Genomic DNA, 230,686 nt, shown 5'->3' on the forward strand with positions numbered 1-230,686 from the left:
GGCAGCTTACTGGAAGCGGCATTACAACACGGCCCTGGGGGCAGGCACGGTGGATCAATTCATCGACAATTACCGGAAATACTGCACCACCCCATAACAAACATTCTTTACAGGAGGCACCCCATGGACACTAAAACCGCTATCAAAAGCAAGACCATTAATTTTAACGCCATCATACTCGGCATTATTTCGCTGCTGGTCGCATTCGGGATCACCGTGCCGGACGAGATTTATCCGGCATTGCTGGCGGCTATACCGGTGATTAATATCGTGCTGCGGTTTATGACCAAGGGGGCTGTCACATTGACCGGCGGTGCCGGTGAGATCGATAACGAGAGTGGCAGGGCCAGGATTTTGCCGGTGATCGCGTGCCTGACCCTGGCTGTCATCATCGCCGGCACAATGTGGACGGGATGTGCCGCAAACAAGACCGTCACCGGACAGATCATCGCCCAGACAGATGATCCGGGGATCATCGCCCTGGCCACCTATGCCGATGCCCAGGATGCCTATATCCATGCGGGGGAGATGTATGTGGCCTACCAGGACACCGTTATTGAGATCGACCCTGCGCTGCACGATAAAATTATCGGTTATTTCAAGGAAGCAGATAAGATCCTGGATACCTGGAAGCTCCTGGGGGATGTGCCGGAAGCGGACAAAACGTCCCTGCGGGAATACCTGCGCAGACTGTCCATGGAACTGGCACAAATGCTGGCAGACAGCCAGAAATAGACGCATAACCGCGCCGAATTTACGGGCAATGGAGGAGAATAACACCATGGCGGACAATAGCAATAACTACATCATGGCTGCAGCCATCGGGCTGAACCTGATCATCGACACCATCGACCGGGTCAAAACCGATACCGGCATAGAGATCACCCCTGAAACCATAGCTGTTTATGTGTCCATGCGCAATGACCGGCGGCATGCGCTTAACCAGCAGCTCGGCATTTCTGAGGAAGGTGCATAATGGCTGTCACCGGCGACCGGGTTGGCAGCATATGAATCAGGCCCCCACAACAGATTATTCGGCCATGCAGTTCTGGTTTAACATCGGGCAGTATGCGATCACGGTGATCATCGGCGTGTATGTCTGGATCAGCAACCGCGCCAATGCCAGATCCAAGGATGTCGAAAAGCTGGCCTGTCGCGTGGTGCGCCTGGAGTCATCCAGCATTTCCCATGCCGATCTGGGGAAGGTTTACGAGCGGATCAATTTTGTCTCGGAGCAGATGTGCAAAGTGTCCGGAACGGTCACCGGGATAAAGGGCTCTGTGGATATGATTCAAGAGTGCCTGTTGAACAAAGGGGACACTAAATGAACTTTGAAGACCTTGAGAAAATCCAGCGGGATGTAAACTGGGATATCACCTATCAAAGCGATCTTGAGCATTACAAAAAATCCGACCACTGGGCCATCCCCGCCGATGGGCTGGGGGATTGTGAAGATTATGCGCTCCTGAAACGGCATTTGCTGCTGGAAGCTGGCTGGCCAAAGGAAAAATTGCGTCTGGCCACCTGCTATACCGAAACCGGCGGGTACCATGCCGTATTGATCGCCATACTTGGCGCAACATGGACAGACGAGACATGGTGGGTGCTGGACAACCGGGAAAAACTGCCTAAATCCTGGCGCATGATGGATCACTACAAGTGGGACAGAATGCAGGATGAAAAAGGCGTCTGGAGGGCGGTGGTATCATGAAAAAAACACTATTGCTGATCACGGTATTATTTACGTTGGCCATGGCCGGATGCCAGGGATCACAACGGCCTGAAGGGCCGGATCACGGCACCCTGGGGCAGGAAGTACCGGCGCCGCACGGGTGGACGGATTATATCCAGCGGGGAGGAGAATAATGGCCAGTTTAGAACAGACGATTCAGCGACACCTGAGGATTACCATCCTGAGACTGCTGGCTGAAGACCCGAATTACACCTTGAATGACTCGATCCTGGCAGATCTGGTGGGCAATTACGGATTCACCCCCAGCCGTGACCGGGTGCGCACGGAGTTGAGCTGGCTCCGGGAACAGGGCCTGGTGCGTTTTGACGACGATGACGGGATCATTATTGCCGTGTTGACCCAGCGGGGGAATGACGTGGCCCACGGTCGTACCCGGGTGCCCGGGGTAAAACGTCCCGGTCCGGGGTCGTGACATGGCCAAAAAACCACGTAAAGGCAGGGGTAGACCGTCCAGTATAGACCAGCTGCCCGAAGACGTTAAAATCAAAATTAACTCGGCGTTGAGGAATCGTGCCCTTACCCAGAAACGGATATTGGATGCCATCAACCCGGTGCTGGACATGCGGGGGGAAAAGCCCATCTCCAAGAGCGCCCTGGGTCGGTACGCCATGGCCGTGGAGGAAAAAGGCGCCATGATGCGGGAGGCCCGGGAGGCTGCCAATGCCCTGGTGGGCGGTCTGGGGGAGCAGAGCGGCACGGATCTTGGCCGGGCCGTTACCGAGATGGTCAAGACCCTGGCGTTTAACCTGGTGGCCAATGAGGGGGAGGTGGATGTGGATACCTTGAACAAGGTGGCGCTTATCTCCCAGCGCATTGAGCGGGCAAGTAAGGTCAGTCTGGAACGGGAAGAGCAGTTGAAAAGCAAAATACTTCAAAAGGCAGCTGACGAGGTGGAAGAAACGGCAAAGCAGCAAGGTATGGACAACAGTCAGGCGCAGTTCTGGCGTGAAAAGGTTCTGGGGGTGCGGTGATGGCCAAGCTTTTTGGAGACACCATCCGCATACTGGAGTGGGAGGAATTGCCGGACTCCGTTCGGGAGATTCCGAAGGACTGCAACCCGCTCGACCAAGGCCTTTTTATGGCGCACCAGGCCGAGTGGTGCAGTCTCATACATGCCCATCCGCTTTGCATTGCCGAAAAGGGCAGGCGTACCGGCATCACATATGCCACCGGTTTGGACGATACCATCACCGCTTCCACCACCCGCACGGACGGCGGAAGTGATATTTATTATATCGGGGATACAAAAGAAAAGGGGCTGGAATTCATCGGCTATTGCGCACATATGGCCAAGGTGATGGCCACGGCCATGGCCAAAGGGTGGGCTGGCATCGAGGTCTTCTTGTTCGAAGATCAGCAGCCGGATGGCGGTACCCGCATGATCAATGCATATCGAATTCGTTTTGCATCGGGGTTTAAAATCGTGGCCCTGTCTTCCAATCCGGCCAACATCCGCGGGCTTCAGGGTATTGTTAATATCGACGAGGCCGCATTTCATAAAAACGTGCAGGCAGTAATAGACGCTTGTAACGCCCTGTTGATATGGGAGGGGCGCATCCGCATTATTTCCACGCACAACGGGCAGAAGAACCCGTTCAACCAGTTGATACAGGATGCCAGGGCCAAGCTCAATCCCTATGAGGTGTTTCATGTCACCTTTGATGATGCGGTGGCCAATGGTCTGTATGAGCGGGTCTGTTTTGTGAAAGGGAAAGCGCCCACGCCTGAAGGGAAAAAGCAATGGTATGAACGGGTCCGAAAAAGCTACGGCACCAATACCGAGGCCATGAAAGAAGAGCTGGATGCCATCCCCAGAGAAGGCAGTGGCGTGGCCATTCCGGGTGTTCTGATTGAGCGCTGCATGTCCGAAGCCCGGCCCATTGTCAGACTGTCTCTGGATGACGGGTTCAAGCTCCGTGATCTGGAATACCGTGATTCATGGACCAATGCGTGGATGGATGAAAATATCAAGCCGCTGATCAAGCTGTTGAATCCGAAAAATGAGCATGTTTTTGGGTCTGATTACTCCCGATATTGCGACATGGCAGGATTTGCGCCGGTGGAAATCATGCAGGATTTGACCAGAAAGGTTCCCTGGGCCCTGGAGATGCACAACGTCCCCACCCGGCACCAGGAGCAGATTTTAAAATACATCATAGACCGGATTCCAAGATGGAAGTGCGGGGCCATGGATGCCACCGGCAACGGCTTGATCCTGGCGGAGTATCTGGCAGACAAATATGGATATGATCGAATCTTTTTGGTTATGCTCAACGATGCCTGGTACCGGGAAAACATGGAGCATTTTGTCCAGCTGTTCACCGACGGCATGATCGACTTGATGCGGGATGCGGATGTTAAAAATGATTTGCGGGCACTGGTGCGCATCGACGGTATTGTGAAGTTGCCGAAACTCAGGACGGCTGACACAAAAGACAATGAAATCAAGCGTCATGGGGATATGGCCATTGCTTTGGCTTTGGGTGATTTTGCCGCGTCGAAAGATCTGCCGGGCCGTAGGATGGAAGTCTCCATGGCCAATCCATGGCAAACAACCCGAATGTTTGAGGGGTATTGATGGAAAAGCGCGGGATATGGGTATCGCCCACGGAATATATAGACCTGTCGGAACTGAAATGGCCGGTAAGCAAGACGTCTGGGCTGCTGGGTGAAATATACGCAGGGGGCTCTGTGGGCGGGTTTGATCCGGTGGGGTGGCTGGGATTGCTGCCGGATCCGGATCCGGTGCTGCAGAAAACAGGAGATCTGTCGGCCGTGCTCCGGAGTCTGACCGCCGATGACAAGGTCATCTCCTCCATGCAGAACCGTAAGCTTGGCACCCTGAAGAAAAAAGATTACGGGCTTGACCCCGGCAAGGATGGGGACGAGGAGCCGGACAAGGCGGCTGTGGATCTGTGTGACGACCTGAAACAGGATCTTGAAGACATTGATCTGTACAATATTTTTTCCCAGATCCTTGATGCGCCGTTTTATGGGGCCACACCCGTGGAAATCATCTGGTACAAGGATGGCGGCAAGCTGCGCATCAAGGATTTGAGACCCCGACCCATGGAGTGGTTTGGATACGACGGGGATCACCGGCCGGTTTTCATGGGACCCCATGAGGGGATTCCGGAAGCGGCGGTGTATGAAAAGCTGGTGATGGTGCGGTATTTCCCCGATGCGGTGAACCCCTACGGCCTGCGCCTGCTGAGCCGGTGCCTGTGGCCGGTGGCCATCAAAAAGGGCGGGATACGCTTCTGGGCCACCCTGTGCGAGCGGTTTGGCATGCCCTGGGTGATCGGGCATGTGAACGGGGACGAAACAGAGAGAAACAAGGCGTTGTCCCAGCTCACCGCCATGGTTCAGAATGCCGTGGCAGTGGTGTCCGGGGATACCACCGTGGATATTGAATCCGCTTCCGGGTCCACCGGGGATCTGCACCCGAATCTGATAAAATATTGCGATACCTCCATTGCCCGGGCGCTCCAGGGTCAGAGCCTGACCAACGAGGGCACCAGCACCGGGTCCTATGCCGAATCCAAGACCAGCATGGAGTCGCTCACCGATTATCAGGAGGCGGATGAGCAGCTCATTGTCACCTTCATGAACCGCCTGGCCAAGCGGTACCGCAATGTAAACAACCCCATGGCAAAGGTGCCGGTATTCCGGTACCGGGAACCCGAGGATTATCAGGCCCTGGCAGATCTGGACACCAAGCTTTCAAGTCTGGGCGTGCAGTTTAAAAAAGAGCGGTTCACCCGGCGGTACCGGATGTCCGAGGATGAATTTGATATGCGACCAGGAAGCGAAGCAGCGGCCTCTGCGGTACCGACCGAAGGGCTGGGATTTGCAGGGGGCACGAATTTAGCACAGGGGACAGATTTAAAATCCATCCCGCCGGGCCAGGCCGAAATAGACGCTTTTTGCGACAAATTGACCAAAGCCGGGGCTAAGGGTGCCGGAAAAGCCAGAAAAGCAATTTTAGAGGCCATATCCGCAACCACAGACTATGAAGAGGCCGCCGTCCGTCTGCTGGAATTATATCCGGATCTGCACCAGGACGATTTTGAATCCCTGATGGAACGGGCCGAGCTCAATGCCTGTCTGTATGGCATGTACGCCGAAAAGGAGGAGAGCAATGGGTAAGGTTAAACCCCAGGCTCTGCCGTTCAAAGACGCACATGATTTCTGGAAGGAGAAGCTCCAGCTGTCCCCAAAGGAATATTATGCGCTGTCCGATGAGGCTAAAATGAAAGCCTTTGCCGTTTCCGGCATGGCCAGGGGGGATGAGCTTGCCATGGTGTATGAGGCCTTGACCCGGGCCATTGAGGGTAAGATCGGGTTTGAAGATTTTAAGAAGGGTCTGTCTGATGTGTGGGAGAAACGGGGCTGGACCGGGGTCAGTGCCTGGCGGGTGGATAATATTTTCCGCACCAATGTCCAGGCGGCCTACATGGCAGGCCGATGGAAACAGGCCATCCGGGCCGCCGGAACCAGACCCTACGGACAATACTCTGCGGTGCTGGACGTCCGTACCCGGCCCACCCACACGGCGGTGCACGGCATGGTTTATCCCCTGGATCATGCCTTCTGGGATACCTGGTGGCCTTTAAATGGATTCCGGTGCAGATGCACGGTGAAAACCCTGTCCGAACGTCAGGTGAAAAACCAGGGGTTGACCGTGCAGACCGAGGACATGACCGGCAAGCTGGTGGAACCGGTGGACCCGAAAACCGGCAACAAGGTGCCTGCCCGGCTGCTGATGCCGGATCCGGGGTTTACCTATCATCCGGGCAAGAGCGCCTTTGGGGGCATCACCCCGGCGGAGGGACCAGGTGGGCTTACGGACATTGGGATACGCACCTTTGAGAATTACAAGCGGCGGAAGATGGATAACCTGCCAGTTGCAGCCCATCACCGGTTTACAGATAAAGATCTGCTGGAGAATAAAGCCGATTATATGCAGCGCACCGGGCATGACAGCAAGGCTGCCGAAGCCCATTTTGTCAAAGCATTTTTGACAGAATTCGGTTTGAAGGCCGGGGAGGTCATGGTCTACAAAGACGTGCTGGGGGAGGCTGTGGTCATCGGCGAGGATCTGTTCAAGACCGCCGGTGGTAAGCTAAAGATCACGAAAAAAGGTCGGGAAAAGTACTTGAAGCTGCTGGCTCGAACCATCAAGGAACCGTATGAGGTGTGGCTGGTTCCCCAGAAAAATATACAAACGGGCCGGGTGATTCTTCGACGGCGGTATATCGCGGCATTTTCCGACGGTCCGGACAATAAGATCACCGGGTTTGCCACCTTTGATTATGACCGGCATGGCTGGGAGGGGGTGACGGCTTTTCCTCCGGACAAGATGGCATACACGGACGCACTGAGGAACGGGGCCTTGATTTATAAAAAATAGGGGAGTGCCGGGTCACTCCGCAACCCGGTACACCGCATGCGGTACGATGGGGCGGGTCCCCCGCATGCCGCGCCCCCATAAGGCCATACTATTGAGATTTTAAAGGAGAGTCAATGGGTAACTGGATTGAGATATGCAAGGCCGGGACATGGACGGCCAAAAACGGCGAACAGGTGACGTTGTCCACCGGGGATCTGGACGGTATTGCCAGCGCCTATAATCCCACCGAGCGTGAGGCTCCCCTGGTATTTGGGCACCCCGAGGATAATCACCCGGCGTTTGGATGGGTGGATCAGTTGAAACGCACCGGGGATATCCTTCTGGCCCGGTTCAAGCAGGTGCCGGAAACAGTTAAAGACCTGGTGAAAGCCGGGCATTATAAAAAAGTGTCCATCTCCCTGATGGCAGACAAGAAGACCTTGCGGCATGTGGGGCTTCTGGGTGCTGTACCCCCGGCGGTGCCGGGGCTTGCGGATGTGATGTTTCAAGGGGAAGATGGTGTAACCATAGAATTTTCTAACCCGGATGCAACCCGGAAAGAGGAGAAGACACACATGGAGCTGGAAAAACTAAAGAAAGAACTGGAAGCGGAAAAAGAGGCCAGGAAAACCGCAGAAACCAAGGCGGCTACTGCAGAAACAGAGCTGTCCCAATCCCGGCAAAAGACCCTGGAGGCAGAGATTGGAACCCGCATAGACAAATTGGTGGGCAAACAGATCCTGGCCGGTGACAAACCCCTGGTGAAAGAAATTGCCCTGGCTCTGGGCAAAGAAGGCACAGAGATTGAACTGTCTGCAGGTAAAGGCAAAAAGAGCCTGTCCTCCCATCTGTTTGACTTTTTGCAGGGATTGCCGGACCGGGGGCTTTTGACCGAGTTTTCCGCACCGAATGCCGGGAGAGAAACGGATGCACCAGACATGCCCGCCTTGATGAGCCGGGTGTGATTCGCTGGTAACACAATTTATAGCTGGCCACCTTGTGGCCGTTTAAGGAGAATGTATGCACAACGCGAAAATCAGCACATTGACTGTGCAGGTAAAGACCGTCCGGGCACCTGGCCATGACCAGATGCTTTTCGCCATGAAGCTGGCAGCCAGCCAGGGAACCCTGCGTGCAGGGGCCTTGCTGTCTAAAAACAGTTCCGGGCTTGGCGTCCCCTACGTAGATCTGACCCAGGTGCTTGGTACCGGAGACGGATCCACCAAAGCGTACACCGGCACGGTGACCGGAGCCCCGTTGGAACCGGGCAGTGTGGTGGTCACCGACGGGGTGGAAGCTTTTGCCGATGACGGTATGGGGCGGCTCACCGGGGATGCCGGGGGATCCGGCACCATAAACTGCAAGACCGGAGCCATCAGCGTGTCCTTTAATGTCAATGTGGTGAACGAGACGGATATCACCGTCACCTCAAGCCGGAAAATTGCCGGCGTACTGGATATGGATGTGGATACCACCAAAGCCATTGACGGCACCCTGGTGGTACATGGAACGGTAAAAGAGGCCATGCTGACCAAGGGCACCACTCCGGTGGCCTGTGTGGCTGCAGACTTTGAACGGCTCAGGGATCGCGGGATTTACCCGGTTTAACAAGACGGGGAGGAGGTTTAAATCCGTCCCCAGCCATAAGGAGAATTTAACATGTTGCATTCCGAAGTCCTGGCCCTGTTTGGCAAACAGACCCAGGTTAAAACATTCGCAGCCCTGCCACCGTTGGAAAGTACCGTCATGGATACGGTGTTTAAAAACAGGCTTCAGCATCCCATGGCCATGATCGGCATCAAGGATATCATTGAGATCACCCAGACCACCCCTGTGATCAGCCGGTCCGCCCCGGCGGTGCCGGTGTCCGATGGCAGTTCCAGTTACAGCTTTATTGAGCCGCTGGCATTGAACCCCAGTGATTTTATCTCTGCCAGGGAACTCAATGATTTGAAAACATGGGGCATTGCCACCCGGGAGGTATGGCTGCAATCCAAACAGGAAAAACTGCGACGTATTGTGCGCAGATCCAGTGAGGGCATTGCGACAACGGCGCTGTCCGGTACCGTGTCCTGGCCGTTAAAACTGGAATCCGGGGGGTGGGATACTTATCAGGTGTCCTATGGCTCTGTGCTTTCCTATACCCCGGACAAAAAATGGGATGCCGACGGTGTGCTGATTGCCGACGTGTACGATACCCTGATGAAAATGCGCAGGGAAATCCGAAAAAAAGGATATGGCGGCACCATTGAGATCTGGGCCGGAGATGATGTTTATATGGCCCTGATGAAGATTGTGGACAGTGTAAAGTCAACCATCAAGCAGAACATCCGCCTGGAAAAGGTGGAAGCAGGTATTGACGTGGGCGGGTATCTGGTCAAACCCATGGATGAGACATATCAGAATCCCCAGACCGGCGCGGCGGTGGACAAGGTGGCGGCACACAAGCTGTGCATGATCGCCCTGGATGCCGGGCATGCCCTTTATTACTGCGCACTGGATGATCTGGATGCAAACCTGCAGCCCCTGCCGTTCTTTATGAAGCCCATTGTAAAACAGAATCCATCGGGGATTGATGTGCTGGGCATGAGTAAGCCCTTGCCGGTGATCAACCCCAACGGTATTTGCTGGGCTGAGCTGGCGGCGGAATAACGGTATTGACAGGAGGCAACCTCATTTTTAAGTGGGTTTATATCCCGGATTGAAAATCTGAACGCGACGAAAATCCATTGGAACGGGGACGGATTTTAAATCCGTCCCCATGACACAAAATCAACGGGACGGATTTAAAATCTGTCCCCAGGACAGGCAAGGGCAGGCAGAATATGACGGTTTTATACTGCACGGAAACGGATTTAAAGGAGTATCTGCTCCAGGCATATCTGGACAAGATAGAGCAGATTAACCCCGGCACCGTGGGTCGAACCCTTTCGAATGTATCCCTGGAAATCCGGGAGGCCATTCTCCAGGGGGAGCACACCATCCCGGAGACAGAGTCATCTGCGGTTTTAAAGCGCATTTGTGCGGTGATAACCGCCTGGCGGTGTGTGGGGGATATCACCAGCCTCATGAATACGGAAGCGGGTTCAAACAACGAATGGATACCCTTGCAGCGGCTGTTTGACCAGTCCCGGAAGGATCTGGACAGTATCCGTTCCGGGAAATTGATGCCCTACCCTGAAACAGATGCAGGTGACCCGGGTATCAGTGTGTCTGCACCTGCGGTGTTGTTCGGGCCTGACACCTGGGGGCTTTTTTAATGGCCGGGGCAAGCTTCAGCATGGATTTTCACCGGATCAACAGGGTGCTTGGCAGCGCTGTGACTGTTTTAAACGACCGTCAGGAACTGGCCGAAACCCTGGGAGAGCAGTTTGTATCCGCCACCCTGGGACGGTTTGAAACCGGGACTGGACCCGACGGGGAGGAGTGGGCGAAATCAGCCAGGGCTGAAAACGAAAGCGGACGAACCCTGGTGGACAAAGGGGGGCTGAAGGGCTCCATTAACTATGAAGCATCGTCCACGGCGGTGGCTGTGGGGACATCGGATCAGGTTAAGGGGGCCATCCACCAGTTCGGAGGCACCATCAAACCAAAAAGCGCAGGAGCCTTGAAATTCAAGACTCCCAACGGGTTTGTGATCACAAAGAAAGTGGAGATACCTGCCCGGCCCTACATCGGGCTGAACCAGGAAGATGTGGATGAGGCAGCGGAAACCATCCGGCTATTTATGCAGCGGGGGCTTGGGGGAAGATGAGAACATTCGCAAAGACAGTCATCACAGAAGCGGCGGTAAGAGCCGGATTGCCGGAAACGGCGGTGATGGACCAGCCGGACAGGGAAACCTTGTTGTTGCCGGAAAAGCGGCTGCAGCTGGGTTATCTGACTCAGCTCTTTGCAAGAAAACCCCGGCGCATTGCCCGCATGGCATCCACAGAGAATCCGGGCACCTATCGAACCCTGCGCGAAGCGGTGTATGAAACCACCCTGACCATTCGGGCAGACGTCAGATCCGATGACGAGGCATGGCTGGAATCCTTTGTGGGCAGCTTGCTAATGGAGTTGCCCTACAAAATAGCCAATGCGGATAATAACCTGGTGCGGGTACAGGCAGTTCGTGCCGTTCGGGGCGGGTTTGCCTCCAAAACGGTGGAAGTCTTTACCAAGCGGGCCAATGCCCTGCACATCACCTTCACCGGGCTGGTTTGCCGGGATAGTGAGGTGCCGTTGATCAAGGAGGTTAATTTCTTTTGAAGGGTAAGATCCTCTACAGCTATTTTCCCGGTGGGCCATGGTATGACCCCACGGGAACCACCTCCGGACGCGACTGGTCTCTGGTGATTGAATGCCAGAATCCCATGGATGCTGAATCTCTGGTGAGGATTAGCAAAGATATTCTGCAGATATATCCCTGGGCCACGGCACGACTGGACGGCAGGTGGCCGGTTGTTTTGGACAGTCCGGTGATTCTGGCGCAACTGGATGTCTTTTTTAGCGGGGGCATAACCAAGGTTTCTGAGGCGTTCTCAAGTCAGATAACCGCCGGGATTGGAGAGGCATGTTTACGGCTGGACGGCGGATGGGTTTTGGGAATTAACGGTGGCATGATCATGGCCGACGGGCTGATCTATAAAGACCTGTCCTTGAACGGCAAGTGGTCAGTGGTCACCGACAGCAATATTTTATTGTCTGCCACGGGCTGGCGGATACGCATTTGATAAAGGAGACAACATGAGCAAGACAACGAAAAAGCAGGAAGCCCCCACGAAAGCAGCGGGCGCAAAGAAACCCGCACCGGCGGCAAAACCGGCACCGGGGACCATGGAAGACATTGACGACCTGGCAGCACAGATGGGTATCCCTGACTGGGAAAGGCAAGGGCTCTTCCGGGCCGCTGGATGGGCACCCGGGAAGCAGGTGACGGACGCCCTGTTCACCACTGCCCTGGTGCAGTTCCGGGCCAGACGTATGGGCGCAGGCAAAATCTAAAAGGAGATGAATCATGGGTGACGTACTTGAATATATCGTTGACGGGACCAGTGGACTGGCACCCGGCGGCGTGGAAGGGTCCTGTATTGTTGCAGGTGTCTGCAGCACCGGGACCGTTGGCAAGGGGTATCTGCTGGGGAAATCCAGTGATCTGGACGGGCTTTTGGGCACCGGTCCTCTGGTGGATCGGCTCCGGGATCTGTTTGCCACCGGCGGGCAGGCTCCCATTGCCATTGCCGTGCCGGTGACGGGATCGGCCGGCGGGCAAATTGCAGAAGTGGAGCACACCGGGGATGGCCCGGAAGGCGCGGCCACCGGGGTTGCCGTGGGCAATGCCGATGCCGTTGTGGAAATTGTGGAAGGCGGCGCACTGGGTACGGCCACCGCCAAGGTGTCCGAGGATGGCGGCACCACCTGGGGAGACACCGAAGCTGTGGCGGTGAACGGACAGATTTCCATAGGCACCACCGGTGCCACGCTGACCCTGGCTGCAGGCACCCATGAGGTGGGGGATACCTATGAATTTTCCGTACGGGCACCCATTGGCCCTGTCACCAAGACAGGCAGCGGCGGCCCGGATGTCACCCTCACCGGCACGGTGAAGGCGGCGGCGGATCTGGTGTTGAAAATCATGAGCGCCGGGGCGCTGAACGTGGCCACCTATCAGCTCAGCCTGGACGGGGATTCTTTCGGCCCCACCAAAACCGTGCCGCTTAACGGACAGATCGTGGCTGGAGATACCGGGGTAACCATCACCGTGGCATCGGGTGTTGATCTGGTGGCAGGCGTGATCTATGAATGCCGTCTCCTGCCCCCGGTGCCGTCCATAACTTCTGTGATGACAGCCCTGGAACAACCCTTGAGCCTGTTTGATGTGGAGTTTGTTTATGTGGTTGGGCCGTCGGATTCTGTGGATTGGGCCGCCATGGGTGCCAAGGCGGATACATTATGGAACGCCCATCGTCCCACCTTCTTTCTGGCAGAGGCCAGACTGCCCTATGCCAGTGAAGATCTGAACGAATGGACCGCAGCCATGGTGGTGGAAAAACAGGGGTATGCCCACCGATTTGTATCCGTGTGTTGCGCCTTTGGCGAGGTGACAGACACCCTGGGCTATACCCAGTTCCGGAACTGGGCCGGATTGATGGCGGGCAAGATTTTGTCAATTCCGGTGATGCGGGCCACGGGGCGTGTCAGGGATTCCGGGATCTCCCAGGGCAGTCTGCCCGATGATTTCACCGAGGGCATGCAAAAGACCCTGGAGACTGCAGGCTACGCCACGGCCAAGTATTATGCGGGCCTGAGTTCGGCGTACTGGGGGGATGCCAAGACCCTGGCCGATGTCACCAGCGATTATCAATACATTGAAGTGTTGAGGACGGTGTTCAAGGCTGTCAGAAAAGCCCGGATTGCAGCGCTCAAGAGCATGTATGACGAAGCGGGCGATCCCCTGGCCGAGGGCGGCGCATCTGGCCTGAACTATCTCAAGGCCAATATCGAAATGGCGTTAAACACCATGAAGGCGGCCATTCCCCATGAACTGGCGGACTATGTGATCACCATCCCCGACGGTCAGGACATCGTCAATAACGGTGTGGCCGTGGAGATGCAGCTCATTGGCATCCCCATTATCCGACAGATCAAGCTGTACGCCAGCTACATTTATGCGGGCAGCGGCTTTGACCCCAGACTGCAATAGGAGACCTGAATAATGGCAATTAATGGAAATTACTACGACTGGGAGAGCGTGGAGATTCAACTCCAGCCCTCCGGCGTGGCCATAGGCATCGCGGAAATCAGCTACAACGACGAACGACCCGTGGAAGCCAGATACGGCAAGGGAGCCATCCCCCGGGGATTTGGCCGAAAGAATTATAAGGCATCCGGGAGCATGACCCTGGACAAGGACGAAGCCGAGCTTTTAAAGCTGGGTCTGGGGGGCTCGTTCTACAGCAACAACCCCTTCCCTGTCATCGTGTCCTATTCCAACCCGGACCGCCCGGTTATTGTGGATATCCTCCCGGACTGCATGATTACCAAGGCAGATACATCGGGCAAGCAGGATGACGACAACGTGGGGGTGATCAAACTGGATTTTATCATTTTGAGCCCCATCAAGTGGAATGGCATAGCGGCGTATCCCACGACCTAAGCGGGTTTGAGTGATGTTCCCGAAACAGATTTCGGGAACATCATCTGCATCCCTGGGACACATCCCGCCGGGGGACAGATTTAAAATCTGTCCTCATCCATCGGCCCGGATCTTCCCGGTGGCTTTAAACCCGGCATGACTTTTTATCATCGGGGACAGATTTAAAACCTGCCCCCACCATCAAACGGAGAATATCATTATGGCCCAGACGTCCCCCATCGAAAACACTGAAGAACAGGCAGCCACAGGCCCGAAATACAAAGCATTCACCCACGATTTTTTTGACTCATTTTCAGAACAGGACGTGTCTGTGAGCCTGCGGTTTGCCCAGCCAGGGGCCAAATCCACGGAGCGGGCACAAAAGCAGATGATGAAATCGCCCACCCTGGCACTAAAGAACCTGTGCGCCGGGTCTGTGCACCCCGACGACAAGGCCTTGATGACAGAGAAATTTGAGGCCTTCCCTGGTCTTGCCTCCACGTTTGGGGGCGCTTTGCTCAAAGCGTGCGGGTTTGGTGATCTGGGAAACTGATCCGGGAAGCACGGGCGGATCTGACACGGAGCAACGTCGCGCAGTATGCGGTATTGATCAGATATTGGCTCCGGGAATCACCGGATGCAGACCCGGAAATATTTGCGGAGCAGGCCGCCGGAGCTTTGTGGATGGAAGAGCGGTATTTTAAGAGTATGAATCACCGGAGTTGATCGCCGGAGTCGATCGCCAGGGTTGATTTGTCGGGGGCAAAATGTCGGGGACGGATTTAAAATCTGTCCCCACGACACGAGGAGGAAGGATGGACACAGTTTTTTCAGTGCAGGCGGTCATGAGCCTGATAGACAATATCACCGCTCCCTTGCGGGCGGTGAGAAACAGCATGGGGGACACCGAGCGGGCCGCTGGCGGTATGGCTGCCCGCATGGGTGTCGTTACCAAGGCCATGCTGCCCCTGGCTGTGGCTGCTGGTATTTTTCTGGGGGGGATCACCGGGGCAGCGGCGGCGACTGTCGAGACGCAATCTGCCTTGGGGGAACTGGCATCTGTCGGCATAACTGATTTAAACCGTCTTTCAAAGGCTGGAGAGCAGTTTTCCTGGCAATGGGCCGGAACCACAAAGGCAGAATTTATCTCTGCAGCATATGATATCAAATCCGGGATTTCGACGCTGACCGACGCAGGCGTGGCAGAGTTTACCAAGCTGGCAGCTTTAACCGGCAAGGCCACAAAGTCTACAACGGCGGAAATGACAAGCCTGTTCGCGACTGGATACGGGATCTATAAGGAGATGTACTCCGACCTTTCGGATATTGATTTCGGGAAGGTGTTTTCGGCTGGCATATCATCAAGCGTCAAGAATTTTAAAACAACGGGGTCCGGCATGGCCCAGGCTATATCACAATTGGGCGCTACAGCCACGACAGCAGGCGTTTCCATTGCTGAACAATTCACGATGCTCGGGATGCTCCAGGCAACAATGACTGGCAGCGAAGCGGGGACAAAGTATAAAGCTATCATGCAATCCGCAGCAGGTGCAGGTGAAAAATTAGGGCTGCAGTTCATGGATTCAAACCGCCAACTGCTATCCATGCCAAAGATACTTACCGCGTTGAAGGGCAAATATGGAGCCACTTTGGATGCCATGGAAAAAATGGATATCCAAAAAGCTTTCGGCACCCATGAAGCCATGGCGGTAATAGACCTTTTGTATGGAAAAATAGAGGGTTTGGAAGGGAATATAACAGGCATGGGTGAGGCTATGAAAAACGGAAGCAACGTAACTTCATCCATGGCGGACACAATGAATCGAGACCTGGGGGCTTTATATCAACTCAACCGCCAGAGATTCCACAATTTGAAAGAAATTATCGGGAATATATTCACTCCTGTGATGCTGTTTTTGTCTACATGTCTTGGGAATGTACTGAGTTTGCTCTCATTTATTGCCGCGACCAAAGTGGGGAAGGCCTTTATTTCCATTGCTGCGGTTGTGTCAGTGGCTATTGTCGCCTTCACCGCATTCACCGCGGTGTGCGCGCTTTCCGGAATCGTCATTCCTTTTATCACCACGGCCCTGGCCGGGCTTGCCATGGCCATTGCTGCGGTGTCCTGGCCGGTGTGGGCAGTGGCGGCGGCGGTGGCTGCGCTGTATCTGTCCTGGAAGAAAAACTTTGGGGGTATTGCAGATATCGTAACAGGCTGGTGGAACAAGATCAGTCTGGTATTCCGGGGGGTGCGGGCGGTGTTTGCGTCGCTTAACGGCACCCATGGGATGATTGAGGGCGAGCTTGCTAAAGAAATCAAGGCCGCCGGGCTGGTGGGGCTTATCACCACGGTTTCCCGGGTGGTTTTCCGGATTCAATCGTTCTTTTCCGGGCTGTGGGATGCCATAAAGTTCTCCGTGGCCGGGGTTGCGGATATTCTGCGCCCGGTTTTTGAGAGCTTCATGGGGGCGGTGTCTCCGCTTTTGGATATTTTTAAGGCGGTGGGGTCTGCCATCGGCCAGGTGGTGAGTGCATTGTTCGGCTTTACTGCTTCCACTGACGTTTCCGGGTGGCGTACATTTGGCGAGGTCATCGGTATTGTGGTGGGCGCTGCTTTTCAATTGCTGGCATGGGCGGTGCGCATTGCACTGGTGCCATTGCAGCTGGTGTTTGATGTGGTGGGCGTACTGCTGAAAGCGTTTGTAATGCTGGGTGAAGGTATCGGCACGGCCTGTGGCTGGATAGTTGAGAAATTTACAAGCCTGTGGGCCACGGCCAAAGAAAAGGTGGGCGGCATCGGCGGTATATTTGATGCCATGGTGGCGGCTGTAAAGTGGGCCTTCATGAACCTGACACCGGTGGGCTGGTTGATCCAGGCCTTCACCGGGGTATCTGAATTCTTTGACAGTGTTGATTTCTCCGAATCCGGGGCCAAGATGATGCACACCCTGGCTGACGGCATCAAATCTGCTTTGATGGTTCCCGTGGATCTGGTGAAATCGGGTCTGAGTAAGATCAGAGACCTGCTGCCGTTTTCCGATGCAAAGGAGGGTCCATTGTCTGCCCTGACCGCATCTGGCCGGGCCATGATGGACACCCTGGGTGCCGGGGTTCGGGGGGCAGCTCCCGGGTTGGCTGCCAGCGTTAAGGGGGCCGTGGCCGGGGTGACCGCTGCCATGGTGATTGCTGCTCCCGGCATGGCGGATATTAAGTCTCCGGTTGTGAACCAAATTAAGCCTCCTGTCATGGCAGATATCCAAACACCTGCCCTGGCGGATGTCCAGGCACCGACCATGCCCGAACTTGAGGCACTGACCCTGCCAGGCATAGCAGCACCGACGGTGGATGAGATCAAACCTCCTGTCATGACAGACATCCAAACGCCTGCCCTGGCGGATGTCCAGGCACCGACCATGCCCGAACTTGAGGCACTGACCCTGCCAGGCATAGCAGCACCGACGGTGGATGAGATCAAACCTCCTGTCATGACAGATATCCAAACACCTGCCCTGGCAGATGTCCAGGCACCGGTCATGCCGGAACTTGAAGCATTGACCCTGCCAGGCATAGCAGCACCCACGGTGGATGAGATTAAACCCCCTGCCATGGCAGATATCCAAACGCCTGCCCTGGCAGATGTCCAGGCACCGGTCATGCCGGAACTTGAGGCATTGACCCTGCCAGATATGCCAGAGCCCGGGAATTTGCCGGGGCCGGATACAGGCACGACCTCAGACACAGCCGGGAAGCAACAGGAAGGCTCCCGGGCATCGTCCGAACAATCCGGAGAGGGCAAAACAATCATCCAGAACCTTACCGTGAATTTGTCCGGGGTGCAGAACGCAGAAAGCTTTATGGCGCAGCTGAAACAAATGGTGGAGGCCCACGATGTCTGATGGGTTACTTGAATTCGGCCACGGCGCGGTATTGCTGGACGGGACCGAGTTGCCGGGGATCTTTAAAAGCCAGGCCATAGCCGGGTCTGTGCGGTTTGACACCGCCAAGCCCGACGGCCTGTCAGGCACTGCCAAGACTCCGCTCGGCTGGGAAGACGCAGATATCACCCTGGTGATTGATCTGATTTCAGACTCCCAGACCAGACCCTATATCGCCGGGAGCAACTGTTATGACAAACTGAACCAGATCAACGCCATTTTCAAGGGGTATGACAACGGGTCTAACCCCAAGGTATATGAGGTGGATAATGCCCATGTCCTGGCCAGGGGTATCAGTCACGTGGTTTTTTCAGGGCTCTATTCCCGGGAGAGCGCCCGGGACGATATCATCCAGGTGACTTTGAATTTCGTAGAACATACACCGCCGGTTCAGGTGGCTGAAAAACGGGTGGTTGGCTCAGACGCAGCTACAGAAGCTGCCCCGGCAGCCACCACCACCAGCGCAGCGGCGCCGGATGAAACCATAATGGTGGACGTATCATGAACATCACCGGCATCAGAACCCGGCTGATCATTGGCGGGCAGGAGTACCTGAGAATCCCTGAAATGTCCCTGGATTATCGGCGGCATGCCCCCTTATCTGTAGCTCAAGTGACCTTGGCCGATCCTGGCGGGGATATATTCAAAAGCCTTTCCCCGGGTACGGCCATGGAGATCCATCTGGGATACAGAGACCAGGAGGCCGATGTGTGGACGGGCACGGTGCAACGGGTAACTCCGGATCGAAAGCCAGACCAAGTCCGCATGACCGGCGTGGGCGGTGAATTACCGCTGTCCGAAACCCTGATCACCAAAAGCTGGGAGAATGAAACTCCGGAAGCCATCGTCACGTATTGTGTGGGCCAGACGGGCCTTCCCCCGGGTAATATAGATGCCACCGGGATTATATTCCCCCGGTTCGTGGCAGCGACCATACCGGTGTGGCAGGTGGCCAGGCAGTGTGAGCATAGCTGCCACCGGGGGTTCGGGCGGGACATGGACACCTGGGATTTATGGATGGACAAGGCCGGGTCTGTTCACTGGGGGGATTCTGACGAGGACGGAGATATCCCTGTCATTGCCACCGCTGGGGGAGTAATTTCCCACGCACCGGCAACGGCCCCTTTGACCGAGCTGTCCATGGTGGAAACCTTCCTGCTTCCCGGGTTTCGCAGATGCGGAAAATTCCAGCTGACGGATACCCGGCGTGGCATTGATGACGTCTTCCGGGCGCGGGTGGTGCGCCATGTGGTTCAGCCCAACAAAATCAGAACCTATATATGGTATGGGGCGGAATATGGAAAATATTGATCTTAAAGCCCTAATGAAACGGGCGGTGGAGCTGGTAATGCCGGATTTGCGCAGCTATTACCGGGTGGTGAGAAAAGCCCGGGTGGTAAAAACATATGCATCCGACGGCACCTACTGGGCCGATGTCCAGCCCTTGAGAAACGATGAGTCCGACGACCCGATGGAGCCTGTGGTCCCCAAGGTGGAGATCCCGATAATATGGGCAGGTCCCCAGCGGGGGGTGGTGTGCCCGCCCATGGTGGGGACACGGTGTGATCTGGCCTATTATGACGGGGACCCTGATTATCCCCGGTTGTCGAATTTTCGCTGGGAGGGGATGAAAGCCCCGGTCATTGAGGTGGGCGGGTTTATTATCCAGCAGGAGGCAGGTGTGCATATAAAAATCGACGCTGGAAAGAACATAGAGATCAAAACCCCTGGCAATATCACACTTGTGGGTGCCAGGATTGATCTGAACCCATAACGTAAAGGAAGATTATATGCCGGCAGCACACAGACATCAGGACACATGCACCGGGCACGGGTGCTATCCGCCCCGGGCAAACGTGGCCGCCAGCCCGGATGTGTTTGTAAACAGTCTTGGCTGGCATCGGGTGGGGGACGCCTGGGGCGTACACTGCTGAGGCCCCCCCTGACACGGGGGATCTGCTGCCGGGGGCAGCGCAACGGTATTCGTAAACGGCAAGGCTGCCTGCAGGATCGGTGATCCGGTGAATTGTGGCAGCAGCATGGCGACAGGGAGCGGCAATGTCTTTGCAGGATGATAAATTTGGGCAGGATATACGGCTGGACGAAAACATGCAGGCCATGGTGGCCGCCAATGGAGAGCTGTATCTCACCGACGGGGTTGATACAGGGTGTCAGGATATTAAATTGCGCCTGTTCACCCCCCTGGGGAGTCTGTTCTATGACAATGCCTTCGGTTCCAAGGTGTATCTGTGGGTGAAGGATGAAAATCATCTGGCTGGACGGTTGGCATTTTGCGGCGAGGTGGTCCGGCGGATGCGCATGGATCCCCGGGTGGTGCCTGGTTCAGAGGCCTGCAGTATCCTGTCATGGGATCATACGGGGATAACGGCGGCGGTGTCGTGGCGGTTCATAGACGTGACACACGCCCAGAACTTGGTGATAGAAGTGGGCACCGACAACATGGAAATGGTGATTAAAGATGTCAGTACCGATTGATAAGACCCTGGATGAGGTTCGGACAGATTTGTTTTCAAGGATATCCGATGCCCAGAGCAACGGGTACCTGCCCCAGCTGCTGAATTTGAATAAGGGAGTGGTGCGGGGACTGATAGAGATCTGGGCCTGGGGTCTGTGGCAGATGTATCAGTTTATGGTGGTGGTTTTTAAACAGCTGTTCCCCACGCTGGCCACCGGTACATGGCTGGATCTGCATTGCAGTCAGGTGGGGGTCACCAGGCAGGTAGCCACCCGGGCTGTTGGGATGGTTTCTTTCTCCCGGCTGGAAGCTGCAGGCAATGTCAATATTCCCATGGGTACTGTGGTCAGGACAAAACCCGATGGTGCCGGGACCATGCAGCGCTTTTTGACGGTGACTGCGGTGATCCTGCCAGAGGGCGCACTATCGGTTTTATCGGAAGTTAAGGCCCAGGATTACGGCCGGGAGGCCAACGTCACGGCGGGCATGATATCCGAAATCATCACGCCTGTTGCGGGCATTGACAGTGTTACCAACGCGGTGGACTGGCTGGCGACGGAGGCGGTGGATAATGAAACAGACGACGCATTACGCCAGCGGTACATCCTGGCCTGGAAGAATATCAACGGGTCCACCAAATACGCTTATGAATCATGGGCCAGAAGCGTGACCGGGGTAGTGTCTGCCCGGATAATGGACAGGCATCCCCGGGGAATGGGCACGGTGGATGTCATTATTCGGGGATCTGCCGGGGTGCCAAGCGCTGACCTGATCGCCCAGGTAGACGCGGTGGTGCAGGCCAGTCGGCCCATTAATGATGATGTACTGGTCAGGGGGCCTGTCCCCGTCCCGGTGGATGTTATTGCCGAGCTGGTGCTGGCATCCGGCACCCCATCATTGATCCTGGCAGAAGCAGAAAGCCGGGTGCGGGCTATGTTCGCCAACCCGCCGGTTCTGGATGATGTCACCCCGGTGTATGTCGGGGATGACTTGACGCTGGACAGGTTTGTGCTGGTCATGATGGCGGTGTCCGGAGTGAAGGAGATTATTTTCGCTGATCCGGTGGAGACCGTGGTTGTCCCGGCGGATGGCCTGGCGGTGCTTGCCGGAGTCACGCTGTCCTATTCCTTTGCAAGTGAGGCGTAATGGGCGTTTTCTGGGGATATTTCAAGGATACATTGCGGTTCCCGCTGATCTGGGCGGATGGGCCATTGGCGGCGCTGGTCCGCGGGGCTGCCGGGGCGCTGGATGCGTGCCGGGAGGATGTGGCAGCTATGCGCACAAGCAGCCTGCCGGATAGGTGCGAGGATGTGTATCTTCGCAGGATCTCAGATGGCAGGGGGTTGTCAAGGTGGGAGAGCGAGGATGATGCACTGTGGCGCTTCCGCACGGAGACGGCTTTCCATCTGCACATGACGTCCGGGAGACGGTCGAGCATCGAGGAGATGTTTTTGCTGGTAGGCATAAACGCCCGCATTGTTGAGCCAGGAGACGCAGCCAGGGACTGGGCGGCAGCGGGCGGTATGGTTCTGGATGGGACGTGGGTCGTGGGTGTGCATGCCCTGGATGGCCTGCATGATCTGGATGGTACCTGGCTGGTGGGGGGTGCAGACGCAGTGATCCAGCCCATGGGGGCAGTGGTGGGCATGCTGGCGCTGGACTGGGCAGAGTTCGGGGTGGTGATGGATCTGGGCGATGCTTCTAAATGGGATACATTGGCCCGGCGCATCGTGTATGAGTTCAAACCGGCACGCAGTATGCCCGTGTGGGGATATGCGCTGGGCATGGAATTCGGGACGGACGTGGCGGTTGGTCTATCAATGGCCATGACAAAGGAGTTCGACGTCTCCCAGTCGTTCAGTGCCACTATGGACTTGGCCATGAGCCAGGTGGGAGAAGCGCCCGAAGACTATCTCTATGCCAGGGTGGGTGAATCATTGCTGCGCCTGGACAACGGCTGGGTGCTGGGCAAAAACCCGATGATGATTATGGCGCAGGGCACATCATACAAAGACTTCAAGGTTGACGGCACATGGATGGTGTCAGATGGCAACGGGCTTGCTCTGGCTGACAAGGTCATCACTGTAATTGCCTGATAACAGTTGAATATAACCGGCGGCGTGGATTTGATCCCGGCTTTGTCTACAACGAAGGATAAAAGCAATATAGGCAGGCATGTGCTTTTATATCAAACATGTAATAAGGAGCGATCATGGCAGAACCAATCACAACAAACGGGCACAGACAGCGCCTGGCGGCATTCTTTAAAAACGGCACCGGGTTGTCGGTGATATCAAAAATGGCCTTCGGAGACGGGGGGTATGCAGGGGAGAGTGTGATCGAGCCGGATCCGGCACAGACCGCCCTGAATTCGGAATTGATGCGCAAGAACCTGTCCCTGGTGCTCCAGGATGACGCATACTCCGTCACCGGCACCGGGGTTATTCTTAAAGCAGAGCTCAACGGGCAGAGTATATCCGAGGCGGGTTTGCTGGACGCGGACGGGAACCTGGTGGGCTTTAAAAACTTTGCGCCGAAGATAAAAGAAAGCGACGAAGAGTATGAAATTAAAATCAAGCTCAAATTTTAACAGACAGAACGGGAGGATGGAAAGATGACGTTACCTCACACAAACATAACCCCCATACCGGAAACAGAGCCCCCGGCAGTGCCGAGCTTGTGGAATACCCGGTATACGGAAATCGACGAGAACTTCACGGATCTTGAAGAGCGGGTGGCCCAGAACGAATCAGATCTCGACGGGGTGGATGTGGACATGCAGAACGCTGTGAATGCAGGGTTAAGCGTGGCCATGGACGCGGCGGGGCTGGCAAATCGGGAGCTGGAAAGATTTAAAACCGTGCGCATGCAGGAAGGGGATGTCACTATCCTGAACCGGGGAGTTATCTCCGGGTGTGCCGTGACGCGGGTACCGGATGAGGCAAGCGGCGGTACCCGGAACTTGGATTTTGCAGGTGGCAAAGCGTTTGGCTTCGGCACTGTTTTCGGCAAGTCGGCACAGGAAGACGCAACGGTGGTGCCATCCAATGATGGTGCGGCATCGGCTGTGTGCTACGTGTATCTGGTGATCGACAACTCGGGTGTGGTGCAATGCGACTGCACCGCCCTGGGGGAGTCGGTACCCGATAACGGCATCGAACTGTACCGGGTGACCGTTCCGGCGGGCAACAACGAGACCACAGATCCGTACCTGGCAGCTGTCACGCTCACCGATACACGGCGTTTGGAGCCCCAGTGGCCGCTGATCGCATCAAACCCGGCCTGGGCATATATTGCCTTGCAGAATATTCTGCCGGACGGGGAGTATGCCGTTTACACCGAGATCACTTCCTTTGTGGGCGGAGAACAGCAATGTGGGCGGGCACGCGTTGAAGACCGGCTTAAAAACGGATTTAAGTTGTACATCACAGGCGCCGCGGACACGGTGCGGGTGCGCTACACCGCCACCCGGATCAGAACATAAAAAGGAGATAAATATGGAACTCAATCGTTTTGGATCTGGGCCGTATCTGGCCTTTACTGAAGAGGGGACGGTGTTATCCCATGGGGACAGCATCGTTGATTGTGCCGCCTGGCAGGCGGATGACCAGGTGACCGTGGACGTCTGTATGGATGCCGATGGAAAATTGAAATTCGGTGTGGAGGATGCCAGAGTGTATGTGGCGAACATCGTTATACCCGGGAAACAATATGTTGATCAGACCCTGGTGGATGCCGAAGGTGTGCCTATGCTGGATGAAAACGGCATGGAACAGCTGGAGCGCGTGGCGCTGCCCCTGGACATGGGTCAGGTGATCGGCAACCTATGGACATTGCCAGCTGAGGATATGACGTCAGCGACTGACGTCTTGGCGGGTTAGCCCCGGGTGAAACCCCGGGCGGGGCAACAACAAAAGAGCCGGCAAAAATCAGAACCAAAATAAGACACGCATGAAAATGTGACACACATAAATAGGAAATCAAAATGATAATTTTCGCAAAAGATAGTCTCCGGGCATCCGTGGAAGCCGCAACCGGCGGAAAAACAACCGTATTATACGACGACAAAGGCTACCCGTCATACATGACGGTGATTCCCAAGTTCAACGTGGAAGACATCGACGCTGGCCTGGGCACCGGCGTACACCCGGCATTCGTTGTCGGTGGGGTAGAAAAATCGGAATTCTTTTTCGGACAGTATCCGGCCATCGTGAAAGACGGGCGTGCGCTGTCATTGCCCGGGGTGGACCCCGCGACGTCGATTGATTTCGACAATGCCCGGGCGGCATGCGTGAATAAAGGTGCAGGCTGGCACATGCTATCGAATTGGGAGTGGGCGGCCGTGGCGTTATGGTGCATCAAAAACGGGTTCGAGCCCCGGGGGAACACGTATTACGGCAGGCACCATGATCAGGTGCATGAGCGGGGCCGTAGGCAGGATGGCATTGCGCCGGGGACTGCATCCGGTACGGCACGCACATTAACCGGCTCAGGCCCGGCATCATGGCGGCATGATAATACCCTGGCTGGTGTGTCTGACATGGTGGGAGATAATTGGAAGTGGGTTGACGGAATGAAGTTTGTAAACGGCGCTATTTACATGCCCAATGATAACAATTTTAATGCAGACGAGGCCGACTGGGTCGCGCAGGGTGTGCAGGCCTCGGAAGATGGTGCCGGTGTGTACAAGCTGGGAGCATTGGCAGATACGCTGCCGGCTGTCGGAAGCAAAAGTGTTGCCCTGTGGAAAAGCATTTTGACCACGACCGCATATGATGCACTGTCGTCTGCTACAAAATTGCGCATGCAGCAGGCTTTAATCGACCCGTTTTTTGCAGATGACCCGCTGGGGGCATTTTATTTTGATGTCGATGGAGAACGGGTCCCGCTCCGTGGCGGCCATTGGAACGCCACGTCCGATGCCGGGTTGGGCTCGCTGTACTTGCACAACGGCCGGTCCAGCGTGAGCCCGTACGTCGGGTTTTTCCCCGCTTTTATCGCCTGATTATCTGAAATCTGAAACCCTGAATATCTGAAAAGGATTTTTAAGACATGTCCAGTACATACGGAAGCCTCAAAATACAGCAAAAGTGGGAAGACATGACCGTGTACGCCTATGTGGCGTTGCGCCAGATGCCCAAGAGCGAGCGGTTTACGTTGGGTGCGGAGATCCGGTCTAAGCTGTGGTCGGGGTTTCAGTTGATCATTAAGGCCAACGCAAGCAGAAACAAAATGCCATTTCTGTTTGAGATAGACGTGGAGATAAAAACCCTGCTGGCACTTACCAGGGTGGCGTATGGCATGAAGATCATTCCGTTCAAACAGTATGAGCATCTGTCCGTATTGCTGGTTGAACTGGGCAAAATGCTCGGAGGCTGGATGAAGTATGGCAGATCTTAGCACGGCGGGCCTTAAAGATGTCAGGATAAAGTAAGCGAAACGCGCTGACATTCAAAGATTTTTTAACGAATGCCCCCGAGGTATTCATGGGTAGATGCAGCACACAGTAACACACAGGGATGAGGCCCTATGGTCCCGCTCCGTGGCGGCAATTGGAACAACACGTCCAATGCCGGGTTGGGCAATCTGAACTTGAACAACGTCCGGTCCAACGTGAGCACGTACCTCGGGTTTTTCCCCGCTCTCCTCTACGTCAGATGCTGTCTGGCCATGGCCGGGCAGTCAGCACAGAGGGAAAAGGAGGCCTCAGTCCTTCCCGAAAGGGAAAATATATATCTGGCCCGGCGGCGAGTAAGCGCGTATTGACGCGCCCAAAGTGGCCGGGCTTCTTTTTGCGGTTATGGTCTTCTTTTTGTCATGGGGCGATGACCGTAGCTTTTATGGGATAGGAAGACCAGAGCTGAACGTTTCCGGCATAGTTGATCATGAATTGAGACCCGAAAAGAAAGGTAAAAATGCCAAAGACATATAACAATCTATGGGAAAAAGTCGTTGAATATGAAAATCTGCACAAAGCTTTCCTGGCTGCCAGGAAGGGCAAGAGATATCAGCTGGATGTTTTAAATTTTTCGGAAAGACTTGAAGAGAACCTGATCGACATTCAAAATCATCTCATGTGGAAGTCCTGGAGCCCGGGCAAATACAAAAGCTTTATCACTCATGAGCCAAAGAAGCGCTTTATCCAGGCGCCACCTTTTAAAGACAGGGTGGTACATCATGCGCTGGTGCAAATCATAGAGCCCTTGTTTGAAAAAAAGTTCATTTACCATTCTTACGCCTGCAGGCGGGGGAAGGGCACCCATGGTGCGGTGGCTAAAACCCAGGCGTATTTAAAGATTGCAGCGGCTAAATGGGGAAATGAATCCGCATACGTCTTAAAAGCGGATATCAGCAAATACTTTCCCTCCGTCAATCACAGAATTCTGATGAAAATCCTAAAGAAAACAATCCGGGACAAGGATGTATTGTGGCTGTGCGGGCTGATCATCTACAAAGGTGGTGTTGGCGGGTTTAGCATCCCGGTCGGGGCTTTGACATCTCAGTTGTTCGCCAATATCTACCTGGACCAGCTGGATCATTTCATGAAAGATCAATTGGGTCTGCCCTATTATATAAGGTATATGGACGATTTTATTGTTTTTGGGCCGGACAAGCACTGGTTGCGCAAGGCCATGATTCTGGCAGTTGGTTTTATTACCGACGAGCTTCAGCTCAGGATGAATCCAAAGACACAGATATTCCCGATCCGTCAGGGGGTTGACTTTTGCGGGTACAGGATGTGGCCCACACATGCCTTGCCACGCAAGCGGAATGTTAAACGGGCTAAGTTGCGATTTTTGAAGCTGACGAGGCAATATTCGGATGGTGTGGTGGGTTTAAGGGGTGTGTTTGCTTCGGTGTCTTCTTTTGTCGGATATATGAAGCATTGCAGTTCTTATACTACGACAAAAAATATTCTTACTTCAATCCGGTTGATGAAAAACAAAAGTGAAGAAGGCAATTAAATCATATGCAAACAAAAAAATTCAAAGTATATTTGACCATATCAACATATTTTTTGCGGCCATTTATCTCAATTTTTAAGGTGCCGTTATAGCACGCGGCTACAGCCTTTGCCACATTTGGGGCATGCTTTAATGTCAATGCCGGTCAGTCTGTGCATCATTTCTTCTACTGACTCATTTTCAGGATGTGCTGGCTCTTTGAACTTATCACCCGTCAATTTTCGGATCAGTTTTATGTTCACTGCTTTGTACCGGGGGGATAGAAAACCAAAGTGCCTGATTTTTTTAAACCCTCTGGGTAGCACATGAAGCAGGAACCGTCTGATGAACTCCACAGCATCAAGAGTCATCTCTTTTATGGCATCATTTTGAGCCCGGTCCTTCCAGGTGAACACAACTTTGCCGTCTTCAAAGGATTTGATACGGTAATTTGAAATGGCGACTCTATGGGTATACCTTCCTAAATATTCCAGGACTTTTTCAGGGCCGGAACAAGGGGCCTTGGCGTAACCGGACCATTTCTTTTTCCGGATAATTTTGATCAGGCGGTTGAAACCAGAACGGGTGCCGTACTTGGCCGTATTACCCGGGAACTTGAGATCCCCGTCCTGGTATAGTTGCTTGAGTCCTTTGATGTAGATGCCCTTGAACGCCTTTACTATGGAGGCTGTCTTGAATAGAAAATTCGTTTTGGATGGGGTCCATTGGGTTTTGTCTTCTGACAGCACACCGCCGGGAACAAGGCAGTGCAGATGAAAATGGTCCAGGATGGTCTGGTTCCATGTATGCAATACGGCAATAAAGCCAGCCTGCCCCTGGAGTCTCCATTGGGGATCGGTAGCAAATTGTTTAATGGTCTGATTTACCGAGGAGAACAGCAGGTCCAGCAACGGCTTCATATTACAGAGGATGATAGGATTCAGGTTGTGGGGCAGTGTGAACACCAAATGATAATAGGTGGCAGGCAATAGTTCTGACACCCGTTTATCTAACCATTTTTCCTTGGTCATGGTCTGGCATTTGGGGCAGTGCCGGTTCCTGCAGGAGTTGTAGGAGTTCTTTTGGAAATCGCAGTCAGGGCAAGCGTCTATATGGCCTCCTAAAGCAGCTGTTCGGCAGGTAATGATTTTATTCATGACCTTTATCTGTTCGTGTGAAGCTCCGAAAGTTTCCAAAAAGCGTTGCCCAGCGTGTCTGAAGATATCGGCAATGTCATGTTCGGGTCTGCTGCTTTTATTGCAGCATTCTCCGATCATTAAAGCACCACGTCAGCCGGGCTGACAACTTGGGATATGGCCTCATTGCTGATGTGAAGATACTTTGCCGTGGTTCTGATGGATTTATGACCGAGCATCTGCTGAAGTACATGTGTCCGGGTTCCCTGTTCGAGAAGGTGAGTCGCAAAGCAGTGACGAAGGGTATGTATGCCTTTGCCACGTTTTACACCGGCTTCTAACTTGGCCGTGTAATAAATTTTCTGAGCTGTCTCAACTGGCATCGGTTTTGATCTGGTTTTGCCGAAAAAGATCCATTCGTTCGGTTTAAAAAGCCGCCAGTAGTCTTCCAGAGTCTTTAGTAAGGTATCTGACAAGACTGTATACCGGTCTTTTCTGCCTTTACCTTGCTCTATCCGTATCATTTTGCGGGATCTTTCAATGTGTATCGGTTGGAGCTTTACAACTTCACTGACCCGCAATCCTGCGCTGTATGTGGCCAGAAGAAGGGCATAATGCTTGGGGTTGGTGCAGGCATTCAGTATTTGCGCCACTTCTTCCCGGCTCAGTGCCATGAAGATTTTCCTTTCCTGAGGCCGGGGCGGTATGGAAATCTTGGGCTCCCGTTTTAATACATGCCTGTAAAATCTCTTTATCCCTGAGAACTGTACATTGCAGCTACTCCAGGCCAGTTGTCGGTCTGCAATAATATAGTCGAGATAATCTTGGATCTGGGAATCGGTCAGTTGATCCGGTGCTTGCTTGTAGTGCGCGGCAAGCAATTTTACCGCATTCATATACGCCGCATTTGTTTTTGGCGAAAGCCGGTGAAGAGTCATGTGTCGATCAAATTGTTGGCGAAGTTGTGTCATCTTTTCCTCCTGAATTATGGGTGGATACTCAGGAGAATGATGGAATAAGACAGGGTAAATATAAAGGGATATTGTATAGTCGCGGCTGACTGGCCCATCAATGGGTAAGATGCCAGGTTGGCGTTTCTTTCCGCGGAGCGGTTTTGTTCAACAAGTAATTGTGTAGTTTTTTTCTGGATAACTCCAAACCATTTCATTCCTATTTTCAGTATCAGAAAAAAACCGAATTGACAAATAAATTATAAAGATGCTATAGGATTTTCTAACGGGATAACATGCGGATTTTGGAGTTATGCAGCAAAATGCCACTCATTCAGATCAACCAGAATTTATTAACCAGTTACAACCAGGAATTGGTTTACAAAAATGTTCCGGCAAAAGAACAGCAGTACTATGTGAAATGGTTGAGGTACTATCTGGATTTTTGCAATAAATACAAATTCAATTCTGCAGACGATGGTAGTATTCCCCATTTCATTGAAAAATTACATTCAAAAAGGCAATCGACGTTTCAAAAGCAACAGGCACAAAAAGCAATAAAAATATATTTCGGGTTGATTGCCCGGGAACAACAGAGAAAGCAGACTTATCAAAACCCTAATGCAGACAAAATAACCTGCAATGAAATTGGTGAGGCTCCACAACCCTATCAGGGTAAAGTTCAAAATAATCGTGCTGTTTATTCACCACAGCCTGAAAGACGGTCTGCGGCCACACCATCAAAACCTGATGTAACGCCCGATGCAGTCAGTGATGTGGAAACAGGCCAATCATGGGAAACCGAATTTAAAAAACTGTCTGATGAAATTAATGTCCGCCACTATTCACCTAAAACACTAAAGTCGTATCGCCTATGGGCCCAAAAGTTACAAACCTTTACCCGGTCAAAATCCCCATCACTTTTGGATGTCAATGATGTAAAAGCGTTTTTAACCCATCTTGCAGTGGAAAAGAAAGTCTCTGCATCATCACAAAATCAGGCATTTAATGCATTGCTTTTCTTTTTCCGGCATGTGCTGGGGAAGGAATTTGGGAAAATTGATGGTGTGGTTCGCGCGAAAAGACGGCCGTATATACCAGTTGTTTTATCTAAACAAGAAGTGAATGATGTGATTTCCGTGATGCGTCCTCCTTGTGATTTGGTAGTAAAAATGCTTTATGGCTGCGGATTACGACTGTCGGAATGCCTGAATTTGCGAATTAACAATTTCAATTTTGATGCCGGGATATTAACCGTCCATGACGGTAAAGGAAAAAAAGATAGAACGGTTCCCATTCCAAAAGTCCTGGTTGATGAATTGAAGGTCCAGGTGGACAAAGTGTATCAATTACATAAAACCGACCTTTCTAATGGGTATCATGGTGCTTTTATGTTTGACCGGATCGAAAAGAAATATAAAAATGCAGCTAAAGAATTTATCTGGCAATGGTTTTTCCCAGCTAAAACTCTGACTGAAGTCGCCGACACCAAGGAAATCAGACGATACCATTTCCATGAATCCCACGTTCAGAAAGCGATCAAAAAAGCAGTGAACAAAGCCAAATTAACAAAACGGGCAACCGCACACACATTCAGGCACAGCTTTGCAAGCCATCTGCTCCAGGCCAATTATGATATTCGTACTATACAGACCCTGCTGGGCCATAGCGATGTGCGAACCACCATGATATATACTCAGACCGTGCCGTCCATGACCGTAAAAGAGGCCAGGAGCCCTTTGGATATGACCTAAAAATTCAAGCGTCCTTTGACCTGATATGCAAATCTCCGGTCATGAAATTTTATATCTGCTGAACCCAATACCCATATTTCTAAAGTAGCATAGTGGTTTTCATTGATTAAAATTTTCAAATCGCATCCATCTAAGAATAAGTAATATCAGGGTGAGCAATCATGGTATAATTGAATTCTTTTTCTGAAATTATCCGACTACCATATATAGTGCCTGCATTGAAACGCTAAGAATCAATTTTATTAGAGATTAACCTTATCCTTCCCAAATTTAGGACTGTGAGTGAAATTAAGGGGTTAGGCCCATGGTCAGAATCAAATCCGCCACAGATGCGGCGGATTTTAAGTCGCCGTCAAGGCAGGCCAATGGAACATATTTGAGATATATGTCCATTGGCATAAGGTTCATGGAAATTTTAAAATCCATCAATAGGGAGAAGGCCGATTTGTATGATTTGATTGCCCGTCTTCAAGGCGCATCAATGAAATTATATTGTTCCTGATGCCCATTAGTGCAACGAAGAAGACGGGTAAAAAGACAAGTCCTATGGTGGATTTTATTGTCTCTATGGCCCTAACCTTTAAGACAGGGTTTGCGTGCTGCACCCACCTCATCCAGCCGTGTTACCTTAGGAAGATTCGGCGCTGAGTGCAATTTATCCGGGTTTGACGCTGCCTCTTTAACAATGGCCTTTACGGCGCCAATAAATTGGTCAATGTCATCTTTGGATTCGGTTTCCGTGGGCTCCACCATAAAGGCTGCATCCACCACCAGGGGAAAATATACCGTGGGTGGATGAAATCCGTAATCCAAAAGCCGCTTGGCCATATCCATGGTACTGACATGATACTCCTGAACACTTTTGTCAGTAAAGACACATTCGTGCATGCAGGGCCGGTCATAAGGCAGGTCCAGAGTCGTTTTAAGGCTTTCCTTGATGTAATTGGCATTGAGCACGGCAAGCTGGGAAGCACGCTTTAGGCCGTCTGCCCCCATGGTCAGAATATAGGCATAGGCCCTGACCATGACGCCAAAATGGCCATAAAAGGTGTGCATCCGACCGATGGTGTCGGGGCAATCTGTAATAAAAGAATAGGTACCGTTCTCTTTTTGAATCCTCGGCACAGGAAGAAAGGGGATCAGTTCTTCAACAACGGCCACCGGACCTGAACCGGGTCCGCCACCGCCGTGGGGGGTGGAAAAGGTCTTGTGAAGATTTAAATGAAGCACATCAATGCCAAGTTTGCCGGGTTGGATAATCCCCATGACGGCATTCATGTTGGCGCCGTCGCCGTAAACAAGACCGCCCTTGGCATGGACAATGTCACAGACCTCCTGGATATTTTCTTCAAACAACCCCAGTGTGTTGGGGTTGGTGATCATGATGCCGGCGGTCTCTTCGTCCATGGCCTCGGCCACCACCTGGGGATCCAGTATGCCTTTGGGGCCTGATTTTATATTCACGGCTTTATATCCGCAAAGGGTTGCGGAAGCAGGATTGGTACCATGGGCCGTGTCCGGGATCAGGATTTTTGAGCGCTGTTTCCCCTGTTTGGCGTGCCAGGCATGAATTATGAGCATGCCGGTGAGCTCCCCATGGGCACCGGCCGCCGGTTGCAAAGTGACGGCGGGAAATCCTGTGATTTCCCCAAGCAGTTGCTCCAGCTCATACATCAATTTTAAGGCCCCTTGGGAAAATTCATCCCCGGCCAAAGGATGGGCTGCGGCAAATCCTTTACGGGCTGCCTGGACCTCATTGGTTTTGGGATTGTACTTCATGGTGCAGGACCCCAAGGGATACATGCCTGAATCCACACCAAAATTCCATTGGGAAAGGCGGGTAAAATGACGGACGACATCCAGTTCAGACAATTGCGGAAGTTCCGGTGCATCGTCGGTGAGTGCCGGATCAAGATCCGCCCTTGGCACATCACTTCTGGGCATGGAGATGCCGCATCTGCCTTCCCGGCTTTTCTCCCATAATTCAGGTTCGTTAAATATAAGGCCGGTTGTGCCTGGGTTTGTCATTATTGTACCTCCTTTGCCAAAAGGTCCATGGCTTGTCTGGTCACGGTTTCCGTGGCACAGAAAAGATAATGGTCCGGCATGTCCGGGTAATATGATTCAAGGGGAACACCTGCATACAGATTGTGTTTTTTTGCAAGTTCTCTTCGCTTGGCTGCAAATCCGGCCGGGGCTTTCAGAACAAATTCATTGAAAAAGGCGCCGTTGTAAATAGAACTGAACCCGGCATCCACAAGCACATTTTTCAGGTAAACGGCCTTGTCGTGATTGAGCTGGGCGATTTCCCTGATTCCTTTTTTCCCCGCGGCAGCCATGTATACGGCGGCGGTCATGGCGTTGAGGCCGTTATTGGAACAGATATTGGAAGAGGCTTTTTCCCTGCGGATATGCTGCTCTCTGGTGGCAAGGGTCAGCACATACCCCCTTTGTCCGTTTGAATCGGTGGTTTTTCCCACAAACCGTCCGGGAAGGGTTCTCATCAGTTTCTTAGTTCCCGCTAAAAGACCGAGTCCAGGTCCACCAAAGCTTTTGGTCATGCCAAGGCTTTGGCCTTCGCCTGCCACAAGATCGGCCCCAAAGCATCCTGGACTTTTCAGCAGGCCATGGGCCAGCGCCTCGGTGAATGAGGCAATCAACAGGCATTCTTTTTCATCGGCCACAGCTTTAAAACTGCCGAGATCTTCAATGTTTCCCAAAAAGTTAGGGGATTGAACCGCCACCCCTGCAATACCATCCATGGCTTTCAAGGCAGCCACATCCGTCAAGCCGTTTTTATCTGCCGGTATTTCAACCATTTCAAATTCGGATGGATTCAGATAGGTTTTCGTGATTTGGCGATGGGCAGGATGAATAAGGCTTGATACGGCAATTTTATTTGCCTTTTTTGACTTGTTCAGGGCAATCAGCGCACATTCCGCCAGGGCGGTGCCCCCATCGTAATGGGATGCCGTGGCAATGTCCATACCCAAAAGCGCTGTAATCATGGTTTGAAATTCATAGATACCCTGCAACGTACCCTGACTGACCTCGGGCTGGTACGGGGTGTAGGCCGTCATAAATTCGGATCTGGAAATCAGGTAGGGCACAATGGCAGGAATATGGTGGTCGTAAGAACCGGCGCCCATCAGGCATGTATATGATCCACATGCCGCATTTTGTGAGGCCAGTGCTTCCATTTCGACATTTAAATCCCATTCGCTTAACGCGTCCGGCAGGTTCAATCCGGTCTTGGTCTTGGCAGAATCGGGAATGGTTTCAAATAGCTGATTCAGATCGGCGTGGCCGGTGACAGCCAGCATCTGTTCGATGTCCTGTCTGGTATGCGGCAAATAGCGCATGGCATTTATCCTTTCAGCATTTCAAGGTATGCAGCCTGATCTTTAAGGCTGTCCATTTCGGACAGGTCGTCAGGTTTAATTTTGACAAGCCAGCCTTTGTCATAGCAGCTGGTGTTGACAAGTTCCGGCGCGTCTTCGAGTTCTGAATTAACCTCAACAATTTCACCTGCAATGGGAAGAAAAATTTCAGATACCGCCTTAACGGACTCCACACTGCCAAATTCGTCTCCCTGACCAAAGGTGTCACCAATTTCCGGCATTTCCACAAAAACAATTTCGCCAAGCTGGTCCTGGGCGTAGTCAGAAATACCCACGCTGACCAGATCACCTTCAACCTTTGCCCATTCATGGTCATCGGTATATTTGACATCTGATGGAAAATTAAGCTCTTCAATGGTTTTCATATCGTCTCCTTTTTTATTTAAAGTGTTTGATTGCAAGCCTTGCTGTCCTGTCCGGCCTTATATCGGAAATAAGCCGCACCCCGATTTTGCGCTTCCCTTCAACAAGGGACAACCGGGTCTCCATGTCAAGGGGCTGGTTGACCATGACAAATCCACAGGCAAGTCCCTTTATTTTGACATCCGGGGCCAGGTTTGGCGTATTGATGCTCACGATTTGGCCTTCATGCCAAAAAATTCCCATGTCTGTTGCACAGGTCAAGACCATGCCGATATCTTCGCCCTGCTCGGTGAGCACCCGGGCGGCACCACCTGACGACACCTTTCTTAAAGAGTCACCCACAAAGGCGTAGGTAAAAGATGGCTGATCCAGGTTCATCAGACTCGTATCCCCTAAAAATGTTTTGGTAAACTGCCGGGTACCTGCCTTAAAGGGCAGGGCAAACTCCCAGGGGTGGTTGATAAAGGGGAAATGTCCAATGTCCTGGTGGGACAGGGGCAGGCAGGCTCCGGCCCTTAAAGAGTCCCTGGCACCAAGGCCGCAGGGTATCAGGCCATAGGGGGAACCGGCATCCAAAAGATTGCTCCACAGTTTTTCAACCTTATCGGGCGCAATGAAAATTTCAAAACCGAATTCACCGGTATACCCCGTCCTTGATATAATGACAGGGGTACCATCCACAAGACTGACCGCATCAGGGGTGTCAGGGTTCAGATCGCCTTTGAAGGAAAAGTACGGCATTTTGTTAAAAACGTTTTCTTTGTCCTTAATCAGGCCTGACACGATTTTCAAGGCATTTTTGCCCTGGACATCCAACTTGGCAAGCTGATCTGATAGATCTTTTATTTCTACGGATTTTCCATCACCGTGCAAGACCAGATGTCCGGTAATTGCCCCCCCCATACCCGCATTGACGCAGACCATGAAGCTGGTATCGGAAAATTTATAAACAATGGCGTCATCAATGCAGTGTCCCTGGGCATCTAAAAATGCGCCGTAAACACACCGGCCCACTGACAGCTCGTTGATCTGTCTTGTGAAGCAAAAATCAAGCAGGGCAGGGGCGTCTTTGCCCTGTACCCGGATACAGTCCATATGGGATGTGTCAAACATGCCCGCCGATTTAAGCACGGCAAGATGCTCATTTTTAACCCCTGTATCATACCATAGCGGCATGTCAAATCCGCCGAAATCAGCCATATTGGCTCCGGCATTTTTGTGCCATGCATTTAATGGTGTCTTTTTTAGATTATCGGTCATGACAAAAGCCCTTTTCTATTATCAAATTTAAAAGATGTACGGCACTTTCAGGTTATATGATTTGTAAACCACAAAAGTTTCAACGGAATTTATCCCGTGAATTTTTGAAATTTCATTGGTGTAAAATTCAAGCAGATCAAATCCTTCTTTGAACAAAACCATCACCATGAGGTCATAACGTCCTGTGACCACGGATACGGAAACGACACCTTTCAGGCGGCTGATTTCCTTTCCTTTTTCCACCAGATTTGTCTCAGACAGCTTAATGCCCACAATTACACTTCTATGTCCCGGCAGTTTTTCCGGGTCCACAAGTCCGCAGAACTCAAGCACGCCTTCTTCCTGAAGTTTGAGGACCCTTGCCCGTACAGTATTCTCAGTAACGCCTATTTTGTCGGCTATTTTTTTGAAGGGTTTTTTACCTTCTTTGAGTTCTCTGATAATATTTATATTGGTGTCATCAATTTTCATTTTATGTCAATTTTTTTTGAAATAATTAATTCAGAAACCTCTTATTAGATAAAAATATCTTACCCATGGTTCGGAGTCAAACATAAAAATTGATTTTTTGATGAATTTAAAAATATATTTGGAAAAAATTTATGAAAGTATATATATTCTATTTGAATTCTAATGTAATTTGCAATTATTTGTAATCAGTATTGACGAGGATACATATGGCTGAAAATATCATTATCATCGGCGCAGGTCCCGGCGGTTACGTTGCCGCACTGAGAGCAGCCGGCCTTGGGGCCCGGGTGACCTTGATTGAAAAAGAACATTTGGGGGGGACCTGCCTTAATTACGGCTGTATTCCGTCTAAAATAATGAAAAATTCAGCAGATCTGCTGCTCAACTGTCTTAAGGCCGGCAGTCTGGGGATTAATATATCAGGAACCGTCAGCCCTGATATCAGTGTTCTGATGCAGCGAAAGGAAAAAGTGCTTGAAAGCCAGAGAAAGGGGCTTGCAGGTCTTCTTGAAAAAGCGGGGGTAACTGTTGTCATAGGCCGGGCGAAAATAGTCTCTCCGGGAAAAATAGAGATCGTATCTGACCGGAAAGATCCCATATCACTGGCGTACGACAAGTTGATCATTGCAGCCGGTACCGTGCCCATGAACGTTTCGGCTTTTCCTTTTGACCATGAAAAAATTTTGTCTTCCAATGATATCCTGTCACTGGATTACATTCCAAAGTCTTTAACTATTGTGGGCGGCGGGGTAATAGGGTGTGAATTTGCCTTTATATTCAGTTCCTTTGGCTGTCAAGTAACCATTGTTGAGGCCATGGACAGGATACTTCCCCTACCGAGTGTGGACGTGTCCTGCTCAAAGCTGCTGTTGCGTGAAATGAAAAAACGAAAGATTAAAGTGCTGACGGATACAATTGTGACACATGCTGAAAGTAACAATGATGGTCTTGATATTTTTCTGGATGTCAGCCCATTCACCAAGCCGGCCGGAAAACTGAAAACAGAATCAATAGAATCCGATGTCATGGCCGTGTGCATCGGCAGAAGTTCTTTGGCAGAAGAGCTGGGCCTTGAAAATATCGGCCTTAAAACAGACAAGGGCGGATGGATTACCGTGAATGAATATATGCAAACCCGTGTTGACAATATTTATGCCATCGGTGATATTCTCGGTCCTGCCCATGTGATGCTGGCCCATGTGGCATACCATGAAGGCTTTGTAGCGGCAGCCAATGCCTGCGGGCAAACAGGGGCGCCTAAAGCCGTCATGTCTTATGATACCGTGCCCGGGGCTATTTTTACCATGCCTGAAATAGGCACGGTTGGATTAACGGAAAAACAGGCCCGGGAACAGGGTAAGGACATTGAAACGGCAGTGGTAAATTTCAGGTCCCTGGGAAAGGCCCATGCCATTGATCAGATTGCCGGAGAAGCAAAGATGATTGTGGAAAAAGCATCGGGCAAAGTGATAGGGGTTCATATGACAGGCCCCCATGCCACGGATCTGATTGCCGAAGCCACCCTGGCCATCAACAAAGGGCTGACTGCCACGGATCTGGCCCAGACCATCCATGCCCATCCCACCCTGGCTGAAGTTATGGGAGAAGCGGCCTTAAAAATATTGGGTACACCGCTGCACGGTTAGGATTGTAGATTAACATAAGGATATAAAAGATGAGAGACCCATGGCATTTTGATCAAATTATAGACAGGAGCAATACAGGTTCCGCGAAATGGGAACCATCTGTGCTGGAGCAGAAATTCGGCAAAGGACGGGGTCATCTGCTGCCGTTATGGGTCGCAGATATGGATTTTATCTGTCCTGATGTGATCTTCGATGCCATGGAACAGCGCCTGTCCCACAGAGTTTTCGGGTACAGTCTAAATGACAGTCGGCACAATGACGCTTTGATTAACTGGTTTAACCGACGGCATGAATGGCAGATCCAGGCAGATTCAATTGTCAATACGCCGGGTATCGTGCCGGCGGTACACTACCTTATCCAGTGCTTTACCAAACCCGGTGACGGGGTATTGATTCAGCCGCCGGTGTACTATCCGTTTGCCCAGGCCATTCATACCAATGGCAGGCATGTGGTTAAAAATTCTTTGGTACTGGATAATTACCGCTATGATATGGATTTTAAAGACCTGGAAGAAAAAACCCGGGACCCACGGGTAAAACTTGCCATCCTGTGTTCGCCACACAATCCCGTGGGACGGGTATGGCACCGGGACGAGCTTGAACGGTTTGGGGCCATCTGCTTAAAAAATAATGTCCTGGTTTTTGCCGATGAGATACATTACGATCTGGTTATGCCCGGATTTAAACATACCAGTTACCAGTCCATCTCTTTTGAATTGAGTCAGGGTTCCATTGCAGGCAATGCCGCCTCAAAGACCTTTAATCTGGCCGGACTCGGCCATTCCTGTCTGATCATCCCCAACGAAGTATATCGCCATGAAATGGGCAAATTTTTTAACTGTCTTGGCTTTAATTCAACGGGGCCCTCTAATCTGTTTGGTGCTATTGCAACCCGGGCTGCCTATGAAGGCGGGGAACCCTGGCTGGTTGATCTAATCAGTTATATTTATGATAATTTTCTATATTTAAAAAAAAGAATCGAAAAAGAACTGCCGGGTGTACGGGTGTTTGATCTTGAAGCCACCTATTTGCCGTGGATTGATTTTAATCCTTTGGGACTGTCTCCGGAAAAAATCGTTAAGATCATTGAGGAAAAGGCCGAAATTGCCATAGATCACGGCAACTGGTTTGGACAGAGCGGGGCCGGGTTTGAGCGGATAAATATTGCCTGTCCAAGGCAATTGTTGTCTAAGGCGGCAGACGCTCTAACTGCAGCATTCGTTCCCTTTTGCAAATAAAATAATTAACTCATGGGCGGATTCACATCGAATTCGTTCATTTTATACAACAGGGTTTTATAGGATACTTTTAAAATTTTTGCGGCTCTGGATCGGTTCCACCCCACTTTTTCAAGCACAAAAAGGATCACTTCCTTTTCCACCTTGTCAGAGGCCAGTTTCTTTATTTTTTTTAAAGAGATGTCTTCAAATAATTTTTCAGAACTTGTGGACAGGTCTACAAATTCTGAAATGATCCTCAACCGCCGGTTTCCAGGGTCGTTGTCAAATCGATGCTCAGACGAATGGATGGCAGACCCGGCTAATTGCCCCTGGGACGTATTTTCTGAAGAAGATGTTTCAGTGTTGTATGCGGCGTCCGGTAGTTCTTCAAAAATTTTATCCCAGGAATTGAGCACCATCTGTTTTTTTATACAATTTTGCAGTTGGCGTACATTACCGGGCCAGGGATAATTGCAAAGCCGTTCCATGGTCCGGCTGTCAGGCCTTTCTGCCTGTATATTCAATTGTTCCGGCAAGTATTTTTTGAAGTAATATTCAACCAGGGCCGGGATATCCTCTGGACGTTCGCGAAGGGGCGGAATATGTATTTTAATAATATTAAGCCGGTAAAAAAGATCTTCTCTAAAGGTTTTGTTTTTTATGCTTTCTTCAAGACATTGGTTGGTTGCCGCAATAACCCAAACATCCGTTTTAAAATCCTTGTCCGATCCCAGAGGAGAAAACTCCCCGCTTTGGAGCACGTGGAGCATTTTGGATTGAAGGTTAAGGGGCATATCCCCGATTTCGTCAAGAAAAAGAACGCCCTTGTCTGCAGTCAAAAATTTTCCATAGCGTTTTTTATGTGCCCCGGTAAAAGCACCTTTTCATAGCCATAAAGTTCTGACTCCAGAAGGGTTTCAGGCAGGGCGGCACAATTTAGTTTTACAAAATTATTTTTACACCGATTCGACTCAGCATACAGGCTATGGGCAACCACTTCCTTTCCAACACCGGTTTCTCCTGTAATCAGGATGTTAAGACAGGTTTGGGCCACATGGCTGATCAATTCCTTGATTTTCAGCATAGCGCTGGAAACGCCTATCAGTGGGGTTGGTGAAGTCATATATTATAACGCTCTCTTTTTCTTAATTTTCTTTACGGCCTATAAGTTCGGCAACTGTGCGTTCAATTTTAAACAGGTCAACAGGTTTAAAAATAACAATATCCGCCCGGGCTTCAGACGCAAGGGCCCCGGGGTGATCGCCATACCCGGTCATGGCGATGGTTTTAATATCAGGGAAATCCTTTTTTACAATGGAAATCAACCCGACACCACTGATGTTAGGCATGACAAGGTCTGTAATCAGGCAATGGAAATAATCGGGTTTATCCCGTAGAATTTTTAAAGCGGCAAATCCGTCCACCGCAGTCTTAACCTCATATCCAAGAGAGTTAAAAAATTCATAAAAAGTGGACAGGATATCTTCGTTATCGTCCACGATCAGAAGTCGAGCCGCATTCGCCATATCAGCCTCTTTGTCAATGAAAATGAATAGTTCTTTATGTCCATATCCCAATCTTCTTGGTATATGCAAGGGAAAAAACATAAGTGTGAAAAAAAATATCCAGTTTATTGCACAAACCAGGAAGCAGAATGACGGCCGGTTTTAACTGCCTTGCCTAAAAATAAAATTCATATTATAAATTTGGACCTGCACTTGGGCCTGACAAAATTTTAGGTATCAGACAGAAACTTTCTGCTGTTTTGCAATTATGGAATAGATATAGTAATAAGGAAATTTAATGAAAAAATCAATTATCAGGGGCTCAGGCTTCTTTGTACCACCTCATATTGTTACCAACCAGGATCTGACCGAATTTATGGACACGTCCGATGAATGGATTCGCCAGCGCACCGGCATCCACCAGCGACACTGGGTCACCCAGGAAGATGTCTGCGGTGCATCGGATCTGGGTACCCAGGCCGCCCGCATGGCACTGGACAAAGCCGGTTGGCATCCCAACGATCTGGATTTTATCATTTTTGCCACCCTAAGTCCGGATATCATGTTTCCAGGGGGCGGGTGTCTTTTAGCGCGAAATCTTGAGCTTAATTCCACACCCGCCTTAGACATTCGCCAGCAATGCACCGGATTTTTGTATGGATTTGCCACAGCAGATTCCTATATCAAATCCGGGCTTGCCGCAAAGGTTCTTTTGGTGGGTGCTGAAGTACATTCCACAGGTCTTGACAAAACCACCCGGGGCAGGGATGTGACGGTGATTTTTGGTGACGGTGCCGCCGCCCTATGTATCGAAGCGGTTGACACGGATAAAAACGTGGGTCTGATTGCCTCGGCATTGCATGCAGATGGGCACTTTGCAGAAACTTTAAAAACCGAACTGCCTGCTTCCAATCTTTTTAAGCGCTTGCCCGATGATATCCCTCTTGATGACCCCAGATATTTTCCGTTCATGGACGGTCCTGCCATATTTAAAAAAGCAGTACGCATGCTTCCCAAGGTGACTAAGGAAGTGCTGGAAAAAGCAGGAATGGAATTGTCTGATATTGATCTTGTGATACCCCACCAGGCCAATAAACGTATTAACCAGGCCTTTGGCCAGTTTCTCAAGCTGCCCGAAGATAAAATTTTTCATAATATTGAAAAATACGGAAACACCACGGCTGCCAGTATTCCTTTGGCGCTTCATGAAGCCATTGAAGCCGGCCGTATTGGCAAATCCGGGGATGTTGTACTCTTTGCCGGTCTTGGTGCCGGTCTGACTTGGGGGGCTTCCCTTTATAGATTCCCCTAATGCGTTTTATCCTGTTCCGGGGATGTTTTGTTTCCTTGGAACAGGATTAGTTTTCATGCCAATTGTCTGGAGCAAGAGCACGTATTAATTCATTTCCGAAACAAAAGATCCAGATAAAAATTATCCGTTTTTGATGCGCAGGCAAACATATATGACGGATTCTGATTTTTTGCAGCCATTTCTTTTCGAATATCCCCGGCCATGACCTTGCCTAACTCCACACCAAACTGATCAAAGGGGTTTACACCGAGAATAAATCCTTCCAGAACGGTTCTGGCCTCGTAAAAAGAGAGCAACATGCCAACACTTTCGGGTTCAAGATTATCAATGGTTATTATTGTTGAGGGTCGGTTTCCGTCAAAATTTCTGGCCGGGTCATCGGAACTGCGGCCAAGGGCAAGTGCCCCGGCCTGGGCCAAAAGATTGGCCCATAGTTCCTGGTGGTTAGTCACCCCTTTGGACAATGCCTGAATACCGGTGTATCCCGGCGCTTTTATGCCGATGAAATCAACGGGGAAGGCGTTTCCCTGGTGTGCCAGCTGGAAAAATGAGTGCTGGGCATTGGTGCCGGGCTCCCCGAAAATAATGGTACCCGCGGGCCGGGTTAAGGGTTGTCCTTCCGGGGAAACCGATTTGCCGAGGCTTTCCATATAAAGTTGCTGGACATGGGGGCTGAGCCGAGCTAACCTTGACGCATAGGGAATAATGGCCTGGGCCGGGTATTCCATATACAGGGTGTTCCAAATGGAGATCAGGGCGGCGGTTAAGGCGATATTTTTTTCTGCCGGACTTTCCAGCACATGGGTATCCATAAGACGACAGCCGTCCAAAAAGCGTTTAAAAACATCATATCCAAGTGCAAGACTTAAAGGCAGCCCGCCCACAGCCGAGGATACCGAATATCTGCCACCGATGAAATCAAACATATGAAAGGAAGCAAGCACGGGTGTATCGGGATCGTCTCCCGGACTTCCCTTGGCCGTGATGGTGACCATGTGATCTTCAGGGGAGATCCCCTGGTTTGTCAGCCATGTGCTCACCTGGTTGAGGTTGGCCATGGTTTCGGTGGTGGTATAGGATTTGGAAATTACGATCCAAAGGGTGCTCTCTTTGTCAATGGATTCAATGACCCGGGCAAAATTATCAATATCCACGTTGGGCAAAAATAAAAGATCCATTTTTCTGTCAGCCCCGGCCAGGGCTTGGTAAACAAATTCACACCCAAGATATGATCCGCCAATACCAATGACAACCGCCTGGGTAAAAGGTTTTCCACATGCCGAGCTGATTTTGCCTTCATGCACGGATAGGCAAAATTGTTCTATTTTTTTATTGACTTGTTGCATCTGCGCTTTAACATCCATCTCCTTGAATAAAAGAGGTGAAGGTCCCGTCCCTCGTGCCGCAGTATGCAGCGCGGCACGGTTTTCGGTTGGATTTACGATTTGTCCTTGGGTCATCTCACTAAATTTTTTAAGTGCATTGGACAAGGTTTGGGATTCATGCAGCAAAGATAACGCATTTTCATCAAGCCGCTGACGTGAAAAATCCATAAAAAATCCGTCAATGCCAAGACTGAAATCGGAAAACCGTCCGGGGCGGTCTAAAAGCCTTCGCAAATGGTGATCCGGCGTGTTAATTTCCTGGGCCGCTTTTGTTAGTTTTGCATGAAGGTGTTTAATGGAAGAATCATCCGGATAAAGCAAACCGGTCTGGCTCATATTTATTTCTCCTTGCAATTGAAGTGTTCAAGCATATGAAAGTGATGGATTTGCTTGCCTGTTTGTTATTTATAGAATAAAAAGAGAAGAGAATAAACCCTTGGATTTTATAATTTGAAATTGCAGCATAATTTTCTAACTTCGAAAAATTTGATAATAAACGATCAAGTTATCTAAATAGTTGAATCATGAATTTAAAAAAAATTGAGGCCCTGTTACAAAAAGGGGTAAACATCCCAAATCCCGCCACCGTGTTTATCGGTGATGACGTTGATATTGAGCGCATATCCCCGGATGGGGTAACGCTTTTTTCGGGCACCAAATTAATCGGCGCACAGACCTTGATCATGCCGGGCACCATTCTGGGTTACGAAACGCCGGTGACGGCTGAAAATTGTCTCATGGGACCGGGGACAAAGCTGCAAGGCGGTTATTTTCAAGATACCGTTTTCATGGGAGACAATGTTTTTGGTTCGGGCGGGCATGTGCGAAAGGGCTGTATACTTGAAGAACAGGCAAATGCGGCCCACACCGTTGGACTCAAGCAGACCATCCTTTTCCCCTTTGTCACCCTTGGCAGTCTGATCAATTTCTGCGATTGTTTCATGGCCGGCGGCACCAGTCGAAAGGATCATTCCGAGGTGGGATCGTCCTTTATTCATTTTAATTATACCCCGAACCAGGACAAGGCAACGGCCTCCATGATGGGCAATGTCCACCAGGGCGTGATGCTTAACCAGCCGCCTGTGTTTCTTGGAGGCCAGGGTGGGCTTGTGGGGCCGGTCAGAATTGCCTTTGGATGTATCAGTGCCGCAGGATCCATTATTCGGAACAGTGAACTGCGGTGCGAGCGGTTGATCATGGGCGGAACAATGAGAAGTGCGTCCGTTCAATGGCGTCCCGGGATCTATACCCGGCCGGAGAGGATTTTAACTGAAAACATCTATTATATTTCAGGGTTGTATGCCTTAAAAGCCTGGTATTATTTCATTCGTTCGCTTTTCACCTGGGATTGGATGTCCCAAGCCCTTGTTTCAGGGTTGCAGAAAAATATTGATATCTGCATTCAGGAACGGGTAAAACGGCTGAATGCGTTTGGAGACAAACTTGAACAGTCAAAGAGGATTTTACTCCAAAGGGGAAAAGGGCAGGGTAGTCAGGCTGTTGACGCCCATGATACGGTTTTGGAAAAGCTGTCCCAGGCGTCATCGATATTTGATCAGGCTGAGAATGATATTAAAACCCCTGGGCCGGATGGGGAACAATTTATAGAATATATTGACATTCAAAGTATTCATAATAAAAAGGATTACGTGGGTATTATTCAGGACCTTGACGAATCAATTTCGATCATAGGATCAGCATGGCTTAAAGATATTGAAAATCGGATTGTTGGTGCGTTTAGGTTGAACGTATAATTTAATAAAAAAAAAGCAGGATAACCATTTCAATGGGACAGTTATTTGGAACAGACGGCATACGCGGCAGGGCAAACGCTTACCCCATGACATGCGACCTGGCCATGAAAATAGGCCAGGCAGTAGGTATTTTAACGCAAAAGTCTTCCAACCGATGTGTAATCATCGGCCGGGATACCAGAATTTCAGGCCAAATGCTTGAATCGGCGCTTACCGCCGGAATTGCCTCCGTTGGTGTTGATGTGATGATCGCCGGTGTTATTCCTACCCCGGGCGTGGCATATCTAAGTGGTGTCATGGAATCCTGCGGGGCCGGCATCATGATCTCCGCCTCCCATAATCCTTATTATGATAATGGCATCAAAATTTTTCAAAAGGGTGGGATTAAACTGTCCGATGACCAGGAGGCCGATCTTGAAAAAAATATCCTGGGTCCGCCCATTGAGCTGCCTTCAAAGATTGGAGCCATTGTATCTGTCGATGACGCCCAGGCCAGGTACGTACAATTTCTGGTTAAAAAATTTAATTTTCAAAATGAGCAAAGAAAACTCAAACTGGTTATTGATACGGCCAATGGCGCGGCCAGTTTTTGTGCGCCGGACATATTCACCCCTGACATTTTTGATGTAAGTTTTATCCACAACCAACCCAATGGCACAAACATCAATGAAGAATGCGGTTCCCAGCATACAAAAGACTTAAGCGACCATGTCAAAAAAGTTAACGCAGATATTGGCCTTGCCTTTGACGGTGATGCCGACCGTTTGATTGCCGTGGACGAAACAGGACAGCAGATAACCGGAGATATATTGCTGGCTGTCTTGGCCCAATTTGCCAAACAGACCGGAAAACTTGGCAATAATATCGTTGTGAGTACGGTCATGAGCAACGTGGGATTCGGCAACGCACTGGCACAATTAGATATTAAGCATGAAATAACCGGGGTAGGGGACAGAAAAGTGTTGGAGCGCATGAAAGAGACCGGTGCACTCTTGGGCGGGGAAGATTCGGGCCACATGATTTTTCTGGACGAACAGACCACAGGCGATGGTGCATTATCGGCACTAAAGCTTATAGAGGTGATGCTGGAAACCCAAAGACCTTTATCCGAACTTGCTAAAGTCATGACCGTTTATCCCCAGGTTCTGATTAATGTCGAAGTAGACGCATCCAGGCCCGATTTTATGAAAATGCCCATGGTTGCCGATGCAATTAAAGAAGTCGAGTCACAGCTTGGCAGCCAGGGCAGAGTACTTGTGCGGTATTCCGGTACACAACCCTTGCTCAGGGTAATGGTTGAAGGTCCTGAAGAATCTTTGACCCGTCAATGCTGCGAGAGAATCTGCGAGGCCATAAAAAAGAGTTTATAACAGTTATGGTAGATTCATATTACCAGTTTATATCCTATCCCATAGGAGGACTGGATAATCTTGCGCCCCGGAAGGTGCACTGCGATTTTTTTTCTTAAATTTTTGATGTGAAAATCAATGGTCCGGTCATAACCGTCATAATTGTATCCTTGCACCGTTTCTATGAGTTGAGTACGGGTAAACACCCGGTTCGGGCTCTCCATAAGAATTGAAAGTATATCAAATTCACTGGGTGTCAGATTCAGCTCACAATTATTCACTGTGACCCCCCGGGATGAGCGGTTCAATACCATGGGCCCCCGGGACAGGATCTCATCATTGGTTTGTCCCAGACTTCTGCGCAATATGGCCTTGACCCTGACCACGACTTCTCGGGGGCTGAACGGCTTGCAAACATAATCGTCGGCACCCAGTTCAAATCCGATTATCCGGTCCACTTCCTCTACCTTTGCCGTGATCATGAGAATGGGCACTTCGGAAAATTTCCTTATTTCCCTGCATATGGTTTTGCCGTCCACGCCAGGCAGCATGATATCCAGCAAAATTATTGACAAATTTTGACTTTTTACAAAGGCGACCACCTTTTCTCCACGGTCCATCAGGGTCACGGTGTACCCTTCTCTTATAAGGTAATCCCTTAAAATAGCAGCTATATCAGGTTCGTCTTCAACGATTAATATGTGTTCACCGGCCATGGGCAGTTTTTATCCTTATGGTTTGCTTGTTTCTGTGCTTATAGGCAGTTCAATGATGATTTTAAGCCCCCCCAGAGATGAGGGTCGCGCAGTGATTGTTCCCTGGTGCAACGAAATGATTTCCCGGCTCATGCTAAGACCCAGTCCACTTCCGCCCAGGGCTCGGTTTCTGGATTGATCCAAACGGTAAAGCCGCTCAAATATAGACTCAAGACACGCTGTTGGCACTGCCGGAGCAGAATCATCCATTTCAATCATCAAATGTGTTTGCTTGACCTTGCAATCCAGTTTCAATAACCCTGGGGCATCGGTATATTTTAATGTATTTTCCAAAAGATTTGCAAATACCCGTTTCAGCAGGGCGGCATCGCCCGAAACCAAAGGTAAAGTTCCCGGCTCCCATGCTTTTTGTATGTCAATGCCCCTTTGTTCATAGCGGATGGCAAACGCCTCAATAATTTTATTCAATAGCGCTTCAATGCTGATAGATTTTAGATTGACGGACAGATTTCCGGAATCCATCAAGGATATCTGGTGAAGATCGTTTATTAATCTGCCAAGGCCAAGGATATCTTTATGAAGAGAATCAAGAAACTCAGGTGTCATCTCCCGGATACCGTCCTGAATAGCTTCAAGCTTGCTCCGGATTACGGCAACAGGTGTACGCAGTTCATGGGAAATATCTGAAATCCAATTTTTTTTCATGGTTTCATACTGCTGCAGGGTCACGGCCATCCGGTTAAAATCCTGGGCAAGGGCCCCTAATTCATCATTTGACCGAACATTTACCCGTGCTTCAAAATTAAATCTTCGCATCTCCCGGGTACCCTTGGCAAGGGCGTTCACCGGGCGCAGAACCTGCCTTGAGATGATATAGGATACCAGCAGTGAAATGACAAGAATACCGACGCCGATAATATAAACAATCTGGGTCTGTTTTTTTAAAAAAGCAAGTTCCAGCGGCTGTCTCATATCGTACATGTTCACCAGGCCCAGATATCCGATTGTCCTGTTTGACAGCACAATGGGATAATAATCAAATTCACTGTCCTGGCGGCACTCTCCGGCCACATAGTTTTTTTGTTCATCAAACAGGCAAAGCCGGCGGTGCAGAGAAATTGGGTCATTGGGGATAGCTGCAGGATCGGAGGTTTGAGGACCGCGCGGCCCCGGCCCCGGTTTGGGGCCACCGTGCGGATGTCCAAAACCGGGGCCGGGGGGAATCATCTCAACCTCTCCCTGCACCGACCGAACCAAGTCAAGAAGGTCATGCCATGCCCTGGGGTCTTTTTTGAAGGCGTGCCAACCGGAATGCCGGGTGTAGCTTTTCGTGAGCAGAGCTATCATTCCAGCCTGTTTGCGAAACTCCACGTCATTTAAAAATCCAATGAAATTTTTACGGATAGTAAACTGCATCACCCCGACCACAAGCAGCAGGATAAGACAGGAGCTGAACACCAGTGCAATAAAAAGTTTGTATTTCAGTTTCATCTTTTGTTCTTTTTAAAATATTTTTTCAATGGTTTTATTATTATGTTGAAAACTGTTCAGTTTCAAGTTGTTCTCCCAAATCCTCTACTTGTTCACACATTTGTGATAGTCTGCAACACCATGGGACCGCAGATTAAATAATAAGCCGGTTGACAGTTGCGGCTGCCGCCGAAAAAAGTCAAAAACAATGAATGATCAAAGACCGTGTTTTAAATTTCATGATGTTTCGTTTGCCTGGCATGGAGAACGGGTCATACTGGACGGCCAGAGTTTTACCCTGCCCCAGGGAATATTTGCTTTGATCCACGGTCCATCCGGGGCCGGAAAATCAACCCTTCTGCGGTTGATGAACCGCCTGGAGGAGCCAGACACCGGAAAAATCAGCTACCTGGACCAAAATCTTACCGCCTGGAATCCTTCTGAGCTGCGGCAGCAGGTGGCCTATCTTCAGCAGACACCGGTCATCCCCGATCAATCAGTCAGAGATATTTTGCTCCAGCCCTTTTGTTTTTGCGTGAACAAAGAAAAGGCAAAACCGTCTGATAAGGTCCTGGAACAGCTGCTTGGCAAGGTGAAAATGAAAGATGTCGCGCTTGATGATTCCGGTGCGGCTCTTTCCGTCGGGCAGAGGCAGAGGCTGAGTCTGCTGAGAACTGTGTTGACCAGCCCAAGCGTATTGCTGCTTGACGAGCCGACATCTTCACTGGACCATGAGAGCAAGCGCTATGTCCATGAGCTGGTGGAAGATCTCAACCGACAGGGCACCACCCTTGTCATGATTACCCATGACAAATTTTTGCCAAAGAATGTTCCGGTGATGGAAATCACCATTGACCAGGGCAGGGTCTTTGTATGCCGTTGATAACAGGAGCCCTTGATATCAGCGTGGCTGAGCTTGCAATTGCATCACTTTTTATTGTTGCCGCAGGGGCAATTTCCCTGTGGGGCCGTATCGGTCTTGGCAAATCCATTCTCATGGGAGCTGTAAGATGCGTTCTTCAACTGACGATCATGGGCTATGTCCTCAGTTTTATATTCGGCATCGCATCTGCCTGGGTCGTTTTTTTAATTTTGTGTGTCATGGTGACATTTGCAGTCCGCATTGTCAGGGGAAATGTTTCGGAAAAAAGCATCCCTTTTGTTTTTCCCTCCTTTGTCACCATGCTTTTAGTGTATGTCGTTATTACGGGCATCGTTAGCGGATTAATTGTCGGGGTCAGACCTTTCTGGCATCCCCAGTACTTTATTCCCCTGGCCGGTATGGTGGCAGGCAACTCCATGACCGCCCTGGGTCTGTCACTGGATCGGCTGCTTTCTGATTTAAAAGCAAAACGTGATTTGGTGGAGATGAAACTTTGTCTGGGCGCAACACCCGTTGAAGCTTCACAGGATATTTTCAGGGATGCACTTAAAGCCGGAATGATCCCTTCAATCAACTCTCTGGCAGGCGTCGGCATTGTTGTTATTCCGGGGATGATGACCGGCCAGATTCTTTCCGGTGAAGACCCAATGCTTGCCATCCGGTACCAGATTGTGGTGATGTTTATGCTGGTGGCGTCCACTGCCCTGACCGTGTACATGGTTCTTGGCATTGTCAGGCAACGCTGTTTCAATCCCGGCTGGCAGCTCTTGCTAAGGCCGAAGCGCCCGTAGCCTCAACATTTAATTTTAATCTGCGGTCCTAAGGTCAATCCTCTATTTGTTCACATATTCTGATCCCTTGTCTCACATAATTGATTGATATCTTCGTACAGATCCAAAACAGCACCCAGAAAGGATTTATAATGATACGCGAACTTTTAAGCAGAAACACCATTGTCTTTGTATTCATGGTTTTGATCCTGGCAGCAGATTATGCCGTCTTTTTTGGCATCTGCCGTGGCATTGTAAAACCGCCTTTCATAAGCGGACAGATCAATCATGTAATTATGTTAAAGGAAAATAACAAATGAATTCGGTCAAAAAAATAATTGCAGCACTCTGTTTAATGTCAGTTCTATGCCCACAAAGCCTGTGGGCCTCCGGCCCTTTTCCCGATACAGTTAAAAAAAAACAATCTATAAAAAAAATAAACCCCGCGGTTGTTTATGTTAACCAGGACAGCCGGGCTGATACCCCCGACGGATCATCCTGGGCACAGGCATTCCCATCTCTTTCAACCGCATTGCAAAGCAACTTGACAGGCAAAAAAGAGATTTGGGTGGCCCGGGGAACCTACTACCCTTCGGATACTTCAGAAAGAGAAGACAGTTTTTGTCTAATTTCCGGAATCAGCATATACGGCGGATTTATCGGAAACGAATTTTTGCGATCCCAACGGAACTGGATCAAAAATCTAACTGTATTATCCGGGGAAATCGGTGATCCGCAACGTTTGTCTGATAATTCATATCATGTGGTCATAGGTGCTGATGATGCCATCCTGGACGGGTTTTTCATCAAGGATGGATATGCCTTGCCGGACGACGTGCTGAAAAAAAAGGCCGGTATAGAAGATCCGGATACTGCCACCAGTGCAATATCCTACTGCGGTGGTGGGCTAATCAATCTTTATGCCGGGACGCGTGTCAGGAATTGCAGTTTCCAGGGCAATTATGCCGTCAGAGGCGGCGCCGTGTGCAATCTGGCAACCCGAGACGGGGATGACAAAGATATGTCAAAAGCAATGGACAACAAGGCTCCTGTTTTTGAAAACTGTATTTTTGAAGACAACCATGCCGTCACACAGGGTGGTGCAGTATATAATGCTTTTTTTACCCGTACCAGGTTTGTTACGTGCGTTTTTACCGATAATGCATCGGGGTCAAAAGGTGGGGCTGTGTATGCAGATGAAGGTAGCTCTGTTCATCTGATGAATGTTCTTTTCAGCCACAACGAGGCGGAGCGGGGTGCTGCATTATCGGCAGACGGCTCGTCCACCCTCAGGCTTATATATGCAACATTTGCTTGCAACATGGCCTATGATACCGGTGCCGCCATTTATTTAGGTTCCTGCCTGAACGAACAGACGGACGGTTCACCCTTTATCGGCAATGAAGCCCATCTCTACAAATCCCTTGTAATTTCCAATGTCAGTATATCGGCTGCCTCGTCCATCAGCAGTCAGCATGATTCAACCGTGACCTTTGACGAACAATCGGTTGTGGAAACCGTTGATGGTACGATGAATACAGCACAGTTCCTGGTTGAAAAAAGCTTTGCGTCAAAATCGGCTGAAGCCGGATTTCACCCGGGCCGAAAGGTTGATGTGGATTGCTGGACCGATATTTTTGATGGAGATGAAAACCGGATGTATTTAAATTATGCTTATGATACGTCCAGTACGACCGGCAACCCCGGGATTATTTATGTGAATGATGATGCGACAGCAGGCGGGGACGGCACTTCCTGGGCTACGGCTTTCTGTGATTTGAACCTTGCCCTTGAACAGGCAGCTGCCGGTTCCCGGATATGGGTGGCAAAAGGGGTCTATACCCCCACGGACGGTCCGGAACGATTTGCCGCCTTTGTGATGAAAAAAGGAGTCGATCTCTACGGCGGTTTCAACGGCAATGAAACAACGCTTAAAGAACGGGACTGGGAATCCAACAAAACAGTCCTTTCCGGTGATATCGGCCGGGTGGGGGACAATTCGGATAATTCGTATCATGTTGTCTTTGGCGCTTCGGACAGTCTTCTGGACGGATTTGTTATCCAGGCAGGCAGGGCCGACGGAGAATTTTATCACAGACGGGGAGGGGGGCTTTTGTGTGATGGGAAAGCCGGCCCACGAATCGCAAACTGTATCTTTGAAAAAAATCAGGCAGAGGAAGGTGGTGCCATTGCCAGCACCGGATCTGCAGCACCTGTGCTGGGAAACTGTACTATTACCGAAAACACGGCGCGTCTGGGTGGCGGTATCCTTTTCAGAACCAAACCGGGTAATTCAGGGCTGGGTGCCAAGCTGACGGATGTAACATTCATTGGTAATACGTCCCAGGGCAAGGGGGGTGCCGTTTATATTGATTCCAACGCACAGCCCTGCTTCACCCGGTGCACGTTGTCCGGCAACCGGAGTTTAGGAAACGGCGGCAGTGTCTATGTGGACAACAGCACCACCGACCGGGTTTGCGCTACCCCCCATTTTAATGCCTGTTTTTTAACAGACAATACCACAGGGCTGCGGGGCGGTGCCTTTGCCGTATTTGATGGCACGGTGTCCCTTAAGGACACAGTTGTAACCCATAACACTGCCATCTCCGGCGGTGGCGGAATCGCCCTTAATTACAAGGGCGCACTTTTCGATGAAAAAAATACCTCCGTGATACAGGATAACGTCAGTACATCCGGCAGGCCCGATATTGATAATGCTACCTCAGATTTCATTTATGAACCAAATTTTTATTCCGGACGATGACCATCACCGTTGACATCGATTCTTTGGCGACTTTCGGCATTCTGCCTGTGTCTGAGCCTATATGTAACTGTTAAAATTTTAGAAGTTACTTTTAAAGACCGATAAGAAATAGAAACACAAACAGGGAGAATGGACGATGATAAATGTGCCTGGCAGTACAAATAACTTTACCGGGATTGATTCCACATTATTTCAACCCCAACATAGAGTCGGGGGAAATAAATCGGTTTCAACATATTCAATGCAGACTGAAATCGTACAATTCAGCCTGCAGGTCAGAACAGAGACCCAACACAACATTGGGACCCAGAATGCTTTTACTAATTTTAGCCTGCTGGATCAGGATCTTAAATCCTCTTTGATCTATAATGATACCCCTATTTCAGAACTGTCCCCCGAGCAGGCTGACGAGCTTGTCAGTGAAAATGGATATTTTGGCGTGGATAAAACATCCCAACGCATCGCTGATTTTGTGATAAAAGGTGCCGGCGATGATATGGAGAAGTTGAAATCCGGAAGGGAAGGTGTCCTTAAAGGGTTTAAAGAAGCGGAAAAAGCCTGGGGAGGCAAATTGCCTGAAATATCATATGAAACCTTGGCAAAAAGTTTAGAAACCATTGACGAAAAAATCCAAGAGAATGGCGGTTCAGTTGTCGATTTGAGCATTTGAGGATTACCAACGATAGATTCAGGAATCCGACTATAAGGTTTTTCAGCGATTTCAGACAATACGCAATCTAAGGAAATGGATTTAAGCAGCGACCGGCCATAAGTATTCAGGATTGATACGCTTATGGTCGGTGATTTAGGGCCAAGCCCTTACCCTGACACGACCGGGTAAAGGCCTGACCGATTCAATCATTTCAAATTCGGTTCACCACCAAGCCCCCCAAGCGTTGCGTACATAGACGGACGCCGGTCCCGGAACAGGCCCCAGCCCGCCCGCATGTTTTCAATTTCTTTGAAATCAAAGGAAACCATTTTGATCTCTTCGGTTTTACGATCACATTGGGCAAATATTTCTCCGGTGTTACCGGTGATAAATGAGGTGCCGTAAAAGGTTATTTCAACATCCTGGTCCCTTTCTGTGCCAATGCGGTTGGAAGCGCACACCGGCATCACATTGGCGGCTGAATGGCCCTGCATGGTTCGCTGCCAGTGGGGCTGGGAATCATATCCGGGCATTTTGGGTTCCGACCCGATGGCTGTGGGGTACAGCAGAATATCCGCTCCCATCAGCGCCATGCTGCGGGCACTTTCAGGAAACCACTGGTCCCAGCAGATGCCCACACCCACCTTGCCGAACCGGGTGTCCCATACCTTGAAACCGGTGTCGCCCGGGCTGAAATAATATTTTTCTTCATAGCCCGGCCCCTGGGGAATGTGGGTTTTGCGGTAGATCCCCATGACTGTGCCGTCGGCATCAATCATAGCCACACTGTTGAAATATGCCTGGTTGGCTCGTTCAAAAAAGCTGATGGGCAGCACCACGCCAAGTTCCTTGGCCAGGGCGCTGAATCGTTTGATCAGGTCACTTTCATCCGCTTTCTGGGCCAGGGAAAAATAGGAAAAATCTTGTACCTTGCAGAAATAGGGGCCTGAAAACAGCTCTTGCAGCAGGATGATATGTGCGCCTTTGGCAGCGGCATCCCGTACAACCCTTTCCGCTTTTTTTACATTGGTTTCATAGGTTTTGCTGCAGACCATCTGGGTGACCGCGACGTTTACGTTTTCCATGTTCACTCCGGTTAAAACGGTGGAAGGGCAGTCCCTGCCGGTTGTTGTTGGGTAATACAGTGTATCCCGCCGCCGCCGGCAAACAGGGGCTTGTTGGGAATCTGGATAACAGTCCGGTCCGGAAAAATGTCCTGTATCATCTGCTTTGCCTGGTCATCGGCCGGATCATTAAAGGCGGACATGATAACGGCACCATTGGGCATATAAAAATTAATATAGCTCAGATCCATTCGTTCACCCTTCCAGTCCTGCCGTTCGGGTTGTGGGATTTCCCGTATCTCTATGGCGTTGCCTGAAGCATCAACGGCGTCCGTAAGTCTTTTTTTTGCATCCTCGGTGACTGCAAAATTGGCATCGCCCGGATCGGTACAGGAATTTATGAGGATAAGTCCGGGACGGGCAAATGTTGCCAGAATATCAACGTGCCCGGTGGTTTCATCCCCTTCAAGGCCATTGGCCAGCCACAACACCTTTTCAATCCCAAGATAGGTCCGGAACAGGTTTTCAAAATCAGCTTTTGTGAACCCGGCATTGCGCTTGGGGTCCAGCAGGCATTGTTCGGTGGTGATCAAGGTCCCCTGGCCGTCCACATGGATGGAGCCGCCTTCCAGAATAAAAGGCGCCACATAGCGCCGCATGGCAAGCCGGCGCAGGATTTGCGTTGCCATGGTTTCATCGCAGGGCCCTGTTAACGGGTGGTGGCCCCACCCGTTAAACACCCAGTCGATTCCGGCTACCTTGCCTTTATCATCCCGCACAAAGGTGGGTCCACTGTCCCTGGCCCAGGAGTCAAAGCAGGTGGCGTCAACCAGGGTCACGGCACTGCCGCAAAGGTTTTGGGCTTCTTTTTTCTGCCCGGGGTTCACAAGCATGAATACTTTTTCGAAATCCGCTATGGCCCGGGCCACCTGGGCATAGGTTTGCTTAGCCTCCGGCAGCACGCCCTTGAAACATTCTTCAGAGCAGGGCCAAACCATCCAGCAGGCATCATGCGTCTCCCATTCAGCCGGCATGGTCAGCCCGTCACTTTGCGGGGTGCGCACCGGGATGGAGAATAAACCGTTTGCAGGGGGACCTGCCAAAGGATGGTCCCCCTTAATCTGTATGAGTTGTGTCATTTATCTTCTTGTATCCTGATGTGTTTAGACGGTTGTGTTTATCATTACATGCTTGGTAACCAAATAATCGCCAACAGCTTCAGCGGACAGATCCTTGCCGAAACCGGACTGCTTGAACCCGCCATGGGGTGCTTCGGAAACCAGGGGCAGATGATCGTTCACCCAGACGCACCCAAATTCCAGGGCCTTTGACACGCGCATGGCGCGGGCCACATCATGGGTAAATACTGACGAGGCCAGGCCAAATACCGTATCATTTGCCATGGCCAGAGCTTCTGCTTCCTCTTTAAAGGTCTGGATGGTGACAACGGGTCCAAATACCTCTTTCTGCACGATCTCAAACGTCTGTGCAACATTATTAATTACGGTGGGGGCGTAAAAATAACCGGGACCGTCAAGAATTTCGCCGCCGCAGAGGATTCCGGCTCCGGCAGCCTTGGCACGCTGTACAAAGCCGTCCACAGATTCCATATGGGATTTGGAAATCATGGAACCCATCATAGTTTCACTGTCAAAGGGATTGCCCACCTTTACAGCTTTCATGGCTGCCACAAGGGCATCTGTTACCTGGGCGACGCAGGATTCATGGCAGATCACGCGGGTGGCTGCGGTGCAGTCCTGGCCGGAGTTGCAGAATGCCCCCAGGGAAACTTTTTCTGCCACATGTTCAGGTTTGGCATCTTCAAACACCACCACCGGGGCTTTGCCGCCCAGTTCCAGGTGAACCCGTTTGATGGACTCGGCGGAACTTTGCATAATGGCCGCACCCGTGCTGGTGGCACCGGTCACCGAAATCATGCGGATGTCTTTGTGATTTACAATGGCCGGGCCCACGTTGCCGGTGAGCACGTTGACAACCCCGTCCGGAATCCCTGCCTTTTGGCATAGTTCCCCCAGCATCAGCGAGGTGCGCGGGGTCAGGGATGCAGGTTTCAACACGGTGGTGCATCCGGCAGCCAGGGCCGGGCCGATTTTCCAGATTGCCATGAGCAGCGGATAGTTCCAGGGGGCGATCTGGCCCACCACCCCCACAGGTTCCCGGCGGTAGATGGTGGTGTACCCTTCTGTATATTCTCCGGCATGATGGCCGCTGGTGTCCCGGGCACTGCCGGCAAAAAAGCGCATGTTATCTATGCAAAAGGGCAGATCCGCGCCAAGACTTAAAAATTCATAGGGTTTGCCGGAATCTTCGCTTTCGATTCTGGCAAGTTTTTCAATGTTTGCTTCCATCAGATCCGCAAGTTTCCACATGCACTTGCTGCGATCCCTTGGGGGCATGGTGCTCCATTTCGGGAAGGCGGCCTTGGCTGCGGCAACGGCTTTGTCCACGTCGGCAGCACCTGCCTTGGCTATTTGAGCAATGATTTCTCCTGTTGCCGGATTCTCTATGTCCAGAGTACCATCGGCGCCGTCACACCATTTTCCATTAATCCACAGTTTCATATTATTCTCCTTTAATTTCCTTAAAGACCTCTTCCATGACACCCAGGGCTTTGTCCAGGGTTTCCATGGGGATGTTCAATGCCGGTTCAAACCGGATGCATTTGGCATTGGTCAGGGTGCCTGAGGTGATCACACCCCGGGCAAACAACCCTGCTGACAACTGGTATCCGATTTCATCGGAGACAAATTCCATGCCGATGAGCAGTCCTTTGCCTGTGACTTTTTCCAGAATGCCTGGGTATTTTTCTTTGAGTTTCCCTAAGCGGCCTTTTACATATTCACCTTTTTTGGCGGCCTGGTCGGGCAGGTCCTCTGTCTGGAGTACGGTGATGGCGGCAAGTGCGGCTGCACAGGCAATGGGGTTGCCACCGGTGGTGGTGGTATGCATAAAGGGGTTAGGTTCCATAACCTCCCAGATTTTGGGGGTGGAGAAAAATCCTGACATGGGTACCACGCCGCCGCCAAGGGCCTTGCCAAAGCACATGATGTCAGGGGTGACATCCCAGTGGTCCACACCAAAGATTTTGCCGGTGCGGCCAAATCCTGTCTGCACCTCATCGGCAATGAGCAGCACACCGTATTTGTCGCATAACTCCCGCAGGCGGGGCCAGAAATCATCGGGTGGCACAATGGCGCCTGCCTCACCCTGGATGGGTTCGGCCACAATACCTGCAATTTCGTTGCCCACGGCAGCACTGGACTTAAGTATCCGTTCCACCGCGCCGGCATCGCCGAATGGGGCATGCTGCACACCTTCCAGCAAAGGCAGCAGGGGTTGACGATAGACGTCTTTGCCCATTAGGGACAGGGAACCCAGGGTTTTTCCATGAAATCCCTTGAGCATGGCAATAAACCCTTTTTTCCCGGTGTAGAATTTGGCAAGTTTCATGGCACCTTCCACAGCTTCGGTACCGGAATTGGCAAAAAAACCATATTGGATATCCCCGGGCGTGATCATGCCGATAACCTGGGCAAGTTTTGCCCGTAGCGGATCAAGCATCTCCTGGCTGTATTGAGGGCTTCTGTCCAACTGGGCTTTGACGGCAGCCACAATTTTGGGGTGCCGGATGCCGTAGGAGTATAGGCCGAATCCACCGAGCAGATCAATGTATTCACGCCCAAGGATGTCCTTTAAAATGGAGCCCTGGCCGGTCCACTCGGTGACGGCAAAGCTGTTTTTCTCTGTGACGGATTTGCGGTATTCGAGAAACCCCTTGTTGACGTGGTTGCGGAAATTTTCCACCGTCTCTTTGGCTACCATCTCCCGCTCTTCCCGGGTGATATCGGCATCGTTTTTTTCAATCAGGTCAACATACTTATTGGCTTCCTTAAACGCTTGTGTAATATCCCTGCTCATTTTATCTTTGTTCCTTTTCTTTTTACGTAGGTAAAAAGTGTTTTCATAAAGTTTTCTTAAAATATGCCATCTATATTTTACTGAATGGTCAGTAAATAAATAAAAAGAATTATTCCCAGGACACCGTGGCATAACACCCGGATTATGTCATTGATATCCGGTCCTTTTCTTCTGGTTGATTACAGATTGGCAGTATTGTAAAATTTACCCTTGGCAAAAACCTGTTTAATGTTGATTTTGCAGATATCTTGCGGTGCAACCTGGTAGGGGTTGCGGTCAAGGACGATGAATTCGGCCTTCATGCCGGGTTTCAGCCGTCCGCGGTCATGCTCTTCAAAAACGCTGTAGGCTGCGGCCGTTGTAAACATTTTAAGTGCTTCGGTCAAGGTGACCCGTTCCGGAGCAAAGGGATGGCACACCGCAGCCTGGATTCCTGCCAGGGGGTTATAGGGCGTTACCGGTGAATCGGATCCGCCGCAGATGACCACCCCTGCATCCAGGATGGTGCGGTATGGGTGCAGCCGCTTATGCCTGCTTGGCCCCAGCATCTGTTCAAAAAAGTTTTGGTCCTGCATGAGATATGGGAAAAATGCCGGCTGCATGGCGGCAATGATACCGGCTTTGGCCATGCGCTCAATCTGGGTGTAGGTGGGTACCTCCAGATGCTCAATGCGGTGGCGGTGGTCGGTTCGCGGAAACTTTGCAAGCGCCTTTTCCATGGCGTGCAGCACCTGTTCAATGGCGGCTTCGGCCTCGCAGTGTACGGCAATCTGCAGCCCGTTTGCATGGGCCTCCAGGATAAACTCATCCATCTGTGCCTGGGTAAAGGTCAGTGTGCCGTAATTGTCCGGCTGGTTGCTGTACGGCTCAAAAAGGGCCGCTGTATAGCAGTCAATGGCACCATCGGCAAAAATACAGCCGCCGATGCGCGGCAATCCTAAATCCAGACTCGACTGGACATCCCGGTTTTGATTCCAGTGTACGGTGTGAAGCGGCAGATTTTGATGGTGCTTGTGAAAAAAAGCGGAACATTCAGGATCTCCATCCTTTCCCTCAAGGCAGTGCAGGCTCGTGATGCCGTTTTTTAATGCCATACGGGCCGCCATGTCATAACCGTTCACAACCGATGCTTTGGGTATCATCCGGTCAATTTGGGGCATTACGATGGTCAGTGATGCCGGATCCCGAACCACGCCAGTCATCCGGCCATTCTCCGTATCCACGCCTTCCATTTGTCCTGTCACGCCAAGGGCTTTAATAGCCATGGTGTTCAGGGTCAAAAAGTGAAGGGAGGTGTGGATAACAGCCACCGGCGCATCCGGGCAGACCACGTCCAGCTCGGCTGCCCTGGGCATCCGTTTTTCCTGAAGCAGCTGGTCGTTTACCCGGTAGGCCAGAACCCATTCTCCTTTACCTACTTTGTCCCATTGGGCCCGGATGTTGTCAAACAGATCTGCAAAATTTGTACAATCGGTCAGATCCGCACTGCCAAGGACCTTGCCGGTCCATTCAAGGTGTTGGTGGGTATCAATAAAGCCGGGCAGAACCGTTTTTCCGCCCAGATCCATGACCCGCACAGACCCTTCAGCGTAGCCGGCCCCAAGTTCATCACTGCTGCCCATGGTCTCAATGGTGTCACCATCCACCACCATAGCGCTGAAATAGGGTTTCTCTTCATCTAGGCTGATACCCTGTATATTGGTAAAAAGTGTTTTCATATAAATTTAAAAACTAGAGATTTTATATAAGTTGGGTTTGAATGGAGATTTGCCCATATGCAAGGCGCAAGACCCGTTGTAACCGGAGCAACCTTATGGTTGTGAGGATTACAACGGGCCGCAGCAACGCCGCAGATGGGTGAATATCCATTCAAATATTATCTGGTTTTGATCATTGTCCATAGCTCATCATAATACCGGTTATTCTTCCCAAGATCATTGATGAACTCAAGGGTTTTCATGGTCTCTTCACTGGGATAAATAGCCGGATTGGTCATATCCGCAGGTGTGATAAATTCCTTGGCAGCCTGGTTCGGCGTGGCATACTGAGTCCAGTTGGACAGCGTGGCACCGTTTTTGGCATCCAGCACCCAGTTGATGAATGTGTGGGCATAGTCCACATGGGGGGCGCCGGCAGGGATGGCCATGTTGTCCGCCCAGATTACGCCGCCTTCTTTGGGGTTGGCAAAGACAAATTTTTCCGGGGCATCAGCCACAGCACGCAGGGCATCACCATTATAAACCAAAGCGGCAATGGCAGTGCCGGCAACCACCTTGGAACGACCACCGGTTCCCACGTCAAAGCCGGCAAAATACTTGCTGGATTTGGTTTCGATCATCATCTTGGCAAGGGCTTTAAGTTCGTCTTTATCCAGGGTGTTTACGCTTTTACCCATATATTTGAGGGCAATGCCCAGCATTTCCCGGATGGAGTCAATCATGACCACAGAACCCTTGCGTTCCGCCGGATCAAAAAACAGAGCGGTGGAGGCCACATAATCTGCGCCCAGCACCTCTTTATTATAAAGCATGCCTACGGTGCCCCACTGATAGGGCGCGGTGTAGACATTGCCCGGATCATAGGCTGTGTTTTTGAATGATTCTTCCAGGTTCGCCAGGTTGGGCAATTTGGCATGGTCCAGCTTTTGGAGCAGGTTCAGTTTGATCATGGTGTTGATGATGTAGTCAGATGGAACAACCACGTCATACTGCTTTACGCCACCGGCCTGGAGTTTGGCCACAAGCTCTTCGGTGGACTCGTAGAATTCCACCCGGCTTTTGATGCCGGTCTCTTTGGTAAAGGTGTCCATATAGTCTTCGGGCATATATTCACTCCAGATCAGCACACGAAGCTCGTCCGCAGCAAAAGAGGCCGCCGGGAACTGCAGGAACACGGCACACACCAGCAATAGGATTAAGGTTAATTTTTTCATTTTTTTCTCCTTTAATTTTATTATTTTTTGCTGGAAATTCGTTCTGACAAAATTACCAACGTGATGGTTGCAAAAATCCCCACAGTTGACAGGGCGTGGATCTTGGGCGTGATGCCCCGGTGTACTTCACCATATATATAAAGGGGCAGGGTGACCGAGGTGGGGCCGGCCGTAAAAAAGCTGATGATAAAATCGTCAAGGGACAGGGTTAATGCCAGCATGGCCCCGGACACGATGCCCGGCATCATCAGTGGCAGCAGCACATGGCGAAAGGTATACCAGTTGGAGGCATACAGATCCCTTGAGGCTTCTTCAATTTCATTGTTAAAGGCGGAAAGCCGGCTTCTGACCACCAGAGCCACAAAGGCCACCTGGAAGGTGACGTGCCCGATGATCATGGTTATAAGCCCGGGTTCAAATATGGAAGAGATGGAACGCAGACAGGTAAATGCAATGACAAGGGCCCCTGCAAAAACAATCTCCGGGGTGATGACCGGCAGGTACAGGTTGATGTCAAAAAAGGTCATCACTTTTTTTGACCAGGGATAGCGGGAAAGACCCATGGCAAGGGCCGTGCCGAGGATTGTGGCAATGAGGGTGGAGACCACTGCCAAAATGGCCGTATTGATGCAGGCTTCGATGACCAGTTTATCATGGAGCAGTTTTGCATACCAGTCCAGGCTGAACCCACCCCAATGGATGCCGAAACGTGATTTGTTGAATGAGTAAACCATGACGGCCAGCAACGGTGTGTAAAGAAACGCATAGGTTGCCACGGCAAAAACTTTGTAACGCAGACCCAGCTTGAACATTATATCATCTCCATTTTTTCGCCTTTGCGGTTCAAAATGACCAGGGCAATAAGGGTTAAGGACATGAGCGCGAGACTGACAGCCGCCCCAAAGGGCCAGTCACGACTTTTGCCGAACTGCTGCTGGATCAGGTTGCCCACCAGCATATATTTGGCACCGCCTAAAAGATCCGGGATCAGGAACATGCCCATGGCCGGTACAAAGGTCAAAATGGCCCCCACGGAAAGCCCGGGCAGAGTCTGGGGTAAAATGGCCTGGCGGAACACCCGCCACTTGCCGCAGTACAGATCATTGGCTGCTTCAACCAGGCTCCAGTCCAGTTTTTCCACACTGGAATACAGGGGCAGGGCCACAAAAGGCAGAAATGCGCTGATCATGCCGAGATAAACCGCAAAGGAGCTGGGGTACAAAGGGCTTCCCGGCGGTACAAGGTGCAGCAGGGTCGCAATTTTTGCAATGGGAAGGCTCGGTGCCAGAACAATCTGCCAGGCATAGGTCCGGATCACCAGGTTGGTCCAGAAGGGGATGATCAGGGCCATGAGCCACAGGTACCGGGTCGCCTTGTCCCGGGTTGAGATGAAAAAGGCTAAAGGGTAGGACAAAATGATGCAGATCAATGTGGTGATGAATCCGGCAATAATTGAACGCAGCAGAATTTTTAAGTAATCCGGACTCCAGCCGAACAGGCTGTATCCTGCCAGCCGTTTGTAATTTTCCAGGGTAAAGGCCCATTCGATCTCTCCGTAGGCGCCCCGGGTGGTAAAGCTGATCACAATCAATGACAATGCGGGTATGGACAAAAAGAGCATGATCCACAGCATGCCCGGAGAAATGCGCAAAAGGCCCCGGGTTCTGATATTTCTGGGTGTTGACAGTTCCCCGTAAAGTATTTCTGGTTTATCTATAATTTTCACCGGATTGTTACTCCTTGAATGTTTTAATAATCAATCATCAATGGTCACTAAGGCTTCCTGCAGCAGCTCCACCCAGATCTCATCTCCGATTTCGATTTTGCGGTGGGGGGCGGTTCTCATGCGCATTTTGCCGGTTTCAAGGGTGATATTCTGATAGGTGCCCCGGTAGTATTTTTCAATGACACGGGAGCGGATGCCGTTCTGGGCCGGTTTTTCCGCGCGCAACCTGATACCTTCGGGCCGGATGACCAGGGAGCCCTGTTCCCATTCAGGCATGGTGTTTGGCACAAAATCACCAAAATCTGATTGGAAGACATTGCCCTGGCGTTCAACATCAAAAATATTTGCCGTGCCGATGAATTCGGCAACAAACCGGCAGTTGGGATGGTTGTAAATTTGTGAAGGCGTGCCGCACTGTAGGATATGTCCGTCTTTCATGACGGCAATACGATCGGACACGGTTAACGCTTCTTCCTGGTCATGGGTGACCAGGATGAAAGTTTTCTTAAGCTTCAGCTGCAGCCGGCGAAGCTGTTCCTGGAGCTGGACCCTTAATTTAGCGTCCAGGGCGGACATGGGTTCATCCAGCAACAGAATTTCCGGCTCACAGATTAATGCCCTGGCCATGGAAACCCGCTGGCGCTGTCCGCCGGAGAGCTGATCCGGATAACGGTCTGCAAATTTTTCAAGCTCCAGCATCTCCAGCATTTTTGTCACCCTGGGGGCAATTTGTGTTTCCGGAATTTTTTGTGAGCGCAGGCCAAAGGCAATATTGTCGTAGTTCTTCAGGTGCGGGAAGAGCGCATAGCTTTGAAAGACAGTATTCACCGGGCGTTTGTTGGCCGGGATATCAAGAATGGGGTTCCCGTTTAAAAACAGATTGGCGTCGGATGCGGTCTCAAGACCTGCAATAATCCTTAAAAGGGTGGTTTTGCCGCAGCCCGACGGACCAAGAAGGGTAAAAAGTTCTCCCTGGTTGATGCGCAGATCTACATTGTTAAGGGCTTTCACCTCGCCGTAATTTTTGTGTAAAGCAAACGCTTCCAGACAATATTCCATGTTGTCACCTAAGTTTAAATATTTTACTGAATAGTCAGTAAATAGGTTAAAAGGGCCTTTCTCAGACCCCTGTTAATCTTGTGGTCCAATTAAAATGTGCCGTTTTTCAACATCGCTATAGTTGCTGTTTTGGCCGTATCTGCAAAATCTTCAAAGGGCTTGCCCTCATTTAAAAAATGAGCATGAAACTCCAGGCCTTCCATCAGGGTGAGGACATAGTCGGCAGCCTTGTGTTCGTCCGTGACATTGATGATGCCGTCTTTGTTAAAAACGATGAACGCGTCATTCAAATAATCACGAAACCAACGGAACATGTCATTGAGGTCCTTGCGGATACCCTCATCTCTGAAACTTTTATAATAAAAACCAAAATGAACACCCGGATCTACGGTCCGGTTCCATTTAAAGCTGAATATTAGATCCATCAGTGCATCAAATCGTCGGGTACGGTCCTCTATCGAATTGAAGTTCAGCATGTGTTCAGCTTTATACTTGGAGATCAGAAGTTCTATGAGTTCGCGCTGCAGGTTGTCCTTGTTTTTAAAGTAGTGAAGGATCAGGGTGGAATGGATATTCAGATGCTGGGCAATCTTTCCGATGGAACTGCCTTCGAACCCTTTTTCAATTAGAACTTGATAATACCCTTCGAGAATTTCAGGTTTCCGCGTTTCTGCACTTCTGTTTTTTCTATTTGCCATGAACAGTGAGTTCCTAATAAGGTTTTATTACGCGCTTAGTTTTTAGTTTAATTTTTTAAAATTACAATTTATGCAATTTTTACATTCACAAAATTGTATTGTCAATAAAATTTACTGAATATTCAGTTAAAAATTGTAAAAGACTTAAAGAGCAAGGCATGGTACGGATGTAGAGATCCCTATGGTCAAAATTTATTTCCATGAGAGTGCCAATATGTTGTTAAATGGCGATTCGGTTTTGTTGCTGGGTGAATCTGGTGTTGAGAGACCTGATCTGCCCACAGGTGGTATTCGGGGCACAAGGAATTCCCGGGATTGGGCGAGGGTTTCCCTTGATAATTGGCCGTTGCAATGGTAATGGTACCTAACTTAACGAAAGAGGATAAAAAATGAGAGCAAAGCATCTGATTCTTACCTGTTTTTTCTTTTTTGCTATAACAACCTGCCTTTACGCAAAGGATATTTATGTATCCGGGGTGACCCAGATCACCATGCGCACGGGGCCGGGTATCAGCCATAAAATTGTGGCTATGCTCACGTCAGGGGCCAAACTGCAGATTCGGGAATACGGCAAAGACTGGTCCATGGTGAGAAATTCCGCCGGGAAAACCGGGTGGGTGCTGACCCGTTTTCTTACTGAAGACGTACCTAAAGCCCTTTTGGTTGATCGGTATAAAAAGGAAAACGAACGCCTGGCATCAAAGCTTTCTGCCGCAGAAGAAACGGCAAAAACCCTAAATACTGAGAACAAAGCGCTCACGGAAATTGCGCAGAAGTATAAGCAACTCAAAGATGCTTCCGCAAGTTACCTGAAACTTGAGACCAAACATAAAGCACTGCTGGAGCAGTCCCGGGAACAGGAAATACGTATTCAAAGCCTCGAACGAAGCATCAAAAGTGAAGTGAAACTTGGGTTGCTTTCCGGGGCCGGTGTTTTTATTGTGGGACTGATTTTCGGCATGAGTACCCGAAAGAAAAAAAGAGGTTCCCTGTTATCCTGATTTATACTTACTATTTTTTAACACACTATTTAACACATAAAGTATTGAGAAATGATTGAAACCGATTTTCTGGTCATTGGCAGCGGTGTTGCCGGTTTAAGCTATGCCTTGAAGGTTGCACAGTTTGGCCGGGTGACGATTATCACCAAGAAAAAAATTTACAAAACCAATACGGCACTTGCCCAGGGTGGTGTTGCCTGCGTCATCAGCAAGACAGACACCTTTGAAGAGCATGTGGCAGATACCCTGGCGTCAGGGGACGGACTTTGTGCCGAAGATGTGGTGCGCATGGTGGTGGAAAAAGGCCCGGAAAGGATTCGGGAACTAGTGGATTTAGGAGCCCGTTTCAATCTGGAGGGAAAGGGAAAATATGACTTTTCTTTGGGGCGGGAGGGCGGACATTCCCAAAACAGAATCGTCCATGCCCGGGATCTGACCGGCAGGGAAATTGAAGATGTCCTGGTATCAAATGTTGAAAATCATAAAAATATAACCATCCTGGAAAACCATGTTGCCGTTAACCTGATTACCTATTCTACAAGTATGCGCAGCGGTCTTGTCAGAACCCAGCATGAAAACATCTGCTGCGGTGCCTATGTCCTAGATAATGACACGGGCAAGGTTCAAACCGTTGCGTCGAAAGTGACTCTGCTTGCCACAGGTGGCGGTTCAAAGGTTTATCTGTATACCTCAAATCCTGACATTGCCACAGGGGACGGTATTGCCATGGCATACCGGGCCGGGGCCACCGTGGCAAATATGGAGTTTGTTCAGTTCCATCCCACCTGTCTGTTCCACCCCGAAGCCAAGAATTTTTTGATCTCCGAGGCAGTTAGAGGGGAAGGCGCTTATCTGATTGATGAAAAGGGTGACCGGTTTATGGGAAAATATTCACCGGACCTTGAACTTGCCTGCCGGGACGTTGTGGCCCGGGCCATTGACAATGAATTGAAAAAGACCGGTGCGGATTCCGTGTTTTTGGATATCACCCACAAGGATGCGGATTTTATCCGGAAACGGTTCCCTAATATTTATGCCAAATGCTTGGAGTATGGCATTGATATCACCAAAGAACCCATTCCGGTGGTACCGGCAGCCCATTATATGTGTGGGGGCGTGGCCACGGATCTTAACGGGCGCTCCGACATCCAGTGTCTTTATGCCGTGGGTGAAACCGCATGCACCGGCCTTCACGGGGCCAACCGACTGGCTTCCAATTCGCTCCTTGAAGCCCTGGTCTATGCCCATAATGCCGCACAGTCCTCATTGAAAGAGTTTGAACAAGTTGCCAAAAAGCCTACTGTTGAGCTGGCCCCCTGGGATGAGACCGACACCCTGGACGGGGATGAAGCCATTATGGTGACCCACAACTGGGATGAGATTCGGCGTATGATGTGGAATTATGTGGGCATTGTCCGCTCGGACAAGCGCCTTCATCGTGCCCTGCGCCGTATTGAAATGATCCAGCATGAGATTGAAGAGTACTATTGGGATTTTAAAATTACGGCAGATCTCATTGAGCTGCGTAACCTTGCCACTGTGGCGGAACTGATCATTAAGTCTGCATTAATGCGCAAGGAGAGCCGCGGGCTGCACTACAATTTGTGGTATCCGGAAAAGGATGATGCCAATTGCCTAACGTCGACCCTGATCCGGAAAACTTTTTAAAAAAGAGTCTGTCTACAAGGCTTTCGGCGCTATCGCCGGAAGCCTTGATATTCTCTGCGAAACAGTCCGGCCATCATATTTATCTTGAAAGAAAAATTTGTAATATCTTTGGTAATGGCTGATATCATATTGGTACAAGTTCTTACATCTGCTGCCAAGGAGCTAATATGTTTCAAAGTATTCTGGGACTGTTTGTTTTTTTAGGTATTGCTGTTCTCTTAAGCGAAAATAAAAAAGAGCTCTCTGCCAGGCTGATCATTTCAGCGATATCCTTGCAACTTGTTCTTGGCGTGGTGACGCTGAAATTGGTATGGATACGCCAGGGCTTTTTTTATTTAAACGGGTTGGTGACCGCGCTTTCAAAGGCAACCGGACAGGGCACGGCCATGGTGTTCGGATACATTGGCGGCGGAGCACTTCCTTTCCAGGAATCCTATCCCGGGGCTTCGTTTATCCTTGCGTTTCAATCGTTGCCTTTAATTTTGGTGATGAGCGCATTGTCTGCGTTGCTGTTTTATTGGAAAATTATTCCTGCAGTGGTGCGTTCTTTCAGTGTAATTCTCAATAAAACACTGGGTACCGGCGGGGCCGAAGGCATAGGGGTTTCAGCCAATATTTTTGTGGGCATGGTGGAGGCCCCTTTGCTTGTCAAGCCGTATTTATCCACCATGACCCGCAGTGAGTTATTCACCTTAATGACTTGCGGTATGGCCACTATTGCAGGCACTGTCATGGTGCTGTATGCCACGATTCTTAAGCCTGTGATACCCGATATTCTAGGTCATATTCTTACCGCATCCATTATCAGTGCACCGGCAGCGATTTTGATTTCAAAGACAATGATCCCTGAAACCAAAGATGTTACAGAAGGTAATCTGTCCACGCCAACCGTTTATAAAAGTGCGATGGATGCCGTTACTAAAGGTACGGTGTCCGGCATTGATCTTCTGATTAATATTGTGGCCATGATTATCGTTCTTGTAGCCCTGGTGAGCCTGGTCAATATGACACTTGGACTAATGCCGTTGTTAAAAGGACAGCCGTTCACGTTGCAGCGGATTTTAGGCTGGATCATGGCTCCTGCAACATGGTTGATGGGCATTCCCTGGTCCGAAGCCCCTACCACCGGCGCTTTGATGGGAACCAAAACAATTCTTAACGAATTTATCGCATATCTTGATTTGACCCGTATTCCGGCAGGCGAAATAAGTGAACGCAGCCGCGTCATTATTTCATATGCCATGTGCGGTTTTGCAAATCCGGGCAGCTTGGGTATTATGATCGGCGGCATGGGCAGTATGGTGCCGGAAAGAAGGGATGAAATAGTCTCGTTAGGATTTCGTTCCATTGTTTCGGGCACCTTAGCTACATGTATGACCGGAGCTGTTGCCGGGATATTTTCATAGTCTTTGACCGGGCTGCTCCTTTAATTATGAATACATTTTTAGCCCGCCAGCCAATATTTACACCAACAAAAAAGGAATTAGGCTATGTGCCGCTCATTTTTAGTTGTCGATGATTCAAAATCGATGCGATCCGCTATAAAACGAACAATTCTTAGAGCGGGGTTCGATGATTTAAAAATCTTTGAGGCCAAAGACGGTAAAGAAGCACTGTGTTTGATCGAAAGTACTCCCATCGATTTGATTATCACAGACTATAATATGCCTGAAATGGATGGCTTTGAGTTCATAACGATTTTGAAAGGCAAGAGAGACTACAAAGATATACCTGTGTTACTAATGACAGGTGAAATTAATGAGGACAAACTGGAGAAATTTAAAAATATAGGAGTAAACGTTCATATTAAAAAAGATATCAAGCCGGAAGAAATTAAACCAATACTGTCGTTTACGTTGAACAAATTTGAGTAAATGGTATTAATGCAATGAAGCGGTAGGGTGGCACGCTTTTTTTGCCCACCGGTTGTCCATAAACTTGAGCCCATCTGATTTAGGACCGCAGATTAAATAAGTTGGGCAGAAATAACGCCGAATTTTGGTTCGTCTACAAGGCGCATTAAAGGTTGAATAGGCCTATTGGACCTTTGATGCAACGACGTAGATGGGCCAAAAGGCAAGTTATTTCGTTCAAGTTATTTAATCTGTGGTCCTTATTGTTCAGGTACAAACTGTTATACATACAATAAATAGCGTTGGGTAGTTCACCCGACAAGGTAAAAACCCCTTCCACGCACAGAACAAAAATCAGACGTTACACTGTAAAGATCTGTACAATTTTTTTCAATTCTTCTGCCATGCCATTCATTTTATCCGCACTCTGTTTGACAAGTTCGCTGCGTTCCTTCATCTGGATAGTGGCAGAATTGACACCTTCTATATCCACAGTGATATTTCCGGCCATCTGAGAACTCTGGTGTACATTTTCGTTGGACTGCTGGATGCTAAGGGACAGGCTTGAGATATTGGAAACGATCTCCTGTGTGGCAGCTGATTGCTGGATTACGGCAGCGGCAATGGTGGTAACGATTTCATTGACCTCGCGGATGACGCCGGAAACCTCCTTTATCGACCCCACGCTTGCATCTGTATTGTTCCGGACATTATCAATCTGCTTCCTGATATCCTTGGTTGCGTCAACCGTTTGATTGGCCAGTTCCTTAATCTCATTTGCAACAACGGCAAATCCTTTACCGGCTTCCCCTGCTCTTGCAGCCTCAATGGTTGCATTCAATGCCAAAAGATTTGTCTGGTCTGAAATGTCTGTAATGGCATCTGTAACTTTGCCGATGGATTGGGCAGCTGTATTTAATACTGAAATACTGTCTTCTGCTTCAGATGTCTTTGCAGCTGCATTTTCCGATATATTTTTTGCCTTTTCAACATGATGGGTAATCTGGCTGATGGTGGCATTCATCTCTTCTGCGGCTGAAGCAACCATTGATACATTGGCGGAAGACTCTTCCATGGCTGCTGTAATAGAGGACAGGTTTGAATTCATATCTTCTGCTGCCCGGGTTACATTTCCTGCCAGGTTTGACGTGTTGTTGGCATTCTCCGCCATGCCTTCTGCAACAGTGACAAGTTCAATTGAAGAGGTTTCTATATTCTGACTATCGGTTGCCAACTGCCGGATAATACTTTGAAGTTTTTCCATAAACCGATTAAACAGACCGGCAAGTGTTCCCAGTTCATCTTTTGAAGTAATCTTGATTCTTTTGGTTAAGTCCCTTTCGCCCTTGTCCCCATCTTCAAAATTTACCATCATTGTATCGAGAGAGGCACCAATACCGGATACGATAACAAGGCATATTGCCGCGATACCGATAAAAATAATCCCGGAAATGATGGTCATTCTAATCATGGAGGTTTTTACATTTAAATTTATTTCTTTTGTGATAACACCCTTTGTGGTTTCGATATTATCGATATAAATCCCGGTGCCGATCCAGTAGTCAGTGTTTGGAATCATTTCAGCATAGCCAAGTTTGGGCGTATCGCCAGCCCCGGGCTTTGGAAAGATAAAATTTACAAAGCCGCCTCCGTTTTTCGCCTGATTTCTCAAATCTTTGACAAGATAAACATTGTTTTTATCTTTAAAGTCCTTCAAATTTTTTCCCTGCAATTCCTTTTTGAGCGGATGCGCTATATTGGTTGTCTCCTGGTAAACAAAATAATAACCGGATTTATCTGCCTCAAACCTGATGTCATCCACAGCCAAGCGGATGGCATCTATTTTTTGTGTTTCATCTTGAATTTTTTCAATGTTTGTCCCAATTGCGAGGGCTATTGAATGCGTTGCGATTTTAATTTTGTCTTTCTGGTCTTCAAGCAATACCTGGCCGGTTCGATCAACAGCCAGGTCCCGTACCCGATTGCTGCTGTTAATGGCAAACCAGACCATAATAATAAAAAGAACCAGGATGGAAACCATAATCAAATACATTCTTCCTTTAATACTGAAGTGCCTAAACATAGAAAATCTCCTATAAATCTCTTTGGTTAATTAAATTGTGTCTATTCTCAATTTTTTGAATTCAATACCAACTGTCTAAACACGACAATTTTTAGTCGGAATGGTGAAAAAAAGATTTAGAATTGACCTCAATTCTTGCATAATTTGAAATTAAATCAAGAATAAAATTGGGCTACTTTAGCTATATGTATGACCGGAGCTGTTGCCGGGATATTTTTATAGTGTTTGTAACTATCTGTAGTGACTTAGAATAACTCAAGCTGGGCTCACTTTATACGTTAATAAGATTTGAATTGACATCATCGGTCCGAAGGCATTGGGGGGAGGGGGGATAGAAAATTTTGTTCATTGGGTATTGGCTATCGCTTTCCGGGAAAATGAAAGCTGGATACGCAAAGGATTGGGGCCGGAGAATTTTGCAGCAATTCAGCATATTGCGTTAAATCTGCTAAAAGAAAATATGTCTCCTTTGGCAGGGTTATGGGCCAAAGGAGGCAAAGGATTATGGATGTGCACAGGGCCGGTGCCCAGAAAAGTGACCCCAAAACAGGCAGGCCTGTTATCGTATCGGGCATGGCCCCCAAGGGGATGTCCTGTGGGTAAAAAAACTTTGTACGCCTGGTCAGGGGGGGGCAGCACAACATATCGCTGTCCACCTTTCAACGGCAGCAGGCTCTTGCCCTGAAACAATCCACGTTTTGCCCCGCCCCTATAAAGCCCGTGACCCTTGGCCCCACGGGCCCGCCCCCGAAAAGAATGCAACATTTAAGTGTAACTCAATAAGTTGTTCAATTACTTTCTTGGTTTGTTGCGGGCCCAGAATATTCCGTCACAATAATACGCTTTAAACGGTCATATCTCGAGAATAATCTTACCGATATGCGTTGCGCTTTCCATAAGCCGATGGGCCTCTGCAGCCTGCTCCAGGGGAAATGTTTTGTGGACAGCCGGTTTAATTTTTCCCGCTTCAATCAGCGGCCATACCTTTTCTCTGAGCTGTGCCGCAATTTCAGATTTGGAGGCATCCGTACGGCTGCGCAAGGTGGAGCCCGTGTAAAGTAGACGTTTCAGCATGATGGGCATCAGATTGATCTCGACTTTGGAGCCCTTGTTAAATGCAATCTGAATGATGCGTGCATCCGGCGCCGCCGCCTTGATATTACGTGCAATGTAATCTCCTCCGACAATATCGAGAATGACATTGGCGCCCTTCACTTCATTTCTAACAATTTCAACAAAATCTTCCGTGTTGTAGTCAATAACCCGATCGGCGCCGAAACTTTTACAGGCTTCACATCGTTCTGCAGGGCTGTCAGTGGCATAAACCTTTGAGCCGAAAGCTTTTGCAAGCATGATGGCCGTTGAGCCGATACCGCCGGAGCCGCCGTGGACAAGAAAGGTTTCCCCTTCTTTGAGTCCGGCCCCCATGAATACATTGCTCCAAACCGTGAAGAACGTCTCGGGAATTCCCGCGGCTTCCACCAAACTCAAGCCTTTTGGAATTGGCAGGCAATGGGGCGCCAAAACGGCACAATACTCGGCATAACCGCCGCCGTTGGTCAGGGCACAGACTTGGTCTCCCACAGACCAATCGTTGACATCGCTGCCGGCAGCAACAATGGTTCCTGCGATCTCCAGACCCAGAAGGTCCGATGCGCCCTTTGGCGGCGGATAAAGCCCTTTACGTTGAACCATATCGGGCCCGTTTATACCGGTGGCCGCCACCTTGATCAGCACCTCTTCCGGTTTTAGCTGGGGCAGAGGTCTGCTTCCCACAGAAAGGGCCTCGGGACCGCCCGGTTCGATAATTTCAATCACTTTCATCTGTTCCGGTAATGTGGATGTCATCGCTGATTTCCTCCATCGTAAATGATTTTGAATTTACGTCCATTAAATATCGTCAGGGTTTTTGTAAAAGTTACTGAGATTAAAATTCTCCCGTTCACGTTATAATTTAACTTAAGTGTCAGGTCAAATCATAAAAAGGTGAGCAGGTCAACTCGTCGTAGAGTTTATCCAGGGCAACGCTTTGGACGAGTCTTTTAATAGGGCGGAAATTTTGTATATAGTCTTTGTCCTGATCCATCAGGATGATTCCAATATTTTTAAAGGAGGGCATCTGATCAAATTGTCGCAGAATAGACCGTCAAGAGATCAGGGACGATCACAATCGGCTAAAGGTTGTTGCAATTACTTTTTCATAGCTTCTTCAAAGAAATCGAGTTCATATTGTGTTGATAGCGTGAAGGCTTTCAACATTTCCTGATAAAGCTCTTCATCTGCCTCTGATGCTAACCGTTCTACAATATCAATAAATCTTTGCGTGTAGTGCTCGTATTCTTCACTGTGATAGGTGTCGATCCACATCTGGTATTCGTTGTCAGCTTCCGCAATGGTCAAGATGTGATTACCAACACTGTTATATACCCAGAAACAAGGTAAAAGTGCCGCAGCAGCAAGAGCAAATACGGAATTTTCACTGTGATTGAGCAGAAAGGAGGTGTATTTCTCGATTGCAGGAGACTTTTTTTCAGCTTCCTCAATATCAAAATATTTCAGGAACTCATTATGAAGGGCTTTTTCAATGTCCAGCCCATCTTTGGCTAACATTTGAAAGAATTGCTTTTCAGATTTGTTGGGCGCTTTTTCGGCGACCAGGTCCAAAGCCAGATTATCATCCTTGATATAAAGGATATCCTGCGACAGGAAATGTGCAAAATTATTTTTATCTAACGTGCCTTTCGCCAGTTGTACAACAAAGGGATGAGTAATTGTATCCTCATAAATAGAAGCTATCGCATCCCACATTTTTTGGGTGTATTTTCCTGCCGCTTTCATATTCTTCATCACCCCTGATTCTTCTATTTTTATTTTTTAAAGGCACAAATGGCAACATAATCACCGCAGTCAAACCCCGGAATGGGTTGTTCTTCCATATTGTTTGAATATAGCGGATGTTTAGTGAGCGTTTGTGCATAATCAAGGTCTTGAAAACCTGCTGTTTTAAGCATCTCGACTTTCTCAGTAGTTGTACGCCAGTTGGCAACCTTTACAAATTCAATTGGATACGGGTCCCTTGGGTGAACTCCTTCCAACAAAGGATGTTCCCAAGTTTCGAGACTTTTTGCCAGGTTATACATGGTTGCGTATGAACTTTCCTTAGGCACATCAATAACCACGATTTTACCTCCTTTTCTCAAAGCAGTATAGGCTTTGTGAAACACGGACTGCAGGTCATTGATATAGCTTGGTGTGCCGTTGAATAGGATTGTATCGTATTGTTCTTCGCCCAGATCGGCGTCTTCCGCTGTGGTTACATCAACAATTATCCCGCGTTTACGGGCAATCTCAGCCATTCCGTCTGATGGTTCGAGACCGTACTGAATGGGAATTTTAAAATCTCTTTTCAGGATTGATTCAAAAAGACCACTTCCGCACCCTACAGAAAAGGTATCACCCGCATCTTTCATAAAATAAGCGACCAGGTTCACCTCTGAATTTAACAGATTAATATTGTCAAAAAACCACGCATCATATGCTTCTGCAAATTCGTCAAAACTTCTTTTTTTATCCATACTGACCTCCGAAAAGAAACCGTTATTATCAACCCGGTGCAGACAATGTATTTTTATAGGGAGGCACAACTTGAAGAGGTATGATCCGCTTCCCTACGTCGGTATTACCCGCATCAGGTTCCAAGGGTCAGGAAAATTTTTCCTTCTCAGCTTTTGCATGCTCCCCCAGCTAAATTTTGTTGTGTATTTATGCTCTGTAACCAGCAGATTGTCAATAGCCCTTTCAATCCTGTTGGCTCAAGCTGCTGTCTTTTGCATCAGTTGATCATCAGTGGTTTTACATGTTCTAAGTGTATGATCATTCATTCGGAATCGGCAAGGATTAACATCACCCTTTTGACGATCATCCCCCAAAGAGGCTGCCTATGGCTTTTTTATCCGTGACAATGGAAATGCGAATACTTTACCGGTAGCATTTTGCGCAGATAAGCTATAAACCGGGATTTGAATGTTTCCCTATAGGTTAACGATGGTTTGGTTAAGCCGATGGAAGATACCAAGGCTTGAGCTTTAACAAGAGTATCGAACGCCTTTTGAATAAAGCCTATCGGCCAACAATCATAGACAAAGTCAACACGGTTTGATTTCTAAAATTATCCTCCAAAATTTCCAGTAATCCAAACGATTTTTTTGCCCATTTCTCTTCCTGAATTTCATGGATCGGATAATTGTTCAGAACTTCGGCATGACCTCACAATGCTTTTATCATTCATGACTTTTTTCAAGTCTACAGCCACCATAAGAAGAACATATATTGTTGGTTTTTAACTTTCTGCTTTTTTAACTGTTTTTTTATTTATCATTAGGATTATTGAATTAAGTGAACCGGGCTTGTTAGTTTGACTTTTTTGCCGGAGTTATTCTTCCTGCCGAATAAAGGCTTTGCTCCGGACAAGGAGCCAGAGGCTTCCGCAGACACCGCCCACGACAATCTGCATAAGGCCTATGCCTGGAATCAGGTGTGCAGGGACAAGAGAAATAAGAAACATGCCAAGGCTCCCCATGAACATGCTTGTAAAGTTTATCAAAGATGCGGCAGAGCCCGTGTCTTTGTCCTGTTGTGACAACAGCAGACTTGCCGTAGGCGGCCGCATCATATTTATGGCAATGGTGGCTGTGAGCATGGTCAGAGCGAACAGGACAGGAGAAAGGCTGCCGGCCGCATCAATTATAATGCCGCAGATGACTATAACCCCAAATCCGCCTGTAATGACGGTGCCCGGACGAATCCGTTGTGACAGCCGGATATACAGCAAAGGGCCTGCCAGTGCACCAAGGGCGTTAAAGGCGAAATATAAACTGTACAGGTTTTCACCCATGCCAAAGCCTTCGATATATATAAATGAGGAGGCCCCGATAAAGGCCATCAACGGCAGGGGAACCAGGGAAAAAATTCCCAGAGGAACTGAGAATCCCGGATTTTTCAATACAATAGCAAGCCGGCCAAGGGATTGTAAAAGGGAGCCCGCATACCTTTGTTCAAGGGTCTCGTCCAGGAACAGTGAAAGGCAGAGCGCAAGGCTCCCCACACCGGTCAAAGACCAGAAAATGGCCTTCCAGGACATGAAGGTTATGAGCCATGCGCCCAGCACCGGGGCCACAACAGGGGCGGCCACCACCATGGCCATGACCACAGCCAGGACCGACTCCCGTTGGCGGCCGGTATACATATCCTTGACCATGGCAGTGACAACCGCCTCTGCAGCCCCACCGCCAAAGGCCTGAACCACTCTGGCCAGAATAAGCTGGATCACGTTCAGGGAGAGGGCACATCCAATACTGCCAAGCAAGTACAGGCCAAGGCCTGTCAGAAGAACGGGTTTTCTGCCGTATTTCTCGCTGACAGGACCCCAGATCAGGATACCGGCGGCAAAAAAGACCAAGAACAGGCTCAGGCTCAGGTTAACCGGGCCTTGGGTTGTCTGCATCGCAGACATCACACGGGGAAGGGCCGGCAGATAAAGGTCTGTGGACAAGGGAGGAAACGCACTGAGCAGGGCCAGCATGGCAAGGAGACTGCGGTCACCAAAAAATGACTGTTTCTTCATAACTTAAGCGGGCCAGGTGCCAAAGGGCTGTTTTTCAAATTTCATTGAACCGTCACTGCCCTTGTAGATGTTGATCCATGCATTCCAGTTTTGGGTATCTGTCTGGGGGTAATCCAGACGATAGTGACTGCAGCGGCTCTCTTTGCGCATGAGGGATGCCTTGAGCTTCATTTCAGCGCTGATGATCATGTTGGCGGTTTCAAACGCCAGCCGCAATTCGTGTAAATTGGCAGCTTTAAGCATTGGTATGTGATGATCTCTCAATTCTTCAACATAGGCCAATGCCGCGTTAAGGAGCCTTTCTTTTTTTATGTATATGATGAAATTGGGAATCATGATGCCCTGCAAGGTCTGGGTCACCCATGCGGGGCTGTAACCGGATTCTTTTTTTAACGGTGCAAGTATCTGGGCCTGTACTTCATTCATTTTGGATTTTGAAATTTCCGGCATTTTGACACCCTGGCAATATTCAGCAGCCGCCTTTCCTGCAACACCACCTTGTACCGCAGAACCGGCCAATGAGGAGCCGATCTGGGTATAGATTGCCCCGGCCATATAGGAACCCAATGCATCACCGGCAGCGTATAGCCCTGGGATGGTTGATTCACATTTTTCATTGATGGGTGTCAGTCCTTCGGATTTATGGATGGCCATTCCGGCTGAGGAACCGCCCACACTTGTTCCTCCCATTCCCGGAGGGGCTCCACCCTCTTTGGGCGGGCCGCCAGGCCCGGGCCGTTTTCCGTCTTTGGGCCCTCTTTCGCCTCCTGGATGGCCGTTTCGTTTAAATTCATCGGGAACGTAGGGCCCGCCTTCAGGTTCTTTTTCTCCACCGGCACCGGGAGGGCCCATCTTAACGGGATTCCCGTTCATGTATGCCTTGTAATTCAAGTCCATACCCAGATCATGGTGTACTTCAACCCCTGTTGTGCCGGGTTTTCTTTCAAACATACCATGCCATCCGTCAAAACAGGCTGCAGGATGTTCTGCCTGGCCGGGATGCCCGTCGTTCCACTCCTTTCCGGTTACCTTGGCGCCAATGTTATAGGCCATGACAGTGCCGTCGTGGGTGAGATCACAAATGGGAAATCCATTGGGTTTGAAACCGCCGGCCCCGGTGCACAAAATGACGCTTTTGGCCTTGAAAAAATGGACTTTTTCTTCATCCAGGCTGAAACCGGCGGCACCGGCAATCCGCCCTTTTTCTTTAATCAAATGGGTGATTACGATTCTTTCTTTGACTGGGATATTTCTTTTTTCGACCGGGTTGCTAAAACTCTTGTTATAAAGAGGTGAGTCAAAAAAACCCCATTCCTTGAGTTCATTGACCCGGGACAGGGAATGCTCAGCCATTTGCCGGGTATAAACCGGATTATTGGTCCCCAATGCAGACCGTGAGACTTTGTCTGTAAATTCATCAAGACTCATTTTTTCAGAATCAGGATCGAAAGAGAATATTCCTTTTGCAAAGGGCGTCTGACCTGAAGAACCCAGACGGCCTTTGGAGACAAGCATTACTTTGGAACCTGCATCATGTGCCTTGACCGCGGCAAATAATCCTGCCATCCCGCCGCCGATAACCAGGACATCCGTTTCGTTTTCGGCATTTTTTATTTTGTCGATATCAATTTCAGGGACATTGGCGCTGCACGCTCCCTGTTCAGGAAATAACCCAATCACAGCCATGGTCGCAAGCCCTGCTGCTCCGCCTGCAAGGGTTATGAACTTGCGGCGGGACACGCCTTTTGATTTTTGTGAAGATGTCATTTATCTCTCCGTTATTTCTTTGATTTTTTAAATGTATAGGTTTTTAAAAGAAGCAAAATTCCGCCTGCGGTCAGTATGCTGATTAAAATTGACATGGCAGGGGTGGCATGCCGGCCAAGATCCATGGTGTGCCATGCGGCAATAGAAATAAACAGCATTGCCAGAATGCCGTGAAAAATCCGCCAGGTTTTGTATGTCATGGGCAGTTTGTCCCGCAAAAAAGAAGTCATGCCCAATACCAGCATTAGGCACCATGCAATGATACCCAGCACAACCCCCTGATTCATGGTGGTGATGATGGTAACAAAGGCGTCCACAGGGGAAATGCCCGATTCAAAGAAGCGTGGAATCACAAGATAAAACGGATGTAAAAATAAAATGGTGATAAATGTATACCCAATGACTTTATGATATTTTACCACGCGGCCCATGGTAAGATCGGTCATGAAGGATCTGCTGGTGCGTGCCCAGAAAAACTGTCCGATCATCTGGCAAAAGGCCAGAATGGTTATAATGGAAAGCGATTCTTTCAATACGGTACGCTCCGGGAAATTACCCGTTGCCCAGATAAGCACCGGTATGCCCATGAAAACCAGTATGGATAGTCGAAAGAATCTGCTTTTTATATATGTGCTCATTTTTACCCCCATGAAACCACAACCGGTATGGCTTTTTCTGGTGAAATGGTGATGGCATCAACAGGACAATACATCCTGCACAGATGGCATATCTGGCAGTCCGCCGGATATGCAATGAATGCTTTTTTTGTTTTTGGATCTTTGCGAATGACGTCGGTGGGGCATGTTTCTATGCATGTTCCACAACCAATACATCCTTGAATCGTTTCTATGGTCATTAATTTCCTCCTATGTCCTTTGTGTAATAATTGTTAGATAACTAAGTTATAAGTTATATTAATTTAAAGATGCGATTGGTCATGCATTTACCCGAGATCATATGCCTGGATCAGAGCCACCAAGGGTGTTGCGAACGCCTTCAAGGGGATTGCGCAATGTCTCAATTTCTTTTTGGCTCAGCTCTGAACGGATTTCATCTTCAATCTGATCCATCACGGCCAGGGCAAATTTTGCCGCCTCTTTTCCTTTTGAAGTCAGCGTAACGATTATGGTTCTGTCGTCATTTTTATCCCGCCGACGGTCAATCAGCTTGGAGACTTCCATTTTTTTTACCATGTTTGTGACTGTTGCAGGTTTGATATCCAACCCCTCGCCAATCATCCTCTGTGTTAACTCACCATGATGCATCAGTGAGACTAAAACCCGTGCCTGCCCAAAATGAATTCCGCCCTCACCCAGTGTACTTCGTAACCTGTCGTTCAGCAATTTTCCTATGTGCATAAAAAGATGCATCAAGGGTTTGTTTGAATTTTCATATGTCATAATTACTTCCTCTTTAAATTTAGCAAGCTAAACGTTAGTGGACTAGCTGTCAAGTGTTTTTTTCACTAAAAATTTTCAGGGTATAGTTCCGGTCAACCAAAACCGGAAATCCACAAATTATGCCCATCTTTTTCACAATGAATTCACACAATGTAATAATATATGAGGCCTTGGATAAGAGATACTGTATAGACTAATTACAAAGGGAAACAGTTCATGTTCAAACACAAAATATCTACCTATCGGATGATACTGGCTTGCCTTGGGGCCTGCACCATCTTCTTTGCTGTCGGCTGTGCAGGTAAAAATACGGCCCCGATCCTGAGCCTGTGGCCTGCGGCCGTCATCACGGCAGACGGGTATGATGCAGACTGGCCAGAAACCCCGCCCCTTTACCATGATACGGAGAACCGGCTGTCCATACGAGCGATGAATAACAGCCAGGCTCTCTATGTGGCAGCATCGGTGGGCAGTCAGCCCTTGCAGGCAAGTTTTATCAGTGGAGGAGTCAGCCTTTCAGTGATCCCGGAGCACGATCCGGAACACCCCTTTACCATCCAGATCAAGGGGGAGGGACGTCCCCAAAGACCGAGGACAAACCGAAAAAAGGAAATGAATAAAAACAACGGTCCCGGCCAGATGCCCGGATTTGTCATGGCCGACACTCTGACAATTATCTATCCTCATGGATCAAATCCCATGGACATGAGTTTTGAAGAGGCAAAAAAGTTGGGGATTACCATCGCACTCACAGAAAATACCGGCCGCATGGTCATTGAGGCGGCAATCCGGTTCGATGCCATCTCTTCTTTGGAGGAGTTTGCCCCGGACAGGCGGGTCTCTCTGGTACTTACCTCTGGCCAGAACCGCAAAGACAAGCCCTCTGACAACAGGCCTTCGGGTATGGGTGGCGGAGGCGGCAGAATGGGTGGAGGCGGCGGCCCTGGTGGGAGCGGCAAGGGCATGAAAGAGACAACCTCAGCCTTTGAGGCACGGCTGAATCTGATCCTGGTCAGTGGACCAGCTTACGAGGGGACTCCTGTTCAGAATCCATTCTGATGGCATACTATTTTAAGGGACAGCAATCATGGTATACCTTTTCTGTTTTTGAGACTTTCTAGTGGGGATGATTTCTTTTGGCATTGTTCACCGTCAGGAAAAACAAATACGCAGCTGTGATTGCGTCAATCTTAATTTTCAAGATGGTCATATATTCGGGCAATAGCCACAAGTGAAATGAGTAATGCCAAGGTCCACAATAATAGAATTTTTCCATTCCCATTGCAAAACATGACCATATGGTCTTTTTTGGCATAGTCCATAGGGATGCACATAACCTTGGACCTGTCTTTTGCCATTTCAAAAAGGGTCAGGATTTCTTGACTTTGATTCTGAAAAATGTTTCTTTTTTTCATAGTGAAGCTCCTTATAACAGCCATGGGCTGATTTGGTCTATCAATACCGAGGTTCAACCTACAACAAAGCATGAAAGTAATTCAGTCACTTATTGGAACTTTCATATAAACATTCAACTGCCTCATTGCAGATTGATCTTTAAAATATCACCATTTATGGATGGTAATTTTTGTTTATGAGGAGTTTCACTATTTGAGGGGCAAAAACCATAAATTCAGAGGGAAAGCGAAACTATTACCTCAAAATGATTGAGTCGTGATTCTGTGTGAGACTGAATGAAATTCTCTCACAAACTCACGCCATCAATCATTTTGTAATGTACCGGTATAAAAGCGGACTATAACTATTTCAGAAAGGTGAGAAATGGCAGAAGCAAGGCTCGGTTCTCTTAGAAATATGACATACCTTTTTATTGAGTTTCAAAAAACGTTCGTTTTATGAAATTTATTTCGAGCCGCTACAAATATCGCCTCCGGTTAGGCTGGTTGGCCGCAAAAATATCGTACGCTTAGGAATGAGGCCGAAATAACTTGATCTGGGAGCGTGAGCGTCTCGCCCGTGCTCCCGGATATAGCAAAATAGGCAAGTTATTTAAGACCTGTCAGGATTGGTTAGATAGTTTTCTTTCTTTTTTTATATTCGTTTCAATGGGTAAGGCCTGCAAAGAAAAACAAAAATTTTTCATTTCATATATGCAGATTCCATCCACGCACAGGGTACCGTCAGCCGTTGCCCGGCAACCTGTTTCGTCCATGGTACACGCACTGATGTGAGCCTGGACAACAATGTTTGCGTTCGATTGGATGATCTGTCCCCGGTATATCCATTCATGTTCATGGTTTTCAGCAACTGCAGGAGCAAATAGTTCCGGGTTGAGATCGAATTTTTTGATCATGAATAATCGGATCAACTGGAGGAATGATTCTACGCCTAACGACCCCGGGCAGACCGGGTCCTGATAAAAATGGGCATGAAAGAACCACTCATCAGGGTCCACTTGTTTTTCACCCTGGATCAGCCCCTGGCCGTGCAACCCTGCTTTGAAATCAAGGCAGGTAATTTTGTCTATCATTCTCAACGCTTTTCCCGGCATCCCCGTATTGGGGCCGATATTTTGATCTTCCGGGGTTAGGGGCGCATGATCTTCAAGTACGATATCAGATGGTTGGCTCTTTTTTTCAATGGTCAAAAACGCCTCAGGTTCCCGAATTCCCACCTGTTTGGACAAGGCATCAGACGTAAAAAATCCAAAATTAGTGGTGCCGGTGTAAACAGATTTCCCCTTGTTTTTCACATCCATATCAAAGTTTTGGATGATCATGCCACCAGCCATGGAAACATCGGTCATTCTGACACGGATTTTGACGGACCCGGAGGTCCGGGTCAGATTTTTGATCAGTTTGGCTTTTCCCCCAAGGTTTCTGAAATGCAGGCGATCTTCGCAGGTCAGGGCAGCACCGCCATATGCAGCAAGCCATCCACAGGGTTGAAGGGCTACTTCAAGGAGAATACAAAAAGGCATGGCATCGCTATGGTTGGCTGCGAAATACCAGGCGTCTTTATCAATCTTGTACGTGGTTTCTATCCATCCGCCAGGTGCGGTTTGCCACGCTGGATGGTCTGCTTTTGTCACCGCATCCATGAAAAAATAGGGCGGTCTTGGCAGCCTTGCAATTTCACGCTCATGATCAAAAACTTTATAGGGCTCTCCAAATGCATCGGATGGATTTCCCTGGGCAAAGGCTAAAATTTTATCCCGGTCAAACAGGGGGGCCGATTTAAATTTATCAAGCAACCCAGGATCCATGACGGCTTCAAATCCCATGATGCTTGCAATGACTGTATTGTTTTCATCCAGGAATGTAAAATATCCTTTGATTTTGTGCTGATCCTGGTGGTTGACCGAAAATAATATCCGGACCTTATGTCCGCTTTGTCTGGGAAACACGTGAAAAAGTCGTAAATTGGCAAAGCTTGCGGGCAGGCAGGCCTGTCCGCAATTATGGAAGGTCCACAAAATGGCCGCCTGGAAGGCTGCATCCAACACCATGGGGTCCATGGCCCATTGCCTTGCGTGGGGCGTTTTATACCATGCGCTGATGTCTGGTGCTGTGGTTGTCATTACCTCAATTCCCTTGGAAGATACCCCGCAGATGTCGGAAATACACTGGAGTTCACCTTCATGGAAAAGAATGGTTTCATAGGCCTGATCCATACTTATTTCCCAGGGGTCAAGGTCCATGGAAACTGATTTTGCTAAAACCGGTGGTTGGGGCAGCGTATCTGCCAATAGCACCTGGGCCCTGGCATGCTGGATTGTTAATCCGTTTTTTCCCGAAGAGGTAATACGACCGGGTGTAAAGTGTTGATGATCTATGGTGACGCACTTTCCAATGTCCACCTGAACATTTACTTTACCATCACCGGGCACAATCCCTTTGAGCAGTTGCACCTTTTCCATGCCGGCAAATTGAAGGCCGGGATTGTTTTTTTCGGCACCGCAGGCTAGCAAATCCACCATTAAGGCCAGGGGGACAACCGGTGCATTGTCGATTTTATGGTCTTCAATGATACAACTGTCCTGGATGCTAAAGGTCTGGGTCAACACTTTATTCATCACAGCAGATGGTTCCGGCACGTCTGAGGGGATGGTGCCCCCCACAACGACCTCAACACAGGATCCGTCGGCATTGCCCATTTCTGCTACCATCTGCTGAGCGCCTGCCTGGATGGGGATCAACTCAATATGGCGTTTTTCAAATTCCCGTTTCAAGGCGTCCGTGACCATGCCGCCGTCCCAGGGCCCCCAATTGATGGCTATTGCCCTGCAATGGGGACGGGTTAATTGTTTGGCCTGGGCGATTTTATTGAGTACTTCGTTGGCCATGGCGTAGTCACATTGACCGGTATTTCCAAATCTTGCCGCAACCGAGGAGAACATAACCAGATACTTGAGTTTGTCTTGATCCACTGACGAAAGAAGCGCAAAAAGACCGTTTATTTTTGTTTCAAACACGTTTTTAAATTGGTCAGGTGTTTTTTCACAGATCAATTTGTCTTCAAGGACACCGGCCCCATGGATTAAGGCCGTCACAGGGCCTAACTGCCGGGTCACCTTTTCCATGGTCTCATTGACAAGGTCTTTATCCCGGATGTCGACGCAGTAATAGGCAACTTCATTACCCCATTTTTGAATACGTTCCAGATTGGCTTTAATGTCGCGGTTCGAGGCAAAATGGCGATATTGCTTCTCCACCCGGGCAGGTGTGGGTTTTTCTTTTTCAAAGGCATTGGCAAAAATGGCTTTTTTCATTTGGGCGGGTGTATCCATGCCTTTAAGCCATGCAGGTTCCTCAAAGGGCGGTTTAGATCTGCCCCAAAGCGCTATTTTGGACCGGCATTGCTTGGCAAGGGCAATGGCACACGCCGCTGTAACGCCCCTGGCACCGCCGGAAATCACCGCAACATCGGATTTGTTCAGGCCGATTTCTGAAGGCTTGCCAACAGGTTTGGATACAAGTTCGGGAATGTAACAGTGCTCACGGTCAAGACCCATTTCCACGGCACCCCGGGTCATCATCATGGCAACGGCGGCTTCGGCGTTCTTTTTTACGGCTTTGGGATCAAATGGCAGGTCCAGGGCCCGGCACAAAACCTGCTTCCATTCAAGGGAGGCTGTTTTGGCAAGACCTGCCATGCCGCCGTACACAGGGCTGATTTGTGTTTCAAAGTTTTTAAACCCAAATCCGCCGCCAAGAAAGCTGACGCAGGTCATGAAGCTGCCGCCTGCCTTGGCACTTGCTGTGAGATATGGCCCGTTTTTTGATGCCATGCTGAAGGCCGTTAAAAGAAACTGGCCGGCCAAAGCGTCGTCCCCGGGTTCACAAAAGGCATCCGGTATAAGGACAAGCCCTGCGGCATCGGGCAGATCCGGAATATTCTCCGGGGTGGCATCGATAATCTGCGCGGCAAGTTTAAGTTTTTTAAACTCTTTTTTAAATGCCGTGGCAATGCCTGCACTATCTCTTGTCAGGTAAATGATTTTACCTTCAGGGATGTGAATTTTTGCCCCGTTATAGAAACGGACCTGATGGGCAGGAAAGGTTGTGAGCTCGATCTCCTGCCTGCCAAGTACTTTTAATTTTGTTTCTTCGGCCTGTTCGGCCAGGTTTGGGTCACTTATGGGGTCATGCGAAGTTTTTTTTTAGGGGTTTCTTTGGAAACCGTTGTTTGTTCAGGTGTTAAGTAGTTTATGATGTCGGCTATGGTCTTCAAACTGCCCATGTCATCCGGTGATAATGCCTTGGAACCCGGTTGTTCCTGTTCAAGTCGTGACAAAATCTCAACCCGTTTTATGGAGTCAATGCCAAGATCCGATTCAAGGTTCATTCCCGGTTCGAGCATCTCTTGGGGAAAACCTGTTAATTCACTGATGATGCTGACCAGAATGCCGAGGGTATCTTGGGATTGAGCCGGCTCGTTGTTTTTCGGCTCATTTTTCGCATTGGCAATGGGGCGGTCTGTTTGTTCAGGTACCGGGGCCTGGTCTGTTTCAACAGCCGTACAGATATCTCCAAGGGTTTTGACTGAACCCAGGCGCTGGGCTGATAGATCGTTACTGTCGGGAAATGCTTTTTCAAGTTCTGAAATGATCTCGACCTTTTTAATGGAATCAACGCCAAGGTCTGATTCAATATCCATTTCAGGTTCTAGCATCTCCACCGGGAATCCTGTTAAGCGGCTGACAATTTCAAACAGAACATTTTTGACTTCCGGGGTAGGGGGCGCTGCTGCAGATGGGACAGGTGTTGCGGGTGCTGCTGGTGCCTGGGGTTGCTGGGCCTGGTGCGGCGCCGGCTTTGATACAGATTGCTGAATTGGTTGTGCTGGGGCCGCCGCTGACATGTGGGGGTGGTAATCGGGCATGGTCTGTGCGGGGGCCGGGGGCTGGGGTACACGGACTGGCTGGATTGGGGCTGATACTTGTCCACGGGTTTGTGACATCAGCGCGGCCAGGGCCTGGCTGGCTTGGGTCTGGGTTTCCAGAAACTTCTCATGGGCCCGGGCGGTCTGGGCTTGGAGCTGCTGCATGGCATTGAGTCCCTGGACAAGGATATCCGGGTTTGCAGGAATCTGGTTTGTAGTCACATATTGGGTTGAATTTGACGCTGGTTGGGCTTGATAATCGTTAAATTCAGGGTGCGGAAAAGATGTCATGGTATTTCCTTGTGTGGTGGATGTCTGTTGGGTTGAACCCGTTGTATACACAGATGAATCCGGTACAATGTTTTCGTTTTTTGGGTTTTGGCGTACCTGGGTCTCTATTAAAGGCTGGGATTGTGTTGGCTGGGGGCGTGTCGGCCGACCGGGGGCGTCAATGGGTGCCTGTTCAGTCTGAATCATTTCAGGCTGGGATGTTTCAGGTACCGTGGGTTTTGAATTGGCTCCGTTGATCATGATAACAAGTTTTTTAGACTCAGGCTGCGCCGCATCCTCTTCCCAGGCGGAAAGATCCACAGGATGACCTGAGGCTGCAAGGGCGCACAATCCCATGCCTAAATCCTGGATACCCGAATTTTTCCCGGCTGATTTATCCAGGGCAATGGTCTGTACATTCTGGTCTTTTAAAATAGATTTAATCAGACCGCACAGAACGGATTTGGGTCCAATTTCCAGAAATGTGTCAACGCCTTGTTCGTGCATTTGTTTGATGTCACCAATAAAATCCACCGGGTACATCAACTGCTGCCCTAACAGCTCCTGGGCCTTTGCTGAATCCTCAGGGTAGGGCGATCCAGTCGTATTGGATAATACCCTAATTTGCGTGGGTGTGATGGCGGTTTTCTGGGTCAACGCATTGAACGGGGCTGCGGCATCTGATACCAGGCGGCTGTGAAACGCTGCGGCTACAGGCAGTTTGATGGCCCGTATTTTATGCTTTTTGCAAATTTTTTCAGCGTTGAGAATCTGTTGGGTCTCCCCGGATAACACGCCCTGGACCGGGCTGTTTTTATTGGCCAGGACCAGGTCAAGTTTTTCTTTTTCAATGAGGGCTTCAATCTTTTCAATGGGGGCCTGGATTGCGAGCATGCTGCCGGGATCTCCTGCACTCTGACCGGCCTTGGACATGAAGTTGCCCCGGGCAGCCGAAAGTTCAAGACAGGTCTGGGCATCAATCCAGCCGGCTGCATATAGGGCGCACAACTCTCCGTAACTGTGGCCGCAGGTCATCTCAGGTGCCACATTGAACCGGGAAAGAATGTTCAGCATGGACAAGGAGACCGCACCAATTGCGGGTTGGGCGATACGGGTCTGCCGCAGAGCTGCCTCGGCCGATTTTTTATCCATGGCATATTCCGGCGGCGGATACATATAGGCGGACAGTAGTCCATCATCTTCTGCATCCGTGTCGCTGACACAGGCCTGGGCCATATCAAGCACTTTAAGGCTTTCGGGAAAAACAGACATAATCTGACCGCCCATCCCGGTGTACTGACTTCCCTGGCCGGGGAAGACAAATCCCAGTTTGCCTGATGCTGCACCTTTACCATAAAATATCGGCGGTTTGGCAGGTTGATCACCATTGACCATGCATTTTGCCTGGGATATGCGTTCAAAAAAATCATCCTGGTCAGACAGTAAAATCAATAACCGCTCTTCGTGTTTTGATGAAAATACTTTCCTGGATTGGGCGGCCTGCCAGGCAATGGCCTGGGTAACGGCGGCCTTGTCCCTGATATCATAGGCTTTTATGGTTTCAGAAACGGTATCAAGTTTTTCAACAATATCTTCTTTATTTTTTCCGGAAAAAGCCAGGATCTGCACCGTACCGTCCCAGGAGATATTGACTTTTTCAGGCGCGTACTCTTCAAGCACGGCATGAAAGTTTGACCCACCGAACCCAAAGGCGGAAACACCGGAACATCTCAAAGAGTTATTCGCACCGTTGCCGATCCAAGGCCTTGCAACCTGGTTGAGATAGAAAGGGGAGTTGTGTATGTCCAGATCAGGGTCAGGCGTTTGGGCTTTGAGTGTGGGGGGGATGACCTTGTGGTGCAACGCCAGGGCTGCCTTGATAATGCCCGCAGCGCCTGCTGCCGCTTTGGCGTGCCCGATCATGGATTTCACGGATCCTATGGCTGTGGATTCGGTGGCTTTGCCTTTGAAAAATTGTTTCAGTGCCGTAAATTCAACCTTGTCACCCACCCGGGTTCCAGTGCCGTGGGCTTCAATCAGTCCCACGGATTCGGGCAAAATACCTGCATTGCTATAGGCGCTTTCCAGGGCCTTGACCTGTCCTTTGGCCTCCGGGGCATATACGGCCGAGGTGCGTCCGTCACTGGACGTGCCCATGCCTTTGATGACCGCATAAATCCGGTCCTGGTCACGCTGGGCATCTTCCAGGCGCTTGAGCACTATCAGGCCTACGCCTTCACCAAGCACTGTACCGTCGGCGTTTTCTGAAAAGGGTCGGGCGTCACTGCTATGGGACAATACACCTGTTTTGGCAAAACACATGTGCATGAAAATGTCATTGAGGGTATCCACCCCGCCGGTGATGGACATATCGCACTGTCCGGTTTTAAGTTCCATCATGGCAGTATGAATGGCGGACAGGGAGCTTGCACATGCCGCATCACACACCGTGTTGGTGCCGGACAGGTCCAGGCGGTTGGCGATTCTTCCGGCCACCACATTACCCAAAAGGCCTGGAAATGAATTTTCCTGCCAGCTGACATAGGAATCGCTGATCTGTTTTAAGACGCGTTTCTTTTTATCAGGGGCGATGCCGGCCGCATCCAAAGCCTTTTTCCAGAACGGGTGTCCCAGCCTTGCGCCAAGGGGGATCACCAGTTCCTGGGTGCCGGTTACCCCGAGGATTACATTGACCCGTTTTTTTTTGAGATGGGTATGGCCCACAGGATAGCCTGCATCGGCAAGTGCCATGCGAACCACTTCCAGGCTTAGAAGCTGGGAGGTGTCTGTGGCGTCAATGTTTTTTGGGGGCATACCATAGGCTAAGGGGTCAAAGGCAATGTCTGGTAAAAAACCACCTCTATTGCAATAGACATGGTCCGGGCAGTCCGGGTCTTCATTGAAATAATCTTTCAGACGCCAGTGTGAGTCTTCAGGCACTTTTGTGATGGCATCAATGCCGTTAAATACCAATTTCCAGAACTCTTTAAGGTTTCTGGATTCAGGAAAAATACAGCCCATGCCGATTATGGCAATGGGCGTTTTCGGTGTACAAGGCGTCTGTTTTGGGCTTGCGGCTTTGGGTGTCATATATGAAAAATAATTATGGTTGCTGGTTTAATATATTATATTTTACAGCACCTATATATATGGCAACGGGACTCGGATCATCCACCGGCAAGGATATTGACAAAAGTTTTACATAGGTTTCGAAGAGATCAGTTCTAATATTTCATCGAGCGGCATGGGAGAAAAAAGGCTTGCACCGGGGGGCAGTTCAAGTCCCTGGACCCTTGCAAATGCAGCCCGGGTGACAACACAGGCACCGGTGAGCAGATTCATGGCGATTTCTGCTGCAAACCGATTAGTATGGGGTTCAAGAAAGCTGCCTTTGGCCCATTGGTTGAATGCGCCCATGGCAGGGCCGCACCAGATCTGGTAATCCATTTTACGCTGGGTATCCCCCTGGATTGCCCACCTGGAAGACTGTCCAAGATAGGATCTGAAAACCAGGGCCATTTTGTGGGCCGGGTCCTGTTCTGCACGATCCACCTCCTGCTGTTGTCCCCGTGACAGGAAAAAGCCCCGGGTGGATTGCCATGCGGCATCAAACGACGTTAATAAAAATTTGTCCTCAATTTCCTTTTGGACCGCCGGGGGAAGGTCTTGAAAACATGCGTACCCTTTGTAAAACTGATACAATTTTTCTGCGCGCACAGGAAATAACGTACCACGTTTGAGTACCTGTACCCGTGCTCCGATTTCAAACATGTCTGCGGAAGGCGCCATGGCAACGTCTGCCTGTTCGGCCTGGCTGAGTAATTTTTTAACATCCTCGCAAATGCCGGCCTCAACACATGCCTGGTTAATGGATCCGGTAAGAATATATGCAGCTCCCATGCTGAAAGCGGCCGAGGCGGATTCCGGCGTGGCAATGCCGCCGCCAAGGCCCACGCATAGCGGGCTTTTAAAACTGTATGTTGCCATGGCTTCGTTCTTCAGGGCGATGAACGTTGGCAAAAGTGCCAGGGCAGGGCGGTTATCCGTATGGCCACCGGAATCGGCCTCGGCGGTAAGATCCTGGGCCATGGGGATTTGAGCGGCAAGCATGGCTTCTTCCGACGTGATCAGCTGTCGCTCAACGAGCTGGTCGAGCAGTTTTTCCGGCGGTGGTGCAAAAAACTGTCGGGCCACTTCAATGCGGGACACCTTTGCAATAATACGGTTGGGGGTGACAATATCACCCTGGTTGTTTTTATGGATGCCTTTGATACGATAATATACTAAGGGCAGGGTGATGCGCAGGAAGGCTGCTGCAGATATCAGGGGTACCCCATGGTCAAGATAGAGTTGTACCGTTGCCATTTCATGGTCCGGATCTGCCAGGCTGTGGATCAGATTAAATCCAAAGGGTTTGTTCCCAAGGGCGGCCTTAAGCTCAAGAATGGCTGTTTTAATTTGTGCAAGGCTCAATCCGCCGGCACCAAAAAAACCGAGCATCCCGTTTTCGCCCATGGTCTTCACAAGTGCGGTGGACGCGATGCCGTTGGCCATGGCACCGGCCACATAAGCATATTTTAAACCATGGCGACGCTTAAATGCTAAGTCCCCAAGATTTTCCGGGCGTATGGCAGGCACATAAGTCTGTTCTGACAGCGACGCCATATTGCTTTGTGATGGACGGCTGATATGTATTCCGTCAAAACTTGTTATAAGTAGTTGCGGACGGTTGATATCATGGATAGCCCTAACTAAATCAATTTGCGATGTCATAGTGTTGTATTGTCCCTGCCGGATACTGTGCAAGATGTTATCGTATATACTGACGCTATTCCCCAACGTTACGACGTCTGCAGCGCTGGGGTACAATTTTTATGGCTGGAGTCTAATATCATACCCGATGCTTGTAATCAAGATACCGTGTTGATGACAGGTGTGGCATATCGTTGGGTCCAGCCCTTTGTAGATGATACTGATGGCTTGGTTTTCGCGGTTAAAAAGATGGGCTTCTCCGATTTTATCCATAAATTCACCGTGAAGTAAAAAATACGGGTGATTATTTTTTTCGTGCCGACAGGATCCATACCAAGGACCATCCCAAGGCCACGGGCAAAATGCCAAAAACGATAAACATTAAAATTTGTCCCTGCCATGGTTTTGTCCACAACGCGCTGATGATGACGTCGGCTACGGACAATACAATGGCGAACCTTATTGTCATTGTGAATACCCTGGTATTCGGCCTTGTTTTTTTTCTCTTGCCCTGGGGCTTTGAGTTCATCATTCTGGGTACAATCAGAATACATAAGATCAGAAGGATAAGTATAAGAATTTCACTGATGCCGGTCACTTAAGTTTCCTAAAATTTGTTGTGTTCAATTATTGTCTACCGGTTATAAATGGATTTGAGCGTTGCATAGGCCTGCTGAATTTCTAAAAATTTTTCATTGGCAAGGGTTGAAAATTCTTCACCCAGGTGGGACAGTTTATCCGGGTGATATTGCTTGGCCTTGTTTTTATATGCACTTTGAACGTCAGACCAGGACGCTGAGTCGTCCACACCAAGGACCTCATATGCAGATTTATGGGTGCTGGTTCTATCTGATGTTTTCTTTTTTGTGGACTGACCTGTTGCGTTGGTCCTGTTCGACGATTGGTTTGGATTTGCCTTTTGGTATGTTTGATCCGTTCCAGAACCCTGCCCTTTTTTCCCAGACGATTGTTTAGTACCTTTTTTAAATAAAAAAGAGGGCAGCCGGCCATATCTGATCAGATGATAAAGACACATCATAACCAGACTGTCATCTATCCATCCAATCCAGGGTAGATACATTTCGGGAATGAGGTCAACAGGCGAAATAAGATAGGCCAGGCCTAAAAGAATCAGCACAAATTTAACAAGGGTAGACATTGTCACTTCCCGCTGGTCAGAACATCAATCATTGTGAAAAGTTTTTGCTCAAAAGCGTTTGTATCAATTTGGTTTTTTAGAAAAACGACAGCGTCAAAGGTGCCTGCAACATAAATCTGCCGTCCATTTATGTTATGGGTCAGTTCAAAAAGTGCAGACCCGTCCGGTGCTTTCAGCGTATATGTATGCCACCCGTGCCCACCTATGTACTCCTCTGGAACACCTAAATTTTCTTTCTGGGTCTTGGGATCTCTGATTTTTTCAATGTCGGAAAGATTAAAGTCTGTTCCGAGTTGATTGAAACAGGCTACCAGGGCCTTGGCCGTGCCCGATGTATCGGCTTTCCCCTGTTGATGGCTCTCTTTGACCTGAAGCGTGAATCCTTTAAACAGTCCCGGAAACGCGTTTGCCCCGTATTCAAGCATGGCTTGAAGACCCACAATCTGTTTGGCCATATTCGGGGCAATAACCGCAGGCATAGACCCGTTTTTCACAGTACGCTCCAACTCTTGCCTGTCGCCGCCCGTGGTGCCCATAACAAATGGTATTTTGTGCGTAACATAAAATTTTGCATTGTCATTTACAGCTGTTGGGTGGGTGTAATCAACACAAATGCAGCCAGGGTAGGATTCAAGAATCTCATGGATTTTATTTTCCCTTTCACTGGGTTTTAAAAGGGTTATTTTTGTCTGATCCACGGACACCTGGCCCAGGGTAATCTCTTCTCCGGTAAGGGAAAACGGTACAAGGGTAAATCGTTCATCTTGGCATGCGGATTCAGCCATTATACGGGCTACATTCCCAGGCAGTCCGTTGATCATGAGGGGTATGCAATTCATTTTAAATCTCCTAGAAGGGTTTGGGCAAAATGGGTCAGATCAGTCAATCCGGGTTCGTTTAGGTTTTTGAGCCGACATTCAAGTCCTTTCAGGGCCACCGGAATGTATTTTTCAAATTGGTGCTTGTGTTTAACCTGGGTTAAAAAACCAAAAGCACCCAGCATCTGAAGGTTGCGTGAAATACAGCAGTATCTGAAAGAGTGCATAAAGGCCTCTTTATCAAAGGGTACTTTAAGGCTGATGTTTTCCAACGCATAGTTTAAAAGCTGATCCCGGACAGCCCGGGATAGTGTAACATAGGGATCAATTAAAAGGGAAGCCAGATCATACTGAATAGGACCTGGCCGTGCAGATTGAAAATCAATGAACCAGGGATGACCGTCATGGATCATAATGTTTTTCGACTGGCAGTCCCTGTGCATAAGCCCGTTCATTGCATGCATCAGTGCATTGTCTGCAATATGCTGGAATTGCAGGGTGAAGGTTTCGAACGGTTCTTTGCGGCCAAGATATCCATTTACAAAGGCCTGCATAAAATACCGGCATTCCAGATCCAGGATCATTTGTTTTGAGTAGGACGGGGTCTGGCAGGCCCAGGCCGTATCAAAATTTTCAATGCCTTTGAAAGAAAAATCAATCAGGCGGTCAATAACAAATTGATACCATGTGATAATCCGGTTTTCGTCCATTCCCCGGATATAGTCGGCCAGATGGATGCTGCCAAGATCTGCCACGGCCACCTGACCTGAAATTGCGTCATGACCCATAATTGGGGGGACAGCGATACCCTTGTCAGCCAGGTGCTTTCCGATTTTTATAAATGCATTCAACTGGGCTGTGCCATTGTTGTTTTGGGCCGCATCCGTGCAGATACCGTGATCCGAGAGAATCAGGCTTTTTTCGTTATGGCGGGCACGGAACCAGAGACGGTCCGAACCATCCCCGGCTATGGCCTTGATGTCGATATCATGAATACGGGACGGGGCTATACCAAAAATTTTGCCAGCCAAACATTCCCTGGATGTGCTTTGGTAATCTTGGGGTGTGCCCATGTCCCGCCAGTAAAATTGCGTTGCTTTCAGGGCAAAAATTTTTTGCAGTTCACATAATTTTTTATACACATCAATGCTTGAAAATATTTTTTCAGACGGCATGTATTCAAAAATACCCGGGGAGATTGCCTGGATTCCTGTGAAGGCAAGTCCGGATTCCGGGGCCTGGGAAAAGTGCCTGACAATGCCGGGCCCTGGCTTTGTCTGGTCCACACAAAGGGTATTGAACCGGTAGCAGTCATGGACCAGCAGGGTGGCCAGGGCATCAGATGCTTTGTGGCAGGCCATCAGGTGTGACAGATCAAAATTACAGAGCACATCTGCATTCACCACAAAGAAATCATCATCCGCCAACTGACTGCCAAGGTTGGCAATGGCCCCGCCGGTATCGAGAATTACAGGCTCAAAAACCACTTCCAGAAGGTCTTTTGACCGGTGATTGTTAACAAAGTCTGCAATAGTATCCGATAGATGGTGCACATTGATAAAAATTTTTGTGCAACCGGCATCTAAAAGATTTTTAACGGCATAGTCGAGAACCGGCCGGCCGTTGATGGTGAAAAGGGGCTTGGGCAAATGCTGTGTATAGGGTAGCAGCCTTGTGCCAAACCCTGCTGCAAGTATCAGGGCTTTCATGATGGTCAGCTTGAGATCCGTCTGGAAAGCAGATCAATAATCTCTTTATACTGGTCTATGCGTTCCTGGTCTCCGGAGCCGTTGATATGGTGTTTGGCAAAATAGTGAACGGCATTACGGTAGTTGATCAGGGACAAAGATTCCTTTCGAACCACCTGGTTGCGTTTGTACAGTTTGCTGCCAAAGGAGAGCAGCTTTTTTGTACGCTCTTTGACATCATATTTGTCTGTTTTTTCTTTTTCCAGGAAGATAAGGCAGGTCATATAGGATTCGAAAAAGGGAATAAGAAAGGCTGCAAACCATTTAAGTTTTCTTAACCCTTCCGATGTCAGGTTAAAGGTGTCGGCAAATTCAGGATCCGGTACAAGAATCCCCTCGTTGATAAATCCTTTTAATGCCTTGGAAATCTGATCCTGTGTTGAAATTTGTTCATCAAATGAAAATTCGTCCGTGAACAATTTTTGCAAGAATTGATACCTGGATACAAGATCCTGCATTTCAAACTTAAACCGGTCTATTTCTATGATGGCTGCAGCCGTATAGGCAGCAGGTACAAAGAAACAGATTACCGAATTTTTATAGTAGTCCAGAACCGGTCTTTTGTTGTGCTTTACGATCAGCATGGTGGTGTCTGTGATGTCATCCTCGTCCTCATCGGCAAGCTCAATAAAATTTCTGGAAAGAAAATTTTCAATGACCGAATTAAAGGCATTGTCCGGGTCAATCATCAAGGTGTCGGACAGATATGCCCCGTGAAAGACCAGATGATTCATGTAGGTGCTTACCCGGGCAAACATTTGCTTCTTTGTAAACGTGCTTTCAGAACAGTTCAGGATGCCCGAGGCGATAATACCATGGGGGGTTGCAACGGTATTGTCATTGATGGCATTTATCAGCTTGTATCCGAATCCTTTGACAAAGTGACTGAACTCCCCGTCACTGAACTTTCTAAGATCAACCCCCTTTTCTTCCATATACCTGTTCATGGAAATCGGCGTGTCAAATTTAAGATATACTTTGCCGTATTTGCGTTTTAAAAATTTGCGTGTATTCAACAGACCTTTGAGGTTCTCAGGTGTCTTTTTGCCGCCTTCAATCTCTTTAAGATAAGCGTCTTCTTCCAGGACCCTGTCATATCCCACGTAACAGGGCACAAAATACAGATCTTCACAGGCACCGCTTAAAAATGCCCGGATAATCGTGGACAACCCGCCGATTCTTGGGGGCAGTACTTTGCCTGTCCGACTTCTGCCGCCTTCAATATAAATCTTGATGTTAAACCCTTCATAAAGCAGTTTTTCAATATATGCCGCAAAAATGCGGGCATACAGCTCCGCCCCTTTGAAGGTCCGGCGCAGAAAAAACGCGCCGCCACCCCTGAATATCGGGCCAAGGGGCCAGAAGGAAAGGTTTTTGCCCGCTGCAATACGGGGGCAGGGCATATTATTTTTGAACATGACATAGGGTAAAATCAGGTAATCCAGGTGGCTTTTATGGCAGGGAATCAGAATCAGCGGGGCTTTGGCGTAAGTCTCCCGCATCATGTTGATCTCATCCTGGGATACGGAAATCCCCTCAAATATATTTTTGAATACCAGCGTTAACAGCCAGCTTAAAAAATTGATTACCCTTAAATTATAATTGGTTGCGATTTCATCAATATAGGCAGCCGCCTTTTTGTTTACCTTTCGCAAAGGGGTTCCGGTTTTGTCCGCATAAGCCGCCAGAAATTCCCTTAGGGATTTTCTGTTAAGAATGTCCTCGGTGATTTCCTGACGGGATTTAAGCACGGGGCCTGTGATACTTTTGCGCTGACGGTTCAGGATATCCACAAGAAGACTTCTCAGCCGATGGGTCTGGAATTCCGAATCAAGACGTTGGATTTCAGGCCGGGCTAAGAATTCTTTTAGATTCACGGGCTGTGCAACTTCCACCCGAATTTTGTCGGGTTGCCGCAGCATGGTGAAAATCCTTTTGATGCGGCCGGGTTTTTCATGGGTGCCGAATATGATGTCTCCAAGGCTTGGATTTTTGTGCATTGGCCTGGTTATATAGATAATATCTTCGGGCACAATGACAACTGATTTTTCAGTTTGTTTCTGTAACTCAATCAGATGAAATAAAGGGTCCGGTGTTGATCTGATAAATCTGTTATAAAATTCATCCTCTTCAATAAGGCTGATAAAGCCTGCCCGGTTCTCCAAAAGCATTTTCCGGGCATACCCGCTGGAATAGATATCATTGAAATGGAAATGGTGAAAAAAATAGTATAAATGGGAAAGAATAATTCGTCCCAGCTGTTTTAAGGGCAGAAGAAAGATAAACCGTAAATCAAAACTTAGTTCAGGGTACGGGCAGTTCATGGGTTTTAAAAGGGTGTGAAAATATAAAAAATCAAACATATGTTTGTTTTTACAGGTAAAAACAACAATTGAATCCGATGCTATATTTTTTATCCTTTTAAGGCTGTTATTATCTATGCTGATTTTTTTAACAAGATGGTTCAGTATCTTGCCGATAATAAAACTTTGGGTGCCTGGATAAAAACTTGAATAATAATCATGGGAGTCATTAAGCAGAATCACTATTAATGTATGTATTTTTTTTCTGGTGGCTGAGACCAGGTTATTTATAGGTGCAAACAAACTCATAGGGTGTCCTTTAGGGGTGTCCTTTTTTCCTTCGAATTTTGAAGGGTCAATCGTGGCAGGAACTCTTGTTTCGGTTAATTCAATACCAGAGCTTGGTTTACATGGCAATATGATAATTTTTATATAACGGCCATGGCCGACCTGGTCTTTCACCGAGGTTAGGCCACAACAAATCATGAAAGAACCTAACCGGTTCGTTCAGTTTTTTCATATAACAGCCATGGGCTGACTTGGTCTATCAATACCGAGGTTCAACCCACAACAAAGCATGAAAGTAATTCAGTCACTTATTGGAACTTTCATATAAGAAACAGCCATGGCCTGACCTAGTTTATCAACACCTATGCTCAAATCCACAACGAAACATGAAAGCAGTTTAATGATTTATTTTGACTTTCATATAAAAATGATTGAAATAATTGTTAGTTTTGATGCTAACATGTTGAATTAAGTATGTTTGTTTGAGCATTTTGATATGGGCAAAAACGCCTTGATAAAATCAAAGGCCTGTGATACTTTTCTCCATCTATTTGGAATTGAAACAAACATAATAAGAAAGTAAATTATTTTTTGGGTATGGATCACGTATTATACGTAATCAATTGTTTTTAGACGGGAATTTAAGGAGGATAACTTATGAAAACGTTAATTGGCGGAGCTATTGCAGTTCTTCTCGGAGTTGTTGGTCTGGCAGTATGGTTTACGGAATTTTTGATGATTATTACCGGATGTGTCCCTATTGTTCTTCTGCTGGCCGGCGGCTTCGCACTCTACCTTGGATTTGACGAGTTGAAAGACTCTTGGAAAAACGACGAAGGCGTTGACGCTTCTGCCGATTAAGACAAGACCCAACTTGCCGAACTCGAAAAAGAATCGACAGTAGGAAAAGCGTCGGATAATTCCAATTTACCGGAATTATCAGTCCATAGAATAGTTTCAAAAAGGGACCGTGATAGAGTATCTCGATCCCTTTTTTTTATATATATAAATAAAAAGTTTCTGACGCCTGCTTAAACTGCTGCAAAGGTACTTGCCAGGCCTTTTCCAGTTCAAGGGGGTCATTCATCACTTCAAGGTTTTTCCGTAAATTCCGGCTTCCTAAAATCAGGTCCATGGGCAGGCGATCAAATTCATATTCATAGGGGGGCGCCTTGAATTGAAACCCGTTGGGATGTGTCCTCATGATTTCCTGCAGCAAAATCAGGGAACATAAATAGGGTTTATATTCATCTCTATCTATGATGTGAATCTGAACACCATTGCATATCTGGTTCTGCCATTTTCCCGATGTGGGCTGGAAACACAGTGGCCGCAGTACAATGCCTTTAAGGCGGTCTTGAACACCCTGTTTAAATGTATTAATATTCACAAACGGCGCGCCGAACTGTTCGAAGGGCAGGGTGGTTCCCCGTCCTTCCGACAGATTTGTTCCCTCAAAGATAACCTGGCCGGGATAGACCATGGCTGAAAGCGGGGTGGGCAGGTTTGGGGATGGGGGGACCCAGACCAATCCGGTGTCCTGCCAGTACATATCCCGGGTCCATCCCTGCATGGGAATTACGGTGAGATCACAACCGATCTTTTGGGTTGTATTAATGTAGGCGGTCATTTCGCCTACGGTCATGCCGTGGCGCATGGGAATGGGGTAACGCCCAACAAATGAGGCACAGTCATCTTCAAGGATATTACCTTCAACCTGTATGCCGCCTACAGGATTAGGGCGGTCCAGAATCACGACGGACTTGCCGAGTTTTGCTGCCGTTTCAAGGCAGTACGAAATGGTATATATGAAGGTGTACACACGGGTGCCCACATCCTGGATGTCGATGACCAGGGTATCTATGGCGGCGAACATAGCGGCTGTGGGAATTCTTGTTTCACTATACAAGCTGAATACCGGTATATTTAGTTCCGGATCCCTGAAATGCCCCGATTCTATCATATTATCCTGCTTTTCCGCAAAAAAACCGTGCTGGGGAGAGAACAGGGCGCAGATCTGCCCGGGAAAAAGTTGCGCTATAACATCTTTTGCATGTTGAAACTGACTTGTTATCGAGGCCGGATTTGCCAGAAGGCCCAAACGCCTGCCTTTTAAACATCCAGGCAGATTGTCATAAAGGGTGTCCAGGCCGGTTTTAACCCGTGGTGAGTTTTGATCCATGGATATTTTTATCCTTTTAAAACGTTTATCCTGCCCACCCCCTATCACAGGTATTGACAAAAATTCAAATCCTAACTAATTAATACTGCTTTATCCAACCCGCAAATCAATGGAGTACATCTTTCATGTCGTTTTCAGTCAGTGAGTCCGTAAAGGCCATAAAACCCTATGAGGCCGGCAAGCCACTAAGTGAGGTGGAGCGCGAGTATGGTATTACCAATGCGGTAAAGCTTGCCTCCAATGAAAACCCTTTTGGGTGTTCACCCAAAGTGGCCGACGCTGTTTTATCAAAATTGCCCGATATGAACCGTTATCCTGAACCGATCCCTTTTACGCTATGTCAAAAACTTGCTGAAAAATATCATGTCCGGATGGAAAACATGGTCATTGGAAACGGTTCCGATGATATCATTGCCCTGCTTGCCCATGGGTTTCTGAACCCCGGGCAGGAAGCAGTGATGCCGCTGCCTTCTTTCCTTATGTATGAAATCAGTGTGAAGACCGCAAAGGGCGTTCCGGTTATGGTTCCCCTCAAGGATTTTTCCACCAACCTTGATGGGCTTGTCAAGGCAGTTACGCCTGAAACAAAGCTGGTGTTTGTGACAAATCCCTTTAATCCCACCGGGGCTGTGATTACCAAGGATGAATTTTTACGGTTTGCTGATAAACTGCCGGACAATGTGCTGATTATCGTGGATGAAGCGTATATCGAATTTGTACGCAACGATTCGGTTTATAATAGTCTATCTGTGCCGCTGGCGGATCCAAGAATTGTAACCTTAAGAACGTTTTCCAAAGCATACGGTCTTGCCGGTTTCCGCATTGGTTACGGGATTATGGATAAAGCGGTTGCCGAAATCTTAAACCGCATACGTCAGCCCTTTAATGTGAATACCCTTGCCCAGGTTGCAGCCCAGGCCGCCTTGGAAGATACCGATTTTTTATCCAAAACGATTTCCGGCACCCACCAGGGCATTGATTTTTTAACTCAAAAATTTACGGAAGCCGGTTTTGAGGTGATGCCAACCCAGGCCAATTTTTTCATGGTGGATGTAAAGACAAGCTCCCGGGATCTTTGTGAAAAATTGCTTCGAAAAGGCGTGGTGGTGCGTTCGCTGGCTTCCTATGGATATGACACCTTTCTTCGCATAAATGCCGGTACAGACCAGGAAAATCAAACATGCGTGGATGCGTTGCTCAGTGTCGCAGGTAAATAAAATAATGAATAGGCGAATTATTACCATTGACGGGCCGGCCGGTGCCGGTAAGACAACAGTTTCAAAAACCCTTGCAAGGGAACTTGGCTGTGTTTATGTGGACACCGGGGCTTTGTACAGAGCCGTTGCCTTTGAAATTGAGCGTCGGCAGATCAACTGGAAAGACAGCGCTCTGCTTGAACAGTTTCTTGCTTGTCTTGATCTTGATTTTGTTATGGAAGGCCGGGATCCTGTGCTGACATCATCGGGCCGGGATATCAGCGCATACATCCGCACCCATGATATCAGTATGCTGGCCTCGGCCACATCGGCCGTTCCCCAGGTGCGAAAGGCATTACTGGGTATTCAAAAATCAATTGCCGAGGAAAGGGATGCCGTGTTCGAAGGCCGCGACATGGGCACGGCTGTTTTTCCCAACGCGTCATATAAGTTTTTTCTGACCGCTGACGTTAACGTGCGTGCCCGAAGACGATTTGATGAATCAAACGCATCAGGGATTGCATTTGAAAAAATCCTCGAAGATATGGTCAAGCGAGATGCGGATGATACCCAACGTGCTGTATCCCCTTTAAAGCAGGCCCCGGATGCTATCCTTATAGATGCCACCGCATTAGATGTTTCCCAGGTAGTGAAAAAAATGAAAAGCACCATCATCGTAGCTTAAAAAGTTCTGGAATTTCTTGATTTTTCCTTTTTTCGTTGATATAAGAACCAACTGTACTCGTCTTCGCCATCTTTTTCTTAAGATTCAAAGGCGGGTAACATCATCGATTAGGGGGGGGGATAAATATTAATGAACAACATTGCTGAAGAAAACGAAAACCAAAACATGAATCAAGAATTAGAGACCCAAGACGAGGTAAAAGAGTCCGAAATCGAACTTACCGGAGAAGATACCAATGAGGTAAAAGAGTCCGAAATTGAAATCGAACTCACCGGAGAAGAGACTATGGAAGAACTGCTGGATATCTATGATTCCAGTCTCAGTAAATTTGAAGAGGGACAGGTTGTCACCGGAACAGTGATTTCCGTTGGCAGGGAAACGGTCCTTGTGGATGTGGGATACAAATCTGAGGGACAGATCTCGATTCATGAATTCATTGGTGAGGACGGCAATGTCAACGTCAAAGTCGGCGACGAGTTTGAGGTAATGATTGAAGTTTGGGATGAAGAAGAGGAGACTGTTCTTCTGTCCCGTGACAAAGCCAAAAAGGTTAAAGTATGGGATGCCATTAAGGATATCTACGACGACGACGGTACCATTGAAGGTGTCATCACTAGTCGGGTTAAAGGCGGTTTTTCCGTTGATATCGGACTGCAGTCCTTTTTACCGGGATCCCAGGCTGATCTGCGACCCATTCGTAACATGGATGAAATGGTCGGCAAGACTTATACCTTTAAGATTCTCAAGTACAACAAGAAAAGAAACAATATTGTTCTGTCACGCCGTGTGCTGCTTGAAACCGAGAGAGAAAAGATGCGCAGTGCCACCCTGGCTGCCATTGAAAATGACAAAGTCATGGAAGGTATTGTTAAAAACATTACCGAATACGGTGTCTTCGTTGATCTCGGTGGTGTTGACGGACTTCTTCATATTACCGACATTTCCTGGGGCCGGGTTAAACATCCCTCTGAACTGTTCTCCGTTGGCGATCAGATCAAGGTGAAAATTCTCTCCTTTGATTTTGAGAAGGAACGGGTTTCCCTGGGTATGAAACAGTTGACACCGGATCCCTGGACGACTGCAGCTGAAAAATATCCCAGCGGTTCCAAAATCGAAGGCCGGGTGGTCAGTCTGACCGATTATGGGGCATTTATTGAGCTTGAAGAGGGTGTTGAAGGTCTGATCCATGTCTCTGAAATGTCATGGACCCGTAAAATACGTCATCCGTCCCAGATGGTTGCCGTGGGAGAACAGATTGAGGCTGTTGTTCTGGACCTTAAACCGGACAACCGCAGGATCTCTCTGGGCATCAAACAGACCGTCGAGAATCCCTGGGAAGTTATTTCCCAGAAATATCCCGTGGGCACCATCATTGAAGGAAAAATCAAGAATATTACTGAATTCGGTCTTTTTATCGGCATTGATGACGACATTGACGGCCTGGTTCACATCTCTGATATTTCCTGGACCAAACGGATCAAGCATCCTTCCGAAATTTATAAGAAAAATGATACCATCCAGGCAGTTGTCCTTGATATTGATAAGGCCAATGAAAGGTTCTCTTTAGGTATCAAACAGACCCAGGTAGATCCTTGGGAAACCGTTGCCGAACGCTATGATGTGGGCAAGGAAATTTCCGGCGTTATCACAAATCTCACCGATTTCGGCGTATTTGTAGAGCTTGAAGAAGGTATTGAAGGGCTGGTTCATGTATCTGAAATAAGCAAAGAAAACATCAAGAGCCCCAAAGAGCATTACCAGATTGGTGAAACCATTACTGCCAAGGTGATGAACATTAATTCCGATGAACGACGGATCGGCCTGTCTATCAAGCGTCTGGACGAAGATGATGATGATAGATATCTTGAAGAAATTGCAAAAAGCTCCAAACCTGCTGCATCTGCATTTGGCGAGATGCTGAGAAACAACATCCAGGAAAAACTGGAAGCTGAAAAAAAAGGAAACGAATAATTTCTGCCTGATAGGCACTATCAGGATTGCAACTTTCTAAATTTAAAAGGCCGGACGTATCCTTTAACAGGGACATCCGGCCTTTTTGTCGTTCGTCGCTAATGGATTAATTCTCCATCATGCTCTTTATCCTGTACTTGCTTTAGATCAGATGGATTCGAACACGATCAGGATTAAGAGTATGAGTAAGAAAATGTTACCCATTCATTTGCGACAAACTATAGTTTCCAATTATAAAAATTAAGGAAAAATCCCTTATGTTTGCAAGACGCCATCCCTTTTTGTTTTTTCTTTGTGTTATCTGTGCCTGTTTTACCTTGGGTCTGGTTGCCGTGTCCGGTGTTGCCGTAATAGGTGCATTTGCCGTAAACAGTGAAATTCGCAGTGCCATCGCTTCTACCAAGGGAAATATCGGCGTGGTTGAGGTGACAGGGCCTATCATATCTTCAAAAAAAATCATTCAAGATTTTCAAGGATTCATGAATGATGACGCCATTAAGGCGATTATTTTAAGGGTTGACAGTCCCGGCGGCGGGATCGGGCCTTCCCAGGAAATCTACCGGGAACTAATGAAGAACCGCGATACAAAAATAGTGATCGCATCCATGGGATCTGTTGCTGCCTCCGGGGGGTATTATATTGCTTGTGCCACCCAGGGTATTGTTGCAAATTCCGGCACCATCACTGGTTCCATCGGTGTGATCATGGAGTATGCCAATCTTGAACAGATTGCCGAAAAAATTGGAATCTCTCCTGTGGTAATAAAAAGCGGTGAATATAAGGACATGGGGTCTCCCATGAGAAAGCTTAAAGATAGTGAAAAAAAGCTGTTTCAACATCTTGTGGATGAACTGCATGCCCAGTTTGTGTTCGATGCGGCTGCTGCCAGGAATATGGAGACCGATGTCATGGCCAAACTGGCTGACGGCCGGGTTTATACCGGTCAGACCGCCATGAAACTGAAGTTGGTTGATCGTATCGGCAACCTGGATGATGCTGTGCAGTGGGCCGGACAGATGGCCGGCATTGAAGGCGAATTGACCCCGGTTTATCCCAAAGCGGATAAAATGACGTTGTTTAAAAAGCTGGCGGAAACCCTGTTTCAGGATGTTAATCTGGGTACCAGGCTGTCTGAACAGCTCAGGTATGTTTTCAATTAGTTATTGAACGCAAAGTTACCTATTAGCGGCGTTGCATCGGGTCAGCTTTGCGTTCAAATTTTTTTGCTTCTACTCAAAAAGGTCAACCTCGCCTGCACCATGCCTGATCACCTCAGGTTCATCCTCAACCAGGGAGATCACGGAAGAGGGGGCGTTTGGCACAGGACCACCATCCAGGACCATGTCCAGCCTTGCATCGAAATAATCATGGAGCAGAGATGCATCTTCAAACACTTTACCGTCAGGGTCCGTGGCCGAGGTTGAAATAATGGGGTTTCCCAGTTCCTGGGCAAGGCTTATGGCAATTGGGTTGGCCGGGACTCTGATGCCTGCAGTTTTTCTTTTGGTCAACATTATTTTGGGCACCATTTTTGATCCGGGCAGAATAAAAGTATATGGACCTGGCAGCAAACGTTTCATATGGCGGTAGGCTATATTGGACACCTTGGCATATTGGGAAATATTTTTCAGATCTGGACAGATAAAGCTGAACGGCTTGGTTTTCTCCCGTTGTTTTATCCGATATATTTTTTCAATGGCATTTTTGTTCATAATATCACATCCGATACCGTAAAAGGTATCTGTGGGATAGGCAATGATACCGCCTTTCTTGAGACTTGCCACAGCAATTGATATGATTCGTGCCTGGGGTGTCTGGGGATTAACATTATATAACATAGGTTGCCTCCTTAAATGCGAAGTGTTTAATCACCAAAGCAGATGCCTAACGTTCTGGCCGTCAGGACCAACTCTCCGTTGGGATCTACGCTGCGTATTCTGTTAACGGCATCTTTTAAATCTACACTTCCCATCATTCCGTTGGGCTTAAGTGCCACCATTTTGCCGAAATTTCCGGTTGCTGCCATATGCACTGCTTGAACCCCGAATCGAGTACATAACTGCCTGTCCCAGTGGGTTGGCTGCCCCCCGCGCTGGAGATGCCCAAGGACCACGCACCGGCTCTCTTTTCCGGTTTTCTCCTGAATTTTTTCAGCGATTGCGTAACCAATGCCGCCAAGACGGACTTCTCTGTCCGTTTTATCATTGTCGGACACCACCATGGTCTCGTCAAGTTTTGCGCCTTCAGCCACAATAACAATGGTAAATAATTTACCTGTGGCTTCCCGGGATCTGATTTTTTTTTCTATGGCCGGCATGTTAAATTTTATTTCAGGAATCAGAATCACATCCGCACCACCGGCAAGCCCGGCATAGGTAGCAATCCAGCCCGCATACCGGCCCATGACCTCAAGTACCATGACCCGGTTATGGCTCTGGGCCGTTGAATGTAGCCGATCAAGGGCGTCCACGGCACACGCCACGGCTGTGTCAAATCCAAATGTCTGCTGGGTGGCATCCAGGTCATTGTCAATGGTTTTGGGTACACCGATGACAGGCAGCCCTGATTCATGCATCTGCAGGGCTGTGGTCAGGGTGCCGTCCCCGCCGATCACCACAAGTGCGTTCAGGCCCAACGCTTCAATAGTCTGCCGGACCTGAATCATAAGATCCTCTGATATTTTTCGTGTCTCGCCCTGGCCGGTTTTCGATGAAAATCTGCCGGAGTTTGCCGTGCCCAGAATGGTGCCGCCACGAATAAGAAGCCCGTCCATATCCCGGACGGTGAGCGGGGCAGCTTGAACCGGTGTTAAAAGCCCGTCAAAACCACCCCGAATGCCTATGGTCGTAAAGTCCTTCATGTCACCGGCTTTTACAATGGCTCGGATCACTGCATTCAGTCCGGGGCAGTCCCCTCCCCCTGTCACAACACCAATTTTTTTCCCCATCTCTCAATCCTTATAAATAGGTAATATAGTCCATATCTAATATTATCCCATAATTGAATTTAGGTGGTCGAATTTGTCTCACGGTGCTATATCAGATAATCAGCTGTGAAACAAATCAATTATAGGAACTTTATGGATATTTTCCAAGGAATGATCTTGTAAAAAGTTCATGTTTTTGGTAGAAGGGCTTGTTTATATACTTTGCTTTGAATAATTATTGGCCAGCCCCTCACCTACCTTTTTTGATGTGACGGCTGGCCTTTAAAGTATAAATAAACATCTTTCCTTTCTGGAGGCCTTATATTATGTCCAATGTATTACCAGAGCAGGGGCTGTCTTTTGATGATGTGCTTCTGCTTCCCGATTATTCAGCCATCTTGCCTGACGAAGTGATCACACGCACCCGTTTGACCAAAGAACTTGAACTCAATATTCCCATTGTCAGTGCAGCCATGGATACGGTGACCGAATCAGCGACCGCCATCAGCATGGCCCGGGCCGGTGGCTTGGGTTTTATCCACAGAAACCTGAGCATTGCCGAGCAGGTGGTTGAAGTGGACCGGGTTAAAAAAAGCGAAAGCGGCATGATTGTTGACCCTGTGATAGTTCATCCCGATGCCACTATTTCTGAAATTTTGAATATCATGGCAAAATACCGAATTTCAGGTATTCCGGTTGTGGAAGATGATAAGCTGGTTGGCATTGTGACCAACAGGGATCTTCGTTTTGAGACCCAGTTGGATAAATCCGCTAGAGAGGTTATGACCAGTGAAAATCTGGTGACCGTGCCTGAAAAATGCACCCTGGAAGAATCCAAAATTATGCTTCATAGGCACAGGATTGAAAAACTTCTGGTGGTGGACCCCCAGGGTAAACTCAAGGGGCTTATCACCATCAAGGATATTGAAAAGATAAGAAAATATCCCAATGCATGCAAAGATTCTTTGGGACGACTGAGAGCCGGTGCTGCCATTGGGGTGGGATCTGATATGATGGAGCGCGTGGAAGCGCTTCTGACTGCAGGCGCAGATGCCCTGGTCATTGACACCTCCCATGGCCATTCTCAAAATGTGATGAGTGCAATTCAGCGAATCAAAGCGGCCTTTCCCGCCTGCCAGCTTATTGCCGGCAATGTGGCCACAGAGACCGGGGCAAAGGCGTTGATTGATGCAGGTGTTGATGCCGTTAAAATCGGTATTGGCCCGGGGTCCATATGCACCACCCGTATTGTTGCAGGTGTTGGCGTGCCTCAGCTTACCGCTGTGATGAATTGTGCCGATATCTCAAAAAAAACCGGCGTGCCCCTGATTGCCGACGGCGGCATCAAATTCTCCGGAGATCTATCAAAAGCCCTGGGCGCCGGTGCCAATTCCGTTATGCTGGGCAGCCTTCTGGCCGGCACCAAAGAAAGCCCCGGCGAAATCGTTATCTACCAGGGGCGCTCATATAAAGCCTACCGCGGCATGGGGTCTGTGGAAGCTATGAAAAAAGGCAGCTCCGACAGATATTATCAGAAAGATACCGGTGACAATGAAGAACTGGTTCCCGAAGGCATTGTGGGTCGGATTCCCTACCGTGGAACCGTCCGCGAGAATATTGTCCAGATGATCGGTGGTCTCAAGGCAGGTATGGGATATCTTGGAGCGGCTACTATTGAAGAACTGCACCAAAAGGCAACATTTGTCCGGATCACTGCGGCAGGATTAAAGGAAAGCCATGTCCATGACGTTGCCATCACCAAGGAAGCACCCAACTATAGAGTAGAAAACAATTAAATTCATATGGCGGATAATCAGACCGACAATAAAGATATACCCTTTTATCACCTGCATCTTCACTCCGAGTACTCCCTGCTTGACGGGGCCATTCGATTAAACGATTTGATGACAAGATGTACGGAATATGGCATGGATGCCGTGTCCATTACAGACCACGGCACCATGTTCGGTGTGGCCGAGTTCTATGAAAAAGCCCAAAAAGCCGGCATTAAACCCATACTGGGCTGCGAAGTCTATGTGGCGCCCAGGACCTTAAATGACCGAACCCAGCTGGATCGAAAGGGGTTAAGTCATCTGGTACTTTTGGCCAAAGACATGGAGGGGTACACCAACCTTTGCAAACTGGTCTCCGTGGCCCAGCTCAAGGGTTTTTATTTTAAGCCCAGAATAGACAAAGAACTTTTGGCCGAACATGCCAAAGGTCTTGTGGGGCTTTCCGCCTGTCTGAAAGGGGATATCCCCCAGGCCATTCTGGCTGGGGATCAGGCAAAAGCAGATGACCTGGCACGGTTTTATCTCGATACCCTGGGTGAAGGCAATTTTTTTCTCGAAGTTCAGGAAAACGGCATGCCGATTCAGCATCGTGTGAATAACGGTCTGCTCGATATAAGCAAGCGTCTTTCCATACCCATGGTGGCTACCAATGACTGTCATTACCTGTCCAATGGGGATGCCAAAGCCCATGAAATTCTTTTGTGCATTCAGACCGGTGATACCTTTGACAATGCAGACCGTTTTAAATTTGATTCGGACCAGCTTTATTTTAAATCCGGACAGGAGATGGCTGATTCCCTTGGCCATTTTCCCGATGCCATCGCCAATACAAAGCTGATAGCAGATATGTGCGAGGTGAATTTCGGCAAGAAAACCTACCATTTTCCCCGGTATGACCTTGGCGATGGATTGTCCGAGGACGAACTGTTTAAAAAACTTGCCATGAAAGGCTTTGAAGAACGCCTTGCCAAAATCAAGGAAAAGAATCCCGACATTGATGAGCAGGTCTACAGGGACCGGATTAAGTACGAGATTGACATCATTCTTGAAATGGGGTTCCCCGGTTATTTTCTCATTGTGGCCGATTTTATCGACCATGCGCGAAAGATCGGGGTGCCGGTGGGACCGGGCAGGGGGTCCGCGGCCGGCTCTATGGTGGCCTACGCCATGGGCATCACAGCCCTTGATCCCATTGCGCACGGGTTGATTTTTGAACGGTTTTTAAACCCGGCCCGTATTTCCATGCCTGATATTGACGTGGATTTCTGCATTGAGGGCAGAGAACAAGTTTACGATTATACGGTTAAGCGTTACGGCGGGCCGGAATATGTATGCCAAATTATCACCTTTGGAAGACTGAAAGCCAAGGCCGTTATTCGAGATGTGGGAAGGGCCTTGGGCGTTCCCCTCTCCGAAGTCGATGAAGTGGCCAAAATGATCCCTGACAATGCCAAAAATTTAAAAAAAGCATTGGAAGAGGTGCCGGGCATTCAGGATAAATGCCGGGAAACAGACGTTAAGACCCAGATGCTGGAAGTTGCCATGCTACTCGAAGGGTTGCCCCGGCACGCATCCACCCATGCTGCAGGCGTTGTGGTTTCCGACAAACCCTTGTGTGAATACCTGCCGCTGTTCAAGGGCAAAGATGGTGAAACCATTACCCAGTTTGACATGAACTTCACTGAAAAACAGGGTTTGGTTAAATTTGATTTTTTAGGGCTTCGTAACCTCACCGTCATTAAAAACTGTATTGCTCTGATAGAAAAACAGGGAGATACGCCGCCGGATCTTCTGCACCTTGATTATTCAGATCAAAAGACCTTTGAACTTCTGCAAAACGCCGATACCACCGGGGTGTTTCAGCTTGAAAGTTCCGGTATGAAGGAACTGATCTCCAGGCTGAAACCGGCCAGTTTTTCAGACATCGTGGCCCTTGTGGCCCTTTACCGGCCTGGCCCTTTGGATTCGGGTATGGCAGATAACTATGTGGAACGAAAGCATGGCCGGGAACCTGTGGTATATCTGTTTCCGGAACTTGAGCCCGTACTTGAAGAGACCTACGGGGTGATTTTGTACCAGGAGCAGGTCATGAAAATTGCCGGGGTCATTGCCAATTACAGCATGGCTCAGGCAGACGGGCTTCGAAAAGCCATGGGTAAAAAGATTGCCGCCATGATGGAGGAGCACCGGACCCTATTTATGAAAGGTGCCCAGGAAAACGGTCATGATCCCAAAAAAGCTGAAGAGCTTTTTAACCTTATGGAAAAATTCGGCGGCTACGGCTTCAACAAGTCCCATTCAGCCGCCTATGCCCTGATTGCGTATCAAACTGCTTTTCTTAAAGCCCATTTTCCTGTTGAGTTCATTGCAGCCCTGATGACATCAGAACGCAGCAATTCCGATGCGGTGCTCAAATATATGGATGAATGCAAGGGCCATAACATCAAAGTGCTGCCCCCGGATGTCAACCAGAGTGACGCCTTTTTCAATGTGAATGATCATTGTATTCGTTTTGGTCTGGCTGCCATTAAAGGTGTGGGAGAGGCTGCCATTGAGTCTATTGTTCAGGATCGTGAAAAGGAAGGAGAATATACCAGCCTTTATAATTTTTGTGAACGGGTGAATTTGAGCAAAGCCAATAAAAAAGTGCTTGAGGCTCTGATTAAAAGCGGGGCTTTGGATACCACTGGGGATAAACGCGCCCAGATGATGGCGATGCTTGAAGATGCCCTGGATCATGGCGCCAGAATCCAGAAGGAAAAAGCAGATGCCCAGCTGGATCTGTTTGCCGATTCAGGTGTGGGCATTTGCCTGCCCTCCAATATTCCAAGAATGCCTGACATTGATGAATGGGAAGGCAAGGTTTTGCTGGAGTTGGAAAAAGAAGCTCTGGGGTTTTACATCACAGGACACCCCCTGGATGATTATGCAGATATTATACGCAAATTTACCAGTGTTAACACAATCAGTCTCCAAGACGTTAACGATGAAAAGATGGTCCGCATCGCCGGAAATCTGAAGGTGCAGAAAATTCACAAGACAAAAAAAGGGGACTTGATGGCTTTTTGTAGCATCGAGGATCAGTATTCAACTGTGGAACTGGTGGTGTTTCCAAATTTGTATGCCAGGACCCATACGTTCTTGTCCCAGGAGCAGGTTGTCATTATTGAAGCTGAAGTTCAGAGAAAAGAAAATACCGTCAAACTGATAGGCGAAGCCATTGTGCCCGCTACCCAAGCTGAAATTCTTTGGGCTGCCGGCATTGTCATGCAGGTGGATGCCCAGCACCATAAAACGGATGTGCTTGATCAGCTCAAACCTGTAATCGAGCGGTATCCCGGCAATTGTGTCTCCTTGTTCAACATTCACATCGATTCAGAACATCCAGATGTAATGGTCAAGTTATCGGATGATTACAAGTCTGATGCCTGCCCCGGCTTTTTTCAGGAGATTGAAACCATTCTTGGCCCGGGTACCATCGAAACCCGATGCGCTCCGGTTAAAGACAAGGTGAAAAAGAAAAAACGCTGGCCTAAAAAACAGGTTTCCTAATGGCCGGATTGATAAGGACCGCAGATTAAATAATTTGAACGAAATAGCTTGCCTTTTGGCCCATCTACCTCGTTTCATCAAAGGCTCAATAGGCCCGATTCAACCTTTAATGTGCCTTGTAGATGAACCAAAATTCGGCGTTTTTTCTGCCCAACTTATTTAATCTGCGGTTCTAAATATAGTGCCCTGGTTGGTGAGCTTAAGACGGCTTACCACCCGGCCCACCCCGTCAATACTTCTGACCAGATCCTGGGCCATGCGGCGCTGGTAGGTATCGGTGACCCAGCCGTCAAGATAGACCACCCCATGGCGGACTTTTACGTGGATACTATCATCATCCACCATGTCATCGGACATGAATTTAGATTTTATTCTGCCCATGAGCACCGCATCACTGACAAAAGCGACGGGAGACCGGGTGCAGTTTTCTGTGTTGGCTTGGTAGTGCACTGGTGAACCGGTATTTTTGGACCCACAGCCCGGCATAATCAATAAAGCCATGGCTGAAATAATAAAATTAAAAAATTGGGATTTTAAAACTGATTTTTTTCGCATTAGGCTAGGTGAAAGTACCATAAATCACTTTCATATGTTGTTGTGGGGTGAATTTTAGGTATTTTGGGACCAGGTTAAGCCATGGCCGTTATTCAAAATCGTCAAGATTCAGACTGTCAAGATCAGAAAGGTCCATGTCTTTTAGGAGATCCTCTTCATCGGGAATAATGTCTTCGTCAATCACAACAAGTTGGTCTGTATGGTTTCCGGTTTTTGCAACATTGTTGAATCCCTTTTGTTCCTCTGCGTCGTGATCTTCTAAAAATCCTGAAATCCCAATAAAAAACAGGTATCCCAGGCCAGCCATATTCAGAAGGATGATAATTGCTCCCACGATATTTTTAATCAGCACGCTTTGCTTTTTCCCGTTAATATTTGACGATGAGGACTTAAATGTTTATATATAATCTTTGATTTTGTGGCAAGGGCAAAAATTCGGCACAATATTTGTAACATTGATTTTCCCGAGTTTCAAAGCCCTTTACAGTGTAAGAAAATTCAAAGGTTTTTGTATGAGTTGGCTTGGAAAAATGATTGGTGGTACCATCGGGCTGGCCTTGGGCGGGCCTCTGGGTGCTGTGGCAGGGGCTGCATTCGGCCACGCTTTTGTGGACAAAAGAGAGGATGACTATTTACGATCCATTCCGGGCGGTAAGCGCACTGACCTGTCTTCCAACGAAGAGGCCCAGCTTGTTTTTTTTACTGCGGCCTTTTCCATGCTGGCGAAAATCAGCAAAGCAGACGGCCGAATCAGTGAAGAGGAAATAAAAGTCGTTGAACGCTTTATGGTCAATGATCTTCAACTTGATGAAGCAAGTCGTCAGACGGCTCAAAATATTTTTAGGAATGCCGTGACATCTTCCCAGACCTTTGAGGATTTTGCCCAGCAGTTTTATTCGGTGTTTAAATACCAGGCCAATATCATCGAATTGATGTTGGATGTCTTGCTCAGGGTCTCTTCGGCTGACGGAAATGTCTCTGCGATCGAGGAACAAATGCTGTTGTCGGCTTCACGGATTTTTAGATTTTCCCAGTCGGATTACAACCGGCTTCATTCCAGGTATGTGAAAAAATCAGACCCCTATTATGCTGTGCTTAAATGTGATGAAAATGCGAGCAATGAGGAGATAAAAAAGAAATACCGGACCCTGGTCCAGGAGTATCACCCGGATAAAATTCAGGCCAAGGGACTGCCCGAAGAATTTATTAAGTTTGCAACGGATAAATTCACCGAAATTCAGGACGCTTACGAGAACATCAGGAAGCGCCGGGGATTTTGATCCGGTCGCTACTGGAAGAACAAGTAAACCCCCTTATTAATGACCTTCCGGTGTGGTTTAATCATATGATTGCTCAGTCAATTTTTGTATGTAAAAAATTGACTGAAAGCCTTTGCGATTCGTTTCGAATGGTGGTAAAGATTTTATAATTGATATTATAAAAATTTATCCAGACTTGCTGTTATCCCGTTAGATAAGTGAGTATGCAAGATAAACAGAAACCACACATTAACTTGTTCAGGCGCCAGAGGCGACTGGACAAGGTTCTGGACCGGTCACTGTACACCGATTCACCCTCAACATTTAAGGATGTTACAATGGTAAAACATATTGTTTTTTGGACCCTTAAGGATTCAGCTGAAGGCAGATTCGCCCACCAGAATGCAAAAGAGATAAAGAAAAGATTGGAAGCCCTCAACGGGCGCATTCCCGGGCTGATTAAACTTGAAGTCGGAATAGATTTCGGAAGGACAGAGGCATCGGCAGATGTTGCCCTTTATTCAGAACTGTCAGATCGAAACGCACTCAATCATTATATAAATCATCCTGAACATCTTGCTGTTTCGGACTTTGTCGGCAAAATTCGTCACGACCGTACTGTAGTCGACTATGAGATTTAAGCTCTCCGACCATGAATACGAAACAAGGAGAGCTGGAAGATGTATTGTAGAGTGATTGGGTTTAATGCTTGGGTCGTCAACTTAGGACCGCAGATTAAATAACTTGAACGAAATAGTGTTTTGGGTACCCATTTTATGTACCTGCGAGGTGTCAGGGAACAATGCTGCCGACGAGGCAGTTGCTGCTGCATTGTTCATATTTAATATTAACGATTTTTCCTTTTAGACTGTTCGGGTTGTCGTACGTTTCCCCATTATTTTCAATAAGAATAGTTAGGTAATTGGTGGTAACCGCCTTTAGCAGACCTGTGCGCCGGTCCCTTTGATTCTGAATCAGTCCTTTAAGAACCCGGCCCTGGTTTGATTTGATAAATTCAGACCGTTTTTGCTCACCAAGTCCCCGCATCAGTGCAGCCCTTTTTTTGGCCGTATCCGACGCTACCTTTGGCGTGAAATGCCATGCAGGGGTCCCTTGTCTTGGCGAGAAGGGGAATACATGAAGGTAGGATATGGGTAGCGCCGCCACAAGTTTGTATGTATTTTCAAAGGCCTTTTCGGTTTCTCCAGGAAAACCCATGATCACATCAAGGCCAATACCGGCATGGGGAAGGGTATCATGGATGCTGTGGATGACATCTGAAAACTGTTCAACTGAATAGGGGCGTTTCATACGGGACAGCACGTCATTGTCTCCCGCCTGGAGAGGGATATGAAAATGATCGCACAAAATATGGCCTGGACGCGCCATATTAATGAGAGCATCGGTTATTTCATTGGGCTCAATCGAGGAAATTCTGATTTGATCCACTGGTTTGTTTTCATCAAGGGTTTGTACCAGTTGCGTCAAAGATGTTTCCGGCTTTAAATCAAGGCCATATAACCCAGTGTGAATGCCTGTAAGAATAACCTCTTTGAACCCCTGCCTGTTTAAGCTTGCAACATGGGCTACGACTTGGTCAAAAGGCATGGATACGGATGCCCCCCTGGCATAGGGGATAATGCAATAGGTGCAGAACTGATTGCACCCATCCTGGATTTTTAAATAGGCCCTGGTCATTTTGCCGGATACGGGCCGGTCAGATTCACCAAATCCCACAAAGCATGCCGATTTGCCGTATTCAGGCTTTCTAAATTTAAATAAATTTTTGTCAGGTGATTCCCGGGTGAGATATGCGGGGATCAGGGGTTTGTCCTGGTGGCAGACAATGAGATCCACCCCTGAAATTTTTTTAAACTGTTCCGGATCTGTCTGTGCATGGCATCCGGTGACAATCACAGTTGCATTTGGATGTTCACGGATCAGTTTTCTGGTTTCCTGGCGGGACTGCATGCCGGCCCTGGAGGTCACCGCACAGGTGTTGACAATACAAATATCAGCGGGGCTGCCCTTACCCGCCCTTGAAAAGCCATGGGCTTCAAGCTGGGCTGCAATGCCGTCTGATTCATATTGATTGACTTTACAGCCAAGGCTTTCGATATAAAATGTCGTTTTGTTCATTGGTTTCCTGAAATCAAACCTGCACCTAATACGCGGTTCCCGTGATAGAATACCGCGGCTTGTCCGGGCGTCACCGCATTTTGGGGTATTTCGAATGTTACAATGCCACGTGTGTCATCCCAGTCAAGGGCGGCAGGGGCTGCCGTGTGGCCGTAACGAATCTGAACAGTCAGTTCCCTGATGTTTTCTTTTTCAGGATAATTCCAGACCATCTGCTCAACCGTCATCCGTTTTTGGGCAAGATCTGATTTAACACACACATGAAGTGTATTGGTGTTCATATCAATTTTTTTTACATAGTAGGGTGCAGGACCCGGAATATTGATGCCCCTGCGCTGACCAACCGTAAATTTGTGAAGTCCCTGATGGGATCCAACGATCCTGCCCTGGTTGTCAACCACAGGCCCGGGCTTTGGGGAGACCTTTGTTTTTGCAATAATGAACGCCCCATGATTTTTATCCGGCAAAAAACAGATATCCTGGCTTTCATTCGGCACAACCGGTACAAGGTCGTGTTGTCCGGCAAATTTTCGGACCTGGCTTTTAGTAAAATCGGCCAGGGGAAATACCAATCTGCCTAAAGTGTCAGGGGAAAGCATGGATAGAAAATAGGACTGGTCTTTATTAAAGTCAGCCCCCCTTTCAAGCCATGCCTGTCTAATCTTTTCTCCGCCGGGGGTATACCTGTTGATAACCGTTGCATAATGGCCTGTTGCCATCAGATCCGCCCCAAGCTTTTGTGCATGGTCAAACAACGCATTAAATTTTATCTGCATATTGCAGACAATGCATGGATTCGGTGTTTTTCCGGCCATGTAGGTTGAGACAAAATAATCAACGACCCTGGTCTCAAATTCCCGAGACAAATCAATGGTGTGCACGGGAAACCCAAAAACGGACGCCAGAGCAGATACATCCGTCAGACTTTTTTCATAGCCGGTGGTGAAATGAACGCCGAAAACCTTTTTAAAACGCTGTTTAATAAGAAACCCTGCCACCAGGGAGTCTATTCCGCCGCTCAGGCCCACGGCAACAACCGGTGAATCAGACATCAGGCAGTTTCTTTTAAATCATCACTGAACAGACCCATGGCCCGGACGGGGCAGGTCAGAAGACAGCGCTCACACAGACTGCACTTTTTTAGGTCAAATATTACTTCCATTTCAGGACGTTTGATGTACAGGGCGCTTGTGGGGCAGACTGCGGTACATGCGCCGCAATGGGTGCATTTTTCTTCATCCTTATAAATTTTATGTTCAGGTGTTGATACACGGACCCCCTGTTCCTTTAAGTACGTGATCCCCTTGTTAAATGCAGCTTTCCCGGCACAAGAGATTTCAAGTACCATATGACCTTCTCTTTTTGAAGATATTCGTGCTTTTAAGATATTAAACATCAGGTCATATTTTTTAACCAGCTGACAGACAATGGGCTTTTGGGCTGATCGGGGCGGAAAATCTAAAATTACAATCTTTGAATACAACTCCTTAACCTCCGTTGCTTTTGTTAGGTCGAAACCAAATCCAGTATCATATACCATTCATTGCGGTTTATATGAAACCTAAATCGCTTAAATTCGTAGTTCTGTGAAAAATTTCTTGTCAAACAGTTATATTTTCAGATAGGAATATATAAAAATTATATAATTTAATTAGATTCTTAACAAACGCAGGTTCTTTTTCCAGGAGAATTATGTCCCAAAATGCGTCATATAACACCTTAATACAACGGATTAAAGAGCTTGAACATGAAAATGCCACCCTGAAACAAGGCATCGTCGCACATAAAAAATCCCGGGCTATTGACACAAGTTTTGGCTCTACCTCTGCTGACCTTGCGGATGCAATCAATCAAAAAATTGAAAAAGAGAGAGCGTTGCTATTCGCTGCAGTCGAGCAATTTTCTGAAATGGTTTACATTACAAATTCCGAAGGGATTATTCAGTATCTTAATCCTGCATTTGAGCATCTGACCGGGTTTTCTAAGGAGGAATGTATTGGCAAGGATATCAACATGTTTAGAAGCAGCAAACATGACAGTCAATTTAATATTAACCTGCGGGCCATCATCAGTTCCGGGCGGGTGTGGCGCGGTCATGCCGAGTTTAAAAAAAAAGGCAGCTCTTTTTGTATAATGGACATTACCATCTTTTCGGTCAGGGATAAACATGGCACCATTACCAACTATGTCGGTGTGCAGCAGAATGTTTCCAATAAGCAAGCGATCAATGAAAGAATAGTCCAGGCCCAGAAACTCGAATCCCTTGGCACCTTGGCCGGTGGTATAGCCCACGATCTTAATAATATGCTGCTTCCCATCATAGGGAATGCAGAAATTTTGCTTTTTAACGGTTCTGCTTATGACAATCAGACAAAAGAAAGTCTGACACAGGTTTATGAAAGTGGCCTTCAGGCAAAAGAACTTGTCCAGCAGATTTTAACTTTTTCCCGTCAAAAGAAAATTCAAAGACGGCCGTTACAAATACAAGATAGTATAGACACCGTACTAATGCTGATGAAATCCGGTATTCCACGCAATATTTTAATAAAAAAAAATGTAGACCCAAGCTGTCCTCCTGTCATTGCAAATTCCACCCAACTGCATCAGATTATAATGAATTTGATTAGTAATGGCATGCATGCCATGGGCGAAACAGGCGGTGTCATAAAGGTTTTATTGAAGCCTGTAACCGTCTCCCAATCCGATTCCAGCGGCGGGATCAAGCCTGGAAATTATATTTGTCTAAGTATTTCAGATACAGGGGGGGGGATATCAAAGGAGGTGAGGAACCATATCTTTGAACCGTTTTATACCACCAAAGGCAATGAAGGTGGCACCGGCATGGGACTGTCTGTTGTGTATGGTATTGTCAAAGATATGGCCGGCAGCATAAAGGTACACAGCCAGCTGGGCAAGGGAAGTGAGTTCAGGTTATATTTTCCAACATTTTTGGAGAAAAATGTTGAATTACGGCTTCAAACATCTGCCCTAAATGAGAAAATATGCATTAAGTATCACATCAATGTTCTTTTTGTGGATGATGAAAATATCATTCTCAACGTAGCAAAATCCATGCTGGACCAGTTAGGGTGTGGAATCACTACCATGACGGATCCTCTGATTGCCCTTGAGCGTTTCAAAAAAGAACCCTTAACGTATGATCTTGTGATTACGGATTTGTATATGCCGCATATGAATGGTGATTGTCTGGCAAAAAATATAAGAGAAATCCGCCCGGATGTCCCCATCTTTCTTTGTACAGGATTTTGCGACGATATTACGTTAGACATGATGTCCCAAATAGGTATCAGGGCTGTATTATCCAAGCCGCTTTCCATAAAAGATTTTTCTGATAAAATTGGGAAATTTTTTAAGCCAAAGACGTCTATTACTTAAGTGTTATGGAAACAATAAAATTTTTTGCCCTATTTGTGGACGTTCAAACCCAACACATTATTATCTAAAAAAATAGCTGATGGATGGAATCCCGATGCCCGGTCCTGATATAGAAAAAATAAGAGCCCTTGAAAAGAAAATGGATTATTTGGGTATTCATAAAAAAGATATTCTGGAGAAATTTATAAAAGCCTCGGGCCGTGGCGGTCAAAAGGTTAATAAATCGTCTTCGGCCGTATTTTTGACCCATCTGCCCACCCAAATAAGCGTAAAATTTGGGAAATACAGATCCCAGCACTTGAACCGGTTTATGGCTTTGAGATACCTGGTGGAAAAAATTGAACAGCTAAAATCCGGGATGCCCGATGCCACAGCCCGAAAATTAGCCCGGGTGAAAAAACAGAAGCAACGGCGAAGAAAAAAGGCGCTTAATAAAGTGTCGGATCGCAAGGCGAACTGATTAAACCTGAAATGATTTTAGAATACACCTAACTGACAAGGCTTGATTCGGATTTCAAGCCGTTCACAGACAGACCCCATATTTATTCTGGAAATTTTAAATTCCGTTGCAATTTTCCAACATGTTTTGCAGTCAATTTTGCCGTCAGACTGAGCATCAAATATCCTGTTTTTTAATTCCGGTGTAATTCCGGCATCTGGATTGATTTTTTTTTTACCTGGGGCGTATCCAAAAAGACCAAGTTGGCATTGTGCGATGCGCAGTTCAAGTAAATCCGCCTGTATTCCGATTTGCTTTGGCAAGCAATCGTGGGCCTTTGCAAGGCGATGGGCACTTGCACATGTAAGTATGTCGTTGCTGCTTGCCTGCACAATGGGTTGGGAAAGCGCTTGATTCAATTGCGCCCCGGGGTGTTTTTTTGCATCCTGGCACTTGTGCTGGTGTCCCATAATATTTAATTGACTCTTGTTTCAGGTTTATGTATGGGTGTTTTATAACTTAAAATTTTGACAGGATAAAGGCCTTATTTTATGAAAGACATGCTGGGATCCGGAAAATTTCAAATGATATACATTGTCTCCTGCGGTGAGGGGGTCAACGCCTTCCATCTCGTGGAATCCACTCTTGTACAGTTTCCTGATTCCGATATCACTGTTGTAAAAGTCCCCAGGATACGTACGGAAAGCCAGGTCGATGATCTCATCGATAAGGTCAAGGATATTGAAAGTATTATTGTTCATACCATTGTTGATTCAAACCTTCGCAAGTACCTTACGCGCCAGGGCATGGATAATCATATTGTTACCATTGATCTGATGGGCCCCATTATTTCAAGGATCGAAACATTTCTTGACCGCAAACCCCTGGAAACCCCGGGACTCTACAGGGAGATTCACCTGGTAAACTTAGAACAGGTGTCTGCCATTGATTTTGCCCTGGCCCATGATGACGGCTTGAATCCAGAAAGTATAACCGAAGCCGAAATTGTGTTGATAGGACTGTCCCGTGCCGGAAAAACGCCTTTGTCAATGTATATGAGCGTTCTGGGTTGGAAAGTAGCCAATATTCCCTTTGTTCCCGGCGTTCCCATGCCCCTGAGCCTGGATCTTGTGGACCGGCGCCGGGTGTTTGGACTAAACATCAACCCCATACAGCTGCAGGCACACAGGAGAATGCGCCAGGAGAGCCTGGGGGCAAAGGATATCTACGCCTATTCCGGAAAGGATGAAATTGAAAAGGAGATTGAAACCGCCCAGAAATATTTTATTACCAAAGGCTATTCTATGATCAATGTGAGCAATAAACCCATAGAGACCAGTGCCGAGGAGATTATTGAAATGATTACGCGCAGATTCAAGGCCAAGGCCCATATGAGGGTCTTTATGCAAAATCCGGGCAGCCCGCAAAGCGATTTGAATTTGTGAATAAGGTTTATTTTTTAACGGTATGCCGGAAAAGAAAAAACAATCAGACAGACGAAAATCCACTGACCTTTTCAGGCTTGTTTTTATTTGGATGAATATCGCTGCCTGTGCAGGATTAATTGCTGCTATTTTGATTTTTCACAGGGCCAAACCAGAATTTGAAACCTTTTTTGACCGTTTTTACCAGCTTCAAGTAAGGCATTACTGGGATCAGAACTATGTCCGGTTCCTTGTTAATGTGCTGGGTGCAGGGACCCTGATCAATGCTGCAGGCCTTTTTCTTTCCCATTACCGGGGCCGGCGCAGCACAGATCATCGGCGTCTTGTGCTGTTATTAACCTTTCTTTACAGTCTGCTGTTTGTTCTGTCCAAAATGCTGCCATAAAATCAAGTTTGAAATATTCATGCCCGGGTGTAATCAAGAATTCCGGGGTTCATGTCGATAGTGTTATTATCTAACCCCCAAAAACTTTAGGAACGACAGCTATGACACGTTATTTCATCCTGATGTTTATCTTGATTGTAACGGTAGTGCCCTGCCAGGCCAGGGATTTCATGGTGGAATTTGTAGAGGAAAACTACATGGAAAACCAGGAAGACTATGCCAAGACTCCCATGATTTACCATTCTTTTCAGGTGCGTTCCCATGCGGGCTTAAAGATGCTTGTGCTCACCGGGGGACATCCTGAATACCGTACGTGGCTGCGCCAATACGTTGCCCAGGATAAAGGTTTCATTGTCAAGGTTCCTGATAATGAAAACGATTTGTTTATTGCTTCAAAAATCTATGAAACCGATGTTAGAAATGTCCATCCCTTTAATCCTACAACCTGGTCAATGGAAGGTAGCCGCATTTTTGACACCAAGGATCTGTCGGATACACAGGCCTGGATAATAGCCGGCCCGGGACATATTCTCGTGCTGGATCAAAACGACAAACGCAGTGAACTCATCGATACTGTGGTCAAGCGTATGGGCTATATCGGCATGATCTCAGGCGATCCTGAAGTGGCTTTGGGCGTATTCAGAAATCAGCCTGAAAAATTTAAAATGATCATTGTGAATTATGATATGCCTGGTATGGGCTCCGAGGCCTTTGTTGATAAACTGCTCAATATTGATCATAAAATACCGATACTTGTGGAAACCGGCTATAATAACGAAAAACTCAAGCGGCAATATCTGTCGAAATTTTCAGGCGCAGGAACGGTTACGGTTACACCCGTGGTATTGGACCGTCTTCAACAGAACATAAAAAATTTGATTAAATCTGAGAAAGAAACTGCGGCACAACCTGTAAATGGATAAAATGGATAAGAAAACAAAAATTTGCGGTGTCATATTTATACTTTTTCTAATGGTTGCCGCCACCGGCCGATCAGAACAGGGATTTTATGAACTAAAGGCCGGATTTGGAAATTTTATTCAATGCGAGCTCACCCGGACAGATGCTGAAAACTATTTTAAGGGAAAAAATTTTGCCGTGGCCATGGTCAACCTTTTTAATGTTACCCAAGAACTCGATATTACCATTCTTACCGGGACTGTAAAATGCGATGTTCAAGGTCAGTACCGGACCTTGTATGTTGCCATGGGGTTGAGGGAATTAAAAGGGAAAACGGTGGTTTCCTATTTCACCATTAGACACAAGGATTTTCGCATTCTTGCAACGGAACTGCTCCGTTATCCATACAAGGAACGATGCCCGTGGGCCCAGTACTGGATCAGTCCGGATTAATTTAAAATATTAAATTAGGCCCGCAGATTAAATAAGTTGGGCAGAAATAACGCCGAACTTTGGTTCATCTACAAGGCGCATTAAAGGTTGAATAGCAGGCCTATTGGGACTTTAATGCAACGAAGTAGATGGGCCAAAAGGCAAGTTCTTTCGTTCAAGTTATTTAATCTGCGGGCCTAACATAAATAATAACAGTTGTCCCATTTCATTTTTCACAATCCCTTGGGTCATTTTGTAGGAATGGTTTTACCGTGAGGATCTATTTTGGGGTTGCCTAATTTTTTATTCAGGTAGGCCAGTGTCTGGGCTTGGTCCAGATGCTCCAGCTGATGGGCAGTGGCATGGACCTCTTGTTCCGGGGTGCCAATGTTTTTCAGATAAGTCTCCCAGAGGCGGTGGGCCCGCAGTACGATGCTGGCCTCTTTTTCTCCCTTGTCCGTCAGGGAATAGGCCTGGTCATCATGTCGGAGCAAACCGTCCTGTACCATTCTTCGAAGGGCTTTCTGTAGGCCTTTCCCCTCCCCGGCATATTTGCGAATGAGCTCAGGAGGGGCGGGTTTCCCATTTCGCAGCACCGTGGTCAAAACATCTTCCACCACCTGCTGGGGCACCAGGTTTCTCAGTCGCATCCATCTGGCAAGCAGACCGTATTTGGGTGCAACCATCAAGACCACCAGGAACTGTAGGGTGCAAAAAAGCATGATGGCGCCGCCTCCGGCCGAGTCCAGCCAAACGCAGAGATATAGTCCTCCGATGACCGAGGTGACCCCGAATAGAGCTGCGAGCATCATCATTTTGTCCAGGCGGTCGCAGAGAAGATAGGCGGTTGCCGCCGGGGTGATAAGAAGCCCCACCACCAGAATCACCCCCACCATACTCACCGCAGAGACCACCACCAGAGAGACGCAGGTGGTAAACAGGTAATCCAAAAGCACCACGGGCAGACCGATGGAGGCGGCCATGATTGGATCAAAGGTGGACAGTTGAAAATGTCGGAAAAAAAGGATGATGACGCTCAGGACTCCGGCGGCTACAAAGGCAGAGACCCAAAGATCCGTATCTGCGACTCCCAAAATGTCGCCCATGATGAAATGCATCAGATCAATATGGATGTAGTGTCTAAAAATAGAGACGGCAACCACGCCCAGAGCAAAGATTCCTGTGTACATGATACCGATGGCCGTATCCTCTTTTACCCGGGAAATTCTTGAGACAAAGGAAATCAGGGCCACTGTAGTCACGGCGGCGATGAGGGACCCTAAAAGCATGCCCGGGGCATGGGCTTCCAGGCCGAAAAAAAGTTTCATGACCAGATAGCCGCCGGCCACCCCGGCGATCATGGCATGGGAGAGGGCGTCGCCTAGAAAGGCCATGCGTCGAAGTACCACAAGGCAACCGACTACCCCGGCCACCATGGCTACGATGGAGCCGCCAATCAGGGCTTTTTGAAAATAAGTTTCCGCCAGCGGGGCAACAAAAAGATCAAACATCAACTTCTCTCCTTTTTGATCACATCCTTGAAAATTTTCAGTCGGCCTTCATAGACCTGGCTGAGCAGGTCCTCCTGGAGAACAATATCCGGTTCTCCGTATGCGTAGAGGCGCTGTTTGATGAGTAGCAGCTTATCAAAGTATTCTGCGGCCGTGGACAGGTCGTGGTGGACCACCACCAGCGTCTTGCCAGATTTTTTGGCCCGCTCCAGTACGTCCAGAATGGCTCGCTCTGTAGCTGCATCCACCCCGGCAAAGGGTTCATCCAGCAGGAGGATGTCGCTGCCCTGGGCCAGGGCCCGGGCCATGAAAACCCGTTGCTGCTGGCCACCGGAAAGCTCGCCGATCTGCCGGTGGGCAAAGTTGGTCATGCGCACCATGTCCAGGGCCTCCATGGCAGCACTCCGGTCTTTCTTACAAGGAGAGTTGTACCAGGCGATTTGCTGGTATCGTCCCATGAGGACCACTTCTTGGACAGTGATGGGAAAATCCCAGTCCACGGCTCCGCGCTGGGGGACATAGGCGACTTGACCCTTGGCGTTTTTTGCATGGATACCCTTGATTTTTACCGTACCCAGATCCGGTTTAACAAAACCCAGGATGGCCTTGATAAAGGTTGATTTTCCTGCGCCGTTGGGGCCAATGACCCCAACCAACTGATCTTTTTCAATCCTGACGCTGACATCCAGCAAGGCCGGTCTGGCGTTGTAGCTGACGGTAAGGTTCGATACTTCAATGGCAAAAGGGGTATCAATAATCATGATTCTCCTCCTTGGGAGCAGCCAGAGTGAAGTCCACCGTTCCGGCCACCACGGCGCCCCGGCTGCCCCATATCGTATGGTCAACTATTGGTGCTTCTCTGTCCAGCAGGCGGACTCTGAGGCAGTGGTCTAAATGGAATTCGGACATAGGGGGGCTGGCCTGGACGTAAAACTCGTTGAATCCTATGGTCGGGGCAAGGCCTTCTGTGATCCGAATGACTTTTCCCCGGAATATTTCCCCTGCGTCCACTGTCAACTTCTGACCGTTGAGGCGGACCTCAAGGCCAGGGGTTTGAGGGGCATCGTCCAGGGCCAGGGCAAAGGGATCCTTGTCAATGGAAAAACCGGGGGTAATCTCCAGGATATACGCTCCGGTGAGCACTTCCCGGTCCGCCACCTGGGCAGGGCCCGCAGGCAGGGCGGCATCCCGATTTGTCGTGTATGCCCACAACCCGCCAACAAAAAAAATCCAGACAAAGATAATGAGTAAAAATCGCATAGTAACCGCCTATTTTAAAGCATTGACGATGAGCAGGGTGTTCTCCCGCATCATGCCGATATAGGTTTCCCCTGCAGAGTCTTCCGGTCCCATGGAGTCGGAGTAGAGTTCGCCTCCGATTTTTACGCCTGTTTCCTTGGCGATCTCCCGGATCTGCTTGGGGTTGATGGTGGTTTCAACAAAGATGGCAGGGGCACCGGAATCCCTGATGGAATCGATCACTTTGCGTCGGCGCTCCGGGGTAATGCCGGCACCGACTTCCGCGCCGGTTGACCATCCCACAGGAGCAATGGAAAGAAAATCATTATTTTCATTTAACCTGTATTCCCGGCAAAAATAGTTAAATGCATCGTGGGTGGTCACCAGAATCCGCCGCTGGGGAGGAATCATGTTAAGCTGCTCCCGGATCCAGGCGTCCAGAACCCGTAACTGCTGAAGAAAAAGTTTGGCCCGGGCCTGGTAATATGCCCCGTGTTCCGGATCCAGGGCAATGATGGCCCGGGTGATATTGTTGACGTATACAACGGCATTTTTCAAGGAGAACCAGGAATGCGGATCGGGAAGAGACTGGCCGCCTTCGCTGATGGTAAGGACTTGGATGCCGTCGGTGGCGGTAATCAAGGGTTTTTGGGCATCCTGTGCAAGGGTAGCCATCCAGTTTTTACCCTCCAGATGAAGTCCGTTTTCGATGCAAAGATCGGCGCCGAGCACGATCTGAACGTCATCGGGGGTGACATTGTAGGTATGCGGATCAGCCCCCGGAGCCAGAATGCTCTTGACTACGGCTTGGTCTCCTACTACCTGCCGGGCAAAATCGGCAATCTGCGTGGTCGATGAAACGATCACAGGCTTTTTTAACTGAGCAGCTCCTGCCAATCCTGAAAAAAGTAGGATTGAGCTGAAAATCAGGAAGGAACGAAATAATGGCAATTTTTTAAATAAAAATTTCATGATGCTCTCCTTCTAAACTGACGTTTTAAGATTTGTATCTCATTTTTTATATGAAAGTCTGGGTAAGTTACCAAGATCTTTCAACCTTTGTTGTGGGTTGAGCCTCGGTATTGATAGACCAAGTCAGCCCATGGCTGTTATAGAAATTACGATGGAGATTACATTAGCATCTACAAAACTGGACAGCAAGTTAATCCACTTTCCAAAGTGAGCATGCTATAAGGACCGCAGATTTTTGGGTTTTAGGCCACCACAATATCTGGGGGGAACATTTCAATTTAAAAGGGGGAATTATATATTGGTAATCCGTCAAGCCTTTTGAAATTTGACATTGAAGAACGGGTCTTAAATAACTTACCCATTTTGTTATATCCGGGAGCGCGGGCGTCCCGCCCGCATCTTTTCTTCGGGCGAACGCCCGCGCTCCCAGGTTCAGTTATTTCGGACTTATTCCTAAACAGCAAGCAGGTTACATGTGCTTACCCTAAAAAATTATCCTGGTTAATTTTATGTAACCAGGATAATTGCGTTTGTGAATATTTTTTATCGGCAGTCAGGATACATAATGGCGGCCTGGGCTGCAGCCAGCCGAGCAATGGGTACCCGGTAGGGTGAACAAGATACGTAGCTTAGTCCTGCTTTATGGCAGAATACGACGGATTCTGGGTCCCCGCCGTGTTCTCCGCAGATGCCCAGCTTGATTTCAGGACGGGTCCTGCGACCAAGTTCCACCGCCGTTGTAACCAGGCCGCCCACCGCTTCCTGATCCAGGGTCTCAAAGGGGTCTGAATTAAGGATGGCGTTGTCAATATAATCATTCATGAAAGAACCGATATCGTCCCTTGAAAACCCAAAGGTCATCTGGGTCAGGTCATTGGTACCAAAGGAGAAAAACTGGGCATATTCTGCCATTTTATCTGCAATCAATGCCGCCCTTGGAATTTCGATCATGGTGCCGTACAGATAGGGGAGGGCGTCTATTTGGTAGGTTTTAAGCGCCTCTTCATGGCACTGGGTAACAATATCCTGGACAAAGGCCAGCTCTTTTTCATTACAGGTTACGGGCACCATAATTTCAGGCATGGGATTTTTACCCGCTTTGATCAGTTCTGCGCAGGATTCAAATATGGCTTTCACCTGCATGTGGGAGATTTCAGGATAGGTGATGCCAAGTCTGACACCCCTGTGCCCGATCATGGGATTGGATTCTAAAAGCTGTTCGCTGCGCTTGAACACCTCTTCTATGTCGATATGCAGGGCATCGGCAATTTCCTGCTGATTTTCCCGTGACTGGGGTACGAATTCATGCAGGGGCGGATCCAGCAGACGGATGGTAACGGGCAGATTATCCATAACCTCCAGGGTGGCCTTGATCTCCTCCTTGACAAAGGGGAATAGTTCTTCAAGGGCGGCTTCTCTCTCTTCGTGGGTCTTGCTTAAAATCATTTTGCGCAGAAGGAAAAGGGCTTTATCCGAATCTGCACCGTAGAACATGTGCTCAGTCCTGAAAAGCCCAATACCCTGGGCGCCAAAAGTCAGGGCTGTCATGGCATCTGCCGGGGTGTCGGCATTGGTGCGGACCTGCATGGCCCGGTATTTGTCCGCAATGCTCATGAATGCTTTGAATCTGGCATTCTCCAACGCGTCCTTCATCTTGATTCGGCCCTGGTATACCATCCCTTTGGTGCCGTTAAGGGTGAAGGTATCACCTTCCTTAAACACCCGGGTACCCACGCGAAGTTCTTTGGTTTCGAAATTGATTTTAAGGGCACCGGCACCAACAATACAGCATTTACCCCATCCCCTGGCCACTAAGGCAGCATGGGAGGTCATGCCGCCCCTTGCTGTGAGAACGGCTGCTGCCGCCCGCATGCCTTCAATGTCTTCGGGATTGGTCTCTTCACGGACCAGAATGACCTTTTTGTCTAGCTTGGTCCATTGAACCGCATCTTCGGATGAGAACACAATCTGTCCCCATGCACCGCCGGGGCCTGCAGGCAGTCCTTCTGCAATCTTTACGGCTGTTTTTTCCGCATCCGGATCCACAATGGGGTGAAGCATGTCGTCCAAAATTTTAGGATCAAGACGGCATACCATGGTTTTTTCATCGATGGTGCCTTCCGCCAACATATCCATGGCCATGTTCAGGGCTGCTGTCGCGGTGCGTTTGCCCACCCGGCACTGGAGCATGTAAAGCCTGCCTTCCTGGATGGTGAACTCAATGTCCTGCATGTCCTTGTAATGGGCTTCTAAAAGATTGCGGATCTCAAATAACTGCTTGTAAAGCTGGGGCATGGATTCTTCCAGAGAGGGCAGGTGTTTGTTCTGGGAATTTTTGGTGTCTTTGTTCAATGGATTTGGGGTTCTGGTGCCTGCCACCACATCCTCGCCCTGGGCATTGACCAGCCATTCTCCATAGAATTTATTGTCCCCTGTGGCCGGGTCTCTGCTAAAGGCAACGCCTGTGGCAGAAGTCTCGCCCATATTACCGAAAACCATGGTCTGGACATTGACGGCCGTACCCCAACAGTCCGGAATATGTTCAATACGGCGGTAGGATACTGCCCGTTTCCCGTTCCAGCTTTTAAAGACAGCCCCGATGGATCCCATGAGCTGATCTTTGGGGTCATCAGGAAAATCGACACCCAGGTCCTCCCGGATTTTTTTCTTAAACCGTTCGCAAAGGGCCTTTAAATCTTCGGTGGAAATATCCGTGTCATTGTCATAGCCCTTATCGTTTTTCAGATTATTCATCATCATTTCCAGATTCAGGCGGATACCCATGCCGTCCCCGGGCTTGATCTGTTCTGCTTTTTCCATAACCACATCTGAATACATCATGATCAGCCGGCGGTAGGCATCATAAACAAACCATTCATTATTGGTTTTTTTAATCAATCCCGGAATCGTGGTGCTACACAGGCCGACGTTCAATATGGTCTCCATCATTCCGGGCATTGAGCTTCTTGCACCGGATCGGCAGGATACCAGCAATGGATTTTCCGGATCACCAAAAATCATACCTGTATGGGATTCAATATTGGCCATGGCTTTGAGAATGTCGCCTTCAAGGGTATCAGGAAAACGCCCGTTTAAATCAAAATAGTGATTGCAGCATTCCGTTGATATGGTGAAGCCTAGCGGAACAGGCAGTTTCAGCTTTGCCATTTCTGCAAGGTTGGCGCCTTTTCCGCCTAAAAGGTTTTTTTGACTTGCATCCCCTTCTGTTTTATCAGGGCCGAACTCATAGATGTATTTGGTCATTTTATATCACCGCTTGTATGGTTTCAGTCTTAAATGGTTAAAGACATTGGTTAAAGACAAATTGATATTTAGCTTGTTCAAGTCGTGGAATCAGTCGGTATTCGATTTTCCCTTTATAAAGCCCGCCAAATGTTAACGTTTATTATTAAAACTTTAGAAAAATCAAGTCAAATAAAATCTTATGTTTATAAATGGGGGCTTCAATGATAATATTGCTCTTTTTCAATGATGTGCGTTGGCACTTTATCGCCGTTTGACAGGCGCAAACAGGAGGAATCAATGCTGAATATAGAATCCATAACCAAAGGATTCGCAGATCAGGTACTGCTTGACAATACCGGCATGCAGATCAATTCCGGTGAACGGGTGGGCCTGGTGGGAAGAAACGGCCATGGTAAAACCACGCTTTTAAATATAATAGCAGGCACAGATCACCCCGATGACGGGCGTGTTATTATACCCAGCGAATATCGGATCGGTGTGCTTTCCCAGCATATAAAATTCAGCAGACCCACTGTTCTTGAAGAGGCTATGCTTGGCCTGCCGGATCATGAACGTGATCATTTCTGGAAAGCTGAAAAAATATTGTCGGGTCTGGGGTTTTCAGAACAGAACATGCAAAAGGATCCCATGCAGTTTTCCGGTGGTTACCAGGTGCGTTTAAACCTTGCCAAGGTATTGGTATCCGAACCTGATCTGTTAATTCTTGACGAGCCCACCAACTATCTGGACATTACATCTATTCGATGGATTACAGGATTTCTTGTTTCCTGGCCAAGGGAGATGCTCCTGGTTACCCATGACCGTGGATTTATGGATAATGTGGTCACCCATATTGTTGGGATTCACCGTCGCAAGATGAAAAAGATACAGGGAGATACCGCTAAATATTATATCCAGGTGGCCCAGGACGAAGAGATATATGAAAAAACCCGGGTAAATGAGGAAAAGCGTAAAAAAGAGATTGAACTGTTCATCTCCCGGTTTCGGGCCAAGGCAAGGCTGGCAAACATGGTACAGTCCAGAATTAAAACCCTGGCCAAGCTCGACTCGAAAGACAAACTGGCAGAACTTAAAAATTTGGATTTTTCTTTTAACTATCTGCCTTTTATCGGAAAACAGGTGCTGACTATCGAAGATTTGAGTTTCGGTTACGAAAAAGAAAATCCTTTGATAAAAGACTTTTCCTTGACCGTATACCCCGGTGACCGTGTGGCCGTAATCGGTAAAAACGGCAAAGGAAAAACCACACTTCTTAAGTTGATCAGTCAGAATATGGATCCGGATGCAGGATGGGTAAAACCCAATCCAGGTGTAGAAATCGGCTATTTTGAGCAGACCAATATCCAGACCTTAAATCCGCAATTCACTGTGGAAGAAGAGATCTTGCATGCCTATCCTGAGACAGACCGGCAGACCGCCAGAAACATTTGCGGTGCTATGATGTTTGAACAGGATGCAGCTCTAAAAAAGGTGAGTGTGCTGTCCGGTGGAGAAAAAGCCCGGGTCATGCTTGGTAAACTGCTGATTCGACCTTTGAACCTTCTGCTTTTGGATGAGCCGTCAAACCATCTTGACATTGAGGCCAGTGATGCCTTTGTCGAGGCTTTAAATGCGTTTGAAGGTGCTGTTGTGCTTGTTACCCATAATGAGATGTTTCTGCATGCCTTGGCAAATCGCCTGGTGATATTTACTTCAAGCGGCATTGACATATTTGAGGGTACCTATCAGGAATTTCTTGAAAAACAGGGATGGGAGGATGAAGAACTGATCCCTGTAAAGCGCAAAAAAAGCGCGCAGCTTCCCAAAAAAGAACTGCGCAAGAAAAAATCCGAGATTGTGGCCCAAAGGTCAAAGCAGTTGACGCCGATAAATAAAAAGATAAACAAACTTGAAAATGAGATAGAGGCAAAGGAAACCAAGATGGCCCGGGTGAACAAAGAATTGCTTGATGCATCCCAGGACCAGGATGGATTAAAAATTGCCAATTTATCCAAAGAACATGCTAAACTGGAATCTGAGATTGAAACCCTGTTTGACACCTTTGCGGAAATATCTGAGAGGGCAGACAAGATAAAAAAGAAATTTGACCGGGAATTATCCGGCCTTGAAGGTGGGGATTAAGATGGACAAACAAAAACTTAAATTTTATTATGGTATTATTCTGATCGTCGTGGGTATCGCGGTTTTTATAAGGGTGCCCCAGGTGATACCCCAAATTGAGACCATTGAATTTTTTAAAAATAAGATCGGAATTGTAAAGTTCTGTTCCTATTTTTTAGGTTGTCTTTTGTTACTGGCCGGCGGTATTCGGGTGGTCAGAAATTATAAAAAATCGTAATAGTTTTCACTATGGCAGCAAATGACGGTTGGAATCTTGAAAAGCCCCATCAATAATGACGTCCTACCTCGAACTTGAAACTGATAAAGTATGTGTTTTCCTTAAAGTTCACTCCAATATGTTCATTTTTAGCCTATCGACCTAAAATTTCAGGGAAAAATAGTTTGAAACCCCTTCCATATCCATGATAAAGTATGCGTAATTCGTTCACAATTACACATACTTTATCACGGAGGGGGAATGGATGAATATGACGTTCGGAAAAAGTTTAGGCAAGACAAAATTATGGCAATTGAAAAGCTGGCGCAATTACTCCAATGCTCTGCGATAACAGTGAGAAGAAGATTAAAAAAGTGGAAAACATTCACAAGCATAAATCAAAACGGTCGCTACTACACATTGCCCGAAATTCCTGAATTTGACGATAATGGATTATGGAAATATCAATTTGCTCTATTTTCCAAGCACGGCAATTTAAAACAAACAATTATTGAATTGGTAAAAAGATCTGAAGCTGGGCTCAGTGCCGCTGATATTTCGAGCATTATTGAGATCCCTTCAAGTAGTTCCTATTTTTCACAAATCAAGCAATCCGACGAAATCAAACGAGAAAAACATCAGGGCCGGTTTGTTTATTTTTCAGCGGCACCCAACAAATATCAACTACAAAAAAGGGGTGCAGAACGACACAAGACCGATGGTTGGCCCACTGATACCCAGGCAGTTAAAATTTTAGTACACATAATAAAAAACCCAGGTATTGAAGTTGACCGGCTTGCCATTGAATCTGCTCTTCCGGGTGAGCGCTTTGACCCAGTTGTTGTTAAACAATTTTTGCAATTCCATGACCTTTTAAAAAAAACTTCGGATACAGAGCCATAAAATGTCTCACAGGGTATATCGACAAAATCACTGAAGGGATTTGTCCGCAGAATCTATTTCCGGAGGAGCCAACTATTTCCTTTTATCCGCAGGAGGTAGGCCAACGGGATTTGAAAGTGCTCAAAACCAGGAAGAAAAACGTTGTGACTTTGGATATCGGGGCATTTTGTGCAAAGGAAACAGTTTTGGTCAATCCAATTGATAACACGGTCCATCAAAGTCAACAGCTTCGTTCTTTGACCCCATATCGGTGCACGTATGGGTATGATGTGTTGGTTTTTGTCGGATATGGACTTTTTGTTCACTGTCTATCAGAACAGCAAATCATTGCACTGCTGTCAGATAGAAATATAACCATTTCTCAACGAGAGATTGGTTTCCTTGGTAAGAAATTTATTGCTTATCTGGCCATAGCCCATCAGCAGGCACAGCAACGATTAAATCAACTGATGTCACACAAAGGCGGCTATATTCTGCATATAGATGGCACTTGCGAAGGCGGCAGTCCTCATCTTTTTACCGGTATGGACGGCATTGCTCAAATAGTATTGGATAATATCAAATTGCCCTCGGAAAAAGCAGAATCCATCATCCCCTTTTTAGAAAGAATAAAAAAGCAATACGGCAACCCGGTTGCTCTGGTCCATGATATGGGTAAAGGCATTTTATCGGCAGTAGAGGTTGTGTTCAAAGGTATTCCGGATTTCATCTGCCATTTCCATTTTTTAAGAGATATTGGAAAAGATTTATATGAAGCAGAATACGCTAAGATTAGAATCCGTTTAACAAAGCATAAAATCAGAACAGTGCTTCGGGCAAAAGCAAAGGCGCTGGACTCTCTCATGGGAAACGATACTCAACTTGGGACAGGGCTATTAGAGTGTATTGCTGAAAATCAGCCGAACACAATACCCGCAGAAAAACTGGCGATTGTGTCGTCATATGTCATGATCCATTGGGCTCTTGACACAACTGGCCAACTTGAGGGTTATGGTTTCCCATTTGATTGCCCGCACTTTATTTTTTACCAGCGGCTAAAAGTCCTGTATAAAATGGTGGACACCTCTGGCTACAATCAATTCGATAAACATTTCTTCAATCTTTGGAAGCCTCTCAATAAAATCATCAATGACCAACAGTTGAGAAGCGCCGCTAAGCAAATTGAAAAAAAGATGGAAACCTTCAAACAACTCCGAACCGCCTTATCCATAACCGTTTCTGAAAATAAGAAAGGACTTAATGATGACGGCGATAATAATACCAATATAAAACGTATTGCTCAGAAAGTGAAAAGATTCAGGGCGCAAATAATGGCAGACCCGAAATTATCTCAAACAGACTCATATAAAAAAATGATCAAACAGATCGACACTTACTGGGAGAAACTTTTTGCCGATCCAATTACAATCGAAACATCCAATGGTCAGCAGGTTCACATCCAACCTCAACGCACAAACAATATTTTGGAACGATTTTTCCGGGAACTTAAACGTAGAAACCGGAAAAGAAGTGGAACAATATCATTAAATAAAAGGCTCAAAACCATGCTCACAGACACGCCGTTAATCAAGAATCTTGATAAAGCAGAATATATGGAAGCCATCCTTGATGGGAATGCTACTTTGGAGGAACGATTCGAAAAAATTGACTACAACATGGTTCTTGAAAAATTAAACGACGAACAAAAAACGTATGGAAAAATTAGCCCTGAAATGAAAAAAATAATTCAGCGGCCTGATTTGCCGAAAAAATTGGCATCCTTATTCGCTACTTAAGAGCAAGATCAATACCAACCGTCATTTGCTATCATAGAGTTTTCAGGATATTTTATGGCAGGAAGTACTGCTTCAAAATCCGGGTCCAGCCTTAAATCTACCATTAAAGATCAGTCTGGTGCCGGTAAAGTTAAAATCGGTGAAATCCTTTCCAAAGAAGGACAGATTACATCCATTATGCTCAACGAGGCCCTCTCGGTCCAGAAAAAGACCAATGAGCGGCTTTCGGGTATTCTGCTCCAGAAAGGCTATATTGATCCAGACACCATCATCAATGTGCTGGGACGAATATACAACTACAAAGTCGTCGCTTTCTCTGAAATAAAACCGGATCCCCAGGCTCTGAAGCTTCTGCCCTATGATGAAGCCAAAATCAATCTGGTTTTTCCCTTGAAACTGGCCGGGGATGATTTACAGGTCTGCATGGCAGAACCCACGGATACGGATGTGGTTGCAGCTCTTGGAAAGAAAACAGGGAAAAATATCCAGGCCTTTGTTTCCACTGAAAATGATATCATCCAGGCGTATCGAGATTTTTATAAAATTTCCGATGACGCGTATAAAAGTTTTCTTCATTTTGATGATGAGGTAGAAGATGATGAACCGGTAACTTCTGTTGAAGATTTTGGTTCCCTGGTTTCCGAGGCGGCCGAGGAGCTTGAGGTGGCCAGCGCCGATACAAACGTCGGCCCGGATGAGTTCATGGCCTCGGATGCCCCCATCATCAAACTGGTAAACGGCATTTTGACCAAAGCAATCAACGACGGCGTGTCAGATATACATATTGAACCCTTTGAAAAATCCTTTCAGGTGCGCTATCGCCTGGACGGCGGCATGTACAAGGCCATGAACCTGCCGCTGTCAATTAAAAATGCCGTGCTTTCAAGGGTAAAAATTTTGGCTTCCCTGGATATCGCCGAGCGCAGGATTCCCCAGGACGGTCGAATCAAACTTCGGCTGGGCAAGAAAAAATCCGTGGATTTCCGTGTGTCGACCTTGCCCACCCTGTTTGGCGAGAGCATTGTCATGCGTATTTTGGACCAAAGCGCATTGAGCGTTGATTTGACCCGCCTAGGGTTTGAATCCGGCACCTTTGAAATGCTCAAACGCTGTATTTCAAGACCCTATGGCCTGCTTCTGGTTACAGGTCCCACAGGTTCGGGTAAAACTACGACACTGTATTCCGTTCTCAACCGTCTGAACAAGGATGATATCAAGATCCTGACCGCTGAAGATCCCGTGGAATTCAATTTTAAGGGTATTAACCAGGTGCCGGTAAGAGAAGAGGTCGGCATGACCTTTGCTGCAGCCCTGAAAGCCTTTCTTCGACAAGATCCGGATATTATCATGGTGGGCGAGATCCGTGATATTGAAACCGCTGAAATTGCCATCAAAGCAGCCATGACAGGACATCTTGTTTTTGCCACCCTGCATACCAACGACTGCCCGTCCACCATTGGGCGGCTTGTGGATATCGGCATTCCACCCTATATGCTTGCCTCATCCGTTACCATGGTTTTATCCCAGCGTCTTGGGCGCAGGCTGTGTCCGGATTGTAAGCAGGTGGTTACCGGGCATAATCCGGAAGACCTGGAATTGCACGGTTTTCATAAGAATGACATTCCTGATTTGACCATATACGGTCCTAAAGGATGCTCCCACTGCAATGGTACCGGATACAAGGGCCGGGTTGGGCTGTATGAACTCATGGAAGTGACCGATGAGGTTGGCAAAGCCATATCTGCCGAAGTAGCGGAAGACCAGCTGCGCAAGGTGGCTATTTCCGAAGGCATGATCACGCTTCGGGATGCAGGCCTTATTAAGGTAAAATCCGGAGAAACATCCCTGGAAGAAGTGTTAAGAAAAACCGTTCTCTCAAAAGAAGCCTTGCCGGCCTATCTGGTGAATCCCGACATTGAACAATATGAGGACAAGGATGTGATCATCCGAGAAGGAAACACGGATATTGACTTTTTCAAGCTTGTTCAAGGCGCTGTCTATGTGGTCAAGGGCGGTAAAATGATAGCGGAAATTACCCAGCCCGGAGAGTATTTCGGCGAAATGGCTGCCATAACCGGTACCCCAAGGTCTGCGTCTATTATTTCAAAGGGACGTTCCAAGATCAAACGGTTCCCCGGAGACAAGCTGATTGAAATTATAGAAAAATATCCTGATGTGGCCAAGCATCTTTTCACCGTCCTGGCCGACCGCCTGAACGAAACAGACCGCAAACTCGTTTCCCTTTACAACCAGATCAAAAAACGAAAAATCAACAGCAACGGTTCTTAGGCCTGTAGTCAGAATCAAAAGAACAAGGAGATCTCTATGGATATGAATGTATTTATTCAGGGTATTCCCAAGGCAGAGCTGCATCTTCATATCGAGGGGACGTTGGCGCCTGAGACATTGTTTCGCATCGCCGAAAGAAACGGTATACGCATTAAGTTCGATTCGGTAGACGCACTGCGCCAGGCTTATCGTTTCGATAATTTGCAGTCATTCCTGGATATTTATTACGAAGGAGCTGGTGTACTTCAGAATGAAACCGATTTTTATGAACTGACGTGGGAATATCTCCTGAAAGCCAAAGATCAAAACATTCGGCACGTTGAAATTTTTTTTGATCCCCAGACCCATACCGAACGAGGCATTGTGTTTGAAACAGTAGTAAACGGCATTTATCACGCGTTATCCGACGGTGCCCGCAATCTCAACATTTCATTTTGCCTGATCATGTGTTTTTTACGTCATCTCCCAGAATCCGAGGCCATGGAAACCCTTTCGCAGGCGTTGGATTTCAGGGACAAAATTACGGGGGTAGGGCTTGATTCTTCCGAGTCCGGGCATCCACCATCTAAATTCATACGTGTTTTTGAAAAGGCACGAAAAGAAGGCTTTCTGACCGTGGCCCATGCCGGAGAAGAGGGCCCTGCTGAATATATATGGGAGGCAATCAAAGATCTTAAAGTCCAGCGAATTGATCATGGCGTGCGTGCGCTTGAAGACAAGTCTCTCATCAATGAACTCAAGCGCCGACAGATCCCTTTAACCATTTGCCCGCTTTCCAATATTAAGCTGTGTGTATTTAAAAACATGCAGGAACACAGTTTTAAAAAGCTGTTTGACCAGGGGCTTTGCGTGACGGTTAACTCGGATGATCCTGCATATTTCGGGGGATACGTTGTTGAAAACTATCTGGCGCTTCAAAACGCTTTTCAGCTGACTCGAAAGGATATCACGCAGCTGGCGATTAATTCTTTTAATGCTGCTTTTATCAGCCAGGATAAAAAAGCTATATTTATTGATCAGATAAAAAAATTCACGGCTGAATAACGGCCATGGGCCGATAGGGTCTGTCAACACCGGGTTTCCTAAGATCAACATAAAGAACTTTCCCTGTCCATCCGTACATGGTTAGATTCCTTTTTTTGTTGATAGTACCGGTCTTTTTCGCTGTAAATACAGCCACAATACTGCTGGCGGTACATGCCCAAGGACTTTGAGGCCTCTATTCCCTGTTTCCAGCCTTCACGAAAATCATGATAAATGAATTTAAGGCCATATTGTTTTGCTAAGTCCTGGCCGATTTCCGTGATCAGGGCATGGTTCTGGAATTTTGAATATAGCAGGGTGGTGGAAAAGCCGTCAAATTTTCCCTTTTTGGCAACCAGGGCGCTGGCTTTAAGACGTGCGTGGTAGCAGTACCTGCACCTGTTTTTTTCCCTGAACGTTACGGCACGTAAAAATGCTTCAAGCTCATAACCCTTTTGCCAGATCATTTTTAAATTCACCTGATCCGCATAATCACGCAATGTTTCCTCGCGCTTCATACATTCGGTGAAAGGATGAATATTATGCCGGTAAAAATACCCCATAACCTCCATGCCCATGTTTCTTAAAACCTCAAGGGGATAGATGGTACACGGGGCACAGCAGCTATGTAGAAGAACTCTCACTATCTTGCTCCGAAGATGGCTGTACCCACGCGCACTAACGTCGCGCCTTCTTCAACGGCCACGGTAAAATCATTGCTCATGCCCATGGATAAATGGGTCATGGTCGTATGGGGAAGATTGAGCGTTTCAACATCGTTACTGATTTGTTTAAGTTTTTTAAAATAAATTCTTGCATCTTCAGGGTCATCGAAAAAAGGAGGCATGCACATAAGTCCTGAAACGTGCAGGTTGTCAAATTGGCAGACCTGTTTTGCAACACCCACAATTTCGTTTTTTTTTGCACCGGATTTGGTCGCTTCCTGTGCTATATTTACCTGGAGTAGAATTTTTTGGGTTTTTCCGATTTTTTTGGCCTGGCGGTTGATTTCCTTGGCCAGCTTAACCGTATCCACGGTATGAATCAGGTCAAAATATTTTACCGCGAATTTGGCTTTGTTGGATTGAAGATGCCCTATAAAATGCCAGATCGCTGATTTTCTGCCAAGGAGATCAATCTTTTCCATTGCTTCCTGGATATAATTTTCCCCAAAATCCCTGTGACCTGCATCCATGGCCTCCTGGACCATTTCAGGCGGTTTTCTTTTGCTCACTGCAATAAGGGTCACTTTGGATGCATCCCGTCCGCTTCTTTGCGCGGCAGCACATATGTCATCATTAATTTTTTTTATATTGGATTGAATCTGCATTACTATTTTTCTTCCTTAAAACTGATTGCCCCCAAATACATCAGGGCATCAATGAGTTCACACACGGGCAGGCCGACAACGTTGGTATAAGATCCGGATATCTCTTTAACCAAAAAGGCCCCAATGCCCTGTATTCCATAGCCTCCTGCCTTGTCATAGGGTTCTTTTGTGTCTGCGTACCAGTTGATCTCATCATTGGACAGTGCTTTAAACCGCACCCGGGTGTTTACAAACCGGGTAACGACATCATCGGCATCCGGTCTGGTGATGGTGAAGGCGGTAAATACATTGTGTTCTCTGTTGCTGAGCCGGCTTAACATGGCAACTGCCTGCCGGTGGCCGGTAGGTTTACCTAAAATTGTATCATCAACCGCCACAATTGTGTCGGCCCCAATAGTCCAGGCATCAGGATAGTTCACGGCCACGGCTTGGGCCTTGGTTTTTGACAATAAACCAACATAGTTTTCGGGTGCCATACCTGGATCTACTTTAGATTCGTCAATATCAGCCACATGAATTTTGAAATCTATACCAGCCTGGATCATAAGCTCTTTTCGGCGGGGTGAACCCGAGGCAAGAATAATGTTCTCTTTGTTGATCGTTTTCATGGTTTTTATGTATCATAATTAGTGTCCATCCAAAAGTAGCCTTTTTGCCCAATTTCTTGGTTGGATGAAATTTTTTATTTCCTGACAGACATTAATGTATGAATTGCGAACCGCAATTTGCCGTATTTAAAAGAAACACGCCCGATCCAGGATCGTCCATAAGCGCCTAAGATTTGCTGTCTTGAAATATAACATATTTATTTCTATCCTTTTTGGCCTCGTACATAGCTTTGTCGGCGCATTGCAAAAGCGTTTCAGCATCGGTGCTGTCCGAAGGATAAAAGCTGATACCAATACTTGTTGTTACAAAATCAATAGTTTGTGATTTCAGATAAAAGGGCGGGACCATGACATCTAAAATCCGTTGGGCGATTATATCGGGTGTTGGATCCTGGGGACTGGTTAAAATGATGGCGAACTCGTCACCACCAAGACGGTAAACCAGATCCGTATCTCTAAGGACTTTTTTGACCCGTTGGGCAAACTCTTTCAGTAAATGATCTCCGGCATGATGACCAAACGTGTCGTTTACCTTTTTAAACTTATCAAGATCCAAATACATCACGACTCTCTGCTGTTTGTAACGGTCTGCATACAACAACTCCTTTTCAAGGTCTTCATGAAATGCCTTTCTGTTCAAAAGCCCGGTTAATGAATCGTGGTAAGCCATATACAAAAGTCTTTTGGAAGATTTCTTTTGTTCGGTGACGTTTTTTGATATTCCGCGAAATCCGATAGTTTTTCCCTTATTATCCTTAATCAGAGAAACCGATGACTCCAGATATGTTTTTTGACCATTTTCAAGTTCGAATTCCGTCTCCATGGAGCTTACTGGGATGCCTGTTTTATACAAATGTTGAAATGTATTAAATGCTTTTTCAGCAGCGGATTCATCCAGCAGTTGACGATAATTCACCTTGCCTAACGCCTCTTTATCATAGTTAAAAATTTTGGACAGGGCGTCATTGTGAAACGTTATAGTGCCTGCAAGATCCACCTCAAAATAGGCGTCTTCAATTGACTCAAGGATTGCACGATCCCGTTCCGTGCTGACCCTGACAGATTCTAATATCAGGTTTATTTGTGTGGAGAGATCAGATAATTCATCTTTTCCAGTTGTTTTTGTTTTTGCAGACAGGTTACCGGTACTTGTAATCTCTTTAACGTCACTGTTTAATCGAATCATCCGTGACAACACCGTGATTTCAAGGAAAATGAAAGTGGTAATAATGAAGACCAGACCGGTTATAAGCAATGAATAGATAAGATAACGCATATTGCTTTTACCCTGGAAGTAAATTCTGCGTTCCTTGTCTATCCCCAGCATGAGTATGGGGGTGCCGGTTAAATCCGTCAGCAATGAATAAGCCCCAATGGTATTTTTATCCAAGAGTATAATGGCAACCTTATTCTCCAAAGTTAAAGACTGCTTTGCCTTTTTAAATCGTTCGGAAAGTGAAGGACCGTCCAGCCTTTCAAATGCAACCGACAGATTTAGCAGAGAAGCCAGTCTTTTAATCTCCGGGGCATTTAAATATCTTCCGGCAATCAGTGTGCCCATTACAGGGCCTTTACGTTGACTGGTAAGGATTGGTGCAGACGCAAGGAAACTGGGGTTCTCCGGCAGTATTGCCAGGCCTGCCAGGGCTTCTTTTTTACTTTTATTTCGCAAAAGAAAGGATCCGTCAAAAGAAAGATATTTTTTAATGGATTCAGGGCACGTTTCGCCCCGGCCGGTTTCCGGGTTAAAATACTTACAATATACAATTTCCCCGGCAGTGTTAATGAATAATAGAAAATTAACATGTAAATTGGCCAGCGTTGAATCCATGAGATTATCGTCAATATATTTTTGATTCTTATGTTGAACAAAAAAGTAGGTATCATTGCAGGCAGCCCACTCACCGACAATGCTTTGCAGGTGAACCAGTTCATTATCAATGATCTTTATTGCCTGATCCATGCTTAAAAGGATATTTTCCTTTTCAAGTTTTGCATATCCCCCAAGCAGGATCTCGCTGGTGATTGAATATATAATCAAAACCATCAAGATGAATGTCGTGCTAATCGTTATTAATGTTTTTTTCCGCAGTCCCATCGGATAACCCTCTATGGTTGGCGAACGATGCTTTTGTTGATGACACGGTTTTTATGTATTTAAAATACAATTAGCGTCGCAAATCTATGCGCCTAATATCATGATAAAATGCCGCTTTCAGATTCAATGCTTAAATTATATCTCATATTACACTGTAAAACAAACGCATTCCCATTGCATGCCTGTCCTGAACAATTTTGGAGTGTGGACAATGGCAGCAAAGTTTTCGGATGAGATGCTTTAATTTTGTGGTTGGAAGTCAAAATCCTTTGACTCGTGTTGCATTTCGGCGTCTTAATTTTTAATATGAAAAATAAATTCATAATAAAAATTAAAAATTTAACCATTTTTTTTGCTGGATGAATAGATAACTATGCAGAAGTTTTTAATCAATAAAGAGGCGTTAAGCGCAGATAAGGTCGTCATCCATGGTCAGGATGCAAAACATATACGCAAGGTACTCAGGCTTAAACCAAAAGATACCATTTCCATGACCGACGGCCATGGTACTGATTTTACGGGTTGTATTAATAAAGTCTCTCCTGAATGTGTGGAAATTTCAATTCTAAGTGAGAAAAAAAGCCTCACGGAATCAAATCTCGATCTAACCCTGTGTACGGCCATGCTCAAACATAAGAAGATGGATGAGATCATCAAGCAGATTACCCAGCTCGGGGTAACCCGTTGGATTCCTTTTTATTGTAAAAGATCCATTCCATTGTCAGGTCAAAATAGGGAAGAGAAACAGATTGAGCGATGGCAGACCATTGCCAGGGAGTCTTTGAAGCAGTGCCGGCGATCCTGTCTTGTCGAAATTATGCCGCCCATGGATTTTCAACAGGTTCTGGCCTTCTCAAAAGACTGTTCACACAGATTTGCCTTCTGGGAAGCATCGGATCGTCCCCTTGCCGGACCGTTCCCTGGAGAGAATAACAAAGCGGTTGTCTTGATCGGGCCGGAGGGCGGATTTGAAGAAGAAGAAATTAGGCGTGCCGCTGAATCCGGATTTATGAGCTACTCTCTTGGGCCCAGGATTTTAAGGGCAGAAACGGCAGCGGTCTGTGCTTGTGGTTTAATCCAGTATCTGCTTGGTGACATGGGGTGTGAGAGTTAAAAAAATATTTTTTAACTTTTTTCTTGACTTGAACGGTTAAAGAACATATAAAAACTCTCGTTGTTTGACGTGCCCAGGTAGCTCAGTCGGTAGAGCAGGGGACTGAAAATCCCCGTGTCAGCAGTTCAATTCTGTTCCTGGGCACCACGATTATAAAAGCTTTCAGCGGTTTTCGTTGAAGGCTTTTTTGATTTTGAAGTATCTTGTACTCCCCTTCTATAGAACTTTTTTATTCCTATTGGTTCAATCCATAATATGGCGTAGGCTGGTTTATGTGCCTTTTATCGGGCTTAGGACCGCAGATTAAATAACTTGAACGAAATAGCTTGCCTATTGGCCCATCTATTTCGTTGCATTAAAGGTCAAATAGGCCTGCTATTCAACCTTTAATGCGCCTTGTAAATGAACCAAACTTCGGCGTTATTTCTGCCCAACTTATTTAATCTGCGGTCCTTAACGAGTTGTCATAATTCCATAAAAAGACGGTCACGGCAATACCACCCAAAAGGATTAAAAGGCTACCGACGATAAAGACGCAGGATACGCCCATCCAGTCGAGGATGAGTCCGGAAAGGATGGGAGAGACGATAAACCCCAACCCCCAGGCGGCGTCGTTGAGACTCATAATGGATGCCATCCCCATGGTCTGTCCCAGCCGGGCGGTGATGACCAGTCCGCCGGGCAGAGAGATGCCGTTGGCCATTCCCATCAGAATATTGAGTATCAGAATCGGGATAAATCCGTGAACAAAGGGCATGCTCAGGACCGTTATGCCGGAGGCAAAGGTGCCTGCGATGATCAGGTGCTTGGGATTGGTCCGGTCGGCAAGTCTGCCGCTTATTCGCTGGAGAAATGCAATCAAAAAGATATTCATGGTCAAAATGATACCGACCTGTGAACTGGATAGATTGATCTTCATGGCCAAAATGGGCAGAAAGGTGTAAACGGATCCTTGGCCGGAAGCGGCGAAAAAACGCATAATAAGGATTCCGGCGGCTGTCCTGTGGACCATTATTTTTCTAATAGGGTATGGTTTGAGCCGTTTTATATGGCTGAGATGGGCTTTATCCGAAGGGATGAAAATTGCCACCATCAGAGAGGTGATAAAGGCCAGACCACCCATGATGTAAAAAGCGACGTTAAACCCGAGGGTATCCCGGATAATTCCGCCCATGGCCGGGCCGAAACCCAGACCAATCATAATGGCCATGTTCAATGTTCCCATGTAGAGCCCCAATTTTTGGGGCGGTGCAATGTCCGCAGTCAGCGCCATGGCCACCGGCACCACCAGAAGTGAGGCCGTGCCGTGAAGCAGTCTGATCAGGATCAGGGTTTCCGCATTTTTCGGCAGCACATAAAAAACAGAGAGAACCGCATAGATCAGCAGGCCGGATGCAATGAACCGTTTCCTGCCCCATTTATCCGACATCGGTCCGCTGAAAGGGCTTAAAAGGGTTCTGGAAATATTAAAGCTGGCAACGATGAGTCCGACCAAAAATCCACCGGCCCCAAGTTCCACCGCGTAAACCGGAATCAAGGGCCAGATGATGCCAAGCCCCATCATTGCCACCCCCACGGCAGCAGACAGGATAAAAAGAATAGCAGATTTGTTCATTTAAGGTCATCCATCACCAACCAGTCCGGCATATGTGCTTTATTTGCCGGAAGACGGACTTGAGTTGTTTTTTAAGACAAACTCTAAATATTTGCTATTTTTTGGAGACTTTTTCACTTTGTAAATCATTTGCCCTGGACATCTCCTATTTTTACTATCACCGATCTGTTCTAATTGTACTTTTGCGTTTAACCCATGTAAATACATCAACTTTTTTGCTTGCTTCGCAATTATAAGATGTCTTTCTTCAATGGATTGAATTTCTTGGGTTGGTATTTTATTAAATGAAAAAGCTAAAATTCGTTCAACCCATCTTTCGTCTGATTCCTGGAATAATTTATCCATTTTTTTATGTAACTGTTTTGTTAAATCTTCAATAATAAGATTAATTTCACTTTCAGCGGCAATAAAAGCTGATAAAAAATCATTTCTATCCATATGTTCACCTCCTTTGAAAATTAAGCAAGATTTAGTCTAAAAAACTTTAAAAATAGGTGAGGATGACAAAATATAATTTCTAAACGATGAGGTACTGATTAAAATCAATTATCACGCAGGGTCAATTGCAGGTAGTGTTTATTATTGTAAAAAACGTGGCAGGTATTGTCAATGTTGTTTCTGGGCTTGAAAATTTATATCAACTATTCTGTGAAATGAGTTCTCTTTTTAAAATTTGGGTAGAGACCTAACGAAACAGCTTGCCTTTTGGCCCATCTACTTCGTTGCATCAAAGGCCAAATGGGCCTGCGGTTCAACCTTTAATGCGTCTTGTAGATGAACCAAAATTCAGCGTTATTTTTGCTCAACTCATTTAATCTGTGGTCCTAAGGGTAAAGGCGTGCCAGAAATTCGACAACACAAGCCGGCTTTTCACCACCTTCAATATCAATGGTAATAAGATAACAGATTTGTATACCGCCCTTTACCTCTTCTACTTGATGAATTGTCGTTCTTGCCCGAATTTTGGCCCCAGCTTTAACAGCAGAAGGAAAACGAAGCCTGTTAAGACCATAGTTTACCCGATACTTCATGCCGGGATAATTTTTCTGAAAAAAATCAGGATGATTGCTTTCAGTTAGATAAGGCAATAAAGACAATGTCAAATACCCGTGAGCAATTGTTGATTCATAAGGAGACTCTTTTTTGGCTCGCTGAACATCCGTATGAATCCATTGCACATCACCGGTAACGTCAGCAAAATCATTAATTCGTTTCTGGTCAATTTCAAGCCAGGGGCCCACATGAATCTGTTGACCAATCTGGGGTTTAATAAAATTTAAAAACTCCTGACATTTTTTCTGATCGCTCATAGTTTTGCTCTCTTTAGGAATGAGTTCGAAATAACTTAACCTTGGGAGCGCGGGCGAAACGCCCGCGCTCCCGGATATAGCAAAATGGGCAAGTTATTTAAGCTCCGTTCCTTAGCTTAAGATTTTTTGAAAGTACCTGTAAATTATCTGCCATTTTATTTGAATCGCGGGGCCAGGCTTTTAAGCCCAAAAACTCCGATAAAAAGTTAAATTGTCCTGAACCAAGTCCTTCCGAAAGAGTTGTGCAGTAAGTCCAGCGTTTTGTGGTGTGCCGGGCACGGCACTAAAAGTGAGTTAAATGTATAGAATTTCGACACATTTGACAAGTCTTAGACCCAGCCTCATGGAGGTGAAGGGTGTTGTGGTATGGCAACGAGTACTGGTGAAGGTACTTCGGAGGAAAGCCGTCCTATTGAGGCACAAGCACCACAGAAGTACGGGATGACGTACAGGAATCGGGTATGAGGCGCGTATACCGGGACGAGCCTGCCACACAAGGCAAAGTCTTTTATTAATTATAACCATCAGACACCTGAAAAATGAGAGCGGGTACTTAATATTTATCTTTAATTTTAACCCCACAAGATATCTATGAGTTGTCGCTATTATCTCTCAACTATCTATAACCATTGGTGTTTATATTGTTTGAGATTTGGATCACTCAAATTCTTTTTGAATTTTTGCCGGTAAATAGTCCCAATCCATTAAACGGCCTATTTGATGTCAATATTATCCAAGATAATGCTGGTTAATGGAACGGCTTAAAATAGCGGAATTTCAGATTTCAGATTTTATATATAGCTGTATTCCAATAGGTTGCTCAACTTTAACACTTGATAAAATTCAAAGAACCAGCTAAACATGTTCCCCTTTGAAAATAATGATGGGAGCAATGAGTATGAACAAACTTGAACTAATTCAGGTCATCAAAGATAGAACGGGGCTGACCAAACAGGAATCCACAGACATAGTGAAGCTGTTTTTTGATAGCCTGACTGAAACAATGATTAAAGGGGAACGGACTGAAATTCGAGGCTTTTGTTCTTTTTTCATCAAAGAATACGCGGGTTACACGGGCAGAAATCCAAAAACTGGAAAAAAAGTTATGGTTTCGGTAAAAAGGCTTCCTTTTTTCAAGCCAGGGAAAGAATTGAAGGAACGGGTTAATCACCCAAATTAAGAACGGTTTTCCCATGGACTTCAATTAAGGCACAGTGAATGGCACATCAGCATTTAAGTGTTTTTCCGGGGGCAACAGAAGGAACGCTGCATTCTGGAGCAGGGGAAACACTAATACCTCCTGACGGGTGGGCTTTTTTACCCGCAGGCGACGCCGTTGTCACAAAGCGAGTAAAATTAAAGAGCCCCGTATGGGTCGTCCAAGTAAAATACCGCAGACGGATGATTTCAAAAGGTATATGGGCTCCTGCTGAAAATATTCTGGCCGCAAAACAGGAGGTAGCTGCTAAAAGAGCAACACCCGCCTATGCTAAGGATCGAAAATGTGAGCTGGCACGACGGCAGGCCAAACAAGAGGTCTATACCCAGGAATTTAATGATCAGATCATCAAATTTTTAAATTTTCATTCCAGGTATGAAAAAGAGGCACAACACCTTGGAAAAATCATAACTTCCCACGCAACCCCTGTGGGTAGTGGAACTGTCGCTAGGACCCAGCGCATTCCTATTGATAAAAGAGCACAGGCTGCTGTAATTGCATGGATGAGACATAAGACCACTGTATATGATTCAATGAAAGTAGCACGGGTAAAGGGAACGCGAAGAGAGATCAGAAAGGCGTTGGCCAAAAAATCAATTGAAGTGCTGAACGTATACCGCCAGGGTCGGGACCTGGGTGACAATTGCCCCTTGAAACAGGCCTTGGAAAAAATTCATGACTTTTGACCCCATTTCAATGGGGATTGTGGAATCACATGGATTGGAAAGATTAGTCTCTGCCGTATTTTTGACAGAATTGAAGCGGCGTTTAAGAAGGGAATGTTTGAGTTTCTTAGTTGATGATCCCAGGCTTTTTCGTGAAAATTTATCTCGACTTGACATGCAAAAACTAAATTTCTATCATCCTTTGATATTGGATTTGCATTAAATCAGGAAGAGACATATGAAAAAGTATCCTTTTTTGGAAGAACTCGGCATTGAAGTCCTCTATGCAAAAGACGGTGAATCAGAATTGGCAATTGATTTAACAAAAAAACACACGACCTCCTGGGGCTCCATGCACGGTGGTGTGACAATGACGTTATTGGATGTCTGTATGTCACGCGCTGCACGTTCAGCCGATCCGGAAGAGAGCGGCGCTGCGACTATCGAGATGAAAGTCAGTTTTTTTCAACCGGGTGGCCAGATAGGTCAACGTGTGACCGCGAAAGGTCGTCTTTTACATAATTCAGGTCGGATGTTCTTCTGTGAAGGGGAGATCTGGAATGGCGAAAAACTGGTTGCCAAGGCTTTGGGCACTTTCAAACTTTTCCATAGTGCAACGTTGTCTAAAAGCTGAAACTCAATCATCGAGTGAAAGAGTATCCCCCTAAGGTATACCTTGTCTATTACTTAAAAATTAATAATGAAGAGGAGTCCTGATGAGCAGCCAAATACCTACACGTGACGCAGCCTTGGCGCTTCTAAAAAACTACAACACGAGCCAGAGCCTTATCAAGCATGCATTTGCCGTCGAAGGCGTGATGCGTTACATGGCCGGAAAATATGGTGAGGATAAAAATACATGGGGTATTGTGGGCTTGATCCACGACCTTGATTATGAGCAATTTCCTGAACAGCACTGCAAAAAGACCGAGGAGATTTTAAAGGAAAACGATTGGCCAAAGGATTTGATCCGTGCCGTGGTCAGCCATGGATGGGGGATTTGCACGGATGTCAAGCCCGAAAGCACCATGGAAAAAGTGCTCTTTGCCGTTGACGAGCTTACCGGATTGGTGGCAACTTCGGCGCTGGTGAGGCCTTCAAAGAGCGTCATGGACTTGAAAGCCAAATCGGTCAAGAAAAAGTGGAAGGACAAACGATTTGCGGCGGGCGTTGATCGCTCAATTATCCAGAAAGGCGCCGATATGTTGGGGGTGGAATTGGGCGAACTGATTACGGATACGATCTTGGGAATGCGCGAGGTCGCAGTTGAGATCGGTTTGAAAGGAGAGGCTTAATATGGAGTGCAAACAAGATAAGAACCTTGAACAGTGCAACTGTAGCTATGATCCTTGCCCAAAAAAAGGTATCTGCTGCGAATGTATTCGATATCATGTCAGGATGCGTCAACTTCCGGCCTGTGTATTTCCGAACGACGCCGAGCGAACCTATGATCGCAGTTATGAGCATTTCGCCCGCCTGGTCGGTGAAGGGAAGGTATAGGACCAGGAAAGAGAAGGCAGGGGCAGTCAGGAGAGTGACATTGCCTAGGACAAACTGCGGAAAACCGCAGTTTGATATGACCCGGCAGCATTACTCAAGTCCCAGGTTATCATAGAAGTGCCGGCGTTTCATCCGGTACAGTGCCTTGTCTTCTCTGACCAGGTAGTGGTATTTGTTGTTTTCGTCATCAAAACATTCAAAAAGGCCGGTATACTCCTCTATATCGGTAACATCACAGATCCTGGAAACATCATCGTTAAACCGCCGGCATACTGAAAACCAGTCTTCAATTTCCGCGTCTTTTTTGATGCTGATTGCCTTTGAGGCCTCATTATATTCCGCCTGGATGGCTTTCATGTCGATACCTCCGGATTTTTAAATTACAGGGTGAAAAAGGTTTTGTTTATAAAATTGATTTTAGCAGAACAGATCTTTTTATGAAAACATAAAATGTGCAAGCCTATCAGAACTGACTGCATTTGTTGAAATTTTATCAGAAAGCTGATGAGATTGAAAAAATCTAAATTGTTTAATTTAAAAGATTTTAAAATAGCGCCGCAACATTTAGGCGCCATTTATTGTCAGTTCATCTTTTTTCTGATATTGAAAATAGAAAGCGTATTATAGCGGCATGCATGAAAATAACCACAGAATTTTTATAAAAATAAAAGAATATAACTTATGAAGTACTCACAGGCAAAACAAGGAAGAATATACATTATTCGTCTTGAAGACGGCGATATCATACACGAAGAAATTGAAAAATTTGCCAATGAAAAAGCAATAAAAGCTGCGGCATTAACCATTCTCGGGGGCGCGGATAAAAACAGTAAGCTAATTGTCGGCCCGGAACATGGACGGACAGAATCAATTACGCCAATGGAACATATTCTTAATAATGTTCATGAAATAGTGGGGACCGGCACAATCTTTCCTAATGAGAAAGGGGAGACCAAATTACACATGCACATAGCTTGTGGAAGAGAAAATTCAACTGTAACCGGATGTATCCGTAACGGTGTTCGGACATGGCATATATTAGAGATTATTTTATTTGAATTAATTGATACTGGTGCTGTTCGTGTGTTGGATCCAACTACGGGATTTGAATTGCTCAACCCATAAATATCTTTAATATAACAGCCATGGGCTGACCTGGTCTATTAACACCCAGACTCAACCCACAACAAAACATGAAAGCACTGTATAGGTTGCACAGACTTTCTTATAAAAACCCACAACGGAAAGCACTCGCTTATTTTTTCAAAAGAGGAGATTGATATTCTATCCAATTTCCTTTGTTCTTTCGACGGTCGTTACTTTCTCTGCAATCTGGATTAAACCGTTTTTCAATTCCTGTATAATTCAACGGGTTGAGTCGGCGACGATCTATTCCGGAACGTCTTTCTTCTTGGCCTCGACGCTCTTTCTCTTTTTTCACCATGATTATCCTCCTTTGCCATTACGGATTTTTGTGACTCGATGATCCCGTTTTTGTTAATTTGCCCAGCTTCGGCGTTGGAAAAAATTTTTAAACCTCAAAATATGTTGTATATTCATCAGGTTAAAAAATATTTCCGCCTTGAATTTGAACAAATTACCTAAAAACTTGATGATCGAGTGTGAAGATATAAAAATTATAATGGTTGGGATGGAGCCTGTCAAACAAACAGCTGTATTCCTTTCCGGGTCTAATGGTCATTTAACCTTAATCAGCTCGTACGCCCGGGTCCCCAGGCCGATTTTTTCGGCATGGGCCATGCAGCTTTGCCATTCAGACTCGGGCCGGTTATTGGTAAAATGGTCGTGGTAGCCATGAAAGTCAGGCTTAGCCAAATTTTCGGCCAGCTGACTGCCGGGCAGGGGGTCGGCTGCCAGGCAGGCGTCCACGCAGGCCTGGTCCAGGGCCAGGGGGTCACGGGAGGCGAACATGCCCAGGTTGGGCAGGATGGGTACATCGTTTTCTCCGTGGCAATCACAGTTTGGGGAGACATCCACCACCAGGGAAATATGGAAACAGGGACGTCCGTCCACCACGGCTTTGGTATATTCCGCCATACGGCGGTTCAGCATCTCCACTGCGGCGTTGAAATCAAATGAAATGGCGTCAAAGTTGCAGGCCCCAAGACAGCGGCCGCAGCCCACGCAATTTTCCAGGTTTACCTGCATTTTTTTAGTCTCTTCATCAAAATCCAGTGCCTGGTTTGCACACTCTTTTTGACAGGCCATGCAACCCCGGCACAGGGTTTCGTCAATTTGAGCCTTGCCGCTGCTGTGCTGCTCGGTTTTGCCCGCCCGGGAACCGCATCCCATGCCGATGTTCTTGATGACGCCGCCAAAACCGGTCAGTTCATGCCCTTTAAAATGGGTGAGACTGATGAAGACATCTGCATCCATGACGGCCCGTCCGATTTTGGCCTCCTTGACATAGTCGCATCCGGTCAGGGGTACATTGATGTCATCGGTCCCTTTAAGGCCGTCACCGATGAGGATGGGACAGCCCACGGTCAAGGGCGTGAATCCGTTTTCCCAGGCGCATTCCAGGTGCTCCAGGGCGTTTTTTCGGCTTCCAGGGTACATGGTATTGCAGTCTGTTAAAAAAGGTTTGCCCCCGAACTCCTTGACCACGTCGGCCACGGCTCTGGCATAGTTTGGCCGAAGGTAACTGATGTTCCCCATTTCTCCAAAATGAAGCTTGATGGCGGCAAACTTGCCGTCCATATCGAGATCCCCGATCCCCGCCTTTTTGATGAGCTTTTTTAGTTTTGTCGGCAGTCCGTCGCCAAACGCCTTGGTTCGAAAATCGGTAAAATAAACCTTTGCTTTTTCCATGTTTTCTGTTTTCCAGTTTAATTTATTTTTAAAATACATCAGCATAGGAGCTCTGCTGGTGTCAAATTTGAGTTGAATGTGGATTTATGGTCTGCCACAGTATAACCGTTCAGATCATATTCTAAGAAAAAAAAAGGTGCGCCGGAGTGCAGAAAGTTCTGCATTGGGCACACCTTTTTGTCTTTATCTAATACGTATTCGTATTATAAAAATAGGTAACAAGCAGCAAGGCCTGTTATTGACATGGTTATGGTGTATGGCAGAGCAAGCCAAACCATCCGGCCATAGGACAGTCTGATGACTGGTGCCAGCGCTGAAGTCAGCAAGAAAAGGAAAGCAGCCTGACCATTTGGCGTTGCCACGCTTGGAATGTTGGTTCCAGTATTAATTGCGACGGCCAGGTGGTCAAAATGCTTTATAACTTCACGTGCTTTGAGGGCAGCTTCCCCCGGCAGCGAAGCTAATACGTCGGCCCGAACAAGTTCCGGATCGGTAAGTTTGGCCATCAGCTCCTGTCCGGTCATGCCAATATTGGGTATCTGTCCCAGCACCTGGACAAAATGCATCTTTGTTTCCGTAATATATACGGTGGCAACAAAGACGTTGTCGGAAATCGCGGATAATAGACCGTTCGCTATATAGTATGCGCCAAGCTGCAGATGACCATGAAGACTGAGAACAAAATGCATGATGGGGTGGAAAAGGTGTTGTTCGTGAATAACGGCAACAATGGAGAAAAAGACAACCAGTAGGGCAGTAAACGGCAGGGCTTCTGTAAACGCATCGCCAAATTGATGTTCGTCGGTAATCCCGTTAAAAGAGGTCAGGAATATGATAACGGATAATCCGATCAGACCCACAGCGGCAAGATGGAAGGCCAGCGCAAGAATCAGCCAGATACCACCAATGGCCTGCATAATAAGTCTGGCCTTGCCTTTGGTTCCCCGTTTTTCTTCCATTTTAACTGCGGTTTCAAGCAGGTGGGAACGGATGTTGCCGGGCATTTCAACACCATAGCCGAACCAGTGTGTTCTTTCCAGGCCATAACAAGTCCCAAGCCCGATGATAAGGACGGGGATGGAGACCGGTGCAACTTCTAGGAAAAACTCAACAAAGTGCCAGCCCATAATGTGGCCGATAAGCAGGTTCTGGGGTTCGCCAACCAGGGTACAGACACCACCCAGAGCGGTACCCACAGCCCCATGCATCATCAAGTTACGCAAGAAAGCCCGAAACTGAACCAGGTCATCCCGTTTTGCCAATTGGCATGAATTATCATCAGTGAGATCATGTTCGCAGGTACTATCTTTTCCCGAGGCATAACGGTGGTATACATTATAAAAACCAAAGGCAACAGCGATGATTACCGCCGTAACCGTTAACGCATCAAGGAAAGCGGACAGAAAAGCGCCGGCAAAACAAAAAAGCAAAGAAATAATAACTTTAGACTGCACCCGCACAAGTATCCTGGTGAAGGTGAACTGCAAAAATTCCTTCATGAAATAGATGCCTGCAACCATAAACATCAAAAGAAGGATAACCTCAAAATTGGCCAGTGCTTCATGGTAAACGGTTTCCGGCTTGGCCAAGCCCATGATAATGGCTTCAATGGCCAAAAGGCCACCCGAAGGCAACGGATAGCATTTCAGTGCCATGGCCAGGGTGAAAATAAATTCCCCAATGAGCACCCAGCCTGTGATAAAAGGGCCGGAAACAATAAGGAGAATGGGGTTGATAATTAGGAACACTATGATAGCAAGCTTGTACCATATGGGTGCATTCCCTAAAAAATTTTTTACAAAGGCGTTGAGCATAATCTGATCCTCACAATTATTAGGAACAACAGGTTATAAGTTTTAAAAATGTTACAGAATATGCCTTCTAACATCTCACCTGCAAAAATTCAACACATTATTCAGTACTGACACAGGAATTTAGGATAAGGCCGGTGGACGCAGATCAACCGGTTTCTTTTATAGGTAAAAGGAGCCGATTAATCTCATTAAAAGTGTCACGCCCTGTTAATTTCCATTTGTTTTACTTCAGTCAGTGCCTTGGATGGTCTGACCGTCGCTTGCCATTGGATCTCCGTATATGTATCCCAATCTTTTCTACTCCCAAGCGTATTTTTCGAATTTAATGTTGTTTGATTTAGTATAAAAATAAAATGATTAGAATTGTTTTTTCAACTAAAAGCGTCTGTATTCCTCTCTTGTCAAATCACGATAAACGGGATAGATTCTTTTTTTAGTCTTAAAAAATATATCTATAATATTACAGAATATTCACAACGTAATGTCACATATATGAAACTTGAGGTCAGAAAGATGGCGATGAAATTTATGAAAGTACGATCTTCAATCATCCTTAAGTTTCGCTTGTTTGAATTTGGGTTTCAGTAGTTTTGGATGCAATTATCCGATTTTTCACTTTGGCCAATTTTGACCAGGTTATGAAGTATCAAACAAATACTGGTGAGTGTAGCATTCTTCCGGCACATCCAGAATCGATAAAATATCTTTTTGTGTCTCGGTCAGCTTGGAGACAAAATATTGCCGGCTTCCATCATGAAGCAGTATTACGCCACATACGACAAATTCAAACATTGCCAACATGTTTTCTGTTTTAGGGTTACGCACATCCCTTTTATTGGGCATGAAATTATCCAAACCTTTATCCCGTTCGGCAATTTTTATTCTGGCCGTTCTTTCCATAAGGACCAAAATTTGAAGTGCTATTTTGAAAAGGAAAAGATAAGCTTCTATTCTATCAGGCGTTTGCAGATAAATCGGTTCGAGATTGTAACCTGACTTTGACCGTTTATAAAGATGCTCCACCTTGTACTGATTTTTATGAGCCAGCATCGCATCTTCTATTGAAAAATCAGAAGCCGGCTTGTTGGTGACGAGTGGATAATAGCCGATTTGATATTGCGCCTTGGTACAGGCGGACTCATTATAATTGAGTTCTATAGAGAAGTGATCTTGATAGACCGCAATTTTTTCTGCATTTTTGGCTGGTCGACCGGGCCGTGCATTTTTATACGTGACCACTGGATCGTTGTGGACAACAAAATCAAAAAACGCCTGTGTCTTATGTTTTTTTAGTATGGCCTGACAAGCCTGCTCAATGCTGTCCTTCGTCTTTAATTTATATGCATTTATTTTTTGGGCGAGTTCATCAAATGCGACTTGGGTTTTAGTGATTCGTTCCAGAAGAGATTTTTTACGGCGGTAAAACAAGCCCTGATCGAAAAGGATGATCATTCTGAAGGTATAACTTTTGTTCTCGTGCTCAAAAGTCAGAGGCACCTCAAACCCCCGATTCATTTGATCTTTGTAAGGAATCAGGGTCTCGTGATCGTGCTTATCCAGTGCTTTGAAAAGAGCTTCTTGATAGGAGGCGTACATGGGCAGAGGACTTAAAAAATATCCTCCGTGATCATTTATGTGCGCCATATTCCCGTGTGTAGCCACCTTGGAATCGCCGGCAAATAAAAAATTTTTCTTTCCCAGCAGGTCAATCAAATGGTGCCACTGTTCCACATAGGTTTCCACATCGGCGGTGTTGCCACTATATGTTTGTTGGAATAAGGGAAAGCTACTGTCAGAACTGGCTGTCATGGACCATACCAATTGTTTCAGGTCTTTGCGGTATTGTTTGCTGTATCCGTATGAGATCTTGATGCTCTGTTCGGATCTATTTTTATTATTCTCGCCGTAAACTTGCGCACAGGTCGTATCGTTATGACAGATTTCTGTCTGAATCTCAAAGGCTTCAATTATATGTCGGGTAATCAGCAGTTCCAGATTACCAATGCCGAATTTGTGAATAGCGTCTAAGGTATCACCCAGCCTATCGTCAAAATATTCATCCGGACTTATGTCAGGGAAAATAACATCCAGGACATTTGATTCCCTGGCAAACTTGCAAACCTTGTAAAGAGACATAACCTGAAAAAGAATGGCGGTGATCATTGCTATACTTGCCTGCCCATGAGTGAGCATTTTACGTCTTGCATCAAGAGGGACGTTCTGGTCAATAATATCAGCGATGCAACATTTGTGAAAATAATGCTGCAAAATCGGGGCAAAACCAATCGGCTTTGTCTCGACATTATTATTGACGTTATCCGCCATAATATTGATTCCAATAACTCATTGGAATCATATAGTATATTGACAAAGAAAAATCTAGTTTTATTTTGAGCGATTATAGTAATTTATGCCAGATTAGAGGTGATTAATATGCTATTATTCCAATTTTTTAGATATTTTCATTGATTATCTCTTATTTTCTAATTATTGAAATTTTATTTTGAACAAGCGAAATTAGAGATCATCCTTTTCGTTTTTGTATTATTATCTGGCGCCTTTGCCTACGCAGGAGATGGCGGTTCGGACTCCCATAGTGCGCTTGTTAATTTTCCGCCAAATTTTGCCGATTACCATGATGCTGATATTCAAGGGGTCCTATCAATTCTTAAACACCGTATCAGTCATACGCCATTTAATCTGGTGGCTTCTTTAATTTTTTTGGCCGCCATTCTACACACCTTTCTCAGCAGTAAATTTCTTTACTACGCACATAAGTGGAAAGCCGAACACCAAAAAGATATTGAAGCAGGAAAGGCTTCGGAAAATTCCACCAAATTTCGTGCAGAGATTTTTCACTTTTTGGGTGAGGTTGAGGTTGTCTTTGGCCTTTGGGCCGTGGTGCTGACTGCTGCAATTGTTCTCTTCTATGACTGGCATACCTTTGTCAGCTATACAAGCGGTGTAAATTACACTGAGCCGATGTTCGTCGTGGTCATCATGACCCTTGCTTCCTCCCGCCCTATTTTGAATTTTTCAGAAAAAATCATGAGCCGTGTTGCATCCATTTTTAAAGGTACATTGGCTGCTTGGTGGCTGACAATCATGACCCTGGGTCCGATCCTCGGCTCATTTATCACTGAACCGGCAGCAATGACAATTTCGGCCATGCTGCTTGCCCGCAAATTTTATGAACTAAAACCGGGTAAGACGCTTAAATACGCCACCATATCCCTTCTTTTTGTCAATATTTCGGTTGGCGGAACCCTCACCCATTTTGCTGCCCCACCGGTTCTTATGGTGGCAGCTCCCTGGGGCTGGAATCTGCCGTTCATGCTCACCACCTTTGGCTGGAAAGCTGTTATTGGTATTATTCTTTCCAACACATTGGTTTTCCTGGTGTTCAAAAAAGAAATTTTCAAGCTTGAAAAGAAATTCAAGCTGTCCATGCTAAAAAGTGAGATCAAGGAAAAACATATTCACAGCGATGCGCTCAAAAAAGATATGAAGATGGCTGAACAGCGGATCGGAAGCGATTTGCATCAAGAATTTCAGAGAATTAAAGACGCTGCTAAAGATTCTACCATGACAACATGTGACATGGATGAAACCGATTGTACTTTGTTGGAAGAGACCTTCGAGCAGGAGTTTGAGGATCTCAAAATTCAACAGATGAGTGTTTCCGTTCCGGGTCTGCTTCCCAGAGACAAAAAGCCAAGGCTCACTGATCCGAACTGGGACGAACGTTCCGGCGATATCCCCGGATGGATTATAGCCGTCCATGTTGCCTTCATGGTTTGGACTATTGTCAATGCGCACTATCCGGCTATTTTCGTTGCCGGAATGCTTTTTTTTATCGGCTTTAGCCATGTTACCTGGCCATTCCAGAATAATATCAACCTGAAGTCTCCGATGCTGGTCGGATTTTTCCTGGGCGGACTGGTTATCCACGGCGGCCTTCAGGGATGGTGGATTGCTCCGGTGCTTGGCAGTCTAGGAGAATTTCCGCTCATGTTGAGCGCTACGGTACTCACAGCCATCAACGACAATGCCGCGATTACCTACCTGAGCACGTTGGTGCCTGGTTTCACCGACAACCTGAAATATGCGGTGGTGGCTGGTGCTGTCACCGGCGGTGGTCTCACCGTTATTGCGAATGCACCGAATCCGGCTGGACAGGCCATTTTGAAAAATTACTTCAATAACGGTATTTCACCCATACTACTGCTGATCTATGCATTGGTGCCTACGATAATTATGGCCCTTTGTTTCCTTTTCCTATGATTAAAAAAAAATAGATGAGGCTAATAATTTCACCGGGCCTGTCTGAGCCTGACGCTGTTTAAGACCGCAGATTAAATAACTTGGACGAAATAGCTTGCCTTTTGGCCCATCTACTTCGTTGTATCAAAGGCCCAATAGGCTTCTTGCTATTCAACCTTTAATACGCCTTGTAGATGAACTAAAATTCGGCGTTATTTCTGCCCAACTTATTTAATCCGCGGTCCTTAATATCAGGGACAGGCAGCGTATTCTTGTCGGTATCCGTGAGGTGTGGGCCTCAGCGTATAGTGAAAGAAGCTATCTGTGGCGGCAAAAATACCTGAGTAACCCAGCCAATGTCTTCCCTTCCATTTTACTTTTGCCCTCGGTGGATGTTCAGCGCTCAGATGGCGTTGACTCGGGGCTTCAGAAAAAACTACCGCTTTTTTTCAAATCTGGATCAAAGCGACTCACTTGCTGTACTTGACATTACGCCCGGTAAGACGTCACGTCTTGCCCTCTGGTAGGTAGCCAACAAGACGGTTTGCCTTGGGCAGTGTCGGCAAACTTGCCATTGCAGCCAGGCTGTTTACGCAGCTTAAAAATATATTCCCGGATGATCCGGAAAAATGACGCAAGCTTTTGAAAAATAGAATCGTGACAGCAGGGCCATGGGTTGAGACCAATCACCATAGTGTGCCGGTGTATGATCCTGCCACCGGCAGGTTTGATAACCGACCCATTCGTCAGGGAGACAGGTTTTCCCTTTACGAGTGGGCGGATCATATGATTTCGGTCAGCGCTAATGCCGCCGCCTCCATGTGGAAGGAGGCGGTCCTTATGCACAGTTTAGGTGATAACTATCCGCCGTCCCCGGATCAGGAGAAAATTTTTTTTGCATCAACCCCCAAGTCGGTGCTTGGCAAAATGGCTGCAACGGTGGTGATCGAGCCCTTTATTCGCGCAGGGATCACGCCCCAGGAGTTTCACCTGGGCAGTTTTTATTTGACCGATTTGGCTTCAACCATCACCTGTATCTCGACATCAGGCCATCGCTTGTCCACAGGCTGGACCGACTGAGGAGCAACAACTTTGCAGTAAACCATGGTGTTTTCCCGGATATTGTCCAGGTAAACCGGTGTGGTGGTGATGTTTTTATAGGATTTTTCGGCGTCTCCGGACGGAACAAAGACCAAAAGAGATTCAGGCACAACCCTGGCTGCGGTCATTCTCAGTCCGTCTGGGATACTGCCCACCAGCTGGGGTTTCACCGGCAGCAATATCCGGCTAAGTTTCGAAATGTTCACCTCAATACTGGCCGGGTCCACGTCAAGAAGCCTGACCCCTTTGGGCAGCCTGAGATTGTCCTGGCTGATGAATACGGTCTGTTTTCCTGCTGCCATTTTCGCAAGGTCGATTTTGACGCCCATTGTCGACGGAGATAGGTCCGCCAAATCCGATCTGCTCCCGCTTAAATGCAGTCTGGCCTCTTTGGCTTTTTCCCCTGTCATCACCACATTTTCCGCCGTAGCCGTGTACTCCACAGGAACAGAGATCACCTTCTCAATCATCTCCCCCTGTCCTGAAATAATCGTCACCCACAGCACCACCGCCACAGCTACGGAGCTCGCAATTTCCAGCCCAATGGTGCGAAAGGAGCCCTTTGTGGATAAAAACTGTTTGAAAATCCCTTCAGCTCTGTAGTGATTCTGGATGGCCGCCACGATGTCGGTTTGCGTTTTAAGCGGAGTCATTTGGCCGTTTTTAAACATGGCGACCTGATGTCGCTCTTCGGATACCACCGCCACCAAAGCGTCTGATTTTTCACTTAAGCCCATGGCCGCATGATGGCGGGTGCCGTAATCGCTAGATAAGCGTTCGTTCTGGGAGACAGGAAGACGAACCCCTAATGCATCAAGCCGTCCGTTTTTAACAATAAGGGCTCCGTCATGCCCCGGGGAGTGGTGGTCAAATATGCTTAAAATTAGTGGAAGGCTGGGCTGGGCTTCCAGTCGAAATCCTGCACTGACCCACTGGGCAATGTTCTCTCTGCCTGGGAAGACTATAATGGCGCCGGTGCCTGATTCGGCCATGCGTACCAGGCTTTCTGCGATCAGCTTAAAAAAACCTGGATCCTGGGGCTTGTCGATCTTTTTGCGGATGGACGCGGCTCTTTCAAACATCTTGCGCAACTCGGGCTGGAACAAAACAATCAGGCTGATTACCGCCACATGGCTGACGTTGCGGTATACCCACTCCACTCCTTTGAGGTCAAGCAGGCTGGCTACCACAAAAAAAAGGGCTGCCACCAGAATACCGGAAACAATTTTCCAGGTACCCAGGCGTAGAAGTGTGCGGTAAAGGAAAAAAAGTCCTGCGGAAATAACCAGAATATCCAGAACGGTTTGCCAGGATAGCTGTTGATATGTCATGGTGTATGTTTCTTACTCCCAAGGGTTAATTAAAGGTTGTCGTCAACCTTAATTTTTTTGCTCATGACGCCGGCCCCCACAAAGGCCGGCACCATCAAAGAGATCGTAGAACGGCTCTGTAAAATGGTCGTTATCAGTCCCCATCCACCAATTGAAAATTTCAATACAGGCCCTAATATCTTCATTGGTCTGCTGCATTGGATCTCCTCTTTGAAAGTAAAATTTATTCCGTGTACGGGCTTAAGTTAACAGACACATTTGTGCATCATATCAACTTTCATGCTCGTACGAAGAGTATGTGCCGGTCTACCCACACAGCCATAACGAAGAATACTTCATTTTCTTGAACAGAACAGAACAAACTGGACCTTTAAACAGACGGGATATCATGTTATTTTCACTTCCGGCCCTGCCCAGTGCAACAGCGGCATAGGCCTTTTTTTCAGTCAGCTTTAAAATTTGCTGGGCAGGATTGCTTGAAACAGGCAATTGCGTTTTGATCCGGTTCAGATCCAGGTTGTTTCTCGATAAAATAAGCCTATATTGATCCATTAAAGATGAATCTAAGAATACATATTCAGGTGCCAGCAGATTAATGCAGTGACTCGTGCTTTTCGCCAAGACAACTCCCACATGATCCGCCATCTGAATAGAGGCGTCAGAACCGTCCAGATACAATAGAACATCGTTGCCGACCGTTTCTGAAGCATTGCACAGCCATAGCGGGAACCCGGTTTTTTTTAAAAGTTTTGCACTCATGCTTTCTTCAAAAGACTGTTCAAGCATGGAAATTCCCCTTCGGCCTAAAGCAACGGCATCATACCCCCCCTTTTCTGCCTCCTGGATAATATCGTCCACCGTTGAAAATTTTGGAGTCAGGGGGTTATAACTCACATTGCTTTTTAAAAAACCTTTTTCCATCAGGATGGCCCCGGCATGTCTAAGGGCCTCTTCTCCTTTTGTCAGCAGGCTGTCTTTCTGATTTTCCAAGCTGTCCCCATCCATAAAATCCTGGGTTGCGGTGTAAAGAAGGGTGGATTTTATATTGGTTTTATCCTGAAAAAAATCACCAACAAAACGTACTCCATCTAGTGCGCTTTTTTGATCTGAGACGGTAATTAAAAAGTTTCTGTCCATTTTTTTCCTTCCTGGTTCAATTCTTATTTAACATTGCCGACAGGCCGTTTGTCGCTGCGGTCCGAAATAACCATAAACGTCTTTCTTAAATTTTTCCGGAAAAGCGTTTTTTCGCCCGGAAGGTTGTACAGATGTGAAAATATTATTTTATAATGAATTCACCTGGTTTTAAAAATTCTTAAATCCGGTACCCGGCATCAAATGGGTATCTTCACCCCAATGACCGGGGAAAACTTTGACAAAACCAGGATTCCCCGATATCAAACAGTCGCCCGTCTTTTAAAAAGATGGTACGGCATTATAATATACAGCTTTTGCTGAAATAAAAGGATTTTCCAGTCCATGTTAGAACAAAATATCCTCATCACAGGCCTTTTCGTAATCCCGTACCTTGATTTTTTAGAAAATAGAGCTGTCGCAGTGCTTCGACACAGATTCCCGGGTCCGGGTGTTCCAGCAGACGGATAAAATTTTCACTGAGCTTTTCGTTGTGGAAACCCGAGATGCGCTGCATCATATTTAAACTTTCCCGGGTATCCCCCCGGAAGAGCATTGCCGATATACTTTGAATGATCTGCTCGTTTTCGGGAATCGGTCCTATGACACGTTAACAAATTTATGCTCTATATCCTGGTCATAAAATTCATAGTTTTATTTTGTGACAGGGTGTATTCAATTGCTTTTTGAAAATTTTTTCATGATTGTATGGAAAGGTCTCCAAAAAATAGGATTCTACAGTCGGAAGTGGCAGATAAAAGATTATGTTCGAGCGACTTCGGATTTTTTCCCTTTGTGCATCCCTTATCATTTTTTTTATGTCCCGAATTTGTGTTGACAAATAGCACGAAAGACCCCGCTTTGGAACAGCTATTTTCGCCCCTTTACCGTTAAGGAAGATCCCTATGATCCGGTCTCTTGTCGGCTATATTTCAACCTGATTTAGTGTCTGAACGAAAACTTGCAATGATTATTCCGCCAAGTAAGGCAGTAATGGGTGCCACCATGACCAAGCCGATACTGCCGATCAAGGTTCGCATGATTTCAGCGGACACGATTTTCAGGTTGATCATGCGCATGAAGCTTGGGTCTTTAACCCTGAAAATCATCAATAGCGTCAAGTATCCCCCTGAATAGGCTAAAAGCAGTGTAGTTGTCATGGTTCCGATCACCTGGCGCCCCACTGTAAATCCGGATTTTATCAATTCCTTTGCACTGATATTGGTTTTTTTTATTCTTATTTCATCCATGGACGCGGCAATATCCATGGCAATGTCCATGGCTGCTCCCGAAGCCCCAAGTATGATGGCGGAATAAAAAATCTGGCGGATGTCAAGATTGTAGTACCCGGAAAAGATAAGCGCATTCACATAGGGTTGGGTCATTCCTAAAAGCCCTGCCTCTTTTCCGAATACAAGTGTGGCGCATAAAGTTACGGCAAGGCCTGCAATGGTGCCTAAAAATGCGGTTAGGCCTTTTCGGTTTAATCCGGCTATCATAAAAATGATGATTGCTGACAGCAGGATAAGGGTAAAGGTGGTCATGATCAAAGGCGGATAACCGGCAAGAATCTGTTTGACCAGAATTTCCCAGATAATGAAAATGGACAGAACAAAAGAGATAAGGGCCTTGACCCCGACAGCACCGGCATAGAGCAGCAAGGCAATAGTAAAAACGATAAACATGGACAAAAGACTGTTTTGACGGTAAAGGTCAATTGCTTTGACATGCTCGATTTTACCGTCTTTATCCATGATGACTGCTGCAATGATGGTATCATTGACATGATATAGATTTTCAAGATCAATCTGGCCGTTAAGACTGTTGGTTGCCTGGGTTTTCACCCCCTTGAACCGTGTGTTTAAAATTTGAATACCAAGGGTTTGAAAACCTATGTGAGACAGACCGAATGTATGGACTTCGGAATCATCAACAGCCATTACCCTGGCTTTGACTTCCATGGTGGATGGATCCATGGCAGGTTCCCGGGCCCAAAAGTAAAGAGAAATGGCTGCCATGAGTGTGGCCAAAGCCAAAATCGAGAAGATAAAAGATTTATTCATAGCAGATGCAAGGTGGTTTCATTGTAAAAAATATTCGTTTAATCTTAAGCCTAAGTTTATAGATTGAACCCTAGGGTCTGGGCCATTGCTTTTGCAATTTGTGTATTGTCCTTGTACCCACCAAACCGGCCAGCATACGAACCTGTGGCAGACATGGGGATCATGGTGGCGGTGTGGATGGTGGTGGTCCAGTTGATATTGGCCCGGGTGGACAGAATGTGCGCAGCTGTCAATGCCGCCGGGTTAAGTTTATAATACCCAAGTGTTTCTCCGGCATCGGCTGACGCCATGGCTTTATTCAGACTTGCCGCTTCGGTATCATTCAAGTTGCCCAGCCCGTAATTTTCTGCAAGGTATTTAAGGTACGCCGCCTTATCACCTTTGTACTGGCCGGCTCCATTATTAAGGGTGTCTTCCACGGAAACATGGACATTGTTAAGGGCAGCCATGTTCAGCTTGTAACCCATGCCGTCCATACCAAGTCCCATGCCACCGGTTTCATGATCACCAACCACAACGATCAAGGTTTCGTTTTTATGGCTTTTGTAGAATTCACAGGCTGTTTTAACGGCATCATCAAAGGCAAGTATATCCCAGATTACCCCTGTGGGATCATTGGCATGGGCCGCATGGTCTATCCTGCCGCCTTCCACCATTAAAAAAAAGCCTTTGTCGCCTTTGGCCAGTACATCAATAGCCGCTTTTGTCATGGCCTCAATCGAAGGTACCTCTTTGTACTGGTTCCTCCGCTCAACCTCATAGGGCATATGGGTATAAGTGAAGGCCGCAAATACTTTGTCTTTTTGCGTAAAATCAGTACGGCTGAACGCTTGGGCCCCCTTCATGCCAATGTAGGTTGTGTAGCCGTCCTCTTTAAACCCTTTTATAAGGTCTTTTTCATCCTTGCGTTTGGACTTGATGGTGCTGCCGATGGCATCACCATTGTCAATTTTCATGGATTCCGGAATAAAATGGCGGATACCGCCGCCTGCAAAGAAATCAACACCCGAATTCAGAAGATCATCGGCAATCTCATTCTCATTATTTCTGGAAATATTGTGGGCTGCAAAGGCCGCCGGTGTGGCATGGGTCAGGCGGGTGGTGGTGACTATGCCGGTTTTCATGCCATGATTCCTTGCTTCTTCGGTCAGGGTTTTGACATTGGTGCCGTTAACATCCTTTCCAATGACCCCTTTATTGGTTTTAACGCCGGAAGCCAAAGCGGTTGCAGCGGCAGCTGAATCTGTGATCAGCGAGTCTGCACAATACGTCGTATTGATGCCTGCAACTTCAAGAGTGTTCATGACCAATCGGCTGTCCGGGTTCTTGAGCTGATCCTGAAGGAAAAATTCACTGAACTAGCGCTGGGCAGCGCCTAATCCATCGCCGATGAAATAAAATACGTACTTGGGTTGTTCGGCCAGAACCGGTGCCGCCATGAAGAGCAGAACCAGGCTGACAGCCAGAATAGATTTGATTTGTTTGAAAAACTGCATGGATCTTTCTCCTTGATACTTATTAAACTTTTTGGGAAAACTGACGCAGATAAACTATTTCATTGGGGTTAAGAGCGTTTGTGAAATTTATTAAAAAATTGTTAGATCAAAGGTATGTCCCTAATATAAAAAAAGGCCGCAATTCCGTCTTTACGGGTGTTGCGGCCTTTAAGTGTTTTGATCTAATAAGACGGTATTATTGATGCACCTTATTTATTCTTCCACCGGCATCAACGTGGCCGGATCCAGCAAAAAAGTTTGCTCCGTTCTATTTCCGTCCTTAAGTACAATCGCTTGGATTTTATTTTCCTCGGGAACAAGGAATACGGCCCTGTTAAACAGAATGTCGTAATTTTCCAGCTGAACCGGATATCCGTTTTGGTTAAGTGGTTCTTCCCTGTGAATTTTCATGGAAAACCAGGTGCAGAGGCCGAAATCCTCTTGAAGCTGTTTTAAATCAGAAAGCATACCTGAAAGGTCGGTATCAAAATCAAGTCCGTCAATGATCATCAGGGTGGGCAGGGTAAGATCCGCCTTTTTAAAGCTGTTCAGATAATCTCTGATTTTGTCCACATTAAATGTGGACTCGTTGTATGCAATACCTGTTTTGTGATGTTGTATCTCATCCCACAGACGTTCGGCAATCTGGGCGTCAACATAACCGATACTGTCGATAAGACTGGCGTAGCCTTCATTATATCTTATGGTTATTTTCTCTATAGTGTCACATAAGCTGATGTGAAGTACTTTTTCGTCACAAAGCAGACGTGTCAGGGCAATTTGAACCAGAAATCCGGTTTTGCCGACACCGGCCCGGGAAAGTACGGCACCGAATTGACCATTCGTAATATTTTCGGAACCAATAGTTTTTTCTGCCGGACTTCTTAAAATGAGGTCATTTTTAAGCATGTTTCCTCTCTTCTTATATCAAAAAGGTCTTATTTGTTTTTGGCTGCTCTTTCTTCGGCTTTTTTCTTGGAAATTTCTTCTGCCACGGACAGGGGGGCCTGTTTATACGAAGAAAATTCCATTGTGAATTGGGCCTTGCCCTGGGTGGCAGATCTTAAAATTGTTGAAAAGCCGAACATGTCGGACAGTGGAACCTGGGATTCGATGACTGACATCACCCCTTCCTCCTGGGAACCCTGGATGATGCCGCGCCGCTGGTTAATCAACCCCATGCAGGCACCCTGGAACTCATTGGGGGTTTCAATCACCACCTTCATAATCGGTTCCATGATAACAGGCTTTGCTTTGTTGTAAGCCTCAAGAAAACCGCCGCGGGCTGCTGACTGAAATGCCATCTCAGATGAGTCAACGGCATGGTAGGCACCGTCTTCTAAGGTGATCTTGATGCCGGTTACCGGGAACTCAAGGGACGGGCCCTTTACAAGGCAGCCCACAAAGCCTTTTTCACAGGCCGGAATATACTGGGTGGGGATGCGACCGCCGGTGACCTTGTTCACAAATTCAAATTCTTCTTCACTGGGTTCCATAAACCCTGACACGCGTCCGAACTGACCTGCGCCACCGGTCTGTTTTTTATGGGTGTAGTTGAAAGGTGCTTTCCGGGTAATGGTTTCCCTGTAAGCCACCCTGGGCTGGCCTGTGACAACCTCGGCATTGTATTCGCGCTTCATGCGCTCCACATATACTTCTAAATGAAGTTCCCCCATGCCCTGAATAATGGTGTCTCCGGTTTCATGATCCACGTAGGTCTTGAATGTGGGATCTTCCTTGGTAAACCGGTTCAGGGCTTTGGACATGTTGATTTGGGCTTTGTTGTCTTTGGGCGTAATGGATAAAGAGATAACCGGGTCCATGACGTGCATGGCCAGCATGGAGTAGTTGACATCCGGTGAAACAAAGGTATCACCCGATGCACAGTCAATGCCGAACATGGCCCCAATATGACCGGCCGGGACAGCGTCCACATCTTCTGTCTGGTTAGAATGCATGCGGATGAGGCGCCCAATTTTAACCTTTTTATGGTCCCTGGCATTGATCAGGGTGTCTCCTTTTTTAACACAGCCCTGGTAGACACGGATGTAGGTCAGCTGACCATACTGGCCATCTTCCAGTTTAAAGGCCAGCGCTACGGCAGGCTTATCAAAATCGCTTTCAAGAACAACGGTTTCTTCGTTATTATCCAGATCAATGGCCTCATTTCTAATATCCAGAGGGCAGGGCAGGTAATCAATAACAGCATTCAGCAGGGGCTGGACCCCTTTGTTTTTGTAGGCTGAACCCAGAAAAACCGGGGTCATCTCCCGGGCAATGGTACCGGTCCTGACTGCGGACATGATCATCTCTTCGGTAATTTCAGTTTCCCCAAGAACAGCGTCCGTCAGTTCTTCGGAGAACAGAGACACAGCATCAAGCATCTCTTCTCTGGCGGCATCAGCATCATCTTGCAGCTCTGCAGGAATTTGGGCTTCCACCATTTTTTCCCCGTTGTCACCTTCAAAATAATAGGCTTTCATTTTCACAAGGTCGATAATGCCCTCATGTTTATCTTCAAGGCCTATGGGAAGTTGCAGCATCACGGAGTTATGGCCGAGTTTGTCTTTAAGCTGCTTGCAGACTTTAAGCGGGTTGGCACCTGAACGGTCGCATTTATTGACAAACGCAATGCAGGGGACTTGGTAACGCTTCATCTGCTGGTCAACGGTAATGGACTGGGACTGCACTCCGGATACCGAGCAAAGGATGAGAACGACACCGTCCAGAACCCGCAAGGACCGTTCCACCTCCACGGTGAAATCCACATGGCCGGGCGTATCAATGATGTTAACGGCATGCTTGTTCCATTCGCAATGGGTGGCCGCAGAAGCAATGGTAATGCCCCTTTCCTTCTCCAGTTCCATGGAATCCATGACCGCGCCCGTGCCGTCTTTTCCCCGGACTTCGTTGATTTTATGGATTCGGTTGGTATAAAAAAGAATCCGTTCAGTAAGCGTAGTTTTACCGGAATCAATATGGGCACTGATTCCAATATTTCTTACCCGTTTAAGATCTCTGATCATTTTGTTTTGTCCTTAAAAATAAAAAAATCCTTTGAAACAAATAATAAGCGCGACCATTGCCCCGGGCGCAGCCGTTATGTTTCATTACTATAGTTTTATTATGATCTTGTTAAATTATCCTAAGAATGTAAATTATCAAATAAAATAGAAAGAGATCTAATACATTATTTTTTAAATAAAATCAAATATAATTGCACTTTTTATTGTTGAATTTCAGGAAGACAGGTTATAGTGTTTACCGAAAATTTTTCGTTATATGGAAAGGGTGGGGTCAATCAGGGTGCATTTAAAAAAAAATAAAAAACAGTGGGTTGCATATACAACAAATGAATGAATTTTGCCATTGCCTTGAAAAGGGTGCTGATGCCCTTGGGTTGAGTTTGTCACCGGACCAGACGGTTTTGCTGGCAGCCCATGCCAGGCAGTTGCAGCTTTGGAATGCCAAAATGAATTTGACCGCCATAACCGATATACAGCTTGTGGCTTATAAACATTTTGTGGATGCGTTGGCTGCGGCCAGGTTTCTGGATCGGTCTGCACGGATCATGGATATTGGTTCTGGTGCGGGATTTCCTGCCGTTCCCATGAAAGTAATCCGCCCGGATTTTGATATCACCATGGTGGATGCGGTGAGAAAAAAGGTCAGCTTTCTAAATCATGTGGTACGCACCTTGAAACTTGCCAACATCCGTGCTTTGCATGCAAGGGTTGAAGACCTTGTCAAAGATCCCGGGCATTTTCAAATGTATGATGCCGTGACCGCCAGAGGCTTTGCCGATCTTGGAAAACTTGCAGCACTTGCCGGTCCCATGCTGGTATCCGGCGGCAGGATTTATGCCTTGAAAGGGGCGCATGCCTTGGAAGAGATTACGCCTGAACTTGCGACGCAGTTTCATATTACACATAAATCTTATACCCTGCCCTTTGTGGATGCCCAACGGTTTGTGGTTATTCTTGAGGCCCTTTAGATCCATGCGTGAGCACTGTAAATTCCGCTAAATTCTTGACTTTTGCCTTTGCTGCCATTACAAAGAAAAGTTCGATAATAACAGTCACTGGCTGATTTGGTCTATCAACAATAGACTCACCCACAAGGAACATGACAGTACTTCAGTAAGTTATTTTGACTTTGATATAAAAGACTTAAAACCGAATTCGAAAGGCAAAAGGAATTTAGGAATAATGGATTATAAAAAAACACTGAACCTGCCTTCTACCAAATTTGCAATGAAGGCCAACCTGCCCCAGCGCGAACCTGAGATGATCAAAGCCTGGGAGCAGAAAAAAATTTATAAAAAACTGCGGGAACAATCCAAGGACAAGCCCCTTTTTATTCTCCATGACGGTCCTCCCTATGCCAACGGCCATCTTCACATGGGCCATGCCATCAACAAGATATTAAAGGATATTATCATCCGATCCCGGCAGATGTGCGGTTTTAACGCACCGTATGTTCCGGGCTGGGACTGCCACGGTCTGCCCATTGAGCACAATGTGGACAAAAAGCTGGGCAAAAAGAAAAAGGACATGACACCGGTGCAGGTGCGCCGGGAATGCCGGGCCTATGCAGCATCCTTTGTGGATATCCAGAGAGAAGAGTTTAAACGCTTCGGGGTTGCAGGGGAGTGGGATGAGCCTTACTTAACTATGAACTATCCCTATGAAGCACGCATTGCCAAAGAGTGCGGAGAATTCGGCCTGTCAGGGGATATGTTTCTGGGCAAAAAACCCATCTACTGGTGCTGCAATTGTCAGACCGCTCTGGCTGAAGCTGAAATTGAGTACCACGATCATACCTCCCCATCCATCTATGTCAAATTTCCTGTAAAGGACAATATTCAAGATCTTTTTGATGCAGACGGGGAAACAGTCTCGGTTGTTATCTGGACGACTACGCCATGGACTTTGCCTGCCAACCTGGGTGTCTGCCTGCATCCTGATTTTATTTATGCGGCGGTTAAAACACAAAATCAGGGCATTTTGATCATGGCCAAGGAACTTGTGGAAAATGTAATGGGTGAATTTGGGATAGCAGATTATTCCATTATTGCCGAACTGTCTGCAAAGGACCTTGAAAACCGTAATTGCCGTCATCCTTTTTATGACAGAAATTCTTTGATTATCCTGGGGGATCACGTCACACTTGAGGCCGGAACCGGCTGTGTTCATACCGCTCCGGGCCACGGTGCCGATGACCATGTTGCAGGTAATCGCTATGGCCTGGACTGTTATTCGCCTGTGGAGGATAACGGCACATTTTCCAAAGGGGTTGAGCTGTTTGAGGGCCAGTTTATTTTTAAGGCCAATGCTGAAATTAATAAAACCCTGGAAGAAAAAGGGGCGTTGCTGAAGCAGGAAAATATGTCCCATTCCTATCCCCACTGCTGGCGCTGTAAAAAGCCGGTTATTTATCGGGCCACACCCCAGTGGTTTATCTCCATGGACAACCTGGGGCTGCGGCAAAAAGCCCTTGATGAAATCAACAATGTTCATTGGATTCCGTCCTGGGGCAGGGAGCGTATTTATTCCATGATTGAACACCGGCCGGATTGGTGTCTGTCCCGCCAGCGCTCCTGGGGGGTTCCCATTCCTGTATTTCACTGCACCAAGTGCAAAAAGGTATATGTAACCCGGGAGTCCGTGGATCGTATCCATAAACTTTTCACTGAATTTTCTTCGGACATCTGGTTTGAAAAGGATGCCCAATTTCTAATGCCTGATGGTGCGGTATGCGATGACTGCGGCTCAACAACGTTTACCAAAGACCAGAATATCCTTGATGTGTGGTTTGATTCAGGTGTCAGCCATGCCGCCGTGTTAGAGGAAAGAGAAGGGTTGCAACGCCCTGCGGACATGTACCTTGAAGGCTCTGATCAGCATCGCGGCTGGTTTCATTCTTCACTTCTGACCGCTGTGGGCAGAACCGGCCATGCGCCGTATAAGGCCGTGTTGACCCACGGATTTGTGGTGGATGAAAAGGGTCATAAAATGTCCAAATCCGTGGGCAATGTTGTGGCCCCGGACAAGGTGATCAAACAGTACGGCGCCGACGTGCTAAGACTTTGGGCGGCTTCAGCTGATTACCGCGGGGATGTCAGCATTTCCGATAATATCATTAAGCAGCTCTCGGATGCCTACAGACGGATCAGAAACACCTGTCGGTTTCTTTTGGGCAACTTCACCGGGTTTGACCCCTCCCAGCTCCGGCCCATTGAAAATATGGCAGAGCTGGACCGATTCATTCTTCATCGCCTGCATTATGTGGTAAAACGGTGCCGGGCCGCTTATGATGCCTATGAATTTCATGTGATCTATCACACCCTTCATAATTTTTGCGTGGTGGATCTCTCCTCCTTTTATCTGGATATTATCAAGGACCGTGTTTACACAAGCCCTGAAAATTCAGATACCCGTAAAGATGCCCAGACGGTTATGTTCATGATACTGGATGCCCTGGTAAAAATCATGGCGCCAATCCTGCCCTTTACGGCCGAAGAAATTTATACCCACATGCCCCTGGGTGACACTAAAAAAGAAAGTGTCCACATGGAGGATATGGTCAGCCTTGGGGATACCCTTGAGGACAAGGACCTTGCAGCCAAGTGGGAAAATATCCGGGCATTGCGGGCAGAAGTGACCAAGGCCCTGGAAGAGGCACGAGCTGCCAAACTCATCGGTCATCCCCTGGATGCAGCTATTGAAATTAAACTGCCCCAAGGTGACCTTGAAGCCCAGGTGGCATCCCTGGGTGGTGATCTCAACGACATTTTTATCGTGTCCCAAGCCCGGGTGGTGGATACCCTTGACGGGGATATCTACCAGGGCAAGGAGATTGAGGGCCTGGCTATAAAGGTGGCAAAGGCATCTGGTGAAAAATGTGAACGGTGCTGGCGGTTTGATGAACACCTGGGAACTGATCCGGATCATCCCTGTACCTGTCCCCGTTGCACCCAGGCCCTTAAAACCATTCTGGACTGATGGCTGGTTTTTTAACACCCATGCGGCGGCTTGCCCTGGTGAGTCTCTGTGTTCTTTTGCTGGACCAGATCACCAAATGGCTTATTGTAAGACATTTGCCGCTGTACACCCATATTACGGTGATTGATCATTTTTTTAACATCACCCATATACTTAATCCCGGGGGGGCATTCGGTTTTTTTGCCGAACAGTCCCCCGGGATCAGAAAATTTATTTTTTTATTTTTATCCTCCGGGGTTGCCCTGTTCGTACTCTGGCTTTACCGAAAAACAGCCGAATCCCATATTTTTTTATCCTATGGCCTGGCCCTGATCTTCGGTGGTGCTATAGGAAATCTGATTGACCGTTTCCGGTTTGGAAAAGTGGTTGATTTCCTGGATTTTTATGCCGGTGCACTTCACTGGCCGGCATTTAATGTTGCAGATTCAGCAATCACCATTGGGATGGGCATATTAATTTACCACGTAGTATTCAACAAACTGCCTGAAATATAAGGGGTACCCATGCATCCGATTCTTCTTCAGGCCGGCAGTCTGAAGCTTTATACCTATGGTCTTTTCGTGGCCCTGGGTTTTATCACCGCCATTTGGTTTACAAAACGGAATGCAAAATTTTATGGTGTTCCGAATCAGATGGTATCCGATCTTTTTTTTACCGTTCTGATCAGCGCCCTTGCCGGCGCCCGTATCCTTTATGTACTGATTAATTTTGACGCTTACAGGGAAAACCTTCTTGATATTTTCAAAATTTGGAACGGTGGTTTGGTTTTTTTCGGTGGGTTTATCGGCGGCGCCCTTGGGGCCATCATCTTCTTACGTATCAAAAAAATGGATATCTGGAAAACCGCAGATGTTCTGTCGCCCGGCCTTGCTTTAGGGCACTCCGTGGGTCGTTTCGGTTGTCTTTTTGCCGGATGCTGTTACGGCAAATCCTGCACGTTGCCCATTGCCCTGACCTTTACAAATCCGGACAGCTTAGCTCCCCTGAATATCCCGTTACACCCCACCCAGCTGTATATGATCGCCTCAAACTTTGTTCTTTTTTTGATTCTTCTGGCCATACAGCGACGCAAACGTTTTAATGGCATGGTCTTTTTAAGCTACATCATGCTCTATTCCCTGTTCAGGTCAATTATTGAATTTTACAGGGGAGATTTCAGGGGTAACTTCTTTTTTGACTTTTTGTCACTGTCCCAGGGCATTGGGTTGCTGGTCTCCTGCATTGCTCTGATATTTATGATCATCAAACTGAGATCCCGGCATGGCAGCCGCTAAAAACCTGATCACATACCAGGCCCTTGCAGGCTCCCTTGATGCGCTGTCCAAGGACAATACGCTTAAAATCGTACTGATCTGCGGGGAGTCCTTTTTGGTGCGCAAGGCTTTGGATACCCTTGTCCCAGTATTGCTTAAAGGGGAGTCAAAGCAGTTTGGCCTTGATGTCCTGGACGGGAAAACCACACCCGTGGGTGAGATTGCCGAACAGGCAGGTACGTTTTCTTTTCTTGGAACCAGAGAAGTCATTGCGGTAAAAGATGCACCGCTTTTTTTAATAAAAGCATCCCCAGGTGAGATCAGCTACGGTGAAAAGGATCTGCAGGTTTTAGTCCGCCTTTTTGAAGGCGGCATCCCTGACAATCATGTGCTTGTGTTTACCACGGGTACGCCTGACCGCAGAAAAAAAATATACAAGCTTATCCTTGAACACGGGCTGGTGGTGGACTGCAGTGTTGCCACGGGCGCCAGAAAAGCCGATATCGAAGAACAGCAGGCTGTGCTGCGGGATATCAGCCGGCAGATGCTGTTAAAATCAGGAAAGCAAATGCCCCCGGATGCTTTTGCAGCCCTTGTGGACCAGACAGGATTTAATCCGGAGTTATTTTCAAATGCAATTGAAAAGCTTCTGACATATACCGGGGGCAGAAATCAAATATCTGTGGCCGATATCAGGGCTGTGGTGCACAAAGATAAAAAGGACCCCATATTTTCCCTGACCAATGCGGTGATGGAACGGGATGTGTCTAAAGCCCTCACTCTTTTATCGGGCTTGTTGTCCGGCGGATTTCATCCTTTACAAATTTTGAAAACCCTTGAAAATCAAGTCAGAAAACTTTTAGCTATCAAGTGCTTTACAACGGGTTTGAATACGGGCAAGGCAGGGGGGCCTGCCTTGAGAGGCATGCAGTTTAATGCATTCAAGCAGATGATTTTGCCTGCAATTATTGACTGGGATGCGAATACCTTGAAAGCCGATCAAGAAAACATCAGCCTTTTCAGGGTCGATGACGATAAAAATAAAAAAAAGTCTGCCAAACCGCCGGCCAATGATCTTTTGCTGGCCCCAAATCCTAAAAATGCATATCCTATATTTCAAAATTTTTTAAAATCTGAAAATTTTGCCCTGGAAGAACTGACCCACGCGCTGTTGGCTCTTTCCGAACTTGATTATCGTATTAAATCGTCCGGCGCTGACGCTGTTACAGGACTTGAAAATTTTGTTATGACCCTGTGCCGCAGGCCCTATTGATTTCCTAAAATTTTTAAGAAAAGGTTTGGACTGACAGGGAAAGTCTATGTTTTTTTTCTATTGAAAAACAAGACCGGTCCCATAAGTAGTCCTCACCTCAAACGTTCTATAAAAAGGCTCGTTGTGCTTTATGCTTTAAGTCTGTAATCAAGGATATTGGGAGATCTTTTAAGTAAATCAAGAAGAACCCTTGTGGAACCAGTTGGCTGTCTTTTCCCCTGCTCCCACTGCCGTATTGAAGACGGGCTTACATTTAACAATTTGGCAAAAACTGTCTGACTTACGTTCAAGGTTTCCCTGATTTCTTTTATTTGGTGCGTAGATAGCTGTACTTCAGGAATGGTAACACCCAGTGAGTTTAACTCTTTTTCAGTAAAAGAGGTTTTAAATCCTGAATTCATTATATCCTGGACAGTTTCACCGATTGCTTTTTTAATTGAATCCCTCATGTTATTCCTCCAAGTCAAACAAAACGTTTTCGGCTATTAATTTTTCAATTTGACTGGCATCCATTATCATTAAATCTGAGCTCAGCTTTTTGAAATAATGTAACTCTGCCTTGTCTATATTGGCTCTTTCATTTTTGCCAAATCCATACAGAAATATAGTTTTTTCCTCTTTTTTATATGCAATTATTGTCCTGAATCCGGAACTTTTCCCTTTCCCCTCTCGGTTTACACGCACTTTAAACAGGTTGCTACCCAAACTTGCCGCAGAGAGCCCTTTTTCTAAATTTCCAATGGCTTCAATGAGATGATGATTCTCCAAACTCATTTTCTTTGCCCATTTCTTAAACCATTTTGTGCATAATTTTTTCATAAACAACTATAACTCTTTGTGATACACTTTTCAAGTATTTGTACACAACATCTTGGTGTGAAATTATGGTGAAGACAAATTGATAGAGCCGGATATATGAAACAGCAACAGCACTCAATTACAGGGAAAGTCTGCGGTAGTCGTTCACCCCAAAAATGGACCCTGTTTTGAGGTAGTCTGCTCTATCTATGTTATGTTTAGCCGAGAAGAGAGAGGGGCTTGAATTGTTGAAGCCCAGTGCCGAAAAATTGAAACCCGTTAAAAACTGGTGTTGGTTAAAGTTGTTTTTGACTTTTCAGACACAGTGCGGTATAAAGTTTTTGAATTTAATCGACACGGAGAAACGAAAATGCCAGCACAACAACCCCAAGGGAAAATGACAGTGGCAGAGTATCTTGAGATGGAAAGGGCTTCTCTGGATATTAAGCATGAATTTTACGATGGTGAGGTCTTCGCTATGGTTGGGGCCAGCAGGCACCACAATCGGATTAATGTGAATATTGCCGGAGAATTAAGAACTCGACTCAAAAGTAAGCCCTGTGATTTGTTTTCAAATGATATGCGTGTGAAGACAGGGGTGGAGAAATATTCCTATCCCGATATTGTTCTGTATTGCGGGGATGCTGAATTTGAGGATAACAAATTCGATACCCTGACAAACCCGGTTGTCATCATCGAAATTCTTTCTGATTCAACTGAAGCCTATGATCGTGGTGATAAATTTGAACTTTATCGGAGACTCCCCACGGTGAAAGAATACATCCTTGTTTCCCAGAAGAAATATTGGATCGGGCAGTATGTTCGTCAGCAGAGTGGTCAGTGGACGTATGATTCATATGAAGGGGTAGAACAGGTTTTAAAGATCGAATCCGTGGGTTGTGAACTGCCATTGTCCGAAATCTATCTAAACATGGAGGAAGGATGGCAGAAGTAGGATATATACGGGTTTCATCTATAGATCAGAATACAGACCGGCAGCTTGGCGGCATCCCCCTGGACAAAACTTTTGTGGACAAAGCATCTGGCAAGGAGACTAACCGGCCGGCTTTTAAAACCTGCCTGGAATACTTGAGGGGAGGTGACAGACTGCACGTCCATTCTATGGACCGGTTGGCTCGGAACCTTGCGGACTTACAAAATACAGTTGAGGGCCTAACCGGCCAGGGGATCAAGGTCAAATTCCACAAGGAGGGCCTGGAGTTCACCGGGGAGGATTCCCCCATGAGCAAGTTGCTCATGCAAATGATGGAAGCCGTGGCAGAGTTTGAGCGTTCCCTGATCCGGGAACGGCAGGCCGAAGGAATCAAGAAAGCTCTGGCAAAGGGCGTGAAATTTGGCCGTAGACCCAAGCTGGATGCTACCCAGGAAAGAAAAGTGGTTGCCCTGGTCGAATCCGGCCAAGAGAAAACCGCTGTTGCCAAAAAGTTCGGCATATCCAGAGATACCGTATACCGGATCATGCGGGACCGCAAGGCTGGGAAAATCCTGGGTCCGTTTGAGGTGCAAAGCGAACTTGTTGAGGTTTGAAAATGAGCCTCGCAAAATTTAAGATCCGGAGGATCACCGACACCCATATTGTTTTGATCAATCAGGTGTGAATTTCAGAAATTAACAGATATCATGTCTGATGGCTGATTATTCGATAAATATAAAAAGACTGTATCTCTTTTCGTTTCTGAAGATGAGTCTTTTCCCCATGGCAATTATCACACTGTTCTGGAAAGATCAGATTGGTTTGAGCATTGCCCAGATTTTACTGGTACAGTCCATATATTCCGTGGCGATGGTTGTCATGGAGTACCCCTCCGGCTACCTCAGTGATCGGATTGGTTACAGGACGGCTCTTAGCCTGGCCTCGGTTCTTGGGATTTGCGGCTGGGGTCTTTATACCATCGCTGACTCTTTTCTCTCTGTTCTCGCTGCTGAAATTCTTTTACTCGATGATCCAGTTTTTAAAAATTGACATGAGACCTCGCTGGCAGTTATTATCCCCATGCTAACAGAATGCTTTGTATTTTAATGATGGGGCGGATTGATAATTCCCCCAAGAATTTAGATTCATGTGCTTTTGAGAATCGTTTGCCTTTACAAAATGCTCTTTTAAAAATACCGAGATCTGCTTGAAATGGGATTCTGGGTCATCACTATGAATGATTTGTTCGACAAAGGATAAGATGCAGTCAACTTTGACGGTGTCACATAGGCTGCCAACAGTTCTTGCGTGCAGTTTGTTATTTATCGAGGCCACCTGGTCAGGATGAAGCAGGAGACAATGATCAACCAACAGACTCAGGGTCAAACTTCTGTAAGACCCGTCTTCATCAGGTTGTTTGGTCAAATTTCCCCAGCCTTCATTCGTCTTATGGTCTTGAATAAAAACCTCTACTAACCATCTGAGTGTAAATGCGTCTATGATATCAGGATATCGCCAGGTCAGATCCGAAGCGGCAAGATACCGATAGTCCTTTTCTCCAATGTATTTTATTGCAATGACAAATCTTTTTTTCTTATGAGCACACACATGTATTCTGGCACTTTTAATGAGTACAACAACCTCTTTACCTCCACGTACATGTATGGTCTTTTGAATTGGTTGAATATTTTTAAAATATGTTTCAACTGATTTTTTATCGCTCTTGAGTAAAATATTTTGATTGTACCTTATTTGGCTGATAACTTGGGCGTTTCCTGCAATTTTAGACGCTTCATCCATGAACTCAGCATTCCCATATAAGGCATCTGCAACAATCGCTTCTATTTTTATTTCCGGGTGTTTCTCTACAAATATTTTTAAAAGAGCCTTGGCAATCATTGGAATGGTAGGATATTCTTCTGAGCGCACCGGTTTTTTTGGGCGTTCTGATTTTGGTACGCCAGCCTTTTTTAATCTTTTATCCTCCTTGGTCCATTCGCTGATTTTTGGATCAGGAATATGAAAGGCGTAGCCAATTGGAAAGCTGAGTTTTGGTGTTATCAACACCAAAAATACTAAGCCTTGCCCCATGCAAAAACCACCCGTTGATTTGTCTTTTATTTTGTGGACTCCAAAAATTTTTGTTGTGCATTTACTACGCTTTTTATCGGAATCATCAATACTGACAACACCTTTGGTAATGCCATATACTTTGAAAATAATTTTAAGGCTGAGATGAAACAGATGCTCCCAAGCAATTTTAGAATGGCGAAACATCCAGGAAAGAGCTGTAGTTTTATACAATCCCACACTGATACGTGAAAAAGCAGCCCAATTGATGCTGCTGGTCAAGATGATTCCAGTGATGCAGAAACCCAGCCAGAATTTTTGTGATTTGCTTAAGGTCATTCCTGGGGATGACTGTGTTAATTCAGTATTCAGTGAATCAGTATACTTTTCAACAAACGGCAACAGCTTATTTATTAACACATCCGCCTCATTCCTTATTTTCATAAATGAGGTGTTATACTGCAATTGAACTATTGTATTCAAATAACATTTATTTTACTCTGCTCATTGAAGGCTGGCCAACCGATGAGTGAGATATCAGTTTGGAAAATTGGTATTATAGCATCGACTTGACCAGCCTTTTCATTTTTCAATACTGATTACCTGTTCTTCCCTCAAAAAAACTGGATCATCGAGTTTTAGGGATCTCATTTGCGTTTATCAGTGGCTCGGACAGTGCGCTACTCTTTGAAACCTTAAAAGGAAGCAGCGAAGAAGTGTATTACGCCAGGCATGAAGGACGGATGAAAGGTTTTGGCCAAATCGGCGAAGCCTGTGGCGCCATTTTTTCCGGGCTGCTGTATACAACAGCCCCCCTGCTTCCATTCTTTATCCAGATAGCTGTCTGGGTTCTTGCATTGCTCTTGACAAGGACGTTCACTGAGCCGGATCGACAAACGTCTGTGCCGAAAAGTCATATCGTTGAGGCATTGCAGTCGACCCGGTACGCTCTGGTGGAAAACCGCCGTTTGCGATACACGCTTATCTTAAATATTATCCTTGGCCTGGCCTCGTTTTATCCCGTTTGGCTTGTCCAACCCTATATGCAGGATGGTGGAGTGCCCGTTGAATGGTTTGGGCCGATCTGGGCTGTTGCCAATTTGAGTGTGACACTTGCAGCACTTGCCAGTCACCGAACCCATTTGCGGCTTGGTGACAAGTCTATTATTTTGCTCTTTGTGTTGCTGAGTCTGGGGGGGTATCTCGGTCTTGGGTTGGTAGGTGGTGTCTGGGGATTTTTGTACTACTACCTGCTCACCTGTATGCGGGGGCTACGTGGCCCCATGATGCTCAACTACGCCCAGAGAGAGATCTCTTCGAGCAACAGGGCCGGGATTCTCTCCTTGCAGTCCCTGCTGTTTCGCCTTGGCTTTGTCTGCACGGGGCCGCTTGTTGGAAAGCTTGCAGACCGGGTAGGAGTGCAGCTGACGTTTTTGTTTCTCTGCGGGGCCTTTGCGCTGGCGCTACCACCGGTCGCATGGCTCTTTGTTCGCTGTCTTGCCTCGGAACGAGGTTCCCGATAGCAGTTCTATCGGAGGCATTTACTGTAAGTACTTCTACAGCGCGGCAGCTTCTTCTTCCTCTTTTTTTCAAGGTACCGGTCAAAAACATATTGTGGTTGAATCCCGTCCTTGAAAAGATCCGGAGTTACAGGGATAGTCTGGGGTGTTTATCAGCCTAAAACAATGATGCCATCCTGGAAGTAGTCCTCGCTATCTGTTGGTTCTGAATCCTGAGCCTTTCTTTTGGAAGTAGCCACCGCATTTGAATTTTTGCTCGTCACTGATGATACCATTTATAGTCGCTTAGTAATTCGAGAGAAAGCAGAGATTATTTATTGAAAATGACGTGTTGCTATGATTTTTATATATTGGTACTTTATATATTGGTACTTTATAGAGTGGAATTTGGAAGGATGGCTTATGATGATGTTTCTGGTTCATATAATGTAATCTGAGTATGCAGTTTGATAAGATTTTATTTACAGTATTTAGTGCGCTACAATAAAAAAAAGGCAGAGCCAACTTAATTGACCCTGCCCATGGTTTCAAACTAAATTATTGTTTTACCTTACACCGTCTGTCGAGACCAGATCTTCAGTCTTTACCTGATCTTTTTTCAGGGGAATACTCGGTATATGAAAACACCCTTCGTTCATTCCCACAACGCCTGCCATCATTATCCCGTAATACGGTATTTGTTTTCATGACATTTGTTTCTATGTAAGCTTATTTCTGACGTTTCTTTCTGTTTACTCCAGCAAGACCGAGAATACCAAGGCCAAAGAGGAACATTGTGGCCGGTTCTGGGACTGCATCTGTGTATGTGAAATCGTCCATCAACCAATAAGAGCCACTTCCTGTATTGCTTAATCCGAGATTAATGTAGTTGTAATCAACAGCGTCAGCAGCAAATACTAGGGTGTCAACATTCATGATATTTGCATCAAGCCAGCTGAATCCGCCAATTGTAGGATTTACAGTAACCGAGCCGACTATATTGCCATCAAGTAAGCCTGTGATTTCTAGTTCCGAGGCAGCATACCAAGCCGTAGTATCCTTGTAGGTGTTGCCACCAATCATTGCGCCAATAAAATTAAAGGGGTTATCTCGTGATACAGTGACTATATCAAATGGATTATTTGAATCATTATTACTGTAAGCGGCGATTTCTAATGAAGGGAAATCATAGGTGTTACTGTATGTTGTTTGATTATAGTCATTATTCATTAATGCAAAATCAAATAGGAAACCGTCACTGACAAATCCCGTTGGAGTAGGACCCCAATAAGTGCCTTCAGTGAGGAGACTGCCAAGATCATCAAAATCTATGACTGTAGCCTGTGCAATTCCACCGAAACATAACATTAACAAACCAGCCATAAGGCTGCCTAACATTTTTTTCATTTTTCAATTCTCCTATCATTATCAATTATCACAACCCGGATGTCATCTCTTGACCCGTGGCTTTCCGTTCCTACTTCACAACAGGTTTGGCTTTTATATATTCTCCACATTAAAAAGCATAAATCGCACCACTATCGCAATTGGTTGAAGACCCTTGTTAAATGGGATAGTATGAAAAAAATAGTGTACATCTATATAGAACAATGTTTTCTTAATATTACATTAATTTCACAATAGTAGTAAATAATGTAATAAGTGAAACAACCGTAATACCAACACATCTATACCAAATCACTTTCCTGTCCATTTCTATAAAAACTTTTTCAAGCTTCTGAAACCTTTCAACCTTTATTGTGAAATTCAAATATATGGGAAAAGACATCACCAAAATAGTCAAAATACCATTACATTTTATTGGAGATAAAAAAGCATCATTGGAGAATGCATAATCAGGTAGTAAAAAGGTGTTTAATTTGTCTATCATGTGTCGCCAATAGGCTTGTCAATAAAGGCCGTCACTTCCTTATCTAATGCTCAGGTCACTCACAATTCGGAGGGCGAGCTTTACCCTCTCATTGCACAAATAAAGTAGGAAATTAGCAAAGAAAATACTTGAGGAGGCCTATGAATAAAGGTTATAATGAGTTTTCGAGACAAAAAACAACCTTCTTCAGGAGGCCACCCCAAGTGAAGTCCAGTAAAGCACAAATTATTACTAAATTCCATAAAATTCCTGACATTAAATTCGAAGATCAGCAACTCACTTCCTTTTCAGGTTTGTTGATTTTTCAACTATTCTTTAAACGGATAGAATTGAAGGACAAACTCCAAAAATGCTTTTCTAATTTGAAACTATCCCCCATTTTCGGTCATCATTTGGTTGTGATGCTGCTTATTATTCACCTGATCTTGGGTTTTAGGAGATTGCGGGAAATTGATTATTACCGGGATGACCCTCTTGTTCTCCGCTTAATGGGATTGAAAAAGCTTCCTGATGTTTCAACAATTTCAAGAAGTCTATCCCAGATGGACACTCAAAGCATTGGAAACCTTCGTCGGCTGTCCAGGTCATTTGTGATGAACGTCAATTATAATTCCCGAGAGGGGCGCATTGAATCGCACAAAATGTAACCGCACTGTATCTATTGCCTCACGAATAATGTTACCCAAAACAGATTATAAAAATATGTGGAGGGTAGATTGTGAGGTCACTAATGAGTTTTCAAGCAAAAAGAGAATTGTTGGCAAATGTTGCTCCCCGATATAGGGAAGAAAATAAGAAGCACAAATCAGTTATTTTGAACGAATTCATTTTAGCAACTGGATACTCGCGTAAATATGCAATCCGGTTACTGTCTTTAAAAGAGTTACCGGTTGTGAGAAGAATTAAAAAGCCACGGCCAAGAATTTATAACAGTGACGTTCAAGAAGCATTGAAAATTGCCTGGGCGGCTTCAAACTATATCGCCTCAAAAAGGCTTGCCCCGTTTTTGAAGGATCTGGTGCCGACTTTGGAACGTTACGGACACCTTGAACTTAACGACGAAACCCGTTCTCAACTTATTTCAATAAGCCCCGCAACGATTGACCGAATTTTAAAACCAATAAGAAACAATGGCCTGAATATGAGTACAACCAAACCCGGAAAACTTCTTAAACATCAGATTCCGATAAGAACATTTACTGATTGGGAGGAAGATGAGCCTGGTTTTTTTGAGGCTGACCTGGTAGCACATTGTGGCTGGAGCATGGAAGGAGAATTTCTTTATACATTGGTTTTGACAGATATCGCCACAGGTTGGGTCGAGTGTATTGCTCTACCATACCGCAGTGGTTCTGCTGTTATTCATGCTTTGGATAAAGCCCAGGAATTGATACCTTTTCCAATATTAGGGATTGATACTGATAACGGAACTGAGTTCATCAATACTGAATTGATCCGTTATTGCGAAAAAGAAAAGATAACTTTTACCAGGGGAAGAGCATATAAGAAAAACGATCAGTGTTATGTTGAGCAGAAAAACGGAATAGTTGTAAGGCAGATAGTCGGGTACGATCGTTTTGAAGGTCACCATGCTTATATGCAACTCTCTGAGTTATATCGGGCAGTACGCCTTTATGTGAATTTCTTCCAACCTTCAATGAAGCTGAAAAAAAAATGGCGAGATAACAGCAAAATAAAGAAAACATATGATGCTGCACAAACCCCATTTCAAAGGTTGAAACAAGCCGTCCAGATCCAAAAGGAAACAAATGAAAAGCTGGAATTGGTAAACTATTCTTTGGATCCGGTTCTTCTGTTAAAGCAAATTCAGTTTTTACAGGATGCGCTGTGGAAACATGTAACTTTGGCGAAACAACCTTCCTCCGGTAAAAATGAAGATAGGCAGCCTCTATACGGTTTTAAATTACCATTAACTACGGAAGAGCCTACTGAAAAAAACAATGACAATTTGATTTTAGAACCTGGCATTATAAAAAGGAGGCAGTATAGGAAAACGGAAAAACCGCGTGCCAAGCACTGGTGGCGAACCAGGAAGGATCCTTTTGAAGATGCTTGGGATGAGGTCTGTTCATGGTTGGAGAATGATCCTGAAAAGACCGCCAAATCAATGCTTTCAAAACTTCAGGAAAAATATCCAGGACAATACACAAAGGGGCAGCTGAGGACTTTACAGCGGCGGGTCAAAGCCTGGAGGGAAAAAGCCATTATTACATATGATGATAATCTTTTAAAACGTAATCCTTTGGCTGAAGATACCAGAATCGGGGACCTCAAAGCTATAACAGTGGATACCCAAAAAATGGAAAAGGGAAAGCTTACTGTATAATAACGGTACGTTTGGAACTATATAAACAATGTCAGTGCTATGGTGCTAAAATAATGAAAAAAAAAGATGATGATATTCATCCTGTACCATCAGAAAGCATCATCGTAACACATGACAGGGCCGGCTTAGTGGAAAATCCCCTTTAATATCAAAGGGATGATAAACTGTCATTTTTTATGCAAAAATCACCTATTTTTTTTGTAAAGCGTATTACAGTTATCTAAAGCGCTGAATTGGCGACACTCTTGAAGCATTTATATTAAAAAGGAGAGGATATGCGTGGCGGATATAGAGGAAAACTAAAACCGAAGTTGCCGGCACATCTAAAGCGAGTTCGCGTGAACGCTCGAATTCAGCAGTAGATGCTTGATGAGCTCAAAAGAAGAGGTGAGGTTGGGATAGTTTTGGAATCTATATTGATTGAAGCCGGTTTTAAGTATCAACCAGAAAAATGAAGAAAGACTGATACCCTTGGCAGCCCTACGGAATATTTGTTTCGCACTATGGTGCGACCCCTTCAGGGGGACCCTACCGGGGGTTTCAGATTTAGAATCTGAAAGCAACTGGACTCCGCTGCGCTCCGGATTAGGCCCAGGTCAAAACAGAAAGGCTTGGTTTAATATGCTTTTTACCTTCAAATACCAGCCCCTTTTTTAAGGGAGCACTACACGAGTCAATGTTTTTTTCGGTTTCCAAAAATCTTTTTCCCTTGGCCGCTTACAAATGCCATGGTTTAACCAAAATCATACTTCACCGAAAAAAGCCCTGGAAGGAAAAAAAGATTTTCGGACCCTCCGAAAAAAACATTGACTCGCTCCGCTTATCCCTTTTTAGGGGCGTGGGATTTGAAGGAAAAAAGCTGCTGAAACACGAGATAGCGGGATAGAAATCAAAATAGCAAGGGTAATCTGGCAAGAAAGAAGGTCGTTATCATCAAATTTGACAAAGGATTATAGAAAAATGTAACTTAAAAAAAGTCAAAATCGGTCTTGACATTGGGTCCACTTCATATCAACCTGAAAATACAAAAAGGCAACGTAATAAAAAAGTTTGATTTTAATACAGAAGTCAGTATGTTAAAAATTGAATAATAACCCAGAAATAATACCCTCTTGTCGGTAACATTATTCGTGAGGCAACAAATCAGGTATGGTATGATTTATTCATGAGGCAATACGGGGGAAAAAATAATTGTCGTTGATCACCGGGAAATTAAACAGGGGGGAGTGATCCTGCGGTCCCCCCTGTTTAATTCCCTAGTGGCTCAGTTTTAAATGACCATTTTTGGCTCAATTTAACATGACCATCGACAGCCTTCTTGTTATGCACCTGCTTAATTGTGTTTTCATAAGTGGGAAAGCCAACTTTTGTTCTACCTGTTCTTATCGGAACCTTTTAGGGGCAGATTGTGTGTGGGGGGGGGGGCCAGGAAATTTTTGTTCAAGTTGACTTCATAATATTGGGTGCCGCCCCCTCCTATCGTGTGTGTGGCTGAGGTTTCCCAAAGCCCATACAAGCACCGAAGTGCTTGCAGAAACCTACGGAGGTCGGCGGCATAAATTAATTGTAAGGGAAAATATACTCTTTCTTTTTTAAGCTATTTTTTAAATATTTTGGATCTCTCCAACTGACAATAAAGTCTTTATTAAGCACTATTTGACTTTGCTTATTTACATTAAACTCGACCTGATTTTGCTTATTATCAAAGGTTATTTTTTTAACTTCTTCTATCATTTTTTTTCTTACTGGCGCATCGATATATGGGCAAGCCAGATAATCAAAATAGAACATAAAATATTCAGAAGATATAAACATATCAATGCTGTTCAGCAAATGGTTCTCAGCTGAATTAATCAGCTCACCACGTAGTTGCTGATATTCTGGCTTGTTCTCTATATAGAGCATGAATGTTATCCAGCGAAAATAGAAATCATTAGTCTCTGAATTTTTTTCTAAGCTACCAAAATACTTTTTTAATTTATTTTCCGGTAACTTATACTTTGAAGGAAGCATTGTTAAAATAATTAAGAGATTTAATGTCTCAAGCCCAATCATATCATCCGCATGATTAATAAATATATTGATTGATTGTTTAACATGATCAAAAATTTTTTTGTGAAGTATTTCTTTATGGCTTTCCTGCCAATTCGCAGTTTTTTCAAGCAGATCATGAATTAACCGTGCCAATCGATCCGTTGGTCTTATCCGTATATCCATTGCATGCACAAAAAACAGCACATCCAAATCAACTAACAGCCAATTTAAATGAAATTCATCCTTATGCTCAACTTCAGATATTTTTGACAAATAGGAGAGCATTCTTTTTGCGATTGCACTAAATAGATAATTAGAAATTGAATGGTATTCAACCTTGTAATTGGCCAGAGCCATTTTGATTTTTGTTATTGTCTTGTTAGCGCTATAACTTGGCTTTTTTAATTGAATAATGGATTCTAAATCTGTGTCTTTCTTCTTATAACGCGAATTATAATATTCACCAACAGCATGGCTTAATGCGTGTTTCGCTAAAGATATATCAGTTGCAAATGGCCTATGGGCTATTGTTGTTTTAGCCTCATTCAAGTACATTTTATATTCCAACAGGCTTGATTCTAATGCTTTTATAAAAGCCGATTTAACATTTTCAGAACGAAAGAAAACAAAAAAGTCATCAACATAGCGTCTAAAGTCATAATCTTTCGAAATTTGATATTTATTTAGCGTCATTTTATCAACTAAATTTAAATCAATTTTTTGCAAAATAATTTCCGCAAAAATCCGACTTACTTCAGGGCCTATGATTATTCCGTTCGTTTCACGATAATTTGAGAGCTGCATTAAATTATCGAATTCTCCGTCAAAATTCCCATGAGCCTTTGGGTTTACTTTGGCTAAACGCTTATTTTTTACCGCCCAACCAATTGAATGTGTATAAATACTGGGAAAGCATTTAGACACATCAACCTGGAGCATGCTATGAAACTGTTTTTCAAGCTTATGATACTCATAAGATTCGAAAAAACGATATAGAAAAGGATATTTTTTGTATTTAAAATAAGAGGTTGAAACAATCCTTTCTTCGTCTACATTCTCAACGCCGCCAGTGAGTTTTGAGCCTTCTTGAGTTTTACCATAGAACTTAGTTGATTTTCTGTAAGGGTGTCTTAAGGAATGTTTTGATTTTGTACAGTAATATTTTATCAACTCATCGTATTTATGATAAAAATCACAAACTTTTAACTGAGCCGCCGGATGCATGATTGATATTGCACGTGGTGATTTGTCCCCTCCTCGACTTACAGAGTATTCCAAAGGGATATATACGCCAGTGCCACTTTCAAAAGCTAAACCCGAAATATTCCTGTACGCATTAGCATGCGCTGGCGTACTGAACCTCTGATACATTGTGAAATTTGAGAACCATAACGGCAACTCATAGGGAAGAACATCCGTTAGTAACGTTCTTAATTTGTCATTGGTATTTACTTTAATGATGTCAGGCATTTTTCCATACTTGCATTATTTGAGCTGCTTTTTTCTTGGTAAACTTCCCAACATTTCGTTTTTTTGCATTTCCGTATATTGATATTTTTTTAATTTTATTTTGTTCTTGTTGACTCAACCCGTACCGAGGATTGGACAATTGTTGACAGAGAAACCCATCAAGAGCCTTTAAACATTCAAATCCATCAGTCACATACTGGTAGTTGTGAGCAAGCCCAGCTAACAAATGGCCGTTCTTTCCTTTTCGTACACGTTTCAACATACAAAGGTATTCAAGTCTTCTTTTCAAAAGGGCGATGTTTTTTTGCTTTTTATGATTGCTAAAACTGATTGCTATTCTGGATTTAAGTTTATTTAACTTTGGTTGAGAAATTTTTAAAGATACTTCGTTTGGCTTATTCTTTTTCTGTTTGACCTTAATTGAATAACCCAAGTAATCAAACTCTGCTGACTGTGAAGAACCACTATAATACTTATCCGTATTATTGTTGAGATTCAGACCCCTTTCATTCAGGAAAGCTGAAATATCAGTTTGTACGTTACGTTCCATACCTGCTGGTGTTAAAACAATGATATCATCAACATATCGTGCGTTATATATCACGTCAGGATGAGAGGCTACCTTTTTATCTAACGCTTCTAAATAAAGCTCTGCAAGTGTAGAGCTTATTGATAATCCTCTTGGTAAACCATGCATGGCATGATTAATCCGAAGGTCTCTATGGATACTGAAGTTTCCTGAAAATTAGAATCGGTTTGAGAAAGCCTCAAGATGCAGTTGGCATGGAAATTGAGTTTCATTTTTCATGCCAAACTTAAACGGTTTGTTGAAATAACATACTGAATTTATTTAAAATAAGCGATAAATAGATCTTGGAAGGTAGGCGCTCCTATGGTATATTTTAATTGGCTAATTAATTGAAATTATACCAAAAAAGGAGCGACCTACCATGTTTATATTACGTGATTTGCTATTACCTCTGCAAGCTGTATTTTCTAATACTGTTCAGGGACAGAAACGGAAGGTCTGGTTTGTATACACGCTATTGGCTGTGTTGGTTCCATTTACATCATCAATCACCTCTAACCTGTTACGTGCCCTGCAAACTCTATTTGGTTTAAAGCTGAAAAGTCAGCGCTTTTATGCCTTCATGGCAAGCCCAACATTACCATGGAAAGGACTATGGCATACGATGTGGGGAATGATTCCGTCACCAGCTGTAAAAGAACGAATTCTGCTAGTACTGGATGATTCCATAAACCCAAAGAGTGGAAAAAAAATTTTTGGTTGCGCATATTTTCACAACCATGCCTCAAAGTCTAACCAAAGTTCGTATCCATGGTCACAGTGTATTCTGGCAGTAGGATTATTGAAAAAAATAAAATCCAGATGGGCCTGCCTGCCTCTTGATTTTCGATTTTATATGATGAAAAAGGACATTGAGGCAGAATCTGCGACTGCCACACGGAAAGGAGAGGTTCTTCATTTTGAAGACAAAATGGCACAGGCGGCCACAATGATAACGGATATTCGAAATTACTATAAGCAACCGGTGTTGATTGTGACAGATAGCTGGTTTGGCAACAATGGCCTCTGGTCCAGGTTGGATCGTAGAAATGAAGGCTCTTTCCACCTGCTTTCTCGTATGCGAACAAATATTATTCTGTATGATTTTGCACCTGTCGCTACAGGAACACCTAAGGCTGGCCGTCCACGAAAGTATGGCCTACGTTTGGGTTCTGTGGATGATTGTGCAGGGAGGTTGAAGGAGAACTCCCAGAGTTATAGGGTTTTTCTCTACGGCAAAAAAAGGGAAGTGCTGGCGTATTCACAAACCGTTATGCTGAAGACGATGAAGTGTAGGGTGCGGGTTGTCTGGGTTTATCGAAAAACACGGTACGTTGCCCTCATGACCACAGATATGAGGCTTTCGGTTGAGCAAATTATAGAATATTATGGCGCGCGCTGGAAAATTGAATCAGGATTTAAAGAAATTAAGCAGGAGATTGGCAGTTCAAAATCACAAGTTCGGAATTCGGAAGCCGTACTGAATCACCTTAACTTCTGCATGATGTCCACAACGCTGACATGGATCTATGCTGACCGGTTGGAAAATGCACCCGATCGAAGATATAAAATTCGGGGACGAGCCGGATTTGCATTTTCTGATGTGCGGCGGATAATTGCGGAGGCGGCATTGAGTTCTGATTTTTATAGTGTTTGCCCTGTGCCAGCGCAAACCCCACAAAAATCTTTCGTCAAAATCCTGCTACGCATGGTTGCATAGCAAAAAACTCGATAAATTTACAGGAAACTTTAGTATGGATATTGTTAAGTAACTTAATACATTGAGGGGCGAGTATTAGATCTTCCTCAACTTTTTTGATGAGATTTTTAAACAGTATGGTTTCATAACAATCTTTAATATCCAATCGAATGATGAGATTCAAATAATGTAACGGTATTATGGATTTAAGATTCTAACAAAAATGTCAAATTTGTTTTTGATTTAAACTTGTTGTAGCGAAACACCAATAAAAGCAGAGTTACAAAATAATGTAACGGCGTAAGAAAAATTCAATAATGATCTGTGGTTTGGCGTTTTTCAAAAATGAATCAAACAGAAATCGGCGTCAAAACATATGAGGATAAAATACAGGCAGGCCAACCTCGGATTATACCAAGGATGGCCTGTTAATGCAGATAAGTTGTGGTAAGGATTATTGAGGAGGGAGATCTGATATAAATTCCAGGGCAAGATTAATATCAACAAATTGGTGGTTTAACTCCTTTGCCCTGTCCCGGCAGTCTGTACAGATTTCTTTAAATTTGCGCATATCGCCCTTAACGGACATATAAATCTGTTCAACGGCTTCCTGCTGGATATCTTTGTATTTTTCAATGAAGTCCTCGACCTCTATGGGATACAAAATCAGGGTTTTCAACCGGCTGAGTATATCAGGATGGTTCCGGCTCAAATAAGTTCTCACATTCGGAAGTCCTGCAAATACGATGGGAACCCCGGCATCAATAATCCGTTTAAGATATGGCCAAACCCGGGTGTCCAAGTCATTGGCCTCATCTATAATGATAAAACAATTGGAGAGATTACAGATCATTTTCAGGTACTGGGGAGTTCGGCGGTAGGTGGCGGTGGCCTCATAATTTAATTCCTTAAGTATCGCGGCCAGGGTTTCATGTATGTTGAACAGAGACTCAACCCATACAGCATGGAGCTTTTTGGGATGCAGCAATTTTAAAAACCGAGTTTTTCCTGCACCAAAATCACCCTCCATGAGCACGCTTTGGCCTCTGTAGATCCGGTTATAAGTGGCAGCCAAGTATGAGACCCTTCGTTTATCACTGATAAAATCCTCTTTCATGTTATGTCTCCATGGGATGCATAAATGGCTACATGGTTCGTATTTAACGATTTTTGGCAATCAAGCATAAATGCATTGAACAGGGCCTGATTTTTACGGTCATCCGGCTGGTTTATCTTTTTTGTGTAATCCGCGTACCTTGATTGATTATGATCAAGCACTTGTTCCGCCCGGGCCAGGGTGAGGCCCTTATGAAAAACGTCGACTAAAACAGGCCGGTCAACGGCCATATTGTGCTTTTCTAAAAGAGCGATAATGGTGTCAAGTTCATCAGGCGGCACAGGCGAAGGTTCTGGTGCCGGCGGTCTGTCAAACGGCTTTTTTGCAATGGCTTCGCCCAACAGTATACCGTCTTCACCCTGCTCAAAAATAAAAAGCTTGTCCTTGTATTTGGATATTTTCACCGGTGTGCTTTTATGTTTGCTGAACTTATCTGCACCACGGGTCACATAATAATCGCGCTTGTCATGGCGGATGGTCCTGGTTTTGGATACGGTGGCTTTGATTTTCCTGTAGCCGTATTTCATATATTCCTGAACCTGGTCCGGGGTAAAATTCAGGGTATCTGCCTGGTTTGATAAAAAATCATCAAATTTCTGTGCCGGCACCCAGGCACTGACCACCCCGTCTTCGGTAAAATAATGTTGTGTATGATTATGTTCGTTACGATATTCGCTGAGCATAGTGCTGCTCCTTAGTTCCTGAAGGCTTATATCAAGAAGGGTTACAGTAATTTTTTCCTTTCTTCCCCGCTTGAAGTCATATTCGGTAACGGTTTTCACAATCCTGTCCTCAAAGGCTTTGATAATACGTATTTCAAAATTGTGCAGGCTCCGGTGTGAAGATTCTAGATGTGCCTTATCTTTGGGTGAATACGCCTTTGAAAAATCCGGTGCCAAATAGAAGCCTTGCGGTGTAGAATGCTTCAGGTTAATGGCATTGATGGGGCGTTTTAGATTTAAAAATCCTTTTGCCTGGTCAGGTCTGATACCAATTTTTTGCAAAGGCAAAGGGGTACTCAACAAAAAACGGGTAAAAAGATCCACAGAGTTCAGGCTGCTTTCGGTAAAATAAAAGTCCAGAATAAACATTTTCCTGGAAGCGGTATCAAATATTTCAATTACCTGTGGTTTTTGCCAGTTACCGTGTTCATCTCTGATCCTTAAATATTGAAATTTACAGCCGTCAACCTGGATCAAAGCAAATACCGGCACCGACTTGAAGGCATGCATTACCGGGACCTGATCCTGCTTATCCTCTTTTTCCAGGTAAAATTTGAGATTTTCCCTTTTGACACATCGCCGAAGTGCCGGAAGACTGATGGTTCTGCCCAGCTCTTGTTCAAGCCAGTGATGATAATTTTTAATGGTTCTGGCTTTCCGGGTGATAAAAATGAATCCCTGGGATGAGGGGTCGCATGACGCCTTGACCATCTCAATAAACCGTCTTTTGGTTTGCTCATCTATTGCTCTGGGCCGTCCGCTGCACTTACGGCCTTCCATAATTCCTTTTTCAACCAGTAAAAGGGGCGCCGGGATAATTCCGGTTTTCTTGTACTGGTCCTTGTAATATTTTTTGGACCGTCTCTTGGTAGATCCGGTTTTATTCATGATTTTTTTGTGCAGCAGTAAATGAAAGCGGTCATCAATAGTCAGGTCATCCATTATCTGCCCCCTTTGATACAATCTTTTCGTATATGACCCGATGCCACAACAATGCTGCCTGGCGGGAGGTCTTCTGCCAATGATCATGCTGAGCCACACGGACCTGTTCAAGCATTGCCTTTACAACAGCCATGTATTCATGGGTAATTCGATCTGTCAGATCCGGTTTACTTACCGGAGCCGTTTTCTGGTCCTCAATAAATTTTTTGATATTTCGTGCGGTCAGTTCCATGCCACTGTTTATAATCGCCCTCCAGATACGGCGTTGTTCTATGGAATCCATTTGAGTAAGGGGGCGGATCTGGGATTCGTTGGCCGGCAGTTTGTCTCCAATTGGAGACAGGTTGTAAATTACTTCATAGGCTCGAATCAGCCGGTAAGCATGGGCTTTGCCCATATCCCACCGTGCCCTGGTATATGCCTCAAATGACTCAAACAGAGCCTGCTTGTACAAACGATTCTCACGAATTTCTTTCAAGGCTTGGCCGATTTTGTAAAAACATTCTTGATTTCGACCAATCAGGGTTTCAAGCTCAAGCAGCCGTTCCATACTCACTGCCCTCCCGGCATAGGCCTGCCGACCATAGCGGCAAGGGCCGTCAATTTTGCGGCCTGAACCTGGGGTACAGTATTTATTTGTTTCAAAAACAAGACACTATCCCTAAATCCATAGCCCTTGATTTTCATGACAAGGTCAATGGTATTAAAATTTTTTTCGCATCTGAAGCACCTGGCCAGGTTCGTGGCTGGATTTACAGCGGTTTGAAATTCATTGCACAAAGGGCATAGAAAACGAAAATAACCATCTCTAATCTTGGATAGAATCTGTAAATGGTCCCTGATCAACACATCTACAGGGATATTGTTTCTCAGTTCAAATAATTGCCGGGATGAAAATCTGTTTTTCACAAGACACCTCCTTATTTTTAAAATTTCAGGTGCTTTTTTATATCACCGGTTAGAGTCGCCTGTCAGTTGCCTCTTAAACTGAGATAGAGATTATTCTGTTGATATCTACTTGTATTATCAGTTGGTTATCCTCATGATGTCTCTTAGAATCAAAACTCGATTAGTCTGTTAATATCCCTTTATATTACAATGAGTTATTCCAATCATGTATCTTAAAATCTATACTCGATTAGTCGTTTATGCCAGAGGGTCTTTTATGGGAATCCCTGTATTTTTTCATTGTTATGGCTGATAACCTGGGTAACCAGATATTGAATGATAATTGCCGGCTTGATCCCGTATTCTGCTATAATGACTTCCATTGGCAAAACAGGTTTTGTCTGTTTTTGATATGAAAGCGAAGGAAGGTTCCCAGATGTTTGTTGCTCCTCAGCTTCTTCAAGTTTTTTTGCCAGATAATTGTTTTTGCAAACAGCTTTGTTTTTCCTGTTCCACTTTTCACATTGCCTTCGATGAAGCTCTTTTTGGCAAGCCGAACGACATGTTTTCTGCCGCCCTTTTTGTCTTACATCAGGGGTGAACCATTTCCGGCAAATAGAGCAAGGTCGTCTTCCACGTGAATTCTTTGCCATTATTTCTTCTCCAAAATTTGAATCAGGGAGATTATATGTACCAAATTTTGAAAGAAGCAGCGGCGAGGTCTATCGGCGGGATAGGCGGGGTATGATTTTTTATTTGATTGGCGGGATATAGCGGCGGGATATCTGCCCGTTACATTATTTCGTCATGAAACTGCGGGGTACGCGTTACACTTTTTGAATCTTACCAATCGAAGAACATGATAATTGCCAGAGTCTTTTAGTAGTGTTATTAATTGCCTAACTATTCGATTACGATCTGACTGTCTGACTTTATAAATTCGTCGAACGAACCGATCAAGTAGCTTGATTGCAAAAGCATCTTCCATTTTCGCCGGTATAAATACCGATTTCTGCTTCACCGTCTCTGTTTCTAATGAAGATAAGGTGAGGTTATTTGAATTCCAGTACTGAACAGTGTGCTTTACAGCTTTTTCTACATCTCCATAACCAGACAGTAAATCCCATTGCCAAACATCTGATGATGTAAGTGTTTTAGAAAGTTGCTCTCTGTCAAAAACCTGTTTTAGCATTGATTCAGTCTACCGCTTAGAGTTAATAAGTCGACCTGTAATCTCCGTTTATCTTACGAGTTCAATTGGCTATCAGGATAATCTCCGAAACGTAAGGATTACCTGATCGAGATAAATGGGGAAGATAAATGCTGAAATTATTAACATCATCTGGATAGGCTTGCAAATTTTTTATTTCGTTTGTCGCATAGTTCACCAAGAACTTACTGGCACGATTTCCCGTCAAAACAAACATTATAAACCCATATAATATTATAAAGGGCTCATTAGTTTTACAAATGAAAGGAAACACAGATGAGAAAAAAGATTAATGGCGTATGGTTTGAAACAGCATCCCTGATCGCTGAAACGCAGAGTCTGACAGCTTCCACCCGGCAAAATATTTCAAATCTTTCACTGTGGACTACATTAATATCGAAGTATCCCTAACGTAGAATTTAAAACCCCGGACTATTATTAATAGTCTGGACCATCAATCAGATAAACGTTGCGAATAGATGACCTGGTTTGATTAACCGCGCCTTTAGGCGCTTTTAAGAGACCTATTTGAGCGATTGACAATCAAGCGCCCAGGGTTATAACTGCTGTAGAGCATGCTTTTCTCTTGCGCCTGATTCCCCAAATGGCGTATTCTGTTTACAACAGCCACGGGCTGATTTGGTCTATCGACACCCAGACTCACCCAACAACGAAATATGAAAGCAATTTAAAAACTTATTGGAACTTTTAGATAAACTTTATCATGGCATTGTGCCGAAAGAGAGGGCTGCTTTGAAAAGGCGTAAAACAAAAATTGTAGCTACCATATCCAACCTGAATTGTTCGGTGGAATTTATTAAAACTCTTTATCATGCCGGAATGAATGTGGTGCGTTTGAATACGGCCCACATGAGCCATGATGATGCCATGCAAGTTATTGAAAATACCCGCAAGGTATCGGACAAGATCGGTATCCTTTTAGATACCAAAGGTCCTGAAATCAGAACCTGTGATGCTAAGGATCCCCTGTCCGTCGTTTCTGGGGATTCTATCCGTATGAAAGGAGAGGCCGGTGGGATTTCCAAGGATGATGTGATCTGTGTATCCTACCCCCATTTTGTAGATGATGTGCCGGTTGGGTCTTCCATTCTCATTGATGACGGATGCATTGCCCTGAAAGTGACAGATAAGGCAGATGGATATCTTAACTGTTTTGTGGAAAATGACGGGGTAATTTATCCCAGAAAAAGTGTCAATATCCCATCAGTTCTTGTTAAATTGCCGGCATTAAGCGAAAAGGACAAGGGGTTTATTGCCTTTGCCGCAGACCAGGATCTTGACTTTATTGCCCACTCCTTTGTTCGCAACAAGGAAGATGTCCTGGCGGTTCAAAACATTCTTGATGAGAAAAAATCTCCAATCAAAATTATCGCCAAGATTGAAAATGCCCAAGGGGTCGATAAGCTTCGGGAAATTCTGGAATATGCCTATGGGGTGATGGTGGCCAGGGGTGATTTAGCCGTTGAGATCCCAACTGAAAAAATTCCGTTGATCCAAAAAGATATTGTCCAAACATGTATTGAACTTAGACGTCCTGTTATTGTAGCTACCCAGATGCTGCATTCCATGATTCACTCACCACGGCCCACAAGGGCTGAAGTGTCTGATGTAGCCAATGCCTGCTTGGATCATACTGATGCGTTGATGCTGTCAGGTGAGACGGCCAATGGTAAATATCCTGAGCAGGCGGTGCTGACCATGGCCAGGATTGCCCAGGAAGTGGAGTTAACACGAAGCTCATTTATTGACATCCCCTACTCAAGCCTTGGCAATTTGACAGACTATCTTGCCAAGGCCGCAGTGAAGTCCTCCCTGCGTTTGAACACCCGGGGGATTGTGGCGGACTCTCTTTCCGGAAAAACTATTCTGGCCCTGGCCGCCTACCGGGGGGACAGCCCGATTTTCGCCCAGGTCTATGATAAGAAAGTGATGCGCATGCTCTCTTTATCCTTTGGGGTATTTCCCGAGTACATTCCTCTCGGGCCAAGTCCACGGAAATCAGTTACAGGCGCCATATGTCGTTTAATTGAAGAACAAAATTTTAACGATGACGACCTGATTATTGTGCTTTCCGGCAGTTTCGGTCCTGAACGAGGCGCCTCTTTTATTGAAATCAGCAATGCAAAAAATTTCAGTGATCAATGCACGTGGAGCCGGAAATAAGCGTACCGTTTATTTTGTTTTAGGGACCTATAAATGAAACTTCGACATCATTTTTTGGGTGAAGAACACGAACAATACGAATACCGTTTGGGAAAGCAATCAATCAAACCAGAAAAGCCACGAATGGAAATTTTGTATTGGGGCCAAACGATTTCAGGATGAAATCGGCATGATGCTGGACAGATGTGCTTTTCCAGGTAAAGCTGGCAGACCGAGGACAAAAAATTGATAAAGACCTTGGTCTGTCCACAATTTATTCTAAGCCCCTGTGTAAAAAATGTAACAATAATTTAATAATATATTATAAATGTAATCTTTTATGTAAAATACATTTTATTTAAAAAATTCCTAATCTTGTTATTTTTAAAGAAATGGCTTGAATTTTAGTGGGTTAAAGAAAGAAATATTTTTTTTATTTCTGGGCATGAAAGTTGCTTTGCTATTTACCCATGTTATTAGAACGTTTGAGTTTATTTAAAGAATAAATACAGAAAATTCCTATGATAGCAAATGACGGTTGGTATTGATCTTGCTCTTAAGTAGCGAATAAGGATGCCAATTTTTTCGGCAAATCAGGCCGCTGAATTATTTTTTTCATTTCAGGGCTAATTTTTCCATACGTTTTTTGTTCGTCGTTTAATTTTTCAAGAACCATGTTGTAGTCAATTTTTTCGAATCGTTCCTCCAAAGTAGCATTCCCATCAAGGATGGCTTCCATATATTCTGCTTTATCAAGATTCTTGATTAACGGCGTGTCTGTGAGCATGGTTTTGAGCCTTTTATTTAATGATATTGTTCCACTTCTTTTCCGGTTTCTACGTTTAAGTTCCCGGAAAAATCGTTCCAAAATATTGTTTGTGCGTTGAGGTTGGATGTGAACCTGCTGACCATTGGATGTTTCGATTGTAATTGGATCGGCAAAAAGTTTCTCCCAGTAAGTGTCGATCTGTTTGATCATTTTTTTATATGAGTCTGTTTGAGATAATTTCGGGTCTGCCATTATTTGCGCCCTGAATCTTTTCACTTTCTGAGCAATACGTTTTATATTGGTATTATTATCGCCGTCATCATTAAGTCCTTTCTTATTTTCAGAAACGGTTATGGATAAGGCGGTTCGGAGTTGTTTGAAGGTTTCCATCTTTTTTTCAATTTGCTTAGCGGCGCTTCTCAACTGTTGGTCATTGATGATTTTATTGAGAGGCTTCCAAAGATTGAAGAAATGTTTATCGAATTGATTGTAGCCAGAGGTGTCCACCATTTTATACAGGACTTTTAGCCGCTGGTAAAAAATAAAGTGCGGGCAATCAAATGGGAAACCATAACCCTCAAGTTGGCCAGTTGTGTCAAGAGCCCAATGGATCATGACATATGACGACACAATCGCCAGTTTTTCTGCGGGTATTGTGTTCGGCTGATTTTCAGCAATACACTCTAATAGCCCTGTCCCAAGTTGAGTATCGTTTCCCATGAGAGAGTCCAGCGCCTTTGCTTTTGCCCGAAGCACTGTTCTGATTTTATGCTTTGTTAAACGGATTCTAATCTTAGCGTATTCTGCTTCATATAAATCTTTTCCAATATCTCTTAAAAAATGGAAATGGCAGATGAAATCCGGAATACCTTTGAACACAACCTCTACTGCCGATAAAATGCCTTTACCCATATCATGGACCAGAGCAACCGGGTTGCCGTATTGCTTTTTTATTCTTTCTAAAAAGGGGATGATGGATTCTGCTTTTTCCGAGGGCAATTTGATATTATCCAATACTATTTGAGCAATGCCGTCCATACCGGTAAAAAGATGAGGACTGCCGCCTTCGCAAGTGCCATCTATATGCAGAATATAGCCGCCTTTGTGTGACATCAGTTGATTTAATCGTTGCTGTGCCTGCTGATGGGCTATGGCCAGATAAGCAATAAATTTCTTACCAAGGAAACCAATCTCTCGTTGAGAAATGGTTATATTTCTATCTGACAGCAGTGCAATGATTTGCTGTTCTGATAGACAGTGAACAAAAAGTCCATATCCGACAAAAACCAACACATCATACCCATACGTGCACCGATATGGGGTCAAAGAACGAAGCTGTTGACTTTGATGGACCGTGTTATCAATTGGATTGACCAAAACTGTTTCCTTTGCACAAAATGCCCCGATATCCAAAGTCACAACGTTTTTCTTCCTGGTTTTGAGCACTTTCAAATCCCGTTGGCCTACCTCCTGCGGATAAAAGGAAATAGTTGGCTCCTCCGGAAATAGATTCTGCGGACAAATCCCTTCAGTGATTTTGTCGATATACCCTGTGAGACATTTTATGGCTCTGTATCCGAAGTTTTTTTTAAAAGGTCATGGAATTGCAAAAATTGTTTAACAACAACTGGGTCAAAGCGCTCACCCGGAAGAGCAGATTCAATGGCAAGCCGGTCAACTTCAATACCTGGGTTTTTTATTATGTGTACTAAAATTTTAACTGCCTGGGTATCAGTGGGCCAACCATCGGTCTTGTGTCGTTCTGCACCCCTTTTTTGTAGTTGATATTTGTTGGGTGCCGCTGAAAAATAAACAAACCGGCCCTGATGTTTTTCTCGTTTGATTTCGTCGGATTGCTTGATTTGTGAAAAATAGGAACTACTTGAAGGGATCTCAATAATGCTCGAAATATCAGCGGCACTGAGCCCAGCTTCAGATCTTTTTACCAATTCAATAATTGTTTGTTTTAAATTGCCGTGCTTGGAAAATAGAGCAAATTGATATTTCCATAATCCATTATCGTCAAATTCAGGAATTTCGGGCAATGTGTAGTAGCGACCGTTTTGATTTATGCTTGTGAATGTTTTCCACTTTTTTAATCTTCTTCTCACTGTTATCGCAGAGCATTGGAGTAATTGCGCCAGCTTTTCAATTGCCATAATTTTGTCTTGCCTAAACTTTTTCCGAACGTCATATTCATCCATTCCCCCTCCGTGATAAAGTATGTGTAATTGTGAACGAATTACGCATACTTTATCATGGATATGGAAGGGGTTTCAAACTATTTTTCCCTGAAATTTTAGGTCGATAGGCTAAAAATGAACATATTGGAGTGAACTTTAAGGAAAACACATACTTTATCAGTTTCAAGTTCGAGGTAGGACGTCATTATTGATGGGGCTTTTCAAGATTCCAACCGTCATTTGCTGCCATAGGAAAATTCAAACTATTTTTTATTACAATGGCTCAAATATAAAAACGGGCTTAACAAGACTACCCAAAGAAAAAGCCAACCCGGCCGACAGGCCGGTTCGGAAAGTCACAGGGATCTCGTTGTTGAGAACAGCCGACTGCCTTGGGAAGAAAGGAAATTTTTTTATGAAGACGTTTGTTGGTTTATTGGTTGGGTTGTTTTTAACTCTTTTTGTTGTTGGAAGTGCTTCTGCTATTTCGTTCACAGATACTGTAGATTTGAACGACGTGATTCTTTCGGAAGGCCCTATAGCAAGCCTTGGTCACGTTACTGAATATAGCTATACGCACAACACCCCGTCCGATTTTGAGGTCCCACCTGATACAGTTATATCCGCCACGCTGACTATTTCTGGTTACTGGATAGATGATAATAATGACACTGTGACTGTCGAAGAAACTACTGTCGGAACTTTAAATTCAGGAGGAAATCAAGGTAGCTTCCTGTGGTGGACTTGGGATAACCCTTCAATTTCTGCTTTTGATATCTCAGGAATTTTTCAAACTTGGGAGGCCGAAACACTTCTTGATATTACAATCACTGCTAATGGAAATTTTCCTGATGGGATTATTCAGCTTTCAAGTTCAGTATTTGAACTTGAATATGAAAATGGAAGTGATCCATCAGGTGGTGCCCACGCCCCCGAACCAGCCACAATGGTTCTGTTTGGTCTCGGGCTTCTTGGTGTGGCTGGAATGAGCAGAAAGAAAAGCTAAGCAAAAATAGGGGCAGACAATAATTGCAAAAGAATGTGGTCTGCCCCTATTTTGTTTATGCCTCGATAATTACAAAGAAAGGTGAATAATTGCCCCTTCGAGGATGCCTCTTTTATTTAAATCAGCAATACAAAAAACTTTAGTGATCAATGCGCGTCGAGTCGGGAATAAGATCAGCACCCTGGGAAGAAGAAGACTGGACAGCGCCGAACAGGGTGATATTTTTAAGCGTTTGTATGAATTTTTTACATAAATTTATACTGTGGGGATGGGGATAAATGCGGCCTTCATGATCCATTCCCCTGGGAATTGCGTCTGTTAGGAATAAGCGGATTAGAAGGGTGCTGGCCTCGTATCTATCCATTTCCCCATGGCAACTGTTTTCCATGTCTAAGATTTCGTCGGCACTTAAGGCCTTTGGCAAAACACCATTTTGATCCACACAGAATTTAAGAAAATTTAGGATTCTTGCCAGACGTAAAAGTGTTACCGCTTCAAGTCTGGAGGTGGTATCTACCACTGGAAAGGCTGTGGAGCGCATTGAGGTGAAATCATGTGGCAATAATTCCTGTTTCTCACACAGGACATAATCCGCACTGCCCGGGGCCGGATAGTAAATGGAGAGACCGGCAACGGTTCTTCTGGTCGCAAGTGTCAAAAGATCATTTAAGGTGGTGGCAGCGGTTTGACCGGGGGCGGCTCCAAGAAGGTAAGAGACACAATCCATATCCAAATCTTTGGCGATATCCAACACTCTGTCATGGGCCTGTCTGACATCAGGACGCCTAAAGCGTTTCAACTGGGTTGCACTGAAAGAGCCTACGGACAGATTCAGGGTTTTGAACCCGGTGGCTTTCATGGCTGTCAGGATCTCCGTGTCAAGGGATGGGGGGAAAAGTCCGTTCATGGCGCGCAGCTCAATATCCTGTCCCTTGAATATCTGACGAATGCCGTCTAAAAGTTCCAGGGCCCATGATTTTTTAAGGGTTAAGTTTTCATCTTCAAAATCGATAAATCCAATTTGTTTAGATCTTACCTGCAATTTAATTTCATCAAGAACGTCTTTAACCGGCCGTATCCGAAACTTTCCATAATTGCTGGATGCCGACACCGCGCAATAGGAACAGGAAAAAGGACACCCCCTGGAGGCCACAATGGTAATGGCGGCTTTTTTATTGCGCTGGTAAAAGTGCCAGTCAATTTTATCCAACGCATTTTGGTCAAGACCATGGGGAGAATCAGCCCAGGCAGGCGGATTGAGAACAATACCATTGCCCTGCTTGAAACCGATACCGCTGATTTGCCTTAAATCATCTGCTTCAGGCAAGGTGCCGGGTGCTTGGTTTTTTAGCTGCCGTGCAAGCTGTACCATGGGCGCTTCGCCTTCTCCTTGAATTACAAAATCAATCTCTTTACATTTAAGGCAGGTTTCAGGGAACTGGGTGGCATGGTGGCCGCCCAATACAATAAAGGCGCTGGGCCAGAATCGTTTCACCTGCCTTGCCGTGTCAAGGGCCTGGCCCCAATAGGGGGTGAACAAAGCGGATATACCCACTAAAAAAGGCCTTTCCTGCCTGACCAGATTTGCAATATGCTCGAAACTGTATCCAAAATGTCTGTAATGGTGGAATAAAGAGAACAACGTAATATCAGTTCTCCCGTAATGGGGAATCAAATGACTAAATTTTTTCGGGTATTCAATGATCTTTGATTTGTTCCTGGCAAGGGCATCAATAATGGTGCATGAAAATTCGGCCTGCTCTAATTGTTTGGCAATACAGGCCAGCCCGTAGGGAATGGTGCGTTTTTTTGTCAGATAAAATTCCCGGATGGGCGGGGCAATTAAGACAATATCCGACATGGTCTGTACGCCTACTTTATTTTGGGAAACAGAGCAATGGGTACAAGGCAGACCAGCGGGATAAATGCGGTGCATTTAAGAACGATTGTCAGTCCGAAAACATCTGCCAGCCAACCGATTCCCGGGGAAACTACCCCGCCAAGCCCATAGGCCAGTCCCATCATCAGACTGGCTGCCATGGCCCTGGATCCGGGGGCAAGCTTCTGGGCCATGACCACGCCTAAAGGCATGGGGGCAAGCACAAAAAAGCCGGAAAGAAAGGAGCCGGTATACGCGCCTAACCCCGGCATGTATAAAAACATCAAAAGGGTTGGTGGCATGAGTAGGTATGATAGCAAAAATACAGGCTTGAACCCGAAGCGGTCTGCGCAATAGCCTGCAGTTAGTCCGGACAGTGTCCCCGCAATAGTGAACAGTGCGATGATCACACCAACAGAAGGTAATGGATGACCGTGGAGGGTGAGGTAAATGGGCATGAAGGTTAAAAATGTTTGGCCCACAACTGCCCGTAATACCATGACCAGCCAGATTAAAAATACCGTTTTATACACCTTGCCAAAGGTGTGCTTTAAACTGTTTATAAATCCTAATCCCGCCATATTCTCGGATACGGGTTTGGGCATATACTTCAGGCAGAATATAAATGAGACAAGACCCAACAGCATGGTCCATGGCATGGCAGACAGGCCGAACCGACTCACATACCAGGTGATGAATACAGGCCCTAAAGCAAAAGCCATGGTTCCGCCGGTATTGAAAATGGATTGTGCAAAACCCGCCCGGTTGCCGGCATATACATTCACCATGCCCGAAGTGGATGGATGAAACATGGAGGAACCAAAAGATCCCAGGCATAGGATGGTCAGCAATATCCAATAATTGGGTGCAATGCCGGAAAAGGGAATGATAAAGAAGACTAAAAACAATCCAGTGAGTACAAACCAGCGGGTTTCGTACCTGTCGGCCATATACCCCACTGCCGGTTGCACCACAAAGGATAAGAAGCGCACAGTGCCGGTAATCAGGCCCACCTGGGTCAGTGTAAGACTCAACTTAGCCTGGAATGCCGGCAGCAAAGGGGTGAAAAAGGCAGAGTAAAAATCCCCTGTAAAATGAACCAGGCTTAAGACCAGGACAATTTTATAATTAATCCGCTCCCCGAAAGCCTGACGGCCGGAAGCTTGGGTGGTGCTCATGTACAGATGTCCTAATTTTTTAAACTATGGATGGGGGCAGGAATATGGCCGCCATATTCCACAAAAATATCTTCAAGGTCAAGGTGGGGTACATCCATGATACTGGCCTTGCCAAGAAGCCCGCCGAAATTAACGCTGTCCCCAGCTTTTTTGCCGGGCACCGGGATAATACGCGTGGCTGTGGTTTTGGCATTGATCATGCCGATTGCCATTTCATCAGCAATGATACCTGCTAATACCTGCTCTGTAATATTTCCTGGCACCGCTACCATATCAAGCCCCACGGAACAGACACAGGTCATGGCTTCCAGTTTTTCTATGGAGAGAAATCCTTTCTGAGCCGCCTCGGCAATGTTTAGGTCTTCACTGACAGGAATAAAGGCACCGGATAGGCCGCCCACATGGGACGAGGCAAATGCCCCGCCTTTTTTCACCGCATCATTGAGCATGGCTAAAGCTGCGGTGGAGCCGGGCACACCAATGTGCGTAAGGCCCAGGGCCTGGAAGATTTCACCCACACTGTCGCCCACCGTCGGGGTTGGGGCAAGGGAGAGATCCACCACGCCAAACCGGATATTAAGGATGTCTGCCACCTCCCTGCCAATGAGTTCTCCCACCCGGGTGACCTTGCAGGCAGTGCGTTTGATGATTTCGGCAATGCGGCCAAGGGACAAGTGCTGCTGGGACAGGTTTCTTTCAATGGCGCGTTTGATCACCCCAGGCCCGGACACCCCAACATTAATTACGGCATCTGCCTGGCCCACACCAAGATAGGCGCCTGCCATAAACGGCATGTCCTCGGGAATATTTGAAAATACACACAGCTTGGCACAGGCCAGGCCGTCTTCATCAGCCGTGAGTGCGGCTGCTTTTTTAATGGTCCTGGACATGGCAAGTACGGCATCCATATTAATGCCGGCCTTGGTTGTGGCCACATTTACCGAAGCGCAGATCCGCTGGGTGGTGGCCAAGGCTTTCGGGATGGCATCAATCAACGCCTGGTCCCCATTGGCAATGCCCTTTTCCACCAGGGCTGAAAAACCGCCGATGAAATCAATATTTACGGCTTTGGCAATATCATTGAGTTCATGGGCAATTTCCACCATCTGCTCGGATGAAAAACATGCGCCCACCAAGGCAATGGGAGAGATGGAGATACGCTTGTTGACGACCTTGATGCCGTACTTTTCACCCACTTGGTCACAGGTTTCCACCAGCGTGGCTGCATGGCCAATGATTTTTTTGCGTATATTTTTTTTGAATACAGTCAGGTCATGGGAGATACAGTCAAACAGGTTGATTCCTAAAGTAACTGCCCGCACGTCCAGATTTTCATTCTTTACCATCTCTATGGTGGAGATAATTTCCTGATCTTCAAACACGGTAAAGCTTCCTTATATTTTATTGGTCACGTCAAAAATATTTTTGTGCTGGATGCGGATGTCCAGGTCCAGTTTTTTTGCTTTTTCCTTAAGGGCGGCAAACAGGGCAGGGGCATCAATTTCTTTTGTCACCGGGACCTGGTAGGACATGACATTTTCATTGGGATTGGAACCTCCCATGAACACGGCTTTCAGGTTGACAATATTGGCGCCAAAACTTGAAATAACATCGGACAATTGTGCCACAAGACCTTTCTGGTCAGGGCCCGAGGTGGTGATCAGAAAAATTTCTTTTTCCTCCACAGGCATCTGGGTGTCCCCTTCAAGGGATCTGACATGGATGGTCAATCCGTTGGCTTCCTCTTTCAAGGTAAGCTCCTGCCTGATGGTTTCAGCGGATACGCCTTCGGGGGCTTGGACAATAAAAAAGCCGGCAAACTGGTTTTGCAGGATCATCTGGTTGACGTTTTCAAGATTGCATCCCAGATCACACAGATCCGAGGTAACACTTGCGATAATGCCCGGCCGGTCTTTGGCCAGAACAGATATTATCATTTTGTTCATATTTTGCCTTTGTCGGAAAGCTTGCGAAGCCCGTCAATGGTTGTTTTATAGTCAGGTGTGTTAAAAATGGCAGAACCCGCCACAAAACAACTGGCACCGGCCCTTGTAACGGCTTCAATGGTATCATTGTTAACGCCGCCGTCCACCTGGATAATGGCATTGGAGCCTGCGTCAGATAACATGTTAGACAACGCGATGATTTTATTTAAACTGGCGTTGATGAATTTCTGGCCGCCGAAACCGGGATTGACACTCATGATCAGGACAAAATCCAGCATATCAATGACATATTCGATGGCTGATAACGGCGTGGCCGGATTCAGGGCAACGCCGGCTTTTACGCCTAAACTTTTTATCAGTTGCAGGCTGCGGTGCAGATGGGGGCATGCTTCTGCATGAACGCTGATGTAGTTGGCTCCGGCTTTGGCAAAGTCCGGAATTCTGGCATCCGGGGTTTCAATCATCAGGTGGACGTCCAGCACCAGATCCGTAACTTGTTTGCAGGCCTTCACAACAATGGGTCCGTAAGAAATATTGGGCACAAACTGTCCATCCATAACATCAATGTGAATCCAGTCTGCGCCTGCGTTTTCCACCGCTTTGACCTCTTCTCCCAAACGGGTGAAATCCGCAGACAGAATAGAGGGGGCGATCAGTGTCATAATTGTCTCCTATATAGTGTTTGAACTAAAAGTCACCCATCTGCGGCGTTGCAAGGAAAGTTATAATCCTCACAACCATAAGGTTGCTCCGGTTGCAACTTTTCTTGCGCCTTGCATATGGGCAACTTTTAGTCCAAACACTGTTTTTCGTTTTTAAATTCTATTTTAAATTTTTTTTGTTACGTCTCATCCTGGCCATGAAAAAGCCGTCCATGTTAAGATGGTCAGGAAAGGTAGTTTTATTAAATGTTTTAGACCCGAATTCGCAGAAAAAAGGCAGATGCTTTTCAAACCCTGAAAAATCCGGGGAAAAATCTTTTCTTTTGTCTAAGAACCGCTGGATCACCTGGGTTGTCTCTTCGGGCTCGCAGGAACAAACCGCATATACCAGCACCCCCCCCGGCGCCACCAGATTAGCGGAACCGTTAAGGATCTTTTTTTGCAGGGCCGCCATGCGCATAATGTCCTTTGAGCTTCTTTTCCATCGGCTGTCCGGGTTTCTGGCAAGGACACCTAAGCCTGTACATGGCGCATCCACAAGCACCCGGTCAAAATAGGATGAAAAATCATTGAATCCTGCCCGGGCCATGTCCACATGGGTGGTGCGGATAATATCAATGTCCAGCCGCCCGGCTTCGCGGTCCAAACGCTCGGCTTTGTTTTCACCGGTATCATTGGCGGTGATGTTACCTTTGTTTTCCATTTCAAGGGCCATATGGCAGGTTTTGGTGCCAAGGCCTGCACAGGCATCCAGAATATTTTCATCGGGCTTGGGGCCTAAAAGCTGTACGGCAAGCTGGGCCGCTTCATCCTGAATCTGAAATAGGCCGTCATTGAATCCGGGCAGATCAGGTATGGCAATACCGGATGTCTGGATTTGAAGGCCCAAAGGACTGAATCGTGTTGTTTGGGCATTAATCCCTGCGCGTTCAAAATCTGCAATCAACGCGTTTCGATTGATTTTGTGTGGATTGACCCTGAGAGTCAGCGGGGGCAAATCCATCAAAATGCCGGCAAGTGTCAAGGTCTTTTCTTTCCCATATCTTGCGACCCAGCGTTTACCAAGCCAGGATGGTATAGAAAAGGCTGCCGTAAGGTGTTCGGCTATATTTTTATGGGAACAGGGCAGGGCAATATCTTTGTGGGACCTGGATATATTGCGCAAAACCGCATTGATGAAGCCTGAAGCCTTTTTGCCGCAGATCGGTTTTGCAAGTTCAATACTGGTATTAATGGCAGCAAAATCCGGAACCCTGTCCAGGAAAACAATCTGGAACACACCAATGCGTAAAATGGTTTTAACTTTGGAATCAATGCGGTCAAAGGCAAGTTTGGAGCAATGGCAAATCAATTGATCAATTCGCCCCCTGTGTCTGAACACCCCGAACACAATGGCATGGCAAAGCCCTTTATCCTTTTGACTCAAAAGTTCAAGTTTTTGTGCCGCATCCTCAATGGCACGGTCAAGGGGCAGGGTCGGCTTTTGCCCTGCGTTAATCAGGGTAAAGGCGAGATAACGTGGATCAGCGGTCATGTTCATTGAAAACAGGCCGGCAGGTCAATTTTATTTCCACAAAGAAATGCGGCTACATCAAGACGTTTTCCTGAGTTCCCCATTAATTCAAGCACCTGGACAACACCGTCGTCTCCCGCAGCCACAAACAGGCCCTTATCGCTGCTCCTGACAACGGTGCCCGGCGGGGAGGACGTTTGCATGGGTGTGGATGACACAACGGCTTTAAAAATTTTAAGGCGTTTCCCGCAAAGTTCCGTAAAGGCACCAGGCCAGGGTGTCATGGCATTGATGTGGGCGCAGATGGCCTTGGCACTACTGTGCCAGTTAATGCGGCCGTCTGATTTTTTAAGCATGGATACATAACTTGCTTTTGAGTGATCCTGAGGAACGGGGATAATTTTTTTTTGTTCAATGCCGTGGATGGTTTTGATAATAAGGTCGGCACCCATCTGAGATAATCTGTCATGCAGCGTTGATGCAGTATCTTCAGTTTTCACAGGCGTTGTTTCCATCAACAGAATATCGCCTGCATCCATTTTTTCAGCCATGACCATGGTGCTCACACCGGTCTGTTCATCCATGTTTAAAACAGCCGCCTGGATGGGGGCGGCCCCCCGGTATTTTGGCAAAAGGGAGGCGTGGATATTTATGGGATAGGTCTTGGGAATATCCAGCACCTGCCGTGAAAGGATCTGTCCAAAGGCAACCACGACAAAATAGTCCGGTTCAAGACCGGAAAGCCGATCTATTCCTTCCGGGGTATTGATTTTTTCGGGTTGGTAAACGTCAATGCCAAGGTCCCGTGCGGCTTGCTTGACTGCGGAAGGGCTAAGTTTTTTTCCACGACCTTTGGGGCGGTCCGGCTGGGTCACTGCCAGTAAAACGTCAAACCCCGGCTCTTTTGCCAGGGTCTTTAGCGCCGGGACAGAGAATTCCGGGGTTCCCATAAAAACAATGCGGGTGTTTTTCATTTTTTGTTTTTCAATTGTTTTAACCGTTTTTTCGTATACATAGCCCGTTTTAATGTAGAAATTCTGTCAATGAACAGGATTCCGTCAAGGTGGTCAATTTCATGCTGCATGATTACGGACATAAGCCCCTGGGCATCAAATTCAATGGTTTCACCGTCAATATTCATGGCCCGCACAGTGACACTTGAATGCCGTCTGACATCAGACCTGTAGTCAACAACACTTAAGCATCCTTCGCTTTCAGATATAAAGGTTTCTTTGGATTTGGATAGGATCTCAGGATTAATAAGTGGGGTAAATGTTTTGTTTTCAGGGTCTGTTTGTTCCTCTCCTGCATGGGGGTCATAAACAATAACCCGGCGATTGATCCCGACCTGGGGGGCGGCAAGGCCGACACCCGCGTCATGGAACATAGTCTCACCCATATCCTCAATAAACGTTTTCAACTCGTCATCAATGCTTTCAACAGGCACTGATGCCTTTTTTAGAGAGGGTTCGGGAAACGTGACAATATCAAGAATAGCCATTTATTTTAAAATTTCCTTTGCCTTTTGAACATCCTTCCTGATCTGGTCGGACAGCTGCTCAATATTTGAAAATTTAATCTCATCCCGGAGTCGTTCAACCATATTAACGCGTATCCGAGAGTCGTATATATCTTCTTTAAAATCAATGATATGAACTTCAATGGTAAACATTTCATCCCCAAAGGTCGGGGAAAAACCAATATTTGCCACGCCCTTGAAGTTGCCATGAACGGTTTCTACTGTTACCGCATAAACTCCGAACTTGGGGCACAGTTCATCATAAAGTTTTATGTTGGCCGTGGGAAATCCAAGCTGACTGCCGCCGCGCTTGCGTCCTTTTATAACCTTTCCCCGGATTTGGTAGAACCGCCCAAGATAGTGCTTTGCCCGGTCCACATGCCCGTCCATGACAAGTTTTCTGATTCTTGTGCTGGAAATGCGCTTGGTGTCGGTTTCAACATCTTTTATCCAGTCCGGTACAATGGTCTCATACCCAAGTTCTTCACCCTTGGTTTTTAAAAGCTCAATATTGCCGATCCTGTTTTTGCCAAAGGTATAATCAGGACCGATAACAATGGTTTTCATACCGATTTTTTTTACAAGAATATCTTTAATGAATTCCTGGGCTGATATCTGTGCAAAGGCCTTATCAAAGGGCAGGCAAAGCAGTACGTCTATGCCTGATGATTCTATCAGTTCTATTTTTTGGTCCCGCCGGGTGATCAGAGGGGGGCTGGAAAGGCCCAAGGCTCTTAACGGATGCGGTTCAAATGTCATGGCTATGCTGGTGCCGCCGGCCTGGGCACCCCTTTGGATCACCTGGTTCAACAGCGCCTGGTGACCTTTGTGCACACCGTCAAAATTACCAATGGTAACAACAGCGTTATTAAAGGGGGCCTTAATCTGATTTAAATCTTCAATTAATTCCATGTCGTCCTTTAAAATTTAAACAAAATACTATTGACAAACTCAACAAACACATATATATATCCCAACCATCGCTTTTACGCAATCTTTAAATGGGCTGCTAACAAAGCGGTTGAGAGTGTGCCGAAGTGGCGGAATTGGTAGACGCACTAGTTTCAGGGACTAGCGAGCGTACGCTTGTGGGAGTTCGAATCTCCCCTTCGGCACCACCTCAAAAATCAACAGGTTAGAGAAAATTTCTAACTCGTTGATTTTTTTATTTTTAGGGGATGGTGACGTTTGGGAGCAATTCTTGAATAGAACTCTCACAAAATTAAAATAACAACCTAATCGTGTGGAACTCTAATCAAGGGTGTTGAAATAACTTGAGTTTTTATAAGGTTATGTGTTGCCTATATTCTTGATGGCCTTTTTCCCAGCAATCCTATTGCGAATATGGGTCGTATTATGATCTGATTTCTGGTTCCAGCCATTTCAATCAACAGTATGACAATCCTCGCTGGGGCGTATTACTATTGATGAAATCTATGTTTGCCTGAAAGAATTGGAACAAGATTCGAATCGCTTGGTTCGCAACGCTTATGAATTGGAACAGATGGAACAGGAAATTCTTGGGTACACGAAGCGGATAAGTGCTTTGCTTTTAAAAAAAATCCAGGTTTCAGTAAATTTCCGTGATCAGGTCGATTAAGAAAAAAATGATGTCCAGCTGGCCGGGGCGGATGAAAAATAGGTTTTAAGCCGATACGAATTTTGTTGACATTGTTAGAGTGATCACCCTGGAATCAATTTGACATCCATCCTAAGAATATGCCATATGATTCTACATTAATCGTAAATAAAAAAATAACTGGTTTCTTTAATTCGTTTCCTGGAAAAGAATTAAGGGAATATATGGTTCATTTGTAAAGGTACTCCCTGATATGGACAAATTACGACGGTCCCTTCGCTCCAACGTCAAACTCATGAAGTCCGAGATTACCCGCTATGCGTTGTTCGGCACCCTTATAGCCTTTGGTGCTGTTATCCTGGCCACGGCCATCAATGCCCATCTCCAGTCAGGGCAAATTACCTTTGAAACCCTGATTAAGGCACAGCAGACCAACGTCACCCTCTGGTTCATGGATGCCATGCCCTTTATATTTGCCTTCTGGGGCCAGTACACCAGCACAATCATGGCCTATGAGGCAAGCTCCATGGTCATGGATCAGACCGCGGATTTGCGAAATCTCAACGTTAAACTTGAACATAAAGCGGTACACGACGCCACCCACGACGCCCTCACCGGCCTGCCCAACCGTGCGCTGCTTTACGACAGGCTGAACCATGCCATCCAGATAGCATCCAGGCGTAAAGCTGGCCTGGTGATGATGCTTCTAAATCTTGACGAATTCAAGCAGATTAATGAGACCCTGGGCCATTACAGTGGGGACCAGCTCCTGTGCCAGGTCGTTTCCCGGCTCCAAATCATCATAAGAAAGTCCGATACCCTTGCCAGGGTTGGTGGTGATGAGTTTGCCATTCTTCTGGATATGAGCACCCACAGGGAAATGGTACTCAATATTGTCAAAAAACTGCAGAAAATATTTATGGAACCCTTTTCCATAGAAGGGCTTAACATAGAGGTTATGGCCAGTATCGGTATCGCATCTTTCCCGGATCACGGCAGCGAAGCCGATGCCATCATGCAACGGGCAAGTCTGGCCCTGGTCAACGCCAAGCAGAATACCAAGAGATTTGCCGTATACAATAAAGAGATGGAAAAGGGTAGCCCAAGACACATCACCATGATGGGGGAGCTGCGACACGCCATCGACACCAGTGAACTGATGGTTTATTATCAGCCCAAAGTTAATCTGGGCCAGGCCCGGGTCAGCAGTGTCGAAGCCCTGGTTCGCTGGCAACACCCCGAGCACGGATTCCTTTCACCGGACGAATTCATCCCCATGGCCGAACGGACCGGGCTGATCCGGCCCCTGACCATCTGGGTACTAAATACAGCACTTAAACAAGGGGAGCAATGGTATAAAAAAGGACTTAAAATAGGCGTAGCCGTCAATTTGAGTCCTGCCGCTCTTTTGGATACGGAACTGCCTAACGTCATCGTGGGTATGCTCTCCCTTTATGAAATCCCGGCCAGGTACATTGCCCTTGAGGTCACCGAGGGGTCCATGATCAAAGACCCGGACCTGGCCCTGAAAATTCTCAACAGGCTGGCGGAACTGGGCATTAAGATCTCCATTGATGATTTCGGCACTGGATATTCGTCCCTGGCCTATTTGAAAAAACTGCCGGCAAAGGAATTGAAAATAGATAAATCATTTGTTATTGACATGCTGGAAAGTGAGAGTGATGCCGTCATTGTCAAGTCCATCATTGACCTGGGCCATAACCTGAGCATGAAAGTGGTTGCTGAAGGGGTTGAAAATAAAGAGACTGCTATGAAATTGAAAGCATTGGGATGCGATATCCTCCAGGGATTTTACTTTTCCAAAGCCCTGGACCATGAGGCCTTGATCCATTGGCTAGGTAAAAACGGCGATCCAACTAGTCACCTTTATGCCTTGTAAAGATGTGGGCGAGATGCCTGCGCTCCCAGGTTAAGTTGTTTTGGATTCATTCCTAAATATCCAACATACTTATTTTCCTTGTAATTTGATCACACTTTCATCTCAATTGTTTATTAGATAAATATTAAATTATTGTTTTAAGCAGTTACCCATTATTCCCACATTGAAACTTGATCAGGACAGCGAATTAATGACTATTTTTGCGAAAATTGCGAAAAAGTTATCTATTCAGGAGACACACCATGATTGATGCACTAACCCTTCAAAACAGCTCTGCAAATACGTCATTCATCACGGCACTTTATACGCTGCTGATCGCGTTTCTTCTCTCTACCCTCATTGCCCTGGTGTATGAAAAGACTTTTCGGGGTCTTTCCTACTCAAGGAATTTTGTACAGGCTTTGATTCTCAGCGCCATCGTGGCTGCCACGGTGATGCAGGCCATTGGCGACAGCCTTGCAAGCGGTCTTGGTATGATGGGAGCACTGGCCATCATACGCTTTCGTACCAGCTTCAAGGATCCAAGGGATATCATTTTTATGTTTGCGTCGCTGGCTTCCGGCATTGCCACCGGAGTAGGGGGCTACGATATTGCCATTGTGGGAACGGTTGGATTTTGCCTGGCCGCCGTTATCCTTTACCACTCTCCTTTTGGGCAGAATAGTTACTATGACGGCATGTTGCGATTTAACATGGAAAATGATTCGGATAGCAAGAAGAAACTCAATCACATCCTGCAAAATAACTGCAAGATCTTTGCACTGATCACCCTGCGTGATATTGCTCAAGGCAGTCGTCTCGACTATGCCTATCACATTAAAATGAAATATAAAAAAGGCAAAGAGGAACTGCTGGAGGAACTCAATGGCATCGGACACATCAAAGGCGTCAGCCTCCTGTTGCAGGAAACTACGGTGGAATTGTAAGGGCCATTAACAAAGGAGACCGTATATTGGGCAAAAAATTACTCTATCTTACATGGCTTTTAGCGTTTTTGGCTACCGACATAACGCGGGACAGTTTGACCCGGAGATAAGAGTTTTGCAGTACCTAAGCCTCCATGAATCGAGGGGCCAGGAGAAGCCTATTTTTAAAGGGTGTCCCGGCTTAAATCGGTAGCCGCTCCGGCAGCGAAAACTTGCAAGCATGAAATTCAAAAGCCAACAACATGTCCTGGAATGTGAAGTCCGGCAGACGATCCCCGTCATCCGGAAAAAACTGCATCACCTGATCGAACAATATACTGCCTTCCAACAGAAAAAAACGAGCAGCTTCAGCACAGCAGCCTTTGACCGTCTGCTTCGGACAAAAGGAACAGACCCGCTGACCTTGTTGAAATTCAGGAAAAGTACGTTGGGCACGGATATCCTTCAGGCGAAATTTTCCCACAAGATATTCACAACCTATATCGAGCTTTTAGATATCACCGGTAAACTGGGTGAAACGCCTATGATGAATTACCTGTCCCCGGATGAAAAGGAGAGCCTTGTTCAATGAAAAAGTCCAATCAACAGGAGATGCCGTCGCTTCTTGAACGCCATGAATTAAAGTACCTGATTCCTTTTTCCCTGGTGGATGACATCTCTGATTTTCTCTCCATTTATTGTTCAAAGGACAAATATTCCGAAAATTCGGAGGATGGATTCTACGATGTCTACAGCCTTTACTTCGACTCTCCTGACTTTTTGTTTCTGAGAAAACGGCTGGAAGGCGCCGAAAATCGTTTCAATATGCGCATTCGTACATATAATATTGATTCCGGAATGCCCTGCTTCTTTGAAATTAAACAGAAACGAAACCGCATTGTCCGAAAATATCGGGCTGTGATTCATGATCCCCTGTGGCCACAGGCTCTGGAAACTTCACTACACCCATTGGAGGGGTTTCAGAGTGAAAAAGATGCGTTAAATGCTGACCTTTTTATCCGTCTGCTTTGTTCCTACCAAGCAGCGCCAAGGGTGCTAACCCATTATCGGCGAAAAGCGTTTATCTCAGAGGTGGATGATTATGCACGGGTAACCTTTGATATAAACTTAAGGTGTCAACTTGAAGAGCAGTTCAATCTCACCCCGGATGAAGCCCAAATGAATGCCTACGACAATGAAACGGTTTTTGATCCTGACTGTTGTGTCATCCTGGAACTGAAGTGCTATTCAACCCAGGTACCTTTGTGGATGCTGGATCTCATCCGATATTTTGATCTGAAGCAGGGATGTTTTTCCAAATATTCCGCAAGCATCCATCAGGTTTTTGGCAACTTTCAGTATGACATGGGAGACCGACTGGCTGGTTCGGTCTCAGCAAGTGTGGGATGGGGATGAGGCATTATTTAAATTGATCTTTGAATTGGCCCTCCCACGCGCCGGAACACCCAGGAGAGCATCAATAAGCATATCACTAATCGCAATTACATTTCGAACAGGTGCACATTCTAATCAGCTTTATGGCATCCCTGACGGTAATCATACCGTCATTATTGAGATCGCATTTCTCGCAATTGTTTGATGACTGCTTGAAGAATTTTCTTAAAATTTTGAGGTCTGAGAGATCGACGATTCCATCATCGTTAAGATCACCTGAAATCTCATCGGAAACCAGGTTGTTTTTGACAGAAAGGTAGGCTCCATCTGGTTGAACTCACCGGTACCATTGGGGAAACGGGCCATACTCAGATCCGGAGTTTGTTCCTCGAAAGTGATTTCATCCATGACGGTCAGGTCAGGGGATGACAATAAAATGGTTTCGCCGAATGCGGAAAGCTTGAAATTTGTATGCAATCCATCCTGTGCCTCATCATTGTCTGCCCAGACGATCAAGTATCCGTTGGCAGGAATGGAGATGTCAGGGAAAACCCACAGGTCGGGCTCGGCAGCGTCATCGCTGAGAGACCAGCCTTTCAGGGAAATATCACTATCCGTGTTGTTGTACAGTTCGATCCAGTCGTCATACTCATCATCCTGATCCGTGACACTGGTTTCGTTATCAGCCATGAATTCGTTGATCACTATATCTCCCGGAGCATCTGCGACAGATACCGTATAAAATTCATATTCCGCACGCACCGGAGAAAATGCAGCGGCATTGCGGTTCTCCGCATAGATATAATAGTTAAGATCCCCTGACCCGACAGATATTGAAACGCCGTAGACACCATCATTTTCAGCCCCGTCCTGATGGCTGCCGTCATCAAACATGGGCACTTTCACAAAACGGCCGCTTTGCCGGTATCCCAGCTGGACCAAATCAGCATCATTTACCTGGGCTATAATCCAAATAGTGGAATTTGAGGATACATCCGTTGGCTCTATAATATTCAAGATAAGCGGTGCAGAAGCTTGGAATTCGGACTGGGACTGAATATAAGTGATTCTTGATGACATGAGCTCGGCGATCCCCACGATTCCATTGGGGCCGAAGCCGGATGAATATTCAATATTGTTCAAAAATTCGTCATATGTATAAAACTTGTTGTTATCATACTCTACATAGGCATCAATGATATTTTGAATTTCAAATGCCCGGGTTGTGTACCAGTCATCTTCAAAGTTTTCCTCAATGATGGTTTTCATATGTGCGACGTACATCTTTTTATAGGTGTCGTTGGTCAGGATTTTATTCAAAATGGGATAAGACGGATTCTCTTCGTTCAAAAAAGGGTCCAGCGACTGCATGCCGCTGACATTTAAAGGCGGTCCGTTGATCAGCATACTGAACGCCCCGAAATTTTTATTTAAATCCCATATAATCGGATTAAACCGGCCAGCCCCATCCTGGTACATATAAAAGTTATGGGCGACGTTGACCGGCGAATCCAGATTCACTGTCAAAATATCAAACGCCGGCATCCACAAAAGGCGATCCACATCCAGCACATCCTCAACCTGGGATGTGGAATTGTTAAAAATATTAAAGAAATTGATCAGCTCATCCCAGCCGTCATCCGACTTTATTTCGTAATACTCATAATAATCGGCTTCGTTTTCGCCCAGATACCCCCACACATCTGCTGAATCAAATATATTTTCGGTATCTCCTTTAAAAAAGGGATTGTTTTTACTTCCGAAATGATTTTCAAGAAAAAAGTTATCAACATCCTGAACGCTGGTATAGAGCCCCAGGTGGGTGCTGTTTATATAAACATCGATGAAATTTGCCTGGGATGCCGGCATGTATTTTCTGGCGATTTCATAGCTGAGCACTTCCCGGACAAAGCTTGGGTCATTACAAACGTTTGCAAGCTTAAGGGTTCCGTAGCCGTCCAGCGTCTGGTCGTCATTAATATAATCAAGTTTAATATTCAAAGGATTTTTGATCTGTTCGGCTCGATAACTGCTGTTCCCCTTATATCGAACCCCGACGTTTTCATAGGTCGTGCCGTTGATGACAGCCGTCCCCTCTAACCGTTCTTCATCTCCTGCTGCATACAGGTCATCAAGTAGTTGGTCCCAGTTGGATTCTTCAAAGGTGATTTAAATGGTGTTGACCGTCTCAATGTCGGAAAATGAAGCTGCCTGTGAATTAAAGCAGGAAAAGATCAAGATAATAAGACATGACGGAAAAATTAATTTAGATAGACAGGGTGTTTTTTCCCCTAGGATTTTCATTGTTTGTTCTCCTATGCATTTTTTTTGAATGTCCCGGCAATCCCGGCGTTAAAAAATAAGCCTACCCCTGGACAATTTTGAAAATAGGATTATCGGAAAATAGTTTATTTTATTCTGTATGGAATAATTGAGGGGAACATGTGATGCAAATGAGTGGAAAAAAAGAGTTTTTCGTTCTCAGGTATCCTTGGCCCTTAAATCTTTCCGAAAAAACAGCCGCTTCCGGGGTATCCGTTCCGGCAGGGGCACACAGTTGGGGGGGGGGCGATATAAAATTAAGAAAAAATTTAGCTTGCGTAGACATTGGGGGGGGGGTAGTGCCCCGGTTGACAATGCATAATCCTTTGATATAGACAGGTACTTTAAAATTCTGTTGACGACCTGTTCATGCAAAGGAGTCTGTCTTGTCCAAGCTTTCCTGGCTTCACCTGTCCGATCTTCACTACGGCAAACCCAAAGATGCCTGGGATGCTGAACCTATCTTGAAAAACCTTATTAAAGACCTGAAGCACCTGGAAAAGGATCATGGGCTGTGTCCGGATTTGATCTTTTTTAGCGGCGATCTGGCCTTTGGTCAAATGGGGCCTGAACCGGGAAAAAATTTAGAGGATCAGTATAAAGGCGTTGAAAAATTTTTGGAGCAGGTAAGAACCGCTTTTTCAAAGCAGATCTCCAAAACGCGTATTTTTCTTGTTCCGGGCAACCATGACGTGAACCGTAAACGGGTGGGTAACATGTCCACCATGTTTATCGACAGTCTGGATGACCAGGAGAGCATCTCGGATTTTATGGCCGGCGGCGGGGAGGACTGGAATCGGGTCATGGACCGCCTGGAAGACTACCGCAATTTTTTAAAGAATTTCGGCAACCCGGTGCTGCTCCAGGACCGAGATCGCTTGACCTACGGCACCACGGTTGACATTAACGGTATTCAGGTGGGCATTGCCGGGTTCAATACGGTTTGGAGCAGCGGGCGAAACAGCAAGGAGGAAAATGGCAAACTCCGGGTAGCCTGGAAATGGCAGAATACAAGGGTGCAAAAGGAAATGGAAGATGCCCGGGTCAAGATCGCCCTGTTCCACCACCCTGTCTCCTGGGGGTCGGAGCCGGACAAAACCTTTGCAGATGATAAGTTGAGAAATGAGTTTCACTTTATTTTGTCCGGCCATGAGCACAAGATCGGAGTCACCCCTAATGCTGATGGCCGTGCCGGTATTGCCGCCTATGCCTGCTACGATCGGTCACGGGGCAGCGGGTACAATATCTGCTGCCTGGATTTTGAAAATCAAACAGGTGAAGTTCATTTAAGAAAATACAGCACCGAGGACGGAGGCGGCTGGGTCCGCAGGACTACACCCAAGGCCCGGGACGGGCGATATCATCTGGAACATCTGGACAGGTGGATGCCGCAGCAGGACAACTCAAAACTCAAAGACCCTATAGAACCGGTTCCCTCGGCCATTTCCGCATCGGCTCCTTCCGGCCCGGACCCTGAGTTTGAACGGCAACTGGCCCTATATAAACGCAGGGCCGTATCCCTGTATGAAAAATTGCCCATGATCGGGTTTGGTGCCCGGCTGCGGGTCTCCATCCGCATCAAGGATATTTATATGCCCCTGCGCGCCATGGTGGATGATGCCGTCCAGTCCGGGCAATGCTATGCCGATCCCCAGGATGCGGCCAGGTGCCTGGAAAAAATAGGGCGAAACACCTCAATTTCCATTCCCGACGCCTTTCAGGTGTGCCGAAAGAACAAAGGCCGGGGCATTGTTATTTTAGGGGATCCGGGTTCCGGCAAGACCACCCATTTAAAGCGTCTGTTCTTGTGGGCGCTGTCCAAAGATCATGAAACCATCGGACTGCCCGCCGGAATCATCCCTTTGTTTCTGCCCCTGCGCGAACTTAAAAGTTCAAATATCAAAAATTTTATCCATGACTGTATGGCAGATGCAGGCCTTGAAATGACTAAAGAATTCACGGATCGGCTCCTGGATCATCATCCGGTGCTTTTGCTGTTTGACGGTCTGGACGAAATTCAGAAGACGACACTGCGGGTTGAAGCAGTACGCAATATTTCCCGGTTCATGACCGGTCGCAGCAATCTGTATGCGGCCGTAACCTGCCGTTTTGCAGGGTATACGGCCACGGCCCGGCTGGACAATGAATTTATGGAACTGCATCTGCGCCCATTGACCCGGAACCAGGCCCAGGACTTTATCCACACCTGGTATCGGCTTGTGGAAACTGCGGACAACAAGAATTTGTCCCAGGCCCAGGACCTTGCCGTTAAAAAGGCCGACGACCTGATTGAGAACTTGTCATCCAATGATTTCAGGGCCGGCCGGGTCTTTGAAATGACCCGCAATCCCTTGCTTTTGACCAATATCTGTTTGGTACACCGGGACGGGGGGCGACTGCCCAGAACCCGGGGCAAATTGTACAGGGCCGCCATGGATGTGCTGCTGGAATTCTGGCGGGGTTTTAGAGGGGTAGAAGTTCGCATCGGCGCGGATCTGGGCCAGCGGGTGCTCCAGCCCGTGGCTCTGTGGATGCACCAAAAAGAAAACAGGATCCGGGCCAGTGCCGATGAGCTTGCGCCGGTGCTGGAAAAGGCTTTGGAAAAGGTTCGGTGGCCCCACGGGTCTGCGAGGGATTTTCTGCGCATGGTCCGGGATGACACAGGCCTGCTCACCGGCTGGGGAAACAGCACCTACGGGTTTATGCACCTGGGGTTCCAGGAGTATCTGGCCGCCTGCCATATTCGCCGCCTTTCCTTTGAGGATGACACCGTGCTGACCCAGTTGGCGGAACATTGGGGGCAGTCCTGGTGGCAGGAGGTAATCCTGCTGCTGTTGGGCCTGGAAGAGCCGTCAAGGTTCAAGGCGTTCATGACCCAGGTGGTCAAACTACCTGCATTTTCCAATGACCCTGACATGGCCAAGCGCTGCCTGGAGGATGCTGCGGAAATCGACTGGACCCCGTTCTTGGACCTGCTGGCCGCAGCGCCGGGTAAAGATCCCCAATTGTGGGACCGGCAACTGACAGCCCTGAGGATACTTGACCGGCATGCCAAAGACCGGCTCAAACCCCTGGCAGGCAACCTTAAAGACCATCCCATGCCGCAGATTCGGCAGCGGTTTTCAGTTCAGCAACGCCGTCAGGACGAAAATGTGGTGGTTCACGGAGACATTCAATATGAGATGGTGAATATTCCAGGGGGCAAAATTACCATAGACTCCTCCGAAATTGAGCTCGATCCTTTTTACATGGGGCGCTATCCTGTGACCAATCGGCAGTATGCCCTGTATTTAAAGGCCAATCCCAAGGCCAGAGAACCGGAATACTGGGGACACCGTGAATACAACGGGGAGAGCCAGCCCGTGGTGGGCGTGTCCTGGGATGAGGCCCGTGATTTTGCCCAATGGGTTGGGCTTGAACTGCCCTCTGAAGCCCAGTGGGAATTCGCCTGCAGGGCTGGGACCACGACCCGGTTTTATACCGGTGATGCGGATGAGGATTTGGTCCGGGCTGGATGGTATAAGGATAATTCCGGTGACAGGTTACATTCGGTGGGGGAAAAAGAACCCAATGCATACGGGCTGTATGACATGCATGGTAATGTAAGGGAGTGGACTACAGATAAAATTATGGGCTCGGACCGGGTGTTCTGCGGCGGTGCGTTCGATCTCTCGGCCCAGTTTTGCCGGTCTGCTTCCCGTTACGGCGAGCCCCCGTCCATCCGTATCCGTTCCTTTGGGTTTCGGCTGGTGCTGCTCACAGGCCGGGAAAATATAGAATATTAAGGACAATACATATGGAACCAATATCTTTGATCATGGGGGCGTTGAGCGCAGGGGCTTCTACTGCCGGAAAAGAGCTTATCAAAAAGGGGGCCGCAGAAGCCTACGAGAAGTTGAAATCACTGATCGTTGACCGGATCAGGGCGCGCAAGGCAGATTCCACCGAACTTATTTTAGATAAATTTGAACAAAAGCCCGAGATTTGCAAAGACCTTTTGACCGATGAATTAAATGAACTTGGTATTGCATCGGATGGTGATGTGATTCAAGCTGCAGAAACGCTTTTGAAATTAATGCCCCAGGGAAAAAAGGTCATTGCCCAATACTATTCTGAATACCATGCGCCTGTGACCCGGATAGAGTATGTTGAACATTTGACTGTAAATGCCGCGAAAATAGAAACGGAAGTGCCTGGCCGGCAAGTCACTGAAACAAATTCAGATCAACTGACTCTAGTACTATACGTCTATCTAAGAAAAGTCATGACCGAGAACCGCATGTTGCCCCTGGAAGGCATTGATCCGGAGGTCCGGCGTGACGGCGGATCTTCCATGCATCTGGAAGGGGTTTACACCCCGTTGTTTGCCCGGTCCGGGAGATCAGACAAGGATATGCGCTTTGGTGAACTTGCAGAGGATGATCCAAGGGAACATGACCGGCAAGTGCCTCTGGTGGAACTTTTCAATACCCCGGACCAGCCCTGCTGGGTTTTGCTGGGTGATCCCGGATATGGAAAAACAACCTTTGCATGCTTTCTGGCCTTTTGCATGGCCGGCGCGCTCTTGGGATCAAAGCAGGGCAATTTAACGCATTTGAAAACCCCTCTGCCAGTGGATGATGGATGACCCCGATTCTTATGACTGGGGCCTTGGTGCACTGCTGCCGCTCAAAGTCGTGCTGCGCCGCCTGGCAGATCAGCCCTGTCTGGCTGAAAAGGGAATAATACCTGTGCATGCGTAGACACTCTATGCTCGAGAATCGGGAGATCTCGGCGGTTCAAGTCCTGCAGGGGGAATTATCCGTACGCCTCCTTAGGACCGTAGATTAAATAAGTTGTCCCTAAACCACATTTAGAATTGCTGAAAAAAGGTTTCATGCACCTGCTTTTTTTAGTATGTTAGTCCACCAATTGATGTATTGGCATATCATCTATCGTAGAAATATTAAGATAGGTATAAGGGTAAAATGTACATATTAATTTAGTAAGTTATATTATAAAATAAAAACAGAAAAATACAAAAAATCAGGAGAAAATACATCGTGAACGCAACAAAGGCATATGCGACTAAATCATTTACAGTTATTGTACTGTTTATGCTGATCATCGGCGGAGCGGTAAGTGCCGGAATCTATTTCGGACTAAAGAAGCTGGCACTCATCTTTGCACCTGGATCTGAGGGAATAATTACTATTCCCGGAATCAATGAGACATTTACCATTCAAAGCCTGGCTGATGTGACTCATTTTTTAGAAATGGCGACAACGCAATATATTGCCTACATTGTTATATTCACAATCCTTGTTTTTTTATGTTTGGGCCTTATTCTTTGGATTCTTTTAAAATTAAGCGTGGGGTCATTGTTTGGGAATCATGTTTCCATGCCTGATGAGAAAAAAGGCCGGGAAAGTGCTGAAGGAGCAAAGAAAAAGGATTATGTAGAGAAACGATTGGAACAAGAGCGACAAAAAAGACTTTTTCTGCATTTTATATCGGTGTTACAACGAGAAGGGCGATTGTTGGATTTTTTTGCGGAAGAACTGTCTGTGTATGATGATGAGCAGATTGGCGCTGCCGTTAGAAGCATACAGGAAGACTGCAAGAAGAGTGTCGATAAGTATCTGTCTTTGGTGCCGGTGATTGATAAAGAAGAAGGGGATGTGGTTGAAGTTGAATCGGGTTTTGATCCCAATGCCATCACATTAACGGGGAATGTTTCAGGTGAACCACCTTTTACAGGGGTGTTGAGGCATCGGGGATGGAAAGCTGCAAAAAATGAGGTACCCAAACTGTCAGATGTACAGGATGCCTCCATTGTTGCGCCGGCAGAAGTTGAAGTTGAATAGACAATTTTTATTTATTTGTAGGAGTGTGCCGTGAAAGAGGGCCGATATATCGTTGGAATAGATCTTGGGACAACAAATTGCGTGGTGGCCTACTCAGATATGCAGGCTGAAAGAGCCCCCAGGGAAATGGCAAAAATAAACCTTTTCAGAGTGCCGCAACTCACAGGTCCCGGGGTGGTTGAATTAAGAGATTCTCTTCCCTCGTTTCTTTATGTCAAGGAAGGGCATGAAGACGCTTCAAACTCCTTAGAATTGCCATGGCAACAAGAAGACACGGTTACTGTCGCAGGTGAATTTGCAAGAGAAAGAGGGGCCGACGTTCCCCATAAACTCATTTCTTCGGCAAAGTCATGGTTGTGTAATGCGGCGGTGGATCGAGAAACCCCCATTTTGCCCTGGAACACCACAAAAGATATCGAGAAATTGTCTCCGGTCCAGGCTTCATGTGCGCTGCTCAGGCATATAAAAAATGCCTGGAATCATGAAATGGCGGCTGATGATCCAGATCTTTGCCTTGAAAACCAAGCCATCTACCTGACGGTTCCGGCTTCGTTTGATGCGGTGGCCAGAGAATTGACGGTAAAGTCTGCGAAAATGGCCGGTTTGAAAGATATTGTCCTCATTGAAGAGCCGCAATCCGCCTTTTATGCCTGGATTGATAAAGCAGGTGATGACTGGAGAGATCAGGTGGAAAAAGGCGATCTTGTCCTGGTCTGTGATATCGGCGGCGGTACCAGCGATTTCAGTCTTATTGAGGTGAACGAGGGGGCGGATGGCCTTTTAAATCTTGAACGCGTGGCTGTGGGAAATCATCTTCTTGTTGGGGGCGATAACCTGGATTTGACGCTCTCATACTTTCTTGCAGCCAAACTTCGAGAAAAAAAACAGAAGCTGGATGACTGGCAGATGAGAGGACTTGTTCACGCCTGCAGAAAAGCAAAAGAAAACTTGTTTTCATCTGAAGGTCCCGATGAGTATCCCGTAACTGTTTTGGGAAGAGGGTCCAGCCTGATTAAAGGAACGATTAAACTGAGTTTGAAACTGGCGGATGTACAGCAGGTCGTGTTGGATGGGTTTTTTCCGGCATGCAGCTTGGATGACAAACCCGCGGGAAGCAGTACAACAGGCATGAAAGAGTTTGGTCTTTCCTATGAGTCCGATCCTGCCATCACGCGGCATTTGGCTCAATTTATATCTTCTCATACAGATGACCAAGGAAATCCAAGACTGCCCACTGCCGTTGTCTTTAACGGCGGCGTCATGAAGTCCCCTTTGATCAGAGAACGGGTTCTGGATGTACTAAAGCAGTGGCACAGTGCAGCCGGAAGTGGGGAAATACGGCAGATCAATGCCGTTGATTTTGATCTTTCCGTGGCCTGGGGCGCTTCGTACTATGGTCAAGCTGCCCGTGGAGAAGGCATTAAAATACGCGGCGGACTCGGGATGTCCTACTATATGGCCATTGAAGCTGCTATGCCAGCTATTCCAGGGCTTGCCATGCCCACCAGGGCCCTTTGCATTGCCCCCTTTGGTATGGAAGAAGGCAGCCAGGCAGAAAGTAAAGATCGTCTGTTTAATCTGGTGGTGGGTGAAAAAGTCACGTTTGATATCATGAGTTCTCCCAATCGCCCTGACGATCAGCTCGGAGATGTGATAGATAATTGGGAGGATATGGGGATTATAAGCTTAACCTCCATTGAAACCGAGCTGGAAGGAACGGACGAGGGCTTTATACCTGTCACTTTTGAAGTCAAGGTGACCGAAATCGGTACCCTCGAGTTTTGGGCCTGCGCACGGGATGATGATCGCAAATGGCGTTTGGAGCTGAATGTAAGACCCAAGGTGTAACGACCTTTAGGAGATTATTGTGGATTTACAAGATAAACGGTACGTGGTCGGGATTGATCTGGGGACGACCAATTCAGCGGTATCATATGCTGATCTGACGGGCATAGATACAAATAGAGCCGGAGCCGGCATCGGCAATGAAATAAAAGTTTTCAGGGTGCCTCAATTAACCGGGCCGGGTGAGTTTACGCCTGCCCCAGTGCTGCCCTCGTTTTTATATATTCCGGGTGATTACGATGTTTCCAAAGATGCGCTGAAACATCCATGGAAAAAGGAAAATGATCTGTTTGCCGGTGTCTTTGCAAGGGAGCATGGTTCACAAATTCCATCCCGGCTGGTTTCATCCGCAAAAAGCTGGCTGTGTCATTCCCGGGCCGACCGGGAAGCACCGATTCTGCCATGGGGATCCCAGAATGTGGATAAAATATCTCCGGTCAAGGCGACCAGTGAATATTTGAGACATATTCGAAAAGCTTGGAATCATTGGGTTAAAGATGAGGATTTGTTTCTTGAAAATCAATTTACAGTTATCACGGTTCCTGCGTCATTTGATGAAGCCGCACGTGAATATACGCTAAAGGCAGCCAGAGATGCCGGGTTCAGTAAAAATATCACGCTGCTGGAAGAGCCGCTTGCCGCGTTTTATGCATGGGTGACACGCCATGAGCATGACTGGCAGTCCCATGTCAAAGCAGATGATTTGATCCTTGTTTGCGATGTGGGCGGGGGTACAACCGACTTCACCTTGATCTCATTGAAAGAGGCACAAGGCAGTCCGCGGTTTGAGCGGGTGGCTGTCGGGGATCACCTTATCCTTGGCGGAGATAATATTGACCTGACTCTGGCCCGCTATGTCGCATCAAAATTTAAGCAAAAAGCAAACCTTACGGCGGATCAATGGAAAACACTGAGTTATAAATGCCGGGCCGCAAAAGAAACGCTTCTTTTGGACAGCGATAAAAAGGGTGATGAAACCCGGGTTAGAATTGTATTAAGAGGAGAGGGACGTTCTCTTATCGCAAATACACTGTCAGCGGATCTGGAAAAAGATGAGCTGGAAGATATCTTGTGCAAAGGCTTTTTTCCAGAGGTTGAGCCCAGCCTTGCCAATCCTAAAAAAGCGGGAAAGGCAATGGCTGAATTTGGGCTGCCATATGAGCAGGAGCCTGCAATAACCCGTCATATCGGATGGTTTTTAGAGCGCCATCGTGAAAGTGTTAAAGCTCTTCTGGGTAAAGATCCCATACCTGATCATATTTTGTTTAATGGCGGCTCATTGAAACCGTCTGTGTTTCAAAGCAAAATCAGGTCCGCTATCGGAAAATGGTTTTCCTGTGAGGATCAGTCGTTACCGAAATTGCTGGATAATAATGATCCGGACCTTTCTGTTGCCTTGGGAGCCTCTTACTATGGTCTTGTCAAACAAGGCATCGGTGTGCGTGTGGGCAGCGGCAGTCCCAGAAGTTATTATATCGGCATTGCTTCGGATAAATTTCAGGATAAACATCGCTCTCAAAGTGGAAGCTATGACGCAACGTGTGAAAACGTATTGTGCGTTGTGGAGCGTGGCCTGGATGAAGGATCGTTGATCCAGCTGCCACAGATGGAATTTGAGGTCGTAACCAACCAGCCGGTTCTTTTTTCAATGTTCAGCTCCAGTTTTAGATCTGGTGATAAAAGTGGGGACATTCTGCAGGTCGATGATTCCCTGACACCGCTGCCGCCGCTGAAAACCATCATTAAATTTGGGAAAAAAGGGGAATCAAAACGGATTCCGGTTAAAGTTGAGGTAGAATATACCGAAATGGGAACACTTGCGATGTGGTGCCGTTCAAACGTGTCGTCCCATCGTTGGAAGCTTCAGTTTCAATTGCGCGAACCCCAGATCGGAGAAGCCAACGAGAGTGAAGTCTATGATGATGACACTGTAAACAATGTCCGTAAACTGTTGACGGACGCATTTTCCGGATCTGCGGACAGAGCTCAATTGCCTTCCGTTGTAAAAAATATAGAAAAGCTGGTTGAGACAAAGAAAAATAAATGGCCTTTGTCCTTCCTTAGAGCTGTGGCAGATCATTTGATTGCAAATGTCAAATGGCGGGGCAATAGTCCGGAACATGAAATTCGGTGGCTAAACTTGACCGGATTTTGTATGCGACCGGGTTTTGGGGATGCATTTGATGAGGCGCGTATTCCAAAATTGTGGAAAGTTTATTTACAAAGAAGCCTGTTTTCTAAAGCCAAACAAAATGCCGTTGAATGGTGGATATTTTGCCGTCGCATTGCAGGGGGATTAACCGCCGGTCAACAGCGGCAGTTTTTTCAGGATGTTTCCAGCTATTTATTGGCGGATAACGGTGCCGGCAAAAAAGTGCCTAAGCAAGAGATGACAGAGGTGTGGATGGCCGCAGCAAACATGGAGCGATTGTTGATAAAAGACAAAATCGCTTTGTCAAAAAAGCTGATCCCCCAGTTGAAACCGGGTAAAACACCGCATCAAATGTTTTGGGCGCTGTCTAGAATTGGCGCCAGAGAGCTGCTTTATGGGTCTGTGGATCGAGTTGTGCCGGCAAAAGAGGTGGAGCGGTGGACAAAAAGATTGATGAAAATCAATTGGACGCCCAAGGATCAAGTCGCTGCTGCATTGGCCCAGATTCTTAGGAAAACCGGAGATCGAACGCGTGATGTTTCCCCGGAGATTATTCAAATCATGGTGCCGTGGCTTGAACAGATGCAGGCACCTAAAAAGTCCTTGAATATGATTCAGACCGTCATTCCCATTGAGTCAGCTGATGAAGCTTCCATCTTTGGAGAGAGCCTGCCCCAGGGCCTTATACTGAAACACTAACCCAGGCCTGGACTGATACCTTTCTCGATGTTGTTGTGAAAAAAAGGACAACGTGAACAAATTTGCATATTTTATGTCCAGTTATGCCCTTAAGGCATTATCAGGGCTTTCCAGAACCCGGATAAACATTCATCATCAGGAAAAGATTCCAGACGGCTCCATTATTTTCATTGCCAACCATTTCACCCGGATTGAAACGATATTTTTACCGTATCACCTCCACGGCATAACGAAAAAAGCCATATGGTCTTTGGCAGATGCCAGCCTTTTTGCCGGCGGGTTAAAAAGCGTTCTTGATGCCATGGGTGCCATTTCCACCAAAAATCCTAACCGAAATTACCTTATTACGAAAACCCTTTTAGACGGCGAATCATCATGGATCATTTTTCCGGAAGGAAGAATGGTGAAGAATAAAAAGCTTGTCAATGACGGCAGGTTTGAATCTCAGGTTGATAAACTGGTTCACCGGCCCCGTTCCGGGGCTGCAGTGATCGCACTGCAAAGTGAATTTTACCGGGAACGGCTGCGGCGGATGAAAACCATAAATCCCAAAGAGTTTGCACGCCTCATCGACTGGTTTGAAATCAAGGA

Annotated in this window: 208 protein-coding genes, 2 tRNA genes, 3 pseudogenes and 3 riboswitches (2 of these 216 running past the window's edge); of the genes and pseudogenes, 112 read left to right on the plus strand and 101 right to left on the minus strand. The window is 46.7% G+C overall.

Going from position 1 to position 230,686, the window contains the following annotated elements:
* The 37 genes and pseudogenes from EYB58_RS16150 to EYB58_RS16325 form a co-directional block, all read left to right on the plus strand.
* Positions 1 to 97: the 3' portion of a hypothetical protein gene (locus EYB58_RS16150; protein WP_111959873.1), read on the plus strand. 374 nt of this gene lie to the left of the window's left edge; only the last 97 of its 471 coding nucleotides appear in the window; its start codon lies beyond the left edge, outside the window; the stop codon is at positions 95 to 97.
* A 26-nt stretch (positions 98 to 123) separates the two neighbouring features.
* Positions 124 to 735, plus strand: coding sequence for a hypothetical protein (locus tag EYB58_RS16155; protein ID WP_111959807.1), 612 nt, complete (start codon positions 124 to 126; stop codon positions 733 to 735).
* A gap of 46 nt (positions 736 to 781) precedes the next feature.
* The gene (locus EYB58_RS16160) at positions 782 to 976 is read left to right on the plus strand and encodes a hypothetical protein (RefSeq protein ID WP_111959809.1); all 195 of its coding nucleotides are present in this window, start codon (positions 782 to 784) and stop codon (positions 974 to 976) included.
* Positions 977 to 1,007: 31 nt separating this feature from the next.
* Positions 1,008 to 1,328, plus strand: coding sequence for a hypothetical protein (locus EYB58_RS16165; RefSeq protein ID WP_111959811.1), 321 nt, complete (start codon positions 1,008 to 1,010; stop codon positions 1,326 to 1,328).
* Entirely contained in the window at positions 1,325 to 1,711 is a 387-nt protein-coding gene (locus tag EYB58_RS16170) for a transglutaminase-like cysteine peptidase (RefSeq protein WP_111959813.1), read from the plus strand. Before EYB58_RS16165 ends, EYB58_RS16170 begins: the two co-directional genes overlap by 4 nt.
* Positions 1,708 to 1,866 (plus strand): hypothetical protein, encoded by a 159-nt coding sequence (locus EYB58_RS23290; RefSeq protein ID WP_163354581.1) that lies wholly within the window; start codon positions 1,708 to 1,710, stop codon positions 1,864 to 1,866. Before EYB58_RS16170 ends, EYB58_RS23290 begins: the two co-directional genes overlap by 4 nt.
* On the plus strand, positions 1,866 to 2,165 hold the full coding sequence (locus tag EYB58_RS16175) for a VpaChn25_0724 family phage protein (RefSeq protein ID WP_111959815.1): 300 nt from the start codon (positions 1,866 to 1,868) through the stop codon (positions 2,163 to 2,165). Before EYB58_RS23290 ends, EYB58_RS16175 begins: the two co-directional genes overlap by 1 nt.
* A gap of 1 nt (position 2,166) precedes the next feature.
* Positions 2,167 to 2,724 (plus strand): DUF3486 family protein, encoded by a 558-nt coding sequence (locus EYB58_RS16180; protein ID WP_111959817.1) that lies wholly within the window; start codon positions 2,167 to 2,169, stop codon positions 2,722 to 2,724.
* Positions 2,724 to 4,331 carry a hypothetical protein gene (locus EYB58_RS16185; protein WP_111959819.1) on the plus strand — a complete coding sequence of 536 codons (1,608 nt, stop codon included), beginning with the start codon at positions 2,724 to 2,726 and terminating at the stop codon, positions 4,329 to 4,331. The genes EYB58_RS16180 and EYB58_RS16185 overlap by 1 nt, the downstream gene beginning before the upstream one ends.
* Entirely contained in the window at positions 4,331 to 5,902 is a 1,572-nt protein-coding gene (locus tag EYB58_RS16190; protein WP_111959821.1) for a phage portal protein family protein, read from the plus strand. The genes EYB58_RS16185 and EYB58_RS16190 overlap by 1 nt, the downstream gene beginning before the upstream one ends.
* The gene (locus EYB58_RS16195) at positions 5,895 to 7,166 is read left to right on the plus strand and encodes a PBECR2 nuclease fold domain-containing protein (protein ID WP_163354583.1); all 1,272 of its coding nucleotides are present in this window, start codon (positions 5,895 to 5,897) and stop codon (positions 7,164 to 7,166) included. The genes EYB58_RS16190 and EYB58_RS16195 overlap by 8 nt, the downstream gene beginning before the upstream one ends.
* A gap of 113 nt (positions 7,167 to 7,279) precedes the next feature.
* The gene (locus tag EYB58_RS16200) at positions 7,280 to 8,110 is read left to right on the plus strand and encodes a hypothetical protein (protein WP_111959825.1); all 831 of its coding nucleotides are present in this window, start codon (positions 7,280 to 7,282) and stop codon (positions 8,108 to 8,110) included.
* A 55-nt stretch (positions 8,111 to 8,165) separates the two neighbouring features.
* Entirely contained in the window at positions 8,166 to 8,753 is a 588-nt protein-coding gene (locus EYB58_RS16205; protein WP_111959827.1) for a hypothetical protein, read from the plus strand.
* Between the two features lie 51 nt (positions 8,754 to 8,804).
* Positions 8,805 to 9,797 (plus strand): major capsid protein, encoded by a 993-nt coding sequence (locus EYB58_RS16210; protein ID WP_111959829.1) that lies wholly within the window; start codon positions 8,805 to 8,807, stop codon positions 9,795 to 9,797.
* 173 nt (positions 9,798 to 9,970) lie between these two features.
* On the plus strand, positions 9,971 to 10,405 hold the full coding sequence (locus tag EYB58_RS16215; RefSeq protein ID WP_111959831.1) for a phage protein Gp36 family protein: 435 nt from the start codon (positions 9,971 to 9,973) through the stop codon (positions 10,403 to 10,405).
* Complete coding sequence (locus tag EYB58_RS16220; protein WP_111959833.1) at positions 10,405 to 10,899, plus strand: phage virion morphogenesis protein; 495 nt, start codon at positions 10,405 to 10,407, stop codon at positions 10,897 to 10,899. The genes EYB58_RS16215 and EYB58_RS16220 overlap by 1 nt, the downstream gene beginning before the upstream one ends.
* Positions 10,896 to 11,396: a hypothetical protein gene (locus tag EYB58_RS16225; RefSeq protein ID WP_111959835.1), complete on the plus strand. Its 501-nt coding sequence runs from the start codon at positions 10,896 to 10,898 to the stop codon at positions 11,394 to 11,396. Before EYB58_RS16220 ends, EYB58_RS16225 begins: the two co-directional genes overlap by 4 nt.
* Entirely contained in the window at positions 11,393 to 11,860 is a 468-nt protein-coding gene (locus tag EYB58_RS16230) for a hypothetical protein (protein WP_111959837.1), read from the plus strand. The genes EYB58_RS16225 and EYB58_RS16230 overlap by 4 nt, the downstream gene beginning before the upstream one ends.
* A 13-nt stretch (positions 11,861 to 11,873) precedes the next feature.
* On the plus strand, positions 11,874 to 12,131 hold the full coding sequence (locus EYB58_RS16235) for a hypothetical protein (protein WP_111959839.1): 258 nt from the start codon (positions 11,874 to 11,876) through the stop codon (positions 12,129 to 12,131).
* Between the two features lie 13 nt (positions 12,132 to 12,144).
* Entirely contained in the window at positions 12,145 to 13,830 is a 1,686-nt protein-coding gene (locus EYB58_RS16240) for a DUF2586 domain-containing protein (RefSeq protein WP_111959841.1), read from the plus strand.
* A 12-nt stretch (positions 13,831 to 13,842) separates the two neighbouring features.
* Entirely contained in the window at positions 13,843 to 14,283 is a 441-nt protein-coding gene (locus EYB58_RS16245; RefSeq protein ID WP_111959843.1) for a hypothetical protein, read from the plus strand.
* Between the two features lie 199 nt (positions 14,284 to 14,482).
* Complete coding sequence (locus EYB58_RS16250; RefSeq protein ID WP_111959845.1) at positions 14,483 to 14,815, plus strand: DUF6848 family protein; 333 nt, start codon at positions 14,483 to 14,485, stop codon at positions 14,813 to 14,815.
* A gap of 262 nt (positions 14,816 to 15,077) precedes the next feature.
* Positions 15,078 to 18,158, plus strand: a complete 3,081-nt coding sequence (locus EYB58_RS23555) for a phage tail tape measure protein (protein ID WP_207309070.1) — start codon at positions 15,078 to 15,080, stop codon at positions 18,156 to 18,158.
* Entirely contained in the window at positions 18,151 to 18,702 is a 552-nt protein-coding gene (locus tag EYB58_RS16260) for a hypothetical protein (RefSeq protein ID WP_111959847.1), read from the plus strand. The genes EYB58_RS23555 and EYB58_RS16260 overlap by 8 nt, the downstream gene beginning before the upstream one ends.
* Positions 18,699 to 19,508, plus strand: coding sequence for a hypothetical protein (locus EYB58_RS16265; protein ID WP_111959849.1), 810 nt, complete (start codon positions 18,699 to 18,701; stop codon positions 19,506 to 19,508). Before EYB58_RS16260 ends, EYB58_RS16265 begins: the two co-directional genes overlap by 4 nt.
* Positions 19,495 to 19,971, plus strand: a complete 477-nt coding sequence (locus tag EYB58_RS16270; RefSeq protein WP_207309071.1) for a hypothetical protein — start codon at positions 19,495 to 19,497, stop codon at positions 19,969 to 19,971. The genes EYB58_RS16265 and EYB58_RS16270 overlap by 14 nt, the downstream gene beginning before the upstream one ends.
* 16 nt (positions 19,972 to 19,987) lie before the next feature.
* Positions 19,988 to 20,131 carry a PAAR domain-containing protein gene (locus EYB58_RS23560; RefSeq protein ID WP_207309072.1) on the plus strand — a complete coding sequence of 48 codons (144 nt, stop codon included), beginning with the start codon at positions 19,988 to 19,990 and terminating at the stop codon, positions 20,129 to 20,131.
* 69 nt (positions 20,132 to 20,200) lie between these two features.
* Positions 20,201 to 20,272: pseudogene (locus EYB58_RS24815) on the plus strand (hypothetical protein); the annotation flags it as partial.
* Entirely contained in the window at positions 20,256 to 20,693 is a 438-nt protein-coding gene (locus EYB58_RS16280) for a baseplate assembly protein (RefSeq protein WP_111959851.1), read from the plus strand. The pseudogene EYB58_RS24815 and the gene EYB58_RS16280, both read left to right, overlap by 17 nt.
* Entirely contained in the window at positions 20,677 to 21,819 is a 1,143-nt protein-coding gene (locus EYB58_RS16285; protein ID WP_111959853.1) for a baseplate J/gp47 family protein, read from the plus strand. Before EYB58_RS16280 ends, EYB58_RS16285 begins: the two co-directional genes overlap by 17 nt.
* Positions 21,819 to 22,769 (plus strand): phage tail protein, encoded by a 951-nt coding sequence (locus EYB58_RS16290; RefSeq protein WP_111959855.1) that lies wholly within the window; start codon positions 21,819 to 21,821, stop codon positions 22,767 to 22,769. Before EYB58_RS16285 ends, EYB58_RS16290 begins: the two co-directional genes overlap by 1 nt.
* Positions 22,770 to 22,885: 116 nt before the next feature.
* Positions 22,886 to 23,263, plus strand: a complete 378-nt coding sequence (locus EYB58_RS16295) for a phage tail-collar fiber domain-containing protein (protein ID WP_111959857.1) — start codon at positions 22,886 to 22,888, stop codon at positions 23,261 to 23,263.
* A 24-nt stretch (positions 23,264 to 23,287) separates the two neighbouring features.
* Entirely contained in the window at positions 23,288 to 24,157 is an 870-nt protein-coding gene (locus tag EYB58_RS16300; protein ID WP_111959859.1) for a hypothetical protein, read from the plus strand.
* Positions 24,158 to 24,170: 13 nt separating this feature from the next.
* Positions 24,171 to 24,554, plus strand: coding sequence for a hypothetical protein (locus EYB58_RS16305; protein WP_111959861.1), 384 nt, complete (start codon positions 24,171 to 24,173; stop codon positions 24,552 to 24,554).
* 104 nt (positions 24,555 to 24,658) lie between these two features.
* The gene (locus EYB58_RS16310; protein WP_111959863.1) at positions 24,659 to 25,678 is read left to right on the plus strand and encodes a hypothetical protein; all 1,020 of its coding nucleotides are present in this window, start codon (positions 24,659 to 24,661) and stop codon (positions 25,676 to 25,678) included.
* 47 nt (positions 25,679 to 25,725) lie between these two features.
* Positions 25,726 to 26,073 carry a diversity-generating retroelement protein Avd gene (gene avd / locus EYB58_RS16315; protein WP_111959865.1) on the plus strand — a complete coding sequence of 116 codons (348 nt, stop codon included), beginning with the start codon at positions 25,726 to 25,728 and terminating at the stop codon, positions 26,071 to 26,073.
* 515 nt (positions 26,074 to 26,588) lie between these two features.
* Entirely contained in the window at positions 26,589 to 27,638 is a 1,050-nt protein-coding gene (locus EYB58_RS16325) for a reverse transcriptase/maturase family protein (protein ID WP_111959869.1), read from the plus strand.
* An 86-nt stretch (positions 27,639 to 27,724) separates the two neighbouring features.
* Here the strand turns inward: EYB58_RS16325 and EYB58_RS16330 are convergent, their stop codons facing one another.
* Positions 27,725 to 28,894, minus strand: a complete 1,170-nt coding sequence (locus tag EYB58_RS16330; protein ID WP_131072098.1) for an IS91 family transposase — start codon at positions 28,892 to 28,894, stop codon at positions 27,725 to 27,727.
* Positions 28,894 to 29,724 (minus strand): tyrosine-type recombinase/integrase, encoded by an 831-nt coding sequence (locus EYB58_RS16335; RefSeq protein ID WP_111960837.1) that lies wholly within the window; start codon positions 29,722 to 29,724, stop codon positions 28,894 to 28,896. The genes EYB58_RS16330 and EYB58_RS16335 overlap by 1 nt, the downstream gene beginning before the upstream one ends.
* A 302-nt stretch (positions 29,725 to 30,026) precedes the next feature.
* Here EYB58_RS16335 and EYB58_RS16340 point away from each other — a divergent pair, with 302 nt between their 5' ends.
* Positions 30,027 to 31,457: an integron integrase gene (locus tag EYB58_RS16340; RefSeq protein ID WP_111956033.1), complete on the plus strand. Its 1,431-nt coding sequence runs from the start codon at positions 30,027 to 30,029 to the stop codon at positions 31,455 to 31,457.
* Between the two features lie 304 nt (positions 31,458 to 31,761).
* Complete coding sequence (locus EYB58_RS16345; RefSeq protein WP_111956027.1) at positions 31,762 to 31,959, plus strand: hypothetical protein; 198 nt, start codon at positions 31,762 to 31,764, stop codon at positions 31,957 to 31,959.
* A 71-nt stretch (positions 31,960 to 32,030) separates the two neighbouring features.
* Here EYB58_RS16345 and gcvPB read toward each other — a convergent pair whose 3' ends face one another.
* Genes gcvPB through EYB58_RS16370 form a run of 5 tightly spaced genes read right to left on the minus strand, consistent with a single transcriptional unit; the run spans position 32,031 to position 36,952 of the window.
* Positions 32,031 to 33,485 (minus strand): aminomethyl-transferring glycine dehydrogenase subunit GcvPB, encoded by a 1,455-nt coding sequence (gcvPB, locus tag EYB58_RS16350; RefSeq protein ID WP_111956025.1) that lies wholly within the window; start codon positions 33,483 to 33,485, stop codon positions 32,031 to 32,033.
* Positions 33,485 to 34,819 carry an aminomethyl-transferring glycine dehydrogenase subunit GcvPA gene (gcvPA, locus tag EYB58_RS16355; protein ID WP_111956023.1) on the minus strand — a complete coding sequence of 445 codons (1,335 nt, stop codon included), beginning with the start codon at positions 34,817 to 34,819 and terminating at the stop codon, positions 33,485 to 33,487. Before gcvPA ends, gcvPB begins: the two co-directional genes overlap by 1 nt.
* Before the next feature lie 5 nt (positions 34,820 to 34,824).
* Positions 34,825 to 35,223 carry a glycine cleavage system protein GcvH gene (gene gcvH / locus EYB58_RS16360; RefSeq protein ID WP_111956021.1) on the minus strand — a complete coding sequence of 133 codons (399 nt, stop codon included), beginning with the start codon at positions 35,221 to 35,223 and terminating at the stop codon, positions 34,825 to 34,827.
* Between the two features lie 13 nt (positions 35,224 to 35,236).
* On the minus strand, positions 35,237 to 36,481 hold the full coding sequence (locus tag EYB58_RS16365; protein WP_111956019.1) for an aminomethyl transferase family protein: 1,245 nt from the start codon (positions 36,479 to 36,481) through the stop codon (positions 35,237 to 35,239).
* 27 nt (positions 36,482 to 36,508) lie between these two features.
* Positions 36,509 to 36,952 (minus strand): Lrp/AsnC family transcriptional regulator, encoded by a 444-nt coding sequence (locus tag EYB58_RS16370; protein WP_111956017.1) that lies wholly within the window; start codon positions 36,950 to 36,952, stop codon positions 36,509 to 36,511.
* A gap of 206 nt (positions 36,953 to 37,158) precedes the next feature.
* Between EYB58_RS16370 and lpdA the strand changes: the two genes are divergently transcribed.
* Together lpdA and EYB58_RS16380 are read left to right on the plus strand one after the other, a co-directional pair.
* Positions 37,159 to 38,598: a dihydrolipoyl dehydrogenase gene (lpdA, locus tag EYB58_RS16375; protein WP_111956015.1), complete on the plus strand. Its 1,440-nt coding sequence runs from the start codon at positions 37,159 to 37,161 to the stop codon at positions 38,596 to 38,598.
* A 29-nt stretch (positions 38,599 to 38,627) separates the two neighbouring features.
* Complete coding sequence (locus EYB58_RS16380) at positions 38,628 to 39,836, plus strand: MalY/PatB family protein (protein WP_111956013.1); 1,209 nt, start codon at positions 38,628 to 38,630, stop codon at positions 39,834 to 39,836.
* A 5-nt stretch (positions 39,837 to 39,841) separates the two neighbouring features.
* On the opposite strand, the gene EYB58_RS24820 is transcribed toward EYB58_RS16380, so the two are convergent.
* From EYB58_RS24820 to EYB58_RS16390, 3 genes and pseudogenes are all read right to left on the minus strand, one after another.
* Positions 39,842 to 40,237, minus strand: coding sequence for a helix-turn-helix domain-containing protein (locus tag EYB58_RS24820; protein ID WP_249037229.1), 396 nt, complete (start codon positions 40,235 to 40,237; stop codon positions 39,842 to 39,844).
* Positions 40,214 to 40,941 (minus strand): annotated as a pseudogene (locus tag EYB58_RS25015) (sigma 54-interacting transcriptional regulator); the annotation flags it as partial. The gene EYB58_RS24820 and the pseudogene EYB58_RS25015, both read right to left, overlap by 24 nt.
* 22 nt (positions 40,942 to 40,963) lie before the next feature.
* A complete protein-coding gene (locus EYB58_RS16390; protein ID WP_111956031.1) occupies positions 40,964 to 41,344 on the minus strand; it encodes a response regulator in 381 nt (126 codons plus the stop codon).
* A gap of 277 nt (positions 41,345 to 41,621) precedes the next feature.
* Between EYB58_RS16390 and EYB58_RS16395 the strand changes: the two genes are divergently transcribed.
* The gene (locus EYB58_RS16395; RefSeq protein ID WP_111956011.1) at positions 41,622 to 42,635 is read left to right on the plus strand and encodes a 3-oxoacyl-ACP synthase III family protein; all 1,014 of its coding nucleotides are present in this window, start codon (positions 41,622 to 41,624) and stop codon (positions 42,633 to 42,635) included.
* An 89-nt stretch (positions 42,636 to 42,724) separates the two neighbouring features.
* On the opposite strand, the gene EYB58_RS16400 is transcribed toward EYB58_RS16395, so the two are convergent.
* A complete protein-coding gene (locus tag EYB58_RS16400; RefSeq protein ID WP_111956009.1) occupies positions 42,725 to 44,356 on the minus strand; it encodes a glucose-6-phosphate isomerase in 1,632 nt (543 codons plus the stop codon).
* Positions 44,357 to 44,544: 188 nt separating this feature from the next.
* Between EYB58_RS16400 and EYB58_RS16405 the strand changes: the two genes are divergently transcribed.
* The gene (locus EYB58_RS16405; protein WP_111956007.1) at positions 44,545 to 45,774 is read left to right on the plus strand and encodes a protein GlmU; all 1,230 of its coding nucleotides are present in this window, start codon (positions 44,545 to 44,547) and stop codon (positions 45,772 to 45,774) included.
* Positions 45,775 to 45,806: 32 nt separating this feature from the next.
* A complete protein-coding gene (glmM, locus tag EYB58_RS16410; protein ID WP_111956005.1) occupies positions 45,807 to 47,144 on the plus strand; it encodes a phosphoglucosamine mutase in 1,338 nt (445 codons plus the stop codon).
* A gap of 14 nt (positions 47,145 to 47,158) precedes the next feature.
* Here the strand turns inward: glmM and EYB58_RS16415 are convergent, their stop codons facing one another.
* Both EYB58_RS16415 and EYB58_RS16420 read right to left on the minus strand, forming a co-directional pair.
* Positions 47,159 to 47,839 carry a response regulator gene (locus EYB58_RS16415; protein ID WP_111956003.1) on the minus strand — a complete coding sequence of 227 codons (681 nt, stop codon included), beginning with the start codon at positions 47,837 to 47,839 and terminating at the stop codon, positions 47,159 to 47,161.
* Positions 47,840 to 47,854: 15 nt separating this feature from the next.
* Positions 47,855 to 49,330, minus strand: a complete 1,476-nt coding sequence (locus tag EYB58_RS16420) for an ATP-binding protein (protein ID WP_111956001.1) — start codon at positions 49,328 to 49,330, stop codon at positions 47,855 to 47,857.
* 187 nt (positions 49,331 to 49,517) lie between these two features.
* Here EYB58_RS16420 and EYB58_RS16425 point away from each other — a divergent pair, with 187 nt between their 5' ends.
* From EYB58_RS16425 to EYB58_RS16440, 5 genes are all read left to right on the plus strand, one after another.
* Complete coding sequence (locus EYB58_RS16425) at positions 49,518 to 50,192, plus strand: ABC transporter ATP-binding protein (protein ID WP_111955999.1); 675 nt, start codon at positions 49,518 to 49,520, stop codon at positions 50,190 to 50,192.
* Positions 50,183 to 50,983 (plus strand): ABC transporter permease, encoded by an 801-nt coding sequence (locus EYB58_RS16430; RefSeq protein ID WP_111955997.1) that lies wholly within the window; start codon positions 50,183 to 50,185, stop codon positions 50,981 to 50,983. Before EYB58_RS16425 ends, EYB58_RS16430 begins: the two co-directional genes overlap by 10 nt.
* 131 nt (positions 50,984 to 51,114) lie before the next feature.
* Positions 51,115 to 51,282: a hypothetical protein gene (locus EYB58_RS23295; RefSeq protein WP_163354524.1), complete on the plus strand. Its 168-nt coding sequence runs from the start codon at positions 51,115 to 51,117 to the stop codon at positions 51,280 to 51,282.
* The gene (locus tag EYB58_RS16435; protein ID WP_111955995.1) at positions 51,279 to 53,726 is read left to right on the plus strand and encodes a right-handed parallel beta-helix repeat-containing protein; all 2,448 of its coding nucleotides are present in this window, start codon (positions 51,279 to 51,281) and stop codon (positions 53,724 to 53,726) included. The genes EYB58_RS23295 and EYB58_RS16435 overlap by 4 nt, the downstream gene beginning before the upstream one ends.
* A 241-nt stretch (positions 53,727 to 53,967) precedes the next feature.
* On the plus strand, positions 53,968 to 54,396 hold the full coding sequence (locus tag EYB58_RS16440; RefSeq protein ID WP_242637402.1) for a hydrogenase-4 component G: 429 nt from the start codon (positions 53,968 to 53,970) through the stop codon (positions 54,394 to 54,396).
* A gap of 188 nt (positions 54,397 to 54,584) precedes the next feature.
* Here the strand turns inward: EYB58_RS16440 and aguB are convergent, their stop codons facing one another.
* The 10 genes from aguB to EYB58_RS16490 form a co-directional block, all read right to left on the minus strand.
* Positions 54,585 to 55,463, minus strand: coding sequence for an N-carbamoylputrescine amidase (gene aguB / locus EYB58_RS16445; RefSeq protein ID WP_111955991.1), 879 nt, complete (start codon positions 55,461 to 55,463; stop codon positions 54,585 to 54,587).
* An 11-nt stretch (positions 55,464 to 55,474) separates the two neighbouring features.
* Positions 55,475 to 56,581: an agmatine deiminase family protein gene (locus tag EYB58_RS16450; protein WP_111955989.1), complete on the minus strand. Its 1,107-nt coding sequence runs from the start codon at positions 56,579 to 56,581 to the stop codon at positions 55,475 to 55,477.
* Positions 56,582 to 56,605: 24 nt separating this feature from the next.
* Entirely contained in the window at positions 56,606 to 58,024 is a 1,419-nt protein-coding gene (locus EYB58_RS16455; protein ID WP_111955987.1) for an aminobutyraldehyde dehydrogenase, read from the minus strand.
* Position 58,025: 1 nt separating this feature from the next.
* Entirely contained in the window at positions 58,026 to 59,381 is a 1,356-nt protein-coding gene (locus EYB58_RS16460) for a putrescine aminotransferase (RefSeq protein WP_111955985.1), read from the minus strand.
* Positions 59,382 to 59,560: 179 nt separating this feature from the next.
* Positions 59,561 to 61,099 (minus strand): amidohydrolase, encoded by a 1,539-nt coding sequence (locus EYB58_RS16465; protein ID WP_111955983.1) that lies wholly within the window; start codon positions 61,097 to 61,099, stop codon positions 59,561 to 59,563.
* Positions 61,100 to 61,257: 158 nt separating this feature from the next.
* Complete coding sequence (locus EYB58_RS16470; protein WP_111955981.1) at positions 61,258 to 62,313, minus strand: polyamine ABC transporter substrate-binding protein; 1,056 nt, start codon at positions 62,311 to 62,313, stop codon at positions 61,258 to 61,260.
* 20 nt (positions 62,314 to 62,333) lie between these two features.
* Positions 62,334 to 63,125 (minus strand): ABC transporter permease, encoded by a 792-nt coding sequence (locus EYB58_RS16475; protein ID WP_111955979.1) that lies wholly within the window; start codon positions 63,123 to 63,125, stop codon positions 62,334 to 62,336.
* Positions 63,125 to 64,039: an ABC transporter permease gene (locus EYB58_RS16480; protein WP_207309073.1), complete on the minus strand. Its 915-nt coding sequence runs from the start codon at positions 64,037 to 64,039 to the stop codon at positions 63,125 to 63,127. Before EYB58_RS16480 ends, EYB58_RS16475 begins: the two co-directional genes overlap by 1 nt.
* 30 nt (positions 64,040 to 64,069) lie before the next feature.
* Positions 64,070 to 65,098: an ABC transporter ATP-binding protein gene (locus EYB58_RS16485; RefSeq protein WP_111955977.1), complete on the minus strand. Its 1,029-nt coding sequence runs from the start codon at positions 65,096 to 65,098 to the stop codon at positions 64,070 to 64,072.
* Between the two features lie 89 nt (positions 65,099 to 65,187).
* Complete coding sequence (locus EYB58_RS16490; RefSeq protein ID WP_111955975.1) at positions 65,188 to 65,796, minus strand: TetR/AcrR family transcriptional regulator; 609 nt, start codon at positions 65,794 to 65,796, stop codon at positions 65,188 to 65,190.
* A 389-nt stretch (positions 65,797 to 66,185) separates the two neighbouring features.
* Here EYB58_RS16490 and EYB58_RS16495 point away from each other — a divergent pair, with 389 nt between their 5' ends.
* The 4 genes from EYB58_RS16495 to EYB58_RS16510 all read left to right on the plus strand — a co-directional run bounded on the left by EYB58_RS16495 (position 66,186) and on the right by EYB58_RS16510 (position 70,339).
* Positions 66,186 to 66,797 carry a TIGR04211 family SH3 domain-containing protein gene (locus EYB58_RS16495; protein ID WP_111955973.1) on the plus strand — a complete coding sequence of 204 codons (612 nt, stop codon included), beginning with the start codon at positions 66,186 to 66,188 and terminating at the stop codon, positions 66,795 to 66,797.
* A gap of 51 nt (positions 66,798 to 66,848) precedes the next feature.
* A complete protein-coding gene (gene nadB, locus EYB58_RS16500) occupies positions 66,849 to 68,465 on the plus strand; it encodes an L-aspartate oxidase (RefSeq protein WP_111955971.1) in 1,617 nt (538 codons plus the stop codon).
* A 167-nt stretch (positions 68,466 to 68,632) separates the two neighbouring features.
* The gene (locus tag EYB58_RS16505) at positions 68,633 to 69,871 is read left to right on the plus strand and encodes a NupC/NupG family nucleoside CNT transporter (RefSeq protein WP_111955969.1); all 1,239 of its coding nucleotides are present in this window, start codon (positions 68,633 to 68,635) and stop codon (positions 69,869 to 69,871) included.
* A gap of 84 nt (positions 69,872 to 69,955) precedes the next feature.
* Entirely contained in the window at positions 69,956 to 70,339 is a 384-nt protein-coding gene (locus EYB58_RS16510) for a response regulator (RefSeq protein ID WP_111955967.1), read from the plus strand.
* Positions 70,340 to 70,679: 340 nt separating this feature from the next.
* Here EYB58_RS16510 and EYB58_RS16515 read toward each other — a convergent pair whose 3' ends face one another.
* From EYB58_RS16515 to EYB58_RS16555, 9 genes are all read right to left on the minus strand, one after another.
* Positions 70,680 to 72,401, minus strand: coding sequence for a methyl-accepting chemotaxis protein (locus tag EYB58_RS16515; RefSeq protein ID WP_111955965.1), 1,722 nt, complete (start codon positions 72,399 to 72,401; stop codon positions 70,680 to 70,682).
* Between the two features lie 852 nt (positions 72,402 to 73,253).
* Positions 73,254 to 74,249 (minus strand): NAD(P)H-quinone oxidoreductase, encoded by a 996-nt coding sequence (locus EYB58_RS16520; RefSeq protein WP_111955961.1) that lies wholly within the window; start codon positions 74,247 to 74,249, stop codon positions 73,254 to 73,256.
* Positions 74,250 to 74,591: 342 nt separating this feature from the next.
* Entirely contained in the window at positions 74,592 to 75,239 is a 648-nt protein-coding gene (locus tag EYB58_RS16525; RefSeq protein ID WP_111955959.1) for a TenA family protein, read from the minus strand.
* 29 nt (positions 75,240 to 75,268) lie between these two features.
* Positions 75,269 to 75,976, minus strand: a complete 708-nt coding sequence (locus EYB58_RS16530; RefSeq protein ID WP_111955957.1) for a class I SAM-dependent DNA methyltransferase — start codon at positions 75,974 to 75,976, stop codon at positions 75,269 to 75,271.
* 73 nt (positions 75,977 to 76,049) lie between these two features.
* Positions 76,050 to 76,153: riboswitch (TPP riboswitch) on the minus strand.
* Between the two features lie 680 nt (positions 76,154 to 76,833).
* Positions 76,834 to 78,024 (minus strand): Bcr/CflA family efflux MFS transporter, encoded by a 1,191-nt coding sequence (locus EYB58_RS16535; RefSeq protein WP_111955955.1) that lies wholly within the window; start codon positions 78,022 to 78,024, stop codon positions 76,834 to 76,836.
* Positions 78,025 to 78,027: 3 nt separating this feature from the next.
* Entirely contained in the window at positions 78,028 to 79,791 is a 1,764-nt protein-coding gene (locus EYB58_RS16540) for an FAD-dependent oxidoreductase (RefSeq protein WP_111955953.1), read from the minus strand.
* An 11-nt stretch (positions 79,792 to 79,802) separates the two neighbouring features.
* On the minus strand, positions 79,803 to 80,429 hold the full coding sequence (locus EYB58_RS16545; protein ID WP_111955951.1) for a ferric reductase-like transmembrane domain-containing protein: 627 nt from the start codon (positions 80,427 to 80,429) through the stop codon (positions 79,803 to 79,805).
* 2 nt (positions 80,430 to 80,431) lie between these two features.
* On the minus strand, positions 80,432 to 80,647 hold the full coding sequence (locus tag EYB58_RS16550; protein WP_111955949.1) for a 4Fe-4S dicluster domain-containing protein: 216 nt from the start codon (positions 80,645 to 80,647) through the stop codon (positions 80,432 to 80,434).
* A gap of 97 nt (positions 80,648 to 80,744) precedes the next feature.
* On the minus strand, positions 80,745 to 81,191 hold the full coding sequence (locus tag EYB58_RS16555) for a MarR family winged helix-turn-helix transcriptional regulator (protein WP_111955947.1): 447 nt from the start codon (positions 81,189 to 81,191) through the stop codon (positions 80,745 to 80,747).
* A 216-nt stretch (positions 81,192 to 81,407) separates the two neighbouring features.
* Here EYB58_RS16555 and EYB58_RS16560 point away from each other — a divergent pair, with 216 nt between their 5' ends.
* Positions 81,408 to 82,250, plus strand: a complete 843-nt coding sequence (locus tag EYB58_RS16560; RefSeq protein WP_111955945.1) for a hypothetical protein — start codon at positions 81,408 to 81,410, stop codon at positions 82,248 to 82,250.
* Positions 82,251 to 82,381: 131 nt separating this feature from the next.
* Here EYB58_RS16560 and EYB58_RS16565 read toward each other — a convergent pair whose 3' ends face one another.
* Both EYB58_RS16565 and EYB58_RS16570 read right to left on the minus strand, forming a co-directional pair.
* The gene (locus tag EYB58_RS16565; protein WP_111955943.1) at positions 82,382 to 82,606 is read right to left on the minus strand and encodes a hypothetical protein; all 225 of its coding nucleotides are present in this window, start codon (positions 82,604 to 82,606) and stop codon (positions 82,382 to 82,384) included.
* A 602-nt stretch (positions 82,607 to 83,208) separates the two neighbouring features.
* The gene (locus EYB58_RS16570; protein WP_242637403.1) at positions 83,209 to 86,382 is read right to left on the minus strand and encodes an SDR family NAD(P)-dependent oxidoreductase; all 3,174 of its coding nucleotides are present in this window, start codon (positions 86,380 to 86,382) and stop codon (positions 83,209 to 83,211) included.
* On the opposite strand from EYB58_RS16570, the gene EYB58_RS24120 reads away from it, so the two are divergent.
* Complete coding sequence (locus EYB58_RS24120; RefSeq protein ID WP_242637404.1) at positions 86,381 to 86,644, plus strand: hypothetical protein; 264 nt, start codon at positions 86,381 to 86,383, stop codon at positions 86,642 to 86,644. The two genes, EYB58_RS16570 and EYB58_RS24120, sit on opposite strands and share 2 nt — an antisense overlap.
* 142 nt (positions 86,645 to 86,786) lie before the next feature.
* On the opposite strand, the gene EYB58_RS16575 is transcribed toward EYB58_RS24120, so the two are convergent.
* The 8 genes from EYB58_RS16575 to EYB58_RS16610 form a co-directional block, all read right to left on the minus strand.
* Positions 86,787 to 90,893 carry a type I polyketide synthase gene (locus EYB58_RS16575; protein WP_111955939.1) on the minus strand — a complete coding sequence of 1,369 codons (4,107 nt, stop codon included), beginning with the start codon at positions 90,891 to 90,893 and terminating at the stop codon, positions 86,787 to 86,789.
* Positions 90,894 to 91,001: 108 nt separating this feature from the next.
* Positions 91,002 to 92,576: a PfaD family polyunsaturated fatty acid/polyketide biosynthesis protein gene (locus tag EYB58_RS16580; protein ID WP_111955937.1), complete on the minus strand. Its 1,575-nt coding sequence runs from the start codon at positions 92,574 to 92,576 to the stop codon at positions 91,002 to 91,004.
* A 99-nt stretch (positions 92,577 to 92,675) separates the two neighbouring features.
* On the minus strand, positions 92,676 to 92,828 hold the full coding sequence (locus EYB58_RS23300) for a hypothetical protein (RefSeq protein WP_165477741.1): 153 nt from the start codon (positions 92,826 to 92,828) through the stop codon (positions 92,676 to 92,678).
* A 31-nt stretch (positions 92,829 to 92,859) separates the two neighbouring features.
* Positions 92,860 to 93,024 carry a hypothetical protein gene (locus tag EYB58_RS24125; protein ID WP_242637405.1) on the minus strand — a complete coding sequence of 55 codons (165 nt, stop codon included), beginning with the start codon at positions 93,022 to 93,024 and terminating at the stop codon, positions 92,860 to 92,862.
* A 165-nt stretch (positions 93,025 to 93,189) separates the two neighbouring features.
* Entirely contained in the window at positions 93,190 to 93,714 is a 525-nt protein-coding gene (locus EYB58_RS24495; protein ID WP_111955931.1) for a DnaJ domain-containing protein, read from the minus strand.
* 2 nt (positions 93,715 to 93,716) lie between these two features.
* Positions 93,717 to 94,553, minus strand: coding sequence for a dihydrodipicolinate reductase (dapB, locus tag EYB58_RS16600; RefSeq protein ID WP_111955929.1), 837 nt, complete (start codon positions 94,551 to 94,553; stop codon positions 93,717 to 93,719).
* Complete coding sequence (locus EYB58_RS16605) at positions 94,550 to 96,241, minus strand: sugar phosphate nucleotidyltransferase (RefSeq protein ID WP_111955927.1); 1,692 nt, start codon at positions 96,239 to 96,241, stop codon at positions 94,550 to 94,552. The genes dapB and EYB58_RS16605 overlap by 4 nt, the downstream gene beginning before the upstream one ends.
* Positions 96,242 to 96,246: 5 nt before the next feature.
* On the minus strand, positions 96,247 to 98,892 hold the full coding sequence (locus EYB58_RS16610; RefSeq protein ID WP_111955925.1) for a 1-acyl-sn-glycerol-3-phosphate acyltransferase: 2,646 nt from the start codon (positions 98,890 to 98,892) through the stop codon (positions 96,247 to 96,249).
* Positions 98,893 to 99,528: 636 nt separating this feature from the next.
* Here EYB58_RS16610 and EYB58_RS16615 point away from each other — a divergent pair.
* A complete protein-coding gene (locus EYB58_RS16615) occupies positions 99,529 to 99,732 on the plus strand; it encodes a hypothetical protein (protein ID WP_111955924.1) in 204 nt (67 codons plus the stop codon).
* Positions 99,733 to 99,868: 136 nt separating this feature from the next.
* Here EYB58_RS16615 and EYB58_RS16620 read toward each other — a convergent pair whose 3' ends face one another.
* Complete coding sequence (locus EYB58_RS16620; protein WP_111955922.1) at positions 99,869 to 101,053, minus strand: exo-beta-N-acetylmuramidase NamZ family protein; 1,185 nt, start codon at positions 101,051 to 101,053, stop codon at positions 99,869 to 99,871.
* A 125-nt stretch (positions 101,054 to 101,178) separates the two neighbouring features.
* Between EYB58_RS16620 and hisC the strand changes: the two genes are divergently transcribed.
* The 4 genes from hisC (at position 101,179) to sppA (ending at position 106,065) form a co-directional block, all read left to right on the plus strand.
* Positions 101,179 to 102,270: a histidinol-phosphate transaminase gene (gene hisC, locus EYB58_RS16625; protein WP_111955920.1), complete on the plus strand. Its 1,092-nt coding sequence runs from the start codon at positions 101,179 to 101,181 to the stop codon at positions 102,268 to 102,270.
* A gap of 4 nt (positions 102,271 to 102,274) precedes the next feature.
* The gene (gene cmk, locus EYB58_RS16630) at positions 102,275 to 102,934 is read left to right on the plus strand and encodes a (d)CMP kinase (protein ID WP_111955918.1); all 660 of its coding nucleotides are present in this window, start codon (positions 102,275 to 102,277) and stop codon (positions 102,932 to 102,934) included.
* A 129-nt stretch (positions 102,935 to 103,063) separates the two neighbouring features.
* The gene (locus EYB58_RS16635; protein WP_111955916.1) at positions 103,064 to 104,905 is read left to right on the plus strand and encodes a 30S ribosomal protein S1; all 1,842 of its coding nucleotides are present in this window, start codon (positions 103,064 to 103,066) and stop codon (positions 104,903 to 104,905) included.
* Positions 104,906 to 105,162: 257 nt separating this feature from the next.
* The gene (gene sppA / locus EYB58_RS16640; protein WP_111955914.1) at positions 105,163 to 106,065 is read left to right on the plus strand and encodes a signal peptide peptidase SppA; all 903 of its coding nucleotides are present in this window, start codon (positions 105,163 to 105,165) and stop codon (positions 106,063 to 106,065) included.
* 69 nt (positions 106,066 to 106,134) lie between these two features.
* On the opposite strand, the gene EYB58_RS16645 is transcribed toward sppA, so the two are convergent.
* Positions 106,135 to 106,743, minus strand: coding sequence for an L-threonylcarbamoyladenylate synthase (locus EYB58_RS16645; RefSeq protein WP_111955912.1), 609 nt, complete (start codon positions 106,741 to 106,743; stop codon positions 106,135 to 106,137).
* A gap of 26 nt (positions 106,744 to 106,769) precedes the next feature.
* Complete coding sequence (locus EYB58_RS16650) at positions 106,770 to 107,852, minus strand: 6-phosphofructokinase (RefSeq protein ID WP_111955910.1); 1,083 nt, start codon at positions 107,850 to 107,852, stop codon at positions 106,770 to 106,772.
* Between the two features lie 305 nt (positions 107,853 to 108,157).
* Between EYB58_RS16650 and guaB the strand changes: the two genes are divergently transcribed.
* Positions 108,158 to 109,627 carry an IMP dehydrogenase gene (gene guaB, locus EYB58_RS16655; RefSeq protein ID WP_111955908.1) on the plus strand — a complete coding sequence of 490 codons (1,470 nt, stop codon included), beginning with the start codon at positions 108,158 to 108,160 and terminating at the stop codon, positions 109,625 to 109,627.
* Between the two features lie 6 nt (positions 109,628 to 109,633).
* Positions 109,634 to 113,176, plus strand: coding sequence for a DNA polymerase III subunit alpha (gene dnaE, locus EYB58_RS16660; protein WP_111955906.1), 3,543 nt, complete (start codon positions 109,634 to 109,636; stop codon positions 113,174 to 113,176).
* A 159-nt stretch (positions 113,177 to 113,335) separates the two neighbouring features.
* Here the strand turns inward: dnaE and EYB58_RS16665 are convergent, their stop codons facing one another.
* On the minus strand, positions 113,336 to 113,731 hold the full coding sequence (locus tag EYB58_RS16665; RefSeq protein WP_207309074.1) for a BON domain-containing protein: 396 nt from the start codon (positions 113,729 to 113,731) through the stop codon (positions 113,336 to 113,338).
* Positions 113,732 to 113,819: 88 nt separating this feature from the next.
* Positions 113,820 to 114,083, minus strand: a complete 264-nt coding sequence (locus EYB58_RS16670) for a hypothetical protein (protein WP_111955902.1) — start codon at positions 114,081 to 114,083, stop codon at positions 113,820 to 113,822.
* A gap of 160 nt (positions 114,084 to 114,243) precedes the next feature.
* Here EYB58_RS16670 and djlA point away from each other — a divergent pair, with 160 nt between their 5' ends.
* Together djlA and EYB58_RS16680 are read left to right on the plus strand one after the other, a co-directional pair.
* The gene (gene djlA, locus EYB58_RS16675) at positions 114,244 to 115,011 is read left to right on the plus strand and encodes a co-chaperone DjlA (RefSeq protein WP_111955900.1); all 768 of its coding nucleotides are present in this window, start codon (positions 114,244 to 114,246) and stop codon (positions 115,009 to 115,011) included.
* 317 nt (positions 115,012 to 115,328) lie between these two features.
* The gene (locus tag EYB58_RS16680) at positions 115,329 to 115,631 is read left to right on the plus strand and encodes a Dabb family protein (protein WP_111955898.1); all 303 of its coding nucleotides are present in this window, start codon (positions 115,329 to 115,331) and stop codon (positions 115,629 to 115,631) included.
* 151 nt (positions 115,632 to 115,782) lie between these two features.
* Here the strand turns inward: EYB58_RS16680 and mtaB are convergent, their stop codons facing one another.
* Genes mtaB through EYB58_RS16695 form a run of 3 tightly spaced genes read right to left on the minus strand, consistent with a single transcriptional unit; the run spans position 115,783 to position 118,669 of the window.
* A complete protein-coding gene (gene mtaB, locus EYB58_RS16685; RefSeq protein ID WP_111955896.1) occupies positions 115,783 to 117,129 on the minus strand; it encodes a tRNA (N(6)-L-threonylcarbamoyladenosine(37)-C(2))-methylthiotransferase MtaB in 1,347 nt (448 codons plus the stop codon).
* Entirely contained in the window at positions 117,126 to 118,181 is a 1,056-nt protein-coding gene (gene mnmA / locus EYB58_RS16690) for a tRNA 2-thiouridine(34) synthase MnmA (protein ID WP_111955894.1), read from the minus strand. The genes mtaB and mnmA overlap by 4 nt, the downstream gene beginning before the upstream one ends.
* Positions 118,181 to 118,669 (minus strand): NIL domain-containing protein, encoded by a 489-nt coding sequence (locus tag EYB58_RS16695; RefSeq protein WP_306464107.1) that lies wholly within the window; start codon positions 118,667 to 118,669, stop codon positions 118,181 to 118,183. The genes mnmA and EYB58_RS16695 overlap by 1 nt, the downstream gene beginning before the upstream one ends.
* A 152-nt stretch (positions 118,670 to 118,821) precedes the next feature.
* On the opposite strand from EYB58_RS16695, the gene EYB58_RS16700 reads away from it, so the two are divergent.
* Complete coding sequence (locus tag EYB58_RS16700) at positions 118,822 to 120,525, plus strand: ATP-binding protein (protein WP_111955890.1); 1,704 nt, start codon at positions 118,822 to 118,824, stop codon at positions 120,523 to 120,525.
* A gap of 94 nt (positions 120,526 to 120,619) precedes the next feature.
* Positions 120,620 to 120,985 carry a peptide chain release factor family protein gene (locus EYB58_RS16705; RefSeq protein ID WP_111955888.1) on the plus strand — a complete coding sequence of 122 codons (366 nt, stop codon included), beginning with the start codon at positions 120,620 to 120,622 and terminating at the stop codon, positions 120,983 to 120,985.
* Positions 120,986 to 121,002: 17 nt separating this feature from the next.
* Here the strand turns inward: EYB58_RS16705 and EYB58_RS16710 are convergent, their stop codons facing one another.
* On the minus strand, positions 121,003 to 121,434 hold the full coding sequence (locus EYB58_RS16710; protein ID WP_111955886.1) for a hypothetical protein: 432 nt from the start codon (positions 121,432 to 121,434) through the stop codon (positions 121,003 to 121,005).
* A gap of 81 nt (positions 121,435 to 121,515) precedes the next feature.
* On the opposite strand from EYB58_RS16710, the gene EYB58_RS16715 reads away from it, so the two are divergent.
* The 4 genes from EYB58_RS16715 (at position 121,516) to EYB58_RS16730 (ending at position 124,147) form a co-directional block, all read left to right on the plus strand.
* The gene (locus EYB58_RS16715; protein WP_111955884.1) at positions 121,516 to 122,409 is read left to right on the plus strand and encodes a pyruvate, water dikinase regulatory protein; all 894 of its coding nucleotides are present in this window, start codon (positions 121,516 to 121,518) and stop codon (positions 122,407 to 122,409) included.
* A 22-nt stretch (positions 122,410 to 122,431) separates the two neighbouring features.
* Complete coding sequence (locus EYB58_RS16720) at positions 122,432 to 122,794, plus strand: hypothetical protein (protein ID WP_111955882.1); 363 nt, start codon at positions 122,432 to 122,434, stop codon at positions 122,792 to 122,794.
* Between the two features lie 101 nt (positions 122,795 to 122,895).
* Positions 122,896 to 123,717, plus strand: a complete 822-nt coding sequence (locus EYB58_RS16725) for a response regulator (protein WP_111955880.1) — start codon at positions 122,896 to 122,898, stop codon at positions 123,715 to 123,717.
* Between the two features lies 1 nt (position 123,718).
* On the plus strand, positions 123,719 to 124,147 hold the full coding sequence (locus tag EYB58_RS16730) for a hypothetical protein (protein ID WP_242637406.1): 429 nt from the start codon (positions 123,719 to 123,721) through the stop codon (positions 124,145 to 124,147).
* A 227-nt stretch (positions 124,148 to 124,374) separates the two neighbouring features.
* Here EYB58_RS16730 and EYB58_RS16735 read toward each other — a convergent pair whose 3' ends face one another.
* The 5 genes from EYB58_RS16735 to ppdK form a co-directional block, all read right to left on the minus strand.
* Entirely contained in the window at positions 124,375 to 125,637 is a 1,263-nt protein-coding gene (locus EYB58_RS16735) for a metal ABC transporter permease (protein ID WP_111955876.1), read from the minus strand.
* Entirely contained in the window at positions 125,637 to 126,398 is a 762-nt protein-coding gene (locus tag EYB58_RS16740; protein WP_111955874.1) for a metal ABC transporter ATP-binding protein, read from the minus strand. The genes EYB58_RS16735 and EYB58_RS16740 overlap by 1 nt, the downstream gene beginning before the upstream one ends.
* The gene (locus EYB58_RS16745) at positions 126,388 to 126,897 is read right to left on the minus strand and encodes a hypothetical protein (protein WP_111955872.1); all 510 of its coding nucleotides are present in this window, start codon (positions 126,895 to 126,897) and stop codon (positions 126,388 to 126,390) included. The genes EYB58_RS16740 and EYB58_RS16745 overlap by 11 nt, the downstream gene beginning before the upstream one ends.
* Positions 126,898 to 126,906: 9 nt before the next feature.
* Positions 126,907 to 127,848: a metal ABC transporter solute-binding protein, Zn/Mn family gene (locus EYB58_RS16750; protein WP_111955870.1), complete on the minus strand. Its 942-nt coding sequence runs from the start codon at positions 127,846 to 127,848 to the stop codon at positions 126,907 to 126,909.
* 543 nt (positions 127,849 to 128,391) lie between these two features.
* On the minus strand, positions 128,392 to 131,112 hold the full coding sequence (ppdK, locus tag EYB58_RS16755) for a pyruvate, phosphate dikinase (protein WP_111955868.1): 2,721 nt from the start codon (positions 131,110 to 131,112) through the stop codon (positions 128,392 to 128,394).
* A gap of 279 nt (positions 131,113 to 131,391) precedes the next feature.
* Here ppdK and EYB58_RS16760 point away from each other — a divergent pair, with 279 nt between their 5' ends.
* The 6 genes from EYB58_RS16760 to EYB58_RS16785 all read left to right on the plus strand — a co-directional run bounded on the left by EYB58_RS16760 (position 131,392) and on the right by EYB58_RS16785 (position 139,443).
* Positions 131,392 to 133,236, plus strand: a complete 1,845-nt coding sequence (locus tag EYB58_RS16760; RefSeq protein ID WP_111955866.1) for an ABC-F family ATP-binding cassette domain-containing protein — start codon at positions 131,392 to 131,394, stop codon at positions 133,234 to 133,236.
* A gap of 1 nt (position 133,237) precedes the next feature.
* A complete protein-coding gene (locus tag EYB58_RS16765; protein ID WP_111955864.1) occupies positions 133,238 to 133,453 on the plus strand; it encodes a hypothetical protein in 216 nt (71 codons plus the stop codon).
* Between the two features lie 240 nt (positions 133,454 to 133,693).
* The gene (locus EYB58_RS16770) at positions 133,694 to 134,335 is read left to right on the plus strand and encodes a hypothetical protein (protein ID WP_111960815.1); all 642 of its coding nucleotides are present in this window, start codon (positions 133,694 to 133,696) and stop codon (positions 134,333 to 134,335) included.
* A 110-nt stretch (positions 134,336 to 134,445) separates the two neighbouring features.
* Positions 134,446 to 136,110 carry a transposase gene (locus tag EYB58_RS16775; protein WP_111960817.1) on the plus strand — a complete coding sequence of 555 codons (1,665 nt, stop codon included), beginning with the start codon at positions 134,446 to 134,448 and terminating at the stop codon, positions 136,108 to 136,110.
* Positions 136,111 to 136,164: 54 nt separating this feature from the next.
* Complete coding sequence (gene pilB / locus EYB58_RS16780; protein ID WP_111960108.1) at positions 136,165 to 138,399, plus strand: type IV-A pilus assembly ATPase PilB; 2,235 nt, start codon at positions 136,165 to 136,167, stop codon at positions 138,397 to 138,399.
* Positions 138,400 to 138,435: 36 nt separating this feature from the next.
* Positions 138,436 to 139,443: an adenosine deaminase gene (locus EYB58_RS16785; RefSeq protein ID WP_111960106.1), complete on the plus strand. Its 1,008-nt coding sequence runs from the start codon at positions 138,436 to 138,438 to the stop codon at positions 139,441 to 139,443.
* A 44-nt stretch (positions 139,444 to 139,487) separates the two neighbouring features.
* On the opposite strand, the gene EYB58_RS16790 is transcribed toward EYB58_RS16785, so the two are convergent.
* The 4 genes from EYB58_RS16790 to EYB58_RS16805 form a co-directional block, all read right to left on the minus strand.
* Positions 139,488 to 140,066 (minus strand): epoxyqueuosine reductase QueH, encoded by a 579-nt coding sequence (locus EYB58_RS16790; RefSeq protein ID WP_111960104.1) that lies wholly within the window; start codon positions 140,064 to 140,066, stop codon positions 139,488 to 139,490.
* Positions 140,066 to 140,752, minus strand: a complete 687-nt coding sequence (locus EYB58_RS16795) for a YggS family pyridoxal phosphate-dependent enzyme (protein ID WP_111960102.1) — start codon at positions 140,750 to 140,752, stop codon at positions 140,066 to 140,068. The genes EYB58_RS16790 and EYB58_RS16795 overlap by 1 nt, the downstream gene beginning before the upstream one ends.
* 2 nt (positions 140,753 to 140,754) lie before the next feature.
* Positions 140,755 to 141,360, minus strand: a complete 606-nt coding sequence (locus tag EYB58_RS16800; RefSeq protein ID WP_111960100.1) for a Maf family protein — start codon at positions 141,358 to 141,360, stop codon at positions 140,755 to 140,757.
* Positions 141,361 to 141,526: 166 nt separating this feature from the next.
* Positions 141,527 to 143,401, minus strand: coding sequence for a diguanylate cyclase domain-containing protein (locus EYB58_RS16805; RefSeq protein WP_165477775.1), 1,875 nt, complete (start codon positions 143,399 to 143,401; stop codon positions 141,527 to 141,529).
* A 430-nt stretch (positions 143,402 to 143,831) separates the two neighbouring features.
* Between EYB58_RS16805 and EYB58_RS16810 the strand changes: the two genes are divergently transcribed.
* Together EYB58_RS16810 and EYB58_RS16815 are read left to right on the plus strand one after the other, a co-directional pair.
* On the plus strand, positions 143,832 to 144,572 hold the full coding sequence (locus EYB58_RS16810) for an RsmE family RNA methyltransferase (RefSeq protein WP_111960096.1): 741 nt from the start codon (positions 143,832 to 143,834) through the stop codon (positions 144,570 to 144,572).
* Between the two features lie 71 nt (positions 144,573 to 144,643).
* Positions 144,644 to 144,719 (plus strand) — tRNA-Phe (locus tag EYB58_RS16815).
* 292 nt (positions 144,720 to 145,011) lie between these two features.
* On the opposite strand, the gene EYB58_RS16820 is transcribed toward EYB58_RS16815, so the two are convergent.
* The 3 genes from EYB58_RS16820 to EYB58_RS16830 all read right to left on the minus strand — a co-directional run bounded on the left by EYB58_RS16820 (position 145,012) and on the right by EYB58_RS16830 (position 147,497).
* Entirely contained in the window at positions 145,012 to 146,187 is a 1,176-nt protein-coding gene (locus EYB58_RS16820) for an MFS transporter (protein WP_111960094.1), read from the minus strand.
* Positions 146,188 to 146,226: 39 nt separating this feature from the next.
* Complete coding sequence (locus EYB58_RS16825) at positions 146,227 to 146,625, minus strand: hypothetical protein (protein WP_111960092.1); 399 nt, start codon at positions 146,623 to 146,625, stop codon at positions 146,227 to 146,229.
* 386 nt (positions 146,626 to 147,011) lie between these two features.
* The gene (locus EYB58_RS16830; protein WP_111960090.1) at positions 147,012 to 147,497 is read right to left on the minus strand and encodes a MaoC family dehydratase; all 486 of its coding nucleotides are present in this window, start codon (positions 147,495 to 147,497) and stop codon (positions 147,012 to 147,014) included.
* Positions 147,498 to 148,395: 898 nt separating this feature from the next.
* On the opposite strand from EYB58_RS16830, the gene EYB58_RS16835 reads away from it, so the two are divergent.
* The 5 genes from EYB58_RS16835 (at position 148,396) to EYB58_RS16855 (ending at position 150,881) form a co-directional block, all read left to right on the plus strand.
* Positions 148,396 to 148,677 (plus strand): HU family DNA-binding protein, encoded by a 282-nt coding sequence (locus EYB58_RS16835; protein ID WP_111960088.1) that lies wholly within the window; start codon positions 148,396 to 148,398, stop codon positions 148,675 to 148,677.
* Positions 148,678 to 148,898: 221 nt separating this feature from the next.
* Entirely contained in the window at positions 148,899 to 149,402 is a 504-nt protein-coding gene (locus EYB58_RS16840) for a DUF2293 domain-containing protein (RefSeq protein ID WP_242637407.1), read from the plus strand.
* Positions 149,403 to 149,619: 217 nt separating this feature from the next.
* On the plus strand, positions 149,620 to 150,015 hold the full coding sequence (locus tag EYB58_RS16845) for a PaaI family thioesterase (RefSeq protein ID WP_111960084.1): 396 nt from the start codon (positions 149,620 to 149,622) through the stop codon (positions 150,013 to 150,015).
* An 82-nt stretch (positions 150,016 to 150,097) separates the two neighbouring features.
* Positions 150,098 to 150,676 (plus strand): HD domain-containing protein, encoded by a 579-nt coding sequence (locus tag EYB58_RS16850; protein ID WP_111960082.1) that lies wholly within the window; start codon positions 150,098 to 150,100, stop codon positions 150,674 to 150,676.
* A 1-nt stretch (position 150,677) separates the two neighbouring features.
* The gene (locus tag EYB58_RS16855) at positions 150,678 to 150,881 is read left to right on the plus strand and encodes a DUF6485 family protein (RefSeq protein WP_111960080.1); all 204 of its coding nucleotides are present in this window, start codon (positions 150,678 to 150,680) and stop codon (positions 150,879 to 150,881) included.
* Between the two features lie 90 nt (positions 150,882 to 150,971).
* On the opposite strand, the gene EYB58_RS16860 is transcribed toward EYB58_RS16855, so the two are convergent.
* Entirely contained in the window at positions 150,972 to 151,238 is a 267-nt protein-coding gene (locus EYB58_RS16860; RefSeq protein WP_111960078.1) for a hypothetical protein, read from the minus strand.
* 324 nt (positions 151,239 to 151,562) lie between these two features.
* Here EYB58_RS16860 and EYB58_RS16865 point away from each other — a divergent pair, with 324 nt between their 5' ends.
* Positions 151,563 to 152,006 (plus strand): PPC domain-containing DNA-binding protein, encoded by a 444-nt coding sequence (locus tag EYB58_RS16865; protein ID WP_111960074.1) that lies wholly within the window; start codon positions 151,563 to 151,565, stop codon positions 152,004 to 152,006.
* A 130-nt stretch (positions 152,007 to 152,136) separates the two neighbouring features.
* On the opposite strand, the gene EYB58_RS16870 is transcribed toward EYB58_RS16865, so the two are convergent.
* From EYB58_RS16870 to EYB58_RS16885, 4 genes are all read right to left on the minus strand, one after another.
* Entirely contained in the window at positions 152,137 to 152,325 is a 189-nt protein-coding gene (locus EYB58_RS16870) for a hypothetical protein (protein WP_111960072.1), read from the minus strand.
* A gap of 254 nt (positions 152,326 to 152,579) precedes the next feature.
* Positions 152,580 to 153,713 carry a DUF362 domain-containing protein gene (locus EYB58_RS16875; RefSeq protein ID WP_111960110.1) on the minus strand — a complete coding sequence of 378 codons (1,134 nt, stop codon included), beginning with the start codon at positions 153,711 to 153,713 and terminating at the stop codon, positions 152,580 to 152,582.
* 203 nt (positions 153,714 to 153,916) lie between these two features.
* Positions 153,917 to 155,527 (minus strand): sodium/proton antiporter NhaB, encoded by a 1,611-nt coding sequence (gene nhaB / locus EYB58_RS16880; RefSeq protein ID WP_111960070.1) that lies wholly within the window; start codon positions 155,525 to 155,527, stop codon positions 153,917 to 153,919.
* 636 nt (positions 155,528 to 156,163) lie between these two features.
* Positions 156,164 to 157,852 carry an IS1634 family transposase gene (locus tag EYB58_RS16885; RefSeq protein ID WP_131072011.1) on the minus strand — a complete coding sequence of 563 codons (1,689 nt, stop codon included), beginning with the start codon at positions 157,850 to 157,852 and terminating at the stop codon, positions 156,164 to 156,166.
* A 165-nt stretch (positions 157,853 to 158,017) separates the two neighbouring features.
* Between EYB58_RS16885 and EYB58_RS16890 the strand changes: the two genes are divergently transcribed.
* Positions 158,018 to 159,811, plus strand: a complete 1,794-nt coding sequence (locus EYB58_RS16890) for a putative Na+/H+ antiporter (RefSeq protein WP_111960066.1) — start codon at positions 158,018 to 158,020, stop codon at positions 159,809 to 159,811.
* 621 nt (positions 159,812 to 160,432) lie between these two features.
* On the plus strand, positions 160,433 to 160,870 hold the full coding sequence (locus EYB58_RS16895; RefSeq protein WP_131072099.1) for a hypothetical protein: 438 nt from the start codon (positions 160,433 to 160,435) through the stop codon (positions 160,868 to 160,870).
* Here the strand turns inward: EYB58_RS16895 and EYB58_RS16900 are convergent.
* The 9 genes and pseudogenes from EYB58_RS16900 to fusA form a co-directional block, all read right to left on the minus strand.
* Positions 160,792 to 162,222, minus strand: a complete 1,431-nt coding sequence (locus EYB58_RS16900; protein WP_111960060.1) for a diadenylate cyclase — start codon at positions 162,220 to 162,222, stop codon at positions 160,792 to 160,794. The two genes, EYB58_RS16895 and EYB58_RS16900, sit on opposite strands and share 79 nt — an antisense overlap.
* A gap of 48 nt (positions 162,223 to 162,270) precedes the next feature.
* Positions 162,271 to 162,420: a hypothetical protein gene (locus tag EYB58_RS23305; RefSeq protein WP_163354611.1), complete on the minus strand. Its 150-nt coding sequence runs from the start codon at positions 162,418 to 162,420 to the stop codon at positions 162,271 to 162,273.
* 108 nt (positions 162,421 to 162,528) lie between these two features.
* The gene (locus EYB58_RS16905) at positions 162,529 to 163,359 is read right to left on the minus strand and encodes a universal stress protein (RefSeq protein WP_111960058.1); all 831 of its coding nucleotides are present in this window, start codon (positions 163,357 to 163,359) and stop codon (positions 162,529 to 162,531) included.
* A gap of 364 nt (positions 163,360 to 163,723) precedes the next feature.
* Positions 163,724 to 163,876, minus strand: coding sequence for a hypothetical protein (locus tag EYB58_RS23310; protein ID WP_163354609.1), 153 nt, complete (start codon positions 163,874 to 163,876; stop codon positions 163,724 to 163,726).
* Between the two features lie 412 nt (positions 163,877 to 164,288).
* Positions 164,289 to 165,419, minus strand: coding sequence for a YibE/F family protein (locus tag EYB58_RS16910; RefSeq protein ID WP_111960054.1), 1,131 nt, complete (start codon positions 165,417 to 165,419; stop codon positions 164,289 to 164,291).
* A gap of 56 nt (positions 165,420 to 165,475) precedes the next feature.
* A pseudogene (locus EYB58_RS16915) lies at positions 165,476 to 166,738 on the minus strand (alkaline phosphatase); the annotation flags it as partial.
* A gap of 39 nt (positions 166,739 to 166,777) precedes the next feature.
* Positions 166,778 to 166,915, minus strand: coding sequence for a hypothetical protein (locus tag EYB58_RS23570; RefSeq protein WP_207309076.1), 138 nt, complete (start codon positions 166,913 to 166,915; stop codon positions 166,778 to 166,780).
* A 213-nt stretch (positions 166,916 to 167,128) separates the two neighbouring features.
* Complete coding sequence (locus EYB58_RS16920) at positions 167,129 to 167,824, minus strand: hypothetical protein (protein WP_111960052.1); 696 nt, start codon at positions 167,822 to 167,824, stop codon at positions 167,129 to 167,131.
* A gap of 29 nt (positions 167,825 to 167,853) precedes the next feature.
* Positions 167,854 to 169,941: an elongation factor G gene (gene fusA / locus EYB58_RS16925; RefSeq protein ID WP_111960048.1), complete on the minus strand. Its 2,088-nt coding sequence runs from the start codon at positions 169,939 to 169,941 to the stop codon at positions 167,854 to 167,856.
* 326 nt (positions 169,942 to 170,267) lie between these two features.
* Between fusA and rsmG the strand changes: the two genes are divergently transcribed.
* The 5 genes from rsmG to holA all read left to right on the plus strand — a co-directional run bounded on the left by rsmG (position 170,268) and on the right by holA (position 176,445).
* Positions 170,268 to 170,909, plus strand: a complete 642-nt coding sequence (gene rsmG / locus EYB58_RS16930; RefSeq protein WP_111960046.1) for a 16S rRNA (guanine(527)-N(7))-methyltransferase RsmG — start codon at positions 170,268 to 170,270, stop codon at positions 170,907 to 170,909.
* 214 nt (positions 170,910 to 171,123) lie between these two features.
* Positions 171,124 to 173,919, plus strand: a complete 2,796-nt coding sequence (ileS, locus tag EYB58_RS16935; RefSeq protein ID WP_111960044.1) for an isoleucine--tRNA ligase — start codon at positions 171,124 to 171,126, stop codon at positions 173,917 to 173,919.
* Entirely contained in the window at positions 173,919 to 174,413 is a 495-nt protein-coding gene (gene lspA, locus EYB58_RS16940; RefSeq protein WP_111960043.1) for a signal peptidase II, read from the plus strand. Before ileS ends, lspA begins: the two co-directional genes overlap by 1 nt.
* Positions 174,414 to 174,422: 9 nt before the next feature.
* The gene (gene lgt / locus EYB58_RS16945) at positions 174,423 to 175,193 is read left to right on the plus strand and encodes a prolipoprotein diacylglyceryl transferase (RefSeq protein WP_111960041.1); all 771 of its coding nucleotides are present in this window, start codon (positions 174,423 to 174,425) and stop codon (positions 175,191 to 175,193) included.
* Entirely contained in the window at positions 175,180 to 176,445 is a 1,266-nt protein-coding gene (gene holA / locus EYB58_RS16950) for a DNA polymerase III subunit delta (protein ID WP_111960039.1), read from the plus strand. Before lgt ends, holA begins: the two co-directional genes overlap by 14 nt.
* Before the next feature lie 128 nt (positions 176,446 to 176,573).
* Here holA and EYB58_RS16955 read toward each other — a convergent pair whose 3' ends face one another.
* Complete coding sequence (locus EYB58_RS16955; RefSeq protein WP_111960037.1) at positions 176,574 to 176,894, minus strand: helix-turn-helix domain-containing protein; 321 nt, start codon at positions 176,892 to 176,894, stop codon at positions 176,574 to 176,576.
* 1 nt (position 176,895) lies between these two features.
* Positions 176,896 to 177,264, minus strand: coding sequence for a type II toxin-antitoxin system RelE/ParE family toxin (locus tag EYB58_RS16960; protein WP_111960035.1), 369 nt, complete (start codon positions 177,262 to 177,264; stop codon positions 176,896 to 176,898).
* Positions 177,265 to 177,613: 349 nt separating this feature from the next.
* Here EYB58_RS16960 and EYB58_RS16965 point away from each other — a divergent pair, with 349 nt between their 5' ends.
* From EYB58_RS16965 to EYB58_RS16975, 3 genes are all read left to right on the plus strand, one after another.
* Positions 177,614 to 178,198: a Uma2 family endonuclease gene (locus EYB58_RS16965; protein ID WP_111960034.1), complete on the plus strand. Its 585-nt coding sequence runs from the start codon at positions 177,614 to 177,616 to the stop codon at positions 178,196 to 178,198.
* Positions 178,186 to 178,791 carry a recombinase family protein gene (locus EYB58_RS16970; protein ID WP_111960032.1) on the plus strand — a complete coding sequence of 202 codons (606 nt, stop codon included), beginning with the start codon at positions 178,186 to 178,188 and terminating at the stop codon, positions 178,789 to 178,791. Before EYB58_RS16965 ends, EYB58_RS16970 begins: the two co-directional genes overlap by 13 nt.
* A gap of 100 nt (positions 178,792 to 178,891) precedes the next feature.
* Positions 178,892 to 179,227 (plus strand): MFS transporter, encoded by a 336-nt coding sequence (locus tag EYB58_RS16975; protein ID WP_278186250.1) that lies wholly within the window; start codon positions 178,892 to 178,894, stop codon positions 179,225 to 179,227.
* A 33-nt stretch (positions 179,228 to 179,260) separates the two neighbouring features.
* Here the strand turns inward: EYB58_RS16975 and EYB58_RS16980 are convergent, their stop codons facing one another.
* Positions 179,261 to 180,691: a transposase gene (locus EYB58_RS16980; protein ID WP_170299865.1), complete on the minus strand. Its 1,431-nt coding sequence runs from the start codon at positions 180,689 to 180,691 to the stop codon at positions 179,261 to 179,263.
* Positions 180,692 to 180,990: 299 nt separating this feature from the next.
* Here EYB58_RS16980 and EYB58_RS16985 point away from each other — a divergent pair, with 299 nt between their 5' ends.
* Positions 180,991 to 181,770, plus strand: a complete 780-nt coding sequence (locus tag EYB58_RS16985) for an MFS transporter (protein ID WP_242637409.1) — start codon at positions 180,991 to 180,993, stop codon at positions 181,768 to 181,770.
* Positions 181,771 to 182,475: 705 nt separating this feature from the next.
* Here EYB58_RS16985 and EYB58_RS16990 read toward each other — a convergent pair.
* Positions 182,476 to 183,153, minus strand: coding sequence for a PEP-CTERM sorting domain-containing protein (locus EYB58_RS16990; RefSeq protein ID WP_111960797.1), 678 nt, complete (start codon positions 183,151 to 183,153; stop codon positions 182,476 to 182,478).
* Positions 183,154 to 183,179: 26 nt separating this feature from the next.
* Positions 183,180 to 183,254: riboswitch (cyclic di-GMP riboswitch) on the minus strand.
* A gap of 523 nt (positions 183,255 to 183,777) precedes the next feature.
* Here EYB58_RS16990 and EYB58_RS16995 point away from each other — a divergent pair.
* Together EYB58_RS16995 and EYB58_RS17000 are read left to right on the plus strand one after the other, a co-directional pair.
* Entirely contained in the window at positions 183,778 to 184,284 is a 507-nt protein-coding gene (locus EYB58_RS16995; protein ID WP_131072100.1) for a transposase, read from the plus strand.
* Positions 184,285 to 184,367: 83 nt separating this feature from the next.
* The gene (locus EYB58_RS17000; protein WP_111960835.1) at positions 184,368 to 185,984 is read left to right on the plus strand and encodes an integrase catalytic domain-containing protein; all 1,617 of its coding nucleotides are present in this window, start codon (positions 184,368 to 184,370) and stop codon (positions 185,982 to 185,984) included.
* Between the two features lie 1,560 nt (positions 185,985 to 187,544).
* Here the strand turns inward: EYB58_RS17000 and drt3b are convergent.
* Together drt3b and drt3a are read right to left on the minus strand one after the other, a co-directional pair.
* Complete coding sequence (drt3b, locus tag EYB58_RS17010) at positions 187,545 to 189,488, minus strand: antiviral reverse transcriptase Drt3b (RefSeq protein ID WP_111960789.1); 1,944 nt, start codon at positions 189,486 to 189,488, stop codon at positions 187,545 to 187,547.
* On the minus strand, positions 189,481 to 190,185 hold the full coding sequence (drt3a, locus tag EYB58_RS17015) for an antiviral reverse transcriptase Drt3a (protein WP_111960787.1): 705 nt from the start codon (positions 190,183 to 190,185) through the stop codon (positions 189,481 to 189,483). The genes drt3b and drt3a overlap by 8 nt, the downstream gene beginning before the upstream one ends.
* Before the next feature lie 253 nt (positions 190,186 to 190,438).
* On the opposite strand from drt3a, the gene EYB58_RS17020 reads away from it, so the two are divergent.
* A complete protein-coding gene (locus tag EYB58_RS17020; protein WP_111960851.1) occupies positions 190,439 to 191,776 on the plus strand; it encodes an IS701 family transposase in 1,338 nt (445 codons plus the stop codon).
* Between the two features lie 433 nt (positions 191,777 to 192,209).
* On the opposite strand, the gene EYB58_RS17025 is transcribed toward EYB58_RS17020, so the two are convergent.
* The 5 genes from EYB58_RS17025 to EYB58_RS17045 form a co-directional block, all read right to left on the minus strand.
* A complete protein-coding gene (locus EYB58_RS17025; RefSeq protein ID WP_131071983.1) occupies positions 192,210 to 192,872 on the minus strand; it encodes an AAA family ATPase in 663 nt (220 codons plus the stop codon).
* Positions 192,869 to 194,536 (minus strand): integrase, encoded by a 1,668-nt coding sequence (locus tag EYB58_RS17030; protein ID WP_111953193.1) that lies wholly within the window; start codon positions 194,534 to 194,536, stop codon positions 192,869 to 192,871. The genes EYB58_RS17025 and EYB58_RS17030 overlap by 4 nt, the downstream gene beginning before the upstream one ends.
* The gene (locus EYB58_RS17035; RefSeq protein ID WP_111953191.1) at positions 194,529 to 195,086 is read right to left on the minus strand and encodes a DNA methylase; all 558 of its coding nucleotides are present in this window, start codon (positions 195,084 to 195,086) and stop codon (positions 194,529 to 194,531) included. Before EYB58_RS17035 ends, EYB58_RS17030 begins: the two co-directional genes overlap by 8 nt.
* Before the next feature lie 2 nt (positions 195,087 to 195,088).
* Positions 195,089 to 195,445, minus strand: coding sequence for a CHC2 zinc finger domain-containing protein (locus EYB58_RS17040; protein ID WP_111953189.1), 357 nt, complete (start codon positions 195,443 to 195,445; stop codon positions 195,089 to 195,091).
* A gap of 254 nt (positions 195,446 to 195,699) precedes the next feature.
* Positions 195,700 to 196,077: a hypothetical protein gene (locus EYB58_RS17045; protein WP_111953187.1), complete on the minus strand. Its 378-nt coding sequence runs from the start codon at positions 196,075 to 196,077 to the stop codon at positions 195,700 to 195,702.
* 1,310 nt (positions 196,078 to 197,387) lie between these two features.
* Between EYB58_RS17045 and pyk the strand changes: the two genes are divergently transcribed.
* Complete coding sequence (gene pyk, locus EYB58_RS17050; protein ID WP_111960793.1) at positions 197,388 to 198,818, plus strand: pyruvate kinase; 1,431 nt, start codon at positions 197,388 to 197,390, stop codon at positions 198,816 to 198,818.
* A gap of 535 nt (positions 198,819 to 199,353) precedes the next feature.
* Here pyk and EYB58_RS17055 read toward each other — a convergent pair.
* Together EYB58_RS17055 and EYB58_RS17060 are read right to left on the minus strand one after the other, a co-directional pair.
* Positions 199,354 to 201,018 (minus strand): transposase, encoded by a 1,665-nt coding sequence (locus EYB58_RS17055; protein WP_111960817.1) that lies wholly within the window; start codon positions 201,016 to 201,018, stop codon positions 199,354 to 199,356.
* A gap of 110 nt (positions 201,019 to 201,128) precedes the next feature.
* Entirely contained in the window at positions 201,129 to 201,770 is a 642-nt protein-coding gene (locus EYB58_RS17060) for a hypothetical protein (protein ID WP_111960815.1), read from the minus strand.
* A gap of 294 nt (positions 201,771 to 202,064) precedes the next feature.
* A riboswitch (cyclic di-GMP riboswitch) is annotated at positions 202,065 to 202,144 on the plus strand.
* Positions 202,145 to 202,164: 20 nt separating this feature from the next.
* On the opposite strand from EYB58_RS17060, the gene EYB58_RS17065 reads away from it, so the two are divergent.
* A complete protein-coding gene (locus tag EYB58_RS17065) occupies positions 202,165 to 202,755 on the plus strand; it encodes a PEP-CTERM sorting domain-containing protein (protein ID WP_111957708.1) in 591 nt (196 codons plus the stop codon).
* Between the two features lie 139 nt (positions 202,756 to 202,894).
* On the opposite strand, the gene EYB58_RS17070 is transcribed toward EYB58_RS17065, so the two are convergent.
* The 9 genes from EYB58_RS17070 to EYB58_RS17110 all read right to left on the minus strand — a co-directional run bounded on the left by EYB58_RS17070 (position 202,895) and on the right by EYB58_RS17110 (position 212,364).
* Positions 202,895 to 204,616: a B12-binding domain-containing radical SAM protein gene (locus EYB58_RS17070; protein WP_111957706.1), complete on the minus strand. Its 1,722-nt coding sequence runs from the start codon at positions 204,614 to 204,616 to the stop codon at positions 202,895 to 202,897.
* An 11-nt stretch (positions 204,617 to 204,627) separates the two neighbouring features.
* Positions 204,628 to 205,812, minus strand: a complete 1,185-nt coding sequence (locus EYB58_RS17075) for an MFS transporter (protein ID WP_111957704.1) — start codon at positions 205,810 to 205,812, stop codon at positions 204,628 to 204,630.
* An 11-nt stretch (positions 205,813 to 205,823) separates the two neighbouring features.
* Positions 205,824 to 207,194: a PFL family protein gene (locus EYB58_RS17080; RefSeq protein WP_111957702.1), complete on the minus strand. Its 1,371-nt coding sequence runs from the start codon at positions 207,192 to 207,194 to the stop codon at positions 205,824 to 205,826.
* Between the two features lie 12 nt (positions 207,195 to 207,206).
* Positions 207,207 to 207,758 (minus strand): glycine cleavage system transcriptional repressor, encoded by a 552-nt coding sequence (locus EYB58_RS17085; protein ID WP_111957700.1) that lies wholly within the window; start codon positions 207,756 to 207,758, stop codon positions 207,207 to 207,209.
* The gene (gene rpe, locus EYB58_RS17090) at positions 207,755 to 208,420 is read right to left on the minus strand and encodes a ribulose-phosphate 3-epimerase (protein ID WP_111957698.1); all 666 of its coding nucleotides are present in this window, start codon (positions 208,418 to 208,420) and stop codon (positions 207,755 to 207,757) included. The genes EYB58_RS17085 and rpe overlap by 4 nt, the downstream gene beginning before the upstream one ends.
* 160 nt (positions 208,421 to 208,580) lie before the next feature.
* Positions 208,581 to 209,960: a 16S rRNA (cytosine(967)-C(5))-methyltransferase RsmB gene (gene rsmB / locus EYB58_RS17095; protein WP_111957696.1), complete on the minus strand. Its 1,380-nt coding sequence runs from the start codon at positions 209,958 to 209,960 to the stop codon at positions 208,581 to 208,583.
* Positions 209,957 to 210,907 (minus strand): methionyl-tRNA formyltransferase, encoded by a 951-nt coding sequence (gene fmt / locus EYB58_RS17100; RefSeq protein ID WP_111957694.1) that lies wholly within the window; start codon positions 210,905 to 210,907, stop codon positions 209,957 to 209,959. Before fmt ends, rsmB begins: the two co-directional genes overlap by 4 nt.
* On the minus strand, positions 210,904 to 211,434 hold the full coding sequence (gene def, locus EYB58_RS17105) for a peptide deformylase (RefSeq protein ID WP_111957692.1): 531 nt from the start codon (positions 211,432 to 211,434) through the stop codon (positions 210,904 to 210,906). Before def ends, fmt begins: the two co-directional genes overlap by 4 nt.
* Complete coding sequence (locus tag EYB58_RS17110; protein ID WP_111957690.1) at positions 211,435 to 212,364, minus strand: bifunctional riboflavin kinase/FAD synthetase; 930 nt, start codon at positions 212,362 to 212,364, stop codon at positions 211,435 to 211,437.
* A gap of 119 nt (positions 212,365 to 212,483) precedes the next feature.
* On the opposite strand from EYB58_RS17110, the gene EYB58_RS17115 reads away from it, so the two are divergent.
* The 5 genes from EYB58_RS17115 to EYB58_RS17140 all read left to right on the plus strand — a co-directional run bounded on the left by EYB58_RS17115 (position 212,484) and on the right by EYB58_RS17140 (position 217,252).
* Positions 212,484 to 212,570 (plus strand) — tRNA-Leu (locus tag EYB58_RS17115).
* A gap of 714 nt (positions 212,571 to 213,284) precedes the next feature.
* A complete protein-coding gene (locus EYB58_RS17125) occupies positions 213,285 to 214,931 on the plus strand; it encodes a putative bifunctional diguanylate cyclase/phosphodiesterase (protein WP_111957686.1) in 1,647 nt (548 codons plus the stop codon).
* 242 nt (positions 214,932 to 215,173) lie between these two features.
* Complete coding sequence (locus EYB58_RS17130; protein WP_111957684.1) at positions 215,174 to 215,857, plus strand: DUF4956 domain-containing protein; 684 nt, start codon at positions 215,174 to 215,176, stop codon at positions 215,855 to 215,857.
* A 220-nt stretch (positions 215,858 to 216,077) separates the two neighbouring features.
* Positions 216,078 to 216,428: a hypothetical protein gene (locus EYB58_RS17135; protein WP_111957682.1), complete on the plus strand. Its 351-nt coding sequence runs from the start codon at positions 216,078 to 216,080 to the stop codon at positions 216,426 to 216,428.
* A complete protein-coding gene (locus EYB58_RS17140) occupies positions 216,425 to 217,252 on the plus strand; it encodes a polyphosphate polymerase domain-containing protein (RefSeq protein ID WP_111957680.1) in 828 nt (275 codons plus the stop codon). Before EYB58_RS17135 ends, EYB58_RS17140 begins: the two co-directional genes overlap by 4 nt.
* Before the next feature lie 76 nt (positions 217,253 to 217,328).
* On the opposite strand, the gene EYB58_RS24830 is transcribed toward EYB58_RS17140, so the two are convergent.
* Both EYB58_RS24830 and EYB58_RS17145 read right to left on the minus strand, forming a co-directional pair.
* Complete coding sequence (locus tag EYB58_RS24830; RefSeq protein WP_163354447.1) at positions 217,329 to 217,529, minus strand: dockerin type I domain-containing protein; 201 nt, start codon at positions 217,527 to 217,529, stop codon at positions 217,329 to 217,331.
* Positions 217,457 to 219,400, minus strand: coding sequence for a CotH kinase family protein (locus tag EYB58_RS17145; protein WP_341273396.1), 1,944 nt, complete (start codon positions 219,398 to 219,400; stop codon positions 217,457 to 217,459). Before EYB58_RS17145 ends, EYB58_RS24830 begins: the two co-directional genes overlap by 73 nt.
* Positions 219,401 to 219,939: 539 nt before the next feature.
* Between EYB58_RS17145 and EYB58_RS17150 the strand changes: the two genes are divergently transcribed.
* The 7 genes from EYB58_RS17150 to EYB58_RS17175 form a co-directional block, all read left to right on the plus strand.
* Complete coding sequence (locus EYB58_RS17150; RefSeq protein WP_111957674.1) at positions 219,940 to 223,338, plus strand: SUMF1/EgtB/PvdO family nonheme iron enzyme; 3,399 nt, start codon at positions 219,940 to 219,942, stop codon at positions 223,336 to 223,338.
* Positions 223,339 to 223,349: 11 nt separating this feature from the next.
* Entirely contained in the window at positions 223,350 to 224,180 is an 831-nt protein-coding gene (locus tag EYB58_RS17155) for an NACHT domain-containing protein (protein ID WP_111957672.1), read from the plus strand.
* Positions 224,170 to 224,295 (plus strand): hypothetical protein, encoded by a 126-nt coding sequence (locus EYB58_RS24500; protein WP_278186251.1) that lies wholly within the window; start codon positions 224,170 to 224,172, stop codon positions 224,293 to 224,295. The genes EYB58_RS17155 and EYB58_RS24500 overlap by 11 nt, the downstream gene beginning before the upstream one ends.
* A 300-nt stretch (positions 224,296 to 224,595) precedes the next feature.
* The gene (locus tag EYB58_RS17160; protein WP_111957670.1) at positions 224,596 to 225,399 is read left to right on the plus strand and encodes a DUF2760 domain-containing protein; all 804 of its coding nucleotides are present in this window, start codon (positions 224,596 to 224,598) and stop codon (positions 225,397 to 225,399) included.
* A 30-nt stretch (positions 225,400 to 225,429) separates the two neighbouring features.
* Positions 225,430 to 227,247, plus strand: a complete 1,818-nt coding sequence (locus tag EYB58_RS17165; RefSeq protein ID WP_111957668.1) for an Hsp70 family protein — start codon at positions 225,430 to 225,432, stop codon at positions 227,245 to 227,247.
* Between the two features lie 19 nt (positions 227,248 to 227,266).
* Complete coding sequence (locus tag EYB58_RS17170) at positions 227,267 to 230,095, plus strand: Hsp70 family protein (protein WP_111957666.1); 2,829 nt, start codon at positions 227,267 to 227,269, stop codon at positions 230,093 to 230,095.
* Between the two features lie 52 nt (positions 230,096 to 230,147).
* A protein-coding gene (locus tag EYB58_RS17175; RefSeq protein WP_111957664.1) for a serine aminopeptidase domain-containing protein crosses the window boundary here: on the plus strand, positions 230,148 to 230,686 show its start. The gene runs 1,645 nt beyond the window's last position; the window shows 539 of its 2,184 coding nt (coding positions 1–539); it begins with the start codon at positions 230,148 to 230,150; its stop codon lies off the right edge, out of view.

The sequence above is a fragment of the Desulfobacter hydrogenophilus genome (assembly GCF_004319545.1).
Taxonomy (GTDB): Bacteria; Desulfobacterota; Desulfobacteria; order Desulfobacterales; family Desulfobacteraceae; genus Desulfobacter; species Desulfobacter hydrogenophilus.

Coding starts and splice junctions, on each gene's coding strand:
- EYB58_RS16555 (WP_111955947.1), bottom strand. CDS start 81,191: ATGACATATGAAAATTCAAACAAACCCTTGATGCATCTTTTTATGCAC.
- EYB58_RS16425 (WP_111955999.1), top strand. CDS start 49,518: ATGAATGATCAAAGACCGTGTTTTAAATTTCATGATGTTTCGTTTGCC.
- EYB58_RS16210 (WP_111959829.1), top strand. CDS start 8,805: ATGTTGCATTCCGAAGTCCTGGCCCTGTTTGGCAAACAGACCCAGGTT.
- EYB58_RS16395 (WP_111956011.1), top strand. CDS start 41,622: ATGAAAAAATCAATTATCAGGGGCTCAGGCTTCTTTGTACCACCTCAT.
- EYB58_RS16330 (WP_131072098.1), bottom strand. CDS start 28,894: ATGATCGGAGAATGCTGCAATAAAAGCAGCAGACCCGAACATGACATT.
- EYB58_RS16345 (WP_111956027.1), top strand. CDS start 31,762: ATGGTCAGAATCAAATCCGCCACAGATGCGGCGGATTTTAAGTCGCCG.
- EYB58_RS16220 (WP_111959833.1), top strand. CDS start 10,405: ATGGCCGGGGCAAGCTTCAGCATGGATTTTCACCGGATCAACAGGGTG.
- EYB58_RS16665 (WP_207309074.1), bottom strand. CDS start 113,731: ATGCGAAAAAAATCAGTTTTAAAATCCCAATTTTTTAATTTTATTATT.
- EYB58_RS16710 (WP_111955886.1), bottom strand. CDS start 121,434: ATGGGACACCAGCACAAGTGCCAGGATGCAAAAAAACACCCCGGGGCG.
- ileS (WP_111960044.1), top strand. CDS start 171,124: ATGGATTATAAAAAAACACTGAACCTGCCTTCTACCAAATTTGCAATG.
- EYB58_RS16960 (WP_111960035.1), bottom strand. CDS start 177,264: ATGAAAAAATTATGCACAAAATGGTTTAAGAAATGGGCAAAGAAAATG.
- EYB58_RS16900 (WP_111960060.1), bottom strand. CDS start 162,222: ATGACATATCAACAGCTATCCTGGCAAACCGTTCTGGATATTCTGGTT.
- EYB58_RS16455 (WP_111955987.1), bottom strand. CDS start 58,024: ATGAAACTGTGGATTAATGGAAAATGGTGTGACGGCGCCGATGGTACT.
- djlA (WP_111955900.1), top strand. CDS start 114,244: ATGAGTTGGCTTGGAAAAATGATTGGTGGTACCATCGGGCTGGCCTTG.
- EYB58_RS16635 (WP_111955916.1), top strand. CDS start 103,064: ATGAACAACATTGCTGAAGAAAACGAAAACCAAAACATGAATCAAGAA.
- EYB58_RS16525 (WP_111955959.1), bottom strand. CDS start 75,239: ATGAAAGCGGCAGGAAAATACACCCAAAAAATGTGGGATGCGATAGCT.
- hisC (WP_111955920.1), top strand. CDS start 101,179: ATGTCGTTTTCAGTCAGTGAGTCCGTAAAGGCCATAAAACCCTATGAG.
- EYB58_RS24500 (WP_278186251.1), top strand. CDS start 224,170: ATGATGGATGACCCCGATTCTTATGACTGGGGCCTTGGTGCACTGCTG.
- EYB58_RS16795 (WP_111960102.1), bottom strand. CDS start 140,752: ATGCAGATTCAATCCAATATAAAAAAAATTAATGATGACATATGTGCT.
- EYB58_RS17110 (WP_111957690.1), bottom strand. CDS start 212,364: ATGGAATTAATTGAAGATTTAAATCAGATTAAGGCCCCCTTTAATAAC.
- EYB58_RS17070 (WP_111957706.1), bottom strand. CDS start 204,616: ATGTCGGATATTGTCTTAATTGCCCCGCCCATCCGGGAATTTTATCTG.
- EYB58_RS16750 (WP_111955870.1), bottom strand. CDS start 127,848: ATGAAATTTTTATTTAAAAAATTGCCATTATTTCGTTCCTTCCTGATT.
- EYB58_RS17035 (WP_111953191.1), bottom strand. CDS start 195,086: ATGGAACGGCTGCTTGAGCTTGAAACCCTGATTGGTCGAAATCAAGAA.
- EYB58_RS17075 (WP_111957704.1), bottom strand. CDS start 205,812: ATGAGCACCACCCAAGCTTCCGGCCGTCAGGCTTTCGGGGAGCGGATT.
- EYB58_RS16700 (WP_111955890.1), top strand. CDS start 118,822: ATGTCCCAAAATGCGTCATATAACACCTTAATACAACGGATTAAAGAG.
- EYB58_RS16260 (WP_111959847.1), top strand. CDS start 18,151: ATGTCTGATGGGTTACTTGAATTCGGCCACGGCGCGGTATTGCTGGAC.
- EYB58_RS16460 (WP_111955985.1), bottom strand. CDS start 59,381: ATGAGCAGGGATATTACACAAGCGTTTAAGGAAGCCAATAAGTATGTT.
- EYB58_RS23295 (WP_163354524.1), top strand. CDS start 51,115: ATGATACGCGAACTTTTAAGCAGAAACACCATTGTCTTTGTATTCATG.
- lpdA (WP_111956015.1), top strand. CDS start 37,159: ATGGCTGAAAATATCATTATCATCGGCGCAGGTCCCGGCGGTTACGTT.
- EYB58_RS16510 (WP_111955967.1), top strand. CDS start 69,956: ATGTGCCGCTCATTTTTAGTTGTCGATGATTCAAAATCGATGCGATCC.
- EYB58_RS17000 (WP_111960835.1), top strand. CDS start 184,368: ATGAGTTTTCAAGCAAAAAGAGAATTGTTGGCAAATGTTGCTCCCCGA.
- EYB58_RS17085 (WP_111957700.1), bottom strand. CDS start 207,758: ATGAACAAAATGATAATATCTGTTCTGGCCAAAGACCGGCCGGGCATT.
- mtaB (WP_111955896.1), bottom strand. CDS start 117,129: ATGAACAAAACGACATTTTATATCGAAAGCCTTGGCTGTAAAGTCAAT.
- EYB58_RS16720 (WP_111955882.1), top strand. CDS start 122,432: ATGCCGGAAAAGAAAAAACAATCAGACAGACGAAAATCCACTGACCTT.
- EYB58_RS16485 (WP_111955977.1), bottom strand. CDS start 65,098: ATGGAATATTGTCTGGAAGCGTTTGCTTTACACAAAAATTACGGCGAG.
- EYB58_RS16390 (WP_111956031.1), bottom strand. CDS start 41,344: ATGGCGAATGCGGCTCGACTTCTGATCGTGGACGATAACGAAGATATC.
- EYB58_RS17020 (WP_111960851.1), top strand. CDS start 190,439: ATGTTTATATTACGTGATTTGCTATTACCTCTGCAAGCTGTATTTTCT.
- EYB58_RS16435 (WP_111955995.1), top strand. CDS start 51,279: ATGAATTCGGTCAAAAAAATAATTGCAGCACTCTGTTTAATGTCAGTT.
- EYB58_RS24120 (WP_242637404.1), top strand. CDS start 86,381: ATGAAGCTGCCGCCTGCCTTGGCACTTGCTGTGAGATATGGCCCGTTT.
- EYB58_RS16870 (WP_111960072.1), bottom strand. CDS start 152,325: ATGGTGAAAAAAGAGAAAGAGCGTCGAGGCCAAGAAGAAAGACGTTCC.
- EYB58_RS16745 (WP_111955872.1), bottom strand. CDS start 126,897: ATGCGATTTTTACTCATTATCTTTGTCTGGATTTTTTTTGTTGGCGGG.
- EYB58_RS16820 (WP_111960094.1), bottom strand. CDS start 146,187: ATGAACAAATCTGCTATTCTTTTTATCCTGTCTGCTGCCGTGGGGGTG.
- dapB (WP_111955929.1), bottom strand. CDS start 94,553: ATGAATTGCATACCCCTCATGATCAACGGACTGCCTGGGAATGTAGCC.
- EYB58_RS16515 (WP_111955965.1), bottom strand. CDS start 72,401: ATGTTTAGGCACTTCAGTATTAAAGGAAGAATGTATTTGATTATGGTT.
- EYB58_RS16335 (WP_111960837.1), bottom strand. CDS start 29,724: ATGACACAACTTCGCCAACAATTTGATCGACACATGACTCTTCACCGG.
- avd (WP_111959865.1), top strand. CDS start 25,726: ATGTCCAGTACATACGGAAGCCTCAAAATACAGCAAAAGTGGGAAGAC.
- EYB58_RS16725 (WP_111955880.1), top strand. CDS start 122,896: ATGACACGTTATTTCATCCTGATGTTTATCTTGATTGTAACGGTAGTG.
- EYB58_RS16860 (WP_111960078.1), bottom strand. CDS start 151,238: ATGAAAGCCATCCAGGCGGAATATAATGAGGCCTCAAAGGCAATCAGC.
- EYB58_RS16975 (WP_278186250.1), top strand. CDS start 178,892: ATGGCTGATTATTCGATAAATATAAAAAGACTGTATCTCTTTTCGTTT.
- EYB58_RS16235 (WP_111959839.1), top strand. CDS start 11,874: ATGAGCAAGACAACGAAAAAGCAGGAAGCCCCCACGAAAGCAGCGGGC.
- EYB58_RS16695 (WP_306464107.1), bottom strand. CDS start 118,669: ATGGTATATGATACTGGATTTGGTTTCGACCTAACAAAAGCAACGGAG.
- EYB58_RS23290 (WP_163354581.1), top strand. CDS start 1,708: ATGAAAAAAACACTATTGCTGATCACGGTATTATTTACGTTGGCCATG.
- EYB58_RS16265 (WP_111959849.1), top strand. CDS start 18,699: ATGAACATCACCGGCATCAGAACCCGGCTGATCATTGGCGGGCAGGAG.
- EYB58_RS16990 (WP_111960797.1), bottom strand. CDS start 183,153: ATGAAAAAAATGTTAGGCAGCCTTATGGCTGGTTTGTTAATGTTATGT.
- EYB58_RS16400 (WP_111956009.1), bottom strand. CDS start 44,356: ATGAGCCAGACCGGTTTGCTTTATCCGGATGATTCTTCCATTAAACAC.
- EYB58_RS17155 (WP_111957672.1), top strand. CDS start 223,350: ATGGAACCAATATCTTTGATCATGGGGGCGTTGAGCGCAGGGGCTTCT.
- lspA (WP_111960043.1), top strand. CDS start 173,919: ATGGCTGGTTTTTTAACACCCATGCGGCGGCTTGCCCTGGTGAGTCTC.
- EYB58_RS16545 (WP_111955951.1), bottom strand. CDS start 80,429: ATGAGCACATATATAAAAAGCAGATTCTTTCGACTATCCATACTGGTT.
- EYB58_RS16760 (WP_111955866.1), top strand. CDS start 131,392: ATGCTGAATATAGAATCCATAACCAAAGGATTCGCAGATCAGGTACTG.
- EYB58_RS16530 (WP_111955957.1), bottom strand. CDS start 75,976: ATGGATAAAAAAAGAAGTTTTGACGAATTTGCAGAAGCATATGATGCG.
- EYB58_RS16680 (WP_111955898.1), top strand. CDS start 115,329: ATGGTAAAACATATTGTTTTTTGGACCCTTAAGGATTCAGCTGAAGGC.
- EYB58_RS17045 (WP_111953187.1), bottom strand. CDS start 196,077: ATGGCAAAGAATTCACGTGGAAGACGACCTTGCTCTATTTGCCGGAAA.
- EYB58_RS16215 (WP_111959831.1), top strand. CDS start 9,971: ATGACGGTTTTATACTGCACGGAAACGGATTTAAAGGAGTATCTGCTC.
- EYB58_RS17130 (WP_111957684.1), top strand. CDS start 215,174: ATGATTGATGCACTAACCCTTCAAAACAGCTCTGCAAATACGTCATTC.
- EYB58_RS16865 (WP_111960074.1), top strand. CDS start 151,563: ATGAAGTACTCACAGGCAAAACAAGGAAGAATATACATTATTCGTCTT.
- guaB (WP_111955908.1), top strand. CDS start 108,158: ATGTCCAATGTATTACCAGAGCAGGGGCTGTCTTTTGATGATGTGCTT.
- EYB58_RS16290 (WP_111959855.1), top strand. CDS start 21,819: ATGGGCGTTTTCTGGGGATATTTCAAGGATACATTGCGGTTCCCGCTG.
- EYB58_RS16985 (WP_242637409.1), top strand. CDS start 180,991: ATGAAAGGTTTTGGCCAAATCGGCGAAGCCTGTGGCGCCATTTTTTCC.
- EYB58_RS16300 (WP_111959859.1), top strand. CDS start 23,288: ATGACGTTACCTCACACAAACATAACCCCCATACCGGAAACAGAGCCC.
- EYB58_RS16995 (WP_131072100.1), top strand. CDS start 183,778: ATGAATAAAGGTTATAATGAGTTTTCGAGACAAAAAACAACCTTCTTC.
- EYB58_RS16165 (WP_111959811.1), top strand. CDS start 1,008: ATGAATCAGGCCCCCACAACAGATTATTCGGCCATGCAGTTCTGGTTT.
- EYB58_RS16785 (WP_111960106.1), top strand. CDS start 138,436: ATGGATATGAATGTATTTATTCAGGGTATTCCCAAGGCAGAGCTGCAT.
- EYB58_RS16225 (WP_111959835.1), top strand. CDS start 10,896: ATGAGAACATTCGCAAAGACAGTCATCACAGAAGCGGCGGTAAGAGCC.
- EYB58_RS16580 (WP_111955937.1), bottom strand. CDS start 92,576: ATGACATCGCAAATTGATTTAGTTAGGGCTATCCATGATATCAACCGT.
- EYB58_RS16705 (WP_111955888.1), top strand. CDS start 120,620: ATGCCCGGTCCTGATATAGAAAAAATAAGAGCCCTTGAAAAGAAAATG.
- EYB58_RS17135 (WP_111957682.1), top strand. CDS start 216,078: ATGAAATTCAAAAGCCAACAACATGTCCTGGAATGTGAAGTCCGGCAG.
- EYB58_RS16535 (WP_111955955.1), bottom strand. CDS start 78,024: ATGAAGAAACAGTCATTTTTTGGTGACCGCAGTCTCCTTGCCATGCTG.
- sppA (WP_111955914.1), top strand. CDS start 105,163: ATGTTTGCAAGACGCCATCCCTTTTTGTTTTTTCTTTGTGTTATCTGT.
- EYB58_RS16195 (WP_163354583.1), top strand. CDS start 5,895: ATGGGTAAGGTTAAACCCCAGGCTCTGCCGTTCAAAGACGCACATGAT.
- cmk (WP_111955918.1), top strand. CDS start 102,275: ATGAATAGGCGAATTATTACCATTGACGGGCCGGCCGGTGCCGGTAAG.
- EYB58_RS16825 (WP_111960092.1), bottom strand. CDS start 146,625: ATGGATAGAAATGATTTTTTATCAGCTTTTATTGCCGCTGAAAGTGAA.
- aguB (WP_111955991.1), bottom strand. CDS start 55,463: ATGGAAAACGTAAACGTCGCGGTCACCCAGATGGTCTGCAGCAAAACC.
- EYB58_RS16340 (WP_111956033.1), top strand. CDS start 30,027: ATGCCACTCATTCAGATCAACCAGAATTTATTAACCAGTTACAACCAG.
- gcvH (WP_111956021.1), bottom strand. CDS start 35,223: ATGAAAACCATTGAAGAGCTTAATTTTCCATCAGATGTCAAATATACC.
- EYB58_RS23570 (WP_207309076.1), bottom strand. CDS start 166,915: ATGCAGTTTTTCAAACAAATCAAATCTATTCTGGCTGTCAGCCTGGTT.
- EYB58_RS16170 (WP_111959813.1), top strand. CDS start 1,325: ATGAACTTTGAAGACCTTGAGAAAATCCAGCGGGATGTAAACTGGGAT.
- drt3a (WP_111960787.1), bottom strand. CDS start 190,185: ATGCATGGTTTACCAAGAGGATTATCAATAAGCTCTACACTTGCAGAG.
- pilB (WP_111960108.1), top strand. CDS start 136,165: ATGGCAGGAAGTACTGCTTCAAAATCCGGGTCCAGCCTTAAATCTACC.
- EYB58_RS16505 (WP_111955969.1), top strand. CDS start 68,633: ATGTTTCAAAGTATTCTGGGACTGTTTGTTTTTTTAGGTATTGCTGTT.
- EYB58_RS17140 (WP_111957680.1), top strand. CDS start 216,425: ATGAAAAAGTCCAATCAACAGGAGATGCCGTCGCTTCTTGAACGCCAT.
- EYB58_RS16420 (WP_111956001.1), bottom strand. CDS start 49,330: ATGAAACTGAAATACAAACTTTTTATTGCACTGGTGTTCAGCTCCTGT.
- EYB58_RS16465 (WP_111955983.1), bottom strand. CDS start 61,099: ATGAAAACACTTTTTACCAATATACAGGGTATCAGCCTAGATGAAGAG.
- EYB58_RS16610 (WP_111955925.1), bottom strand. CDS start 98,892: ATGAGTTTGTTTGCACCTATAAATAACCTGGTCTCAGCCACCAGAAAA.
- EYB58_RS16475 (WP_111955979.1), bottom strand. CDS start 63,125: ATGTTCAAGCTGGGTCTGCGTTACAAAGTTTTTGCCGTGGCAACCTAT.
- EYB58_RS23305 (WP_163354611.1), bottom strand. CDS start 162,420: ATGCAGCAGACCAATGAAGATATTAGGGCCTGTATTGAAATTTTCAAT.
- EYB58_RS16885 (WP_131072011.1), bottom strand. CDS start 157,852: ATGGCGGATAACGTCAATAATAATGTCGAGACAAAGCCGATTGGTTTT.
- gcvPA (WP_111956023.1), bottom strand. CDS start 34,819: ATGCGCTATTTGCCGCATACCAGACAGGACATCGAACAGATGCTGGCT.
- EYB58_RS16735 (WP_111955876.1), bottom strand. CDS start 125,637: ATGTTTGATCTTTTTGTTGCCCCGCTGGCGGAAACTTATTTTCAAAAA.
- nhaB (WP_111960070.1), bottom strand. CDS start 155,527: ATGCTCAACGCCTTTGTAAAAAATTTTTTAGGGAATGCACCCATATGG.
- EYB58_RS16370 (WP_111956017.1), bottom strand. CDS start 36,952: ATGAAAATTGATGACACCAATATAAATATTATCAGAGAACTCAAAGAA.
- EYB58_RS16365 (WP_111956019.1), bottom strand. CDS start 36,481: ATGACCGATAATCTAAAAAAGACACCATTAAATGCATGGCACAAAAAT.
- EYB58_RS16565 (WP_111955943.1), bottom strand. CDS start 82,606: ATGAAAAAAAGAAACATTTTTCAGAATCAAAGTCAAGAAATCCTGACC.
- EYB58_RS16855 (WP_111960080.1), top strand. CDS start 150,678: ATGGAGTGCAAACAAGATAAGAACCTTGAACAGTGCAACTGTAGCTAT.
- EYB58_RS16305 (WP_111959861.1), top strand. CDS start 24,171: ATGGAACTCAATCGTTTTGGATCTGGGCCGTATCTGGCCTTTACTGAA.
- glmM (WP_111956005.1), top strand. CDS start 45,807: ATGGGACAGTTATTTGGAACAGACGGCATACGCGGCAGGGCAAACGCT.
- EYB58_RS16955 (WP_111960037.1), bottom strand. CDS start 176,894: ATGAGGGATTCAATTAAAAAAGCAATCGGTGAAACTGTCCAGGATATA.
- EYB58_RS16650 (WP_111955910.1), bottom strand. CDS start 107,852: ATGGGGAAAAAAATTGGTGTTGTGACAGGGGGAGGGGACTGCCCCGGA.
- EYB58_RS16645 (WP_111955912.1), bottom strand. CDS start 106,743: ATGTTATATAATGTTAATCCCCAGACACCCCAGGCACGAATCATATCA.
- EYB58_RS16280 (WP_111959851.1), top strand. CDS start 20,256: ATGTCTTTGCAGGATGATAAATTTGGGCAGGATATACGGCTGGACGAA.
- EYB58_RS16310 (WP_111959863.1), top strand. CDS start 24,659: ATGATAATTTTCGCAAAAGATAGTCTCCGGGCATCCGTGGAAGCCGCA.
- EYB58_RS16205 (WP_111959827.1), top strand. CDS start 8,166: ATGCACAACGCGAAAATCAGCACATTGACTGTGCAGGTAAAGACCGTC.
- EYB58_RS16920 (WP_111960052.1), bottom strand. CDS start 167,824: ATGCTTAAAAATGACCTCATTTTAAGAAGTCCGGCAGAAAAAACTATT.
- holA (WP_111960039.1), top strand. CDS start 175,180: ATGGCAGCCGCTAAAAACCTGATCACATACCAGGCCCTTGCAGGCTCC.
- lgt (WP_111960041.1), top strand. CDS start 174,423: ATGCATCCGATTCTTCTTCAGGCCGGCAGTCTGAAGCTTTATACCTAT.
- EYB58_RS16190 (WP_111959821.1), top strand. CDS start 4,331: ATGGAAAAGCGCGGGATATGGGTATCGCCCACGGAATATATAGACCTG.
- EYB58_RS17025 (WP_131071983.1), bottom strand. CDS start 192,872: ATGAAAGAGGATTTTATCAGTGATAAACGAAGGGTCTCATACTTGGCT.
- EYB58_RS16810 (WP_111960096.1), top strand. CDS start 143,832: ATGCAGAAGTTTTTAATCAATAAAGAGGCGTTAAGCGCAGATAAGGTC.
- EYB58_RS16240 (WP_111959841.1), top strand. CDS start 12,145: ATGGGTGACGTACTTGAATATATCGTTGACGGGACCAGTGGACTGGCA.
- EYB58_RS17065 (WP_111957708.1), top strand. CDS start 202,165: ATGAAGACGTTTGTTGGTTTATTGGTTGGGTTGTTTTTAACTCTTTTT.
- EYB58_RS16800 (WP_111960100.1), bottom strand. CDS start 141,360: ATGAAAACGATCAACAAAGAGAACATTATTCTTGCCTCGGGTTCACCC.
- EYB58_RS16325 (WP_111959869.1), top strand. CDS start 26,589: ATGCCAAAGACATATAACAATCTATGGGAAAAAGTCGTTGAATATGAA.
- EYB58_RS16765 (WP_111955864.1), top strand. CDS start 133,238: ATGGACAAACAAAAACTTAAATTTTATTATGGTATTATTCTGATCGTC.
- EYB58_RS16905 (WP_111960058.1), bottom strand. CDS start 163,359: ATGGACAGAAACTTTTTAATTACCGTCTCAGATCAAAAAAGCGCACTA.
- EYB58_RS16175 (WP_111959815.1), top strand. CDS start 1,866: ATGGCCAGTTTAGAACAGACGATTCAGCGACACCTGAGGATTACCATC.
- EYB58_RS16740 (WP_111955874.1), bottom strand. CDS start 126,398: ATGATTATTGATACCCCTTTTGCCATTGAAGTATCGAACCTTACCGTC.
- EYB58_RS16730 (WP_242637406.1), top strand. CDS start 123,719: ATGGATAAGAAAACAAAAATTTGCGGTGTCATATTTATACTTTTTCTA.
- EYB58_RS16970 (WP_111960032.1), top strand. CDS start 178,186: ATGGCAGAAGTAGGATATATACGGGTTTCATCTATAGATCAGAATACA.
- rsmG (WP_111960046.1), top strand. CDS start 170,268: ATGAATGAATTTTGCCATTGCCTTGAAAAGGGTGCTGATGCCCTTGGG.
- EYB58_RS16575 (WP_111955939.1), bottom strand. CDS start 90,893: ATGACACCCAAAGCCGCAAGCCCAAAACAGACGCCTTGTACACCGAAA.
- EYB58_RS16980 (WP_170299865.1), bottom strand. CDS start 180,691: ATGAAAATAAGGAATGAGGCGGATGTGTTAATAAATAAGCTGTTGCCG.
- EYB58_RS16845 (WP_111960084.1), top strand. CDS start 149,620: ATGAAAAAGTATCCTTTTTTGGAAGAACTCGGCATTGAAGTCCTCTAT.
- EYB58_RS24125 (WP_242637405.1), bottom strand. CDS start 93,024: ATGACAATAAGGTTCGCCATTGTATTGTCCGTAGCCGACGTCATCATC.
- EYB58_RS16160 (WP_111959809.1), top strand. CDS start 782: ATGGCGGACAATAGCAATAACTACATCATGGCTGCAGCCATCGGGCTG.
- EYB58_RS24820 (WP_249037229.1), bottom strand. CDS start 40,237: ATGGTGCTCAATTCCTGGGATAAAATTTTTGAAGAACTACCGGACGCC.
- EYB58_RS16620 (WP_111955922.1), bottom strand. CDS start 101,053: ATGGATCAAAACTCACCACGGGTTAAAACCGGCCTGGACACCCTTTAT.
- nadB (WP_111955971.1), top strand. CDS start 66,849: ATGATTGAAACCGATTTTCTGGTCATTGGCAGCGGTGTTGCCGGTTTA.
- EYB58_RS23560 (WP_207309072.1), top strand. CDS start 19,988: ATGCCGGCAGCACACAGACATCAGGACACATGCACCGGGCACGGGTGC.
- EYB58_RS16770 (WP_111960815.1), top strand. CDS start 133,694: ATGGATGAATATGACGTTCGGAAAAAGTTTAGGCAAGACAAAATTATG.
- dnaE (WP_111955906.1), top strand. CDS start 109,634: ATGGCGGATAATCAGACCGACAATAAAGATATACCCTTTTATCACCTG.
- EYB58_RS16250 (WP_111959845.1), top strand. CDS start 14,483: ATGGCCCAGACGTCCCCCATCGAAAACACTGAAGAACAGGCAGCCACA.
- EYB58_RS16560 (WP_111955945.1), top strand. CDS start 81,408: ATGTTCAAACACAAAATATCTACCTATCGGATGATACTGGCTTGCCTT.
- rsmB (WP_111957696.1), bottom strand. CDS start 209,960: ATGAACATGACCGCTGATCCACGTTATCTCGCCTTTACCCTGATTAAC.
- EYB58_RS16155 (WP_111959807.1), top strand. CDS start 124: ATGGACACTAAAACCGCTATCAAAAGCAAGACCATTAATTTTAACGCC.
- EYB58_RS23300 (WP_165477741.1), bottom strand. CDS start 92,828: ATGGATAAAATCGGAGAAGCCCATCTTTTTAACCGCGAAAACCAAGCC.
- EYB58_RS16415 (WP_111956003.1), bottom strand. CDS start 47,839: ATGGCCGGTGAACACATATTAATCGTTGAAGACGAACCTGATATAGCT.
- EYB58_RS16875 (WP_111960110.1), bottom strand. CDS start 153,713: ATGGAAAAAGCAAAGGTTTATTTTACCGATTTTCGAACCAAGGCGTTT.
- EYB58_RS16430 (WP_111955997.1), top strand. CDS start 50,183: ATGCCGTTGATAACAGGAGCCCTTGATATCAGCGTGGCTGAGCTTGCA.
- EYB58_RS16615 (WP_111955924.1), top strand. CDS start 99,529: ATGAAAACGTTAATTGGCGGAGCTATTGCAGTTCTTCTCGGAGTTGTT.
- EYB58_RS16185 (WP_111959819.1), top strand. CDS start 2,724: ATGGCCAAGCTTTTTGGAGACACCATCCGCATACTGGAGTGGGAGGAA.
- fmt (WP_111957694.1), bottom strand. CDS start 210,907: ATGAAAAACACCCGCATTGTTTTTATGGGAACCCCGGAATTCTCTGTC.
- EYB58_RS17030 (WP_111953193.1), bottom strand. CDS start 194,536: ATGGATGACCTGACTATTGATGACCGCTTTCATTTACTGCTGCACAAA.
- EYB58_RS16270 (WP_207309071.1), top strand. CDS start 19,495: ATGGAAAATATTGATCTTAAAGCCCTAATGAAACGGGCGGTGGAGCTG.
- EYB58_RS16540 (WP_111955953.1), bottom strand. CDS start 79,791: ATGACATCTTCACAAAAATCAAAAGGCGTGTCCCGCCGCAAGTTCATA.
- EYB58_RS23555 (WP_207309070.1), top strand. CDS start 15,078: ATGGACACAGTTTTTTCAGTGCAGGCGGTCATGAGCCTGATAGACAAT.
- EYB58_RS16490 (WP_111955975.1), bottom strand. CDS start 65,796: ATGGCAAATAGAAAAAACAGAAGTGCAGAAACGCGGAAACCTGAAATT.
- EYB58_RS16850 (WP_111960082.1), top strand. CDS start 150,098: ATGAGCAGCCAAATACCTACACGTGACGCAGCCTTGGCGCTTCTAAAA.
- fusA (WP_111960048.1), bottom strand. CDS start 169,941: ATGATCAGAGATCTTAAACGGGTAAGAAATATTGGAATCAGTGCCCAT.
- EYB58_RS16570 (WP_242637403.1), bottom strand. CDS start 86,382: ATGACCTGCGTCAGCTTTCTTGGCGGCGGATTTGGGTTTAAAAACTTT.
- EYB58_RS16180 (WP_111959817.1), top strand. CDS start 2,167: ATGGCCAAAAAACCACGTAAAGGCAGGGGTAGACCGTCCAGTATAGAC.
- EYB58_RS16830 (WP_111960090.1), bottom strand. CDS start 147,497: ATGAGCGATCAGAAAAAATGTCAGGAGTTTTTAAATTTTATTAAACCC.
- rpe (WP_111957698.1), bottom strand. CDS start 208,420: ATGACACTGATCGCCCCCTCTATTCTGTCTGCGGATTTCACCCGTTTG.
- ppdK (WP_111955868.1), bottom strand. CDS start 131,112: ATGACCAAATACATCTATGAGTTCGGCCCTGATAAAACAGAAGGGGAT.
- EYB58_RS16835 (WP_111960088.1), top strand. CDS start 148,396: ATGAACAAACTTGAACTAATTCAGGTCATCAAAGATAGAACGGGGCTG.
- EYB58_RS16285 (WP_111959853.1), top strand. CDS start 20,677: ATGTCAGTACCGATTGATAAGACCCTGGATGAGGTTCGGACAGATTTG.
- EYB58_RS16200 (WP_111959825.1), top strand. CDS start 7,280: ATGGGTAACTGGATTGAGATATGCAAGGCCGGGACATGGACGGCCAAA.
- def (WP_111957692.1), bottom strand. CDS start 211,434: ATGGCTATTCTTGATATTGTCACGTTTCCCGAACCCTCTCTAAAAAAG.
- EYB58_RS16470 (WP_111955981.1), bottom strand. CDS start 62,313: ATGAAAAAATTAACCTTAATCCTATTGCTGGTGTGTGCCGTGTTCCTG.
- mnmA (WP_111955894.1), bottom strand. CDS start 118,181: ATGTCTGATTCACCGGTTGTTGCCGTGGGCCTGAGCGGCGGAATAGAC.
- EYB58_RS16550 (WP_111955949.1), bottom strand. CDS start 80,647: ATGACCATAGAAACGATTCAAGGATGTATTGGTTGTGGAACATGCATA.
- EYB58_RS16715 (WP_111955884.1), top strand. CDS start 121,516: ATGAAAGACATGCTGGGATCCGGAAAATTTCAAATGATATACATTGTC.
- EYB58_RS16965 (WP_111960034.1), top strand. CDS start 177,614: ATGCCAGCACAACAACCCCAAGGGAAAATGACAGTGGCAGAGTATCTT.
- EYB58_RS17060 (WP_111960815.1), bottom strand. CDS start 201,770: ATGGATGAATATGACGTTCGGAAAAAGTTTAGGCAAGACAAAATTATG.
- EYB58_RS17125 (WP_111957686.1), top strand. CDS start 213,285: ATGGACAAATTACGACGGTCCCTTCGCTCCAACGTCAAACTCATGAAG.
- EYB58_RS16910 (WP_111960054.1), bottom strand. CDS start 165,419: ATGAATAAATCTTTTATCTTCTCGATTTTGGCTTTGGCCACACTCATG.
- EYB58_RS16450 (WP_111955989.1), bottom strand. CDS start 56,581: ATGACACAACTCATACAGATTAAGGGGGACCATCCTTTGGCAGGTCCC.
- EYB58_RS16380 (WP_111956013.1), top strand. CDS start 38,628: ATGAGAGACCCATGGCATTTTGATCAAATTATAGACAGGAGCAATACA.
- EYB58_RS23310 (WP_163354609.1), bottom strand. CDS start 163,876: ATGATGCAGCGCATCTCGGGTTTCCACAACGAAAAGCTCAGTGAAAAT.
- EYB58_RS16520 (WP_111955961.1), bottom strand. CDS start 74,249: ATGACATCCACATTACCGGAACAGATGAAAGTGATTGAAATTATCGAA.
- EYB58_RS16245 (WP_111959843.1), top strand. CDS start 13,843: ATGGCAATTAATGGAAATTACTACGACTGGGAGAGCGTGGAGATTCAA.
- EYB58_RS16405 (WP_111956007.1), top strand. CDS start 44,545: ATGAATTTAAAAAAAATTGAGGCCCTGTTACAAAAAGGGGTAAACATC.
- EYB58_RS16295 (WP_111959857.1), top strand. CDS start 22,886: ATGGCAGAACCAATCACAACAAACGGGCACAGACAGCGCCTGGCGGCA.
- drt3b (WP_111960789.1), bottom strand. CDS start 189,488: ATGCCTGACATCATTAAAGTAAATACCAATGACAAATTAAGAACGTTA.
- EYB58_RS16605 (WP_111955927.1), bottom strand. CDS start 96,241: ATGAAAGCCCTGATACTTGCAGCAGGGTTTGGCACAAGGCTGCTACCC.
- EYB58_RS16440 (WP_242637402.1), top strand. CDS start 53,968: ATGCAGACTGAAATCGTACAATTCAGCCTGCAGGTCAGAACAGAGACC.
- gcvPB (WP_111956025.1), bottom strand. CDS start 33,485: ATGACAAACCCAGGCACAACCGGCCTTATATTTAACGAACCTGAATTA.
- EYB58_RS24495 (WP_111955931.1), bottom strand. CDS start 93,714: ATGTCTACCCTTGTTAAATTTGTGCTGATTCTTTTAGGCCTGGCCTAT.
- EYB58_RS16840 (WP_242637407.1), top strand. CDS start 148,899: ATGATTTCAAAAGGTATATGGGCTCCTGCTGAAAATATTCTGGCCGCA.
- EYB58_RS16495 (WP_111955973.1), top strand. CDS start 66,186: ATGAGAGCAAAGCATCTGATTCTTACCTGTTTTTTCTTTTTTGCTATA.